This window comes from Clostridium sp. C2-6-12 (assembly GCF_009928485.1).
GTDB lineage: Bacteria > Bacillota > Clostridia > Clostridiales > Clostridiaceae > Clostridium.
Window position 1 is genome coordinate 1 of record NZ_JAABNP010000005.1, and the last position, 230,686, is coordinate 230,686.

Sequence of the window (230,686 nt, forward strand, 5' to 3'; positions counted from 1 at the left end):
TATTATGTTTTTAGCGAAATTATTATATCACAAAGGAATGGCTTATTTATTTTTTTACAGATTCTGTTTATTCAACAACCTCAGTATATATAATTTAGATATTTTTTAAGGAAAGATAGGATAAATTTTTTTATCAGTTACACATTAAAAAGATTGATATGTATTACAAACTATTAGGAGTAGATGGGTATGAAAAATTATTTAGTAACAGGAGGAGCCGGCTTTATAGGCTCAAATTTTATTTACTATATGTTAAAAAAATACAAAGATATTAAAATTATAAATTTAGACAAATTAACATATGCAGGTAATCTTGAAAATCTTAAATCAATAGAAAATAATGAAAAATATAAATTTGTTCAAGGTGATATCTGTGACAGAAATCTAGTAAGCAGCTTATTTGAACAGCATGATATTGATTATGTAGTAAATTTTGCAGCTGAATCACATGTTGATAGAAGTATATTAGATCCTGAAACTTTTGTTAAAACAAATGTTTTAGGAACAGTAAATTTACTTGATATATCAAAGAAAGCTTGGGACTTAAAAGGTGGATTTAAAAGTGGTAAAAAATATGTCCAAGTTTCAACAGATGAAGTATATGGATCTTTAGGGGAAACAGGATATTTTACAGAAACTAATCCTATCGATTCACATAGTCCATATTCTTCAAGTAAGGCCTCAGCAGATTTAATGGTTAAAGCTTATTATGATACTTATAAAATGCCTGCTAATATAACGAGATGCTCTAATAATTATGGTCCATATCAATTTCCAGAAAAGTTGATTCCTCTTATAATAAATAATTGTTTAGATAAGAAACCTCTTCCTGTATAATGGAGATGGAATGAATATTAGAGATTGGCTTTATGTAGAAGATCATTGCAAGGCTATTGATATGGTTATCAATGATGGAAGACTTGGTGAAGTTTATAATATAGGCGGACATAATGAAAGAACAAATTTACAGATAATAAAGACCATAATAGGTTATCTTTCTGAAAATGTAGATTCAAGTATAAATGAAAGCTTAATTACTTTTGTTGAAGATAAAAAAGGTCATGATAAACGTTATGGTATTGATCCAACTAAAATCAAAGATGAACTTGGTTGGTATCCTGAAACTAAATTTGAAGATGGTATAAAGATAACTATTGAGTGGTACCTAAAAAATAAAAAGTGGATGGAAAATATAACGTCTGGCGATTATAAGGAATATTATAATAAAATGTATAAAGTTAATTCATAAAGGTTAAGTAAGGAGGAGTATCATGAAGGGAATTATACTTGCAGGAGGATCTGGAACTAGATTATATCCTATGACAAAAGCTATATCAAAACAAATAATACCTGTATATGATAAACCATTAATTTATTATCCTTTATCAGTTCTTATGTTAGCTGATATTAAAGAGATATTAATAATATCTACGCCAAGGGATATAACTACCTACAAGGAACTTTTTGGAGATGGAAGTCAATTAGGCGTTAGATTTGAATATGCTGTTCAAGAAAAACCAAAGGGATTAGCAGAAGCGTTTATTATTGGCGAAAACTTTATTGGAAATGATAATGTAGCTTTAGTGCTTGGAGATAATGTTTTTCATGGATATGGTTTTACTGAAAGATTAAAAAAAGCAGCTAGTAGAAAAAATGGTGCTACTATATTTGGATATCATGTTGTAAACCCAGAAGATTTTGGAGTTGTAGAGTTTGATAAAGATAATAATGTAACATCTATCGAAGAAAAACCTAAAGTGCCAAAATCAAATTATGCAGTTCCAGGTTTATATTTCTATGATAATAGCATAATTAAGATTGCCAAAAATATAAAGCCATCACCTAGAGGGGAACTAGAAATAACTGATGTGAATAATGAATATCTAAAAGAAGGAAATTTAAAGGTAGAATTATTTGGACGAGGTATGGCTTGGTTGGATACAGGAACACCTTCAGGTCTTTTAAATGCTGCTAATTTTGTAGAAGCTATGCAAACAAGACAAGGCTTATATGTTGCATGTATTGAAGAAATAGCATATAAAAATGGATATATAAGCAAGGAGCAATTGTTAGAATTAGCTAAAGGTTTAGATAAGACCGATTACGGGAAATATCTTATTAGTGTAGCCAATGAATAATTTTTTGAGTTGGAGTGAAGGAATTTGAAGATATTAATAACTGGAGCCAATGGGCAGTTAGTGCAGGAGATATTGCATTTACTTGAAAATATGAAAGCAGATATTGGGCTAGTTAATGAAGTATATAGAAATGCAGATATAAAACCATTAAATTCAAAAGAGCTTGATATAACAGATTTTCAAAAGGTTAAAGCTTGTATAAGTGAATTTAAACCTGAAATTATTATAAACTGTGCAGCTTTTACCAACGTAGATAAATGTGAAAGCGATAGAGAAATTGCTTTAAAAGTAAATGCACTAGGACCACAGAATTTAGCTATAGCAGCTGAAGAACTTTCAGCAAAGTTAATACATGTTTCAACTGATTATGTATTTAGTGGTGATTATAAAGAACCATTAACAGAATATGATCTGACAAGTCCTAACACAGTATATGGAAAGACTAAACTATTAGGAGAAGCATATATAAGAGAACAATGTAGTAAGTATTTCATAGTTAGAACAGCATGGCTTTATGGAAGCTTTGGGAAAAATTTTGTTTATACAATAATGAATGTAGCAAAGGAAAATGGATACCTAGAAGTTGTGGATGATCAAATAGGATGCCCTACGAATGCAGAAGACTTGGCGTATCATATATTAGAGATAGCCTTAACTAAGGATTATGGTATATATCATTGTACAGGAGAGGGTCAATGTACTTGGTATGACTTTGCTAAAAGAATTATAGAATTTTCAGAAATAGATTGTGTGGTAAAACCAATAACTTCAGAAAATTTAAACAGACCAGCTAAAAGACCAAGCTTTTCAGCTTTAGAAAATATGATGTTAAATTTGAAGAATATGAATAAAATGAGAAATTGGGAAGAAGTGCTCAAGGAATTCATAAAATTAGGTATATGATAATAAATAATACACTTCAATAGGCTGGCATAACTGGCCTATTGTTTTTTGATTTAAATATCCTCGCCCCAGGGTGTTAGTGCTAAAAGATGAAGGGAGAATATAAATTGGATAAGTTTAAATTTATAGAAACAGAAATATCAGGTGTGTATGTAATAGAAAATACTGTATTTGGTGATAATAGAGGATTTTTTATGGAAACTTATAATGAAGAAGAATTTTCAGCAGCTGGGCTTAATATGAAGTTTGTACAGGACAATCACTCAAAATCAAAAAAAGGTGTTTTAAGAGGATTACATTTTCAAAAAAAATTTCCACAGGGGAAATTAGTGAGAGTTATTAAAGGAACTGTTTTTGATGTAGCAGTAGATTTGAGAAAAGAATCCAAAACCTATGGAAAATGGACTGGAATTATATTATCTGAAGAAAACAAAAAGCAATTTTACATACCAGAGGGCTTTGCTCATGGATTTTTAGTTATATCAGATGAAGCTGAATTCTGCTATAAATGCACAGAATTCTATCACCCAGAAGATGAGGGGGGAGTGCTTTGGAATGACTCAGATATAAATATAGAATGGCCGATAGATAAAATAGGTGATTGCGAAATAATTTTATCTGAGAAAGACAAAAACTTAGCACCACTGAGGTGAAATATAAGAATGAGCATTAATAGCGATTAGTGCTCATTTTTTTATGATGATTTATGTTTAAATAAACTAAAACATGATAGAATAAGTATATAATGAGAGGCCCATACAGTATCAAAATTTAATTAGAAAGGAAGTGCTTCTAGTGGCGATGCATGCAATTAATAATATAGTGTATACTTATGCTGATTATCTAACATTTACAGAAAATGGACCTGTAGAAATTATTGAAGGGAGAATATCAGCAATGTCACCTGCACCATCAAGAGTGCATCAAAAAATAATATCTAAAATTATAACGGAATTAAATAATTATATAACCTCTAATAATGGTCAATGTGAAGTTTATCCAGCACCCTTTGATGTAATTTTAGTCAATGATGATGAAGAGGTTAATAATAGTAAGAATATAGTTCAGCCATATATTTCACTAATATGTAATAAGGATAAATTAAATGATAAAGGTTGCATTGGAGCTCCAGATATGATTATTGAAGTTGTATCTCCTTATAATCCTAATAATGACTATATTAAAAAGCTTAATTTATATGATACCTATAAGGTTAAAGAGTATTGGATTGTAAACCCGATGAAGAATACTATATTAGTTTATACTTTAGAAGATGATAATGGGTATGGTATGCCTAGCACTTACACCTTTAAAGATAAAGTAAAAGTAAATATTTATGATGATTTTGAAATAGATTTCAATTTATTTGATTTATAAGAGCGCTCTGGGCGTTATAGGAGTGGGAGAGTATGCTAAGCTTATGCATGATTGTTAAAAATGAAGAAGAAACTTTAGAAAAGTGTTTATTAAGCGTTAAAGATATAGTGAATGAAATTATAATAGTAGATACTGGTTCAGAAGATAGGACTATGGAAATAGCATCAAAATTTACAAGTAACGTTTTTGATTTTAAATGGTGTAATGATTTTTCTAAAGCAAGAAATTTTTCTTTATCAAAAGCAACTAATGATTATGTATTAATATTAGATGCAGATGAAGTTGTGTGCGATTATCGATATGATAATATTAAGAAATTTTGTGATGAAAATAATAAAAAAATAGTTGGACGATTGAAAAGAATAAATGAATATGAAGACAATTATGGGACTAGAAAATATATAGAAAGAGTTAATAGGATATTCAACAGAAATTATTTCGAATATGAAGGAATCATTCACGAACAGGTAATTTCAAAATTTAAAGAAGAGTATCCAACTCAAAATATAGATTTGGTTTTGAATCATATAGGATATTCTAAAGAAGTTTTAAATAGAACAAATAAAATTCAAAGAAACATAGAACTTTTAAAAGAAGCTATAAAGCTAAATAAGCAAGATCCGTATATTCACTATCAACTAGGCAAGAGTTATTTTATGGGTAAAGATTATGAAAAAGCACATAGTTCTTTTGAAGCTGCTTTGCCATTAATAGATAACTATAATTATGAATATGTGGAAGATTTAATTGAAAGTTATGGATATGTGCTGATTAATTTAGGTTTATTTCAAGAAGCTTTAAAAATATTGGAATATGAGAATTGTTATAAAAACCAGCCTGATTTTCTATTTTTATTAGGTCTTATATATATGAATAATGGTAAATTTAAAGAAGCTGTTGAAACATTTTTAAGATGCACAAAATATGATGAAGGAAAAATTGATGGGATAACAACTTTTTTACCTTATTATAATGTTGGTGTAATTTATGAATGTTTAGGTTTTAATGAAGAGGCTATAAAATATTACAGACTGTGTGGAAACTACACTCCAGCTAAGTTAAAGGTCATGGAGGAGAATAATAATTAGCAAACTTAAAAAGAGGTGAAAATAATGTGTGTAATAAATCCTAAAGTATCAATAATTGTTCCAGTATATAATGCAGAAAAATATTTAAAAGAGATGATAGCTTCATTATATGCACAAACCTTAAAAGAAATAGAGTTCATATTTATTGATGATTGCTCAATGGATAATAGCTTAGATATATTATATGAATTTGAAAAAAAGGATCCAGATAGAGTAATTATAATTAAATCGGATGAAAATCAAGGTCCAGGAGGAGCAAGAAATATTGGTTTAAAGTATGCCTCGGGAGAATATATAGGTTTTGTTGATAGTGATGACTATATAAAACCTGAAATGTATGAGTGTATGTATAATAAAGCTATTGAAAATGATTGTGATTTGGTAGAGTGTGGATATTTCAGTGAGCGGAAAAATAAGGATATGATGCTTTGGGATAAAAGCATGGAGGGGGAAGTATCTTTTGACAATAGAGTTAAAATGTTTATAACATGTGGTTTTATATGTACCAAGTTATTTAAGAGAAACATTATTATTAACTCTCAAATTGAATTTATTCCTAAAATGCGATTTGAAGATATTGATTTTTTAAATAGAGTATATTGTAGAATACATAAAGTTGGCATAGTTAATAAATCATTATATTATTATCGAAATAATCAAGAGTCATTTACTAATAAAGGAAATGAAATGAAATATTTCGATATAACTAACACATTTAGTATAAAGTATTTAGCTAATATGAAAAAAGAAAATTATTATTTTATGCTAAGACCTGTTATTGAAAGCGTGGTTATAGGAATATGGTTTGATTTATTTAAGACATATGTAACTAAAATTTCTCAAATTGATATTAATTTTTTATATGAAATTGATAAAGGAATTAAGCAATATGTTTTGGATTATGGGGAAAACATTTTTTTTGTTGAACAAGCTAAAAAAGAGATTTTAAAAGAAGCATTTTTAATGAATTCATATGATTCTCAAAAGGCAATTACTATATTAGAAAATAATGAATATAGAGGTAAAGTATAATTGAGAAAAATCGACAATAAAAGTAACTAATATTTATTGGAGGTGTTAATAATGGATATAGCAATGTTATCAATAATAAACAATAATAATAAAATAAATGATGGTGCTAGTTTAATGGTTCTTAAGAAAGCAATGGATGTTTCTGAACAAAATTCAGAAAACATGAATCAAATGTTAAATCAAGCTGTAAACCCAAATATAGGAACTAAAATTGATAGATTTGCTTAGTACAAGCTAAAAATAAGTTCTAATTAATTGAAAAAATTAATTGGAACTTATTTTATTGGAATATTTTTCGTGGTACAATTTAAATAAGTTTGTTTTATTTACCAAATTAATCGGAAAATTTGTTTTTTAGGAGTGACAACTGTGATAATAAATCATAATATGAATGCTATTATTGCTCAAAATAGAGCTAATAAGCAAAGTAATGTAAAAAATGATGCTATGCAAAAATTATCTTCTGGTCTTAGAATTAATTCAGCAGGAGATGATTCGGCAGGAGCATCAATTTCCGAAAAGATGAAAGCTCAAATCAGAGGGCTTGAAAGAGCACATCAAAATATTCAAGATGGTATATCTTTAGTTCAAACAGCGGAAGCTGGATTAGGATCAATACAAAATCCAAATCTATTAAGGATGAAGGAGCTTTGTATACAAGCATTAAATGGGACTCTGACAAACGAAGATAGAATGAATATTCAACATGAACTGGATAGCATAAAATCTGGGATTGATGATATTGCTAATAATACAGAATTTAATACTACAAAATTATTAACTCCACCTACTTATGAAGGTGGGACTCCACCTGTGTGGACTCCAGGTACGGCTGATATTGTATTTGTTGTGGATGTAACTGGGAGTATGGGGTCCAAAATAAATCAAGTTAAAAATAATTTGGATGGATTTGTCAGTAAGTTAACTGAAAATGGAATTAATGTCAATTTGGGATTAGTAACTTATGGTGATGTTAATCCTAGTCAGGGTGGCGATCCAGTTGTAAAAAGAGCGATGACTTCTGATTTGAATCAATTCAAGTCGATGATTAATTCCATAAGTTTAACTGGTGGAGGAGATTATTATGAATCTGGTCTTGAGGGAATTGCTGACATAACAAATGGAGCGTTATCTTATTCTTTAAGAACAAATTCAGCAAAACAATTTATTTTGGTGACTGATGCGCCGGTTCATGATAAAAGTATTAGTGGAGATGGAAAATCAACTTTTAATATTGATGATGTAGCAAATGATCTTGTGAATAAAGGAATTAAACTTACTGTAGTAAGTAATAATTCATCTGATACTAAAACTCAACTTGAAAAACTTTCTAAACCTACTAATGGAGAATTCATAGATATAAGTAGTGACTTTCAAGATCAGCTAAGTTCATATGCCAGTAAAATAATGATTGATGCTGGTGCGAAAAGTGAAATTAAAATAGGTGAAATGGGAACGCTAGAACTTCAAGTGGGAGCAAACGCAGGTGAGTTGTTTAAGGTTGAACTTTTTGATGCTCGAACTACACATTTAGGTGTGGACTCAGTATCTGTAAAGACTACAGATGAAGCTAAAGAAGCACTTTCAAAAATAGATAAAGCGATGGAAACAGTAACAACCCAAAGAAGTAAATTTGGAGCCTACCAAAATGCATTGGAGCATATTGGATACAATGTAGATAACTATGAATATAATTTAACAGCATCTCAATCTAGAATTGCTGACATAGATATGGCAAAGGAAACAATGGAGCTTACTAAAAGTGGAATATTAGAAGAATCGGCTGAGTCTATGTTAAAACAATCAGAGAAAATGAGTGAAACAATAATTAATTTAATGGATAAATGGAAACAACAAAGTTAAGTAAATTAAAAATAATAATATAAAGATTTAATCAAATAGAACGAAAATAAAATTAGTATCTGTCAATAAGATTAAAAATATGAATGAGATGGTGATATAAAATGAGATTAAATCAAAATATGTTTTCTTTAAATATATATAGTAGCTATAAAAAAAATTTAGCAAAGAATTCAGTTTCAATGAATAATATAAGTTCTGGTCTAAAGCTTAATAAATCAAAAGATAATCCGGGGAAAATTGCTGAAAGTGAAACTATAAGAATTCATGTTCTTAGTACCGAAGCTGCAAGAAGAAATGTTCAAGATACCAATTCCATGATACAATCTTTTGACGGTGCTATGCAAGAAATGAATCAAACACTTCTAAGATTAAAGGAATTAGCTGTTCAGGCAGGAGATGGAACTTATGCTAATTCGGACATAGATGCTATTAAGGCTGAAATGACATCACTTACAGATCATATTGATAAAATGGCTAAAACAACTGAATTTAATGGAGTTACTTTACTTAATGATGCTACTGGAACGGGAAAAGTGATATCAGCTATAGGAAATATGGAAGGTGAGAGTACTAGTTTACCTAAATTTGATTTAACTAAAAGTGGCTTGGGATTAGCTTCTATAGCAAATGATATATCAGATCCAAGTAAAGTGGGAAGTGTTATAGATAAGGTTGATGATGCAATTAAAAAAGTATCATCAGCAAGAAGTCGCTATGGTGCTATACAATTGAGACTAGAGGATAGTATAGATGATTTAGACTCTAGGAATATATCTATGGAGAAAGCTTTTAGTAATCTTGCAGATGCTGATTTGGCAGAAGAAATGATGAATTATTCAAGCTCGCAAATAATGATCCAGTCAGCTCTTGCTCTTATGGCACAAAGTAATAATCTACCTAGTGATGCATTGAGAGCTTTACAAAATATAAAATAGTAATAAAAATGAAAGCATTATTGACTATTAGAATATAGTACTTTAATGCTTTTTTATTTAATAAAATATCCGTGACTATAATTATATCTAAATTCTATGGATATATGATAAAATAAATTTTTGCAGAATAATGAAACTAAATGAAATAAATAATTTTAACATTTTGTGGTTAAAATTGACATATTTTATTGAAAGATGAAGAAAAAAATGTTAACATATATACTAAAAGAATTATAAATGATACTAGCATACTTATTGAAAGGTAAGGTCGCAAAGCCATGAGTCTAAGGGAAATTTGTTCCTATGATTGTCAGGTTACCTGAATATAATTATATTATATGTATATTTTGGTACCTGTGTAATAATTAGGTGCTTTTTCTATTTTTATGGAAATAAATAAAAATTTTAAAATTTTATAGCTAAATAGCATAAATTATTTTATAATTGAAATATAAATATTTTGATAATCAAAATACAAATAATTTATAATTTAGTCATATAAATTAAATTATAGTTATATTTTTAATAAATAATAAGAAATTAAAAAATAAATGTATATAATGTTTATAAAATTAAGATTGTATTTTGTATAATTTTGAAATAAAGATGAGGGAGTGAAATTATGGCTATACAATTGATGAGTAGCGATAAAACTTATGATTTGCTTAAAACAGGAATTAAGGCATCAAATGTTAGGGCTAAAACAATAGCTAATAATATGGCGAATGTAAATACCAAGAATTATAAAAGATTTAACACAGTTTTTGAAGAAAATTTAAAAAAAGATGAAGATGGGTCCAATTTTCAATTGAAAAGGACTAATTCGGCACATTTCGCTAGCGAAAATGTAAAAACTGATAATATTTCAATAGAACAAGATAAAAATACTAGTATGAGAAGTGATGGAAATAATGTTGATTTGGATATAGAAAAGGTTAATCAAGCGGCTAATACGCTAAAATATAATGCTTTAATAAGTAAAATAAATGGAAAATTTAATGATTTGAAAATGGTAATTAAATAATATAGTACTAGTTAATGATATGAAAGTTAAAAAATATTAGAGAGTTTTATGAATTGAGGGGGAGTATAAATGAATGCATTTAGTTCGATGCAAATAAGTGCAACAGGTCTTTCAGCAGAAAGATTAAGAATGGATACAATAACATCAAATATGGCTAATGCAAGTACAACAAGAAATGCACAGGGTAAAATAGAGCCATATGTTAGAAAAGTTGCTGTATTTCAGGAAGCTTTAGATGCTAATAAGGAGATGGCCGGGGTTAAAGCGGTAAAAATCGAAAAGGATAAGTCGCCACTGAGAAAAGTATATGATCCGACTCATCCAGATGCTGATAAAACTACTGGGTATGTTACTATGCCTAATGTAAATGTATTAAATGAAATGGCTGATATGATGGTGGCAACAAGATCTTATGAAGCAAATGTTGATACTTTTAATGCTCTAAAAAGCATGTTTTCAAAAGCCTTAGAAATTGGAAGGTAGGGAGAAGAATATATGAGAATAGAAGATAGGTTTGCTCAAAATGAAGTGGTATTCAATAATAAGTTTAATAATATCACTAATGATAAAAATAATGATGAAAAAAGTGAAGAAGTTAGTTTTGGAGATGTTTTAAAAGGATATATTGATGATACAAACGGAAAGATATCACAAGCTAATTCAGTTACAAATGGATTTGTTAAAGGTCAAGATGTAAATATTGACGAAGTAATGATTAAAGGACAAGAAGCTAGTTTAAGCTTACAGTTCTTAACTCAAACTAGGGATAAGCTGTTGGAAGGATATAAGGAATTAACGAGGATGCAATTGTAGTAAGGTGAGGAGAGCTAAATAATGAAAAAACTTTTAGAAAAAGTTAAGGGGCTTTTAGAAAAGTTTAAATCCCAGAATATGAAAATAAAAATTGCTGTTATAGCAGCAATTTTGGCAATTATTATCGCAATTATAAGTGGAATTTATTATTCATCTTCTAATAAGTATCAAATTTTATTTTCTGATCTTGATCCAACTGATTCTCAGACAGTAGTTACTACTCTGCAAGAAGGAAAAAATGAATATAAAATTGAAGGAAATGCGATTTTAGTACCTAAAGATAAGGTTGATGAATTAAGGCTGAAATTAGCGCCAAATTTGACATCTGGTAGCAAGGGTTATGAATTGATGGATGTTGGAAGCTCTTTTGGTATGACTGATGAAGAGTTTAAAATAAAAAAGCTTAGGATGCAACAAGGGGAATTAGAAAAAACTATAAAAAAGTTTCAACAAATAGAGGAAGCCAGAGTACATATAAGTGAGGCTAAGGATTCTGTCTTTGTAAAAGATTCTGAACCAGGAAAGGCTGTTGTTTCTTTGACTTTGAAAAAGGGAGAGAAGCTTAGTGGTGATCAGGTCAAAGCAATAGTTGCATTAGTATCTGGTAGTGCGAATAACATTCCAAGAGCTAATGTAGATGTGTTGGATCAAAATGCAAATTTGCTTACTAAAGATATTAATAATGAACAAAATGGACAAGCAAGTTCAGAGGAGATAGCTAAACAACAGGAAGCTGAAAAATCTGCTGAAAATAATCTTAAAAAGAAAATTACAGACCTATTAGAGCCAACAATTGGAGCAAAAAAAGTTAAGGTAGCTGTAAATGTTAATTTAGATTTTGATGCAAAACAAAATACAAAAACATCAGTAGATCCTAATAAGGTTATTATTAGCCAAGAAAATAATAAAGAATCAAATACTTCTGGAACAGATGGTACAACAAGCCAAAGTCCAGTTGATAATAATATGACTAATACAATAACCAATACCAATGGAGAAAAATCAACCTCTAGTAAAGAAAATCAAAAAACTAACTATGAAGTTGGAAAAAGCGAATCAAAAACTATAAGTGCTCAAGGAGCGATAAAAAGAATTACAGCAGCTGTTACAATAGATGGAGTTTTAGATGATGCTCAAAGGCAGCAAATTGAAACTTTAGTTGGAAATGCAATTGGTTATGATGCATTAAGAGGAGATAAGGTTTCAGTAGTTGGAATGCCATTTGATAAAACAGTAGAAGAGGCTGCGAAGGCAGCAGAAACTGCAAAGACAGTAGAAGAAGCAGCAGCTAGTAATTTAAGAATGATGATTGTGGCTGGAATTTTAGGTGCAGTATTATTAGGCTTAATAATTTTCTTGATTATAAAGAGAAGAAAGAAGAAGATTGTAGAAGAAGAACAATTATTAAATACGTTAATTGATGATAGTATAATACCTAAGGAACCGGAAGAATTTACGCCAATTGAATTTGAGAGTAAATCACAAAAATCTCATTTAGAAAATGAAATTAAGAAATATGCAATGGAAAAACCAGAACAGGTTGTAGAGATAATTAAGTCATGGTTGACTGAAGGTGAGAGGTAGGTGTCGCTATGTCAAAGGAACAAATGCAGTTAACAGGAGTTCATAAAGCAGCAATATTATTTATAACACTTGGACCAGAAGCTTCATCTGCAATATTAAAAAGATTGCCAGAGAATGAAATTCAAAAAATAACTTATGAAATTGCTAATATTACTTCTGTTACTTCTGAGCAAAGAGAAGAAATATTAAATGAATTTTTACAAATGAATAAGGCTAGGGATTATATTATTGAAGGCGGTATGGATTATGCTAAGACATTGTTGTCAAAAGCATTAGGATCACAAAGAGCAAGCGAAATATTAGAGAAGGTGTCTGAAGCTACGGCTCAATACAGACCTTTCTCTATTGCGAGAAAAGCAGATTCTCATCAATTGTTAAATGTAATCTTATCAGAACAGCCACAAACTATTGCTTTGATATTATGCTACCTTCAAGCTGATAAAGCGGCTCAGGTTATGGCTGAATTACCAGAAGAAACTCAAAGTGAGGTCGCATATAGAATTGCAACTATGAGTAACACTTCTCCAATGGTAATCAAAGAAATAGAAGCAGTACTTGAAAGTAAGTTGTCGTCAGTAGTAAGAACTGAAATGACAAGTCTAGGTGGAGTAGAAACTTTAGTTAATATATTAAATGCAGTTGATAGAACAACCGAAAAAAATATTACTGAAGGTTTAGAAAGAGAAGATGCAGAACTTGCAGATAAAGTTAAAAGTTCAATGTTTGTATTTGAAGATATTCTTTCTCTTGATGATGTATCTATTCAAAGAATTCTTAGAGAAGTTGAAGCAGGAGATCTTGCACTCGCACTTAAAGGATGCTCAGATGAAGTTGCTAATAGTATTTACAGAAACCAATCAAAGAGAGCTGCTGCTACATTAAAAGAAGATATGGAATTCTTAGGACCAGTTAGAATTACAGATGTTGAAAAAGCTCAACAAAAGATTGTTTCTGTTATTAGAAGGCTAGATGATGCTAATGAAATCATCATTTCAAGAGGTGGAGAAGATGCAATCATCGTATAATTTGATAAAAAAAGGATTTGCAAAAGAAGGCGATAGTAGAAAGATTTCAACAGAATATAAATTTAAACAGCTAGAAGAAGATGAAGATGAAGCAGAAAATTTTGATGAAATTGAAGAGATTGAGGAAATAAAAGAACCAGAAATAGATCCTGAAGAGATTTTAAGACGATATGAAGATATTGGACAAAGAATAATTCAAGATGCTAAAAGAGAAAAACAGGCTATTACGTTAAAGGCTCAAATGGAATCAAATATTGCTGAAAAAAAGGCATATGAAAAAGGTTATGAGCAGGGATTTCAAAATGGATATGATGATGGATATAAAAAAGCATATGATGAAACAATAGAGGCTGCAAAAGCTGAAGCAGCTTCTATTGTTGAAAAAGCTGAAATGCTTTTAAAATCTGCACATGAAAATTATTGTAAATATTTAGAGGATAAAAAGGTTGAAGTAGTAAAATTAGCGTTAGAAATAGCAGAAAATATTGCGCAAAAAGTGTTAAGTAACGAAGATTCTATGAATTCAATTATTGAGGAGGCTTTTAAAATTTCAAAAGGCGAAGACAATGTTATTTTAAAGGTTAATTCTATTCATGTTAAAGAAATAAAGTCTCAGATTCAAAAATGGAAGATTTCATATGGAATAAAAAATGAAATTTTCATACTTAATGATGATACCTTAGAACCAGGAAATGCAATTTTAGAAAAACCAAGTGGGATAGTAAAAGTAGGCGTAGAAATTGGTATGGAGCAGATTCGAAAAGCGCTATTTAGTTAAGGATTAGGTGTTAAGAGTTGAGGAAGAAAAGCCATTGGTTTTTCAAAGAGTTCAGTATTGTGGCATAGCCACTCTTTCAAATGTGTATATTTTTAGAAATAGCTTCGCTATTTCATCCATGACTCATAACTTATAACTGTGAACTCTGAACTGAATTACAGGGGTGATATATTGGAGTTAGACTTAGATTTTAATAAGTTAATTAAAAAGGTCAATACCATTTCAACAATATATAGTGAAGGTGTTGTTAAGAAAGTAATAGGACTTACAATTGAGGTGCAGGGGATAAAAGGATTTGTTGGTGAATTATGTATAATATACAATGAAAAGAATAGGCCCGTAAATTGTGAAGTTGTAGGTTTTAAAGAAGAGTTTGTTATTCTTATGCCATTAGATGAATTGATAGGTATTTCTCCAGGCTGCAGAGTTGTACCTCAACATAAGCCGCTAAGTGTTAAATGTTCAGATAAATTGCTTGGTCACATAATAGATGGATTAGGGAATCCTTTGGATTGTGACAGCATTTCTATGGAAGGCGAAGAATATCCTTTAGAAAATGAAGCGCCAGATCCTTTAAAGAGAAAAAGAATAAAAGAAATAATGCCAACAGGTGTAAGAGCTATTGATGGATTTTTGACTTGTGGTGATGGTCAAAGAATTGGTATTTTTGCTGGTAGTGGTGTTGGTAAAAGTACAACACTTGGAATGATAGCAAGAGAAGCAGAAGCTGATGTTAATGTTATTTCCCTTATTGGAGAAAGAGGAAGAGAAGTTCTTGAATTTATAGAGAAGGATTTAGGACCTGAGGGAATGAAAAAATCTGTTGTAGTATGTGCAACATCAGACAAACCTGCTTTAATAAGAATTAAAGGAGCTCTTACAGCTACAGCAATTGCAGAATATTTTAGAGATAAAGGAAAAAAGGTTATTCTAATGATGGATTCTGTTACTAGATTTGCTATGGCTCAAAGGGAAGTTGGTCTTGCAATTGGTGAACCTCCAGCAACTAAAGGCTATACTCCTTCAGTTTTTGCAAAACTTCCAAAACTTATGGAAAGATCAGGAACTTCATCAGATGGATCGATAACAGCGTTTTATACAGTCCTTGTTGATGGTGATGATTTTAATGAACCTATAGCAGATGCTGTAAGAGGTATACTAGATGGACATATAGTTTTGTCGAGAGATCTTGCTCATAAAAACCATTATCCAGCTATTGACATACTTAATAGTGTAAGCAGACTTATGAGTCAAATAGCACCAAATGATCATAAGGAAGCAGCATCTATTGCAAGAGACCTTTTAGCAACCTATAAAGATTCTGAAGATTTAATAAACATAGGAGCTTACGTTAAAGGAAGCAATAAAAAAATTGATATGGCAATTGCATACAATGAATCTCTAAATAATTTTTTACGACAAGGAATTGATGAAAAATCAACATTTGAAGAAACTGAAGATACCTTATTATCAATGTTTAGGTAAAAAAGTCTATAGAATTTTCTAAATTAAAAAAATCCCATAGGGATTTTGTCAATAATTGTTAACTGGACTAAGGTGGTGATTTTTTGGCTAAAAAGTTTAAATTTGGTTTGGATAAGCTTCTTGAAATTAGAAAAGCCAAAGAAGAAGAAAGTGAAAGACTATTTACAGAAAGTCAGCGTGAAAAAAGAAAAGTAGAAGAAAAATTAGAAGAACTTAATAGGAATTATAATAAGTATAAAGGTATTTCACCCAATGAAGATATAGTATATCAAAAATTGAAGAGATATTATATTCAAGGAGTTCAAAATGGAATAGAATCTAGTGAAAAAGATTTAGCTATAAAAAATCAAGAAGTTGATAGGCGAAGAAGAGATTTAATGGTAAAACAAATGGAAAGAAAAACTGTTCAAACCTTAAAAGATAAGAAATTTGATGCTTATGTAAAAGAGCAAGATAGAGTTGAACAGATAAATCTTGATGAATTAGCACTTTATGCATATGTAAGAAATAAAGACAGATAAAAGAAATTATCAGCAGCTAATAAAGTTGCTGTATAAATATTCGAAATTTAAATTATAGGACTTGAAGGGAGGTGAAAATAATGGGAACATCTACAAATACATTAGCTAGTTCACAATCTGGAAGTGTAGATTTTTTGACAAAAACTCCGAATGCAAATCTTGCAGATAAAGTTACATCTGTAGTTTATAAGACAGATAATTATAAAGTTTCTTCAAAAACTAAAGGTGAAGACTTCAAAGAGGTGTTGAACTCAAAATCTAGCTATAAAGATGGTAATAAGATTGAAAAAGCAGAAAAAAATGATAACACCTTGGTAAAAAATGATAACACCTTGGTAAAAAATGATAATGTATCAGAAAAAGATAATATTTCTAAAATTGAAGAGTTGAAGAAAGAACTTAAAGAATTAGAAGAAAAGAGTGGAAGTACTGATACTAAAGAAAAAGTTGAAGATATATTAACTCAATTGTTAAATTTAATTTCTCAATTCGATATTAAAGATAAAAATTTAAAATTAGATGGAGAAATTAATCAAGAAACTTTAAAAAATATGCTTGACAAGATTAATGAAACTAAGGCTTCAGCAAGTAATGTTGACAGTATTATGGAAAAGTTAATTGAGCTTATGAAAAAGGATTCTGTTAAAAATGCATTAGATAATGATTCTTTAAAATCAATTAAAGAAATTTTAAGTAAGTTAAGTGCTAATTTAGCAGGAGATAATACAGAAGCTACAAAAGGCATTAAGAGCAGCATGAAAAATTTATTGACAGAAGTTTCTAATATTTTAGAGAATAAACAAAATCAAAATACAAAAGTTTTAACTCTTGAAGATATGTTAGGCAAAAAATATTCTCAAGATAATAATGAAGGTTCACTTGGAAGCGAAAAAAATAACAGTTCTTCAGAAAATGTTAAAAATAATAAAGAAGTTTCTAAGGAAGATAAATTTTTAAATTCTTTGTTAGATGATAAAAAAGATGATTCTTTAAATAAAATCAATTTATTTGCTTCAAGAAGCCAAGTTATTCAAAATCAACCTGGAGATACTGTTAGAGGTCTTACAATAAATAAGGCTACTTTCACAAATGATTTAATAAGAGATGTTAAATTTATGAGTACCAATGCAATGAAGGAATTAACAGTGAAAGTTAATCCAGGAAACTTAGGTGAAATAACTATAAAGTTAATTCAAGAAGATGGAGTAATGAAAGCAAATTTAAAAGCAAATTCAAAAGAAGCCACTGCAATACTTTCGCAAAATTTAGCTGAAATAAAGAAACAATTAACAGAACAAAATATAAAAATAGCAGATGTTAATATTGAATTATATCAAGAGGATACAACTTTCTTTAGTGAACAAGGCTTTGGAAGACAGCTTTCAGAAGAGCAAGGAAGAAATGGTAGTAGCAAAAGTAATACTATAAGTAATGCAATTACTACAGAAGAAGAGTTAAATGATAATATTATTGTTTCTAATAACAATAATATAGAATTTTTTGCATAGGAGGTGAAAATATATGGCTATAGAAATGCAAATGAATCCTAAATATGTAAGTGCTGCTGATGCAAAAGCAGCAGAGAGAAATGCAAAAGCAGCTGAAGCCATTGGAAATCCAACAACTAGGAGAGGAACACCTATTAGAAAATCAAATACTGAATTTGATAAAAATTCTTTTTTAAAGATTTTATCAGCTCAGTTAAGTCATATGGATCCTACTCAAAATCAAGATTCTTCTGCATATGTTAGTCAAATGGCTCAATTTGCATCAATGGAACAAATGGCTAATTTAAATACAACTATGTCAGATTATGCACATCAAAATATGCTAGGGAAAGAAGTCATACTTAATGAAAAAGATGATAAAGGTGCATATGTTACAGGAACAGTTTCTAAAGTTCTTAGAAAGTCAGGAAATACGTATTATTCTGTTATTATTAATGGAAAGCCAGTAGAGGTTGAATCTAAAAATATAATAGGAGCTACAGAAGGAAATGACTATAATTTAACTGCTAATAGTAGAACTGCACTTAACTCAGATTTTATAGCAGCATCAAGTCTAGCTAGTAAAAATCAAAATGTTTTAGTTGCTGACCAAGATGAAAATAAAAAGCTTTTTATTACAAAAGGTAAAGTAATAGGTGCATATATAGATACGACGACAACTCCTGTTGTAAAAATAAAGGTTCAAGCAACAGATGCTGATGGAAAGGCAACTACTAAGACATATAACTATGGGGATATAGTAAGTGCAGGAGATTTAACAGAAGATGAAATGAATGCAACAATAGAAACATTTAAAAAGTCCCAAGAAGAATTAGAAAAGGCTAAAGCAGCTGAGGAAGCTAAAGCCAAAGAAGAAGCAGAAAAAGCTGCAGCTCTTCAGAAATCAGATGTAAAGGCTCAAACATAGATGAGCTATAGAATTGTTAACGGACAAATATATTCTGTAGGAAATATAGGGCAGAATATTGTTGCAGAAAATAGAGCAGGTAGAAGAAATGATTTTAATACAAAAGCCAACTTCCAACAGGTTTTGGATAATGTTGTCAAAAAAGATGATGGTTTTACAGTATCTAAACATGCAGCTTTGAGATTAAAAGAAATTAATTTTACACAAGATGATATGAAACAAATAGAAAAAGGGTTTGAAATTGCAAAAGATAAGAATTCTAGAAATACAGTTATGTTATATAAAGATGTTGCTCTTATAGCAAGTGTTGAAAATAAAACAATAATAACAGCAGTTGAAAAAGAAAGAGCAAAGGATAATGTATTTACGAATATTGATAGTGTAGTAATATTATAGCTGGACTTAGGACAGTTAACAGTTAACAGTTAACAAGTAATAGTTGAGGAAAAAATTCCTAAAGGAATTTAAAAGAAATGCTATAAGCATTTCATCCACAATTGTTAACTCGTAACTGATAATTTTTAACTGATTTGCGGGGGCTAGACTTGTGGAACGACAGAAGCAAGTTGAAAAAAATTGAAATATGGAGGAACGTTTATGTTAAGATGCATGTATTCTGGAATAAGCGGAATGAGAGCTAATCAAACGAAATTAGATGTTATAGGTAATAATATAGCAAATGTAAGTACTACTAGCTTTAAAGCTTCTTCAGCAAGATTTAAAGATATGTTATATCAAAATGCAGGAGAAGCAACGGCTCCTACATCTGCAAAAGGTGGAACTAATGCAAAACAAGTTGGTCTAGGTGCTCAATTATCAAGCATAAATAAAGTTATGGGTCAAGGAAATGCATTATCAACAGGGAGATCTCTTGACGTTTGTGTTGATGGTGATGGGTATTTCATGGTAGGTAAAGGAATCGCGGATTATACAACAGGTAAGGGTACTACTTTAACTGCTGATCATAAAATTGCTGGTGGAGATATGGAAATTCTTTATACAAGGGATGGAAATTTAACATTGGATAAAGAAGGAAATTTATTAACAGCAGATGGATATAGAGTTATGGGATATTTAGTAAAAGGCGATGCTGATGAGGATGATTCAACAGTAAAATCTGCAGCAACTAGTATAGATGAAACAGGAGAAGCTTTGTTTGTTAATGCTGATGGGATGGGGAAGACTAGTAAAAAATCTGCATTAAGAGTAACAGGAGACGTATTACAACCATTGAAAATTCCTGATTATGTAAAAAAAGAAGTGGCAGTTAGTGGTAAAATAAAAGATGCGACAAAGGATACAAAAACAACTCAACCAGTTAAGAAGTTTGAAATAGGCTCAGATGGTTTGATTACAGCAGTTTTAGGAGATGGAAGTAGAACTGTTCTTGGTCAAATTGCAATGGCAAGTTTTAAAAATCCAGAAGGTTTAGTTTCTGTAGGTGGTAACTATTTGAACGTATCATCAAATTCAGGAGAACCAATAGTTAGAAGTGGAGTAAATGTTCAAATGAAAACTGATGGAACATTAGATACTGCTATTGATGACAATAGTAAAGGATATGGAGACTGTATTCAAGGTTGCCTTGAAGGATCAAATGTAGATTTAACAGAACAATTTACTGATATGATTACAGCAACTAGAAGTTTCCAAGCAGCATCTAAGATGATTACTACTGGAGATGAAATTCTTCAAACTATTACTGGATTAATGAGATAATTTATAGGTAAGAAGTAATAGGCAAGAGTGAATAGTTAAGGTAAGAAATGCAAGGCATTTCTCGAATTTATTTTAGAAATAGCTTTGCTATTTCATCCTTAACTATTACTTATTCACTCTTACTTCTTACTTAATAATATTTATTCAGTAAGTTATAAATGATTATTTAAAAATTTAATGGATAATGCAGAATACACAATAGGAACTTGTGTATTGTGAACTGTACATTGATTAAAGAGAATAAAAATGAGGGGTGAAAATTTATGATAGACGTAACAGGAATGAATCATGAAAAATTCATATTAAATGCAGATCATATTGAAAAAATAGAAGAAGTTCCAGAAACTATAATTACTTTAACAAATGGTAGAAAATACATAGTTTTAGAAAGTATAGAAGAAGTTAGAAGTGAAGTTATACGGTATAAAAACAAAATATTTACCTACAAAGTGTAGTGAGTAGAAACTTTAAAAATATAAAATACAAATATTAACATTTTGATTGTTGCAAATAGTGAGGAGTGAAACTTATGGCTTTTGGGAAGAAAAAGGCAAATGAAAACGGGGAAAGTACGCCTAAATCTAATAAAGGGGTATTAATAATTTTATTTATTTTAGGACTTTTAGTATTGGGAGGAGCTGTTTTTGGTGGAGTGTATTTATTTATGAAAACCAAAAATACAATAGATGCTCAAGAAGTTATTATTGAAAATACTTATATGGAATTAAAAGAATTTACGGTTAATTTAGCTGATGATGGTGGAAAAAGATATTTTAAAGGGGAAATATCTATAGGTTATGATAAAACTAAAGACAAGTTAGCTGAGGAGTTAAAAGGTAAAGAAGTAGTAATAAGAGATGATATTATTTTTTACTTTAAAAGTCAAAAAGCAGATTATATAAATAATGTAGAAAATACTGAGGCTATGAAAAAGCAGCTAATGGATTCTATTAATAAGGATTTAACAAAGGGTAAAATTACTGATATTAGATTTAAAAGCATGATAATTCAGTAAGGTGAAAAGATGGATTTTAATTTTTTTGGAATGTTTCTACAATTAATTTTAGCATTGGGAGTCACATTAGGTTTAATGTTTTTGACATTTAAATTTATGGGAAAAAAGGTAAATTATATTAATAATAGTAAATATGTTAAAGTTATTGAACGTGTGCAAGTATCAAAGGAGAATACTATATTAGTGGTTAAGATTGGTAAAAAGGGATATGTAATGACTAGTTCTACAGGAAATATGGGGAAGTTATCAGAGTTGTCTGAAGAGGAAATTAATCTTATTGAAGAAGATAAGAAAAAAGCAGCAGAAGAAATAACTGAAAATTACAAGAATTTAATGATCAAATCAAGAAAAAATTTTTCTAAGATAGTAAATAATATACGCTCAAAGGAAGATAAAAATGAAAAATAAGAAGAAAAGAATTGCAGTTACACTCATGATGCTTCTTGGAATTATGATGTTTTGCACTATAAATGCATATGCTGCACCTAGTAATACTGATTTACCACAACTTAATATATCCCTTGGAGATAAGGGCAATACACCGCAAGACTATGCATCAAGTATTAAATTATTAATATTTTTTACAATTATATCATTATTGCCATCAATAGTAATAATGATGACATCTTTCACAAGAATTGTAGTAGTATTTTCATTTTTAAAAAGTGCAATGGGAGTACAACAAGCAGTTCCTAACCAAATCTTAACAGGATTGGCTATATTCTTGACTTTATTTATTATGGCACCTGTTTATAACCAAATGAACACTAATGGAATTCAACCATATTTAGAGAATAAAATTACTCAGGAACAGGCCATTACAGAGGTTTCTAAGCCATTAAAAACTTTTATGCTTGCACAGACTACAAAAAAAGATTTAAAGTTATTTATTGAGGTTAGTAAACTCGATACTACTAATTTAAAAGAAGAAACAGAAATTCCAATGACTACTTTAATTCCAGCATTTGCAATAAGTGAATTAAAGACAGCCTTTGAAATAGGATTTTTAATATATTTACCGTTTATTGTAATAGATATGGTAATAGCAAGTGTTTTAATGTCAATGGGTATGTTCATGTTACCACCAACAATGGTATCTCTGCCATTTAAATTAATTGTATTTGTAATGGTAGATGGATGGTATTTATTAACTCAATCATTAATAAAGAGTTTTATGTGAGGTGAAATGTTATGACGCAAACTATGCTTAATGCTGTAGTTAAAGATACTATAATAACAGCAGCAAAGGTATCGGCGCCTATATTGATAACAGTTCTTGTATTAGGTCTATTAATAAGTATATTTCAGGCAACGACGCAAATACAAGAGCAAACATTAACATTTGTTCCTAAATTAATAGCTGCCGCCGTTGTTGGAATATTATTGGGGAGTTGGATGCTTCAGACAATTATATCATTTACAAATAGAATATTTGATATGATTTCAAGAATTAATACATAAGAGGGGGTAGGGCATAGTGGTAGATACAGCCTACTTTCTTGCATTATTTTTAATATTTTTACGAATAACTTCATATTTTATAGCTGTTGGAGTGTTTTTCCCAGCAGGGACTCCTCAAGTGATGCAGGGAGTGTTTTCGCTAATACTTTCTTTTGGAATTTTAGCTGGAATAGATTATTCTACATTAAATTCTATTAATAGTGGATATATATTAGCTTTTTATGCAATTAGTGAAATAATGACTGGATTAATACTCGGATATATAACAAATTTAGTTTTTCAAGTATTAAGATTTGCTGGAGCATGGATGGATATTCATGCAGGGTTTTCTATGGTTTCAATACTAGACCCAACTAGTGAAACAACATCAACTTTACTTGGAAACTTTTCCTATTTTATTGGATTAGTTTTCTTTTTTATAGTTGATGGTCATCATATGATTATTAAAATGCTAGTTGAAAGTATAGGTATAGTTCCAATTGGAAAAACCATAGTTTATCAAGAAACTTTAATGGGAGTTATTCAGACTATTTTCGCATATTTTACATTAGGTGTTAAAATAGCAATACCACTTGTATTAATATTAGTGATAACAGATGTATGTTTAGGTTTGATTTCAAGGACAGTACCTACAATACCAATTATGATTTTTGGTATGCCAATTAAAAATATACTTGGATTAGTTACATTTATAATAGTAATGCCATTAATGCTTAAAATAATAGGTACGGCTTTATTTAATATACCTGATATTTTCCGGGAAATAGTTAAGTTAATCCCATTAGCATTAGTATTTGCTAGTGATGATAAAACTGAAGAAGCAACTCCAAAGAAAAAATCAGAGTCTAGAAATAAGGGTCAGATAGCAAGAAGTAAAGATGTATCAGTTGCAATTACAATGCTGGTTTGTACAATGCTTATTTCAATATTATGGGGAACCTTAACCAATGGATTTAAAGAAAATATAATTTATTTTTTTAAATTTCCTATGCTTGATGATTTAAGCCAAGAAAAAACTCTTTTTAATATAGTAGTTACAGTTGTGCTAAAAATAGCAGGATTGATTTTACCTTTTGCATTGCCTATAATGTTAGGAGGAATAGTTTCTAGCTTACTTCAAACAGGTTTCTTATTTACCAAGGAGCCATTAAAGCCTTCTTTTGGCAAATTGAACCCTTTAACAGGAATGAAAAATATGTTTTCTAAAAGAAGTTTAGTTGATTTATCTAAGAATATTGTAGTAATAAGTATAGTATCATATCTAGCATATAATTATATGGTGGATAATTATCAAAATATTTTAGGTATTTCAAATTTATACTTACCATCATTAGAATTAGAAGTAAAAAATTTAGTATTAGGTATTTTTAAAAAGATATGTATAGTTCTTGTTATTATTGCAGCAATTGATTATTTTCTTCAAGTAAGAATGCATAATAAAGAAATGAAAATGACAAAACAGGAAGTAAAAGATGAATACAAACAATCAGAAGGAGATCCGCAGATAAAAGGGAAAATTAAGCAAAAGCAAAGAGAAATCGGTATGAAGAGAATGATGCAGTCTGTGGCAGATGCTACAGTTGTAATTACAAACCCTACTCATTTAGCAATTGCTTTAAAATATGAAGAAGGAGGTAATATGGAAGCACCAAAAGTTGTAGCTAAAGGTGCTGATTATATTGCTTTCAAAATTAAAAATATGGCAAAAGAACATGATGTTCCGATTATTGAAAATAAGCCTCTTGCAAGAATAATGTATGAAAGAGTAGAAATAGATGAAGATATACCTCAAGACTTATACCAAGGGGTCGCAGAAATTTTAGCAGTAGTCATGAAGCTAAAAAAGAAATAGTTACATTTATAAAAGGGGAGGATTAAGTTTTGGAATTTGGGAATAAAAGGCTAAATATAAAAGATAATTTGGATGTAATAGTGGCATTTGGAGTTATAACAATAGTTCTTATGATAATAATACCATTACCTAAGGAATTAGTGGATTTACTTTTGGCCTTAAACTTAACAATTTCTATAGTTATAATTTTAATCACAATGTTTACTACGAATGTATTACAGCTTTCAGTATTCCCTACTTTGTTGCTTGTTACAACATTATTTAGGTTGGCGCTTAATATATCGTCAACTAGATTAATACTTACAGAAGCAGATGCAGGGACTATAATCACAGCTTTTGGTAATTTCGTTGTAAGAGGGAATTATGTTGTTGGTATTATAATATTTTTGATTATAGTAGTAATACAATTTATGGTTATTACCAATGGTGCGGGAAGAGTTGCCGAAGTATCAGCAAGATTTACTCTTGATGCTATGCCAGGTAAACAAATGAGTATAGATGCTGATTTAAATTCAGGAATGATTGATGATGCAACAGCAAGAAAAAGAAGACAAGATCTTCAATCAGAAGCAGATTTTTATGGGTCTATGGATGGTGCATCTAAATTTGTTAAAGGAGATGCTATTGCGGGTATAATTATTACTGTTATTAATATAATAGGTGGAATTATAATAGGTGTTATTGGAAAAAATATGACAGCGGCTCAAGCGGCTCAAATATATACTATTTTAAGTGTAGGTGATGGACTTGTCAGTCAGGTTCCTGCTCTTTTAATATCTACAGCATCAGGTATTTTAGTTACGCGTTCAGGAAGCTCTGATAACTTAGGAAAAACTTTATCTAAACAATTAACTGCATTTCCAATAGCAACTGGAATTGCAAGTGCATTAATGTTGTTTGTAGGTATTATACCAGGAATGCCTAAGATACCGTTTTTTGTGGCTTCAATTGCTACAGGAGCATTAACTTATGTACTTTATAAAGATGCAGCAGAAAAAGAAGCTATGGAATATGTATCGGAAGAAGAGGAAATAATCCAAGCAGAGCGTAAAGAGCCTGAAAATGTTATGAATTTAATTTCTGTAGAGCCTATGGAAGTAGAAATAGGATATGGTCTTATTCCACTTGCAGATGAAGCTTCAGGTGGAGATTTGCTTCAAAGAATTGCATCTGTTAGAAGACAATGTGCTATTGAAATGGGAATAGTTGTTCAACCTATAAGGATTAGAGATAATCTTCAATTAAAAACTAATGAATATATAATTAAGATTAGAGGAACTATGGTGGTTTCTTCTGAATTAATGCCAAGCATGCTCCTTTGCATGGATCCAACTGGAGAAAATTCAGATATGCCTGGAATTAAAACAATAGAGCCAACTTTTGGACTTCCAGCAGTATGGATAAATAAAGATCAAAGGGAAGAAGCTGAAATTAAAGGGTTAACAGTAGTTGATCCAACAACTGTTATGGTAACACATTTGACCGAAACAATTAAAAGCCATTCATATGAATTACTTGGAAGAGAAGAAGTTAAACTTATTGTGGAAAACGCTAAAGAAAAATATAGTGCAGTTGTTGAAGAACTTATTCCAGATTTATTATCTATTGGAGAACTTCAAAAGATATTGCAAAATTTACTTAGGGAAAAAGTGCCGATAAAGGATATTGTTACTATACTAGAATCCTTAGCGGATAATTCTAAAAATACTAGAGATTTGGAAGTATTAACTGAATATGTTAGATTTGCATTAGCAAGAACAATTTGTAATCAAATTGTTGATGAAAATAGAACAATTACAGTTGTAACTTTAGATCCTGAAATAGAAGAAATAATAGCAAATAATACTCAAAAATCTGTACAAGGATCATTCCCAACGGTAGATCCAGATACTACTACTAGAATACTTACAGGTATAAAAAATACTGTAGAATCAGTTTATTTTTATAATAATCAGCCACTTATATTGGTTTCCCCAAATATAAGACCTGTATTTCGAAAATTAATAGAAATGGTATTTCCTCATATTATGGTAATTTCTTTAAATGAAGTACCAAATGATGTTCAAATTAATAGTGAAGGAGTCATAGGAATATAGATGATAATGAAAAAATATCTTGTCAAAAACATGAATGAAGGTTTGACTCGTATTAGGTATGAACTAGGAAAAGATGCTATTATAATAAGTCAAAGAAAAGTAAGAAAACCAGGATTAAAAGGCTTTTTTTCAAAAAAGGTGATTGAAGTTACAGCAGCAGTTGAAAATTCAACTAATCAAGCAAAAAATAATTTTTCTAATAAGGAAGTAAGCTATTCTAAAAAAGACGAAGATTTTCAAAGCTCTTTAGAAAGTATTAAGAGATTAATGCAAGATGAAGTATTAGCAAAGGAAAGTATAGCTAAACCTAATAAAACAGAAAAGCTTGATACAATAGATAGTAGAATATTAGAACATAATGCTAAGGTTGAAAAAGAAAAAGCTGAAGTAAATAAACAAATAGAAAATTATGATATTAAATTAGAAGATAATATTAAGGAAACTATAATTATCAAAGATAAAAGTGATAATTCAGATGGAAATAATATTGAAGCAATTCATAAAGAAGTTAGTGAATTAAAAAATCTTTTAAGTAATGTTATAAAAAATAATTCAGTTGAAGAACCTTCAGCAGAAATTTTAAAAGAAAAACTAAGAACTTTGGAAATTGATGAAGATTTTCAAGATGAAATAATACAATCAGTAAAAGATAATTCTAATGACGAATGTGATGAAAAAGAAGTATTAAGGGATATTTTTGAAAAAGATATTCTAATTTCTAGAAAAAGTTTAGATGGACGTGTGGTATTAGTTGGACCAACAGGTGTAGGTAAAACTACTACAATAGCAAAACTAGCTGGAAGACTTGCTCTTATTGAAAAAAAGAAAGTTGGACTAATAACGGTTGACACATATAGAATTGGTGCTATAGAGCAGTTAAAAACTTATGCAGAAATAATGAACATTCCGTTTCAGGTAGTTATTACAATGAAGGAAATGGAAGAAGCTATAGATACTATGAAGGATTGTGATGTAGTTCTTATAGATACTACAGGAAGAAGCTGCAAAAATGCAATGCAGATTTCCGAACTTAGAGCGTTTGTTCAAAAAGCAAATCCTACTCATGTAAGTATGGTAATTAGTGCCACTACTAAAAATAGTGATATTAAGAATATATTAAAGGGATATTCTCAGCTTGAATATGACAATATTATTATTACAAAGCTTGATGAAACTAATGTATATGGATCGCTATATAATATAGCTAAAATAGCTAATAAGCCAGTCAATTTTATAACAATAGGTCAAAACGTACCAGATGATATAATGGTGCCTACAAAAGAAGAAGTTGCAAACTTCATTCTAGGGGAGGAAATTATATGCTAGATCAAGCTGAAGCACTGCGAAAATTAGTTGTTAATGAAGAAGAGGATAATAAAAATGTTGGAAGTAAGATTATAACAGTAACTTCAGGAAAAGGTGGAGTTGGGAAAAGTAATTTTGTTGTTAATTTAGCTATATCCCTTCAAAACAAAGGAAAAAAAGTTTTGATATTTGATGCCGATTTGGGTATGGGAAATGATGACGTATTAATGGGATTATATCCGAAACATAATATATTTGATATTATATATACGGATTTAGAAATAAAGGATATAATTATAGAAGGGACCAATGGAGTTAGTTTAATTCCAGCAGGATCTGCTTTAAGTAAAGCTCAAGAGTTAGAAGAAGAAGAAAGAAAGTTGTTTTTAGGTAAGTTAGAAACATTAGATGAATATGATTATATACTAATGGACACGGGAGCTGGTGTTAATAGAGATGTATTATCTTTTATAGCAGCATCAGAGGAGTTAATAATAATAACAACACCGGAACCCACTTCTCTTACAGATGGATATAGCTTAATTAAAGCTACAGATCATTATAAACTTAAGAATAAGGCAAAAATTATAGTTAATAAAGCTTTTTCAAAAGAGGAAGGGCAAGAGACTTATAATAAATTCGATAGAGCAGTTAGCAGATTTTTAAAAATTGAAATTGAATATTTAGGTTGTATACTTGAAGACAAAAAATTAGTTCAAAGTGTAAGACAGCAAAAACCGTTTATGGTTTTATATCCCAATTGCGATGCAGCTAAGGGAATAGAAGATATATCTTCAAAACTTGTAGGGCAGGAAATAAGTTCATCTAATGGAGCACATGGATTGTTCAAACGACTGTTTAATATATTTTCATAGGAGGATTTAAAGGTGGAGGATTTTAAGTTAAGAATTAATGACAGAGTTGAGGTAGTCAAAGATGAAAAAGCTTATAAAGCTTTAGTGATAGACATAAATGAAGATTTTTTAACAATAAATTTACCTGTTAATGATGGTAATTATTTAATGTTGCATTCCAATGAAAAAATAGAAATGACTTGTTACTTAGAAGATGGAAGATGTTTTAAGTTTTATTCAGAAGTCATTTTAAGAGGAAAGGAAAGTAATATATTATTTTATAAAATATCACCACCTTTTGATATACAAAAAATACAAAGAAGAAACTTTTTTAGAGTAGATTTAACTAATGATATTCATTATAAAAAAATCACATTAGTTGAAGAGGAGGATTATGAAAATATACCTTATAAAAAAGGTCTAATGGTGGATTTAAGTGCAGGTGGCTTAAAGCTTAAAGCAAAGGATAATATAAGTAAAGATGATTTACTGCTAGTTAAAATGAAGGTAAACGAAGTTGAGTTAGAATTAAAATGCGATATTGTTAGAATTGAAAATACAGAAGATAAAGAAAAATTATGCGGTTTAAGATTTATAGAAATATCACCAGCCCAAAGTGAGTTAATAGTCAGAGAATTATTTAAAATAATGAGAAGGCAAAGAGCTAATTTATAAAAAAGTTTAATTGAAAATAATGTCCTATGGTATATAGGATATAATATAGATATAAACTACGGTGGGGGGTAATAAGGTATGCACGTAGTCAATGAAGTGGAAAGAAAAGAACAAATAATACAAGAATATATTCCACTTGTAAAATATATTGCCTCTAGAGTTATGTTTGGTAAGAACAAATATATGGAATATGAGGATTTAGTTAGTTACGGAATGATTGGGCTTATGGATGCCTTAAATAAGTTCGATAGTACTAAAGGCATGAAGTTTTCATCTTATGCATCAATAAGGATAAAAGGTGCAATGATAGATGAACTTAGAAAAAATAGACCAATATCTAAGGGCGCAATGGATAAGTTAAATAAATACAATAAAGCCATTGATACTCTCCAAGGAGAATTGTTAAGAGAGCCAACTAACGATGAAATTGCTAAGTTTTTAGGTATTTCTTTAACTGAAGTAGCTGAAATTGAAAATTATATTAATTACATTTCAATGGTATCTTTAGAAAGTGTAATATTTTCAGATGATGAAGATGTAAACCTTATTGGAATAATAGAAGATAAAAATAGTCCAAGCCCTGATATTTATCTACAGGATAAAGAGCAATTAGAGGTTTTAGAAAAGGCAATAAGTTTGCTTAAAGAAAAGGATAGAACTATTTTAAATCTTTATTATTATGAAAAGTTAACGTTAAAAGAAATTGGAGCAATATTAAGTGTATCAGAATCAAGAGTTTGTCAGCTCCACAGTAGATCCATAGCAAATTTAAGAGAATGTATGAAAAAATTACATTATATAAATTAATACTAAATATGCAGTTGAAAATCGGAGTTATGCAATTAAGGAAAAAGTAATAAAGTGTTCATATAAACAACTAACATGAAAGCTAACCTAATAATTAGTCCTTAACTGTCAACTGTTAACTGAATTTGAGGTGTTTTATGCCAGTAATATTATTAATAATTGGAATCATTTTAATAGTTTACAATTATCGTGCTATTAGGCTAGAGGAAAAAGATAAACAAGAAGATAATGGTTTTAATCTATCTTTTCAAAGTGTTTTACAAGATAGAAAAGAAGAATTAAGTGATTATAAAATGGAAATGGGTCTTCTAAGAAAAGATATAGCAGAAAGTTTAACAGAGTTACAAGAGGAGATTTTTGATATAAAAAAAGACATACACCGACTACAAAGTGAGAACTTTCACTTATTAAAAGATATTAATGCTTATCGATCACAAAATAACAATGATGATCTACTAAAAAATAATGAAGACCAAACACTTAAGAGTAGTGAAGAGATGTACGAAAATAAAGAAGGTTTAGAAAATAGTCATCTTATGGACGAAAGTAAAGTTGATATTAGTTTAAATGAACCTAACGAAATCATGTTAGAAAATGGGGATTTAGATAAGGTAGATAGTATTGATTATCAAACAGATGAAAGAATAAATTTAGATTCTGAGGCAGGCGATGGTGTTATATCTGAAATTGATTTTTCTGCTAAAGTAGATAGTAATAAGACTGCAAGGATTAAAAGACTTTTAGGAGAAGGTTTAACAGAAGAACAAATCTGTCATGAATTATCTGTAAGCAAGGGGGAAGTACTATTAGTAAAAGGTTTATTCAAAAAGTAAAAAAAAGTGTATCTTTTCTCTTAGATAAAAGAATTTGTTTAGGTATAGGAATTGGCCTGATTTTAGGTGTAATATTTATGTTTGGATATAAATATACAGAAAATCTTTCAGATAGCCAAATTGAAGAAAGAGCTAGAGCTTTAGGAATGATTTATGAGAATGAGAGCAAGGCTATTTTAAAAGGAGAGGATTAAATGATAAGAGGCTTTTATAATTCTATTTCTGGTTTAATAACATTACAAAATGAACAGGAAGTAACAACAAATAATATTGCTAATGTAAATAATTCAGGATATAAAAAGCGTGAACTTACAAAGAGTAGTTTTGAGGATGTAATGATATCTAATAGGCAAAAGCTTGTAGATGGAAAGTATGTTAGAAATAATATAGGAAATTTAAATCTTGGAGTAAAAGTTGATGATGTTGAAAATGTATTTACTCAGGGAAGTTTCAAAGCTACCGATAGCATGACTGATTTTGCAATTGATGGAAGAGGTTTCTTTGTAGCCCAAAATGGGAATAAAGAAGTATATACAAGAGATGGAAATTTTAAAATAAATCAACAAGGTTATTTAATAACCAATGATGGATCAGAAGTTTTAGGTATTAATATTGCAACAGGGGCTAGAGAGCATATATATATAGGAAATTATAAATTTTCTTTAGATGGAGAAAATAATATTGATATTGATGGAATTGGTAATACTCATAAATTATTAACAGTTGATTTTCAAAATGATGATTATAAATCATTAGAACCACTTGGAGATAATTATATAACAAATGCTAATCCAATATATGATGCTAAAGTTAATGTAAGGCAAAATTTTATTGAAGCTTCAAATGTAGATCCTTCAGCTGAACTTGTAAAGCTTATGGAAATAAAAAGACAATTTGAAACAAATCAAAAATTTGTAAAAATGCAAGATGAAACAGTTCAAAAAGCTGCAACTGAATTAGGCCGTGTATAGTCTAGAGAAGGGAGGAAATAATTATGTTTAATATATTTGGAACAGCAAGAAGTGGTATGACGGCATATCAAGAAAAGCTTGACTATCTTTCAAATGACTTAGTTAACAGTCAAACAACTGGATATAAAAGTACAGATGTAGGGTTTAAAGATCTTTTAACAGAATCACTAGATAGAAAGGGAACACCTTTAAGGGATAAAACAGCAATTAGTGGTACTGGTGTAAAGCTAGGTGTTAATTATGCTAGAAATAAACAAGGAAATCTTTTACCTACAGGTGGGAAAACAGATTTAGCAATAGATGGAACTGGATATTTTGGAATTATGAAGTCTGATGGAAATGTTGTTTATACTAGAGATGGTAATTTCAAGATAGATACAAATGGTACTTTAGTAGATACAAACGGAAATAAGGTATATATTGAGTATGGAGAGGGAGCTTCTGAAGGAAATCCAGCGTTGGTAGGGAAAGATATTTCAATAGATCAATCTGGTGGAATATCTATGAAGGTTGGAGAAGATATGGTTAATATTGGTACAATACCTATTTTTACAGCCATAGGAGATAAAGGCTTTATACCTCAAGGAGATAACTATTTTACTACTAATTCAGATGCCCAAGTAGTACTAAGTGAAGACTACAATATAGTACAAGGTATGTTGGAAGCATCAAATGTTGATACAGCAGAAGTTTTTTCAGATTTAATATTAACTCAAAGAGCGTTCCAATTAAGTTCAAAAGCAATAACTACTGCTGATGACCTTTGGAGTATGATAAATAGTATGAGATAACAAAAAATATTAAGTTGATGGTTATAAATTTAGCCTTGTTAAGCAGAAATAGTAAAGCTGCTTAACAAGGCATTTTTTCATAAGTATGTAGATCTTAATTTGTTGTTAATTAAGTATTAATGTAAGTTAAAGACGTCTAGTAATTCTTTTTCGCTTTACATTATTTTGATTTATAAGTAAAATAAATATGTATTATATAAAAGAAAGATTTTAGGAGGAATTATTTTGGAAAATGTAGTTTATGTAACTGGACATAAAAATCCTGATTCAGATTCGATTTGTGCTGCATATGGGTATTCAGAGTTTAAAAATAAGACTAGCAAGCTTCCAACAAAGCCTGTAAGACTTGGAAATGTAAATGCAGAAACACAATTTATTTTAGATTATTTTGGAGTTAAAGCTCCTGATTTATTAGAAACAGTAAAACTTAAGGTTGAAGATTTAGAATTCGATACTATTCCAGCAATAGCTCCAGAGATTTCATTAAAAAGAGCTTGGAATATAATGAGAGATAATCATATTAAATCTTTACCAGTTATTGATAGACATGAAAGATTGGTTGGAATTGTATCAATTTCAAATCTGACATCATCATATATGGATATATCAGATGAGAATATATTAGCTAAAAGTAAAACATCAATAGAAAATATATTAGATACACTTTCAGCTACTAGTATATACATAAATGAAAACTGCAAAGTATTTAAAGGTAAGATTGCAGTTACTGCAATGAAACCAGACAGCTTAAAAGATCTTATTAAAGAAGGTGACATTGCACTTGTAGGTGACAGACCTGATGCTCAAGAAGCATTAATTGATATGAAAACATCACTAATTATAATAACTGGTTCGCATACTCTTTCAGAAAATTTAATTACAAAAGCCAAGGAAAATGGAGTTACGGTAATAAGTACACCATATCATTCTTTTGTAGCTTCAAGATTATTAACTCAAAGTATACCTGTAAGCCATGTTATGGCTACAGATAATTTAATATCATTTTCAAAAGATGAGTTAGTTGAAGATATTAAAGATGTTATGGCTGAAACTAGATATAATAGCTATCCTGTTACTGATGAAGATGGAAGAGTTATTGGAACAGTTTCAAGATATCATCTTATTTCAAACCATAAGAAAAAGGTTATTCAAGTAGATCATAATGAAAGAGGTCAATCTGTTAATGGGCTAGAAGAAGCAGAAGTTCTTGAAATCATAGATCACCATAGAGTTGCCGATATTCAAACAAGCAATCCAATATTCTTTAGAAATGAACCTCTTGGAAGTTCATCTACTATAGTTGGGAAATGTTATTTTGAACTTGGAATGACACCATCTAAAGAAGCAGCTGGCTTATTATGTGGTGCAATTATTTCAGACACTCTATTATTTAAGAGTCCAACTTGTACAGAACAAGATAAAATTGTATGTAAAAAGTTAGCTGAAATAGCTGGAATTGAAAGCTTAGAAGATTTTGCTAAACAAATGTTTAAAGCAGGAACTTCTTTAAAAGGAAAGACTGTTTCACAAATTTTCAACCAAGACTTTAAGCCTTTTACAATTGGTGAAGCTAAAGTTGGTGTAGCCCAAGTTAATACTATGGATATTGATGGATTTATGCCATTAAAGGATGAAATGTTAAGTTTTATGCAAAGTGAAGCAGATAATAAAGGTTATGATGTAGTTATGTTATTATTAACTGACATTTTAACAGAAGGTTCACAAGTTTTAGTTGCAGGTCAAAGACATGATTTTGTTGAAAAGACATTTAATGTTGAGTTAAAAGATTCAATGGCATTTTTACCAGGAGTATTATCAAGAAAGAAGCAAGTAATACCACCACTTACTAATGCTATTAATTCAATTAAAAATTAATTAGATAAAAGTTATATAATAATAGATTAGCAAGATTAGAATTAGTAATTTTGCTAATTTATTTTTTTGTTGAAATATAGGAGATTACTAATAAATATAGGTTAGAAGTAGTAATTAGTATTAAATTTATGTGTATATAGTATTGTTTTAAATAAATGTTGTTAACATGTTTAAGAATTATATTAAGTGGCAAGTATTAAAAAGAAGTATGAAATATTTAAATTAATCAAGGTTAATAATTTTGTTAAATTAAGTAATGCTGATAATATATATTGAGGTGAATCTTTTTGATACGAAAACAAATAAAGCTAAAGAGATTAAAATTTCACATAAATGAATTTACAAAAAATAATGTTTATAAACATAAGAAAATTAATTACTGTTCAATTTGTGGTGGAAAGAAATTTATTAAATATGGGTATTACAATGGTATACAGAGATATAAATGTAAAGAATGTGGTAAGAGTTTTTCAAAAACTACCAATTCCTTATTAAGCTATTCAAAGAAAGATTTAAATATATGGATAGAATTTATTGAATTAATGATGAAAAGAAAATCATTAAGATTTTGTGCTGAAAAATTAAACATTAATTTAGCAACAGCATTTTATTGGAGGCATAAAATTTTACATGTTTTAAAAAGTGATAGCATTCCTAAAACCTTAAAGGGGTATGTGCATATTAATAAAACAATATTAAAGGAAAATTTTAAAGGAAATAGAAATATAGGATCAAAGAGAAGAAGAAATATATGGGTTGTAGCAGCAAAGGGGAATGAAGATTCAATGTTAGTTATACCTGCATTTACTGATTTTTGGGATTGGAATTTATTTAAAAATAAAATTTATTCAAAAATTGAAGAAGAAGCGTATATTGTCCCTTATGAAGATAGATATATACGCATACAAGCCAAAAAACATAATCAAGCTTTGGAAACTAAAGTTAATACTTCTCCTGAAAATAGAATAAAATATATTATAGTGAATTTGAGAAAATGGATTGGTAAATACAAAGGTGTTGCTACTAAATATTTGGAAAGTTATCTTCAGCTATTTGTTTTGTTCAATTTGGATAGGAAGATAGATTATATAGATGTAACATCATATTTATGGCGTAAAAATTCATTCATTAAAACACAAGAAATTAAAATGCAGCAATTGAAAATATAATAATGAAAAATATTAATATAAGTTCCGTTTGTTATCAAAATAAATAAAATGCCTTTAACTAAAAAATGAATTTCTAAATATTCAAGTACATTTATATTACTAACAACAATATTTTAAAACAATGATGTATATACTTTTTTAGTATATATATTCTAAGGGCATGGTGTGTTGTAAAAATTAATTTTGAGTGTATTTCCCACTTGATAAGATTTTAGTAGTAGAAAAGTTATAGCTTGTAGAAGAATCTCTGTGATTACGGTATAGTTTCTTCTTATATAAGTAAAAAGATTTTGGTTACAGCATACCTGCATTTTATATAGGTAAAAAGATTTTGATTGCAGCATAGCTGCTTTTTATATAAGTGAAAAGATCCTTATTGTGGCATAGCCACTCTTTTATATGTGCATACTTTTCCAAAATAAAAATATATATATTATGTAAGTAATCTTATATAAGGAGGAAAAGTTGTGGTACAGGAAAAGGAATTGACATCTGGTCTTACTACTAAGGAAGCAGAGAAGAGAATTAAGGAGTTTGGACTTAATGAATTAAAGCACCATAATAGAGCATCAGCACTTAAAATATTTTTGTCTCAGTTTAATGATTTTATTGTTTGGGTTTTAATCGCAGCAACTTTAATTTCAGGAGTGATTGGAGATAAGGCAGATGCAGTAACAATACTTATAATAATTGTCATTAATGCAATACTTGGTTTTATACAAGAATTTAGAACTGAAAAATCATTAGAAGCATTGAAGGAGCTTGCGGCTCCAACTTGTAAGGTTTTGAGAGATTCAAGTTTAAAGATTATAAATTCAATTTATTTAACAATAGGAGACACTGTTATTTTAGAGGCAGGAGACAGAATACCAGCTGATGGATTTTTTATTGAAAGTTCAGGAGTAGTTGTAGATGAATCCTTGTTAACAGGTGAGTCTGTAGGGGTAAATAAAGAGGCGAAAAAATATAACACAAATAAATTAAATGTTAAAAATGAAAGTAAAAGTAGCAAAATAAATAAAGATAATACAGGTTATATGGGTACTACCGTTGTAAAGGGGAAGGGATTATTTAAAGTAGACTGTATAGGCATGAAAACTGAAATGGGGAAGATAGCAGATTTAATTCAAAATATTGAGGAAGAAAAATCTCCTTTAAATAAGAGATTAGATTCACTAGGAAAGGTTTTAGTGGTCATTTGTCTTGTAATATGTGGAATTGTTACTGCAATGGGCATAATAAGAGGCAATGATATAACAGAAATGTTTTTACTTGGTGTAAGTCTTGCAGTTGCTGCAATTCCAGAAGGGTTAGCTGCAATTGTTACAGTTTCTTTAGCTCTTGGGGTATCTAGAATGCTTAAAAAAAATGCGTTGGTAAGAAAGCTGCCAGCAGTGGAAACTTTAGGATGTACTTCAGTAATATGCTCTGATAAGACAGGAACTTTAACTCAAAATAAAATGACTGTGAAAGAAGTATATTTAAACGGAAAGATATTTGAAATTGAAAAAGAAAATATGAATAATAATACAAAGTTTAAAAAGGCCCTTATATATTGTAATGATTGCAATTATGATTTTACAAAGAAAAATTTAAGTGAGGCACTTCATGGAGATCCAACTGAAACAGCATTAATAAGTATGTTTTTCAATAAAGTTAATGAACTTGAGGATTTTGTAAGTAGAGCTAACAGAGTATTTGATATACCATTTGATTCTATTAGAAAAATGATGTCTGTTATAGTAAGGGAAGGTGAAAAAGAAACCTGTTATGTAAAAGGAGCACCTGAAAGAGTAATTGAAAGATGTGATTATATTTTAGAAAATGATAAAATTAAACCCTTCACATATCAAAAGAAAAAGCAAGTAGCTGATTTTATTGAAGCAATGTCCTCAAGGGCATTAAGATGTATTGCAGCAGCATATAAGGAAGAACATCTCATAAAAGGTGAAAAGCTTGAAGAAAATTTAATCTTCATAGGAATAGCAGGAAGCATAGATCCACCAAGAGAGGAAGCAAAGGATGCTGTCTTAAAATGTAAGCTTGCAGGAATAAAGCCTGTTATGATAACAGGAGACCATAAAAACACAGCGCTAGCTATAGCAAAATCATTAAATATTTGCAATACTTCTGAACAGGTTATGACTGGTGAGGAAATAGAGGAAATCAGCGATTTAGAATTAGAGGGGAAAATAAAAAAAATAAGAGTTTTTGCAAGGGTTTCACCTAGTCATAAATTAAGAATTGTACGTGCCTTCAAGAAAAAAGGAAATATTGTCGCTATGACAGGGGATGGAGTAAATGATGCGCCTGCTATTAAAGAATCAGACATTGGAATTTCAATGGGCATTTCTGGAACTGATGTAACTAAGGAAGCTTCCTCAATGATTCTCATGGATGATAATTTTTCTACTATAGTTGCTGCTGTTGAAGAGGGAAGAATAATATATGATAATATAAGAAAATTCATAAGATATTTATTGTCTTGCAATTTAGGTGAAGTTTTAACTATGTTTTTGGCAACAGTATTTTATCTTCCAAATCCATTAAGTCCAATACAGATATTGCTTGTAAATTTAGCTACAGATGGGCTCCCAGCTATAGCCCTTGGAGTAGATCCGCCAGAGCAGGATATAATGAGACAGTTGCCAAGGGAGAAAAAAGAAAGTATATTTGCAAGAGGGTTAGTTGAAAAAATATTGATAAGAGGTTCGTTGATAGGACTATGCACTTTGCTTTCATTTATGGTGGGCAGATATTATAAGATGAATTTGGAGACTTGCAGAACTTTAGCCTTATGTACTTTAGTAATGTCACAATTAATTCATGTATTTGAATGCAGATCAGAAAGACATTCTATTTTCCAAATAAAATTATTTACTAATCCATATTTAGTAGGAGCAGTAGCAATATCAATAATATTAATATGCTCAGTATTATATGTTCCATTTTTACAGGAAGTATTTCATACAGTACCATTATCTATTAATCAATGGCTTATTGTAATGTTCTTTTCTGGGATAATTGCTTTTATTAATAGTGTTTATTTATTGATTAAATCTAAGTAAATGAATAATGAATACCGATAATTATTCATCAAAAAAAGGGCTTTAGCCCTTTTTTTATCTTCTCATATTCATTGCTTGCTTACGTGATTTTTTTATTTGACTATGATCTATTGGGAATAAATCTTTTTTTGTTGTAAGATTTAATAAATTCATAATTTGAACTTCTTGCGAATTTTCCTTCTTGCTATCTTTTTCACCTGTAACACCCATTACAATAACTTTATGACCTTGTTTTACAGTAATAAATTCAGGTTTCTTAAACCATCTATTTTTTTTGTACCAGCATTTAACAACAGTTCTGCCTACTTCAGGTTTTACAACCATTTCAATCATCAATCTATGGAATATAAAGTAACTTTTTGGAATAATCTTTATAGAAAGAATAGTCCCAGATAGGCTTGTAATTCTATCCCCATATTTCTCCATATAAGCATTTTGAAAATAGTTACTAAATTTACCGCTTAATTTTTCTTTAAAACCCATTATAATTGCTCCTTTACATAAAAATATCGATAATAACGATATTATACTTATAATCCTTTATTATTATACCATATGAACTTAAGAAATAGGTAGTTTTTTATTATTGCTAATTGTTTATTCAATTAGTTATAATAAGATTAGAAAAAAGTAAACAAATGTTTGCACTTTTACATGGAAAGAGTGAACATGAACATAAAAATTGCAGTAAAATTTGTTTAAGGATGAATATAACTGCAGAAGATAATAATGAGGTGAGCTATAAAATGGAAAATCAAATATTACATGTAGACATGGATGCTTTTTTTGCTTCTGTTGAGCAAAGGGATAATCCAGAACTTAGAGGCAAGCCTGTTATTGTAGGAGGAGTAAGTGAAAGAGGAGTTGTATCAACTTGCTCCTATGAAGCTAGAAAATTTGGAGTACATTCAGCTATGCCAATGTTTATGGCTAGGGAAAAATGTCCAAAGGGAATTTATATTTCAGGTAGATATGGAAGATATACAAAGGCTTCTCAAGAGATATTTAAAATACTCAATGAGGTTACTCCTTTAGTAGAGCAGGTTTCTATTGATGAAGGCTTTTTAGATTTATCTCAAGGGAAATTTAAAGATGGAATGGAAGCAGCAAGGTATATTAAAAATAGAGTTTATAAAGAAGTTCAATTAACTTTATCCATTGGTATATCTTATAATAAGTTTTTGGCTAAGCTTGCTTCAGATTGGAATAAGCCAAATGGAATTAAGGAAATAGGAAAGGAAATGATACCAGACATATTATTGCCACTTTCAATATCCAAAATTCATGGATTAGGAAAGGTATCGGTTTCTAAGTTAAATAATATGGGCATATATTACATTAAAGATTTATATAAGATGCCTAAAGAATTTTATTTGGAATATTTAGGAAAGAATGGTTTGGAAGTATACGACAGAATTAGAGGGCAGGATAATAGAAAAGTTGAAGTTCTTCATGAAAGGAAATCTGTTGGAAAGGAAAGAACTTTGAAAGCAGATACAAAAAATAAAGAAGAATTGCTTGAATATATTAAGGAATTTTCTTTTGAGATAGAGGAAGTTTTAAGCAGGAAAAATGTAATTGGAAAAACTATAACGTTAAAATATAAAAATAAATATTTTGAAAATCATACAAGAAGTAAAACATTAAACAATTATATTGGAACAAGTTCAGAAATTTTTAAGGCTGCTGAAGAATTATTAGAAAATGAAGAATTAGATGAAGAAATAAGATTGATTGGAATTAGTATATCTTCATTTAAGGAAACAGAAGCAGAGCAATTAAGTTTATTATAATAATAAAAATTCTTTACGCTTAAAAAGCCATGATTAGATGAGTGCAATTAAATCATTTATTTATGGTTTTTATTTATTTAAGAAATATTATTGTTTATTAAAAGTTATTCTAGCTGATTTCTATAAAAGTTTTAAAAAAGTATATCTATTTTATTGTTTAAAGAATATTAATATAATATATATTCTAATTAAATTTTATGGCTATAGTAAGTGAAAGAACAAAAGGTGAAATTTTAAAAGGAATAGAATTTAATGCGATTATATATTATTAATTAGGGAGGAGTCTGCTTAGAAATTTATATAAGATAAAAATTTTTAAGTAGAAGAAGATTATGAAAAAAGAATTAACTCCAAAAGAAGTGATTTTTTCGGCAGAAAATATAGAAGTAAGCGAGAACAATAGTAGCAGAATTAAAGGCTTAAAATCTACTTTAAATAAAATAAAAAAGAATTTAAGGATTGAAAAAGATGGATACAATATATATTATGTAGATTCATTTTCAAAAGAAAAATTAGAAGAGCTTGAAGAGCATATTAAAGACATTTATGAAGAATTACCCCCGCCTAAAGATATCTGTTATGTGACAACACAGGATGAGCTAAAGCCCATAGCTTTATTTTTACCAAATGGTAAAGGGAATTTACTAAAAGAAATGATTAGTGACATTAAAGAAAAATACTTGGAATGTGCAATGAATTTTTATAATAGCTCAGCAGATGAAGAGAAGGAAAATATAATTGAATCTATAAGTGAAAAAAGAAATAGCTATATAACTAAGCTTATGGAATCAGCAAAGACTAAAAATTTTGAAGTTAAAGCAACCAGCAGTGGATTTGTATTTATTCCTCTTAAAGAAGAGGGACATGAGATGACCGAAAAGGAATATGAACAATTAGAAAGTGAAAATCAAGAAACTATTGAGAAGAAGGCGTCTCGTTTAAAAAAAGAAGCTGAATATATTTTAGAAATATTAAAGGATATTGAAATAGAATCTATTGAAAAGCTTAAAGAACTTTATATAGAGTATATAAAAAAGAATATGCAGAAGTATAAAGATGACTTATTATTACAATTTATTTCTCAGGATGATATATATAGATATTTGATTGAAATGTATGAGGATGTTGAGGAGAAAATAGTGGAATGTTATACGATTAATTTAGAGGAGGATGAAGAATATATAAAAGAAGCATTGGCTAAGTATGAAGTTAGTGTAATTGTTGATAATTCAAATCAAAGTCACCCAAGAGTAATTTACGATGACGATCCAACAATAAGCAATTTAATTGGAAATATTGAATATAGAAATAATAATGGAGGATATAGCACTGATATTTCCTTAATAAATGCAGGAAGTTTATTGAAAGCTAATGAGGGCTGTTTAATATTGAGATTATCCTCTTTAATAAGTAGTGGATTAAGTTATTATTATTTAAAGAAAGCATTGCTTTGTGGAAAAGTAAATTATAATTATACTAAAAATTACTTAGAAGTACTTTCTATTGTAGGATTAAAACCAGAATCCATTCCAATTAATGTAAAGGTTGTTTTGATTGGGAATTATGAGAACTATGAAATATTGTATGAAAATGACGAAGATTTTAAAAATATATTTCCAATTAAAATTGAGTCAAAATCAGAAATTAAATATACTGAAACGGCTAGGAATTCTATAGTACAAAAGATTAAGGAAAAAATAAATAAGGAAAAAATGTTGAATATTACTCAGCAAGGAATTGATGAGATTATTAAATTTTTAGTTAGAAATTCAGGAGATAGAAATAAAATATTAATTGACGATTATTATATAAATAAACTACTATATTTAGCTAATAACAATGCAAAAGAAGAAAATAGAAAAAGTATTGAAAAAGAAGATGTTATAAACGTAGCGTATGAAGAGGAACAAATATTAGAGGATATATTAGAGGGATACAAGAATAAAAAGATTTTAATAACCACAAATGGTAAAAAAGTAGGAATAATTAATGCATTGTCAGTAATTGGGACAGGAGCATATAGTTTTGGAAAACCTATGAGAATAACGTGTTTATCTCATATTGGGGAAGGAAAAATAATTGATATTCATAAGGAATGTAAATTAAGTGGAAGTATTCACGAAAAATCAATAAGTATACTTGGGGGAATTTTAAGTAATTTAATAAGCCCATATGAAAGGTTACCCATAGATCTTCAATTATGTTTTGAACAAACTTATGGAATGGTTGAAGGCGACAGTGCTTCTGTTGCAGAAATAATATGTATTTTATCTGCTTTAAGCAAGCGGGGAATAAAGCAGAATATTGCAGTTACAGGTTCCATAAACCAATTTGGGGAAATACAGGCAATTGGGGGCGTTAATGAAAAAATTGAAGGATTTTATAGAGTGTGTAGTGTTATAGATGATATTAGTGGTAAAGGTGTATTAATTCCAAGTTCAAATAAAGACGAGCTGATACTACAAAGTGAAGTTGAGGAAGATATTAAAAATGGGAAATTTCATATATATACCATGGAAAATTTAGAAGATGCCATCGAAGTTATGATATTAGAAGATGGGGAAAATGTAAAAAGTTTTTTCAAGGAAATGGAAAATGAGATATTGAAATATAAGGGAATAAAAAGAAAAGGAAAAGAAAAATGATGGAAAGATATCTTTAGTTAGTTGATTTTGAGATTAACTAAAGATATCTTTTTTAATTACAATATAAGACTAGTGCTATTAAATTTATAAAATACAAGGGGAAAATATGAACTTAAATACAAAAAAATGGAATAAAGGGTTTGACTCTCAATGAAAACATATGTTAAAATATGGTAAGGGAATTGAGTGGAAATTAAGGAGGTGAACGAGGATATTTCAAAGTATATATTTTGGTTTGAAATATTCTAATTAATATGTATTTAAATTTTCATAAACATGAGAATATCCTAGTAGTTAATCTTAGTGGAGAGTTAGATCATAATAGTGCTGAAGAAGTCAGAGTGAAGATTGATGATAGAATTGATAGAGATAATATAGAAAAAGTAATTCTTAATTTTTCTGGAGTTAATTTTATGGATAGTTCTGGAATCGGAGCAGTATTAGGCAGATATAAAAAAATATCTAACAAGGGTGGACAGTTATGCATAGCAGAATCTAATAAAAATGTTAATAGAATCTTTGAATTGGCTGGATTGTATAAAATAATTAAAAACTATAATACTGTAGATGAAGCCGTAAAGGGCATATAGATGGAGGGGTTATCATGTCTGACAATAAAATGAGTATAGAATTTGCAAGCAAATCTCAAAACGAGGGTTTTGCAAGAGTTGCTGTTGCAGCTTTTGTTGCTCAATTAGATCCAACAGTTGATGAAATAAATGATGTGAAAACAGCAGTCTCTGAAGCAGTTACTAATTCTATAATACATGGATATGAGAATAATGAAGATGGAGTAGTTAGAATTGAAGCAGAGATTAATAAAAATGAAGTAACTATAGTTATTATTGATAAGGGAATAGGAATTGATGATATAAATCAAGCTATGGAACCATTATATACATCAAGGCCAGATTTGGAAAGATCAGGTATGGGATTTACCGTAATGGAAACATTTATGGATGAATTACAGGTAGAAAGTCAAAAGGGAATTGGTACAAAGGTGGTAATAAAGAAGAAATTCAACATGGTAAGTTAGGTGAAAATAATATGGAAAAAGAGGATTTAAAACGAGAGGATTATAACTATGATAAGAATCCAGAGTTATTAGCTTTAGCGAAAAGTGGGGATGCTGATGCTATGAATGAACTCATAGAGATGAATTTGCCATTAGTATCATCCATTAGTAAGAAATTTTTAAACAGAGGGTACGAGTACGAAGATATATTTCAAATAGGATCAATTGGGTTGGTTAAGGCTATAAATAATTTTGATTTAAATTATAATGTTAAGTTTTCAACATATGCAGTTCCAATGATAATAGGTGAGATAAAAAGGTTTTTAAGAGATGATGGAATGATAAAGGTAAGTCGAAATGTTAAAAGTCTATCACGAAGAATAAATTTTTTAAAAGAAATTTTGACTAAGAAACTTAGAAGATCACCAACAATAGAGGAACTTGCTGAATATGCTAAGGTTGATAAGGAAGAAATTTTATTTGCAATAGAGTCATCTAATAGTCTTCAGTATTTATACGATACAATTCATCAAGATGATGGTGCACCTGTTCTTTTAATTGATAAGCTAAGTGAAAAGGGCGTAGATGATGGTAATATTATTGAAAGAATAGCTCTTAAAGAAGCATTGCAAAGCCTAGATAGTAAGGCTAGACAGATTATAATATTACGATATTTTAAGGATAAGACACAAGTTCAAGTTGCAAAAATGTTAGGGATAAGTCAAGTACAAGTGTCTAGAATTGAGAAAAAAGTGTTATCTCAAATGAAAAAGAAATTAGAAGATTAAATGCTGAATGGGGACGTCACTAAAATTTAATATTTAAAGGCAGATTTCTTGCTGCAATATATAAATAAAAAATCATATGTTGGAAAATTATTTTTCAGCATATGATTTTTTTATTTACTAGTTTATTAGCAAATACATGAATAATGTTCGCTATTTTGGTAATGATAGATTTATAGTAAAAGTACAAGAGTGATAATTAAAATTATGTGTAAAAGGTTGGTGGTCATAGTGAGTAGTACTAGTGAGATGAAGGAACAAAAGATTAAAATGAAATATAAGACTATGACAGATGAAGTTGTTCCAAAATCTAAATTATTTCAAGATTGTCTTAAAGCATTCTTAGTTGGTGGCTTAATTTGTGATATTGGGCAATTTGTTCATAATATAACAGTTAATTTTGGATATGCTGAAGAACAGGCTGGAGGCATTGTTTCGATTGTAATGATTTTTTTAGGTGCACTATTAACAGGCACTGGAGTATATAGTAAGCTTGCTGTATTTGGAGGTGCAGGCACTGTTGTTCCTATAACAGGATTTTCTAATGCAGTTGTTGCACCTGCAATAGAATTTAAAAAAGAAGGATTTATATTTGGAGTTGCGGCAAAGATGTTTACAATTGCTGGACCAGTGTTAGTATATGGGATTGGTACATCGGTTATTGTTGGAATAGTTTACTATATAATTTTTTTGTTATAAGTTTCCTATAAAAATAAAAATCCGGAAAACATTTGGAGGATTAAGAATGGAAAGGCAGGTGAAAATCCTAATCCTTAAATAGCAGATAACAAATGAATGCTAAAAGGAAATTAGGAAATATTATAATATGCAAATTCATAATAAGAAATTAGGTGGGCAAACTGTGAAGTTTGATAATCCTCCTAAAATAATATCGGCTTATTCAATAGTAGGACCTAAAGAAGGGGAAGGTCCATTAGCTCAACATTTTGACCAAATTTTAGATGATGATACCTTAGGAAAGGAAAGTTTTGAAAAAGCAGAAAGCCAAATGATGTTTACAGCTATAAGTGAAGCTTTGAGAAAAGCAAAATTAAAAGAATCAGATATAGATTATTTATTTTCTGGCGATTTGTTAAATCAAATAATTTCTTCTAGCTTTGCAGCTCGAGAATTCAGCATTCCCTTTTTTGGATTATATGGTGCTTGTTCAACTATGTCGGAATCTTTAAGTTTGGCTTCAATAATTATGGATGGTGGATTTGCTAAACATGTTGTAGCAACTACTTCATCTCATTTCAGTTCAGCAGAAAGACAATTTAGATTTCCACTTGAGTATGGATCCCAAAGACCTAAAACAGCTCAATGGACAGTAACTGGCTCTGGTGCGGTAGTTCTTGGATATGAAGGTGATTACCCAGAGATAACTTATGTTACAACTGGTAAGGTAAAAGACTTCGGGCAAAAAGATGCTAATAATATGGGAGCAGCCATGGCGCCAGCTGCTGTTGATACAATAGTAAATCATTTTAAAGATACTGGAAGAAATCCAAGTGATTATGATGTTATAGCCACAGGAGATTTAGGGGTAATAGGAAGGGAATTAGCTGACAAATTAATTCAAGAGTTTGGTTATGATATTAGAAAACAGCATATAGATTGTGGAGAAATTATATTTGATAATGAAAAACAAAAGACTGAGGCTGGTGGAAGTGGATGTGGATGCTCTGCAGTAGTATTTTCAGGATATTTATATAAGAAACTCTTAACAAAAGAAATAAAGAAGATATTATTAGTTTCAACAGGTGCACTTATGAGTACTACTTCGTCACTTCAAGGTGAAACAATTCCAGGAATAGCTCATGCAGTTGCTATAGAAGTGAAGGATCAATAATGAATGGTGTGAATGATTAAGGAAGAAAAGCCTATGGCTTTTCAAAAATAAAAATAATTAAAAGGAAAACTGCGGTTTTAAACCTCAATCATGAATTATTAATTATAATTAAATAGAAAGGAAAGAATATCTCATGGATTATTTAAATGCATTTATAGTTGGAGGAATTATTTGTGCTATAGGACAAATATTAATAGACGTTACAAAACTAACACCAGGAAGGATATTAGTAGTGTTTGTTGTTTTAGGAGTCATAGTAGGAGCATTTGGATGGTATGATAAATTAATTTCAATTGGTGGCGCTGGTGCTACGATTCCATTACCTAGCTTTGGAAATTCATTAGCTAAGGCAGCTATAAAAGATGTAAAAGAAATTGGATTTTTTGGAGCATTTACTGGAGGCATTAAAGGGACAGCGGCAGGAATTACTGCATCAATATTTTTTGGATACTTAATGGCACTAATCTTTAACCCCAAAACAAAAAAATAAACACCTATATAAAGTGTGGCTATGCCACAAATAAGATCAATTCACCTATATAAAGAGTGGCTATGCCACAATACGCAACTTATCGCATATAAAAGAAGCAGCTATGCTGCAATAGGAAATTTTTATACGGTCAAGGATGTTCCAACTATAAATACATGATGGAATTCTATTAAGTTACAATGAATAAAGCTCGAAAAATATATAATGAATTAATATTTTGCCTTTTATTGCATTAACACGTATAATTATACTAATAATGCATATAAACATTTTAAAAATAATAGTGTATAATATAAAAGGAAATTTATACTATAATTATTATGAAAAAGTTATTAGAATGGTGGGGTTCATTTGGAAAATTATTGTATTAATTCCTGGGCTGAAATAGTTGAACTTTTAAACAGTAATGTTCAACAAGGGATTAGTGAAAAATATTGTGAGGCGTTAAGAGTAAAATACGGAACAAATAAAATTGATTTACCAAGTGGAAGTAGTATTTATAAACATATTTTTAATTCATTAAAGCAAAAATCTGCAATTATATATATGATAATAGCAATAATATTATTTGTTTTTAAATATTACTTATTTGGAGGAGTTTTAACATCATTATTACTAGTAAATATAGTAATAATAGTACAACATACAATAAAAAGAGATAAAGAAGTAAGTTCATTAGAAAAACTAAATTCTGAAAATGTTATTGTAATAAGAGATGGAGTCCAAAAGGTAGTAAAATCAGAAGAATTGGTAATAGGGGATATAGTAAAGTTTACTAGAAATTCAGTAGTTGCAGCAGATTTAAGAATAATAAGTGCTAATGATTTAAAAGTAGACGAAAAGAGTATTACAGGAGAAACTTTTTATAAGGAGAAGTTTGAAGCAAAAATAATAGGAAATGTTTCATCTCTTGCTGATATGAAAAATTTATTATTCAAAGGATCTGTAATTAAGGCTGGAGATGGTGTTGGTATAGTTATAGCGACAGGAACGTCAACTCAGCTTGGAAGAATATTAGCAATGCTTACATATGCAAGTAACAGAAAGCATAACTTTGGTGCTATGATATCAAAATTTTTAGAAAAATATTTGATTATATATTTTTTAGGTATTACAATTATAGGCTCATATTTTGTTTTAACAGGGCAAGATGCACAAAAAAATTATATTTCAACTGCATTGTTTGCTTTAGGTTGTTTTCCAATATCAGTCATTTCAAAGCTTGTTTTTAATAGCGTTATAAAGCAATTTTTAAGTGATAATATTGAAATAATAAATTTTTCCGTATTTAATTTAATTAAAGATGTAAATATTTTATTTATAGATAAAGTTGGATCAATAAGTAAAAAAGAAATGGATGTTAGGAAGATATTTATTAATAATAATTTAATATCAGCAAATGAACCATATGTGAAAGAAATTACTTTTGATAGAATTGTTGAAATATCGTTAATATGTAATAATGCTATTTATGATCCAACGAATGAAAATGGTAAAGGTGAATTAGATGAGCTTGCTTTTTTAGATTATGCCGCTAAAAAGAAGATATATAAAGCATCTATTGATGGTAAGAATCCAAAAATACTAGAAATACCAATGGATTCTGACAAGAGGTGTTATACAGTTGTAACAAGAATAAATAAAAGATATAGAGCCAATACAAGAGGAAATGTTGATGCAGTATTAGAACATTGTACGCATATTATGATAGAAGGTGTTGAAAGAGAGCTTACTGATGAATATAAAGCTATGATAAAAGACACTGATATGAATTTATCGATAGAAGGATTAATAACAGAAGGCTTTGCATATAGAAACTTTACCTATGAACCTTCTAAATCTGAAAATATAGAAAGTAATTTGGTTTTTGTTGGGGTAATTGGACTTGAAAATCCTCTTGAAGATCATCTTAAAAATAGCATAAATCGTATTAAAGACAAAGCTATAGTACCTATTCTATTTACTGAAGAAAGTAAGTTAAGTGCAATTACAAATGCTAAAAAAGCTAATATAATAAGAAATAATAATCAAGTAGTAGCAGGAATAGAATTAGATTCCTTAAATCAACAAGAATTAAAAGATTTACTTTGCAGAGTAAGAGTATTTTGTAGAGTAAATCCAGAAATCAAATCTAAAATAGTTTCATTATTTATAAAAGATGGACATAAAGTAGCAACAACAGGTGAAACTTTGGGAGACTTACCTGCACTAAATCTATCTAATGTAGGAATTGGTAAAGGAAAAGCTTCTGCTATGGTAAAAAGATTGTCAGATGTATATATTCAGGAAAATTATCTTCAAGGCTTCTTTAAAATAAGAGATTTTGCAAAGATATTTGATAAAAATATAGATAGAGGTTTTAAAATATATTTTATGACCATACTTTCAGAATTACTAGTTTTGTTAGGAAGTCTTGTAATGGGACAGGCTGAAAGTTTAGATTTTTGGAATATATTGATTATTAATGGTATTTTATTTATTCCATTATCAATAATAATCTTATTAAAAAGAGGAAGAGCTATTAGCAATAACGAAGTTATAATAAGGGCTGTAATATTTAGTATAATAACTATGATTTCAATCTATAAGGTAGAAGGTAAAGAAGCTACAATAATTCCTTTAACTATTTTATCAATGGGAGTTTTAATATTTACATTGTTTAATAGTAATATATCTATAAGAAGATTTTCTAACGAAATAATTATGGGTTTAGTATCTTTGGCTATAATAATTTTATCTGTAATGGGTATTATTCTAGCAAATAACATTTTCCCTAGAGATATAATTTTTATAGAATTAGGTGTTTCAACATTATTTTTAATTATTTTTGAAATTTTAGCGAGAAAGTGGCAAAACTCATTAATGAGGTGAGTTAATGTTTGCTAAAAAAATAGAAGAGGTAGGAAATCCTATAGTATATATTTTTATAACTTTGGCGCTTAGTTGTATTTCTTATGGGATATATGAAAAGTTTACGGGACTCACAATATTTATTGTGGGTTTCTTTTTTATTTCTATGATTTATTATTGTGGAATTAGTTTTGGCGGTATTATGATTGTATTCTTTACAATAGGAATTATAATAAATTACTCATATTATAAAATTCCAAGTAAAATTGATGGAGAAGTAAGAATAGTAAAAGTAACTAATTATGAAATAATAGGGGCATATGAAGGAAAAAATATTTCATTAAAAATTGATCGAAGTGATTTATATGTAGGAGATAAATATAGGGCTAAAGGTAATTTAAAAAATGTACAGGACAAAAGTAACGGTATAGTAGGTGAGCTAGAAGCAAAAGAATTTTTTAAAGTTCAGGGAGATTGGATAAGTAATCTTTATGAATTTAAAAGAAATATGTATAAACGTTTAGAAGAAAATATAGGTAGAAGGAAAGCAGGACTGCTATCATCAATTGCATTTGGTTATTCTGATAACCTGGATTTTGAAGATAAAGAAGATATGAAAAATTTCGGTATTATACATAGTATTAGTGTTTCAGGGTTACATGTAGCTATAGTATATGGATTTCTGAGAATATTTGTAGGAGGTAAATTAGGTCTTTTCGCTACAATGATTTATGTGGTATTTTCAGGTTATAATTACTCAAGTATAAGAGCTTTTGTAATGCTAGCATGCTTAGAAGGAGGACATATTCTAAAAAGAAATAATAGTTCGATTTCAGCTTTATGTCTTTCTGGACTTATTTTAATTATATATCAACCTTTTAGTATTTTTAATATATCATTTCATTTAACTTATTTAGCTACGCTTGGAATAATATTATTTAATAAGAAATTAATAAATTATTTATACAAACTACCTATAAAATTAAGAGATTCCTTAAGCTTAACTTTTAGCGCTCAAATTTTTACTGTTCCATATTTGATTTTAATATTTAAAGATTTTTCACCAAATTTTATTGTTGGCAACTTGCTCTTAGTACCATTGGTAGATTTAATGGTTATTACAGGAAACATATTACCACTTGCCTATGTTTTTCCTTGGCTGTTTGATCTTTGCAGCTACATAAATTTAAAAATAATAAAAATGTTCGATTGGATGTTGGATATTATTGATAAATTTTCTTTACCAATGTTCTATGGAAATGAATATGTAGTTTTTTTCTATTTATTCTTGCTATTAAGTTTTTATTTTGTGAAAAAAGGATATAAAAAGTTTATTTATCTTCCCATTATATCTATATTTATTATAGCAGTTCAAATATATAGTCCTATTCCTAATATAAGATATTATAGAGAAGGTGCAATTTTAATAACTTACAAAGGAGAAAGAGTACTTGTTACTAATAAAAGTGGTATTGATATAAAAAGGCTTTCAGAAGCTGCAATGGCAGGAAAAACTTATAAAAACGCTAAAATCGCTCAGATAAAAGGAGTTGGAAATATAAAATTACAGGATAAAGATTATTTGTTGGAAACTTTAAAAGAAAAATATCTATTAAAAGTTTCTCCTAGCAAAAATCAAACAAAAGAATATGATATAATAAATTTTAAAGATGGATTTACAAATAAAATATTTATAATAAATGGTGAAGTAATAAGTTTTTGTTGTGGAGAGGATTTTAAAATTGATTAATTATGAAGTTTATGAACAAGAAATTGAAAAAGGCAAAATACATAACGGATACGTATTTTGTGGTTTAGATGAAGAACTTATTAAAGATGGAGTAAATTTAATTGTAAAAAGAGAAATATCAGAAGATTTAAAAGATCTTAATTTAATAAGAATCGATGGAATAAATACTACATTTGAAGATATTATGAATGCATGTGAAACAATGCCTTTTATGGGAGATAAAAAAGTAGTTATAGTTTATAGAGCCAATTTTCTTCAGGAGAAAAGCGACTCAACTGGTACTAAAATATATAATGAAATGAAAGAATATATATCAAATTTACCACCATATACTATTTTAATAATGTATTATTTATTAAGCGACAAAAGAGATAGACCCAATAAAAATAGAAAACTTACAACTGTTGGAAAGCATTTATCCGTAGTTCATTGTGATAAGTTAAAAAAGGATAAATATTTAAAAAAGGTTTCAGAAATATTCAAAGAAAAAGGTAAGCAAATTGGGAAAGTGGAATTGACATATTTTTGTGATAAAGTTCAAAATAACTTTGATATTATAAAAAGAGAAGCAGATAAGCTTATTTCATATTGTGAAGGAAGAGAAATAAAAAAAGATGACATTAATTTGCTTATTATGAACTCTAATGAAGAAGATATTTTTGATTTAGTAGAATTAATAGCTCAGAAAAAAGTTGATAAGGCAATAGACATAATGAAAGAAATTTTATATAAATCAGATCAGCATATGCTTATAATAAGTGCAATTGAAAAACATTTTTTCAGATTATATGAAATAAAACTTAAGGTTGCTAAAGGGAAGAGATTAGAGGAGCTTGTAGCAGATTATAAACTTCCACAATTTGTTTGCGAAAAATTAGTATCTCAAGCCAGTAGATTTAATGAAAAACAGCTATCGGAGTTAGTTAAGCTATGTGTTAAGGCAGAAACAAAATTAAAATCCACAGGTATAGATAAAACAATGGAAATGGAATTTTTGCTTATTAACACCTTAACGGTTAAATAGTTAAGAAGCATGAGTTAATTATTAAGTAACATGTTACTTAATAAATTGAATAAAATAGGAAAAAAATAACCCATCTATTCATATAGATGGGTTTTTTCAAAACTAAGCCATAGCGTTTAATCTAGCAGCTAATCTTGATTTCTTTCTAGCAGCCATATTCTTATGAATTACTCCCTTAGTTACAGCCATATCTAGTGACTTAGCAACTGGTGTAAATAAAGCTTTAGCTTCTTCATTATTCTTAGCTTCTACAGCAGCTTCAAATTTCTTTATTGCAGTCTTTAAAGCAGATTTGATCATTCTGTTCTTTAAAGTCTTAGTTTCAGTAACTTTGATTCTCTTTTTTGCTGATTTAATATTTGCCATTCTTAATTCACCCCCTTAAATTTTTATAGGGTCTCTGCAGTTTTTGGGGAAATCTGCGTACGAGTTCATATTCAACAAACCTTATTATAGCATCAGAAGTTATGTAATTCAAGTATTAAATTCAAAGAAAAAGGAAAAATAAGACTGAATAAATATATGTGGAGGTTTTTGTATGATAAATATTAGAACAGATCTAGTGCTAGAAGCAAGAGAAATTTATAATGAAAATCACAAGAATGAACCAGACATAGACGGGATTGAAGTATTAGAAGAAAAGGAAAAGGATATTAATGTAACTACTATAAAAGTTAAAAATGATATGGGTGCTGAAAAAATTGGAAAACCAAAGGGAAATTATATAACTATAGATATGCCTAAATTTACAGCATATGACGGTGAAACTATGGATAGAGTTTCTATTGTTTTAGCAGAAATACTAGAACGTTTAATAAAAATTGATACTAAAAAGACAATATTAGTAGTAGGTCTTGGAAATTGGCAGGTAACTCCGGACGCATTAGGTCCTAAGGTTACAGAAAAAATAATGATAACAAGACATTTGAAAACAGTAATGCCAGAAGCAATTGATGATTCTGTACGACCTGTCTGTAGTATTGAGCCTGGAGTTTTGGGGGTGACTGGTATTGAAACTGTGGAAATAATAAAAGGAGTTGTGGAAAAAATAAGACCTGAATTAGTAATATGCATAGATGCATTGGCATCAAGAAGGGTTGAAAGAGTAAATACAACTATCCAAGTTGGAGATACAGGAATATCGCCAGGAGCTGGAGTGGGTAATAATAGAAAACAAATAAATGAAGAAAATTTAGGGGTAAAGGTTATTGCTATAGGAGTTCCAACAGTTGTTGATGCAGTTACAATTGCTAATGATACGATAGATTTAGTTGTTGATTCTTTAATAAAAAATTCTTCAAGTGGAACAGAGTTTTACAAAATGCTAAAATCCCTTGATAAAAATGAAAAAGAAAATCTTATTAAGGAGGTAACTGGGTCTAAAAATAGTACAGATATGATAGTTACACCAAAGGATATTGATTTAATCATAAATTCATTATCAAAAATAATAGCAAATGGTATAAATATGGCGGTGCAACCTAATATGGATATGGAAGAAATAAATAAATTTATGGGATGATTTTTATAGAAAAATGAAGTGAGAAATTAGAATTTTCGATTTTTTACTTCATTTTTGTTGTCTATTATTAGTCAGTATAATTATGTAAATTTAATAATATACATATATAAGAATCAAAAGGGAGGGACTAACATGTTATATTTAAATAGAGCCATGAAAAAATATACACTAAATAGAAATCAAAGTTATGCACGGAAAACAAGTAAAATAAATAAGACTCATGGAAGTAAAGTCAATAATAATTTTAGAGTAAAGCCTAATATTAATATAAGCATTTTAATACTCATTTTAGTAGTGAGTATATTATTTATACGCTTAGGAAATGTTTTGAAGAATAATAGAGAGAGAGGAGCTTTTGCATATGTACAACTGCTTAATCTGGGCATGCCTATAATAGAATCACAAATTTATGATGAAGGAACATATGTTGAAAATAAACTTTCATTGAAAAATGTATGCATGCAAGTCCTTGGATTAAACAATTTAAGTTACAAAAATATAATAAAAAATGAAATAAGTTTTTTGGGAGATTTAAGATCTGAAGATACTGAATCTACTTTTACTTTTAATCCATTTCAAGTGAGTGAGGAAAGCATTGCCAAAATACCTATAAATAATGAAATTAAAAATACAAAAATATATGATGCTAGTTTAAAAAAGCAGCTAAATAAATCAAAGCCTGAAGTATTAATATATCATAGTCATACAACTGAAAACTACAATGTATCAGTGCAAGAAAGTTCAAATGAAAATACAAATGTGGTTGGAGTGGGAGACGTGCTTGCTGATGAGCTTGAAAACAATTATGGAATTTCAGTCATACATGATAAAACTGATCACTGTATTTCTTATAATGATAGCTATACTAGATCAGGAGAAACTGTTGATAAGTATTTAAAAAAATATGGAGATTTTAAAATGATTATAGATTTGCATAGAGATTCAGTAGAAGATAAAGCATTAACAACTACAGATATTTATGGAATGAGTGCAGCAAAAGTAATGTTTGTAAATGCAAAGAATAGTACAAGGTATGAAAAAAATAAAGCTCTTACTGAAAAGGTGTTTTCAAAAACCTCAGAATTATTTCCAAGCCTACCTATAAAAATATTAACTTATAATAGAGGTAAAAATGCATTTAACCAAAGCAAAAGTGATGGATGTATGCTTTTTGAAATAGGCTCACATACAAATACTCCAGAAGAATGTAAGGTAACAGCACTTTGTATGGCAAGAGTAATGGCGGAAATTATTAATAAAAATCAATAATTAATGGGGAGTAAATCAGTCAAAAGTTAAGATTTTACAATTAGGAATTGAAGATGAAAAGCCTGCGGGCTTTTCTAAAATAGATTTAGAGATAGCTTTATGTTTATTTTCGTTTAGATTAAATTATAAACTAATTAAGAATTGTTGCTTTAAATAAAATTCAATAAAAATGAATTTTATTTTTTTTTGAAATTTTTGTATGAATAAAATTTACATTAATGGGGAAAATTTAGCTAAGAAAAAATAGTATATACTATTTCTATAAAGGATGTTTATTATGAAGAAGTTGGTTAATAGTTACATATTAAAAAAAGTATTACCATCATTTATTATTTTATTTTTAGCTATAAGTGGAATTATTAGAGTGGATATGATTAATACTAAAGCACTATCACCACTTGGAAATACAAATGAGAATTATAAAATTGTAAATGAAAAGTTTGGAGAAGATTTTTCAAAGTTTATCAAAGATAATTCATATTTAAAGATTTATAAGGAACCTGGAAAAGATATATTAGTAAGATTAGGTGATAGTGAATTTAAAATAAGGAATAAGTCTGTTTTTATAGAGAAAATTGAAGAAATATTTGAAGATATAAAAAAAATTATAAACTATGTAATATGAAATAATTAATAATATAAATAATTAAATTTAAGTTTCGTATTGCGGAAAAGTTCAGCATTAAGATAAAGTCGCTCTTTTTAGAAGCGTTTATTTTCTTGTAGCCTTTTTAAATAGATGTATGTTATAATTTAGCTGATTTAATTATAACGGTGGTGAAAAAACCGCCTAAACTTAGTAAAGGTGGTTATGCATATGAAAAGTGAAAGACAAAAACATATCAGAAATTTTTCAATAGTAGCACATATTGATCATGGTAAGTCAACCCTTGCAGATAGATTACTTGAAACCACAGGAACTTTAACAAAAAGGGAAATGGAAGAACAAGTTCTAGATAATATGGAGATAGAAAAAGAAAGAGGAATTACAATAAAGTCCCAAGCAGCGAGACTTGTATATAGAAGAGATAATGGGGAAGAATATATCCTTAATTTAATTGATACTCCAGGGCATGTAGATTTTAATTATGAAGTTTCAAGAAGTTTAGCAGCTTGTGAAGGTGCCATATTAGTTGTTGATGCAACTCAAGGTATTCAAGCTCAAACTTTAGCTAATTGTTATTTGGCATTAGATAATGATTTAGAAATTGCGCCAGTAATAAATAAGATTGATTTGCCATCTGCAAGACCAGACGAGGTAAAAAAAGAGATTGAAGATGTAATAGGAATCGATGCAGAAGAAGCACCAATGATATCAGCTAAAACTGGGCTTAATATAGGTGATGTATTAGAATGTGTTGTTAATACTATTCCTGCTCCAGATGGAGATGAAGAAGCTCCTCTAAAAGCATTGATTTTTGACTCATATTATGACAGCTACAAAGGAGTTGTTTGTATAGTAAGAGTTTTTGATGGAAAAGTAAAGGTTGGAAGCAAAATTAAGCTTATGGCAACAAATAAGGTTTATGATGTAACTGAAGTAGGCGTTTTTACACCTGGAGTTCTTCCAACTGGAGAATTAAGTGCAGGTGATGTTGGCTATATAACAGCATCAATTAAAAATGTTAGAGATGCCAGAGTTGGGGATACCATAACAGAAGCTAGCAGACCTACAGAAAAAGCACTTACTGGATATAAACCAGCTATACCTATGGTTTATTCAGGAATATACCCAGTTGACGGAGCTAAATATGATGAATTAAGGGAAGCTTTAGAAAAATTGCAAATAAATGATGCAGCGCTGAATTTTGAACCAGAAACATCTATTGCTTTAGGATTTGGTTTTAGATGTGGCTTCTTAGGATTATTACATATGGAAATAATTCAAGAAAGAGTGGAAAGAGAGTTTAATCTAGATATAATTACAACTGCGCCGTCTGTTATATATAAAGTAATTAAGACAGATGGAGAGATGTTAGAAATAACCAATCCTACTAATCTTCCACCACTGACTGAAGTTGATTATATGGAAGAACCTGTAGTAAAAGCTTCTATAATTACACCAAAAGATTATGTTGGTGCAGTTATGGAATTATGCCAAGATAGAAGAGGAACATATATTGATATGCAGTATATAGAGGAAACAAGAGCTGTTGTAAATTATGATATTCCTCTAAATGAAATAATATATGATTTTTTTGATACTTTAAAATCTAGAACTAAGGGATATGCATCTTTAGACTATGAATTTAAAGGCTATACTAGAACCAAGCTTGTTAAGCTTGATATACTATTAAATGGCGATATGGTTGATGCGCTGTCAATGATAGTACCAGAGGAAAGAGCATATCATAAAGGAAGAGGAATTACCGAAAAATTAAAAGAAGTAATTCCAAGACAAATGTTTGAAGTTCCCATTCAAGCAGCAATTGGATCAAAGATTATCGCAAGGGAAACTGTAAAAGCTATGAGAAAAGACGTATTAGCTAAATGTTATGGTGGAGATATTTCAAGAAAGAAGAAGTTACTTGAAAAGCAAAAAGAAGGAAAGAAGAGAATGAGACAGGTTGGATCTGTTGAAGTTCCACAAGAAGCATTCATGTCAATTTTAAAAGTAGATTAATTATTAATTAATATGGAATAAAAGTGTATTATTTTTAAGGAATTATTTGTATAATATTAATTAATATTATACAAATAATTTATAAGGAAATTTGGGAGGGGTTTAGATGTTTTTAAATGAATTAAGTAAAAGTGAAGGAATTGCATTTATGCAATTAGTAAAAATTCTAGCAAACTCAGATAATGTTTTTGCTAAAGAAGAACAAACTCTTTATGATGATTATCTTGAAGAATTAAATTTAAAAGAAAATGAAATATTCGCAGTTCATCCAGATTCTATATATGAAAGTTTAAAAGATTCCTCTGAAAGAAACAAAAATATCATTTATTTTGAATTAATAGGACTTGCTCTTATTGATGGAGAATATGAAGAAAAAGAAGTTGATTTTCTTGAAGAAGTTGGGGAAAAATTGGAAATAAAGCGTAATAAACGAATATCATTTGCTAATTATTTTCATAACTTTGTAGATGTATATAGCTTTTCAGTGGTGGATGCAGAAAGTAAAATCAGTTTATTAAAAGAACAAGCAGAAAAATTATTAGCATAATAATCAATAAGCTAAAAAATGCAGCAAAAATACTTGCAGTGATGTTTAATCATTTCTGCAAGTATTTTTTGCCATATATTATAAGTTTTGTACAGGAGGATTATAAATGAAAGAGATCTCTTTATATATACATATTCCATTTTGCAAACAAAAATGCCTTTATTGTGATTTTCCATCATATGCAGGTAAAGAAAGATTTATGGATGAATATATAGAAGCATTGAATAAAGAAATATTAGATAAAGCTGATCAGTATATTATAAAAAGCATATTTATTGGAGGTGGTACTCCTTCCTATTTAAAAGATTCAAGTTTATTAAGTTTATTGATAACTTTAAATAAATTAAATTTGAAAGAGAATTTAGAATTTACTATAGAATGTAATCCAGGAACATTAAGCAGGGAAAAACTAGAGATAATGAAAAGTAATAATATAAATAGAATCAGCATGGGATTGCAATCTACTAAAAATTCTATTTTAAAAGAAATCGGAAGAATACATAGTTATGAAGAATTTAAAAATAATTATTTCTTGGCTAGGGAAATTGGCTTTAATAATATAAATGTTGATTTAATGTTTGGATTACCAAAACAAAAATTTAATGATTGGAAGGATTCTTTGGAAGAGATAGTAAAATTAGAACCTGAACATATTTCAGCTTATAGCTTAATAATTGAAGAAGGAACTTTATTTTATAAATTATATGAGAAGGATAAACTTGAATTGCCGGAAGAAAATCAAGAAAGAGAAATGTATTTATATACAAAGCAAATTTTGAATAGATATGGGTACCATCAATATGAAATATCAAATTTTTCAAAGCATGGAAAAGAATGCTTTCATAATAAAGTTTATTGGAAATGTAATGAGTATTTAGGATTAGGAGTAGCAGCAAGTTCTTTTATTGATAATAAGAGAATTAAGAATATAGATGATATTCAAGCATATATAATGAAAATAAATAATAATGAAAGTGTAGTTGAAGAAATACATGTAAATGATATCGAGGATGACATGGAGGAATTTATGTTTATGGGACTTAGAATGATTGAAGGTATAAGCATAAACGAATTTAGAAATAGGTTTAATAAGAATATTTATGAAGTTTACAGAGATTCAATTGAAAAAAATATAAAAAAGGAATTATTGATTTGCAATTCGGAAAGACTATTTTTAAGTGAAAAGGGAATTGAAATTTCTAATTATGTTATGAGTGACTTTATATTTTCATAATTAATTTGTAATATATATGCAGAAATTAAAGTTTTGTATTTATATTATCTTAGGTTGATTATACGCACAAATTTATAGATATATAGTTGTCATTGTAACACATGCGCATTATTGTGATTTGAATGAATACTAAAGAAAAAGCGAGAAAATAGGAGATATAAAGATATAAATTCAAAAAATCAAATTATTAATAAGTATATCTATCTAAAATAAAAATAAATAGAATTGACAAAAAACATCATAAATAATATATTAAAGACATAGTCATTAGCACTCGATGTTAATGAGTGCTAACAAAAAGAGGTGAAGTTATGAGTATTGATGAAAGAAAGATTAGGATACTTCAAGCTATTATCAATGACTATATTCGTACAGGAGACCCTGTAGGATCAAGAACAATTGCTAAAAACTATGATTTGGGTATAGGTTCTGCGACTATAAGAAATGAAATGGCTGATCTTGAAGATATGGGATACTTAGAACAACCTCACGCTTCTGCAGGCAGAATTCCTTCTAGCAAGGGCTACAGATTGTATGTTGATAAACTCATGGATAATCAAAGATTAACTGTTGAAGAAAATTTGAGAATTAAGCAATATATAATTGATTCTGCAATGCTTGAAGTAGATAAAATAGTAAAACAAACAAGTGCTTTATTATCAGAACTTACAAAATTAACCTGTGTAATTGAATCTCCATCAGTTAGAAAAAGCTTTGTCAAATCAATACAGCTTATTAAAGTAGATGATTTTAATTTAGTGTCAGTTTTTCTTACGGATACTGGACTAATAAAAAATCACATAATGAAATTGAATAATGGAGTTCCACCAGTTGAAACCTTAATGCGTATAAATCAAGTTATTAACAGTAGATTAGTAAATCTTTCTATAGAAGAAATTAATTTAGAAGTAATTAATAACTTAAAAAGAGATTTGGGTGAATATGAGGAAATATTTAGTGCGTTATTGCCTATTTTATATGAAACATTAAATGCATCTGAGAAAGCAGAAGTATTTATGGAGGGAACAACCAATATATTCAATTATTCAGAGTACAATGATATTGATAAGGCTAAAGAAATACTGTCACTTTTCAATGATAAAGAATCATTATTGGAATTATTTAATCCAAAGGACAATATTACAATTAGTATAGGTGATGAAAATTATAAAGAACAAGCTAAGGATTGCAGCATAATATCAGCAGAATATTCTTTTGGAGATAGACCAATAGGAAAAATTGGATTAATAGGACCTAGAAGGATTAATTATTCAAAAGTAATAGCAATCATGTCAGAAGTTATAAAAGAGCTTAATGCTATATTAAGTAATCAAAAAATATAATAGATAGATTGAAAGAGAAGAGGTGTATGTTTTAGTGATGGAAGAAAAAAAAGATGTAAACAATGAAGAACTGAACAATGCAGAGGTTAAGGAAGAAGCAGTTAATGAAAATGAAGCTGTAAATAATGAAGAATTAAAAGAAGAAAATGTTAGTGAAGTTCGTGAAGAAGGGTCTGAAGTAGAAGAAAATTCAGATGATAGTGAATTAAATATAGTAAAAACTTTAAAAGAAGAAAATGAAAAATTAAAAGAAGAATTAGATGGGACAAAAGACAGATTATTAAGATTGACAGCTGAATATGATAACTACAGAAAGAGAACTATAAAAGAAAAAGAAGGAATATACAGTGATGCTTATGTAGATGTATTGAAGGAAATTATTCCAATCATTGATAATTTAGAAAGAGCTATATCAGCAGATGGAAGCATAGAGGATCTTAAAAAAGGAATTGAAATGACAATGAAAGGCTGCCAAGATTCATTTGCAAAACTTGGTGTTCAAGAAATAGACACTACAGGAGAGTTTGATCCAAATCTTCATAATGCAGTAATGCATATAGAAGATGAAAACTTAGGGAATAATGTTATAGCAGAAGTATTTCAAAAAGGATACAAAAAAGATGATAAGATAATAAGACATTCAATGGTTAAGGTAGCAAATTAATAAATTAAAAAAACTTATTAAGAAATTAATTAATAATATATAAAACTTAAAATGCAAGATTCAAATTAAAATAAACTAAATAAAGTTTTAGGAGGAATAAAAAAATGGCAAAAATTATAGGAATTGATTTAGGAACTACAAATTCATGTGTAGCAGTTATGGAAGGTGGAGAACCAACAGTTATAGCTAATTCAGAAGGTGCAAGAACTACTCCTTCAGTTGTATCATTCCAAGCAAATGGAGAAAGATTAGTAGGGCAAGTAGCTAAAAGACAAGCGATTACTAATCCAGATAAAACAGTTATTTCAATAAAAAGACATATGGGTACAGCTCATAAAGTTGACATAGATGGAAAACAATATTCACCACAAGAAATTTCAGCTATGGTACTTCAAAAGATTAAAGCTGATGCTGAAGCTTATTTAGGTGAAACAGTAACTCAAGCAGTTATTACTGTACCAGCTTACTTCAATGACAGTCAAAGACAAGCAACTAAGGATGCAGGAAAGATTGCAGGACTTGAAGTATTAAGAATTATAAACGAACCAACAGCAGCATCATTAGCTTATGGTTTAGATAAGATGGATTCAGCGCACAAAATTTTAGTTTATGACTTAGGTGGTGGTACTTTCGACGTATCAATTCTAGACCTTGGAGACGGAGTATTCGAAGTATTATCTACTAATGGTGATACTAAACTAGGTGGAGATGACTTTGATGAAAAAGTTATGCACTACATTGCTGATACATTTAAAGCTGAAAATGGTATAGATTTATTACAAGATAAAATGGCAGTTCAAAGATTAAAAGAAGCAGCTGAAAAAGCTAAAATTGAATTATCATCATCACAACAAACAAACATTAACTTACCATTTATCACAGCTGATGCAACAGGTCCAAAGCATATAGATTTAACATTAACTAGAGCAAAATTCAATGAAATTACTCATGATTTAGTTGAAAGAAGTATTGAACCAATGAAGAAAGCATTAGCAGATGCTAAACTTTCATTAAATGATATTGATAAAATAATCTTAGTTGGTGGATCAACAAGAATTCCAGCTGTACAAGAAGCTGTTAAGAACTTTACAGGTAAAGAACCTTCTAAGGGAGTTAACCCAGATGAATGCGTTGCAGTTGGTGCAGCTATTCAAGCAGGAGTACTTACAGGAGAAGTTAAAGACGTAGTGTTACTAGATGTTACTCCATTAACACTTGGTATTGAAACAGCTGGTGGAATTGCAACTCCATTAATCGAAAGAAATACAACTATTCCAACAAAGAAGAGCCAAGTATTCTCAACTGCAGCAGATAATCAAACTTCAGTTGAAATCAATGTAGTTCAAGGTGAAAGACAAATGGCTATGGACAACAAGTCATTAGGAAGATTCACACTTTCAGGAATAGCTCCAGCTCCAAGAGGAATTCCTCAAATTGAAGTTACATTTGATATAGATGCTAATGGTATTGTTAAAGTATCAGCATTAGATAAAGGAACTGGAAAAGAAGCAAATATTACAATTACAGCTTCAACTAACTTAAGTGATGATGAAGTGGATAAAGCTGTAAAAGAAGCAGAAAAATTTGCTGAAGAAGATAAGAAGAGAAAAGAAAAAGTTGAAGCTTTAAACAACGCTGATCAAACAATCTATCAAATAGAAAAGACATTAAATGAAGTTGGAGATAAAGCTACTGAAGAAGAAAAGAATGCAGTTAAAGCTAAGATTGAAGACCTTAAGAAAGTAAAAGATGGTGATGATGTAGAAGCAATTAAAGCAGCAATTGAAGCAGTAAATCAATCATTCTATCCAATAGCTACTAAGATGTATCAACAAGCTGGAGGAGCAGAAGGTGCAGGATTTGATCCAAATGCTGCAGCTGGTGGAGCAGGAGCTCAAAGTGCACCACATGATGATAATGTTGTAGATGCAGACTTTAAGGTTGATGACGATAAATAAGATAATTTAAGTTGTAATAAACAAGAATTATCAATATAATAGGATAGGGAAGGCAAGAACGTCTTCCCTTTTCTAAAGTATATTTCAGAAAACAATATTGTGTGTTTTCCTTTTATAAATTGCATATTTATGATAGGAGAAGATATTGTTCTTTAGTTATAACTTAGATTATGCTAAATTTTAATTATGAATCGTACATTGCAGTAATTTTACTTTAAACTGTAAATTGTACACTGATAAAGTACTAGGTGGTGAATGAAACAAATGGCAAATAAAGACTATTACGAAGTCCTTGGAGTTCAAAAAGGTGCAAGTGACGACGAAATAAAGAGAGCCTTTAGAAAATTAGCTGTAAAGTATCATCCAGATAAAAATCAAGGAAATGAGGAAGCAGAAGCGAAATTTAAAGAAATAAATGAAGCTTATCAAATTTTATCAGATCCTGAAAAGAGATCAAAATACGATCAATTTGGATCGGCTGCTTTTGATGGAACAGGTGGTTTTAGCGGTTTTGACGGCTTTGACATGGGAGGTTTTGGTGACATTTTTGAATCTTTCTTTGGAGGGGGCGGAAGCTCTAGAAGAAGAAATGGACCTGTAAGAGGAAATGACCTTGAATATACAATTACATTAACTTTTGAAGAAGCTATATTTGGAGTTGAAAAAGAGATATCAGTTACTAGAAGTGAAAATTGTGAACATTGCAGCGGAAGTGGTGCGGAACCTGGAACAAGTTCAAAAACTTGTCCAACTTGTGGAGGTGCAGGTCAGGTAAGAGTTCAAAGACAAACTCCTCTTGGAAGTTTTGTTTCGACTTCAACCTGTGACACATGTAGAGGAACTGGAAAAATAATAGAAAAACCATGTTCTCATTGTAGAGGAAAAGGTAGCGTTAGAAAGACAAGGAATATTAAAGTTAATATTCCAGCTGGTGTTGATACAGGTAATGTAATGCCTCTAAGAGGACAAGGCGAACATGGCTTAAGAGGTGGAAGTCCTGGAGATTTATATGTAAGAATAAATGTAACTCCATCGAAGATATTTACTAGAAAAGGTAACGATGTATATTTAGATACTCATATTTCTATGTCTAAAGCTGCTTTAGGTACGGAGATAACTGTAGCTACAGTAGATGGAAATGTTAAATATACTGTACCTGCTGGAACCCAATCTGGAACTATGTTCAGACTAAAAGGTAAGGGTATTCAAAGAGTTAATTCAAGTGGAAAAGGAGATCAATATGTAAAAGTTATAGTTGATGTTCCAAAGACATTGAATAAAGAACAAAAAGAAGCCTTATATGCATTTATGAAAGCTTCAGGTGAAGAAGTTGATGAAGCTAATGCACCAAAGAAAAAATTATTTGGAAAAAATAAATAATTAAATTATAATGGGAACTATTTTGAGAAAGTCAGTCTTAGAATGGTTCCCATTTATTTATCTAAAAAATATAGTCTATAATTCCGATAACTATAGTATTGTTTTTGAGATTGAGTTATAATAGTTATGATCTAATTTATAAATTCATTTTAAAATAGTAATTCAACTATAAAGAAGTGTATTTGTTACATTAGTAATTATATATTGTTAAACAGAAATAGGAGGAATTGTCTTGAAAAATTTAAAAGAAAAATTATTGGTTGAAATAGAAGAATTCAGGGAACTAGGAAATAAATTTTTGAAAGAAGAAGTTTCTGTAGCAGATTTTAAAAAGGTTTCTGGAGGAATGGGAGTTTATTCAGAACGCAGCAAAAAAGAATTTATGATAAGACTTAGAATACCTTCAGGAATATCTAGTGTAGAACAAATGAATTGGTTGTGTGACATAGCTTATAAATATGAATTAGAAAAATTTCATTTAACAACAAGAGAAGCCGTGCAATATCATAATTTATCAATAGATCAAGTATGTGGAATAATGAAGGATGGAATTGATAATGATATATATTCTAGAGGTGGTGGAGGAAACTATCCAAGAAATGTGGCATTATCACCATTGTCAGGAGTAGATAAAACAGAAGCATTTGATGTAACTCCATATGCTTTGGCTGTAAATAATCACTTTTTAAGCAAAATAACAACATATAAATTACCAAGAAAGCTTAAGGTATCATTTTCAAGCAGTAATGAGGATTTAGGCCATGCAACTGTTGCTGATTTAGGATTTTTAGCAGTTGAAAAAGATAATAAAAAGTATTTTAAGGTTTATATTGGTGGAGGACTTGGAAGAAACCCTAAATTAGGCGTTGAATATGATGAACTTATTGAGGCAAGGGAGGTTTTATATCATGTTGAGGCTATAACCAACTTATTTATAGCTGAAGGAGATTATGAAAATAGAAATAAAGCACGTATAAGATACATAGTTGATAGATTAGGTGAAGATAAGTTTATAGAAGTATATAAAGAACATTTAAAAGCAGTTAAGAATTCAGAAGAATTAGCTTTAGAAGTTGAATTGAAGGAATATACTAAAGAAGGTAAAGAAATTAATATAAAGCATCCTAGGTTGTATGAGCAAAAACAAAAAGGATTGTATAGCGTATATTTTCATCCAATAGGCGGTCAAATTTATGTTGAAGAGTTAAGAAATATTTTAAACAATGTAAAAGAAATAGAAGATTTAGAAATAAGACTTACAATGACAGAAGGTATTTATTTTAGAAATTTAAATGGGGAAGAAGCAAAAAAAGTTTTAGATTTAACACAAGGTCTTGGAGGAGAAACATCTATAGCACAAAGTGTTTCTTGTATTGGAGTTCCAATATGTCAGGTTGGAATTTTAGAAAGTCAAAAGACATTAAATAATATAATTAATTATTTTGATGAAAAAGGTTATAAAAAAGATATATTACCTAAGGTACACATATCAGGATGCGGAAATTCATGTGGTGTTCATGAAATAGTTGGAATTGGACTTACAGGAAAACGTAAGAGAATAAATGATAACGTAGAGGATGCATTTGAACTTCATATAAATGGAGCTTTTGCAATAGGAAAAGCTAGACTTGGTAAAGTTTATGGAGATATACTTGCTTCTGAAGTGCCGGAATTTTTATATGAATTAGCATTGCTTATAGAAAAGAAAAATGTTGATTTTTATGATTTTGTTGAAAATAATGAAAGCGAATTAGTAGAATTTATAGAGAAATATAATAGAGCTTAAATCAGATATTTTAGATATATATGAAAATCCTTCGTGAGAAAACCTACATCACGAAGGATTTCTATTTTAAAGAACTTTCCGTAAATAAAAAATTGCAATATAATTTTTTATATGTATAATTATTATGAATGATAAAGTGAAAATTAGCTTTACAGGGAGTTATAATCTCCAGTTGAAGGTTAAGTTGAACTTATCTAGGGTCGTGCTACTGTTATCTCTGATATAAAGAATACAAATTCTAAACGAATTTGCATAAGTTCGAGAAGCCAAATATAAAATTTGGACTCTCACTTAAAGATAGGAGTGTTATAGTGGCTAGACATCAGATAAAAGATGGAGTGAATAACATGAGAATGAGAAAAAAGCCATGGGCTAGACCTGAGCTTGAAGGTTGTAGATTTTTTGTTATAGAGCCTAAGAAATATAAAGGAAAATGGAAAGAAGCTTTTGGAAATGATAAACCTATATATTTAGAACTTGGATGTGGAAAAGGTACTTTTATAGCAGTACATGGATCAGAAAATCCTAATATAAATTATATAGCTATTGATATTAAAGATGAAGTTCTTGGGTTAGCTAAAAGAAATATTGAAAAAGCATATGAAGAAAAAAATGCTGTATTAGATAATATAAAGCTAATGGCACAAGAAATAGGGCTTATTAATGAAATTTTAGGAGAAGATGATTTAATAAGTAGAATATACATAAATTTTTGTAATCCTTGGCCAAAAGGAAAGCACAAAAAGAGAAGACTGACTCATACAAGACAACTAGAACAATATAAATTGTTTTTAAAAGATGAAGGTGAGATTTATTTTAAAACCGATGATGATGAATTATTTGAAGAATCGCTTGAATACTTTAAAGAAGCTGGTTTAAATATTAAATTTATAACTTATGATCTTCATAACAGTGATTTTGAAGGAAATGTAGAAACAGAACATGAAAAGATGTTTACTGAGCAGGGAATAAAAACTAAATTTTTAATTGCTGTAAAAGGTTAATATAATTAAAAGTATTAAATGTAAGTTTGTAAAAATATAAAAAATATTAAGTTAGTTAATAATCTATAGTTATAATTGCAGTTAAATGTATATGGAAGTATATATTTAAATAAATCCACTTAGAGAGGATTTCAAACATAATTGTTCATTGTTAACTGTTAACTGATTTAAAGGGAGGATATAATAAATGGACGGAATATGGATAGAAGTTAGTGTAATTACAAAGAGTGAGGCTTTAGAGCCTATATCAGGAATATTTTATGGATTAAATTGCCCAAATGTTGCAATTGAGGATCCTGAGGATTTACTTTCTAGAGAGCAAGGGCCATTAACTTGGGATTTTGCAGATATAAATATATTGGAGCATAAAGGAACAGCAGCTGTAGTTAAGGCGTATTTTTCACAAGATGATAAAGTTGATGAAATTGTTGAATATGTAAAAGAAAAACTTTCAGAACTTAAGGAAATGGGATTTGATATTGGAGAAGGAATAGTAGAAGCTAAAACAATGAACGAGGAAGATTGGGCTAATAATTGGAAACAATATTATAAGCCAGTTAAAATAACAGATAAAATTGTTATTAAACCAATCTGGGAAGAATATGAAAAACAAGATGGAGATTTAATTATAGAATTAGACCCGGGAATGGCATTTGGAACAGGAACACATGAAACTACAAGGATGTGCATTCAAGCTTTGGATAAGTATGTAAAACCTAATACAACTGTATTTGATGTTGGATGTGGTTCTGGTATACTTGCAATTGCTGCTGCAAAACTTGGAGCAAAACATGTTGTTGGAGTAGACTTAGACCCTGTTGCAGTTGATTCTTCTAAAGAAAATATAGGATTTAACGATTTAAATAACATAGAAATACTAGAAGGAAATCTTCTAGATGTAGTAGAAGGAAAAGCAGATATAGTAGTTGCTAATATAATAGCAGAAATCATATGCATTTTAACTGAAGATGTTAAAAAAGCATTAAATGATGGTGGATTATTTATTACTTCTGGAATAATACATGATAGAGTTGATATGGTTACGGAAAAATTTAAGGAATGTGGTTTTGAAGTAATTGAAATAAACAAAGATGGTGAATGGAACTGTATAGTTGCAAAAGTAGTTAAATAGTAAATGAAGAATTAAGCAAAAGTGAATAGTTAATGAAGAAATTCCAGGGAATTTTATAAAATGAATACATGTAAGCAAAACAGATATGCACCTGTGCTGAAATATTGAACTTTTCTAAAAATAAGAGCTTATAATTAAAGAAATCCAGTAAGGGATTTCATCCACAACAGTTAACTTATAACTGTTAACTGAATAAAGGGGAGGTGTTTTATGCATAAATTTTTTACAGAACCTCATAATATTACTGAAACAGAAGGAAAAATTTTAGGTGATGATGTCAAACATATATATAAAGTTTTAAGATTAGCTGAAGGTGAAGAAGTAGTATTAAATAATTGCGAGGGAATAGAGTATTTAGGCGAAATAAAGGCTATAACTAAAAATGAAGTTATAGTTAGTATAATTAAAAAGCTGGATATAAATAATGAAAGCAATGTTAAAGTATATCTGTTTCAAGGACTTCCAAAAGGTCAAAAGATGGATTTAATAGTTCAAAAGGGAACAGAACTTGGAGTGGTTGAATTTATTCCTACAATTACAGCTAGAGTAGATGTAAAGCTTAAAGGAGAATTCAAAAAGCTTGATAGGTTAAATAGAATTGCTTTAGAAGCATCAAAGCAATCAAAAAGAAGTATTGTTCCACAGGTAAAAGAAGTTATTGATTTTGATAAAGCAATAAAACAACTTAAAGAAATGGATTTAGTTATAATCCCTTATGAGAATGCAGAAGATTTTGGTATTAAGAGCCTTACAAAGCGTCTTAAAAATGAAAATAGGGAGTTAAATAATATAAAAAATGTTGGTATTTTAATAGGGCCTGAAGGTGGATTTGAAGAGGAAGAAATTAATTCTTTAAAAAAAGAGGGCTTTTATATTGTAACACTTGGAAATAGAATATTACGAACAGAAACAGCTGGATTTACGGCAACAGCTTTAATTCAGTATGAACTGGGAGACTTAGGAGGAAGCCTATAGTAATGGGAGAAAACCAAATTAAAATAGTTAGAGTAAATAATGAAAAAGTTCAAATTAAAAATATTTCTGACAAAAAAATAAGAAAAGCTACTGAAGGAAAGCTTCTTGTGGCATTTTCAACTCTAGGCTGCAGAGTAAATCATTATGAAACAGAAGCTATGGCTGAAAAATTCATACGAGAAGGCTATGAAGTAACTGATTTTGAAAATTTTGCTGATGTTTATGTTATTAATACTTGTTCAGTAACAAATATGAGTGATAAAAAGTCAAGACAGATAATAAGTAGAGCAAGAAGAACAAATGAAAATGCAATAATTGCTGCAGTTGGTTGTTATTCGCAAGTTTCACCAGAAGAAGTAGCTAAAATAGAAGGTGTAGATGTTGTTCTTGGAACTAGAAATAAGGGTGATATTGTTTATTATGTAAATAAGGCTAAGGATGAGCAAAAGTCACAGTTAATGGTTGGTGAAGTTTTAAAAAATAAAGAATTCGAAGATTTAAATATAGAAGAATATCAAGATAAAACAAGAGCATTTTTAAAGATACAAGATGGATGTAACAGGTTTTGCGCATATTGCTTAATTCCGTATACAAGAGGAACAACTTGCTCTAAAGATCCAGAGAAGGTATTGAATGAAATAAAGAAACTATCAGAACATGGCTTTAAAGAAATAATATTGTCTGGAATCCATACAGCTTCTTATGGAGTTGATTTGGAGGGAAATATAACTTTAATAACTTTATTAGAAGAAATTGAAAAAACGGATGGAATAGAACGAGTGAGAATTGGTTCCATAGAACCAAGTTTCTTTACTGATGAAGTGATTGCAAAAATGAAAAACATGAATAAGCTTTGTCCTCAATTTCACCTATCACTTCAAAGTGGCTGTGATGCTACTTTAAAAAGAATGAATAGAAGATACACTGCTAAAGAATATGAAGAGGCAGTTAATAAGATAAGAGAAAATTTAAAGGATGCTTCAATAACTACTGATGTAATAGTAGGTTTCCCAGGGGAAACAGATGAGGAATTCAATGAGACTTATGAATATTTAAAGAGAATAAAGTTAACCAAAACTCATATATTTAAATTTAGTCCTAGAAAAGGTACTAAAGCAGCAGATATGCCTAATCAAGTAGATGGTGCAATTAAAGAAAACAGAAGTAAAGCATTAATTGAATTAAATGGGAAAAATGAGGGAGACTTTAGTAAATCCTTGGTCGGAAGAGAAATGGATGTTTTAGTTGAGCAGGAAGTTTCTAAAAAGCCAGGGGTGTTTGAAGGTTACACTCGAAATTATGTAAAAGTAGAAATAATTAATGGGAATGAGAATATGATAGGAAAAATAATTCCATGTCATATAAAAGAAGCAAATGGTGATTATGTTGCTGGAAATGCACTATAAATTTTGATATAATATATAGAAAGTGGTAACAAATAATAGTGTTTATTTTGTAAGCTAAAAGTATTGCATATATAATATATGGATTGAATATTTATATATAATTTTTATATATGCTAAGCTTAGTAAACTAAGAAGGAATTCATACATAATAAGACTGTTAATTCTTAACTCTAAACTGTTAACCGCTTTAAGATTGGGGGTGAAAATTGTGGAAGATTGTTTATTTTGTAAAATTGCAAAGGGAGAAATTCCAAGTAAGAAAGTGTATGAAGATGATAAAGTATATGCTTTTTATGATATAAATCCAGAAGCACCCGTCCATTTTTTGGTTATACCTAAAGAACATATCCAAAGTGCTAATAATTTAAATGATAATAATGTTGATGTCATTTCGCATATATTTAAGATTATTAATAAATTAGCAGTAGAACTTAATATTGCAGATAAAGGATATAGAATTATTAATAATTGCGGTGAAGATGGAGGACAGACAGTAAACCATATTCACTTTCATGTACTTGGTGGAAGAAATATGCAATGGCCACCAGGCTAAAATTAAGAAAAATTTAATAGAGAAATCTATTGAGATTTTTTCTTAATTTCTTGACATTGTTTGTTTAAATATTGTATAATATAGCATGTGTTATTAAGCCCATAGCTGAGTTAATATAAGCTAGCGGAGGGAGGGATATTAAATGTCAGAAATTAAAGTTGGAGAAAACGAAACACTTGAAAGTGCGTTAAGAAGATTTAAGAAGAAATGTGCTAGAGCTGGGGTTCTTTCTGAAGTTAGAAAGAGAGAACATTATGAAAAGCCAAGCGTTAAGAAAAAGAAAAAATCAGAAGCTGCTAGAAAGAGAAAGTTCAAATAATGATATTTTCTTTTGAAAGAAGGTACAAATATGTCAGCAATTAAAGATAGATTACAAGATGATTGGAAAGCTGCTTTAAAAGCGAAAGATAAATTCACAGCTAATGTAATTAGTACAGCTAAAGCTGCTCTGTTAATTGTTGAAAAAACAGATAATAGAGTGCTTGAAGAGGATGAAGTAATTAGTATATTAGCTAAAGAAGTCAAACAAAGAAGAGAATCTATTCTTGAGTTTGAAAAAGGTAATAGACAAGATTTAGTAGATCAGTGTAATGCCGAAATAGAAATTTTGTTGAAATACCTTCCTCAGCAGTTAAGTGAAGAAGAAATAAAACAAATAGTAAAAGAATCAGCAGAAGAATTGGGTGCAAATAGCATTAAAGATATGGGTAAAGTTATGTCAGCTGTTAGGCCTAAAGTAGTAGGAAAAGCTGATGGCAAACTTGTAAGTGAAATTGTTAAAGAATATTTAAATAATAAATAGAAAAAGAACTCAAGATTTCTTGAGTTCTTTTTCTATTTAACTTCAAAAGATTATTATAAATATAAATTAATAGAAAGCTAATATATTTAATAATTATGTAAAATCATAATTAAAAGTGCATTAAATAAATGTTAAGTAAAATTAGAAGTTTAATAATTAGGAATTTGATTTGGTAATTTTAATGAATTAAACTTTCATTCCTATCATAAATTAAAATGAAGAAGTTTATGTAGGAGGATAAGATGGAGGGAAAACTTCAAAAAGGTAAAGAAAAAATACTTAATAAATTAGAATTTCCAAAGGATATTTCATTGGATTTACCAAAGATAATAGTTATAGGAAACAGAGAAATTACTATAGAAAATCATAAAGGCATTATATTCTTTGAAACTAATATGGTTAAAATAAATTCTAGAATAGGAGCAATATTAATACAAGGAGCAGAATTTGAGATACTTTTTATAGCTGAGAACAGTATCACTATAAGTGGAATTTTTAAAGGTATCTCTTATGAAAGGTAAAATAATATGTTTAATAAAAGGAAATTAGGCAAAGTAACCATAGAAGTAAGTTCATTAATGCCAGAAAAGATATTAAATGCACTTTGGGATAAGGAAATTTATACTTGTAATGTTGTAAAAGTTGATATGGCAACAATCAGGTTTGCTATATATATATATGATTATAAAAAAGTTGAAGAAATAATAAAAAAAAATAAAGGGAAAGTGATAATAGTCAATACAAGTGGTATAATAGTGCTAATTATGAAAATGAAAAGAAAAATTTCTTTAGTTATTGGTGCTTTTATATTTTTTTTAGTTATATATTTTTTATCTAATTATATATGGGCTGTAGATATACAAACACAAAAGAATTTATCTCCCTTTGAGATAAGACAGCAACTTTCAAATATCGGAATAAAACCAGGGTTAAAGAAATCTAAAATAAATGTAAGAGAATTAGAAAAACAAATGGAAAATTTAAATCCTGAAATAATGTGGATTAGAGTAAGAATAGAAGGGTCTACATTAAAATTATTAGTTAAAGAAAAGGTAAATCCACCATCTATAGAAAAGACATCGTTTAATCAAGTTATAGCTAAAATGGATGGAGAGGTAAAAAGAATATATACCAATTCAGGAAATCCAGCTGTGGTTCCAGGAAGCATTGTAAAGAAAGGTGATAATTTGATATTGCCAATTCAGGGGAGAGATGGATTTCAAATAGAAGTGAAACCAAGTGGAACAGTTATAGCAAATACATTTTATGAAAAATTTATGGAAATTCAAATAAGTGGAGAGAAACTTGAAAGAACAGGAAGAAAAAATAGTGATATTTATTTGAGTTTTTTTGGAAAAAAGTTTTACTTAAAAAAAGCTATAAATGGATTTGCTTATTATGATAAAATAGAAGAAACAAATGGATGTTTTAGGAAAATAACATATTTTGAAAAGACAGGTAAAAGTATAAATTTAGATAGAGAAAGTACAATTAAAGAAGCTAAAGAAAAGCTTCAAGCTTCTTTAAAAAAGACGCTTAGTAATGATGCTAATATTATTGATAGTAAAGTCATAGTTGAAGATGTTAAGGATGGAACTATATTAGTTAAAGTAATATTTACAGTAGAACAAGATATAGCAGAAAATATATCTTAAACATATTTATTAATTGTCAAATGTAAGTATAGTGTCTAATAATTTATTATGGATGAAAAGGTGAATAACATGAATATAAAGAAAAATAATGAAACTAGAAATAGTAGAAGTCAAAGAGTTACATTATTCTTAGTTGTGTTTAGTATAGTTTATTTATTACTTATCACTGCAATTGCTCCAAAGCAATATACTTTAAAAGCAGGTGATATACCTAGGGTAGATATAAAAGCACCAAGAGATATAGTTGATGAAAAAGCCACAAAGGAAAAAGAAGGGCAGGCATTAGAAAAGGTTGGGCAGCAGTATACCTTAAAAACAGAAGTTAAAAAAGCTGCAGAGGATGATGTTAAAGCTTTATTTGATAAATTAATAGATATAGGGAACATGTCTAATTCTTCAACAACTCTAAAAGAAAGTGATAAAATAAATGAATTAAATAAGTTAGCAGGATTTAAATTTACGGAAGATCAAGCTAAAGTTTTGATAACAATTCCTAAAGAAACATTATCAGATTTAGAGATGAAAATTATTGCTATTGTTGATAAAGCGTATGCAAAAAATATAAATGAAAATGATGAAGTAGCTATTAAAAATGAAAGAGATATTGCTGCATCTAAAATAGAAGAATTAAACTTAGATCCAGGAATTACCAATATTTTGAAAACAATTATTTCATCGAAAATAAATCCAAATGTTTTTTATGACAAAGAAAAAACAGAAGAAAAAATACAAGAAGCACAGAAAAATATATCAAAGGTAATTATAAAGCAAAATCAAACCATAGTAAAAGAAGGAGAACCAGTTACACAAAGTCAGATAGATATTTTATCAGAGTTGGGAATGTTAAGTGATCAAAATGAAACAGGAAATTTTTATGTATATTTAGCTTTGGCAGTATTTTTAGCAATGATTCTTTTTCTTCAATATAATTTTATTAAATTAAATTATAAAGTTATATTTGATAACACTGGAAAGCTTATACTAATAAGTGTTATTAATATAATATCATTGTTATTAGCAAGAACTATAGGGATAATTTCTCCTTTTTTGATACCTTTCGCATGTGCACCAATGATGCTTACATTATTTTTTAATTATAAACTAGCTTTTGTAGTAAGTAGTTTAAATATTATTTTAATAGGGGCGTTAAATGGATTTGATATTCAAATAATGATTTTAGGAATTGTTAGCTCTATACTGGGGTCTACTTTACTAAAAAGGATGCAGCAAAGAAATGAGTTGCTATATTCAACGGGTATTATTGCCGTTGTAAGTACAGTATTAACATTATCTACTGGAATATTAATATCAAGTAATTTTATTGATGTACTCATAAAAGGAGCTATTACAATTGCAGGTGGACTTTTATCAGGTATATTCGCATTAGGTATACTTCCATTTTTAGAAGGTGGCTTTAATGAAGTTACTACGTTGAAACTGCTAGAATTATCAAACCCTAATAATCCACTTTTGAAAAAATTACTAATGGAGGCGCCAGGAACATATCACCATAGTATGCTGGTTGCTAATATTGCTGAAATGGCGGCAGAAGAAGTCGGGGCTAATTCGGTAATTACAAGAATAGGAAGTTATTATCATGATGTTGGAAAAACTGAGAGACCTTATTTCTTTGGTGAAAATCAAATGGGAGGAGAAAATCCTCATAGTAATATTCCTCCTAATTTAAGTGCAATGTTAATAAAATCCCATGTAAAGGATGGACTTGAGTTAGCTAAAAAATATAAATTACCACAAATAATTCAGGATATTATAGCTGAGCATCATGGAAAAACATTGGTGAAATATTTTTATTATACTATGAAAAATAATGCAAAATATCCCGATGAAATTAAAGAAGAAGATTATATGTATGAAGGACCTATACCAAGTACAAAAGAAGCAGGTATAGTAATGCTTGCAGATAGTGTTGAAGCTTCTGTAAGGTCAATTAAAGAGCCTAGCAAAGAAAAAATAAATGAAATGGTTAATTGTATAATTAATGATAAATTGTCAACAGGTCAGTTAAATAATTGTAATTTAACATTAAAGGATATAGAAAAAATTAGGTTGTGTTTCTTAAATGCTCTAAATGGAATATATCATCAGAGAATAGAATATCCAAAAGAAAAAATAAAAGATTTAAACTTTGAAAATAAAGAAAATAATGAAACTAAGGAGTAAGTGAAATAAATGATTTATACAGATAATAGACAAAAAAAATTAGAAGTTACTGAAGAATTTATAAGTAAATTAATAGAAGTGATTAATTTTGCGTTAAAAGAAGAGGAAGTTAATATAGAGTGTGAAATTTCTTTACTATTTGTAGATAATGAAGAAATTAAAGCAATTAACAAAGAAACTAGGGGAATAGACAGAGAAACAGATGTATTATCATTTCCAATGTTAGAATATGAAGATAAAAAGGTATTTAAGGAAATATATAAAGACTATAAATTTTCTCCAGTTGATTTTGATGGAGAAGAACTTGTTCTTGGTGATATAGTGCTTTCTTTAGAAAAAGCATTAGAACAAAGCCGAGAGTTTAATCATTCATATGAAAGAGAAGCATCTTATTTAGTAGTTCATTCAGTGCTACATCTATTAGGATATGATCATATGGAGGACGATGAAAAAAGTGTTATGAGAAGTAGAGAGGAAGAAATATTAAATCAGCTTAAAATAACAAGAGGGTAAATCAGTTAAGAGTTAAGATTTTAAAGTTATGAGTTAGAGAGGAAATCTTAAGACGAAGATTTCTAAAATTAAATAATGATTTTTTGGTAAAAATAGGAAAAGGATTTAAAATTGCATATAACTTTTAACTCATAACTGAATAAAGTGGGTGGATAAATGAAGGTGAAAAAGACACTAGAAAGTTTCAATAATGCAATAACGGGAATAATTGATACTGTAAGAACAGAAAGAAATATGAAAATACATTTAATTGCAGCTGTTGGAGTATTAATTGCTAGCTTTTTCTTTGATATAAGTAAATTTGAATTTCTTATATTAGCAGTTACTATAACGATGGTTATAGCTGCTGAACTTATTAATACTGCAATAGAAGCTGCAATAGATATGACCACTAATTATTATCATCCTTTAGCTAAGGTAGCTAAAAATGCTGCGGCAGGTGCTGTTTTAGTTACTGCTATTAGTGCTGTTTTAGTTGGATATATTATATTTTGGGATAAGTTATCTAGCTTTTCATTTGATTTAATTAGAAAAGTAAAAAATTCTGAACCATATACTATGCTTATTGTATTAATAATAGTTTGTATTGCAACAATTATTGCAAAAGCTATATTTGGGGAAGGAACTCCTTTAAAAGGAGGAATGCCAAGTGGTCATAGTGCTTTAGGTTTTTCTATTGCAACAGCAATATCACTTATAACAGAGCAACCAATTTGTATATTACTAAGTTTTTTGTTGGCGTTTATAACTGCACAAAGTAGAGTTGATTCAGAAGTTCATAGTATTTTAGAAGTAATAGTTGGCGCTATTTTTGGAATAATATTAACGTTATTTATTTTTACTCTATTTAGACTATAAGTAAAAAAACAGACACTTATAAAAAGATTACGCAGTAAAATACGGAACTTTTCTAGAATCACAGTTATTTCAAATTAGAAAAACAGTGAAATAATATTACACATTGTCAATTAACTTATAAATAGAGTATACTATTTGTAAAGTAGCATAATGTTATTTTAGCTTTTAAATTTTTAAATTAAGAAGCTTATTTTTAGGAGGAAAAGATGTTTAAATCAGGATTTGTTACAATAGTTGGAAGACCTAATGTTGGTAAGTCAACTTTATTAAACTACATAATGGGAGAAAAGTTATCTATAGTTTCAAACAAGCCCCAAACAACAAGAAATAACATTCAAACCATATTAACAGGAGAAGATTATCAAATAGTATTTGTTGATACTCCAGGTATACATAAACCTAAGCATAAATTAGGTGAATACATGGTGAATTCAGCAAAAGAGTCAACTAATGATGTTGATTTAGTGTTGTTTTTAACTAACCCAGATGATGAAATAGGTAAGGGAGATAAATTTATCTTAGAAACCTTAAAAGGAAAGAAATGCCCAGTATTTTTAGTGTTAAATAAAGTAGATGAAAGTACTCAGGATAGAGTAGCCAAAAGCTTAGAAATGTATTCTAAGGAGTTTGAATTTGCGGAAATAGTTCCAATAGCTGCAATTAAGGGTAAAAATGTTGATAAGTTATTAGAACTTATGAAAAATGCAATGCCTGAAGGTCCTAAATATTATCCAGATGATATGATAACTGATGTACAAGAGAAATTTGTAGTAGCAGAGATAATTAGAGAAAAGGCACTAAGAAATTTAAGAGATGAGGTACCTCATGGTATAGCAGTAGATATAATTCAGATGAAACAAAATGAAAGAGGAACATATCATATAGAAGTAGATTTAATATGTGAAAAGGATTCTCACAAAGGAATAATAATAGGAAAAAATGGGCAAACGCTTAAGAAAATTGGAGAAACTGCAAGATTTGAGCTAGAAAAATTCTTAAGAGCAAAAGTAAATGTTAAGATATGGGTTAAAGTTAGAAAAGAGTGGAGAGACAATCAAAATTTGTTAAAGGAATTAGGGTATAAGGCGAAAAAGTAAATTTAATGAATAATTAATAATAGGGGTGATGAATCTGTCCACTATAGAAACTAAGGCTGTTATTATAAAAACGCAGGATTTTAAAGAAAATGACAAATTAGTTTGGTTTTATACTGAAAAGCTGGGTAAGATTACGGCAATAGTTAGAGGTGCTAAAAAAAGCAAGAGTAAGTTTTTAGCCTTAACGTTACCTTTATGTTATGGGGAATATATGGTGTATAAAGGGAAAAATTTATATACACTTCAAGAAGGAAAAATATTAAATTCCTTTCAAGGGCTTTTGGATAATTTGCATAAGCTTACCTATTCATCTTATTTATGTGAGCTTATAGATATTGCCTGTACAGATGAGGATATTAATGTTGGGCTTTTTAGGAACTTAGTTACGACATTATATTTATTGAATACAGATGCATTAGATTACGAATTGCTAATAAGGGCTTTTGAATTAAAATTATTAAAGTCCACAGGATATAATTTGTCGTTAGATAATTGCAGTATTTGTAGAAAAAAAATATCGTCTTCAAATTATATAAGTTTATCTTATTATGGAGGAGTATGTGAGGAATGTCCTAAAGAACATGGGTTATTTATTTCAAAAGGGGCATATAATGCTTTGAGATTTTTGATGAACTTGAATGTAGATAAATTATATAGATTAAATTTGAGCAATGAAATAAAAGCAGAAATAGAAAAAGTAACAACTTTTTTAATCAGCAATAACTATTCAAGAAAGCCCAAAAGTTTGGAAATGTTAAATTTTATTAAGGAGTGATAATTTATGGAAAAATTAACATTGGAAAAAGTTGATATGGTCAGAGAAAGAACAGGAGTAACTTATGAAAAAGCAAAAGAGGCTTTAGAAGCAAGCGAAGGAGATGTATTAGAAGCTTTAATTTATATTGAAAAAACTCAGGAGGCATCAAATAATAACGAAGGTTCTGAAGGTGAGTTTGAAAGTAAAGCAGCAATTTCTATTGAAGAGCTAAAGGCTTGGATTAAGCAAATAATTGAAAAAGGAAATGTCACAAGGATAAAGATTAAAAAAGATGATGTTAAATTGATTGATATTCCAGTTAATGCAGGAATTGCAGCAGGTGTTGTTGCCCTTGTAATTCCACCAATTCTTGCAGCAGGTGTAATTGCAGCCATAGCAACTAAAATAACAATAGAAGTGACAAATGAAGATGGAACTGTAGAAGTTATAAATACACAAGTATCTAAAGTTGCAAATGATGTTAAAAATAAAGCTAATGATTTTGCTGATATGGTTATATCTAAAGTAAATGAAATGAAAAATGATATAAAAGATAGTAAAAGTGAAGTTAAGCCAAAAGAGTATACAGGTTCTGATACGGTTTATACTTATACAGTAAGCTTTGAAGAAGAAAAAGAAAAAGTTGAAGATAGAATTGAAGAAAAAGAAGAAGAAAAAAAATAAAAGAAATCTAAAGAAATAAAGAGTAAAACAGATATAAAATAAACATAAAATTAGTATATGGGAAATATTTAGTGAATTTATTTGATTTTTCTGAAAATTAAGTCTAGTCAAACAATAATTACATGATATAATAAAAGAGTGGTAATTATACACTAAATATTTCTTGTATTTGTAGAAAGAGGGATAAGTTTGAAATTATCACCTAGGCAAGAGGAAATTATAAGCTTAGTAAAAGAGAACCAACCAATAACAAGTGAAGCTATTGCAGAAAAGCTAGGGGTAACTAGGGCTGCTCTTAGAGCAGATTTAGCAGTGCTTACTATGATTGGTAGTCTAGATGCTAGACCTAAGGTTGGTTATGTATACAGCGGTAAAACATCTAATGGGATGGTTTATCAAAATATCAGTAAAGTTAAAGTATCTGAAATAATGTCTAAACCTGTGACAGTAAGCGAGGAGACAATGGTATATGATGCAATCGTATACTTGTTTCTAAACGATGTTGGGACATTATTTATAGAAAACAATGGAGTAATTACAGGAGCAGTTTCTAGAAAAGATTTTCTTAAAATCTCAATAGGGGGAACAGACATACATAAGGTTCCAGTTGGTGTAATCATGACAAGAATGCCCAATATAATTTGTGCTGACAAGGATGATAACGCATATGATGTAGCTAAGAAAATAATAGAACATGAAATTGATAGTATTCCAGTTGTTGAAACAGTCAAAAGAACCGATGGAAGGGACCAATTAAAGATTATAGGGAAGGTTTCCAAGACCAATATAACTAAATTATTTGTTAAACTTGGAGAAATCGGCGATTAGTTATTAGGGTAACTACGATGCCTTAGGAGGAATCGATAGTAAATATATTGAGAAAAATATAAGAAAAGAGGGAGTATTGAGATGACAAATAAGTATGTATATCTTTTTAGTGAAGGAAATGCTTCAATGAGAAATTTACTTGGAGGGAAAGGTGCTAATTTAGCTGAAATGACTAATATTGGAATTCCAGTACCAGATGGATTTATTGTTACAACTGAATCTTGTAATAAATATTATGAAGATGGTAGAAAGATTTCTGATGAAATAATAGGTCAAATTTATGATTGTTTAGCAAAACTTGAAGAATCTACAGGTAAAAAATTTGGAGACAATTCAAACCCTTTATTAGTTTCAGTAAGATCTGGTGCTAGAGTTTCTATGCCAGGTATGATGGATACTATTTTAAATTTAGGATTAAATGATGTAGCTGTTGAAGCTATGGCAGGTTTAACTAACAATCCTAGATTTGCATATGATTCTTATAGAAGATTTATTCAAATGTTCTCAGATGTTGTTATGGGAATAGAAAAGAGATTATTTGAAAATAAAATTGATGAACTTAAGGAAAAGAAAGGCGTTGAATTTGATACAGATTTAACTGCTGATGATTTAAAAGAATTAGTTGCTGAATTTAAAGAATTATACAAGAAAGAAAAAGGTGAAGATTTTCCAAGTGATCCTAAAGTACAATTAATTGAGTCTATAACAGCTGTATTTAGATCATGGGATAATCCTAGAGCTATAGTATATAGAAGATTAAATGATATTCCAGGAGAATGGGGTACAGCAGTAAACATACAAGAAATGGTATTTGGTAATAAAGGAGAAACTTCAGGTACAGGAGTTGTATTCTCTAGAAATCCAGCTAATGGTGAAAATGAAATATATGGTGAATATTTAATGAATGCACAAGGTGAAGACGTTGTTGCTGGTATTAGAACACCACTTCCAATATCAAAATTAAAAGAACAAGATCCTAAGATTTATAAAGAATTTGAAGATATAGTTGAAAAACTAGAATCTCACTATAAAGATATGCAAGATATGGAAATAACTATAGAAGAAGGTAAGTTATACTTCTTACAAACTAGAAATGGTAAGAGAACAGCTCAAGCAGCTTTAAAGATTGCTGTTGATTTAGTTGAAGAAGGAATGCTTACTAAAGAGGAAGCTATTTTAAAGGTTGAACCTAAGCAATTAGATACATTATTACATCCAGCTTTCTATACTGAAGATTTAAAGAAAGCTGTACCAATGGCTAAAGGGTTACCAGCATCACCTGGAGCTGCTTGTGGTAAAATTGCATTTACAGCTGATGAAGCTAAAGACAGAGCTGCACTTGGAGAAGATGTTGTTCTTGTAAGACTTGAAACTTCACCAGAAGATATAGAAGGAATGATAGCTGCAAGAGGAATTCTTACAGTTAGAGGTGGAATGACTTCCCATGCTGCTGTTGTTGCAAGAGGAATGGGAACTTGCTGTGTAGCAGGATGTGGAACTATTAAAGTTGATGAGAAAAAGAGAACTGTAGAGGTTAATGGAAAAGTATTCACAGATGAGGACTACATTTCAATTGACGGTACTTCAGGTAATGTATATGGAGAAAAAATAAAGACAGTTGCTCCAGAAATTTCAGGCCATTTTGCTACATTCATGGCATGGGCAGATGAAATAAGAAAATTAAAAGTTAGAGCAAATGCTGATAGTCCAAAGGATGCAAAACAAGCAGTTGAATTTGGAGCTCAAGGTGTAGGTCTTTGTAGAACAGAGCATATGTTCTTTGCAGAAGATAGAATCATGGCTGTAAGACAAATGATTACTTCTAAAGATTTAGAACAAAGAAAAGTTGCATTAGATAAGATATTACCAATGCAAAAATCTGACTTCATAGGAATTTATGAAGCATTAGAAGGTAAACCTGTTACTATAAGATTATTGGATCCACCATTACATGAATTCCTACCATCAGCTGATGAAGATATTAAGGAATTAGCAAGAGAAATGGGAATAACTTTTGATGAGTTAAAAGCTACAGTTCAAGAGTTACATGAATTCAATCCAATGATGGGTCATAGAGGATGCCGTCTTGCAGTATCTTATCCAGAAATTGCTGAAATGCAAGCTAGAGCAATTATAGAAGCTGCTATAGAAGTTAAGAAGACTAAAGGCTTTGACATTGTTCCAGAAATAATGATTCCTCTAGTTGGTGAAATTAAGGAATTAAAATATGTTAAAGATGTTATAGTAAATACAGTAAAAGAAGTTATGGAAGAAAAAGGTGTAACTTTAGATTATAAAGTAGGTACTATGATAGAAATTCCAAGAGCAGCTTTAACTGCTGATGATATAGCTAAAGAAGCAGAATTCTTCTCATTTGGTACAAATGATTTAACTCAAATGACATTTGGATTCTCAAGAGATGACGCAGCTAAATTCTTATCTCATTACTATGAGAAGAAGATTTATGAACAAGATCCATTTGGTAAATTAGATCAAACTGGAGTTGGTTCATTAATTAAGATAGCTGTAGAAAAAGGAAGAGCTACAAGACCAGATATCCATCTTGGAATATGTGGAGAACATGGTGGAGATCCATCATCAATTGAATTCTGTCATAAGATAGGTCTTGATTATGTATCTTGTTCACCATTTAGAGTGCCACTTGCAAGACTTGCAGCAGCACAAGCACAAGTTAAAAATCCAAGGTAATCAGAAAAATAAATAATAGTGTGAAGTTATAATATGAGCTATTAATAATAAGGCTTTAAATTTTTCATACTATGAGATATAGGGCGTTGAAATTTGAAATTATTACTAATTTTAAGTTCAATGCCCTATTTTTGATAGTAATCATATTATTTTCACCATTCTTTTCATTGGTTTTAGCCGTGGGAATGATTAAATATATTTAATATAATAAAAGGTGGAATAGTGGGGATTGAACTTGCAGTTTCGTTATTGCGTTGTCAGTTTTGTTCTTAGTGCAAGATGATAAGCTACAACTACATAGTTCTGGCGATGCAGTGATTGACAATTGCTCTTCAAGAAGTAGTGCTAGCCGTACCTGCAATTATAGCATAAACCTGACCTAATTTTGTTAATCAAGTTGGTACGAACAACAGCAATTAATGCTTCTACAATAATAACAGCAATTATATGCTTTATATTAACGTCTGTTGTTATTAAGTTATAGGGAGATGGGAAGGGAAATTAAAATAATAATATCTTTTAGAATGTAGAAAATATAGAAAAGGAGATTTATAATTATAGAGTAAACTTATTTTTTTATAATAAACTATATAGATGATTTTATAGGGTATGGAGGAAATATGGAAAATGTAGAAAAATTTATTGAAATAAATGGCGACTTTAAAATGCGGAAATTAACAGAAAATGATTTGGAACAATTTAATGGACTTTTGCGCTATGCATTTCAAATAACGATGGATGAACTTTTGCATACTGGTTGGACAGAAGACCAAATTATGCATGCAAAGAAACCTATTCTTAAAAATGCATATGTATTAGGATGGTTTTATCATGGAAAATTAGCTTCAATGATTGTTGTATATTCTATGAAAGTTAATATTCACGATAATATTTGCAGCATGGGAGGAGTTACGGGAGTTGCTACATATCCTGAATACACAGGTAAAGGGTTAATACATTCGTTGATAAAAAAGGCTATCGAGTATATGCATGGAGAAGGCCAATCAATTTCTTTTTTATATCCGTATTCAATTCCTCTTTATAGAAAACATGGCTGGGAAATAATATCTGACAAGATTACATTTACAATAAAAGACTCACAGCTTCCTAAAATAAGAAATGTAAAAGGTATGATGGAACGTGTTAGTTTGGAATGTGAAGATCTTTCAAATGTTCATGACTATTTTTCCATGCAGCGTCATGGTGCAATGATCAGAGATAAGCTAGCTTGGGATGAATATTGGAGATGGGATAGTGATGATATTATAGCTGCTATCTATTACAATAAAAACCATAAACCTTTAGGATATTTAATTTATTACATTAGAAATGATATCTTTTATATAAAAGAAATGGTTCATTTAAATAGTGAAGCGCGTTATGGAATATGGAATTATATAAGTGCACATTATTCTATGGTAAATGAAATCAAAGGAAATAATTATTCTGGGGAACCAATGGCATTTCTGTTTGAAGATAGTGAGATAGTTGAAAAAATTGAACCATATTTTATGGCAAGAATTATTGATGTTAAAAAATTTATTTTACAATATCCATTTTTAGTTCAATCACAAAACTTTAAAATTAATTTGAAAATAAAAGATTCAATAGCAGATTGGAATAATGGAGTGTTTAATGTTTATTGGGAAGATGATGATACTTTTTGCGAAAAAACTGATGATATTCATGCAGCTAATTTAGTAGAAATGGATATTCAAACCTTAACCACTATGTTAATGGGGTACAAACGTCCTACCTTTTTATATGAATGTGGAAGAATAAAGACCGAATATTATATGCTTAGAATTTTGGAACAGTTGATTCCAGTGGAAAAACCTTATTTTTCAGATTATTTTTAACATAATTACGAAAAATAAGATAAAGTTTAAAATTATATTTTCATTTTAATAGAATAATAATATAAATAATGAAATTAAGAAGGAAGCACCAAGAAAAATTTGATTTTTCTTGGTGCTTCTTTTTACTAATTTAGTTTCATGTCCAAGCAATAAGCTTGTATATTTCAGAATGGAAATTATATATAAATTAGTTAAACTTTATACTATAAATGTATTATAATACCACTTGCTATAAGAGGACAACTTGCATATAATTTTAAAGTAAAACTATATGAAATGCTTTTTCAATTTCGTATATGATTTTTAGAGAAAAATCATATTGAAGGTTTGCTTTTGAAGTTGCTTTTATAAGCAACGATAAGAAAGCGGATTTATTACATTTGTTAATATTTCTATAATAATCTCTTGATATTTTCCAATACTTTTGTGGAAAACAAATATATGAAATTATATATCTTAAATCAGATTCTGTGAGTGGAGAAATTTCATCATATGCTTTTAGTAAAGATAAAGCTAAATCAATATCCCATTTTGTATTTTCCCGTTTAAGAAGCCTACGCATAAAATAACCTAAATCTCTTGCTGAATAATCTGTTTTGCATTTATCAAAATCAATTATCCATGGATCTAAATCATTAGGAAAAATTATATTTTTATTTACAAAATCACCATGACATAGAGATTTGCTTAGAGTATCTGCATTTATTTTATTTGAGATATCTAATGATAATTTTGCTAAATTTAAATTAATATCAAAAATTGAAATGAAATGTTTAGAAAAAGTATCTTTATATTTAAATGCTTCATTAGATGTTAGAAGTAGATCTTCAAAATGCTTTAAGGTTGATATGTAATAATCATCAAAGCCTTCCTTTATAGAACTTCCTAAAATTGGTTGAAAGTTGCGCGTGATTGAATGTATAGTAGAAAGTTTTTTTACAGCTAGAGTAACATGGCTAATATTATCAAAATTACATTTCTCACCATTGATCCAAGGTGTTAATATAAAAAGCATATCTTTATAAGCTGCAAATCTATTATTATCAATGGTTGATAAAAGCTTTGGTACTCTGATGTTATTTCTGTACAACCATTCAATAGCGGAATATACGTATAGCAAATCATTTATTGGATAATAAACTTTTTTTAAACAATAACTTTTTTCATTAAAATCTACTTTGTATACAGCTCTTTGTTTATCTGTATCTTTAAATTTTATTATTGAAACTTTAGCCTTTTGCAAATTATAGTATGGTAAAACATTTAGTTTTATAATTTCAGGGGAAAGACTGGAAGCTTGTAAAGGCAATACTTCGATGCTCATAAAAACACTCCTTTTATATTAAGTGATTTTTTGGAATAGGTAATAATGAATAATTAAGTAAGAAAAACCTCTAGATTTTTGAAAGATAAAAATAATTAAAAGAAAACCTACGGTTTTGAACCTTAATCATTCATTATCAACCATTCATCATTAACTAAGCGGACACAGTTGCTTTGTTTTAAGTTAGTTGAAAAACTTTATGTATTAAATAATATTAATGCAATTTTAGGAATATACTTAAAGAATTGCAAAAAAATATAAAATTTTATATATAAATGATATTATTTTTTTATAATTTGCAAATAATAAAGAGTGTTAATAAATAGAGGAATATGGAGATAAATATAGAATAGATAAAAAGAGGTGATAATATATGAATGTAAGAGAAAAAATTCAAGATTTTGAAAGCTTGACATTAATCAAAGAAGCAGCTTTTTCTAAAAATTCTCGTGGAAGAAAAATTCCTGAGGCAGAAGATGATATTAGAACTTGCTATATGGTTGATAGAGATAGAATTATTCAAAGTAAATCATTCAGGCGCCTTAAACATAAAACACAGGTATATATAAAGACTTTTGGTGATCATTACAGAACTAGATTAACTCATACCTTGGAAGTATCCCAAGTTGCTAGAAATATTGGTGTTGGAATTGGATTAAATGAAAATTTAATTGAAGCAATTGCTTTAGGTCATGATTTAGGGCATGTTGCTTTTGCACATAATGGAGAAGAAGTATTAAATGAATACTTAAATGGCGGCTTCCGTCACAATGAGCAAAGTGTAAGAGTGGTAACAAAGCTTGAAAATAATGGAAAAGGCCTTAATTTAACGGAAGAAGTGATTAATGGAATATTAAACCATAGTGGTCTTGGAACAGTAAAGGATATAATTACTTTAGAAGGTGTTGTAGTAAAGTTTAGTGACAAAATGGCTTACTTAAATCATGATATTGATGATTCTATAAGAGCTGGATTATTAAGAAAAGAAGAGATACCAAGAGAAATTGTTAAGATTCTTGGAGATAATTCTAATGAAAGATTAGATATATTAATTAAAGATTTTGTAAAAACATCAACTGATAATATTAATAATGGTATTAGAGAAATTGGCATGAGCAAAGAAATTGATGGCGCAATGAGAGAATTAAGGGAATTTATGTTTAAAAATATATATTTAGGGGATACATTAAAGGTCGAGAGAAATAAAGCAAAATTTATTTTGGAGCAGCTAATAATGTATTTTGAAGAAAATCCAGAACAAATGCCTGAATTTTATTTAAAAATAGCTAAAGAAGAAAGCTTAAAAAGAGGTGTGGCTGATTTTATTGCAGGAATGAGTGATGATTATTGTTTATTATTATTTAATAAAATATTTGTTCCTAAGGTAGTAATAGATTAGTTCGGACTAAATACAATAGGTATTAGAATTTTAAAATAAAAAGAGGATTTCAAAATAAAAAAAAGAATATTTAATAATAATGCAATTCAACTAAATATTATTTCATATTACTTGGAAGAAATTAAAATAAAATTTATTAAATAAATAGAAGGAAAACTCGTAAATATGTCGAATAATATATAATTGTTGAAAAAAAGCAGTAGGGAGGAGATGTCTCCTTGCAGATACCAGAAGACGTAATAGAGAAAATAAAAGAGCAAAATGACATTGTTGATATTATTTCTGAAAATGTAAGGTTAAAAAAATCAGGTAGAAATTATATGGGATTATGTCCATTTCATAATGATAAATCTCCGTCATTCAGTGTTTCTAGTGATAAACAAATTTACAAGTGTTTTTCATGTGGTGAGGCGGGAAATGTTATTACATTTGTTATGAAATATAAGAAATTTACATTTTTAGAAGCTGCAAAGTATTTGGCAGATAAAGCTAGTATTCCATTAGAAATAGCAGGTCAGGAAAATAATAAAGTTCTAAGAAAAAAAGAACTTTTATATAAAGTTAATGTTGATGCTGCTAGATATTATTTTGCTAGTTTACAAAAAATTAAAATAGCAAAGGAATATTTTCTAAAGCGTGGAATAAGAGAAGAAACAATAAAGAGATTTGGTCTTGGATATGCGCAGGATAACTGGAAGGGAATAATAAATTATTTAAGAACAAAGGGTTACAAAAATGATTTGTTACTAGAAGCAGGATTAATTTCTAAGAATGAGAAGACTGGGAATGTCTATGACAGATTTAGAAATAGAGTTATGTTTCCAGTATTCGATGTAAAAGGAAAAGTTATTGGCTTTGGAGGCAGGGTTTTAGATGATTCAAAACCAAAATATTTAAATTCACCTGAGACAATGATTTTTCAAAAAGGAATTAATCTTTATGGTTTAAATTTTGCAGTTAAAAATGGATTACAAGAAGATTACATTATTATTGTTGAAGGCTATATGGATTTAATAGCACTTCATCAATCTGGCATAACTAATGTTGTAGCATCTCTTGGAACTGCTCTTACTGTAAATCAGGCAAGGCTTTTAAAAAGATATGTAAGCAAAGTAATAATTTCTTATGATGCTGATTTGGCAGGTCAAACTGCTACTCTAAGAGGTCTTGAAATTTTAAGAAATGCTGGATTTGATGTAAAAGTATTAACAGTGCCAGAAGGTAAAGATCCAGATGAATTTGTGAGAAATAACGGAAAAGAAGCATTTTTAAGGTTAGTAAAAGATTCATTACCACTAATTGAATATAGAATAAAAAAGGTATCAGAGGGAATTAATCTTAAGGATGGAAATGATTTGGTTAAATATGGAGAAAGATTTGCAGATATTTTAGTAGATTTGAATCCAGTAGAAAAAGATGTCTATATAAAAAAAATATCAGAAGAAACATCAATTAAAGAACAGGCGTTATATGATTTGCTTTCTCAAGAAATGGCAAAAAAGTTAAAAGAGGATAGCTTTTCTAATAAAAAGGAAAGCACTGCAACAAAGTTATATATAGAACCAGCTTATTTAAAAGCTGAAAGGGCTTTACTTAAATTGATGTTTAAGGATGAATTTTATGAAGAACTCAAAAATGTTATAAATTTTGGTGACTTCATAATAGAACCACATAATAAAATTTATTCTTTAATATTGCAAGGAAAAAAAGCAGATACTAATAATATAATATCTTATGTAGAAAGCAGATGTGATGATGTAGAAAGTTCCAAAGAATTAATAAAAATTATGGAACATGAAATTTTAGCTGTTACAGATAAGGAAAGATTGATTAGAGATTATATAAAGCAAATTAAATGCTTTAAGCTTAAATTGCAAATTGAAGATCTAAAAACGATGCAAAATAGATTTGAACAAAACGGGGAAATTGAGGAATCTATTAAAATTGCAATGGAGTATGCTAAATTATCAGAAATGTTGAAAAAGGTAGAGAGAGAGGTTTAAGGTTATGACGGAAGGAGGCAATAATAATATGGAACAAAAAGCAAATGGAAAATCAGTAAAGCCAAAGGATGACAAAAAAGATAAAAATAACAAGATGCTAGCGGTTAAGGAATTAATAGAAAGAGGAAAGAAAAGCGGTTCATTAACATATAAAGAAATTATGGAGGCTATTGATCATATTGATTTAAGCCCAGAACAAATAGAAAAGATATATGAAGTATTTGAAATGACAGGTGTTGAAATAATAGGAGAAGCTCCAGAAGCTGAAGTTGAGCAAGAAGAATTAGAACTAGATTTATCAGTACCTGAAGGTATAGCTATTGATGATCCTGTTAGAATGTATTTAAAAGAAATTGGAAAAGTGCCACTATTGTCTTCTGAACAAGAAATAACTTATGCTAAAGAAATAGAAGAGGGAAATGAAAAAGCTAAGAAAAAATTAGCAGAAGCGAACTTGAGATTAGTTGTAAGTATAGCAAAAAGATATGTTGGAAGAGGTATGTTGTTCTTAGATTTGATTCAAGAGGGAAACTTAGGACTTATTAAGGCTGTTGAAAAGTTTGATTATAGAAAAGGATATAAATTTTCTACTTATGCTACTTGGTGGATAAGACAGGCGATAACAAGAGCTATTGCAGACCAAGCTAGAACAATAAGAATACCAGTTCATATGGTTGAAACTATAAATAAACTTATTAGAGTGCAAAGACAATTGTTACAAGAGCTTGGAAGAGATCCGTTCCCAGAAGAAATTTCAAAGGTTATGGAATTACCAGTAGATAAGGTACGTGAAATTCAAAAAATTGCACAAGAACCAGTTTCATTAGAAACTCCAATTGGTGAAGAAGAAGATTCTCATTTAGGAGATTTTATTCCTGATGATGAAGCACCAGCACCAGCCGAAGCGGCTGCATTTACAATGCTTAAGGAACAATTAATAAGTGTATTGGATACATTAACTCCTAGAGAAGAAAAAGTATTAAGATTAAGATTTGGTCTTGATGATGGAAGAGCAAGAACTCTTGAAGAAGTTGGAAAAGAATTTAATGTTACAAGAGAAAGAATTAGACAAATTGAAGCAAAAGCTTTAAGAAAACTAAGACATCCATCAAGAAGTAAAAAATTAAAAGATTATTTAGATTAAAATTTAAATTAAAAACTAAGCACCTAGATAATAGGTGCTTAGTTTTTGAAAAGAAAATTAGTAAATGTTTTAGTTGATAATTAACAACACTAATATATAGAAAAATTTATTAATACAGTATTATACAACTCCTATAGCATATGGAGATGACTTAGTGGGATTCACTAAGAATTTTTTAGAAAACAATAGTTTTCTACCTTAAGTGTAAATTGTTAGCTGTTAACTGAATTAAGTGGAGGAAAATATGGAGTTAAGTAAAAGATTAAATTGGATAATAGAAAAACTTGATAAGGTTGAAGTTATAATGGATGTTGGAACAGATCATGGTTATATACCTATCTATTTAGTTAAAAATAATATTGCTTCAAAAGTTATTGCTTCAGATATAAACAAAGATCCTTTAAAAAAAGCTGAAATAAATGCATCATTAGATGGAGTGTCAGATAAAATAGATTTAAGATTAGGTGCAGGATTATCACCTTTAAAAAATAAAGAAGCAAATGCAGTTATAATTGCTGGTATGGGTGGAAATTTAATTAGAGACATATTAGAAAATGATTTGAGTAAGTTAAAAGATTTAGAATATTTAATACTTCAACCTGCTCAAAATCCTGAAGTTTTACGTAAATATTTATATAATAATGATTATGAGATTATAGATGAAGATATTTGCTTAGATGATGGAAAGTTTTATGAAATATTCAAAGTAAAATATAAAAAAGGAGATTATATATCTTTGGAGGAGATATTCTATGAAATAAGTCCAATGATTTTAAATAAAAAGTCTTCTATTTTTAAAGCATATATAGAAAGCAAAATAGATAAAAATGAAAAAGTAATGGAATTTATAAAAGATAACACAGAACATGCTATAGAACGTAAAAATGAGTTGATGAAAAAAAATCAAAGGTTAAAAAAGTTATTGCAAAATTTTTAGGTGGTGAATTTATGGCAAAAGTAGTTGAAATAGCAAAGGAAATTGAACAATTAGCACCAAAATTTTTAAAGGAAGATTATGATAATGTTGGATTGATGGTTGGGGATGAGCAAAAAGAAGTAAATAAAGTATTACTTTCTTTAGATTGTACAAATGAAGTAATTAAAGAAGCAGTAGAACTTAATTGTGATTTAATCATTAATCATCATCCATTGTTATTTAGAAAGCCAAGCAATATTATTAAAGGTGATTTAGTTGGAGAAAAGATTATTAATTTGATAAAAGAGGATATTGCTTTATATTCGTGCCATACTAATTTAGATAGTGCTAAAAATGGAATTAATGAAACAATAGTTAATATTCTTGGCTTTAATTCAAGCAGAATAATTGAACCTATAGATTCAAAAGAATATAAAGATGGTGGAATTGGAAGAATAGTGGAATTAGAAAAAGAAATGTCAATTTCAGAAATTATAGATATTGTTAAAGAAAAATTAGATATAAAGAATATGAGGGTTGTAAGAGGTAATGAAAAAGTAAGAGTATTAGCAATAATAAATGGTAGCGGCCAAGACTTCTTTCATAAGGCGAAAAGTCTTGGAGCAGATTGTATAATAACAGGGGATACTACTTATCATTTTGTCTCGGATTTTAAAGAAATGGGTATAAGTATATTAGATCCAGGACATTTTCCAACAGAGTATATTGTTTTCTTAAAAACATTAGAATTTTTAAAAGAAAAGTTTAAAGATGTTGAATTTATTACTTCAAAGCAAAGTAAAGATCCATATGAATTTGTTTAAATAATGCTTAATATAAGTTAGGAACAGAGAAAAGAATATTGCGTAAATTTTAAAATATTTTTACAAGCATTTCATCATTATTTAAATAATTCATTTCATAAAATTAATATGTGACAATTAAGTAAATAAAACAGAAAAAACTGCATATACTTATAAGGTATTAATATTGTGAGAGTAAGATATGAGTAGAGATGATGATTTTGCTAATGGAGCAGGGGAAGATTTAAAAAAAGATTTTAGAAACATATTTAAACATAGTAAAAATGCCTTTAGAGGTTTTTTTAGAAAGAGACCATCTAGATGTTGTGGTAGACCAAATGGATTTACTCCCTTTGGTCTTGGAAAAACAACATTATTGGCCTTATTTTATCCGAAACTAATAGTTGCAGGAATAATTATTTTAACTTTGTTATTTTGCGGAGTAAACTTGTATGGAATAATAATAATAATTTTGTTAACAATAATATTTATATTAATATAAATTGTATATATTATACTTAATAAGTTAAAAGTTTCAAAATACGGATTTTGATTTATATCATTCCAGCAAATTAATAAAAATATTCATTTGTATATTTGTTTAAAGTATGTTAATATATATTTTGCGAGTAAGACATGCAATCGCTGCTAGACTTAGATCTAGGAGAGGAAAGTCCGAGCTCCATAGGGCAGGGTGCTGGATAACGTCCAGTCAAGGCGACTTGAAGGAAAGTGCAACAGAGATATACCGCCTAAGTTTTACTTAGGTAAGGGTGGAAAGGTGATGGTAAGAGCTCACCAGCGTGATGGCGACTTCACGGCTATGTAAACCCCACTTGGAGCAAGACCGAATAGGGAGGCATTAAGGGGCTGCCCGTCCCGCCTCCGGGTGCGTCGCTTGAGCCTGCTGGCAACAACAGGCCTAGATAGATGATTGCTTAGTACAGAACTCGGCTTATGGCTTATCTCGCATATTGAAAATAGGCAGTTGAGAGAATGGAAGGTTAATTTCTTCCGACATTCTTCCGACGGCTATTTTTTTATATTAATTTAGATGAGAATATTAAATTTGAGATTTTATCAGTAGCTGATTTCTGCATTTCATCGGTTACGTGAGAATATATATTTAAGGTTGTATTAATATCTGAATGGCCTAATCTTTCTTGTATAACTTTAAAATCTACACCTTCTTGCAAAAGCAAAGTGGCATTGGAGTGACGTAAATCATGGAAACGAATTTTTTTATCAATTCCTGAGTTATTTACTAATCTGTTAAATTTTAAAGTATAGTAATTTGGATGTATATATTTGCCGGATTCCCAAGTGAAAATAAAATCATATTCACGGTTGTTAAATTTATTTTTAATATAATTTTCACCATATTCTAGTCTGTTTAGATTTTGCTTTTTTTTATGAGTCTTAAATAATTCTAAAAGATCATTAGATACAGATATACTTCTTTCACTTTCAATAGTTTTAGGAGTTCCTACCTGAACAGATGTATTTGTATATATAAGATTATTATTGATTTTGATTTTTTTATTTTCAAAGTCAATATTGCTCCATTCTAGACCTGCTACCTCGCCTCTTCTTAGGCCAAGTTCTAAAGTAACAATTAAACAGAGTTTAAAAACATAATTTCCATAATCAGTTGAATCTAAGTGCGACAATAGTAAAGTGAACTCTTCAACAGTTAAAGTATTTGAAATATATTTATTTCTTTTAGGTTTTTCAATAAATTTGCACATATTATCATTAATTAACTGTAGTCGTACAGCTCTATTTAAAGAAGAATTTATTACACCATAAATTGATTCTAAAGTAGTATTGCTTAATCCTTTTTTCTTTTCTGCATTTAGAAGTTTTTCTATGAGTATAGGTTTAAGATCCTTAAGTAGGTATTGACCAATATGTGGTTTTATTTTGTTGAGATAAAGTGATTTATATTTTTCATAGGTATTAATTTTCCTATTTTCTTTAATATAATCTTCAAGCCAATCGGTAACATACGCATCATATGTTAATTTTTTTGGTTCTACAAATCCATTAGCATATTTGTATATTGCTTCATTTAATGATTCTAATGCCTCCTTTTTTGTGTTGCCTCCACAACGTTCAATTCGTTTTCTTTTACCATCAATAGAAGGTAATTCAAATGAATAATACCATCTATCACCTTTCTTTCTAACACTTCCTTGCATATTTTGACACCTCCATGTTAGATAGTATTTCACAATCTATAGTAGCTTTATCCAATAATGTTTTATCTTTATCTGAATTATAATCTACTGTTTCATTTATATTCCTTGAATAAACGATTTCATTGTTGAGTTTAATATTTAAAATATACTTCCATGGCATTAAAATTCCCCCTAACATAATGCGAACTAGTGTTCTCATGAAAATTATAACATTATTAGATTTTGATTTCAATATTCTGGAATGAAATTTGGATTTTTTTAAAGTAAAAGTAAATATTTTATTATTTAAAGCTAAAAATAGCATAAAAATAAATAAAAAACCATAGATGAAAATTCTACAGTTTTTCTTGATTATTTTATTTATTTTTAGAGTTTTCAATTAACTTTTTCACATCTAAACCGACAGCATCTAATTGCTTAATAATATTTTGAACTTCTTCAGCAGTTAATTCATGAGGATATCCTTTATCAATTTCAATTTCTATAGTTTGATTATGTAATGTTCCTGAGTATACTTTTGCAAGTTTATCATCAGTTCTGCCTAGAAGATAATCTATGCTGCAGTCAAAATAATCAGCTATTTTAATTAATACATCATCCTTAGGAAATCTATTTCCCTTCTCCCAATTAGTTACTGTTGCAGGTTCAACGCTCATAATTCTAGCAAAATCTTTGCCTAATAACCCTTTTTCTTCACGAAGCTCCTTAAGCCTAGTAGGAAATTTACTCATATTATCACCACCTTATATACTATAAACAATTCACTAACTAATATTATAAACTATTTGCTAATTAATTAACACTAAATTAACTAAAAGAAAAAATAAATTTTATTAAATTGAGTAAAATATGTTGAAATTATCTAAATGCTAATTTATAATGAAATTAAATTAGCGATATGATAATTAAACAAGTGTAAATTATCAGAATGAAAACTTAAATGGATAGCAAATTAGAATTAAGCAATTAAAAAGGAGAATGAAAGATGTACAGCAAATTAAAAGGCCTTATGGTAGAGAAAAGAATTACTCAACAGGAGTTAGCAGAAATACTTAAAATAACTGGAAGTGCTCTAAATTATAAAATAAACGGCAAGTCTGATTTCAGTGTAACAGAGGCTAAGTTGGTTTCAAGTTTTTTTGGAAAAACAATAGAAGAAATATTTGTTGTTGATGAACTTACTAAAATGAAAACTGGTAAAAAAGCCTAACATAACTAGAGAATGATAAAGATGAAAAGCAAGAAGTAGACGTGATTTATAAATCAAGCATGGAACTATGATTAGCACCAAATAAATTCATAAGGGATGAATCATGGAAATGAGAATAGGGGGATGGGGATGGAGCCAGTTTTATATACGGTATCTGAAGCTGCAGAGTTGTTAAAAGTTAACAGAAATTCTGTATATGATTTATTAAAGAAGAATGTAATAAGAGGGCTAAAGCTTGGGAGTTTAAAAATAACTAGAACAGAATTAATCAAGTTTTTAGAAGAAAACAATGGAAAGGATTTATCTAACCTAGAAGACATTAAAGATTTAACTTTTGATAGGGAGGGATAGTCATTTAAGTATTTATCCAAGATAGTAGAATGAATTCATTTCCATGCATATAACTAATAGTTTTAGAAAGAAGGGATTTAGATTGATTAGAAAATTTGAAGGATTAACAGCCAATGATTTAATAGAAATATTAAAGAATTATCCAAGGGATACAAAAGTATGTACTCAAATGCTTGGAGAGAATTTCCCGGTTAAACAGGTTGAAGAGTGTATTTATTATGACTTTGAAAAGGGTAAAAGAGGAGAGGAACATACGGGAGTTCTGGTAAAATAAGACACCATTAAATGAGGGAGAAGAGTGAATTTAAAAATCTTCAAATGTTATATCTATGTATGTAATTCAATTGGAATAAGTCCATCTTGGGATGGACTTGAAAGGTTTAGAAAATTTTGCTTATGGGAGTGTGAAAATAATGGCAGATATTAAATGGATTAAGCTAGCTACTTGTATGCCTGATGATGAAAAAATGAAATTAATAGATGCAATGCCAGAGAGGGATACAGTTCATTATTTATGGATAAGATTACTTATACAAGCAGCCAAGACTAACGCTGATGGGGAGATATTCTTATCAGAGGATATGCCATATACAGATAAAATGCTTGCCGTAATATTTTCTAGGCCTTTAGCAGATATAAAACTTGCACTGAAAACTTTATCTCGTCTTGGGATGATTGAAATAGCTTCTGATAAAGTAATTAAAATTGTAAACTGGGACAAGTATCAAAACATAGAAGGAATGGAAAGGGTTCGTGAGCAAAATAGAAGAAGAGCTGAGAATCATAGGGAAAAGAAAAAAGAGGAGAAGAAAGCGGCTAAAAGTAATAACGAAGAAACTCAGAAAAATGAAGTCTTAGAAGAAGAGATAGATATAGAAGAGAATCAAGATTTGGATGAAAATAAAACTATAAAAGAAAAGAAAAATTCAAAAGATAATGATGTTTTAGGAGAAAATAAAGATCTAGATAAAAACGGTCCATTAGAAAATTTAGAAACTAGTAAAGAAGCTTCTGCAAATACTCATATTGATGATAAAACTAATATTGCTGCTAGTGAAGCTGGCAGTATTGGTAGTACAAAAATTACTGATAATAATGAGGATATCAGCAATAGCATTATAGAAACTGCTGATAATAATTTTACTGCTACTAAAAATACTAGTAACGTTACTCAAAATAAAAGTAACGTTACAGTAACGGTACAGAATAAGAAAGAGATAGAGAATAAGAAAAAGAATAAGAAAGAGAAAAAAGATATAGATAAAGAGAAAAATACAGAGAGTAAAAATAATGCTTGTGATTTAAATAATAACAGCTTAACTTATGGTTTAAATAATAAAAATTCAGCTTGTGACGAAGAAGTAAGCAAGTTCAGTATCTTTGAGCAACATAATAATACTAAAAGTGAATCTGTAGAAGAGGAGGATATAAATCTTAAAGCTTTAGAGCTTATGCAATATCATGAAAAAATAACAGGAAAAGTTGGTGGATGTGATTATGTTGCACTTAGATCAGCTATTGACATTCATGGAGAAAAACGGGTTAAGATGGCTATGGATGTTGGTTTTGAAAGAAATTGTCCTGACGTAAAGTATGCAATTGGAGTATTAAAAAATTGGAGAAGGGATGGGTATCCAGAAGATCATATGGAGGTAAAGAAAAATGGGTTTAGAAGCATTGGAAAGAGTAACACAGCAGATAAAAATGAATTTGCAGGATTCAAGCCAAAGGAACCACGAAAACTTACAGAAGCTGAAAGAAAGAGGATTGAAGCAAACCTCATATAAGTGCAGTAGATGCTGTGACACCGGATGGATACTTGTTCCACAAGAACATATGCAGCCACTTGCTTTAGCCTGTGAATGCATGAAAATAGAAAAACTAAAGAATGAGTGGAAGTATTCAGGAATTAATGTTGAACAAAGTAAACTTACTTTCTCTAGTTTTGAAGTTTGGAATAAGGCATCACAAAGGATAAAGGATACTGCAGCAGCTTATTGTGCTGATTTTGATGAAATTAGAGGTGGCAGGCGTAATAGTATTTTACTATGTGGACAAGTTGGCAGTGGAAAATCTCACTGTAGCATTGCAGTTGCATTAAACTTTTTAAAACAAAGGATTAAAGTAGTGTACATGCCTTATAGAGATGTGATTACAAAGATAAAACAAAATATGATTGATGAAGAATACTACACCAAAATTATTTCAAAGTATCAATTATGCGAGGTACTACTTATTGATGACCTCTTCAAAGGAAAAATTAATGAAACAGACGTAAATATTATGTTTGAAATCATTAATTACAGGTATCTTAATTTTCTGCCTATTATAGTCAGCAGTGAATTTTCTATTGATAGATTATTAGCCTTTGATGAAGGTGTTGCCTCAAGGATATATGAAATGTCAAAAGATTATGTGGTAGAAATTGAAAAGGATATTAGGAATAATTATAGGCTTAAGTAAGTTCATCTGGAATAATTATAGGCTTAAGTAAATCATAAACTATAGGTTGTTAATAAATTAATTTGTGAAAGGAAGTTGTTATAAATGAAAGCATCAGGAATAGTAAGAAATGTTGATCCATTAGGAAGAGTTGTAATACCAAAGGAAATGAGAAAAGTACTATGCATTAACGAGGGAGATCCAATTGAAATAGTTAAGGTTAATAATGATATAGTTTTAAGGAAATATAGTAAGGGATGCATCTTTTGTGGTAGTGATAAAGATGTTGTTGAATTTAATGGAGCTATTGTTTGTGATGGATGCAGAAAGGCTTTGGGTAAATAATAATTCTTAAGAAAGGGGATAAGCAAAATGGGAGGTTTACTAATTTTTAAAGATGAAAGATTTGGGGAAATAAGATGGGTAAAAATTAATAATAAAGATTATGCTGTTGGAATAGATATAGCAAAAGCATTGGGATATAAAAACCCAAGAGATGCAATTTTAAGGCATTGTAGGGGTGTCGTGAAACACGACATAGGGGTAGTAACAGGAAAAAGGAAAGATGGAACGGATGCTATTCAAAATGTAGAAATGAGTTTAATACCGGAAGGGGATGTATACCGCCTAACTGCAAAATCCGAATTGCCAGGTGCAGAAAAATTTGAAGCATGGATTTTTGATGAAATACTACCTTGTATACGAAAAACAGGAATGTATGCTACAGATGAATTATTAGATAATCCAGATTTATTAATTGCTGCAGCTACAAAGTTAAAAGAAGAAAGAGAAGGAAGATTAGAAGCTGAAAAGAGAGTAAAATTATTAGAACCAAAAGCACAATTCTATGATGATGTTGCAGGCTCTAAAGATGCAATTGAAATGGGACATGTTGCAAAAGTTCTTGGTATTAAGAGAATGGGAAGGAATAGACTATTTTCATTATTAAGAGATAAAAAAGTCTTAGATAAAAATAATATTCCTTATCAGCAGTTTGTAGATTCTGGTTATTTTCGCATATTGGAACAAAAGTATACTGTACCTAGTGGAGAAACTAAAATTAATGTAAAAACTATGGTATTTCAGAAGGGTATAGATTTCATAGGAAGAAAGATTAGAGAGTTATAAATTAAAGATTTGTATGAAAATTCATATATAAAAATGGAGGCTATCCTATTCGTAAGGACAACCTCCATTTTTAAAAACCAGCGACTAAGCTACTTCATATTTAGTAACTTGTCTTTGAGTCAATTGAGCACCAGATTTCTTAACTAAATCGCCAGAATTAGTTTTGAAAATATTCTTGGCAATAACAACATCCATAAGTGCATTGACTTCATCTTTAGTAAGAGTAGATTTAACACCGCTAACGCTTAAAGTAGTCTTTAAACCAGCAGCAGTTAAAAAAGTCATAGCTAAAGTATATTCCATTTAACATACCTCCAATCCTAAAAATTTACTTAGGAATGCTATCCTAAGCATTTACTAAACTAGAAGATTCATTTATAAAGTAATCTCTAGTTGAAGCTTCCATAACGCCTTTTATTGCTTCAGCAACATCATAGACATTTTGAGGAGCAGCATCTGTTTTTACACCAGAAAAAGTCTTCTTGCTGTAGATCGCGTCCCCCGCTTTATCAGTCCCGCTTTGAACTTCAATGCTTAGGGATGCAGTTTGAATTGATTTTGTTACAGCCATAGTTTTTACCTCCTTCATTTTGTTTTCATAAAGGATATATGGACAAATGCTCGCTATTACATAAATAAATAAAATTTATTTGTTTTTTAATCAACAAAAGAACTAAAACAGATTAAAAGTATTGAAAGGATGATCATGAAAAGTGAATGTTTTATTGAAGGACAAATTAGTATATTTGATTTGCCTGCTATAGAGGTTGTAAAACCAAAGGAAATAATTATTAAAGGGGAAAATAAAGAATTAGATAAGTTTGATAGTATTATAAAATTATATTCTAATAGCTGCAGTAGAATAGTGAAAACACTTAGTGGAGCATTATTAGTTGAATTGAATGATAAAACCTTATATTTTAATTCAGATGAAGTAAATGAATTTAATTTACCTAAAGATGTGGGAATAATGCCTGGAGAAGAAATGCTTATTGTGAATATTGATAAGGAAATAAATGAAATACAAAGACAAAAGTTAAAAGATCTTAAGCCTAAGCAATATATCAAAAGAAAAGGTGATGCAAATTTAATAATACCTGGAGAGAAAACTATAGTTATAAATCCTAAGGGATGGATATTGGAATATATACAGAAGCCTAAATTCGAAGAAAACGAAATTTTTGAAACAGAAAATTATTTTATAAATAAAGTTATTGAAGAAAATATAAGAGAATCAGATATAGATTATAAAGTTGGAAATAAAGTTTATATTGAGTATCAGGGAATCAAATCAATAGGAAAAATAGTTAGAATATATAATAATGGAGAAACCTTAAATGTAGTTTGGGATGGTAAACAAACTGCTTTTTACTATAAGAATGTTGAATTAGCAGAATAAAAGCAAGAAGCACAGGTTAGAAGATCTTTATATATGATTATAATTTTAGAAATAAGGCAAGTATTAAAATAAAGAGATTTTGGAGGCAGTTATGGCTTATATGATAAATGATTTATATAATTTAGCACTAGTCTTATTACGTGGATGCATAGTTATAGTGCTTGTTACAGGAGTATATATAATAGGAATAATAAAATATACAAAAAAGTATAGAATTCCTGCTAGAGAAGTAGAGAAGATAAAGATTGATAATATTATTAACAAAGAAAATATTTAGGTGATTTAAAATGTAGCAGCATAAATAAGTGTTGCTGCATTTATTTTTTTGTAGAAGTAGATAATTATTCCATAAGTGAAAAAATTGGATTATAATGGGTTATATAGTCTGATAGGTAATTATAAGATTTTATTCTTATAATGTGAACTTAGATAATCGCTAATGTACAGAAATTTTGTAAGATATCAAAAAAGTAAATAAAAAGAAATGTTAAATAACTTATATGATGTTAATGATCGATTATATCAATGGAATTGAATGGAGGGTAAAGCGCAGAATTATGGGAACAAATTCAGAAAATGAATCTGTAAATAAACTCGGTAAAAACATTAAGCACTTGAGAAGTATTCATGGTGAAACTCTGAAGGAATTGGGAGAAGTTGTGCACTTTGGGAATACTACTATAAAAAATTATGAAAATGGAGAACGTCAGCCTGATCCACAAACATTGCACATGTTAGCAAAACATTATGGAAAAACCGTTGATGAAATACTACGCTCAGATTTGACTGAATTAGGTCCTGTAAAGTTTTTAATTGACGGATCAGAAGATATTGCAAAAATGATGAAGATATTTTTTCCTCTTTCGTGCTCTGATAATGCGCTAAAAAGTCCTGCTTTCAAGAAAGGCTATGATTTATGTAGTCGTATTATAGATGCCTTTTCCAATAATGAGGGTATAAGTGGAAGAATAATTCCTGAATGCTTCGAGGCGTTTGAGCAAGCAACTGATGAGGGGGAAATACCAGAAGCAACAGCTAACAATATATGGCTTGTATTTGTGTTGTGGTCTCAAATAATAGATGAAGAGATGATAAAGGCTACAGAATCATTACTGTATCCACGTAGAAATACACCTCCATTTGTTAAGTTATATTTGAATGCAAAAGCAAATGAAAGTGAAGAAACAAAAAAGAAACGTCAAGATTTTATTAATGACTTTGATGATATTATAGTTGAATTAATTAAGGATCTGAAATCATCTCTGAATTTGGCTGAGCTTGCAGATTACTATCTGGCATTGCGATATGTAGTTTCTATGATAGATACTGGGTTAAGCTCAGAAATGAACACCGCAGTCGGCATGCAGATGATGTTATCTTTTTTGCAGTTAGGAAATCCTTATGCTTTGCGTTTTGTCGAAATGTCTGTAAACTCTTGAGAACGAATAATAATTTTAAGTATTCTTAAATAGGATTTGGCTAAATTGCCTTGGGTCTGATATGAGCTTCACATATTGTGAAAGTAAGCTTCCTGAGATTAGTGTAAGATATTATTGTAAGTAGATGATAATTATCATCAAGGATAGCATTGTAGCGATACGACAATTTGAAAGGAGATAGAAATGGAACAGACATTCAACTTGGATATGAAGATGACCCGGGATATAGAAAAAAAGAAAACATTTTTTGGTTTTGTAAAGGAGCATAAGAAAATAATTGCAATTGGAGCTATAACAACATGTGCTGTGGTTGTGGGTATAGTTATCGTCAAAAACAGAACAGCGACCAATGTTCTAAATATTGAAGAAGTCGCGTCTAAGGGATTAAAAACACATGTTGATGTAATTTCCGTAGATTCAGGAGTTGTTGAGGCGTGCCATGAATCGAATCTGCCCAGCAATAAACTCATCAATGTGAACAAGCATTTGCGAAATCTTCCTAATGGGTGTAAGGCATCGCAAAGCAAGATTGAGTTGGCAGCACAGTATGGCATCTCCTTAGGAGAACATCAAACATGGGTCAACTCTTATGCAAAGACAGCAGTCTGAATAGAATCAAAAATTTAGACCAAGAGGAAGAAAAATCTATGGGTGAAAGATTTCTTAATGTTAATTGGTGGTGGAATCGTTGCAAGGCATATTTAAATGGTCAGTCAGGGTTTGATGACCATAAATATATTTAGGAATGTACACAATGTGGTAATGATTCGATCATCATTAAATTACTGCTATTAAGTAGATCCGTTCAAGTTATAGGTTTCAGCACGCTTCAAAGTGAAATAATGGTAACACTAAGTAAATCTAAAAAAAGCTTATTTCTTAATATATACAAGAATATATAGTGCATGTTAGGAAGGAAAGTTGTAAATAAAAGCAACCATAGAGTTTTTTAAAGAAATTATAAGGAGGATAATAAAAATGAAAATAAAAAAACTGGCGATAATTAGCCTTTGTGTGGCTCTACTCATAACAATATTTACTGGGTGTAGTTCGGGCAATGGTGGTAAAAACACAGAAAAGCAAATACTTGACTTGATGGGTGAATGGAAACAAGAAAATAGTAAATCTGATAAGTCCTATCAAGCTGCAACAATAAGCGGGGATACGATTACAATTTATTGGATAAGTGATAACGGAGACACAAAATCACTTTATTGGGCTGGTTCTTTTGTCGCTCCAACAACTGCTGACGAACCTTATTCATGGACTTCGAAAAATGACCATAGTAAAACTGAGAGTGCTTTGCTCGCTTCGAGTGATGATACTAAAACTATGAAATACGAAAATGGTGTATTAAGCTATGAAGCTTCGGCTATGGGCACGACTACAACGGTTAAACTCAAAAAGCAACAATAATGACAATAAGAAGAGCTGAGGGCTTTCGTGCATAACCTCACCAAATAAGCATAATGAAACAGTTAAATTCCAATTTGCATGATTAAACAAAAAGAGAATAATGTAGGTTTTATTAATGTAAATAATCGCAATTGTAAATTATTGCAAATCATGAGCTAGTAGATAGATAAATAGGAATATTCCATGGAACAAAATTATAAAAGAAAGGAGAAAAACTTATGTGGACGGAGTACGATAATCAAGGTTTTGCAAACGAGGAGGATTACTTAAGATCACTAAAAAAAGATGACAGCTATGATTTTTCCTATTCTTTTGAGTATATTGCTAAGAATTATGGAAATGACAACTACGATATAGAAACAACTAACATGGAGGTAAGTGTTAATTGGAGTGATGCACAATTAGGATATGTTATTTCATTCAACATTCCTGAAATGTATAAAATTGACGCATCTCAAGGAAATGGTTCTGAAATGGAATTTTATGAGAATGATGTTTATTGGCGGTTAAAATTAGATCTTGAAAGTATTGGTATCGGCGCAGAAGCTATAGTAATTTAAGTAATTTCAACTTTATATAATAGATGGTTCCAGTTGCAAAAAAGTGGAGAATGCCGATTGATATTATCCAAGCATATGTAAATTCCAATTTCGTAGAGTAAGTTATAAATGCTATCAATTGCTATTGATACGATAAATTATTATAAATAGAATGCAAATAAACATTATTCATACAACTAGGATTTAATATATCAGAATAAGTAAGTAATATGTTCAAGCCTAAATACATATATACTATGGCATTCTTCAAATGTATTATTTAGCTTTGTAATATGATTACTTAATAGATAAGAGCGAGTTTTAGATTTAGAAAATATTGAAGGAAGTTAATGTTTTCTGCTACAACTTAGCTTTAAATTCTCTTCTAATCTCAAAGGCCAGCTAAGTGACTCCAAGTCAAAGGAAGTAATAGACAAGCTTATCATTATTCCTGCAATAATTATTTAAAAGTATGTTGATATTGTATAGGTCCTGTTGCAGGTTATTTCATTAAAGCTAGCCTATTACCTTGATTTTAACTCGCTTATGCTCAAACAAAGGAAAAGAAGTACAAGCTAAAGAAAGACCTTTAAGCATTTTTATAAGCTCTATTCATGTGGTATAGATTGCTTGAAAGTATTGTCTTATAGCTTGCACTTCTTATTATTTTTATGGTCTGCGGCAGCAAGGAATAAATTTATTAAGGAGCACAGAGTGCTCCTTTGTGGCTGCGCCACTTCATAGTTTTTTGTTATGCTTATACGTAAGTAATTATTAATATATACATATAGTTAATTATAAGGACTTATTCATATATATACATCTGTTACTGCTACATATGTGTTTTTTAAAGGACAAGTTATTTTATTGAATAATTATCTAGGCGCTTAATCCACCACCCAAAAAAGGACAGGTCATACAGCAAGAAATTCTAGAGACTTAGATGAATTTTCCGGCAAGCTCCAACTTCATCTAAGCCAAGAATTTCTAAGCATTAGACTAGTCCTTTGTTTGGGTACCCGGTGGAGCGCAAGAAGGCAAGTACACTTCGCTAGAATAACCCGTTGTCCCGTAAATGTTACAAGCCCACAAGGGGCTTGCACACTTCGGGAAACGTTATTTAGCTAAATGTACATGCCTTCTTTGTGGTATTAGAGTTTTATGTTACAGATTATAGAAATAGTGTTAATAGGGTATTGGTATATGGTGATAATGAAGATAATGCTGCATATGTAGATAAGATTAATTAGGTGAATTCATAGAGGGTGAGGAGAGTTAATGTTTTTCTTTTCAAAGAGGATTCCTTTAAATTTACTTCTAAATTCTAACTCCAGAAAGAGTCAATACGTAATACCCAGAAGCGCTGCTTCTGGTATTACATTGACACTTTTTTCAGATGTTGTTTTTATTGTGGTGATAGGATTAAAGGCTGCGCCTTAAATCCTATGCAATAATAAAATGGTATAAATATAAGGTGTTATTCTAAAGATTATGGAGAGGTCTTATTTGGTTCATTACATGATTTAAAGAGAAGTGATGCATATGCATAAGGAAAGGGCGCCTTGGATTTGCCCTCACAAGTATATAAGAAAGTTTATTGGAAGGTGAGGGCAGGTCCACAATGTACATGCTTACCTGCTAGTCCTTTTTAGTAATGGCGTTATTTCCGCTTAAGAAATCCAATCACTAAAAATAATAGAAATAAGTATTAAAGAGGAAATTATTTTTAGTGACTCGTTTTCTTGCACTTTAATAACACTCATTACTAATAAGGACAGGCAAAAAAGTAAGTACATTGACGGCGCCCTGTAAAATAAAAGTAATATAATACTAGGAACAATAATTCATAGTCTGTAGAGAATTGACGTAATGATTATATTGAATTATTGGCATTCTTTATTGCAAGAATAGAGGTTTATCTGATGTCTAGCCGCTGTAACACTCCTACTTCTTTAAGTGGGAGATAACAGCGGCACGACCCTAGACGAGGTACCCCTTGAGGGTATGAGTTCAACTAAGATTCAGATGGGGATCAAACCCCACCTGAATCAAGTTTCACTTGATAGGGGAAGTTTTCGACCAATATAATTATAGATATGCTATAATTAAAGTAGAATACAAAAAGAAGGAGATGTCTAGTTATGCTATGGAATGAAGTAAGAAAAACATATCCTAATAAATGGATTGTATTTGATAGTTTAAAACAACATGAAGAAGATAATAAATTGATCATTGAAGATGTAGCAATAATAGAAGTTTTCGATGACATCAATGATGCTTTTAAGTGTTACCGTACACTCCATAGAAAAGATAAAACACGTGAATTAAGTTTTGGTAATACAAAAGATGAATTGTTAATTTATGAAAATGAGAGGATTGGATTAATTAGATGATTAAATTAAGATATCAAAATTATCTACTGTTCTGTTCGCTAAATCTAAAAATTAATAGCCAAAACTTGCATTTGGAAAATGTTTTGATAGATACTGGTTCTGCTACTACATTAATTAATGCTGATTATATTTTATTAGACGGAAGTGAAAAAATAAAAAATGCTCAAGGAATAGGTGGCTGCGAAAGAATTCTTGTTAAGAATTTTGAAACATTAAAATTAAATGATATTGAGCTTGAAAATGTTTCTGTATCAATAGGCGATATGGATTACGGAATAGATATTGATTTACTTATAGGTTTAGATATGTTAAAAATACTTAACGCTAATATAAATATTAAGAATATGACATTAGAACTAAATTGTTAGATGTTTATAATGATTTACACAATTCTGTTACAGGGTGCATATAAATAAAGAAAATTATATTCTGTCATATTATTGTCACAAATCTCAAGTATTATATAAATATATAGTAGTTAAAACATTATTTACCCCTTATTAAATAAATATTAACCAGTATTGAGAATGATCTATTACACCCTAGTAGATTATTCTTTTTTATTTATAGAGCTAGATAATTTATGGTATATATAAGTACCAAAAAGGAAATTTTAAACAAGCTCTATTAATAAAGAAAATTTTAATAAATTAGGTAATATAGAATAAAGAGCTGTCTGTATTTCAGATTTAAATAATAGAGCTTTTTTAAAATAATGTTTTTTGGGAGAGCAATTATACCAATAGAAACTAAATATTGTAAAGGGGATTGCGAGCTCTCACCCCTGTACAATATTTAGTTTCTATGGAACTTAAGTATTTGCCCAAAAAACAACAGAAGCTTGTCCTATAATTTTGGAAGTTAATTCTGTAGTTTGTGGAGATATTAAAAGAAATAGAATAATTCTGGAGAGGACCTCTCCAGGATTATTTTATTTCAAGTTCAAGTTGTATTGGTCTTGTATCAAGGTAATGTTTATATTCTATTTTATAGTATAGGATTAATTTTCTTCTTCCCTCATAAGGTAATGTATTTACAAGTGAATCAAATTGAGCTTTTGATATAAAGCTTTTTTCTTTTATAAGCCATGTTGTAAATGTCATTCAAACAAATCCTTTCGTGTATGTATTTTCATATATGAGTTAGGGAAAGCATATGCTGCTAATCCCATTCAGTCTGTAGGCAATTTAAAAAATACTGATATTTTTCGTGATAATATAAGTCAGTTTTCTTAGATTCTTCTTTTGATAAGATAGAAAGCCATGATTTATAGTGACCAAATGAATTAAATGATTCCTTAGTAGTGAGCCATTTTGTAAATGTGAAAATTCTCATGTTTTTCTCAAATCCTCTCTTAACCTTATACTATTATTATTGTCATAAATACGAACAAATATTCGTTGCAACTTGTACTTATTTGTATAATTTTTAAAGCAATTTAAGTATAAGAATTTTAATTATAGGCTAGACTATTTGAAAGGAAAGGAGTGGGAGAACATTGGAACATAAAAAGAAAATTAAAAAAGTAAAACCGCCTACAAAACAGCTTCATGTTGAATGCGAAATTAAGTTATATGAAGAGTTTGAAGCATATTGCCATAGGAATGGAAAAGATGTTAGTAAAGCAATAAGAGGGTATATGAAATTATGTATTGGAGAATAAAATATAAAAATGAAAGTGCCTAAAAAGGTGCTTTTTTTGTACATAAATAATGTCTAAAATTTCTGTAAGTGGGCATAATAAAAATATGGGAGGAGAGGAACTAAAAAGCAAAGGTGGCTTCAAAATGGATAAGAGAAAATATGAGTCAAAAACATTAATGGCAGAGTACAGATACTTAAGTGAACATGAAAATTTTAGATTTTCAGAAACAGCCTATAGATTAAAAGATGGTTCAATAATTATTGAATTTGATGGTGCTTGTTTAAGTCTTTATGGATTAAAATTAAGTTTCAAAAAGAACATAGGAAGAAAAGGGATTTATAGTATTGATGATAAAGAATATAAGTTCTGGAAGGCAGTTAGAAGTGATATTGAGAATGGTCATTTTGTAGATTGGGAAGAAGAACGTAATAATCAATATGAGGAAATATGGCAGGAGCAATATAACAAGCAGATAAGCATAGAACATGAAAATATACTAGAAAAAGTATCAGGTGATGAGTTGCCCTTTTAAGTACATAGGGGGAACAATCCCCCACAAATAAATATTAGAATATAGATAAGAACAGGTGCAGCATTAATAAGGTAGACAAGCTTCACGATGATAAGTACCAGTAACATCGCATGAAGATAAACAGGACAAGCTATTCATCTATCAATACATACAATACTAATGATAGCATGTCTTATTAAGCAGTATACTATCACATAGATTTTTCATAATGACCATACATATTTATTTGAAATTATTGTCAAGATCAAAAGCGAAGCGTGTCTTGATAATGATTTTAAATAAATATACCCTAACTTATGAAAAAATACAGTTAATACCTTATCTATAGTTTCAATAGGGGGCGTTCTTGTACTAGCTTTTCTGCCTGTCATTTTTAGGAATGAGTGTTATTGAAGCAAAAATAAACCGAATAATTAAAAATAATTTCACTCACGAATAAGATTTGATTATTTTTAGTTATTGGATTTATTTGAGCGTAAATAACGCCATTTCTAAAAAGGATTAGCAGGCAAGCCAGTACAAGATGGAACTGCCGTCACTCTTCAAATACTTAATTCTACATTAGTGATGGCAAGTCCAAGCTCCCAAAATCCATTACCAGCTTGTCTGGCCCACTTTATTTAGTTTTACCATCTCCTCATACATAGAACCCCAATATATCATGCACTACAAATAATACCAATACTATAGTTTAAAATAAATGCGCCCCACCGGGAACCCAAATAAAGGACTAGTCTAATGCATGGAGATACTTAGTTTATAAAAGGCTCCGATTTTTGAGGAGACTTTTATAAGCTTTAGTATCTAATGCTGATGACATGTCCTTTTTTGGGTGGTGGTTAAGGCGCCCAAATAACTATCTAATAAAGAAACTTGTCCTTTAGAAAATACGTATATAGTAATACTAACTGTAAATAGTTTAAGAGTAATAAAGGCATTTAATTATAAGATTATATAACTATAGATACTATCAGATAATAATTATGTAGATTTATATATAAGAGTAATACTTAGAGTGGCGTAGCCACAAGGAGCACTAGTGCTCCTATATATTTATTCCTTGCTGCCGCAGGCTACAAGAATTAATGAGAAGTTCAAGATATATAGGTTTTATAACGATTTAGAATATACCATCATAACATCCAGGCCCTCCAATAGAGTAATCTATAAACTAGCTTGAACTTCTCTTCCTTAGGAGCAAAGCGACGTTATTGGATTATAAAAGATGGACTGAATGAAGCTATAGCTAGATTAAAAGATACATTATAACTATAAATAGTTTTATTCTGTCCATCTTAACTCCTTATATTTTAGCGTGTATTAACCATAAAAATATATACGTATAAACAAAATATAAAATTTTAAAAGTAATTTGCAAATAAAATATAAATAATTATTGACATATAAACTCAATATATGATAATATATATTATATAATGATAATATTATAATTATATTGACAACTCTATAGTAATGATGTATTATACTCATAAGTAAGATATCTTTATGCTTGCTTATGAGTTTATTTGTATTTAAACACAAATAGATTACACTTAGAATGAGGAGGTAACTATAATGAGAATGGTTAAAAAGAGAAAAAATCCAAAAGTGAATTTAACTATAAAAGCTATGCTTGCAATTGCGATTATAATGATTTTAATTAAGCTAGGACTTCATTTTGAAGTAAACAGTACAGTCACATTTGGATTCAATAATGTGATTAAAAAATAATATATTTTTCATGAAATTAGAAATATAAAATTTTCATGGAGAAAGTATATTGTGTATTGGAGCCTACATATATGATAATAGTTATTAATATAATAAAGTAAAAACTTTTTAATCATATATGTATGCCCAATATTAAAAATCAATTACGATGTAATTATTAAATGAAATTCTAATAGTAGTAAAAGATAAATTATAAATAATTAAATACATTAGATGATAATTACATGGTAGATATACTTTTTGCTAAAGATTTTATATAAGAATAAAATATATGTTGATACAGTAGGAGATTGAAAAGGCGATAAACATTAAGAATCAATGTTTATCGCCTTTTTACTCAAGCTACTTTATGAGAATCATCACTAGAACTCTCTGTATCAATAGCTACTCCAAGTTTAGCTGATATTATGGTATTTAACTTATTAATTGATGAAGATAGGTTAGCAATTTGTTTTTCTAAGCGTATTAGCAGATATGCTGCTACAGCAATAGCAAAGCCATTGTTAACAATAAGATTAATTAAATCTGTTACATCCATAATCACATCACCTCCTACAAAGGATATATGAAATAAAGCATATTAGTTCATGTTAGAAAATAAATAATTATCTGAAATTAAAATAGATAAAATAAATTAAATTATTGAGTGCCGCCTTCATTTACAATATGGTTATAATAATAATCTATAGCAATATCAACTATGGTACTGACACATACATTAATATCTGGATGAATGCTTTTTAATTCATTTATTTTTCTTATGGTAGAACTTCTAAGGGTATAGCTTCTTTTAATACTTGGAGCCTCACCATCAATAGCAGGAGCAGCACCATTAGGAAGAGGAGTTCTTCTATTATCAAACAGTTCTTTAGTAGCGCTTAAAGTATTTTTTCCTTCTATGGAGTTAGTTATATTATTTTCAAAATTGCTGTTAATAGTTGAAGCAGTATTAGTTTTAAGATCTTCTTGAATAGCAGTATTATTAGATTTACAATCAGAATTAGTTTGAATAATATTAATATCAGAATCATCATCAAAAGAAAAGGAAGATATGCAGTCACCAGATATAGGAGCTTCGTTAGTAAATCCACATACTTCACCTTCATCATATTCAAAATCATTTTTAGGAACTTTTGCAGCTCTTTTTCTGGCCATAAATTATATACCCTCCTTGTAATTATTAGAAGTATTTTTTTGTATTCTCTTAGAAGATATATGGCTATTTATTAGAGATTCTAAAATTCTAAAGAATTTAGGAATATATATTTTTTAGAATTTTAGAATAAAAGAATTTAAGAATATAAGAATTTGCTTGTAAAATGCGGGTTAAGCGATTAGACATACAAATTTAATCATAATTTTAATGTTGTGTTACAGTATAAAACATATATCCATAATAGCAGCTGCTAAATTTTTAGATCTGCAAATAAATTATTGGAGTGTGTTGTAAAAATGATTAGAGATGAAATTAAGATTGGTTCAGAAGTAGGGGAGGTTTTTGATAAAAAGCAAATAGCATTGGCAATTAGAAATTCTACATTTAATGATGATTTAAAATGCTCTTTGATAGAGGATGGGATATTAGATAAATGCCAAGGCTGCAGCCTTAGATATATCTGTGATGGAATAGATCAAGTGGTTGATAATTATGTGGACAAAACTACTGAGGTTGTGAATAATTTTAATTTTGAGTAGGCAAATGAAATATTGATATTATTATAATAAAGAGTAACAGCTCTAGGGTTCAAATTGACCTTGGAGCTGTTACTCTTTATGTTTAATAATACAATGAAATATTATTTAGGATTTTCATTAAAATAGTTTTCTTTTTTAGAATAGCAGTAGAGTAGCACATATTTTTTATATAAGCATATTCCTTTATAGTGTAATTTCTATAGAATACAAAATCTATAAGTTCTTTTTCCTCTTCAGTTAAATTCTTAAGGGTTAATTTTAAATCTTCATAGTCACACATTTCACATAATGAAGTTTCAGTTGAGATTTCAAGTTCAGGAAAATCATTTTCAACATCATCATGTAAGCTTAATGCATCATTACCTTCAGTAGACCTTCTGGTTTTAATTCTTTTAATTAAATCATTCATATTATTTTTAATAGCATTGGTAGCATAGGCAACGAATCTATGCTTTTCTAAATTGTACATGGAAACAGATTTAAAAAGAGATTGGTAACATTCCTGAATAATATCATGGGCATTGTATCCATCAATGAAAGTTCTTTTAGAAATATTATAAATTAATGGCCTAAATTCTTCAGATAATTTTTCTTTTGCGTCTTCATCATTATTTTTACATCTGGTAACTAAAGCTTCAATATAATTAAAATCCATATAAACCTCCTTCTTCAATCAAGAGTCATGAATTAAAGTTATTAATTTACATATATTGTGTTTGTTGTTGAATTTATCTCTATATATAGTATATATGGCTGAAATACATATAACTTATATGAAAAAGTAAAAAAATTAAAGATTATAAGGGAGATGTGTAAAATGAGTAATTTTATTATTGCTGTAGGTCATACTGCTAGTGGAAATGTTGGATGTGGAGTTGTTACTAGACTTGATGAGAGCAATTGCAATCGTCAGATTGGAGCTTTAGTTGCAGAGTATTTGCAAGAGAAAGGGCATGGGGTTAATTTACTTAGGGTGGATGAAAGTAATACTTATAACTGTCAGGATTGCTATACTAGAGCAAATGAAGCTAATGAGATAGCTAAAACAACAAATATTGAACTGTATGTTGAAATTCATATTAATGCAGGGGGAGGAAGTGGTCCAGAAGTATGTGTTACTGGAATGTCAGAAGTTGCAAATCAATATGCAGATAAAATATGTAATGTATTAGCAGGTGCTTTAAATTTACCTAATAGAGGAGTAAAGACAAGAAACCTTATTGTACTTAATAAAACTGTTATGCCTGCAATTTTGGTTGAATGTTTATTTGCTGATAGCGCTGATGCAGATAAATACAATGCAGAAGTTATTGCAAGAGCTGTTGTAAGTGGGTTAGTTGGAGCTGATGATTCTAGTGATGAGGAATGGAAAAATGGTTGGAATCGAAATGGCGTTGGATGGTGGTATTGTCTAAGTGTAGAAAATAAAAGCTACTATACATCAAAAGATAGTTGGCAGGAAATAAAGGGGGAGTGGTATATATTTGATAGCAATGGATATGCTTTGAAAAGTGCTTGGTATTACGATGAAAATTACAAGGCTTGGTACTACTTAGATGAAAGCTGCAAGATGGCGAGAGGCAGTAAGGATAAACCTTTGTGGAAGTGGATTGATGGTGGGTGTTACGCTTTTGGAGAGGATGGGAAGATGTATTGTGATTGTGTAATACCTGATGGATATCGGGTTGATGGGAGTGGGGCTTGGATCAAGTAAATATGTTTTAATTATAACTGCATTAGATCATATAGATAGATTAAGAAGGTGGTAAACAAAAGAGATTTTATGTTTACTACCTTTCATTTTTGTTTAAAAGTAAATGTTGTTATTAATTGTATCAAAAGATGTATAGTAGCTAATAATGAAAATACTAAGTTTTTTATTTCAATTTATCATCAACTCCAGAGGATGATCAGAAGAAGTTTGGTGGTTAGTTTGTAGTAACAACGAAGATGTTGGAAATGTAATATTAAATTAATTATAAGAGAATTAATAGAAAGTAAAGGACATAAGGTATGGAAGTCATTTACATGTTATTTTTATATAAAAAATCATATAATTAATTACGAAATATAAGATTAAATAAGAATGTTAATAAAATATTATTTGAGCAATAAACAACAAAATATAAATGAAGTTGAAACAATAGTAATTTAAAGATATTTTATATGAAAATATCTTATTATGTATCAATATATGGTAAAATATAGTTTAAGGAAGTGAAATTAGTGGAACAAAATAAGGAATATAGTGCGAAGCTAACTGGAGAATCTTTTTTATTATGTGAATTCAAAATAGTAGCAAAGTTAAAAAGAGAAGGCTTTTCAGATAAAGATATAAGAAAAATGATTTTAGAAGAAAATTTATTTCAATATAAATTTAAATCGAGCATAACTAGAAGATTAACGCCATTATTACAACGAGTAAATATATTAGATAACACATTAATTGATATGTTGATTGATGATCCTCTAGGTAATGGAGCTGCAATTAATTTATATGCAATTATGAAGAATGATAGACTTTTTTTTGAATTTATGAATGAAGTTGTAAAAGAAAAGTTACAAAATACTTCTGAAATAATAGAAAAAAAGGATGTAAATATTTATTTTGAACATAAGGCTGAACAAAATGAAACAATAACCAAATGGTCGGATGCAACTATTCAAAAATTGAAGCAAGTGATTAAAAAAATATTAAGTGAAGCGAAAGTTCTTAATTTGAAAACAGGCGAAGTGCATAAATTAATTATGTCACAAGGGTTAAAGGAATATCTAATAAAGAAAGGCGATACAAAATATGTAGTAGCCATGGGAGAAAACTTATAGATTAGGGAGTGACAGCTTTTGAAATTAGATGATAGATTTAAGGAAGTTCGAGAAAAACTTAAAGGTGATAAGTTTCTGAATGGAAGAGGTACTGGAAATGATTTGAGCTTTTATGTTTTTGATTATAATCCTAAAGATGAAATTAAAGTTAGATATTATAAGGATCTAATAATAAAGGATTTTAATAGAGCAGATACCAATTATATAAAAGAGTATGATTTGTATAAAATGTTTATCCAGTTTTTAAAAGAACAGGATATATTTGAGCAAATAATAGATATGGAAAAAACAGATGACAAAGATTATATATTTAGGGCTATAACTTCATTTATTAGTCAAGAAATGTATGTAAATAAGATAAAAGAGGATTTTGATTCATATAAAGTAATATTTATTACTGGAGTAGGTAAAATATATCCATTTATGCGTTCACATAACATTTTAAACAGATTACATTCAGTATTAGGGAAAAAGCCATTAGTTATGTTTTATCCAGGGGAATATACGGGGCAGGATTTAACTTTATTTAATAAATTTATGGATGACAATTATTATAGAGCATTTCCAATAACTGATTAGGTATACAAGAGGGGGATTATACAATGAAAATAGAAAATATGTTTCTAAGAGACATTAAAAGAGATATTGATGGTGTTATAAAAGTAGATTTTACAGATAAAATAGACAATGAGCTTGAAGAATATGTTGTTACGAAAGAAATAGCAAAGCATTTGTCTAAGTTTTACAATAATTATGCTAAGGGAATAGATGGAGATACAACTAAAATGGGCGTATGGATATCAGGTTTCTTTGGAAGTGGTAAATCACATTTTTTAAAGATTTTATCATATCTTTTAGCTAATAAATCTGTAGATGATAAAAAAGCTGTTGATTACTTTAAAAATAAGATAGAAGATACGATGCTACTAGCAGAAATGCAAAGGCTTAGTAGAATAGAAACTGAAACTATATTATTTAATATAGATTCAAAATCACCAGTAGATAATAAGGGGAAAGAAGATGCAATTTTAAAAGTATTCATAAAAGTATTTGATGAGCATAGAGGGTTATGTGATACTATTCCAGGCGTTGCTAATATGGAAAGAATGCTTATAAAAGATGGTATATATGATAAATTTAAGCTTGAATTTGAAAGAATAAGAGGCTTTAAGTGGACAGATCGAAGAAATGGATTTTTCTTAGATAAAAAGTATGTAGCAGAAGCCATAGCAATTTCAATGAATATACCTAATGAAGATGCTCTTGATTACTTAGAAAATTCAGTAGTTAATTATTCAGTTGACATAGAAACATTTGCAAAAGAAGTTAAAGAATATTTAGATACTAAAGGTAATAATTTTCATTTGATATTTTTAGCAGATGAAATTGGACAGTATATTGGTAGTAATGGAAGTTTAATGCTAAATCTTCAAACTATCACTGAGAAATTAAGCAGTGAATGTAGGGGAAAAGCATGGGTTATAGTAACATCACAAGAAAAAATTGATGCTGTATGCACTAATGTAAAAGAAGATGATTTTTCTAAGATACAAGGAAGATTTGATACTAAGTTATCCATGTCTTCAATGAGTGTTGATGAAGTTATAAAAAAGAGAATTTTAGAAAAAACAGAAAATCCTAAAATGTTATTAAGTAATATTTACAGAGAAGAAAGTACAACATTAAAGAACATAATAAGCTTTGATAAAGCAAGAAAGGATTTGTTAAGTTATTCAGATGAGAATGATTTTATTGAAACATATCCATTTGTACCATATCAATTTAAAGTGTTACAAAGTGTATTTGAGCAAGTAAGAAAGCATGGTAACTCCGGTAAGCATTTATCAGAGGGAGAACGTTCAATGTTATCAGCTTTTAAAGAATCAGTTCAGATTTACAGCAATAGTGATGAAGGCGTATTAATACCATTTGATATATTCTATGAAAGCATAGTTGAGTTTTTAAATCCAACAATAACAAGAGTTATTGATAGAGCAGCAACAAAGAATCAAGATTTAAAAGATGATGAATTTAACATAAGAGTATTAAAACTTTTATTTATGCTTAAATACTTAAATGACGAATTACCAGCTAATTTAGAAAATATAACAACATTAATGATTAATAATATAAATGTTGATAAACAAGAGCTAAGATTAAAAGTAGAAAAAGCATTGAAAAAACTTGAAGGACAAACACTTATTCAAAAAAGTGGAGATATATATGTGTTCTTAACTGATGACGAACAAGATGTTAATAGAGAAATTGCATTAGAAAAAGTAGAGGATAGTAAAGTAAGCAAGGAACTTAGTGACTATATATTTAAGCAAATATACGATCAAAAGAAATTTAGATTTATAACTAATAATAAGCTTAAGTATGATAAAGATTATAATAAGAAAATGGATGGAACACCTATAGGAAATAGTATATATGAGTTTGGTGTAAGTATATTATCACCACTTGCAGATAGCTACTTTAAAAGTGATGAAGCGTTAAAAATGGATTCGTATAACAACAAAGAAGTTATTATTAAATTAAAAGATGGTGAGTATACTGGTGAGCTAACTCAAGCTATGAAAATAGAGTCATATATAGACAGAACAAATATAGATAACTTACCAACCAATAAGCAAAAGATCATTGCAGATAAGAAGGATGAAAGAAGGCAGAGAAGAACATCTTGTTTAACAAAATTAGAAAATGCAATAATGGAAGCGGAATTTTATATTTATGGTGAAAAAGTAGATATAAAAGGTACGTCACCAGCAGATAAGATAAAAAATGCATTAAGTAATCTTTGCAAGTTTGTTTATTCAAATATAGATTATATTAAAATTAAAACTGAAACTGTAGATGCTATTATAGATATATTAAAACCAAGTGAAGAGCAGACTGGTTTCAGCACAGTTGAATCTCATAGCAATGAAATAGCAGAAAGAGAAGTTGACGATTTTATAAAACTTACAGAACCTATGGAGCAGGTTAGAGTGAAATCTTTAGTAACTAGATTTACATCACAGCCATATGGTTGGGATCCATTAGATGTTGCTGGTGTTTTAGCTAAGTTATTAGTTGATGAAAAGATTAAGTGCAGGTTAAATGGTGAATTCTTAACTATTGATGAACCAAGAAAAACAGCAGAGGCTTTAACACAAACGTCAAATATAGATAGAGTTATTATAAATAAAAAAGTTAAAATTGATGAGAGAATAATAAATCAAGTTAAAAACATATCAATAGAGATTTTTAAAGAAACTTCAGATAGTAGAAATGAAGATGAAATAGCTAAGGATTTAAGAAAGAGTATAGAAAGAAAGTTAGAGAATATTCAAACTAACTTGCAATTATACACTAACAAAAGATATCCAGGAAAATCATTATTTGAAAAGGGCAAAAAGTTATTTAATGAATCAAAAGAAAATAGAGAAAATATAGCACTATTTAATTGGTTAATTGATAATGAGTTTGAGCTTTTAGAATGGTCTCAAGATATAGTATTACCTATAGATTTCTTTGAAAATCAGAGAGACATATTTGATAAGGGATTATTAATTTCAGAAAAGTGTGATAATAACAAGGACTATTTAACAGAGGATATACTAAGTAATTTAGAGAAGCTAAATAAAATATTAAATAATCCAATTCCTTACACAGATATAAGAAAGATAATATCATTTGTAGATGAAATTGAAATAAAGTTAGATGAAAAACTTGAAGAGAAGAGAGAGGAAGCCATAAAGTTAGTAAATGCTGATTACGAATTTTTAAAGCTCCAATCAAATCAATATGGGGTTTCATATAGTACTAAGGATAGATTAATAAGTGAATATGATTTATTAATATCGGAAGTAAGAGAACAAAAAGATATTTATAGAATTGATGCTAAAATAACTCAAAGCAGTAGAAAAAGAGAAAACTTTGAAGAGATAATAGCTAAAGACATTAAAGAAACAGAGGAAAAAGATAAAAAGTTACAAGCTAAACCTTTAAATAATAATAATAATACAGGTACTGCTACTACTAAAGTACCAGTTGAGAAACCTAAGAAAGTAATTGAAAAAGTTAAAGTATCAAGTTTGATAAATGTAAAATCTATTAAAACCGAGCAAGAAGTTGATGTTTATATAAGAGAATTAGCAATGCAGCTTAAAAAGATTATAAGAAGTAATAAAGAAATTGAAATAGAAGATTAAAAAATTATAGGAGAGGAGAGTATCCTCTCCGTATTTATAAATATTGGAGGATAATATGAGCGAGACTTTAAATAAAACTTTACTTAAAAAGTTTGCTGTTGATGCAAGAAATGAATTAAGAAAAAAAATTTCATTAAAAGCTTTATTGTATCATATAACCAAAGAAGCTTCTGATAAAGATAGGGAAACTAATGGAAAAGAAACTTTTATAAAAAATGAAGAGGTTGTAATAGAGTTTAATAATCAAAAAAGAACTTTATCAAAATTGGAAGCGAGTCAAAGAACTGCATTAATTGATAAAATTCAAAAAATAAATAAAGAAGGTAGAGATGGATTTGATGAAGTAATAGAGGAAGTTTCGTATACTTGGTTTAATAGATTTGTTGCCTTAAGATATATGGAGGTAAATGGATATCTTCAAAGTAGAGTAATGGTTTTAGGATCGAAGGATGGAAGTAATACGCCAGAGATAATCACAGAAGCTATGAATGTTAACTTACCTATTGATAAAAAATTAGTTTCTGAGTTGAAAATAGCTAATAAAAATGAAGAATTATACAGCTATTTACTCGAACTTCAATGTAGTGAATTAAATAAATCTTTACCATTTATGTTTGAAAAGTTAGGACATTATGCAGAATTATTATTCCCAGTAGGTGTTATAAGCAGCAAATTCTTTAAAACTTTAGTAGATACTGAAAGTATAACAGAAGATGATTGGAGCAATGTAGAAATCATAGGATGGCTATATCAATATTATATCTCAGAAGAAAAAGATAGAGTAATTAAAGCTAAAAAGAGATATAAAAAGAATGAAATACCATTTGCAACTCAATTATTTACACCAGATTGGATTGTAAGATACATGGTTCAAAACTCATTAGGACGGTATTGGGTTGAATCACATAAAGAAGATGAAGATTTAAAAGAAAACTGGGAATTCTATTTAGAAAATCCTGAAAAAGAATCTGATTTTGATGAGAAAATAGCACCTTATTTAAATAAGGAATTAGAAGTTGAAGATATTAAATGCTTTGATCCAGCTTGTGGCTCAGGTCATATACTTGTTTATATGTTTGATGTTCTTTACGAAATATATAGTAGATGTGGATATTCAAGAGGAGATATACCAATGCTTATTATAGAAAAAAATCTATATGGGCTTGATATAGATAGAAGAGCCTATCAGTTAGCTTGTTTTGCTGTAATAATGAAAGGTATGTCATATGATAAGCTTCTCTTAAGAAAAATAGAAAGAGAAGTTGATAGAGAAGGAAAATACATTAATTTAAATATAGCTTGCATACAAGAAACTAATATTTTATATGAAGATGAAAATTCATCATTACATGATAATATAGCTTTCTTAGCTGGAGAAGGAAGTGGAGAAAGCTATGATAATGTAAAAGCATTTGTAGAGAGCTTGAAAAATGCGAATACTTATGGATCTTTAACTAAAATAGAAGGATTTGATAAAGAATTCTTAGAAAAAAGATTAGAAGATATAAAAAATAATCCTGGAACAGATTTATTTGGAAGTAAAGCAAGAGAAAAGTGGGAGTTTATATTAGAAGATTTAATAAAGCAAGCGTTTATAATGGAACAGACGTATGATATTTTAGTAACTAATCCTCCATATATGGGAAGTAAGTCTATGAATCCTATACTTGCAGAGTTTATAAAAGAAAATTTTAAAGATACAAAATCTGATTTATTTTCAGCATTTATAGAATATTGTTTTAAAATGGTTAGAAAAGAAGGCCATTTAGGAATGATAACGCCATTTGTGTGGATGTTTTTAGGTTCTTATGAGGCAGTTAGAAAATATATAGTTGAAAATAAAAATATAAGTTCTTTAATACAATTAGAATATAATTCTTTTCCAGAAGCGTGTGTTCCAGTTTGTACATTTACTTTACGAAATGAAAATATAAATTTAGATGGTGAGTATATAAAGTTATCAGAATTTAGAGGCAGTGAACAACAAAAAGTGAAGACTATAGAGGCTATTAAAGATGCAAAAAAAGGGTATAGATATTCGTTTTTAAGTTCAAATTTCGATAAGATATTTGGATATCCAATAGCTTATTGGTTATCAAATAATATGGTGTCTTTATTTGATAATGATAAAAAATTAAACGATATAGCAGAACTTAAAGTAGGATTGCAGACTGGGGATAATAATAAGTTTTTAAGATTTTGGCATGAGGTTAATTACAAGAGAATAGGATTTGATTTTAATAATATAACTGAAGCAAAAAATAGTAATAAAAAATGGTTTCCTTATAGCAAGGGGGGACAAGTAAGAAAATGGTATGGTAATAATGAATATGTAGTTGATTGGGAAGATGATGGTATTAATATAAAAAGTTTTGATAAATCTGTTATTAGAAATAGTAATTATTATTTTAAAGAAGGGTTTTCGTGGTCAGATGTAACATCATCAAGCTTTGGAGCAAGATATGTTAAAAGAGGTTTTCTATTTGATACGGCTGGTCCAACTATGTTTGTTAATAATGAATATGATAAGAATATCATATTAGGATATATTAATAGTAGTGTATTTCAAAGTTTATTGAATATATCTTGTCAGGGAATGCATTACAGTAATGGTGTTATATCAAGGTTTCCTATTTTGCAGATACCTCATGAATATATAAAAATTAAAATCGATAATATTGTAAATGAAAATATAGAAATAGCAATGAATGATTGGAACAGCAGTGAAGTTTCATGGGAATTTAAAAAAAATATATTTATTGGATCAAATAATATAAATAGCATTTCAGAGAAATATGATGCTTTGAATATTAAATATGATGATAGATTTAAAAAACTTAAAGTAAACGAGGAAAACTTAAATCGAATTTTTATTGATATATATGGTCTTCAAGATGAGATTGAAGCAGAAATAAATAATAAAGCCATAACATTGAGAGATTTTAGTAAAGAGGCAGTAATTAAATCATTTTTATCATATTTTATAGGTTGCCTATTAGGAAGATATTCATTAGATAAAGATGGACTTATTTTTGCAGGTGGAAATTTCGATATGAATGAATATAATAAATTTGTACCTGATGAAGATAATATAATTCCAGTTTTAAATAGTGAAACTAAATACTTTGAAGATGATGTGATGGTTAGATTTGAAGAATTTTTAAAAGTTACTTTTAGCGAGGAATATTTATCAGAAAATATAGATTTTATTGCTGAAGTTCTTGAAAAGAAACCTAATGAAAGTTCAAGAGAAGCTATAAGAAGGTATTTTACTAATGAGTTCTTTGATGAGCATTGCAAAATGTATAAGAAACGCCCTATATATTGGTTATTTACTTCTGGTAAGAATAAAGCTTTTAGTTGTTTAGTTTATATGCACAGAATAGATAAAAATGTATTATCTAAAATGAGAATTGACTATGTTCAACCTCTACAAAATAAATTGGAAGTTGAGCAAAAAGATTTAATGGATACTTTAAATAGCGATGCAACTACTAAGGACAAAAAGGATGCCAAGAAAAAGCTTGGAATAGTTGAAAAGCAAATTGATGAACTTAAAGTATTCCATGAAAAATTACGCCATATGGCAGATAAGCAAATCGAAATTGATTTAGATGATGGTGTTGTCTATAACCATGGATTATTTGGTGATTTAGTAGCTAAAATTAAATAGATTTCATAAGAAAAGGGTCTTTTTGGCTCTTTTTCTTTGTTTCTGTTAATATATTCTATATAATATAAGTAGTAATATTGGATAAGAATATATAAAGAATTATTCTAATGGGAGTGAAATGATGAGTGAACTAAATAATATTGTTAAGGCTTTAAAAGAAGAATTTTCAAAGTCTCCAGAGTATTGGGAAAAAAGAAGAATAATAATTTGGTATGATTATGATAAAGATTTTTTAGATGTTATAGACAAAGTTGCTATAGATAAAGTGAAAATTCATAAATTAACTAATCATAATTATTTTTATACAAAGTATCTTTTAGAAGAAGAGGATACTGAAAGTAATTATCTAATATATATTAATAACCTTGAAGAAGAAAGTAATAATTGGATCACTGATATAACATTATATAGTCAGAGCTTTTATGCTGATAGAACTTCTATGATTATGAGAGATTTAAATATAGAAGATAATTTAAGGCATGTATTTTCAAAATATAAAGGATTTTTCTCAATAGATAATAATTGTAGTAGTTTCGGAAAAATAGTAAGTAGTGTAAATGAAAATAAAACTTTAGAACTTGGAATATTAGCATCTATAAGTAAAGTTAGAATATTAGACTTTGAAGAGATAGTTAAGTCAATACTTTGTGAAGATATAAACGAAAAAGAAAATTCTATGTATACTGACCTTAAAAACTATGGAGTAGAGGAATTATTCTGGGATTATTGTAAGCTAAACTATGGATACAGCCTTAAAGATAAGAGTCTAAGCAAACTATTTAGTTTTATAGTTACTACGGCTTTAAGCAGCTTTATAAAAGAAGAAAAGTTAAGCAGCCTAAAAAGCTATATAGGAAATAGCAAACCTAATTGTATAGTATTTATAGATCATTGGATAAATCATAAAACACAATCATACCATTATATTGAATATGCTGATAACTATGAAAAAGATTTAAAAATATCTAATATTATAGAAAAGCTTGACATAGAGGAGTTTAAAGATGTTGATATATTAAAAATTTTTGATAGAGAAGTAATAAAATATATACTTTTTGGTCTTGAAAATGAAAGAGAAGATTATGAATATTTCATTAATTCAATAAATTTAAGAAGAACTAAAAATTTCTATTATGATTATAAAAATATTTATGAAGCATTATTAAGTTACCTGGAAATGGCAAGACTTAAAAGAGAATATAAAAATTGTATTATGCAGAAGAAAGCAGCTGAGTTAGTTAAGGAATATTCAGAAAAGCTTTATATGTTTGATTATAACTATAGGAAGTTTTATTTGAATTATGATGTGAGACCTGAGAGTGAAATAATGAATAGGCTTAAAGGGCTTGTTGAAAACATTTATGTAAATTGGTATTTATCGGAATTATTAACTGCTTGGAATTATGAGCTGACTGATGAATATATGAATTACTGGGCTGTTCCAGGAGTAATTAATCAAAGAGATTTCTATAAAGAAAAAGTAAATAAGATGCTTGATGATGGAGATAGAGTATTTGTTATTATATCAGATGCATTAAGATATGAAATAGGAACAGAAATTAAGAACAGATTCAATCAAATGGTAGTTGGCTCAACTGAAATACAACCAATGTTTACTTCAATTCCATCAATAACTAAGATAGGAATGGCATCACTTTTACCTAATAAAGATATAACTATAACAGATACAGGAAGAGTATTTGTTGATGGAAAGGACAGCGCAGGTTTAGAAAATAGGAAGTGTATATTAAGTAATAATTTTGAAAATAGTATCGCAGTTGAATTTAATGATATTCCTAAGGATGATCCAGGGTTTAAGGAGTTATTAAAGGGTTATAAGTTAGTATATATATATCACAATATCATAGATGCAACTGGTGATAAAGCTAATACAGAGAAAGATACTTTTAGTGCAGCAGAGAGAGCTATAGATGATATACTTTGGTTAAGAGAAAAAATAACAAAATGGCTTGGAGGAATAAATATATTTGTTACTGCAGACCATGGGTTCTTATATCAAAGAAGTTCTTTAGAGGAGTCAAGTAAGATAAGTAAAGAAAAAATTGATATTATAGATAGAAATAGAAGAAGTATTATAACAAAAGAGGATAGAGATATAGAAGGATTATTTAAAATAAGTCTTGAATATTTAGGAAAAGAAAATAAAGGAATGTTTGCTTATATTCCTAAATCAGATATAAGATTTAAAACCCAAGGTGGAGGTGCTAATTATGTTCATGGAGGAGCTACATTACAAGAAACTATAGTGCCACTTATTTTTTATAAACATAAGAGATCAACATATAAAAATTATAAAGAATCCAAAGATGTTACTTTAAAATTATTAAGTACTAGAAATAGGGTTACTACACCAGAATTTGGATTAACATTCTTTCAAGTAGAGCAGGTATCAGAAGAGTTTATAGCAGCAACATATGAAGTTTATATGGTTGATGTTGATGATAATATAATATCAAATAAAGAAAAGATTATAGCTGATAGTAAAAATGATAGACCAGATGAAAGAAATCATATTATAAGAATTAAACTTAAACAAAAAAGTTATAGTAAGAGAGATAGTTATAGATTAATAGTGAGGAATTTAGATAAGGATCTTATTGTAAATGAGATAGCATTTATTATTGATATAGCAATACCAGATGACTTTTTTTAATATTAGGAATTTATGCATATTACAAAATAGTTAAAAGGATGTGGTAGAAATAGAGAATATATTTGAGGATAATGGAAGTAAATTATTTGAATTAATTAGAAATATTAATAAGTATAATATTAACGATAAATTTCCATCAATGAAAAAAACTATTAAAAACTTTGATGCGGATGATATTTATGACGAGATATTAAACTTTATAATAGAAAAAGATGATGATATAATAGCATTATCAGAACATTTAAGAGAAATTGAAAATGATAATATAAATGTTTCATTAAGAATAAAAAGTGAGCAGTCTTTTAATCAGAAATGGAAAAAGAATTTAGAGAAATCTAAGCAACTTAGAGAAGTGTGCAATGATATTATAGGAATAAGAATAATTGCCGATATGGATAGAGAAGATATAGCTCAGAATGCTGGGAAAATTATAAATAGTAATAACAATTACAAAATAGATATAGTTAATATGTATGAAAAATCAAAAAGTATTGATGACGGATATAGAGGAATTCATATATATTTCAGAGATAATCCTAAATGTTTTCCAATTGAGATACAAATATGGAATCAGCAAGATGCACTATTGAATTTTTATACTCATGATATAATATATAAAAAATCAAATGATGTTAGTCTTTCATATTATAGTTATGAATTAAGAAATTGGCTAGATAACATGCCAGAAATACCAGATAATGTTGAAGTGAATTTTATAAAGTATTTATATAAATTTGTTTATTCAGAACAGGGAGGTGAATAATTTGTCAAAGGTATATTTATTTGCAAGAAAAGTTGGAACAGGTGGTACAGCTGTGCTAGAAACGACTATAAAAGATGCTGTTGGTGTTATGAGAAATAATAGAAAGCCAAACTTTCAATTAGGAATTTTGAACAGTCCAAGTTATTCATCATTAATAAGAGTTTATGGTGAATATGCTCCATTTAAGAAAGTGAATAATGTAGCTGAGCTTATAAAGTCAGTTGAGATCCAATAATAATATTTCAATAAAATTTTAGAGTGGGAGAAATCTCACTCTTTTTAAGAAATAAATAATTATTCATTGATGGAATAGACATAATGATTATTATTAATAAAGATGTGGTGTGAGATTTTATGGAAAATAAAGAAAATGAAGAAATTAATTTAGATTTAGATAAAAAGGTAAATAAATATTTTGCTGGAAGAGCAGTGAGAAAAGATCTAACAAAATCTATGAAACAGGGATTTAATGTGCCTGTTTATGTTTTAGAATATTTACTTGGAATGTATTGCGCAACTGATGATGAGGATACGCTAGACGGTGGAATAGAAAGAGTTAAAGGTATACTAAGTGATAATTATGTAAGACCAGATGAAGCTGAGAAGATAAAATCAAAGATAAGGGAACTTGGACAATACAGTGTAATTGATAAAATAACTGTTAAATTAAATGAGAAAAAGGACATTTATGAGGCGGAATTTTCAAATCTAGGTTTGAAAGGAGTACCTATATCACCTCATTATGTAAAAGAATATGACAAACTGCTTCAAGGGGGAATATGGTGTATTTTAAAAATGGATTATTATTTTGATGAAGAAGCTAAAAATATGAGTCCATTTAGTATATCAAATTTAAAACCAATCCAAATGCCTAATATGGATATTGAAGAAATATTTGAGGGAAGGAGAGGTTTTGCCAAAGAAGAATGGATTGATTTACTTATAAGGTCAACAGGTATGGAACCAACTCAGTTAGAGGAGAATGTAAAGTGGCATATATTATTAAGGCTAGTTCCTTTAGTGGAGAATAACTATAATATGTGTGAGCTTGGACCAAGAGGAACAGGAAAATCTCACGTATACAAAGAAATATCTCCTAATAGTATATTAGTTTCTGGAGGCCAAACAACGGTAGCGAACCTTTTCTATAATATGTCCCAAAGAAAAATAGGTCTTGTTGGTATGTGGGATACTGTAGCATTTGATGAAGTTGCAGGAATTAGATTTAAGGACAAAGATGGAATACAAATAATGAAAGATTATATGGCTTCAGGATCTTTTGCAAGAGGCAAAGAAGAAAAAAATGCGAGTGCTTCTATGGTATTTGTAGGTAATATAAATCAAAGTGTAGAATCTTTAATAAAAACATCACATTTATTTGCACCATTCCCAGAAGAAATGGCAAATGATTCAGCTTTTTTTGATAGAATGCATTTTTATTTACCAGGTTGGGAAATACCTAAAATGAGGACAGAATTATTAACAGATAAATATGGTCTTATCGTAGATTATTTGACTGAATTCTTTAGAGAAATGAGAAAACGTACATTTACAGATGTAGCAGAGAAATACTTTATTTTAGGCAATAACTTAAATCAAAGAGATGCTATTGCAGTAAGAAAGACAGTATCAGGTTTAATAAAACTTATATATCCAAATGGAGAATTTCAAAAAGAGGATGTAGAAGAGATATTAAAATATGCATTGGTAGGAAGAAGAAGAGTAAAAGAGCAGCTTAAAAAGATCGGTGGAATGGAATTTTATGATGTGCATTTTTCTTATATAGACAAAGAAACAATGAGTGAAGAATTTGTTTCGGTACCAGAACAAGGTGGTGGAAAGCTTATACCAGAAGGTCTTGGAAAACCAGGTCATGTATATACAGTTGGCCATGGCGATTCTGGAATGATAGGAGTATTTAAATTAGAAAACCAAGTAGTAAGCGGCAGCGGTAAATTTGAAAAATCTGGTGTAGGAACAAATAGAGGAGCAAAAGAAAGCTTAGATACAGCATTTAGATATTTTACTTCAAATTCAAAGAGTATAAGTTCAACAATAAGCACTAAAACAAAAGACTACTTAATGCACATAAGTGATATGCAGGGAATAGGAATAACATCAGAACTTGCAGTAGCAGAACTTATAGGATTATGCTCAGGAGCATTAGAAAGACCAGTACAAGAAAGCCTAGCAGTGATAGGAAATATGACAGTAGGTGGAACAATAAATAAAGTTGAAGAATTTGCAAATATACTTCAAGTTTGTGTAGATGCTGGAGCAAAAAAAGTATTAATACCAGCTTCTTCAGTTGTAGATTTACAAACAGTACCAGCGGAATTGTTAATAAAAGTGCAACCAATATTTTATAGTGATCCAATTGATTCAGTTTATAAAGCATTAGGGGTTAGTTAGAAAAGTTAGCCTATGATATATCTAAAAATATGATGTATTATAGGTTCGTTTATATTAAATTAGAACAAGAGGTTATAATCAAAAGGAGAAGTGCTATGTATAATTTAGAAAGTATTCAAAAAAAAGTAGAGAATATGTTAGCAGATGGATGTAATTTTAGTGATGTTGATACTATGAAGAAATATGTAAATAAAAATTTTATTATAGATTATGACGAATTACTAAATCAAACTATATTTGAAATATACTATGAAAATTATAGTAAATATAGTGAAAGAGAACCAATATCTCATATGTTTAAAAATGAAACTGAAGAAGATATGGATTTAGCTTCAAATAAAGACTATAAAAAAACGCAAAGAACATATAAAACTTTTAGAACGTATAATGATGACTTAAGTATTAAACATAATAATGGAAAAGACGTTGAATATGTGGAATTAGAGGATACTCAAGATAGGTTTGAAGGACATAGAATAAAAAAATTCCAACAAAATCAACTATTAGACCTAAATGAATTTAAGATATTTGAATATATTCGTGAAAAAAGAATTAGAGATAGCAAAAGTGTAAGTAATACCAATTTAATAAGTGCACTTGAAGACATAGATAAAGTTTATAATAGAATTAATATAACATATGACAATTATTTTGAGAGAAGTGTTCAATACTTTCAACTTGAAAATAGCTGCAGACTGGAAACAAGATATTTACTTGCGAATGCCATTAGTAAAGTTAATAAAAGTTTGGAAGAAAAGAATAAAGATATAGAGAATTTTAAAGCGTTTTGGAGTATTAATTGTGGGGGTAATAGAATTCAAAATAAATTTATACTTGGAATAAAAAAATATATAGATAAGTATATCGAAAATCCTAAAGTAATTGAAGCAATACCAGTAGAGATATATGAGTTAAATTTGATTAAGTATTTTGTAAGAAGATCTATACTTGGAGAATTGGATAGTGAAAATATATGCCTTAATTTTGATGAATGTAATAATTTTTTTAAGACATTCTTTGGTGAAATGCAACATGTAAATAAAGATAAAAAATGGGATAGCAAATTATTAATGAATTTTAGGAAAACCTATAAAGATTAAAAATTTCCGGATTTCTGTCCATAGATAGAAATAATATCATTGTTTATAATGAACTTGTAAAATAAATTCAAGGAGGTATTATGAAAATGATGGAATGTGATATATGTAGAGGCTATTTTCACCCAGATGAAATAAGTAATTGTCCAAAATGTGGGATAGAAATTTGTGAAAGGTGTTTTGAAAATCATGTAAGGTGTTGTGGCGAAGATACTGATATGGATGAAGAGTATGACGAAAATGATGAAATAGCAAATCTTCCAAGAGAATGTCCTGAATGTGAAGCTAAATTAGAATTAGATACTGGTTATAATGAAACTACTCTTTTATGTCCAGAATGCGATTATCAGTTAGATGTTACTGCTGAATTTAAAAAAATAGAAGATATATATGTTTAGTTTTATTAGCAATTATTCTAATTAAACATTGATATTACTTAACTTAAGAAATGGCCGGAAGAAGTAAAACTTCCACCCTTCTTCCGACCATCAACAAGATATGCTATATAATTTTAAAATACAATATGTAAAGATATGATATTTTTAATCTAAGGTTTGAGTTATTTGCAGTGACAAATAGATATAATAAAATATTCTAAGTTATGATTTAATAAAACTATTCAACACACGCCTCACGTTGAAACTACTATTTAATTTAAGGTATATTTTACTTATAGACGGTAGTGTTATATAAAGTACCGTTTATAAGTAAAGAATTGGAGAAAATATTTTAATACTATAATGGTGCAAAAATGGGTGGGATTTTATATCAATATACATTTAAGAGAATGGTAGGAAGAATTAAAACTTCCGACATTCTTCCTACCATCAGCAAAATATAATAAAATAGAATTTGATATGGTAAATTATACAATGTGATTTAAAGCTAGTTATACCAATAGCTACAGAGTATTATAAGATACGATAAGATATAATAAAATATCCTAAAATTGGAATACAGAACTCGGCTTACGGCTTATCTCGCAACAAGTAATTGCAAGGATTTAAGGAATACAGTTTATGTATTTGCCCTTAAATTGCCCTTGCTTTTTTTGCGTGGAAAAACTTTAATTGTTTTGCTTTAAGGGAGTAATATAATTTTGTTAAATTAAATAATATAATAACAAGCTTAAATTATATAACAATAAAATGTTTGGGAATAATTATTAAAAAGGTGGTTAATTTAGTGGATGTAAAAACAATAATTAGCCAAATGACATTAGAAGAAAAAGCATTAATGTGTTCAGGAAAAAACTTTTGGGAAACTCAATCTATAGAGAGACTTGGAATACCATCAATAACACTAACAGATGGCCCATATGGTGTTGTGAAAAGGTTAAGTGGCTTCTCAGATGTCATTCCTGCTACTTGCTTTCCAACACCATCAGCATTAGCTTCATCTTGGGATGTAGATCTTCTCTACAATGTAGGCAAAGCTATTGGAATAGAATGTCAAGCAGAAGATGTGCAAATACTTTTAGCACCAGGCATAAATATTCAACGATCACCATTAGGAGGAAGAAACTTTGAATATTATTCAGAAGATCCAGTTTTAAGTGGAGAAATAGGGGCTGCTTTTATAAATGGTGTTCAAAGTGAAGGTGTTGGAGCTTGTGTAAAACATTATATTGCAAATAATCAAGAATACCATAGACAAACGGTTAATAATATAATTGATGAACAAGCCTTAAATGAAATTTATTTATATAACTTTGAAATAGCGGTTGAAAAAGGAAATCCTTTCGTAGCAATGGCTGCTTATAATAAATTAAATGGGATTCATTGCACTGAGAATAAATATATATTAAATCATATCTTAAAGAGCAAATGGAAATTTCATGGATTTATTGTATCTGATTGGTATGCGGTTAATTCAATAGTAAATTCTTTAAAAGCAGGATTAGATTTAGAAATGCCATCATCAAATGGATTTAGCAGTAAGAAAATTGTTGAGGCTGTTTTAGCAGGTCAGCTGGATGAAGCAATTGTTGATAAGGCTTTAGAAAATATATTAGATATAGTGTTTAAGGTTACAAAAAGTAAAAAGGAAAATGTTTATTATGACAAGAATGAACACAATAAATTAGCAAGAGAAGTTGCAAAAAATTGTATAGTTCTTCTTAAAAATAAACATAATATTTTGCCTTTAAAAAAAGAAAAATTAAGAAATAAAAAAATAGCTGTAATTGGAGAATATGCAAAAAATCCAAGATTTCAAGGTGAAGGAAGCGCTCATGTTAATCCAACTATGGTTGAAAATGCTTACGATGAGATATTAAAATTAGGTGGAAATTCAATAAAGATAAAATATTCAAAAGGATATAGTACTAATGAAAAAAACATATATGACAATAATGTTCTTATTAAAGAAGCTCAAAAAACTGCAATGGAATGTGAATTAGTTATACTGTTTATAGGAACTCCAGATTCTTATGATAGAGAAGGTTTTGATAGAAAAAATATAAATTTGCCAGATAATCAAATAAAACTGCTTAGAGAAATTAAGAAGGTTCAAAAAAATGTTATAGTGGTTTTAAGTAATGGTTCACCTATTGTTATTTCTCCTTGGTATGATTATGCTGATGCAATTTTAGAAACATGGTTAACAGGGCAAGCATCTGGTGGTGCTGTTGCTGATGTATTATTTGGAATAGAAAATCCATCTGGTAAGTTATCAGCAACATTTCCTGTACAATTATCAGATAATCCAACGTACTTAGATTTTTTAGATTTAGAGGATAATCTACAATATAAAGAAGGAATTTTTGTTGGCTATAGATATTATGATAAAAAAAATATGGAGGTTGCTTTTCCTTTTGGATTTGGTTTATCATATACGAATTTCAACTACAGAGAACTGAAACTAAGTAAACAAATAATAAACGAAAATGATACGTTAGAAGTAAGGTTTAAAATAAAAAATACAGGTAAATATTTTGGGAAAGAAATAGCGCAAGTTTATTTAAAAAAGTATATAAGTAATGTTCAAGCCCCAGAAAAAGAATTAAAGGCTTTTGCTAAGATTTTGCTTTTTCCAGATGAGGAAAAAGAAGTAAGTTTTACTCTAAATACCAGAGATTTTTCTTACTATGATGTATCTTCAAAAGCATGGATAGTAGACAGCGGAGTTGTTGAAATATTAATTGGAAAATCTTCTAGAGACATATGTTTGATAAAAAAAATATATATAAAATCGTCATATATACGTAAAATAAAATATACTAGAGAAATCCTTATAAGAGAATTTCTTAAAAATCCTAAATCTAAAGGATTTTTAGAAGATATAATTAAGGATTTTTCACAACAAGCTTCAAGTGATAATAAAATGCAAGAGATTTTTATTAGTTTCTTAATGGATAATCCAATAGAGAAACTATTATCCATAAGCAATGGAAAATTCACAGAAAAAATGCTAACTGAACTTCTTGAAGCAGTGAATAAAAGCTAATATATGTTCAAGGTAATAGGCAGGAAATTTAAAATGCTTATTACCTTTTCTTTATGATTCTTATACGAAAATAAACTAATAAATTAGAAGCAAATAATAGGATATTGAATATTTGTTCATATATAATGTTTATTTTGTTAATAATATCAGTACTTTAAATGTATGTTTTTAATTAAATATGTCTATATTAAAGATGTTATTTAATTCTGAAAATACTAAACTATAGAGATGAAAGGATGGAATGAATTGAAAAGTGTTTTATTGAAAAATGGAATTTTATATGATATAGAAACAGATGAATATAGTAAAAAAGACATAATTATCGAGGAGGGAAAAATAAAAGATATAGGAGAAAATTTATCAACTAAATTTCAAGGAAGTAAACATATTGATTTAAAAGAAAGGTTTGTATTTCCTGGTTTTATTGACTGTCATACACATCTTGGGATTATTGAGGAATGCACGGGCAAAATTGGAGCAGATAATAATGAAACATCGGAGCCAGTTACACCTCATTTAAACGGTATAGATGGAATTAACCCATTCGATGTATCTTTTAAAGATGCTTTAAGATCTGGAATAACCTGTGTTATGAGCGGACCAGGTAGTAATAATGTGGTTGGTGGAAGAAATATTGCAATAAAAACTTGCGGAACAATTATTGATAAAATGATAGTTAAAAATCCAGTTGGTTTTAAAATATCTTTAGGAGAAAATCCAATAACTACATATGGTGTTAAAGATAAATGTCCTGTAACTAGAATGGGAATTGCAGCTTTAATAAGAGAGTTGTTTATGAGAACAGAAGATTACATAGACCGTAAAGAAAATAATAAACTACAGGAAAGAGATATACGGTTAGAAGCAGTTATTCCTTTAATAAAGGGTGAAATTCCATTGAGGGTGCATGCCCACAGGGCAGATGATATAGTAACAGCTGTTAGAATTGCAGAAGAATTTAAAATTGAAAAAATGGTAATTGAACATGGTACAGAGGCGCATTTAATAAAAGAATATTTAAAAGAAAAAAATATTTCAGTTGCTTATGGCCCTTTACTTACACCTAGAATAAAAATGGAATTAAAGGCTAGAAATTACAAATCGATAGTTGAATTAATAGAAGCAGGAGTTAAGACAGCCCTTATAACAGACCATCCATATAATTCAATAGATTGTCTAAGAACTATTGCAGCAATTGCTATAGCTCAAGGGTTGTCATTTAGGGAAGCAATAAAGACAATTACTGAAAATCCAGCGGAAATATTAAATTGCCAAGGACAAATAGGAAAATTAGCTATTGGTTATGATGCAGATGTAGTAGTGTATGACAATAATCCTTTAGATATTAATACAAAAGTTCTATACACATTTGTAGATGGTGAAATAGTATTTGCACGAGAGTAACTTATAATAAGAATTGTTCATAATACCATATTAAAAAATTAAATCATTAAATAAATAATATAAAAATATATATAATAATAATGCAATTAATATTAGGAGTTAACTATGTCTGATTCGCGTGACTGTAATTTATATTACGATCCCAATACTGCAAACTACTTAGTCCAATATAGAGGGAATTTTAAAGAGCATATAGATAGAATACCTTATGCTTGTGGAGATATAATTACAGACACTATTGGAGTAATATCAGTACGAGTAGAAGATTTAGAAAGACTTCTAAGTGAAGTGCCTGAAATTGTCTTTTTAGGTATTAGAACAATGTATGTATTACAGGATATTTCGCCAGCTTCCGTGGATAACATAAATAATATAAAGATAAATCCTTATTTAGATTTAACAGGACGAAATGTTCTTATTGGAATGGTGGATACTGGAATAGATTATTTGAACGAAGAATTCATAAGACCAGATGATACATCAAGAATAGTCAGTATATGGGATCAAACCAATAAAGATAATACTGATAATAGAGTCTATATAGGTCAAGTATATTCAAATGAACAGATAAATAATGCTATTAAGGCATATAGAAATAATGAAGATCCATACAATATTGTTCCTTTAAGGGATGAAGTTGGTCATGGAACTAAAGCAGCAGGAATTATTGGAGCCAGAGGATATAATAATGAATTTCAAGGCGTTGCAAATGAAAGTGAATTTGTAATTGTAAAGCTTTGGGAATCATCAAATTTTAAGAAACAGCTTAGTGAAAATAACCTCCAAGAAATTCCTGTATATAATGCTTCGGAAATTGTAGCTGGATTAGAGTTTTTAAAAAGAACAGCAGTAGAAAGAAATCAGCCTATGGTTATTTACATTGGTTTAGGAAGTACAGAAGGTAGTCATGATGGGACTAACTTAATATCTAGATATTTAACTGCACTTGGAAATAATAGAGGGATTTGTTGTGTAGCGGGAGTAGGAAATGAAGGAGACTCACAAGGTCATGCTTCTGGGAATATTAAAAATGTTGGGGATACAAAAATAGTAGAGTTAAAAATACCAAGAGAAATTAAATATTTTCAATTGAATATATGGGTGCGAAGACCTAATATTGCTTCAATAAATGTAATTTCTCCGACAGGAGAAGCATCTACAGTTATTGATGCTAAAATAGGAAAAATTCAGCCCATTAAATTTGTTTTTTTAGATACAACAATGGTTATACAATATTATCAACCAGAAAATTTCACAGGTCATGAGCTTATTAATATTGTATTTAATAATATAAAGCCAGGAATATGGAGTTTTAACTTAATTGGGGAGTACATAACCGATGGCAGATATGATATTTGGCTTTCACCTAAGGGAACTTTACCAGAAAATACAGTGTTTCTTGAACCAGATCCTTTTAATACATTAACTATACCTTCAGACGCTGTCAATGCGGTTACGGTTGCTTATTATGGAAATAAAAATGCTTTAATAGCAGCATCTGGTAAAGGATTCAATACGAATAATTTAATAAATCCTGATGTTTCAACTATTGGTGTAAATATTTTAACAACAAAAACTTCAGGTGGTGTTACAACATTTTCAGGAAGTTCTGCTGCTACGGCAATAATAGCAGGTGCATGCGCTATTTTACTTCAGTGGGGCATTATTGATGGAAATGATACAACTATGTATTCAAAAAAGATTAGAAGTTATTTGATGTACGGTGCTGCTAGAAGCCAACTTTATCGATATCCAAGCCGAGAAATTGGTTATGGTGAATTTGATTTATTAGGAACATTTAATGTTATTAGCAGAACTTTTAGAGGGGAAAAAAATCAAATGACTACAAACAAATTTGAAAAACAAGATATTAATGAAAATGAAAAGATTATAGAGTATTATATTAAAAAGTTATTTTTGCGAATCCCCATACATTGAGGAAAGTGTGTTTATCTTTTGATGATATAATATAGAAATTTCAATACTAACTCAAATGGATAGATATAAGGGAGGAATTTTTTGTGAGCAAAAGTTATAGAGCTCCAAGAAACATTTTTTTAGATACTAATTACTATCATTACATTGTTCAATATGAAGGGAATATTGAAGAAGAAGTCTCAAAACAGCCTGGATTTTTTGTGACAATAGTTAATGACAAATATGCAATAATATCCACAACAAGTGATATTGAAATAAATATTGAAGGACCTAAATTTTCAACAATTATATATGTTGCACTTCCATCTTTTTATACACTTCAAGAAATTACACCAACAGAAGCATCGGGGGCTAATTTTCTTCAGTTAGAATTGCCATTAAGGCTTACAGGTACAGGGGTTACAGTGGCAGTTATAGATACTGGCATTGATTACTTAAATGATGAATTTATAAGAGAAAATGGAGAAACAAAAATAGAGTATATATGGGATCAAACAATAGCATCTGAAGAAGAAACTACTCAAAATCAACAGGTTCCTTTTGGAATTTTATACAGTAAAAAAGATATTCAGCAGGCTATAGATACTTATAAAGCAGGAAACAATCCATATGATATAGTGAAAACTGTAGATGAGATTGGACATGGAACAAATATGGCTGGAATTATTGGAGCAATTGGTAAAAAAGCTAATCTAAAAGGAGTAGTACCAGATTGTAATTTTGTAGTTGTAAAATTATTGGAAACTATTTCATTTAAGAAACTCTATAATATTGAAATACCAACATATGATATAGTATCTATTTTTTCAGCATTGGAATTTTTATATAGATATTATTTGGAAAATAATAAACCACTTATTATATACTTTCCATTAGGAAGTAATTTGGGGAATCATAGGGGAAGAGGCATTTTGGAACAATATATGGATTCTATAGCTAGAAATAGTGGTATAGCAATAGTAACAGGAACGGGCAATCAGGGAGCAAGTGAAACTCATACCTCAGGAGCAATAACTCAAGTAAATGAAGAGAGAACTATACAATTATATATTTCACCTGAACAAAAATTTACTGTAATTGAAATATGGGTAGATACGCCTAATATAATGTCATTAACAATAATATCTCCATCTGGAGAAAGTACAGAAACGATAATAGCAGAAATAAATGCACTAAAAACTTATTCCTTTGTATTTGAAAACACTTCGGTTAAAATAAATTATTATATTCCAGAGGAAAGCTCAGGAGATGAACTAATAAGAATTCGCTTTTTTAATTTGAAGGAGGGGGTTTGGAGATTTAAGCTTACTGGAAGAGTTATTTTAGATGGTAAATTTAATGCATGGATACCTCAATTAGGCTTAACTGTTGGGGGGTCAAAATTTATTTCTTCAGATCCATATGGAACTATAATGAATCCATCTACGTCATCATATTTAATTACAGCAGCAGCATATAATCAAAATAATAATACTATTTTAAGTTATTCTGGAATGACACTTTTAGATGATTATATTGATAAAATTGATGTGGCAGCAGGAGGAGTTAATGCATTAACTACAGCTCCCAATAATCAAACAGCGATAGTTAATGGTACAAGCGTATCTGCTGCTGTGCTTGCAGGGGCATGTGCTATGCTGTTTCAATGGGGAATAGTAGAAGGAAATTATCCTAATATTTACTCTCAAACTTTAAAAACTTATATTTCTAGGGGCGCAGTTCAAAGAAGTGGTGATTCTTACCCTAATCCTCAATGGGGGTATGGTATGTTAAATATATTAAAGATATTTCAAAATATGTTTTAAGAAAAAAGGTCATTGTAATTTCAATAAGTTCCCAAAATGCAAATTTAACTTCGATTTTTGGAACTAAATTATTTTGAAGAAGCTTCAATAAAAGCTTGGAAAAGTTTAAGCATATTATTATCACCATATGCTGTCATTATTTCAGGATGAAATTGAACGCCAACAACAAAGTCTTCATCAAATTTTTCAATGGCTTCAATTACATTATCTTTTGAATAAGCAGTAACTTTGAGACCTGGTGCTAAATCTTTTATGGCTTGATGATGGAAAGAATTGCATATAGTATAATCTCCTAATATTTTATTTAAAAGTGAATTTTCAATAATGTTTAGTGTATGGGATGCAGCACCATCTTTTGATTGTTGATAATGTTTTATATAACAGCCTTCCATATACGATAAATCTTGATAAAGGGTGCCACCTAAAGCAACATTTAAAATTTGATGACCTCTACAAATAGCTAAAATAGGTTTTTTAAGTTCAAGGGCTATTTTTGTAATTAGAATATCAAAATTATCTTTATCAGGATAAATAAAATCTAATTTTGGGGATGGTTCTTCATTATATAATAAGGGATTTATATCAATACCACCCGTAAGAAGAATTCCATCAAGAATCTCAATTTGTTTTCTTATAAGGTCTTCATCAGAAAGTATTGGTAGTATAACAGGAACGCCTCCAGCTTTTATTATAGATTCAATATAGTCATTACTTATTGATTCCATAACAGAATGAGAATAAGGGGTTTCGGGCTTAATTAAGCGAGTTGAATTTATGCCAATAATAGGTTTTTTCATGAATAGAGTTCCTCCATTAAGAAGTTTATTTAAATTATACTATATATATAAGAAGAAACATTGTCAACAATTGGTGGAGGGATAAAAAATAAATTAAATACAAGTAAAAAATAAGGAAGATATAAATAAAATCATAAATTAATATTTACAAAATAAATAAAGGAAGTACAATAGAAATTAATGATATATAATTGAAAAAGAAAAGCCTTAGGCTTTTCGTAAAAATAAATATAGGTAAAAATATTTATTAATTTTAGTTACATATCAAATTAAAACTTATGATAAAAGAATCAATTTCGGGGGGACAATAATTCAATGAAAAGATTTCTTAAATGTGTCATATTATTAACTCTAATGCAGATTTTTTCTTTAAAAGCTTTTGCTGAAGAAAGAGTAGAAAACATAAAAGCCTTAGAAGACAATATTCACAATCATTTAGAAAATAGAGATGTAAAATTTAATATTATCTATACAGGTACAAGAAAAGAATTTGAAGAAAATATAAGACAATGTATCACTAATTCTTATTCAAATGATGATTATTTAGAAAGATCATGGTTGGAAATAAAACCCAAAGCCCAAATAACATTTAAAGGTATAGAAACTACAATGGAAGTAACATATTTGACAACAAAGGAGCAAGAGGCGTATATAAATTCTGAATTAGAAAAAATCACTAAGTCTTTAGTGAGTACAAATATGTCTGAATTGGAAAAAGTAAAAATAATAAATGAATATATTATAAATAGATATGAATATGATTATACTCAGAAATCAATTAGCGTTTATTCTGCTTTAACTACATCTTTTGCAGTGTGCCAAGGATACTCGATGACAGCATACAAAATGTTAAATTATGCAGGAGTAGAAAATAAAATTATAGTGGGAACGCTTAAAGGGGCACCCCATTCTTGGAATTCTGTTAAGATTGACGGTAATTGGTATCAGTTAGATATTACAAATAATGATTCTAAGGAAAGAAATAAGTATTTCCTAGTAAGTGATGAAATTTTGACTTCAAATGAATATTCCTGGGATAGAGATAAATATCCTAAAGCTTTGAAGGGCTATTATTAATTATGTATTTTTGTAACTTAATATATAGTTAAGTAATGAAACTGCTATTTAGCAAAATAAACTAAATAGCAGTTTCGTTTTATATTATTTCACAAAAAAGACATAGGACTTTTGTAAGTATTGAATATAGAATTAAAAGGGTTACATATAGTAAAATAGACTCATAGCAAATGAAGAACTAAAAAATATAATAGAAATTAGGTAAAGATAAAAAGGGAGGAAATAAATATGGCAGAATTGTCACTAAGAAATATTTATAAGATTTATGAAGGGGATGTAACTGCAGTTAAAGACTTTAACTTAGAAATTGCAGATAAAGAATTTATTGTTTTCGTTGGACCATCAGGATGTGGTAAGTCAACTACTTTAAGAATGATCGCAGGTCTTGAAGAAATATCTAAAGGAGAATTATACATAGGTGGAAAATTAGTTAATGATGTAGAACCTAAAGAAAGAGATATCGCAATGGTATTCCAAAACTACGCATTATACCCACATATGACAGTATATGATAACATGGCTTTTGCTTTAAAATTGAGAAAAGCACCTAAGGATGAAATTGATAAAAAAGTTAGAAGCGCAGCAAAGACATTGGATATTGAACATTTATTAGATAGAAAACCAAAGGCTTTATCAGGAGGTCAAAGACAAAGAGTTGCCATCGGAAGAGCTATCGTTAGAGAACCAAAGGTATTCTTAATGGACGAACCTTTATCAAATCTTGATGCTAAATTAAGAGTTCAAATGAGAACTGAAATATCAAAATTATATCAAAGTTTAGGAACAACATTTATATATGTAACTCATGACCAAGTTGAAGCCTTAACAATGGGTACAAGAATTGTTGTAATGAAAGATGGTATAATACAACAAGTAGATACTCCACTTAATATTTATAATACACCAAGTAACTTATTCGTTGCTGGATTTATCGGAAGTCCTCAAATGAATTTAGTAAATGGTAGTGTTGTAGAAAAAGAAGGAAAATTATATTGTAGTTTTGAAGAAAATAATATATTATTAACTGATGACAAAGCAAAAGTTTTAAAAGAAAATGGTTATGTAGGTAAAGAAGTAATATTTGGTATAAGACCAGAACATTTAGATGATAATGCTGAAGTTGTTGCAGCAAATCCAAATGCAATTCTTTTAGGAGATGTAGAAGTTGTTGAACGTACTGGAGCTGAAAGTAATATTTACTTTAAATCAGGAAAGAACAGCATGACAGCAAGAGTTGAAGGAAGTACTAAATCAGAACCTAAAGATAAGGTTAAATTATATGTACAAAATGAAATGATTCATGTATTTGATAAGGAATCAGAATTAAGAATATGTTAATATAGTTAACAGATGAGGTGGGAGCATGAAGGGGTTAGTAAAGTATCTACAAGAAATTTATGAAAATTGTGAAATACCTTTTGAGGTTTACATAGATGGAGAAGAGATATTTAAAGCTAATCCTGATTGCCTCACTGAAAATTTTATTGAAGATATATTTTTAATTGGTGCAAAACAATTCAAAATACATCTTCAGGAAAAATATAAAGAATCTATAAAAATATTGGAATTTTGTATTAAGGATAAGTATAAAGATGATTATAATAAAAAAGAAAAAATAATTACTCAATTATTACAAAATTTAAGTATATCAAAAGATAAAATAAAAGAAGTTATGCCACCGATTAGGGAAGATACATTTTTAATTACTGTAAGCTTAAATGATAAATTGATAGATGCATTAGAGGCCTTGAAAAATGTTTATAATGATACTGATATTATAGTATTAAATTACGATGATACTTTAATTTTAATAGGCATTTTTGAAGATATAAATGAACATGTATCTAGTATAAGTGAAACTATATATGGTTCCATTTATGAAAAATGCTATATAAGTTATTGCAAAATTCAAGATTATGAATTGTTAAGTGAATTATATAATGAAAATATGTATAAGATTAATTTAGGCAAAAAGTACAAATTAACTTCAATGATATTTGGGCAAAATAGTCTTTTATTTGAAAAGATTATGGATAGTTTAAAAGAAGAAACAAAATCAAAGATTCTTTATACTTTTAATGAAAATTTCTCTAAGCTTGATGATGATATGATTAAAACAATAGATGTGTTTTTTAAGTTGGATTTAAATTTAAGTGAAGCATCAAAGGAATTATATGTTCATAGAAATACTTTGATTTATAGATTAGATAAGATTCAAAAGTATACGGGGTATGATATTAGAAAATTTAATGATGCTGCTTTATTTAAAATAGCATTCTTTATTTGGAGACAAAAAAATAAAGTGTAGATAAAGAAAAAGACCTTTTCAAAAAATTACTTGATAAATAATTTTTTGAAAAGGTCTTTAGTTTTATATAATCTCAAGGTAAACGAATTTATTAATTAAAAGAATTAAAAGCGGAAGTTGTATAAATATTCAAGGTTTGTTAAAATGTTATTAAGTAAAGGTAAAAAAAGTTTATTTTGGTCAACATTATTAAAAAGGAAGCGAATATAATATTGTATGCTTAATTTTACACTTAGATACAAATTTAATATTCTAATTATATTATATTTATATCTATGTGAAGAATATATGAGAAAATTAAAAGCAATTATTAAGAATATTAAATGGGTGGGGGTATGAGAATGGAAAGAGGTAGTGGTATCATCATGCATATTGCATCTTTGCCAGGAAAATATGGAATAGGAACCTTTGGAAAAGAAGCCTATGAGTTTGCAGATTTTTTGAAAAAAGCAGGACAAAGGTATTGGCAAATACTTCCGCTAGGTCAAACTAGTTATGGCGATTCGCCATATCAATCTTTTTCGGCATTTGCAGGAAATCCATATTTTATTGATTTCGATATGTTAGAAAAGGATGGGATATTAAAAAAAGAGGATTATTGTGACATAAATTTTGGATCAAATGAAGAATACATTGATTATGGATTAGTATTTACAGAAAAAATGAAAGTACTTAGAGTTGCTTATAATAATTTTAAGCAAAAAGAATCTAAAGATTTTAATGTGTTTAAAGAGCAAGAAGCTTCATGGCTTGAAGATTACACTTTATTTATGGCAATAAAGGCTGAATTTGAGTTAAAGAGCTTTCAAACATGGGAAGATGATATCAGACTAAGAAAAGAAGAGGTTATAAGTAGTTATAAAAATAAGCTTTCAGACGAAATTAATTATTGGAGCTTTTTACAATATGAATTTTTTAAACAATGGGATAAATTAAAAAAATATATAAATAAGTTAGGAATAAAGGTAATAGGAGATATTCCAATTTATGTAGCAGAAGATAGTGCTGATTTATGGAGTAATCCTAAAGTGTTTTTGTTAGAAGAAAAAACGTTAAGACCATTAAAAGTTGCAGGTTGTCCACCAGATGCATTTTCAGAAACAGGACAGTTGTGGGGAAATCCTATTTATGATTGGAAGCACCTTGAAGAAACAGGGTATTCATGGTGGATAGATAGAATAAAACAGAGTTTAAAACTTTATGATGTTATAAGAATAGATCATTTTAGAGGTTTTGAGGCTTATTGGACTATTCCTTATGGAGAAAAAACAGCAATGAATGGAAAATGGGTAAAAGGTCCTAAAATGAAATTATTTGATGCAATAAAAAAAGAACTAGGACAAGTAAATATAATAGCTGAAGATTTAGGTATATTAACTGAAGATACTGTGAATTTTAGAAAAAAGACAGGTCTTCCTGGAATGAAGGTATTAGCATTTGCATTTTCTGGTGAAAGTGATAATCCATATCTTCCACATAATTATGAAAAGAATTGTGTGGCTTATACAGGAACTCACGACAATGACACAATAAAAGGCTGGCTTGAAACTACTGGCAGCGAAGAAGAAATAGAAAATGCAATAGAATATTTAAGTTTAACTGAAGAAGAAGGTTATAATTGGGGACTAATAAGGGGAATTTGGGGAAGCGTTGCAAACACTTCCATAGTGCTTATGCAGGATTTCTTGAATCTTGGAAATGAAGCAAGGATAAATCTGCCATCAACAATGGGAAATAATTGGTGTTGGAGAGCAAAAAAAGGCGCATTTACAAATGAGTTAGCAAAAAAAATATATAGATTAACTAAAATTTATGGAAGGTGTGAATAAATTGAGAAAAGAAAAAATTGTAGAGGGAATAGAAAGATACTTAAAAGTTAAACATGGGATAAAATTGAAGGATGCAAAAGATTATGAAATATTTAATGCGCTTTCGTTAACAATTCTAGAAGATATTGTAGAGGATTGGAATGAAACAAGTGAGGCCTATAATAGAGGAAGAATGGCTTATTATTTGTCAGCAGAATATTTAATGGGTAGAGCACTTGGCAATAATTTAATGAACTTAGGTATTTATGATGAAATAAAAGAAGTATTAGCTGAATTAAAAATTGATTTAAATAGAATAGAAGAGATAGAAGAAGATGCAGGCCTTGGTAATGGTGGACTTGGAAGATTAGCAGCATGTTTTGTAGAATCAGCAGCAACTTTAAATATGCCTTTAGTGGGGTATGGTATAAGATATAGCAATGGATTATTTAAGCAAAACATAGAAAATGGATTCCAAACTGAATGTGAAGATACTTGGCTTAAATATGGGGAAGCGTGGAGTATTAGAAAAGATGATGAAATCCAAATTATTAAATTTTCTGATATGACAGTAAAAGCTGTGCCTTACGATGTGCCAATAATAGGGTATAAGACAAGAAATATAAATACTTTGAGATTATGGCAATGTGAAGCTTTAAGAGAATTCGACTTTAATTTATTTAATAATCAACAATATATAGAAGCAGTATCCGCAAGAAATAAAGCTGAAGATATATCAAGAGTATTGTATCCAAATGATACAGCAGAAGCAGGAAAAATATTAAGACTTAGACAACAATATTTCTTTTCTAGTGCATCTATGAAGGATATTATAAAAAAACACAAAACAAAATATGGAAGTGATTTCTCTGAGTTTGCAAAATATAATGTAGCTCAATTAAATGATACACATCCTACAATTTCAATTCTTGAATTTATAAGAATTTTAGTAGATGAAGAAAATGTTGAATTTATAACTGCGTTAGCAATAGCTAAAGAGTTCTTTGGATATACTAATCATACTATACTTGCTGAAGCTTTAGAAAAATGGGATATTAGATTAATTGATAGATTATTCCCAAGAATTTTACAAATAGCACATGAAGTAGATAATGCATTAGCTAAAGAATTAAGACAAAAAGGCTATGATGAAGGTGAAATTTGGAACTTTAAAATTATTGCAAATGATCAAATAAGAATGGCTAATTTAGCTATATTTGTTGGTAGAGCAGTAAATGGAGTTGCAGCACTTCATACAGAAATTTTGAAGAAAAGCGAATTAAATAACTGGTATAATTTATATCCAAATAAATTCCAAAATAAAACAAATGGGATTACACCAAGAAGATGGCTTAGACTATGTAATTCGGAATTATCAGAATTTATTACAAATTTATTAGGAAGTGAAGATTGGGTTAAGAATTTAGAATTGCTTAAAGGTCTAGAGAAATATAGTGATGATGATAAAGTACTAGAGCAATTAATGAAAATCAAACATGAAAAGAAAGTTCAATTGGCTGAGTATATTAAGCAAGAAGAAGGAATTATTATTGATCCAAATTCGTTTTTTGATATTCAAATTAAGAGATTGCATGAATATAAGAGACAATTATTAAATGCTTTATATATCTTAGATTTATATTATAGAATAAAAGAAAATCCTCAATTAGATATACCGAAAACTACATTTATATTTGGTGCTAAGGCTTTCCCAGGATATAGAAGAGCAAAGGGTATCGTTAAATTCATTAATGAAATAGCTAGATTAATTGATAGGGATGAAGAAGCATCAAAGAAGATAAAGGTTGTTTTTGTACATAATTATAGAGTATCTTATGCACAAAAACTTTTCCCAGGTTCTGATTTGTCTAAACAAATTTCTACAGCCGGAAAAGAAGCTTCTGGAACAGGAAATATGAAGTTCATGTTAAATGCAACTCCTACCTTTGGTACTTATGATGGAGCAAATATAGAAATCGTCCAAGCTAGTGGAGAAGAAAATAATTATATATTTGGTCTAAAAGTTGAAGATATAGAAAGAATTAAACACGATTATGACCCTAAGAAATACTATAAGGAAAATCCAGACATAAAGAAAGTAGTAGATACATTAATTAATGGAACTCTAGATGATGGCGGTACAGGATATTTTGAAGATTTATATAATGCTCTATTGGAAGAAAGAGATCAATACTATTTGCTTGCAGATTATGAATTGTTTAAGGCAGCAGAGGAAAAAGTATTTGAAGACTATAAGGATAAAAAGAAATGGGCTCAAAAATGCTTTGCAAATCTTTATAGTTCAGGAGTATTTTCAAGCGATAGAACAATAAAACAATATGCAGATGAAATTTGGAATATAAAACCTGTATCTGTTATATAGTTTTTAATAGAATAACATTATAAATGAAGAGCTATGGAACAAAAAGTTATTCCTAGCTCTTCATTTTCCTAAAAAATAAAAGATTTTAATATAGAATCTTAGCTATAGGGCATATTTATAATAGAATTTATATGGAAAAAAATTCAAAAAAGAAAGTTTACATTTTTTTATATTTACGATATTATTAATAATATAGAAAATTAGGAATAAAAATTAAACTATATAAATTTATTTATCATATATGTATACACAATAACAAATCTACATAAGAAAATTTACATTACGATAAACAAATAATGATTTTTATATATTGAATAAATTATTGTTGTGATTTAGAAAAGGGGATTGAATATGAAAAAAATAGTAGTATTAGATGGTAAAACCTTAGGAAATGTGGATTACATCAAATTAAATGAATTTGGTCAGGTGATTTATTACGATTTAACTTCAAAGGAAGAAGTTGCAGAAAGAATCAAAGATGCTAATATAATAGTAACTAATAAAGTTGTGCTTGATAGAGAAAATTTAAAAAATGCAGATGAACTTGAACTTATTTGTGAGGCGGCCACAGGATATAACAATATAGATATTGAATATGCAAAAGAAAGAAATATTGCAGTTACAAATGTAAAAGGATATTCAACTACTACAGTAGCTCAACATACTTTTGCTATGCTGCTTCATTTATATGATAAAATTAATTACTTTGATAATTACATCAAAAGTGGAGAATATTCTGAATCTCCAATGTTCACTAATTTAGAAGTTCCATATAAAGATTTATGTGGGAAGGTATGGGGAATAATTGGACTTGGTAGTATTGGAAAAAGAGTTGCAAAAATAGCCCAAGCTTTTGGTGCAAGAGTTGTGTATTTTTCAACTTCAGGAAAAAATGCTGATTCTGATTATGCAAGAGTAGAATTTGAGGCATTATTAAAACAAAGTGATATTATTTCTATTCATGCTCCTTTAAATGAAAAAACTGAAGGATTAATAAACTACGAAGCATTTACGAAGATGAAGAAAGATGCTGTAGTTATAAATGTAGCAAGAGGGCCTATAATAGTAGATGAAGATTTAGCTAGAGCCATAGATGAAGATATAATAGGTGGAGCAGCTTTGGATGTATTTAAAATTGAACCAATTCCAGTAAATAATCCGTTATTGAAGATTAAAAATAAAGATAAGATAGTATTAACACCACATATAGCATGGGCAAGTGAAGAAGCTAGAAATAGATTATTTGCAGATTTGTTAGAAAATATAAGTGCATTTAATAGAAAAGAAATAAGAAATAGAGTGGAACTTTAATATTAAAAAGGAATTCCGTTGGAATTCCTTTTTAACTGCTGATTTTTGTTTATTCATTACTATCACTAATGTCACTATCTAATTGATATTCACGATCTAAGATTTCTGATAATTGTGTTGAAATATTGTCAACAGCTTCATCGATGTTTTCATTACATAATATGATTATTAAATAATTCTTATTTAAATTCTTTTCAACAAATGAGGTATATCCTGGCAAGTTGCCACTATGATAGGCAACTTTATCTCCATCAGTGTTTTCATAAATAAACCAACCATAGCCATAATTATTTAAGTAAGGAGTAAACATTTCGTCTAAAGATTTTTTTGTAATTATTTTTTCTGAAAATAATGAATTCTCCCATTTTCGCAAATCTTCGGAGTTAGAATAAATTTCACCAGCAGCATATGACATTAATCCTTCTGTTTTTGGAGCTTCAGCATGTTCGTTTGAATATTTGTTTATAAAGTAGTACCCTATGGATTTATTTTTTGACTCAGTTTCATTGTTTAAAAAACCTGTTGAGGTTAAATTTAATGGTATTATTATATTATTTTTAATAAAATCCTCATAAGTCATATTTGATACTTTCTCAATTACATATCCAAGTAATATATAATTTGAATTGCTGTATTCAAATGAGGTTCCAGCGTTAAAATTAAAGGGCTCATTTTTAAATAATCCAATAAGTTCATCTGGAGTGTAATTAAGATCATGATTTTCAGTATCTATTGAATCAACATAATCTAAATACTCAGGAATGCCAGAAGTATGAGTGAGAAGATTATAAAGTGTTATCTTATTTCCATTTGGATAATCAGGAATATACTTATCTAGAGTATCATAAACATCCAAAAGTTTTTTTTCTTGAAGCATTAAAATTCCAGCAGCAGTAAATTGCTTTGTTAAAGATGCAATTTGAAATATAGTCTGTGGTTTGTTTTGAATACGCTTATTGTAATCTGCGGTACCATATCCTTTATTTAAGAGAACTTCATCATCTTTTGTAATTAGGATTGTTCCGCTAAATTCATTTTTCTTTGAGTAATTATCCATATATTTTGATAATTTACCATTTATACTACTATTAGAGCTTACTACTGTTTTCTTGTGAACATTTTTTTGATTAATATTTTCACAGCCCATTAATAGTAAAGTAGATATTAAGAATAAGATCATTATATTTAATAAATTTTTTTTCAGCATTATTAAATTCCCCTCCCATATGTAAAGTTAACAATTACTATATTATTCCCTAATTAATATAGAATGAGTCTTGATTTAAATGTTAATTTATTAACAAGTATTATTGAATTATAGTTTATTATATACTAATTGTAACACCTAATCTATAAATAGGAGTGTAAATTAAAGAAAATGTAATAATTTTGCTTTTAAAACATCACATATGTTTTATAAATATAACTTATATGAGGATTAATTACTTTTCAGAAAAGTAACAATCTAATTTAAATTAAAAGAATTACTTGGAAAAGATAGGATAGTTAAATGCGGTAAAATTACAGGTGCTATTTAGAAAAGAAGTAACTGGTTTTATTTTTAGTTTAGTGTTAATATATATATTGCTAAGGCATATTTAACAAATAATAAGTCAATACTGATGATAGCGTAGACTTATTATTTTATTTATTGTGCCTAAAAGTAATAACTATAAGGAGGATACTAAAATATCATGGCGAAAGTTATTATTGCGGAAAAGCCATCTGTTGCTAAAAATATTGCAGATGCATATAAGATAAAAACTAGAAGAGATGGATATTTTGAAGGCAATGGATATTATATAACCTGGGCATTTGGACATCTTTTGCAGCTTTATGATGCAAAGGATTATGATGAAAATATGAAGGGGTGGAGATTTGAAAAGTTTCCATTTATCCCAGAAAAATTTTTATACAAAGTAAAATGTGATGGAGTAGATAGAACTGTAGAGGACAAAGGTGCCAAAAAGCAGTTAGGAATAATAAAAAATTTAATAGATAGAGAAGATGTTGATGGTGTAATTTCAGCTACGGACTATGATAGAGAAGGTCAGGTTATAGCCGATGAATTATTTGGTTATTTTGACGTAAAAAAGCCTATATATAGATTGCTTTTAAATGAATGGACACCAGATGAAGTTGAAAGTGGAATGAAATCTTTAAAAGATAATAAAGAAATGCAGCCTCTTCAGGATGCAGGTATAGGAAGACAATGGAGTGACTGGATTATAGGAATTAACTTAACCTCAGTCAGTACCTTAAAATATAAGTTTGAAGAAAACAAAACTATTAATATAGGAAGAGTTTTACTTCCTACCTTAAAAATTATTTATGATAGAGATAAAGAAATAGAAAACTTTACTGCAACTACGTATTATAAATTAATATCAAATTTTAAAAATTCACAAAATGAAGAATTTGAAGGTTTATATTATGAAAATGAGTCAGAAAAATTTGATGTTAAGGAAGATTTAGATAAACTTTTACCTTTACTTGAAGGTTCTACAGCTACAATTATTGACAAGCAGACAGAATTAAAGAAAGAATATCCTCCATATTTATTTAATTTATCAAATCTACAAGGTTATGTTACAAGCAAATATAAAGGATGGACATCTGATAAAGTTTTAAAAGTAGCGCAATCACTTTATGAAAAGAAGCTTACAACTTATCCAAGAACAGCAAGTGTGGTTTTAGAAGAAAGCTTAAAGGATAGGGCAAAAAAAGTTTTAGGTACATTAAAGGTTGGATTACCATATGAAGCAGATATTAAATTTAACACATCAAAAAGGATTTTTGACAGTTCAAAGGTGGAAAGCCATAGTGCTATAACTCCAACTTATATTAAACCATCAGGATTATCAGCAGATGAAAAGATAGTATATGAAGCTATTAAAAATAGATTTATAATGCAGTTTATGCCTATAGCTGAATTTGAAGAAACAAAGGTAACTTTAAAGGCTGAAAATCCAGAAGTAAAAGGCATGTTTGTTTCCAAAGGTAAAGTTAAGCTTGTTGAAGGCTGGAAGGTAGTAGAAAAAATAGAAAGTAAAGATGTAATTCTTCCAAAAGTTGAAGTGGATGAAAAAGTTGATATTATAGATTCAAAGGTCAGCTCTGTTACAAAAAAGCCACCAAAATATCATACGGAAAAAACCTTGCTTAGAGTTATGGAAACCTGTGGAAAAGGTGTTGAAGATAAAGAAGAAGATAGTGATGAAATGATGCAGGCTATTTTAAGTGGTTATAGCATAGGAACGCCAGCAACCAGAGCAGAAACAATAAAGAAATTAAAAGATATAGGCTATTTAAAAACTAAAGGTAAAAATCTTATGTGTACAGAACTAGGAAGAAATTTAGTTGAGACTTTTCCTGTGAGAGAATTGTTGGATTTAGAATATACAGGAAGATTAGAAAAGACTCTTTCAGATATTGAAAAGGGTAAGTTTGCTAAAAGTGATTTTATGAAACTTATAATAGATTTTACAGTTAAATCAGTAGAGACAATTAAGAAAGATGAAGGAGCATTGTCTAGGATTAAAGTTGAAATTCCGAAAGATGTTGAAAGTATAGGACCTTGTCCTGTTTGCGGAAATCCTGTAGTTGAAGGGGAAAAAAGCTTTGGATGCAGCAATTGGAAGAATGGTTGTAGATATACTATTTGGAAGGATGATAAGTATATTGCTTCATTTGGTAAAAAGATATCAAAGGAAATGGTAGAGCTTTTACTTAAAAATGGTAAAGTTGGTTTTAGAAATTTAAAAAGTAAAAAAGGAAATACTTTTTCTGCATATTTTAGATATGAAAAGAATGAAGAAACGGGATATTTTAATTGGAAAATTGAATTTATAGATACTTAGAGGATAAGTATTAAAGGGCAGTATTTAGGAGGTTTACCACTAAATACTGCCCTATTTTGTGAGTTTCTATAAAATGTTTAAGGGGCAGTGCAATTCATAAAAAAATAACTTATAATTTAAGTAGAATTTATATCCATAAATAGAATCGAATGGGTGACAAACTTGGGCGTTTTTATGGTATAAAAATGAAAGGGCTAAATGGTAAATGATTAGATTATGGGAGGGTGAAAATAATGAATGGATTTGATAAAGTAGATGAGATTATTTTAAATATGGAAAAGGTCATTGTTGGAAAAAAGGATGTAATTAAAATGGCAATGGTTTCAGTTTTATCCGAAGGCCATATATTATTAGAAGATGTTCCGGGTACAGGAAAAACTACTTTTGCAAAAACTTTAGCTAAAACAATTGGATGCGAATTTAGCAGAATACAATTTACCCCTGACACGTTACCAAGCGATATTACTGGAGTTTCTATATACAATATGAAAACGAATACTTTTGAATATATGAAGGGAAGTGTTATTAGTAATATAATTTTAGCAGATGAAATAAATAGAGCTTCACCAAAAACACAAGCAAGTCTTTTAGAAGCAATGGAAGAAAGACAAGTAACTGTAGATGGTAATACACATATCTTACCAAGACCGTTTATGGTAATTGCAACACAAAACCCAGTTGACTGTATTGGGACATATAATCTTCCAGAAGCCCAGTTAGATCGTTTTTTTATGAAATTATCTATGGGGTATCCAAGTCAGGAAGAAGAAAAAAAGATGGTAGATAGATTTTTAGCCAATAGAAAGTGGAGGGAAATAGATTCGGTTTCCAATGAAGCAGAAATATGCAAGATGCAAGATGAAGTTACAAAAGTTGAGATTCATCAAGATATTATAGAATATATTTTAAAAATAGCTAAGGCTAGCAGAAATAGTGCTGATATTACACTTGGAATTAGCCCAAGAGCTACATTAGATTGGATAAAAGGCTCACAAGCAATTGCATATTTTGAAAAAAGAAATTACGTTATTCCTGATGATGTATTAGAAGTATTCAATCCAATAATAGCACATAGGATTATTTTATCTTCAGAAGCAAAAATAAATCAGGTTTCAGTAGAAAATGTTCTGCTAAATCTGCGAAAAATGGTTGGTATACCTATTTTGTAAAAGCAGGAGATGAAACGTATAATGAATAAAAATTTGATTGTTATAGTTGGTTTCATAATAGGTACAGGAATATTTGTTAGTAGTCGAGGAGGAACTATTCCTTATGCATTATTCTTTTTTTCTTTATTCATACCATTTACTTCATTAATATATATTATGGTTGTTTGGAGTAGATTCAAGTTTTATGAAACAATAGAAAAGAAAGTTATAGTAAAAGGCGAAAGTGTGGATTATTATTTTTCAATAGGAAATGAAGATAAATTTTTATATAGCAGCATTAAAGTTTATTTTTTACATGATAAGTCACAAATCATTGGGTTAAATGAAGATAAAGAATATTGTTTAATGCCTGGAGACAAGGAGATTACTAAGACAAAGATATGCTGTAAATATCGAGGAGAATATTATACTGGAGTAGATGCTTTTGTTATTAGTGATTATATTAATTTATTTAATATTACTTATAAGGTAGCTTCAAAGTTACCAGTTACTGTTTTACCTAGAATTATTAAATGGAAGAATTCAGATATAATAGAGGAAGACAAAGATGAAAAGAATACTAAAGCTTCTACTATTAGAGAAGATCAAATTGATGTTCAGGTAAAAAAATATGTTAGAGGCGAGTCCATGAGGCAAATACATTGGAAGGCTTCAGCAAAGAATGGAGAATTAATGACTAGAATATATCATTCTAGTGTAAAGCGTGAAGTCATGATTCTTATTGATTTAAGTCCCGTTGGACAAAATGAAATGGACAAGTTACTTCTAGAAGATTGTATTATTGAAGAGGCCCTAGCAGCTGCAAACTACTGTTACGAAAAAAATATACCATTTTTTGTTTGTTTTGAGCAAGATGGGTATAACAGATTACCAATACAAAATATAGATGAATGGAATAAATTCTATTTATTGTGTGGAAAGCTTTTGTTTCATGGAAAGTATAAAAATAATCAATTATGCGAAGCGAGTCGCCCTTGGGTAAGAACAGTAAAGCATGCAATCATTGTTACACACGAATTAAATTCTAAATTATATGATGAATTGAAATCTTATTATGGGACTATTGAAACAAGTATTCTTCTTGCCACAAGTAAGCTGACTGAGGAGCAAAGACATAAAGTAAAATTTTTTGCAGAAAGTGGCTTTATGATTAGAGTGATTGAAGCTGGGGAGGGAGATTAGAATGAAGGGGAAAAGTGAAATAGCAGATGAATTGTATGTCATTGTAAAAGAAGTTCTTATTACATTTTCAATTCAATATGGTATTTTTAAAAGTTTAAATTGGGAAATACCTATTTCCCTTTTATTTCTAATCTCACTAATTGTAGTTGCAACTATAGCATTGGCTAATCATTATCATATTAAAAAGTTAATAGTTGCTTTACCGATAGTAATTTTATTATCAGTAATAGTTTTAAAAATAGTATATGAAATAAATGCATTTACATTTATTAAAGACGCTTTCTTTTGGATTTATTCATATTCTAATGGATTTGATGAATTTTATTATTCGTATTTTATAATTATATCTTGCATACTATCTATTGTTATCATGAGAATAATACTACATTTAGAGAAAAAATTAATTACAAGATTTCTTTTTGCCATTGTATTAGTTGTGTTAATTACAATCTGTGGAATCTATTATGTTGATATGAGTGTTTTGGTAATTGGAATTATATTGTTTTATTGTTTTGATACTGTTGTTGAAATGATTCAAGTGAAAAACGGAAAAGCTAAAAAATATTCTGAAAGGTGTTTAGTACCATTTATTGCTGGAACTGTACTTTTAGCTATATGTATCCCTTCAGATGAACAGCCAATTAAGTGGGCGTGGATAAGGGAAACTGCAAGTAACTTAAAAGAAATTGCATACGTAATGAGGGAAACGGAAGAAGAGAAAGGAAATGAATTTAATGTAAATAATGTGGGGTTATCAGAGAAGAAAACTAATTTTTTAGGTAATCTTAATGATACAAGAGGTAAAAAGATGCTTTCAGTATCAACTGGGTATAGTTTTAGAACTGGTTATTTAAATTGGATTGTGCGAAATAAATATGTTGGAGATGGTTGGGAAAAGGATAATGTTGAAAAAAGCAGCGATAAAGATGAATACAAAATTGATTTATATGAAAAGCTATATAATTTATATCGTTCAGATTTAAAGACGTTTCCAGATGAATATTTTGCAAAGAGAATTAAATATGAAATATGCTACGATAAAATTTTAACTAAATCCGTATTTAGACCAGAAAATTGTTATTATATAGATAATCTTAACGCAAATGATGTAGATACATTAGGAGATAATATTTATTTTGATAAGAAAGTTAAAAACGGATATAGGTATTATGTTTCAAGTTTATTGATAAATATGGAAAATGATAATATGAAGCAGTACTTAAGAAATGTTAAAGAAAATCAAAATTATTATGAAGAAAATGATAATGAAAAAACAATTATTGAAGGAAGCGCATTTCAGGAAGCTGTTAAAGAATTAGGTATTAGTGAAGATAATGTTAATTATATTACATCAGATTCTTTTAGAATAAGATTAAATGAAAAATATAATAAAATAAGAGGTGAATATCTTCAAGTGCCATCAGAAGTACCAGATAGAGTAATAAACTTAGCAAAGGAAATTACAGAAAATTGCTCTAATGAATATGATAAAGCTGAAGCTATATATGAATATTTAAAAAACAACTATGAGTATGATATTAGCCTTGATGAACTTCCAAAAGGAAAAGATGCTGTAGATTACTTTTTATTTGAAAAAAAGAGAGGATATTGTACGTATTTTGCAAGCAGTATGGCAATTATGTGCAGGAGTATTGGTATACCAGTTAGGTATGTTGAAGGGGCTGTTGTTGATTATAAAGAAAGAGAGAATGATTGGTTCTTTATAAAAACAGGAAATTCTCATGCATGGACTGAAATTTATTTAAATGGTTTTGGATGGATTAGGATGGATCCAACCCCAGGTAATTTTGAGGTTAGAGAAAACTGGGCAAGAGAGGATGTCAAAGCAGATATTAAGATTAATAACACTAATAATAAACAGTTAATAAAAACTCCAGATTTTCAAATACAAAAAAAATCTGAAGATAAAGTTGAAATCAGCATTTTAGAATCAATAACAAATAATGAAACTTTTAAATTATGGTTAAAATATATCTTTGGAGGAATATCTTTATTAATTCTTTTGTGCGCATTAGGTATAGGATTATTTATTTTGAATCAAAAAATAATATATAAAAAATCAGATAATCGGCAAAAAGTTTTAATTTTGATGAAAAAAATTATTCAGAATCTTGAAAAACGTGGATATAAATTAAGAGATGGGGAGACGTTACAGGAATTTATCGAAAGGTTAGAAGGAGCGGAAAATTTTTTAGATAGTGAGTTGATAAAACTGCTAATTTGGTTTCAAACAATACGCTACAGTAAAAAAAATATTACAGAGGAAGAGGTATTTTTTGTTGAGCAATTTGTAATAAAAAAATAATTTTTAATTTTAGTTATAGGGCAACATTTATTAGTATAAAACTATTGAATGCTGTCCTAATTAATTTTATTTAAGAAAATAATTAATAAATTATACAATTTATATTTTAGATTTTTATAGTTTTGGTTATTTTTATAATAGATTATCCATGTGTTTAAATTCTCAATTAAGGAAAAATTAAGGAATAATTAATTGATTAATAATATATTCTAATCTATAATTTTAGTGTACCATTCGAAGTAGTACACTTCATACAATAAAATTAAAACTAAATGAAGAAATTATTAATAATACAATAAATTTACAATTTAAAGTTAAATTATGCTAATATTTAATTAATTATGTAATATGGGGGAATCTAGGAATGAAAAAAATTAACTATAATAAGTTGATCACTTCGTTAGTTATGTTTTTTATATTGGTTGGATTTATGCCAACAATGTGTAGAGCGGAAACTAAAGAAGATAATAGTTCAATTACAATGAAAGCAACCTACGGAATTCAAGGGAATTTTAAAGGCTCAACATCTATACCAGTGAATATTGAAGTAGAAAACAAAGGGGACAAGATAGCGGGAGAATTAGAGGTAAGAGTTCCTGCTAGTGCTCCTAATACATATGATGCATTTGTATCTGAAGTAAATATAGGTGCTAACGAAAAAAGAACAATAACTATTCCAATTAATTTGCCAGATAATGCTTTGAAATTAAAAGTAGTATTAAAAGAAGGCGAAAATATTATAAAAGAAAATAATGTATTAGTCAGCAATGGAAGAGTAAATGAAGCTGATTTGTTTATGGGAGTAATGACAGATGATTTTAATGGTATTACAATACGAACTTTAGATTTTACCAGTTTAAATAACTCAAATAATAAAATGAAAGAACGAATTAATAAAACCATTAGTGTACCATTAGAATTAGATTCTTTAGTAAAAAGTTCTAAAAATATTTCTTCATTGGATGCTATTGTAATAAATAATTATAATACTTCTAATTTGAAAAAAGACCAGTATGAAAATTTATCTTCATGGGTTGAAAGTGGAGGAACATTAGTAATTGGCAGTGGAGAAAATACAGCTAAAACAATAGGCAATTTGGATAAAGAATTTTTTAATATAAATTACAATGGAACAAAAGATATTAATGGATACACCCTTGCTAAATTAAATATAAAAAATGCAGAAATAAAATTACAGGAGGGTGAAGAACCTCTGATTTATTCGATGCATAAGGGACAAGGTAAGGTATATGTTGCAGCCTTTGATTTGGCAAATAAAAATATAGCAGCTAAAGATGAAGTCATGAATACATGGAAGGAATCTTTAGGAAATGATTTTGCAAGTAGGTTTAGTATTCCTCATAGTTATAGAAACCAGTATGTACCACATGGTATTGAAGAATTGAGTAATAATGTACCATATAAAGATAATTTCAATATTGGATTATTAGTCATTACATTTTTAAGTTATGCATTAATTGTAGGAATTATTATTTATATAGTAATGAAGAAATTAAATAAAAGAGAATGGCTTTGGGGAATTATTCCTGCTATAGCAATAATTTTTTCATTAACTTTATACACATTAGGTATTAATACAAGAATTAAAGATGTAGTATTAAATCAAGTTAATATTGTTACAAGTGATAAAAATGGTTCAAGCCAAGTGTTAGGATATGCAGGAATTGGTTCTAAATACAAAAATGATTTAACAGTACAAGAACCTACAGGAACTAATCTTAAAAATTACACTAATGATTATTATAGAGAAAATGCAGATACAAATAATTTTACTAAGTTAGGAACTAAAACTGTATACAGACAAAATAATTCTTATTTTGAATTTAAGCAGTTAGCTGCTTTAAGTATGAAAAAATTCGAAATTACAGGACATAAAGATATGATTCCAACTATTGATGCTAATTTAAACTATAACTCTCAAAAATTATCAGGAAAAATTAAAAATACTTTAGGATACGATATTAAAGATTTATTAGTAGTATCTTATAATTCTGTCTGGGAATTAGGAGAAATAAAGGCTAATGAAGAAAAGGAAATTGATTCTCAAAGTTATTCATCCTCAGGATTGGAAGCTTATGGAAATAAGTTAAGAAGTAAATATCATAGAGATTATAGATCTGGGTCAGGGAATAATAAAAATAAAGAAGAATTTAAAGATATATTGAGAATAGGAAATTTGATAGGAAGTGTAGGGGAAATAAATCATAAACAATCAACATATTTACTTGCAGTAACTGATATGCCTGTAGATTACGGTTTTGATTTTGGAGGAAAGTCAGTATCTAAATATGATACTACTGCAGTTCTTCAGGATGTAGATATAAATTTTACAGATAAAGATGGTAATTTAGATTATCCATTAGGATATTTTAAAGGTGAAATATCAGATATAAATGAAAATGTAGATATTGATACCCAAAACAATGCTATTTTTGGAAATGGAGATTTAATTTTAGATTATAACATAAATAAAGATATAAATTTATTAGATTTAAAAGTTGGATATGTTGATAATCATAATGGAAAATCATCTGGATTAAAGGGTTCTGTTTATATTTATAATTACGAAAAAAATCAATATACTCAAATAAATTACACTGTAAATGGAGAAAGCATAAAAAATCCAACAGAATATATTAAGGATGGAAAAGTAAGAGTAAAAATGCAATGTAATAATGAAGAGGGAATAGGTATTCCACAAATTACTGTAAAAGGGAGGGCTAAATAATGTTACTTATTAAAGATTTAGAAAAATCCTATGGAAAATTTAAGGCCCTTAATAAATTAAATTTAGATATTAAACAAGGTGAGATATTTGGGTTCATAGGCCCTAATGGTGCAGGAAAAAGTACAACTATGAAAATAGTGTCTGGTCTTTTAACGCCTGATGATGGAGAAGTATATGTTGATGGAATAGATGCAATTAAAAATAATAAGAAATTAAAAGAGAAAATTGGGTATATGCCAGATTTCTTTGGAGTATATGATAATTTAAAGGCATATGAGTATTTAGAGTTTTATGGATCAATTTATGGTATAACAGGTAAAGAAATTAAAGATTTATCAATGGATTTATTAGAATTAGTAAATCTAGAAAAGAAATATGATGCATATGTTGATGGATTATCAAGAGGTATGAAGCAAAGATTATGTTTAGCAAGATGTTTGATTCATAATCCACAATTATTGATTTTAGATGAACCTGCTTCAGGGATGGACCCTAGAGCAAGATTTGAAATGAAAAATATATTGAAAAACCTTAAAGATATGGGTAAAACTATAATAGTAAGTTCACATATTTTATCCGAGTTAGGTGAAATCTGTACTAATATAGGAATTGTTGAAAGTGGAAGAATGGTGTGTCAGGGAACTGTAGAAGATATAATGACAGCAGTGAGTGGAAATCACCCAATTGCAATTTCAGTATTAGATAGAACTGAAGAAGCAATTAAGATATTAAAGGAAATTCCTAAGATAGGTAAAATAAAGTTTGAAAATAATAAAATAACAGCTGGTTTTAATGGGAATGAAGAAGAGTGTGCTGTTTTACTTAAAACATTAATAAGCAGAGATGTACCAGTAATATCTTTCAATAGAGAATCAACAAGTCTTGAAGACATATTTATTAAAATTACAGATAAAGAAGCGTTAAAGGAGGAAAAGAGTCTTGAAAATTAATCCGGTTTTAAAAAATGAAACAAAGCTTGCAGTAAGAAGTTTTAAATTTACTCTAATGATCCTTGTATATGTACTTTTATTATCTGGAGGAGCACTGTTTATATTTAATATTAATATTGAAGAAGCATATTTTAATGGGATAAATTTAGAATCAATAATATATCTTTATATTGGAATGGCAATAATACAAGCAGTTTTATTAATGTTTATAGTGCCAGCTTTAACTTCTACAGCAATTTGTGGTGAGAGGGAAAAGCAGACGTTAGAAGTTCTTTTATCAACAAAAATGAGTACTTTATCAATAATAAATGGAAAACTTTTAGCTTCAATAAGCAGAGTTATAATTTTGATTATTTGCACAATGCCAATATATTCAATTGCATTTTTAATTGGAGGCGTAAATTTAGGGAATATATTGGAGCTAAGTCTATTCTTTATTGTGACTACAATATTTGTAGGTTCCATTGGCGTATGTATATCTACCTTCATTAAAACCTCAAAAGTAGCAACAGCAGTTGCCTATGGAGTTACCTTAATGATATTTGTAGGTATAGTTATTTTAGCATTTATTGTTACTATGATTAGTGCCTCTAAAAACCCTAATGCTCAAAATTTAACGGCACCAATATTTTCGTATTTAAGCCCAACAGTAGGATTTTTATGTTTACTAGCTAAACAAATAGGGGAAACCAATGCTTTTGGCTTTTGGGGAAGAGGAATTGATAGTTTTATGTTTGATTACGGAACTTTTATATCAATGGGAATTCAATTAGTTTTAAGTGTAATATTAGTTTTTATATCTGCACATAAGTTAAATCCTTTAAATAGTGGTTTTAGATTTAGAAAAAAAAGAAAAAAATCAGTAAATAATGAATGATGAGCAGTAAATATTCATCATTCATTACTAGTTGGTTTATAAGGAATTTGAATTGAGGAGAATTTATGAATGAATGCTTTAGATAAAGAGATATTAGATTTTATAAAAAAGTCTGGGCGTAGAATAAAATTAAATTTTCTTATAAGTAAAATATTAATGGGGCTTCAAGCCTCATTAGTTTTAAATTTAATTATTTTTATAATAGCTCTATTTATACCTTTTGAAAGCTGCTATAGGATAAGTTTTGGAATTGTCAATTTGGGTGTGTTTATAAGTATTTTTTTGGGGGTTATTAAAGGCCCTAAACAAAAGGAAATAGCACTATTGGCAGATTCCAAGGGATTAAAGGAAAGAGTTATCACAGCGTTAGAATTTATTGGAGATGAAAGTGAAATTGCAACGGCTCAAAAGAAGGATACAGTAAAGAGCATAAAAAAATATGATTTTAAAAGAAATTTACCTATAAGAATAGAAAAGAAGGAGATTTATAAAAATATAATCCTTACTATTCTGTGTATAATAATAATTTTAATTCCAACTGGACCTAAAAGAGACGCAGAAAAATTAAGAGAATTTACTAATAGTAAAAATGAAATTGTAAATAAAATAGATAAGGAAGAAGAAAAAATAGAAAAAGAAGCTGACTTAACTAAAGAAGAAAAGGAAGAATTAAAAAAGATATTAAAGGAAGCAAAAAAAGATTTAAAAGAGATAAACAAAAAAGAAGATACAAATAAGTTAATGGATAGGTTAGATAAAAAATTTGAAGAAATGAAAGAAAAAACTACTTCAGAAAAGAAAAAAGAATTAGTAGATGATTTGAAGAAAAACTTAGTAGAAAGCCAAAAAAATGAACAAGCTAAAGAAGCTTTAAAAAATCTTAACGAAATAAATAAGAGTTTAAGCAAAAATAAAACAGGTAAAGAGCTTTTAGAAGCTTTAAAAACTGGAGATAAAGAAACTTTAGAAAATAAATTAAAAGCATTAAATCAATCCCTTCCAAACTTAAGTGATAAAGAAAAAAGTGAACTTTCAAATGCATTAAAAGAAGCGGCAGCTAATTTAGCCGATGAGGAATTGAAGAACCTTTTAGAACAATCGTCAGATAAAATCTTAGATGGAGAAATAGATCCATCAGAACTTGCAAATGCAATAACTTCCTTAAAGACAAAAAGTGATGGTAGTTCAAATGGTGGTAGTGGCAAAGTAGCTGCTAAAGCTAATGGGAATGGAAATAGTTCTGGTTCTGGAAATGCTTCTGGCTCAGGACAAGGAAATGGTTCCGGTTCTGGAAGCGGTAGTGGAAATGGTACTGGCGGTGGCTGGAACACTGGAAGTAAGAATGGAAAAGAAAATACTTCTGCACCAAGTATTGGAGAGCAGGTATTTATTCCGGGAAGGCAAGTTGGAAGTGATGAAAATTTAAAAGGTGATAAAAATAGCAATGGAACTTCTCAAAGTATTGAAACTCAAAAAGGATTAAATTTTAATGGCGAAAAGAAGGACTACAATAGCGTAATTGGTGATTATAGCAAGGAGGAAATAGATTCAATGAATAATTCTTCATTGCCAGATCATTTGCAAGATGTGGTGAAAGATTATTTTAGTGGATTAGAGTAGAGGAGATAAAGTATGGATATAAATGAACAGTTAATAAAAGAAGTTGTAGAGAAATTAAGTAGATGTAAAAGTGAAATAGGTAAGGGAATTGTTGGGCAAGAAGAGATAGTAAGAGATGTATTAATAGCTATTTTTTCAGGAGGAAATGTTCTTTTAGAGGGGATGCCTGGTCTTGGAAAAACTCAGTTAGTTAAAACTATAGGTAACGTTTTAAATCTTGGATTTTCTAGAATACAATTTACTCCAGATTTGATGCCAGCAGATGTAGTTGGGACAAATTTAATTATTAAAGAAAATGGTTCTACTAAATTTCAATTTGAAAAGGGGCCTGTGTTTACTAATCTCCTTTTAGCTGATGAAATTAATAGAGCAACACCGAAAACTCAATCAGCTCTCCTTGAAGCAATGGGAGAAAAATCTGTAACAGTTGGAAAGGTAACTTATGAATTGCCAAAACCTTTTATGGTACTTGCAACTCAAAATCCAATTGAGCAGGAGGGAACGTACCCTCTTCCAGAAGCTCAGCTAGACAGATTTCAATTTAAGCTGAAAGTAGATTTTCCTAAATTAGATGAGCTTATGAAAATAATGGATTTAACATTATCAAACGAAGAAGTTCAACTTGATTCAATTCTAAGTGATAATGAAATTTTGGAAATGAGGAAGATTATTTCACAAGTACCAATGGCAAATCCAGTTAAGGAATACGCCTTAAAATTAATTTTAGCTACTCATCCAGAAATGGAAGAAGGTCATGCTTTAGTTAAAAAGTATGTAGAAGCAGGAGCAAGTCCAAGAGCTGCGCAAGGCTTATTCAGCGGTGCAAAAGTAAGAGCAATAATGGAAGGAAGATTGAATGTATCCTTTGATGATATTAAGGCAATTGCATATCCAGTCTTAAGGCATAGAATTATATTAAACTTTGAAGGTATAACAGAAGGTATAACAGAGGAATTTGTTATAGATAAAATTCTTGAAGATTTAAAGGTGGTTTAATATTAAATGATAATTAATATAATATTAAAATTAACATATTTTATAATTTTAATATTAATAGATATATTAAAGGTTGTGTAAAAATGGAAGAGAGAATTTTTAATGAAGATTTTTTCAAAAAGCTAAATAAAATAAATTTGAATATAAATTTAAGACTTTCAAATGGTGCTCAGGGTGGAAGGAAATCAAAAGCAAAAGGAGCATCAGTTGAATTTTCAGATTTTAGAGAATACATGCCTGGTGATGATTTTAGAAGAGTTGATTGGAACGCTTATGGAAGATTAGATAAGCTGTTTATTAAGGTATTTATGGAAGAAAGAGAAGGAGTTTTTAACTTTTTCTTAGACAAGAGTAAATCTATGGATTATGGAAAAGAGAGTAAAAAGAACAAAGCACTTCAAATTATAGGAGCTTTAACTTATATTGCGTTAAATAACTTAGACAGAGTTTATGTCAGTGTGGCAGAAGAAGCAAATCTTTCACTTTTACGTGGAGGTACAGGTAAAAAAGGATTTCAAATGGTACTAAAAGAATTAGAAAATGTTCAATTTAATGGTACTACTAAGCTTTCAGAAGCTATTGTAAAAAGGCAGATAAATAATAAAGGTGTATCTATTGTAGTATCTGATTTTTTTAACAACGAAGGTTTAGAGTCTATAGAGCAGGGCTTAAAATATTTAGCTTATAAAAAGCAGCAGATTGTTCTAGTTCAAGTACTTGCAGAGGAGGAAATAAATCCATCTATTGAAGAAGAGGTTACTTTAATAGATTCTGAAACAGGAGAAAAGGTTAAATTAAATCTAAACCATAAAGTTCTTGAAGCATATAAAAAAGCACTAAAAGATTTTAATGAAAATCTTAGAGTCCTAGCGATTAAATATGGTGGAACATTAATAAGTGTAAATACAAATAAAAGCTTAGAAGAAATAATATTAAATGATTTTGGAAAACAGAGAGTGATTTATTAACTCTTAACTGAAATAAGGAGGATGCAAAGTGGGAATAGGAAGTCTTTGGCCCTTAGTATTATTAATAACAATTCCTTTAGTAATATTACTTTATATATTAAAAAGGAAATATAGAGAAGTTCAAGTATCCTCTTCACTATTATGGAAGGAGGCTTATAAAAACACACAAGCCAATACTCCATGGGAAAAGCTTAAAGTGAATATAATGATGATGCTTCAAATATTAGTCATATTGTTATTAATTTTTGCATTAATGAGTCCATTTTTAAAATTTGGCGGAAAGACTTATAAAAATTTAATTGTGGTAATTGATACTACAGCTAGTATGAGTACCTTATATGATAAGGATAAAACAAGGCTTGAAACAGGAAAGCAAATAGCTGAGGATTATATAAAATCAATAAAAGAAAATACTAATAAGTACATATTAGCCTTTAATGGAGGTTCTAATATAGAAACTAAAAATACTATTGATGAAATTGTTCAAACTTATGGCAGCGGAGATATAAGCAGCACTTTATCTTATGTAAGATCATTAGGTGAAGGTTTAGAAGAATATGAGGTATTAGTTGTAAGTGATAAAAAGGTTGACTTAGGTGATATAAAGGGGAAGGTAGTTTCTTTAGCTAACAGTGGAGAAAATGCTGCAATTACCAACTTATCACATAAGTATTCAGAAAATAAAATGAAGGTTATAGCAACTATTAAGAATACTGGAAATAATGATTATACTGGTGATTTTTCATTATACAATGGTGAAGAGCTAGTAAAGGTTGAATCTTTAGAATTACCTAAGGGAACAAGTAAAACCTTAAATTATGAACTTGACAATTTCAATGGAGAATATCTAAAGGGAGAATTATCAAATAAGGACCTAATTGCAGGTGACAATACGTATTATGATGTTATCCGAAATAATAAAGGAAAAAAAGTACTTTTAGTAACTGAAAAAAATGTGTTTTTAGAAAAGAGCTTTAATAATATAGAAAATGTTGAACTATACAAGACCAACGATGTAAATAACATTACTGAGGATTCTTACGATTTATATGTTTTTGATGGTGTTATTCCTAAGGTTATGCCAAAGAAAGGAAGCATATTATTTATAAATCCTACTTCTAATGAATTTTTTAAGGTGGAAAGCAAGGAAGAATTAGGACAAGCAACTGGAGTTGAAAAAGAATTATCTAATTATACAAAAGATATTAATTTTACACTTTCAAATTATAAAAATATAGAAGTTCCTTACTTTGGGAAAGCTTTTTTAAAGGTTGATGAAAATACAATTGGATTTATAGGAGAGTTAAATGGAAGAAGCATTGGTGCATTGGGGTTTGATGTGCATAACACTGATTTTGCATTGAAAAAGGAATTTCCTATTTTAATCTATGAGCTTGGAGAAAAGCTTATTAAATCAGGAGTCTTATATAAGAATAATTATAAGGCTGGAGAAGAAATTTTTATAAAAGGAACTCCAAATGGAAAAAATCTTAAAGTTAAGGCTCCAGATAAAAATTATATAGGCGTTGCCCAAGGTTCTAGGTATAATAGCATTTCAGAATTAGGAATTTATAAAGTAGAAGAAGAATCTAATGAAAATGAAAAAACTGAAGAAATGTTTTCTATTAATTTTCCAACAGATACTGAAAGTAATTTAAGTGAGGAGAATATAGGAGAGCAAAATAATTTAAAATCAGAAATAAAGATTTTAAAGAAAGGTTTAAGTTTAGTACCATTATTGTTATTACTTGGATTAATAGGTTTATTGACAGAATGGGTATTGTACTTAAAAGGAAACTAGGTGATTATTATGGGTATAGAAATAGGAAGAGCATATGGATTAATATTAATACCGTTAATTCTTCTATTTATGTATTTAATTTTAAAGAGATTAAAAGGAATAGTAAGAAAGGACAAGTTAGTATTAATTAGCAGAATAATATTATTAATACTTATAGTAATAGGAATTTCAGATATAACCATAAACTTAAGAGGTGAAAATATTTCAACAGTATTTTTGCTAGATGTTTCAGACAGCATGAGTGATTTTAAAGGTGAAGGTGTTAAATTTATTGATAATGCATTAAAGGAAATGCCTAAAAACAATAAAGCAGGCGTAGTTGTTTTTGGAGATAATGCTTCAGTTGACAAATTCATGGATGATAATAAAGAATACAAGCAAATTAAATCAGCTCCTATTGTAAATTCAACTAATATAGAAGAAGCTGTAAACAGTTCTCTAAGCTTATTTGATAAAGGTGCAGCTAAGAGAATTGTGCTTATTACTGATGGTGAAGAAAATCAAGGTGATTTACTAAAAAATATACCTGTCATCAAAAAAGAAAATATAGATTTAAAGGTATATAAAGTTGTAAATGCTCAAGGTGATGAAGTATATGTGGAAGATGTTAAGGTTCCAGATAATATTTCTATTGGAGAAGAATTTTCAGTTATTACAAAAATTCAATCTAATGTTCAAACGAAAGCAAAACTTACTTTATTTTCAGGAAGAGATAAAAAAGGCGAGCAGGAAGTAGAGCTGCAAAAAGGAACAAATACTTTTGTATTTAAAGATGTTCAAAATACTGGAGGTTTTAAATCATATAGAGTCTTAATTGAGCCAGAAAAGGATAGCAATAAAACTAATAATGAATATAGCTGTTTCACAAATGTTATTTCAAAGCCTAATATACTAGTTATCGAAGGAAAAGCAGGCAGTAGTTCAGGTGTTATAGAAACTTTAAAAGCAGCTAATAGTGAGTATAATGTAACATTACCAACAGGAGCGCCAACAACTTTAAACCAAATGCTAGAATATAAAACAATAGTACTTGCAGATGTTCATGTAGATGATTTAAACAAAGGTTTTATGGAAAACCTAGAAGCTTATGTTAAAGATTATGGAGGAGGAATAGTTACTTTTGGCGGAGAAAATTCTTATGCCTTAGGTGGATATAAGGATACGGCACTTGAAAAAGTATTACCTGTTAATATGGACAAGAAGGGAAAAAATGAAGTTCCTCAAATCAGTATAAGCTTAGTAATAGATAAGTCTGGAAGTATGTCAATGGGAGATGGTAATGTAAGCAAGCTTACTTTAGCAAAGGAAGCTGCAATGAAGTCTTTAGATAATTTAAGACCTACTGATGAAATTAATGTAATTGCTTTTGATGATAGTTTTCAAAAAGTAGTTGAAAGGCAGCCTGTTAAGGATAGAGAAGCAATTAAAGGAATGATTGCAGGCATTGGAAATGGTGGTGGAACTTCAATTTATCCAGCTTTAGAAGAGGCTTATACTGCTCAAAGTGAAAGTAGTGCCAAAATTAAACACATTATACTTTTAACAGATGGACAAGATGACTTTGGAATTGATAATTATCAAGATTTAATAGTGAATATTAATAATGGAGGAATAACTTTATCTACAGTATCAGTTGGAGAAGATGCAGATACAGCATTACTTGGAAAGTTAGCAGAAATGGGAAAAGGCAGAGTATATCATACAGATAAATATACAGATATCCCGAGAATATTTGCTAAAGAAGTTTTATTATCTGCAGGAACGTATATTATTAACGAAGAGTTTCAACCTAAAGTAGTAAGTAATCATGAAATTTTACGTGGAGTTTTAACTGATAATTCAATACCAGCCTTAAAGGGATATGTAGGAACATCAATTAAGGATAAAGCTATAGAAATATTATCCTCTAATCATGATGAACCTATTCTCGCAGCTAATCAATATGGATTAGGTAAAACTGTAAGCTGGACCTCAGATATTAATGGACAGTGGAGCGGTGATTTCTTAACCTGGAATAAGGGAGCTCAATTAATAAAAAATGCAATTTACTGGACAATTCCAGAACTTAGTGAAGAAGGGAAAGTATCAATAACTCAAAAAGGAAATGAGGCAGTTGTAGAATTTTACAGTGATGCTGTAAAAGAAGGTTCTAAAGTAAAAGGTGTGTATAATAGCGAAAATGGTGAAAAGGGCGAATTAGAATTAACTCAAGAAGAACCAGGAAAATTTGTAGGCAGAGTTAAGTTAAATGAGTTAGGCTTTTATACTTTTAATATAAGAGAAGAAAATAAAGGAGAAGTATTAAATAATTATAATGGAGCTTTTTCACTTCAATATTCTGAGGAATACAAATTCAATAAAAATAAGAATAAAATAGATACACTAGTTAATGAGGTTAAAGGAACGTTTATTAATAAACCTAAAGATGTATTTAAAGGTGAACTAAAAAGCAATTATAAACCTATAAATTTAACAATACCAGCATTAGTAATAGCTGTTTTATTGTTCTTTTTAGATATAGCTTATAGAAGATTGAATTTAGATTTAAAGAAATATTTTAATAAATTTAAAGAAAAAACTGGTATTAATAATGCTAAATTTAGCTTGAGTTTTAAGAAGAAAAAAAGAGAAAGTTCTATAAAAAGTTCAAATATTAATAGCAATTTAGCAGAGAAGGAAAACAAAGAGGAGTTAACCTTACGAAAAGTATCAGAAAATAAAGGAAAAGAAGAAGCTGTAACTAAAGAGCATATTGTAAAAAGAAAAGATAAATTAAAAGCAGATAATGACAAAACTAAAAAACTAGATACTTCGTCTCTACTGAATAATAAAAGAAAAAGAGAAGAGTAAAAGTTCAGTTAAGAATTAAGAGGTACACCTATAAAAAGAGCAGCTATGCTGCAATGCGGATCTTTCCACCTATAAAAAGAGCAGCTATGCTGCAATGCGGAATTTTTCTGCAATCAGGAATTTAAAATTAGTTAAGAGTTTAGAAAGAAAAGCCACAGACTTTTCAATAAATAATTTTTAGAAATCCCTTTTTGGAATTCCATCCAATAGCTCTTGCTTATTAACTATTACTTCTTGCATAATTCACAAACTAGAATCTATATATGAAAAGCATGTTTAAGATTAAGAAAAATGTTTTCTTAATCTTAAACATGCTTATTATTTATAAAAATTTTAAAAAATTTTAGTGTATATTATCAAAGAAATGGAATACTAAAGATGAGGTGAGACATATGGAAAGTGTATGGAATTCAGGATTTAATTTTAGAAAACGAGAGACTTTAAGTAGTAATATAGAATGTGAGGTTGCAATAATAGGAGCTGGGATTGCAGGATTATTAACTGGTTATATGCTCAATAAAAGTGGAAGAGAAGTTGTAATCATCGATGCAAAAGGTATAGGAAGCGGAAATACAAAGAATACAACAGCTAAGATAACTTCGCAACATGATTTGATTTATAATAATTTAATTAAAGAGTTTGGTGAGGCAAAAGCGAGGCAATATGCTAAGGCTAATGAACTAGCAATAAGGAAATATAGAGAAATAATTGAAGAAGAAAAAATTGATTGTGATTTTGAAGAAAAGGATGCATATGTATATTCTTTAAAGGATGTTGATAATCTTAAAGATGAATGTAAAGCTGCTAAAAAATTAGGAATTGATGCAGAGTTAGTGAGTGAGGTAAGCCTTCCTCTTAATGTTAAAGGTGCATTAAAATTTGGAAATCAAGCTCAATTTAATCCACTTAAATTCTTAAAACCAATTTCAGAAAAATTAAATATCTATGAAGATACAATGGCAATGGACATAAAAGATAATGAGATAATTACAAGTGGTGGAAGAATAAAGGCTAACCATATAGTAGTAGCAACACATTATCCATTTTTAAATGTTCCTGGGTATTATTTTATGAGAATGCATCAAGAACGTTCTTATGTTATTGCATTAGAAAATGCCCAAGATGTAAAAGGAATGTACATAGATAGTGATGATAATGGATACTCATTTAGAAACTATAAAGATTTACTACTACTTGGAGGTATGTCTCAAAGAACTGGTGAAAATGAGTATGGAGGCGCATATGATAAATTAAGGGAAGCTGCTAAAAAGTTCTATCCAAATGCAATAGAGAAGTATCACTGGTCAGCACAAGATTGTGTAACTTTAGACAATATACCTTACATAGGTCATTACTCATCAAGAACACCTAACCTTTATGTTGAAACAGGATTTAAAAAATGGGGAATGACAAGTTCCATGGTAGCAGCTATGATAATAAATGACATGATTTGTGGAAAAGAAAATGATTTTTCAGAAATATTTTCACCTACTAGATTTGATATGTCTGCTTCAATGAAAAATGCAGCCACTGATTTGGTAAAAACTGCACAAAATTTCATAGCTCAAAGAATAAATATTCCAGAAGAAAGTGCTCAAAATATTTTAAAAGGACACGGAGGAATAGTGGAATATAAAGGTGAAAAAGCTGGGGTGTACAAAGATGAAGAGGGGAACATCTATGCAATATCTACTAAATGCCCTCATTTAGGTTGTGAACTTCATTGGAATAACGATGAATTAACTTGGGATTGTCCATGTCATGGATCAAGGTTTGATTATGAAGGAAATTGGGTAGAAAGTCCTGCAAATAAGTGTACTTACAATTTGAAATAATATAACTCAAATTGAAATAAAAAATGAAAAAAAACTTACATTTTGTATTGACATATATATACGAACCTAGTAAACTGAAAAAGTAATTTGAAAAAATTTATATATTATTTGAAGACAATGGCGTTTTCATTTCTAAAAAGATATATTCAATGAGGAATATACCTTTTGAAATGAGGGCGTCTTTTTTATTAAAAAATATCAATAGCAATAAACTAAGTAACAATTATTCAAGGGGGAATAAAAATGGATTTATTAAACGGCGCAGATATGGGCTTTGTAATTATTAGTGCGGCTTTAGTAATGCTCATGGTACCAGGACTAGCTTTATTTTATGGTGGTATGGTAAGAAGTAAGAATGTGTTAAGTATTACAGTTCAAAATTATGCAGCTCTTGTTATTATATCCTTGCAATGGATTTTCATAGGCTATTCACTAGCTTTTGGTCCAGATGCTAAAGGAGTAATCGGAGGATTAGATTGGAGTTTTTTAAATAACATAGGAATGGCACCTAATGCTGACTATGCAGGAACAATACCACATTTGGAATTTGTAATATTTCAATTAATGTTTTCAGCAATTACTGTAGCTGTTATTTCAGGGTCAGTTGCAGAACGTATGACATTTCCAGCATTTATATTATTCGCTCTTTTATGGAGTACCTTAGTTTATGATCCTATTACTCACTGGGTGTGGGCAACAAATGGATGGTTAAAGAATTTAGGTGTACTTGACTTTGCAGGTGGACATCCAGTAGAAATAAATTCAGGTATTTCTGGTCTAGTTGCAGCAATTGTTATTGGTAAAAGAAAAAAAACTACGCCAGAACCTCATCACATACCTATGGCAATCCTTGGGGGAGGAATATTGTGGTTTGGATGGTTTGGATTTAATGCAGGAAGCGCACTTTCTATGAATTATGTGGCTGTTAATGCGTTTGTTACAACAAATACTTCAGCAGCTGCTGGAGCAGTTGGATGGTTAGCATGTGAATGGATAATATACAAAAAGCCTACAGCTCTTGGTATAGTCAGTGGAGCAATAGCAGGTTTAGTTGCAATAACTCAAGGAGCAGGTTTTGTAAGTCCTATGTCAGCAGCATTTATGGGACTAGTTGGTGGAGTATTAAGTTTTTTTGCTATATCAGTATTAAAGAGGAAATTAGGCTATGATGATACTTTAGATGCTTTTGGATGTCATGGTGTAGCTGGAATATGGGGATCTATTTCAACAGCTATATTTGCATCGAAAGCAATTAATCCAGCAGGTGCAGACGGATTAATATATGGTAACTTTGCTCTCCTAAAAGCACATTTAATATCAACAGGTGCAACTGCATTATATGCAGCTACTGTAACATTCATAATAATTAAACTTATGAGTTATGTTATGAATATAAGAGCTACGTCAAAAGAAGAAGCAGAGGGATTAGATTTAGCTTTACATGGAGAAGAAGCTTATTCTGGATTTAATAGATAACAATTGAATAAAGTATTATTAGAAAATGTCTGATTCTTATGTTAAATTTGAATCAGATGTTTTTTGCTTTATTAATAATTAAATGATTATTGAAATTTTATATTCACAACATACCAAAAATATTTTTTATATAGACTTTAATGATCTTCTTAGCAATAAGGATGAATAAAATCTAATTATAGGGTTTTGTGAAAAGTACTATATAAAAAATGTTTGGATTAGGAAAAATATATGTATAGAAAAACACAAAATAAAAATGAAAAAAATTGACTTGTTCTCAAATTTATGCTAAAAATAATAATGAAATAGATAAAAAATATTAAAAATAATCTGACAAGAAATATTATTCGCTTAATTTGTGCCTCTAAGAAATATTTATTGGATTATTTTTTACAAGAATTATAATAGTTTGTATGCGAAGAAGAATTTTCTGTATCTGGGCACTTGGAAAATTTGGAGCTAGTAGTGCAACCGACCAACAATTAATAGTAATAATTGTTGGTTTTTTATTTTATGATTTAGAGTAATAAAACCACGGACTAAGGAATGAGGATTATTGAAAAATATTAATATTTATATAAATTTTGTCAGAGATTTGTCAGAGGTGAGTGTTAGAATTAATCATTGGAGTCAATAAAAAAATATCATATAAGTTGTGTGAAATATAATAATGGAAGGGGAATTTTATGAAAGAAATAATTGGGAAATACAAGAAGAGTATTCTGCTAATTACGGCATCAATATTACTTTTGGGTATAATAATTTTCTTTGTATATAAGTATAAATTGGAAACTATAAGTAATAAAAATGTTGCTAATATAATTGAAAATATGGAAAAAGAAAGTGAAAAAGAAGAAGTTAAATTGACTGATAACAAAGCAAAAGTTGTGTCAAAAATTTCTGGACCTAAAAATATGATAGGAATAACTATAAATGGAATGGCTGATAAATCTAATATGGAGAAGGTTTTAAATTTATTAGATGAATATAAAATAAAGGCAATGTTTTTTTTACCTACAAGCAGAATTGCAGAAGAACCAGATATAGCAGTAGAAATTGTTAAAAGAGGACATACTATTGGAAATTATACATTAACTCAACGAAAGAATTTTGAGGAAATGACTATTAATGGAATGATGAAAGAATTCTCAAAAGCAAATGAAGTTCTGCAAAGTAAAGTTGGAATAACGCCTCAGTATTTTAGATGCCCTAATTCAAAATATTCAGATCAGGTACTTCAAGTGGCAGCAAACTGTAATTTATCAATTGCTGTGCCAGATTTTATAAAAGTTAATTGCAACAAAATAGCAACAGCAGATCTGGCTAAAAAATATGCAAGTGGACTAAAACCTGGGAATATACTTTCAATTAATTTAGATAATGAAAGTGATACTTTGACTGGAATGAATTTATTGTTTAAAGAAATCTCAGAAAAAAATTATAAACTTTTTTCGATTCAACATTTAGCAAATAAAAGCAATCTTTTATACAATGATGGTACTGAAGATGGGATTAATGATTTAGATACAGATCAAGAAGAAGAAGATAATGATATTAGCAAAGGAAAAAAACTTGAATATGCTAAAACAGTAAATAATTATAAAATTGAAACACTAAATAAGATTACTAAAGAGAAAAAAGAAGCAAATACTGAGAAATCTGAAAAAACTGTTAAAAAAGAAGTAGCTAAAAACAACTCGAAAATTGAAAATATAGATTACGGAGAACTTTACAAAAGTCCAACAAAAGGATCTGGAAGAGTTTTCTCTTATGCATATACAACTTCAAAAAATGTAGCATTAACTTTTGACGGATTAGGAAGTAAGGAAATGGTACATGGTATATTAGATGCTTTAGATGCAAATAGAATTAAAGCAACATTTTTTCTACCAGGTTCTAGTGTTGAAAAAGATCCAGAATTAGCATTAGAAATATTAAAAAGAGGACATGAAATTGAAAATAATACCTTGAATGGAAGCTCGATGGGGAATGTTGAATATCAAAAAGCATGTAGAGAAATTGGAGAATCAAGCAAAATAATTAAAGATAAGTTGGGTATTACGACTAAATACGTAAGACCTAGATTTGGAAAATATAATAAAGATTTTTGTATAGCAGTAGCTAACACAGGAAATGAACTTGTTACATACAGCAAAAATCCTTTAGATAAGAATATGAAAAGTGCAGAAGATATAGCGAATTATGTAAAAAAGGAAGTTAGAAGAGGTGAGATCATACTTCTTAATGCAGATACTAATCCTGAAGTTATAAAAGCGATACCTATGATTGCAAACATTATTAAAGATATAGGATATGATTTTACTACAATAGATAAATTATATAATAGTCAGTATAAACGCTTAAGTCTAGAAGAAATTTCAGGGTATGATTTAATAAAAAGAAATGGTAATCTGCCTGATACATTGCCTAGGAGTATATCTAATCTTAATGAAGTAAGAGAAAACATGGGGAAAGTTGTAGCTCTTACCTTTGACGATTGGGGCACAGATAAAACAGTAACGAGCATATTAAATAATTTAGATAGATATAATGTTAAAGCAACATTTTTTATAAGAAGTAACGGAGTGGTAAATAATCCTAACTTGGCGAAAGCAATATCAGAAGGTGGACATGATGTAGCTAGTCATACATATTCACATCTTGTTATTAACAAGTCAAATGCATCTACGCTACAAAATGATTTAGTTATTGGACATCAAGCGTTAACTTATGCAATACAAAGGAAACCTCAAATGTTTTTTAGACCACCTCAGCTAGAAATAAGTGATGAATCTCTTAAGCAATTAAAAGCGGTAGGATATGAGAATATTATTTTAGCAGATATGAGCACACATGACTGGGATCCTAAGTTGACAAAAGAACAGGTTATCAATGATGTATTAACCAATTCAAAAAGTGGAAGCATTATAATATTACATATGTTGGATGATGCACAGGGATTTGAGGTCTTACCAGAAATAATTGAAGGGTTAAGGAGAAAAGGATTTACATTTGTTAAACTTTCAGATTATATAAATTAACAATAATATAACAAGAAATTATATTTTATTTCAATTTCAGATGGATAATATAAGGAAGGATAGAATAACGTGAAGGAAATTTTACCGATTAAAAAAAGTGAAAGACGTTTGCTTTCAAATGTTATAGATCCGGAAAATATCAGAAAGCATACAGATAGACGTGGTCATAATGTTTCAGAAGAAAATGAAAAAATGAACATGGTTGTTGGGCAAAGATATATTGCAGAATATAGTGTGAAACTTACTCAAAGAAAAGGAGGTAACAAAGAAGAATTTCAATTTGAATCAAAAGACATTTCAACAACTGGAATGCTTCTAGAGGGAAATACCAATGGAAATGAATTCAAAGTTGGAGATGCTGTTAAATTAAAATTTAAAATTATACCTGGAACTATGCCAGAAGGATTTGAATCCAGAGTAAAGTTAAAGGGGGAAGTAGTTAGAATTGTTCCTGCTAATGAGGAACATGAACAATTAATAGGAATTAAGTTTAATGAGGATTTGGTTAATTATACAAAAAAGAGAAGAGGAATAACTTCAATAGGAATATCAAGTTTAATCATGTTTTTTATTGTATTAGTTATTATGATTATGAGAGCAGAAAGTTTTGTGTATTTCAAATATAATAAAATTTTATATGCTTATAGTATTATGACAGCAACCTTTCTGCTTTCAAGGTATTTGTTTGGTGCATTATATAAACCTGTTCCAATTAATCCTGAGTATACACCAAGTGTTTCTATAATCATCCCATGTTTTAATGAAGAAGAATGGATAGATAGAACAATAAAAAGTTGTATTAATCAGGATTATCCAGTTGATAAGCTTGAAGTTATTGTAGTAGATGATTGTTCTAATGATAATTCAGTGAAGAAAATAAGACAAACTATTGAAAGCTTATATAAGGAAGGTGAGCGATTTAAAACAAGAGAAAGAGTTAGATATGTTGTTCAAAGTCAAAATAAAGGTAAGAGAGAAGCACTAGCATGGGGAACAGAACTTGCAAAAAATGAAATGGTAGTTTTCGTAGATTCAGATAGTTTTTTAGAGCCAAATGCTATTAAAAATTTAGTTCAGCCCTTTCAAGATAAAAGAATGGGTGGCGTGACTGGGAGAACAGATGTTGAAAATAAGTATACAAATTCACTAACTAAAATGCAGGCAGTTAGATATTATATTGCTTTTCGTATTTTAAAAGCAGCAGAAGCTTTTTTTGACAGCGTAACCTGCCTTTCAGGACCTATATCATGTTATAGAAAAGATTTAGTGTTAAAAAATAAAGAAGCATGGCTTAATCAAAAATTTTTAGGACAGCCAGCAACTTTTGGAGATGACAGAAGTATGACGAACTTTATTATGAAAACACACAGAACGGGTTATCAGGATACTGCAGTTTGTTATACAATAGTTCCTTCTGTTTACAAGCAATTTATAAAGCAACAAATGAGGTGGAAACGTTCGTGGCTTAGAGAATCTTTAATAGCTGGTAAATTTATTTGGAAGAAAGAGCCTTTTATGTCCTTATTTTTTTATATGGGACTTATTGTGCCAATTGCTGCTCCAGTAGTTGTTGTTTATAACTTAATGTATGTTCCAATAGCTCATGGAATTTTTCCTAAAACCTTTGTTATGGGATTATTGTTGATGTCATTAATGATGAGTTTTGCAGATATGTTTTTTATGAAAAGTACCTTATGGATATATGGATTATTTTTCTGTTTGTTTTATGAAGGAGTACTACTTTGGCAGATGCCAATAGCATGGGTGACATTTTGGAAATCAACATGGGGAACTAGAATGACTCCTCAAGACATTGAAGAAATGGAGAGAAAAGAAAAGCGGAAAAGAGAGAGAATGAAATTTAGAAAGGTGTAAAAAACTTATGTCAAAATTAGATATAAAAGGATGGTTTGATAATAAAAAGGACAGAAAAAAGGTTTTTCGTACCATATTTCAAATAGTTATACTAGGAGCTATATTAACGGTCTTAATAAAAGTTCTATTTAATATAAATACTTATAAACCAGAAGAGGAAAGCAAAAAAATATATGATAACGGGTTTATAGCTATATCTTATTTTGGAGTAGATAGGACTCAAAAGACTACCTTAATTGATGATGACATGCTAAAAGAGCATTTAAAAGCATTAAAAGATTCAGGATACGTTACAATAGACCAGCAGGAGATATTAGACTATTGTAATTCTGGAAAGAAATTACCAGAAAGAGCTATGTTTCTTTCATTTGAAGATGGCAGAGTAGATTCGGCATTGTTTTCAGATCCTATTTTGGAAGCTCTTAATTATAAAGCCTCCATGTTTACATATGCAGGAAAATTTGCAGAAGGAGATTTTAAATTTCTTCAACCAGAAGATTTAAAGAAATTAGAAGAAAGTACGTATTGGGAGCTGGGGACTAATGGATATAGATTTTATTATATTAATGTATTTGATAGATATGGACATTTTTTAGACGTTTTAAATCAAGATCAATATAACATTGCAGCAAAATATATTGATGATGATTATAATCACTATCTTATGGATTTTATTAAAGATAAAGACAAAGTAACTGTTGAAACAAAAGATCAAATGGACAAAAGAATTACTTGGGATTATGACCAAATGAGAGAGATTTATACTAATAAACTTGGATATGTTCCTAGAGCATATATGATTATGCATGCAAATGGATTAAATAATGGTGAAACCAATCCATTAGTAGAATCGGTAAATAATAGAGAAATTAAAAAGTTATTTGAACTTCATTTCAATAGAGAAGGACATAGCTTTAACAAGAAAGGCTCAGATCTATTTAATTTATCAAGATTGCAGGCACAACCATACTGGTATGCAAATCATTTACTGATGCGTGTAGAAGATGATACTCAAAACGAAATGAAATTTGTTGTGGGGGATGAAAATCGTGCTGAAAAGTGGACAGTTTCTAGTGGTGTGGCAGAATTTAATAAGAGCAAAATTATTTTAACTTCGCCACCATCAGTAGAAGGAGCGATGAAACTTAAAAATAGTGAAAATTTTAAAGATTTTAAACTTTCTACATCAATTGAAGGAAATATTATTGGTGTACAATCCATTTATTTGCGATATAATGAAGAAAAAGATACTTATGTTAATGTGAGTGTTAAAGACAATGTATTATATGTCAATGAAAAAACTGCTGGTAAGGATGAGATGAATCTTGCAAAATGTGATTTGGGAGAATTATTAAAGAAAGATGTTCAATCTGTTGAGCAGATAAAATTAGAATCAGAATTAGCAAAAATTAAAGTTGAAAGAGAGAAAGAAAGAAAAGTTAAGATAGACTTGCCTGGAAAAGATAAAATTACTTTGGCGGCGCCATCAGTAGATGAGGGTGGAAAAGAGTATGTTCCCAAAATTGGAATTGGTCAGATTGGAAAAAGAAATTTGGAAATTGTAATTTCAGGCAATAAGTTAAATGTTTCTGTAGATGGGGTAGGAGCAACTGGAATCTTAGCTTTAAGTGAAGATAATAATAAAGAAGGATCTATTTGTTTAAAATCAATGAGAAGTGAAAAAAATTCAAAAGATGATGTTTATGATGGAGTATTTAATGATTTATGTATTAATCAAATTAGCAATAATAATGGGAAAGTAGTAGCACTATATGATAATAGACTTAATGGATTCCAAAAGATTTATGAAGAAATAAAAGAAAAATTTAACAGTGTAATTGATTGGTTTATTGAGAATTTTTAGAAGATTTACAGGAGAGTATAAATGAAAACTAATTATATAACGAAAAAACAAATTTTGTCAGTGACTTTTTTTATTATAATTATTGTTATAAGTATTTTAAGTGTAGAAATGTTTAACCAGATAAAAGCAAACAGCCTTGAAGTAACCAATTCAAATGTGAAATCACAAGATTCAAAGGAAGTTTCAGTTTGGCTTCCATACTGGGATAAAGAAAATTCATTAAAAGAATTAGATAAAATTAGTACAAACATTAATTCAATAGAAAATTTTGCAGCATATTTCAATAAAGATAACACACTATTTATTCCAGATGAAAATAAGGCGATATTGAATGAAGTAAAAAATAAATGCAAAAAAAATAATATTCAAATGTATTTATCTATTGTTAACGATCAAGTAAATAGTGATGGAAGTTCTATTTTAAAGGATAATAATCTAACAAAAAACTTGCTTAAAACTGAGGAAAGCCAAAAGAATCATATTGATAATATAGTTAAATTAGCTGAGGATGGAAATTATGATGGAGTAGAGATTGATTATGAGAAAATTAATCAAGAAACACTAAATCAATTTGTTAGCTTTTGTAAAAGTTTATATGAAAGATTAAATGAAAAAGGGATAAAGCTAAGAATAGTTCTTGAGCCTAAAGAGCTATTTGGAACAGTTCAATTTCCTAAAGGACCTGAGTATGTGATGATGGTATATAATTTGTATGACGGAAGTACTGGACCAGGACCTAAAGCAGATAAGAATTTAATTGATAAAGTAGCCAAGATAATGGATAAAATTCCAGGAAAGAAGCATCTTGCTTTTTCTACAGGAGGCTATGACTGGTCTTCAGGTCAGAAAACTATTTCGCTAACAGGTTCAGATGCAGCTAAATTATTAGAAAAATACAAGGCAAAACCGCAAAGGGATGAAAATAGTGGGGCTTTATATTTTAAATACTATGATGATAAAAAGGTTCAACATACTGTTTGGTATTCAGATGCAGAAACCTTTAAAATTTGGACGGAGACTGGTAACAAAAATGGTTATTATAATATTTCAATATGGCGTTTAGGTGGAAATGATGAGGAGTTTATAAAATATATAAATTCTATATAAAATTTATGAAAGATAAAAAATAATTGTTAAGTGAATTGCCAGCTTTTTTATCAATTTGTTGTTAAATGACCATTATAATTGATAAAAAGCTGGCAATACTGTATAATTATTTAGAGAAAATCAAAGTAAATATAAGCAATATAGGAGGCAATAAGTATGGAAAAAATTAAAATGTCTACTCCATTAGTTGAAATGGATGGAGATGAAATGACTAGAATTATTTGGGGCGCAATAAAAGAGGAGTTATTAAATCCTTTTATTGAATTAAACACAGAATATTATGATCTTGGATTGGAATATAGAAATGAAACTAATGATCAGGTTACTATTGATTCAGCAGAGGCTATAAAGAAGTATAAAGTAGGTGTAAAGTGTGCAACTATAACACCTAATGGCGCAAGAATGAAAGAATACGATTTAAAAGAAATGTGGAAAAGTCCTAATGGAACTATTAGAGCAATCTTGGATGGGACTGTATTTAGAGCTCCGATTATAGTAGAGCCAGTAAAACCATATGTTAGAACATGGAAAAAGCCTATAACTATAGCAAGACATGCTTATGGAGATATATATAAAAATGTTGAAATGAAAATAGAAGGAAAAGGTAAGTGTGAACTTGTATTTACATCTGAAAATGGAGAAGAAAAAAGAGAACTAGTACATAATTTTGCTGGAGATGGCATTGCTATGGGAATGCATAATCTTAATAACTCTATAGAAAGTTTTGCAAAAAGTTGTTTTAACTTTGCTTTAGATACTAAGCAAGATTTATGGTTTGCAACTAAAGATACAATTTCAAAAAAATACGATCATACATTTAAGGATATATTCCAAGAAATTTTTGATGCTGAATATAAGACTAAGTTTGAAGAAGCAGGAATTGAATATTTCTATACATTAATAGATGATGTTGTAGCAAGAGTTGTTAAATCAGAAGGCGGAATGATCTGGGCTTGTAAAAACTATGATGGAGATGTAATGAGTGATATGGTTGCTACCGCTTTTGGATCACTTGCAATGATGACCTCGGTATTAGTTTCGCCAGAAGGAAACTATGAATATGAAGCTGCTCATGGTACTGTTCAACAACATTATTATAAGCATTTAAAAGGCGAAGAAACATCAACAAATTCAATTGCAACAATATTTGCATGGTCTGGTGCTCTAAGAAAAAGAGGAGAATTAGATAGTAATGCTGCATTAGTTGAATTTGCTGATAAGTTAGAAAAAGCTTCAATAAAGACAATTGAAGATGGAATTATGACTAAGGATTTAGCATTGATTGCAGAGCATAATAATATCCAAACTTTAAATACATTTGATTTTATAAAGGCAATAAGAAAAACTTTAGAAGAAATGCTTTAATATAAAAATATAAATAATTGTAATTTGATTCATAATTCCTTATAAAAAGCTTTGTATATATTTACTTAATTTAGTAAATATGCACGAAGCTTTTTATTTTGCTTATTTTATAGATGATAAATTTAGAGTGATTAGCAAATTAATAAAAACACTTATTAAAAACATAAATAAATGATAAATTATTAAAAATAAAACGATATCAATTATATATATATATATTTGCAAAAATATTAATGAAAGTCATTTTCAACTGCAAGTAAAAGTGGTAAGATTAGTTATGGAATTATTATTAAAAATCATTATCAATTGGAAGGTGATATATATGCCATTAATATTAGCTGATAAAGGAAATGAAATGAATATTAAAAGGATAACTGGAAATGATGAAACAAGAAGATTTTTGAATAGTTTAGGGTTTGTAGTAGGAGAAACTGTTAAAATTATTTCTGAACTTGGCGGAAACCTTATAATAAATGTTAAGGATAGTAGAGTTGCTTTAGACAAAAGCATGGCAAGCAGAATAATAGTATAGAGAGGATGATATTACTTATGAGTTCTTTAAAAGAAATAAAATGCGGACAAACTGTTAGAGTGAAAAAAGTTGATGGAATTGGAGCTGTTCGTAGACGTATTATGGATATGGGAATTACAAGAGGATGTGAAGTATATGTACGTAAAGTGGCACCACTTGGAGATCCAATAGAAGTGACAGTGCGTGGATATGAATTATCACTTCGTAAAGCCGATGCTGAAATGATTGTTGTTGAATAATTTATAGATATTAAATGAGAATGTGTATTAAAATCATTAGAGTGAAAATTTATTAGAAAGTATTAATAAGGCAGATTTATTGTTAACTATTAAGTGTTAACTGATTAAGCAAGGGGGAAGGAAAATGTCAATTAAAATAGGACTTGCAGGAAATCCTAACTGCGGTAAAACAACTATGTTTAATGAACTTACAGGTTCATCTCAATATGTAGGAAATTGGCCTGGAGTAACGGTTGAAAAAAAAGGTGGAAAATTAAGAGGTAACAAAGAAGTTGAAATTGTAGATTTACCAGGAGTTTATTCTTTGTCGCCATATACACTTGAAGAAGTAGTAACTCGTAATTTTATGTTAAATGATGAGCCGGATGCTCTTATAAATATAGTTGATGCTTCTAATATAGAAAGAAACTTATATTTAACTACTCAAATATTAGAAATGGGAATTCCAACAGTTGTAGCTCTTAACATGATGGATATTGTTGAGAAAAATGGGGATAAGATTGATATTAATAAATTATCTAAAAGTCTTGGATGCCCTGTTGTAACTACATCTGCACTTAAAGGCAATGGTGTTAAAGCAGCAGCAGAAAAAGCTATTGAAGCAGCTAAAGCAAAAAACAAGCCTAAATTTATTTTGCCTTACTCAGAAGAAGCTAAGGAAGCATTTGAAAAAATAGAAGAAGTAATAAGTAAAAACATTTCAATTGATGGAATAGAAAAACGTTGGCTTGCTGTTAAGCTTTTTGAAAGAGACGAAAACATTATAGAAAAACTAAAAATTTCAAAAAATGTATTAGATGAAATTGAAATAATAACACAAAAATATGAGGAAGAACTTGATGATGATAGTGAAAGTATTGTTACAGGTGATAGATATTCATTTATAGGAGAAGTTGTTTCATATGCTATTAAAAAGGTCAATAAAGGAAAAGAAACAACATCTGACAAAATAGATAAGATTGTTACTAATCGTTTCTTGGCGCTTCCTATTTTTGTAGCAATTATGTATGTTGTTTATTACATAGCAATAACAATAGGTACAATAGGAACAGATTGGATAAATGATACATTGTTTGGCGAAATAATTCAAGGTAATCTAACAGAGTGGATGGCAGGTGCCAATGTAGCAGATTGGTTACAAGGATTAATAACAAGTGGAATAATAAGTGGAGTTGGAACAGTACTTGGATTTATACCACAAATAGCACTGTTGTTCTTGTTCTTAGCTATACTTGAAGATTGTGGTTACATGGCTCGTGTAGCGTTTATAATGGATAGAATTTTCCGTAAATTTGGACTTTCAGGTAAATCATTTATTCCGATGCTTATTAGTTCAGGGTGCGGTGTACCAGGAATTATGTCAACTCGTACAATGGAAAATGAAAGAGATAGAAAAATGACTATAATGGTAACAACATTTATTCCTTGTAGTGCAAAGCTGCCTGTAATAGCATTAATAGCATCAGCGTTTTTTAATGATGCAACATGGGTTGCGCCTTCAGCTTATTTCTTAGGTATAATAATGATAGTTATTTCTGGTATTGTACTTAAGAAAACAAAGTTATTTGCTGGTGATCCATCACCATTTGTTATGGAACTTCCTCAATATCATGCTCCTGCTGCAAAAGGTGTATTGATGCATATGTGGGATAGAGTAACTGCATTTATGAAAAAAGCAGCAACAATAATTTTAGTTTCTTGTGCAGCAGTATGGTTTTTACAATCATTTAACTGGTCATTTGAAATGGTAGATGCAGATAATAGTATACTTGCTAGTCTTGGAAATATAATAGCACCTATTTTTGCACCACTTGGTTTTGGAAATTGGCAATCAGCAGTTGCAACAGTAACTGGACTTGTGGCAAAAGAAAATTTAGTTGGAACACTTGGCGTTTTATTTGGAATTGCAGATGCGTCTGAAACTGATGCAGCATTAATTAGTAATGTAGGTGTAATGTACACTGCTGCAAGTGGATTTGCATTTATGGCATTTAACTTACTTTGTGCTCCTTGCTTTGCAGCAATTAGTGCCATAAGACGTGAAATGGGAAATTGGAAGTGGACATTTATTACTTTAGGATTCCAAACAGCTACAGCTTATATAGTAGCACTTGTTATAAATCAAGTAGGTAATTATATCTTAGGCACTGGAAGTTTAGTTGGAGCAATATTGTCAGTACTTATAGCTGTGGCTTCAGTAGTTATAGTTATATCAACTGGTAGAAATGAAGCAAAAGGAAGACTATCTAATGCTAAATTAAGTTATACAAAATAATTTGTAGTAGATAGAAATTATTATAAATAGTTATCTAAATTAATGATTAAGACTTAAGGAGTGATATTAATGATAGCAACAATTATATTATCTGTAATTATATTTGGTTTCATGGCTTTTGTTGTAGGAAAACAAATAAAGAAAGCTAAAAATGGAGAAAGTGGTTGTGGCTGTGGTTGCTCTGGATGCTCTTCAGCTAATGCATGCCATGGAATAAAGATTCAAAAGAAATAAGTCTTAAACTATATGGTATTTATTAAAATCTAAATGTAAATAGTAGGCTCATTAAAGATTAAAAAATGATCTTTAATGAGTTTTTTAATAGAAGAAAATGTTTTATTTTATGATCAAATATTATTAATAGATTTGCCAATAATTTAGTTGTGCCTGATTTAGAGGAACAAAGAGAGGTTTTATATTTAATCATGGAGAGAAAACATTATTTGTTAATCTTGACTTTTTTCTAAGTAGAATGTATTTTGAAATAAATATACTTTAGAAAGTAGGAGAGGTATTATGGCTAAAATAGATAACTTATTAGATGGTATGGATATAGAAAGGGTGTCAGATATTCACATAACTTCGGGGCTAGCTCCGATGGTTAGGATTGATGGTAAGCTAATAATTGCTAAAAATGAGATTATACCACATGAAATTGTAGCGGAATACATTGAAGATTTAATGCCAGAGAAGTTTGAAGATTTCGAGAAAAATGGGGAAATAGATTTTAAGTATAATAGAAAAGGAATTTGTAATTTCAGAGTAAATGCTTTTAAGTGCAGGGAAAGTTATGCTATATGTATGAGAATTATAAAGGAAAAGATACCAAAACTTAGCGACATATCAACAGCTCCGGCTTTGAAGGACTTTACAGAATTAAAAGATGGCTTAGTTTTAGTAACAGGACCAACAGGTTCAGGTAAAAGTACAACACTTGCAGCTATGATAAATGAAATAAACAAGACTAAAGAAAAACATATAATAACACTAGAGGAACCTATTGAATATATATATGAAACTAATAAATGCATGATAAACCAAAGAGAAATTGGGCAAGATACTAAAAGTTATGCCATGGGACTCAGAGCGGCTCTTAGGCAAGATCCAGACGTTATTTTGTTAGGGGAGATGCGAGATCCTGAAACCATAGAAATAGCTTTAAGAGCAGCTCAAACAGGACATTTAGTTTTTTCTACTCTTCATAATATGGGGGCTGCTAACAGTATATATAGAATTATAAATTCATTTGAAGCAGGACATCAAAATGAAGTAAAAATTCAATTATCCTCATTACTTAGGGGTGTTGTATCTCAAACTTTATTACCTAATGCATCGGGAGTAGGAAGAACAGCAGCTATGGAAATAATGGTATGCACACCAAGTATAAAAAATCTGATTAGAGAAGGGAACTTTGAACAAATAGATAGTTTCATTCAAATGGGATCTAAATTTGGAATGCAGACCATGGATATGGATTTAAAAAGATTAATCACTGATAATATAATATCAAGACAAGAATATGATAAATGGATAGTAAATAACAAATAAGGAAAATAAGATTATATATATGCTGATATTTACATAAATGTCAGTATAGAAGTATAGTAATTTGGACTTACGTTATAAAGAATATATTTTATATTGGAAAAGATGATTCATATATTTACGTGGGCACTTTATATATGATGAGTTAGTAGTGCAATCGACCTTTAATGTATTTATAGGTCGGTTTTTTGTGCGAAAATAGAACTGATAAGCATGTCGATATTATAATAATTTAAAATCCATATAAAGAAGTGTTTGAAATATTTAAAAATATGAAATATACTTAATAATATATGGTAAATAATTACATATAAGTATTAAATAGAAAATTAATTTTTGTAGTAAGAAGGTGGCTTTTTGGAGTATGTATTAATATTTATTTTAGGAGTTGTTATAGGAAGTTTTTTAAATGTTTGCATTTATAGAATTCCTATTGAAAAATCCATTGCATTTCCACCATCTCATTGCACAAATTGTGAACATAATTTAAAGCCAATAGACCTTGTTCCTATACTTAGTTATATATTTATAGGAGGAAGATGTAGATATTGTAAGAAAAAGATTTCGCCAAGATATCCAATTATTGAAGCAGTCAATGGAATTTTGTATTTATTATTATATTTTAAATTTGGATTAACCATACTTACTTTGAAATATTGCATTTTAGCATCTCTTCTCATTGTTATTGGAATGATTGATTACGATACTCAATTTGTGTTTACAAGCACAACTATTTTTGGCGGTCTTGTGGCGGTAATTTTTATAGTAATTCAAGCTATTGTTTATAAAAGTGGGGCTATTGATTTACTTTTGGGTGGTGTCGCTGGTTTTGTAATAATTGGCTTAATAGTTTTTTTGACAAAGGGAATGGGAGAAGGCGATATTGAAATTGCGTCTGTTTGTGGATTGTTTTTGGGGCTTAAATGGATTTTATTAGGCTTATTTTTAGCAATAATAATTGGTGGACTAGTAGGAGTAATCATATTAATTTTAAAGTTAAAGAAAGCAAAAGAAAAAATAGCATTTGGACCTTTTATAGCAATAGGAAGTTTGATTTCTATGACATGGGGTGTTGAAATATTGAACAGTTATTGGAATTTATTAATGTGAATAATATGAAATAAAACCTCAAAAGTTTAATCAAGATTCTATAGCTAAAAATATAGTATTTGCATTAGATATATCTAAAACGACTGGAAATGGGCAACCGTTTAAAGATGAACCTCAAAAGATAAATGAAGTGAAAAAGGCTATAGACAATAACTTGAAAAATTCTAAAATTAAAAATGCTAGTTATGGAGCATTAACGTATTCTAGAAATGAAGTTTTTGAAAATATCCCATTAACTAATAATTTGTATCCAGTAAGTGATAAACTTCGTATAACATTACCAGATGCAGCTGCACATATAAGTGTTGGTGAGGAGGGAGCAGTAAAACAATTTAAAAATGATTATAGTCAAAAGTATGTTGTTATTATATCATCAGGTTTTGCTAATTCTTGGAAGGAAACTACTGGGTTATATACGAACTCTACTGTAGATAATCCAACAATTGGAACGTATAAAAAAATTATTTTAGACTTAAGCTACGTTAATAGTTTGAGTGAAATAGGAGGAGATATTCAAAATATTTTTAATCAAATAGCAAATGGGAAGCCACCATCATCCTATTCAATTCCAACTAAACTTAAGTTTCATGTTAATAATGAAAAGTTCAGTGTAATATCGGGTCTTGAAAAGTCATCTGACAACTGGTATGGTTTTGAAACTCAAGTATTTCCAGTGAATTATACTTTGCAAAATAATGGAGATTATATTCCGGAAAAGGTTCCTAATGTAAGATTTTCAATAAAAGCAAATGTTATTGGAAGTTTAAAATTTGGAGATATAGAATTAGAAAATCCATTAGAGAATAAATATCCAGGAGCTGTTTCATATGCTAGTTTAGTGAATAAGCTAGTATTTAATCGTATAGCCCCATTTAACATTAATATCAATCAAAGTATAAAACATGGACTATATCAAAAGATTGATAGTGGTGAATTAGATGTTATACAAGGAAGTGCAGAATTAATTAGGGGCGTTATAGGTAATGTAGCTGTTGGATGTGATATAGCATCTAGCAATGCAGATATTAAATTACAGGTAAATAATAAAGTTGATATAACAAGTGCTACTAATCCTATAAAGATATATAAAATTATAAACAATGAACTAGTTGAAATAATTGGTGCTAGTTATGCTAAGCAAAGTAGTAATAGTGAGTACAATAATTATGTTATTAGTTTACCAGCAGGTATAAATAGTGAAACTAAAGTGGTAATAATGTATCAGTGCAAAATCCCTGAAGGTAATATTATGGGTCCATTTCTAAATAAAGCTTTTGTAAATGGAGCCGAAGCAGATTTTTCGTTGAATGCATCTATTATTGCAAAACCAGAATTATTTTAATCTAAAAACAAACTGAATGTAGTATTTTTACAAATGAATTATTAGTTAGATTTTTTAAATCTAAAATTATTAAAACTCCACTAAAATTATGGTTAGTGGAGTTTTTAAATTAATGTTGACAAAATTACTAATATATCTTATAGTATAACTCATATAAAGTTTATAAAATTAGTAGGAAATTATAAAATCATCTAACAGTAAATGTAAAAATGAACTACATGTTAGAATAAAAAAATTATATAAAGATTTTTAAAGTAAAAAACCTACTAAACATATATGATTGTTTGCGAAAATAAGAGAGGGGCTAGTATTATGAAAAGATCTAGAGTTTTAAGCTTATTGCTTTCAGTAACGATGATTATGATGATTTTAGTAGGTTGTGGAAAGCAAGAAGCTAGCGGTCAAGCTTCAGCAAGTATTAAACCAGTAGAGCTTTTAAATGTATCTTATGATCCTACAAGAGAATTTTATTCCAAATTCAATGAAAGTTTTGCGAATTATTGGAAACAAAAAACGGGACAAGATGTTGCTATAGATCAATCACATGGGGGATCAGGAGCGCAGGCAAGATCTGTTAGTCAAGGTTTAGATGCCGATATTGTAACACTGGCTCTAGGAAATGATATTGATCAGATTAGTAAAGCAGGTCTCATAAAAAAAGATTGGCAAAGTGATTTCAATGAAAATAGCGCACCATATACATCGACAATTGTTTTTCTTGTTAGAAAGGGAAATCCTAAAAATATAAATGATTGGGATGATTTGATAAAAAGTGATGTGTCTGTAATTACGCCAAACCCAAAGACTTCTGGAGGAGCTAGGTGGAATTATCTGGCTGCATGGGCTTATGCTGCACATAAAAACAATGGGGATCAAGAAGCAGCAAAAGATTTTGTTTCAAAATTATATAGTAATGTTAAAGTTTTGGATTCGGGTGCTAGAGCAGCAACAACAACTTTTGTACAGAGAAAAATGGGTGATGTTCTTATAGCTTGGGAAAACGAAGCATATTTAGCACTTAATAAACTCGGAAAAGACGAGTTTGAAATAATAACACCTTCACTTAGCATTTTAGCTGAGCCACCAGTTGCTATTGTTGATGATGTAGTAGATAGAAAGGGTACTCGTGAGGTAGCTAAGGCTTATTTAGATTACTTATATAGCAAAGAAGGTCAAGAAATTGCTGCACAAAATTACTATAGGCCTAGAGATAAGGAAGTAGCTGAAGAGTATAAAGGTAAATTTCAAGACATTAACTTAGTTACAGTAGATAAGGAATTTGGAGGATGGGCTAAGGCTCAGGCAACTCATTTTGCTGATGGTGGGACTTTTGATCAAATATACAAACCGTAAATCAGTTATGAGTTAATAATTTATGGTTGATGGGGAAAAGTCTGCGACTTTTCTATGAATTATTCAGAAAAAATAATGTGTAATAAGTAAAAAGGAATAAATAGAAATTATTTTTAAGATTGGAGTGTTTGAAATGGGGAAGAGCAAAAGAGTAATTCCTGGATTTAGAATTACCATGGGCTTTAGTCTTTTGTATTTGGGGCTTATTGTGTTAATTCCTTTATCTGCTTTAGTTATGAAGGGAGCAGGAATTGGAGTAGGTAAATTTTTCAGTATTATATTTCAAGAAAGAGTTCTGCATGGGTATTGGGTCAGTTTTTTATGTGCATTGATTGCAGCATTAATAAACAGCATATTTGGAATAATTCTTGCTTGGATTTTAGTAAGATATGATTTTCCTTTTAAAAGGTTTTTAGATGGTTTAATTGATTTGCCATTTGCATTGCCAACAGCTGTTGCTGGTATTTCTCTTACAAGTTTATATTCTGAAAATGGACTAATAGGACAGTATTTATACTCACTAGGAATAAAGTCAGCATTTTCATTATTTGGGATTACAATTGCACTTATTTTTGCAGGAATTCCTTTTGTTGTACGAACTGTTCAGCCTGTTTTGGAAGATTTAGATAATCAATATGAAGAGGCAGCAATAATGCTTGGAGCAAGTAGAATAAGAATATTTTTTAAAGTAATATTTCCGGAAATTCTTCCGCCATTACTAGCAGGATTTGGCCTTGCATTTGCAAGAGGTGTTGGAGAATATGGAAGTGTGGTTTTTATTGCAGGGAATATGCCTATGAAAACGGAAATTGCGCCGCTTTTGATTATGTCCAAGCTTGAACAGTATGATTATAATGGGGCTACGGCAATAGCATTAGGAATGTTACTGATATCGTTCTTAATATTACTGTCTATAAATGTAATTCAATGGAGAGTAAATAAAGTTAAGCTTATTTAAGGGGTGAGATAAGATGGAGAGCAAAGTTACTCAAAAAGAAAACAAGATTTTTAAATACACTTTGATAACTATAAGTGTTCTATTCTTAATATTAATGTTAATAGTGCCACTAATAACTATAATTTCAGGAGCTATGTCTGAAGGAGTTAAGGTATATATTAAAGCAGTGACAGATAATTATACACTAAAAGCTATGAAGCTTACTTTTATAGCAACAATAGTATCAGTATTATTAAATACTTTATTTGGATTATGCGCAGCATGGGTAATGACTAAGTTTAAATTTAAGGGGAAAAATTTACTTGGAACTTTAATAGACTTGCCTTTTGCGGTTTCTCCAGTAGTGGTTGGATTATTGCTTGTATTAACTTTTGGAAGAGGAAGTATATTAGGAGATTTGTTTAAAAGTTATGATATAAGAATAATATTCACAACTTCAGGAATTGTTTTAGCTACCATGTTTGTAACATTTCCATTTGTAACAAGAGAAATAATACCACTAATGAACTCTCAAGGGACGGATGAGGAAGAAGCAGCGGCAATGATGGGGGCAAGTGGTTTTTATATTTTTAGAAAAATAACTCTTCCGAACATTAAATGGGGACTTATATACGGAATAATACTTTGCACAGCAAGAGCTATGGGTGAATTTGGAGCAGTATCAGTAGTTTCTGGACATATAGCAGGAAGGACTAACACTTTGCCGTTGCATGTAGAGGTTCTTTATAATGATTATCAATATGCAGCAGCTTTTGCAGTAGCATCTATCTTAGTTATTATTGCTGTAATTATTCTTGTATTAAGAAATTTTGTAGAGTGGAAAAGTAAAAAGGAGGGCTAATAGATGTATGTTGAGCTGAAGAATGTAAATAAAACATTTGCAGATTATAAAGCATCTGATAATGTTAACTTCAAAATAGAACAAGGTAAATTAATTGGACTATTAGGTCCAAGTGGAAGTGGTAAAACTACAATACTTAGAATGATTGCTGGCCTTGAAACTCCAGATAGTGGTGACATTATTATAAATGGGGAAAAAGTTAATGATGTGGAACCTGGAAAAAGAGGAATTGGATTTGTGTTTCAAAGTTATGCTTTATTTAGGCATATGACAGTTTATGATAATGTGGCATTTGGACTTGTAATACAGAAAGTTAAAAAAGAAGATATACACAAAAGAGTTATGGAACTAATAGAACTTATTGGCCTTAAAGGTCTTGAAAAAAGATATCCAGGTCAATTATCTGGAGGACAGAGGCAGCGTGTAGCTTTTGCAAGAGCTCTTGCACCAAATCCTAAGTTATTATTATTAGATGAACCTTTTGCTGCAATAGATGCAAAGGTGAGAAAAGAACTTCGAAGCTGGCTTAGGGAAACTATATCTAAGCTTGGAATTACAAGTATATTTGTAACCCATGATCAAGATGAAGCTGTTGAAGTAGCTGATGAAATAATAATAACAAACAAAGGGAAAATAGAACAAAAAGGAACTCCAGTTGAAATTTATAAGAATCCTAAAACACCATTTGTGGCACAATTTATTGGAGAATCAAATCTTATTGAAGATTATACTAAACTAAAAGGCTTTGAAGATAATGCTAAAGAAACAAAGGCTATAGTTAGACCTGAGTTTATACAATTGGCTAAAAATGATTCTGAAATATTAACTCCACTTGCAGCTGAAAAGGGAATTATTAAAGGTACTGCATTTAGAGGAAGTAATATTGAAATAGATGTTCAAGTTGGAGAGCAGTTATTAAGTGGGTATAGAAGCTTGGAAGAAGAACCATTAAAAATTGGAGAAGAAGTCCTAGTTTTAATTCATAGGGTATATGCTTTTAATGATAAGAATGCAAAGGTAATAGAGAACAAAATTAAAACACAAGAAATGTCAGTATTTATTTAGAATTATTTTAACAGGATTAATGAGTACAGAGTTATTATTAAGCACAAATTAATAAAGGGGATTGAAAAAAGAATTTATGATGTTTTTTAGATAGAGAGACGTAAATGAATTTTTGATAATAATAGAGTTAGAGTAAGCTATGAAAAAATAAAAGCAAAATTTTGGAGGAGGGTAAGACATGAAAATAGAAAAATTTCAAACTGATGTCTTAATCATTGGTGGTGGGACAGCAGGATGTTATGGGGCAATTACCATAGCTGAAAATTCTAATAAGAGTGTTATAGTTTTGGATAAAGCGAATATAAAGCGAAGTGGCTGCTTAGCAGCTGGTGTTAATGCACTTAACGCGTACATTGTGAAAGGAAGAAAACCACAGGATTATGTTGATTATGCAAAACAAGATGCAGAAGAAATAGTTAGAGAAGACTTGCTTTTAACAATGTCAGAAAATCTAAATAAGGTTACCAAGAGGCTTGAAGACTTTGGTCTCGTAATATTAAAAGACGAAAATGGAGAGTATGTAGCAAGAGGTAACAGAAATATAAAAATTAATGGAGAAAATATTAAGCCAATATTAGCAGATGAAGTTTACAAACATGATAACATTAAAGTTTTAAATGGAGTAAATGCCATTGAGTATATAGTAGAAGAAAATGAAATAATAGGTGCATATGCAATATCAGTTGAAGAGGATATATTTTATGTAATTGAAGCAAAAGCAGTAATTTGTTCAACTGGAGGAGCAGCAGGACTTTATAAGCCTAACAATCCAGGTTTTTCAAGACATAAAATGTGGTATAGTCCATTTAATACGGGTGCAGGTTTCGCTATGGGTATAAGAGCAGGGGCAGAGATGACAACTTTCGAAATGAGATTTATAGCTTTAAGATGTAAGGATACAATATCACCAACAGGAACTTTAGCTCAAGGAGTTGGAGCTGAGCAAGTAAATGCCTTAGGTGAAGAATATCAATATAAATATGGAAATACTACAGCTCAAAGGGTTTATGGAACAGTAAAAGAAACTTTAGAAGGCAGAGGTCCATGTTACTTAAAAACTAAGGGAATAACTGAAAAACAAGATGAAGATTTAATGAAGGCATATCTTAACATGTCTCCAAGCCAAACTTTAAAGTGGATTGAAAATGGAAAGGGACCAAGTGAAGAAAATGTTGAGATAGAAGGCACTGAACCATATATTGTTGGAGGCCATACAGCAAGTGGATACTGGGTTGATACTGATAGAGGGACAACCATTAAAGGCCTTTATGCAGCTGGAGATGTAGCTGGTGGATGTCCACAAAAGTATGTGACTGGAGCTTTAGTTGAAGGTGAGATAGCAGCTTTAGCAGCTTTAAATTATATAGATGGAAAAGAAAATAAAGAGATTAAGGAAGAAGTTATAAAAGAGAAAGTTAATTATATTAACAAGTTCTTAAATAATGAGAAAGATTTATTTGGAATAGATGACTTAGAAGAAGCTATGCAAAAAGTTATGGATACTTATGCAGGTGGAATAGGAAGTCATTATCAATATAATGAGACACAATTAAACTTAGCTGAGGATAAAATAGAAAACCTTGAAGCTTTAAGTGAAAATTTAAAGGCTGAAGATATGTATGAGTTAATGAAAGTCTTTGAATTAAAAGAGAGATTAACAGTTTGTAAAGCTGTTATAGCTCACTTGAGAGCAAGAAAAGAAACTAGATGGCATAGCTTTGGAGAAAACTTAGATTACCCAGAAAAAGATGATAACAAATGGTTAAAATATGTTAACTCTAAATTGGAAGATGGTAAAGTAAAAATAATCCTTAGAGATTTAGTAAATGGTGGTGATAAATATGAGCATAAAAATTGATAAAAATCTCTGCGTAGGTTGTACAAAATGCAAAAATGTTTGCCCAGGAAATTTAATAACCATGGATAAAGATAATAAAGCCATTATCAAATACCCAAAGGATTGCTGGGGCTGTGCATCTTGTGTTAAAGAATGCAAAGTAGAAGCAATAAAATATTACTTAGGTGCTGATATGGGTGGTAAAGGAAGTTTACTTTATGTAAAAGAAAATAAGGATATCATGTCTTGGATCATTGAAAAGAGTGATGGAGAGAAAAAGATAATAGATGTTAATAAGAAAAATTCTAATGAATATTAGCATTAAGCATAATAAATTATAAATAAAACAGGGGGAAAAATCATGAGTGAATTATCACATCTTGACAAATTAGAAGCAGAAGCAATTTATATTATTAGAGAGGTAGCTGCAGAATGTGAAAAACCAGTAATGTTATATTCTATTGGTAAAGATAGTTCTGTTATGTTACACCTTGCAATGAAGGCATTTTATCCTGAAAAGCCGCCATTTCCTTTTATGCATATAGATACTACATGGAAGTTTAAAGAAATGATAGAGTTCCGTGATAAAACAGCTGAAAAATTAGGAATTGAAATGATTGTTCATTCAAATGAAGATGGAGTAAAGCAAGGAATTAATCCTTTTGATCATGGTTCAGCTTATACTGATATCATGAAGACACAAGCGCTAAAACAAGGTTTAAGTAAATATGGTTTTACAGCAGCTTTTGGAGGTGGACGTCGTGATGAAGAAAAATCTCGTGCAAAGGAAAGAATTTTTTCTTTTAGAAATGAGGCACATGCATGGGATCCTAAAAACCAAAGGCCAGAAATGTGGAAACTATATAATACTAAAATTAATAAAGGCGAAAGTATGAGAGTATTTCCAATTTCAAACTGGACTGAAAGTGATATTTGGCAGTATATAAAGCGTGAAAATATTGATATAGTTCCATTATATTATGCCAAAGAAAGACCATGTATTGAACGTGATGGAAATATCATTATGGTTGATGATGATAGATTGAAGCTATTACCAGGTGAGAAGGTAGAACACAAAAAGATAAGATTTAGAACCCTTGGTTGTTATCCGTTAACAGGTGGTTTTGAATCAGATGCAGTTACTTTAGATGCAATAATTGAAGAAACCCTTAGTGCTGTATCATCTGAAAGAACAACTAGAGTTATTGATAATGAAGCAGCAGGTAGCATGGAAAGAAGAAAGAGAGAGGGGTATTTCTAAGATGAAGAGTTTATTAAAGTTTATAACATGTGGAAGCGTAGATGATGGGAAATCTACTCTTATAGGACATATTTTATATGATTCAAAGCTTTTATACGCAGATCAAGAAAAAGCTTTAGAATTAGATAGCAAGGTTGGAAGTAGAGGTGGAGCAATAGATTATTCTCTATTATTAGATGGTTTAATGGCAGAGCGTGAGCAAGGAATTACAATTGATGTTGCGTATCGTTACTTCACAACTGATAATAGAAGCTTTATCGTAGCAGATACTCCAGGACATGAAGAATATACTAGAAACATGGCTGTTGGAGCATCTTTTGCAGAGCTTTCTATTATATTATTAGATGCAAAGCAGGGAGTATTAGTACAAACAAGAAGACATGCAAGAATATGTTCTTTAATGGGTGTAAAAAACTTTGTATTTGCAGTAAACAAAATGGATTTAGTAGGATATAGCCATGAAAGATTCGTAGAAATTGAGTCACAAATTAAAGAGTTAGAAGAAGAACTTTCATTACAAAATGTTTATATAATCCCGGTGTCAGCTACAGAAGGGGATAACGTTACAAAGAAATCAGAAAATACACCATGGTATGAAGGAGAAGCACTTTTACCATATCTAGAAAATGTAGATATAAATAGCAAATCAGAAGAAGGCTTTTATATGCCAGTTCAAAGAGTATGTAGACCAAATCATACTTTTAGAGGCTTCCAAGGAGAAATTGAAGCTGGAAGTGTTTCTGTAGGAGATGAAATCATAACTCTTCCTAGCAATGAGAAGGCATTAGTAAAAAGCATTCATATTACAGATAAAGACTCACAAAGTGCAGGAAAAGGACAGGCTGTAACAATACAACTTAATAAGGAAGTAGATGTATCTAGAGGATGCGTGATTACAAAAGGGGCAAGCATTGAAACTAGTAAGTCCTTTAGCACAAAAATCCTTTGGATGGATGATTCAGAATTAACAGCTGGAAAAGAGTATTTTGTAAAAGTAGGAACAAAGATGTTAACTGGTGTTGTTACAGATGTAAAATATAAAATTGATGTAAACACAGGAAAGCATCTGCAAGCCAAAGTTTTAACAAAAAATGAAATAGCAGCATGTGATATTTTACTGTCTGAAAAGATTGTAGTAGATAAATTTGATGCTCATAAAACTCTAGGAGAGCTTATTTTAATAGATCGTATTACTAATATGACTTCAGCTTGTGGTGTTATAGAAGAAGTTAATAATAGTGATGCTAAAAATGTAAAATTTGCTTTTGAATATAAGGGATTAAAAGCAAGAGGAGACATTTTTGAAGAATTTTATTATGACACAGAAACCTTATCCATATTTAAATATAAACCTGAAAAGCCAACTTATACTGTAGGTGATGAACTTCCAGTGAAAGGTGAAAGCTTTGAATATCCAGAGAATTTTGATATATTGGTTCTTCGTGATTTGGCTGCAATTGAAGTACGTGATAAGAAAATAGTAAATATAAAACCTATTGAGGATTATCAATATCAAGGAGTACCAATCATTAATGGTAGAGGATTTGAAGTAAAAGTAAATTCAGATGATGAAGTTAAATTATTTTTAAATGAATATAAAGAAACTAATGAGAAAACTTTAGGAGAATTCTTAAATAAATGGGCTAAGTTTGAAACTTATAGAAATATAGTTTTCCGCAGCACTAATTTTGAAGAATATATAATATAGTTAGGAGTTATGGGGGGAGTTTTGAGTTTAGGAAAAAGCTTCTGGTTTTCTCTTAAATCATAGGAATGTTTTTATTTTAGGAAGATTGAAACTTCATATTCCATAAAAGAATAATAAATTTGGAAGACGTCAATAAATTACATAGATTTATTTGATGTCTTCCTGTTTTGGGTTTTAGATTTATTTTAAAATAATATAGATATGATAAAATATATATTATAGAATTGTGAATAAGTAATCATTCATCGATTAAAGGAGTGGATATATATTAATATAAATTTTTTAGGAGGAGCTTTAGAGGTTGGTGGAAGCTCTATTTTAGTTAAAATTAATGAAAAAAATATATTACTAGATGCAGGAATTAGACAAAGTGCTAATAAAGATAGTGTGCCTAATTTTAGAGAAATACAAAATTATGGCGGTTTAGATACAATAATTATAAGTCATGCTCATTTAGACCATATTGGATGCCTGCCTATTATAAGCAAAGAATATCCAGAAGCAAAAATATATATGAATAATATGACTAAAGATTTAGTTAAGGTTTTATTATATGACAGTATAAAAATAATGAATAATAGAGAAGGTGAAATACCTTTATATGCAGAAAAAGATGTTGAAAGCACTTTAAATAGGATATTCACTATAAATTATGAAGTTAAATTTCCTATTTTTGAAGATATTCATATTACTTTTTATAATGCAGGACATATAGCAGGAGCAAGTTGTGTTTATCTTCAAAGTCCTGAAGGAGCAATATTTTATTCGGGAGATTTTTCAGTGTTTTCACAGAGAACAGTTGAAGGAGCAAAACTGCCTAAATTAAGACCAGATGTTGCAATATTAGAAGCAACTTACGGAAATAGACTTCATTCTAATCGTGAAATAGAAGAAAGAAATTTAATTGAAGCTGTTAATGAATGTATAGAAAACAATGGAAAGATGATAATTCCAGCTTTTGCTTTAGGAAGAGCACAGGAGGTAATACTTATATTAAAAGGTGCTATGAATAAAGGAAGTTTAAAAAAGGTTAAGGTTTATATAGATGGAATGGTGAGGGATATTAACAGAGTCTATAAAAATAATCCTTTATATTTAAAAAATTCTCTTGGTAAAAAAATATTACGAGGATTAAGTCCCTTTTATGATGATAATATAATTGAAATTAAGCAAACAGATAATAGAGAGGAAATATTAAATCAGAAGGAACCAGCCGTCATTATAGCAAGTTCAGGTATGGTTACAGGGGGACCAAGTGCATTTTATGCAGAAAAAATAGCACCTATGGAAAACGGGTATATTGTTATCACAGGATATCAGGATGAGGAATCACCAGGAAGAAAAATTTTAGATTTATTAGAAGCAGAAGAGGAGAAGGAAAGATACTTAAATATAAATGGGTTAAATATTCCGGTTAAATGTAAGGTTAGAAAAATAGGATTATCTGCTCATGCTGATAAAAATGAAATAAAAGGTGTTTTAGAGAGAATATCTCCTAGAAATATAATATTAGTTCATGGAAATGAAGAAGTTATAAGAAGTCTTGGAAAAGAAATTTCAAATGAATTTATAGGAAGAACTTTCACACCTGCCTGTGGTGAAGAAATTAACATAAATATTAAAAATCCAAGAAAACAGCTAAATAAGAATTTTCCATATTCCTTAAACAAAAAAGAGCAATTATGTGAAGAAAATATAAGTGAATTGTGGAAGTTTGTTTATGAAAAATATAAGAATAAGCTTTTAACTATTGAAGAATTAGGGTATGTTTGGAGTGGCGAAAAAAATTTTTGGGGGTCACAAAATTCTGAAGTAGAAAGCATACAGCAGGACAATAGTGAAATTAATAAAGATGTTATTATTGATTTTAAAAATAATATTATAAATAATGTATATTTTGAAAGTGATTTAAAAAGGTTATTTTTATTTAAGGCAAGAACAGAAGAAGATATAAAGGAAGCTTTAAAGCCAAAAGAGCTAACTCAGCAGGAGCTTATGGAACTTGTAAGTGAAAAATTTAAAGCTTTTGATTATAAAAAAATCAGTTTAATGTTAGATAAGAAAGAAATTATATTAAATTTTGATTTTCCTCAAGGTGTAGATTCTCATATAGAAAAAATTATGGAGGATTTTTATAAAGAAACAGAGTGGAAAATAAGTATAAATGAAAAGATAAACAATAGTTCCGCAGAGCTGCTTATTAAAAAATTAATTGATCCTATGCTAATTAAAAAGATATCTTTTTATCCAGAGAAATTTTTTGTTAGCGTATTTTTAAAAGGAAAAAGGGATAATCATGAAAAGGTAGAAGAAATTTTTCAAGAGAAAACTGGTTGGAAGCTTTCAATAATAGAAGAGGGAAGTGTTGAAGTCAATAATATTTCAGAAAATGAAAATTTATTTTTTGAAGTTCAAGGTGTTGAAGCTCTAGAACAAAATACTGCTTTAAATTTAATTGATAGAGCTTTCGAAAAGGAAAAGCATAAGCCTTATAAAAAAAGCATAAAGAATAATAGACAAGGAAAATATATTGAACTAGCATTTATATCACCTAAAATTGGAGAAAGATTTAAGGAAAAGCTAGGACATCTTTCTTATGAAATAGGCTGGAGCCTTGCTGTATCAGATAAGATTAATCAAAATGAATTATTTAATATAGTAAGACTTTTATGCGATAAAAATCAAATTGATTTAAGGAAAAATCCTTCCTATAATCCAAGTAATATGACTATTTCTTTAAATAGTTTAAGTGGAGAAGAAAATTTTGATGCGGTTAAAGAAGAGTTTGAGAAAATTACTGGTTGTAGTTTAATATTTAATTAAAAAACTGCTAAGTGCTAATGAAAAATAAATAAAGTTGTTATTTTTTAAATAATATTATATAATAATTATTATTATTTGTTATTGTTGATATTATTTGGAGGCGATAAAATGGAATTAATTATAAAAATATTAGTTAGCTTGGTTGCGCTTGAACATTTGTATATATTGTGGATAGAAATGTTTGCATGGACTACTAAAGGTGTTTCAACTTTTAAATCATTACCCAAAGAGTTATTTCCACAAACAAAAGCATTAGCTGCAAATCAAGGGCTTTATAATGGATTTTTAGCTGCAGGTCTTATTTGGTCATTATTAATTAGTGATATGAATTGGGCTAAAAATGTAGCTGTTTTTTTCTTAGGGTGTGTTATAGTTGCAGCAGCTTATGGAGCAATAACAGCTTCAAAATCAATTTTCTTAAAACAAGGTATGCCAGCTTTAGTAACTTTAGTACTATTAATTTTATTTTAATAAAATTAAATCAAATATAGAGTAGCAACAAATTGCTATAAAAAATAAGTTCTAATAATGGACTGAATTAAAAATTGTTTGATATACAAGTTAATTCAGCGTATTTATTAGAACTTAATTTGCTTTTATAATAAGTAATAATTGATTATTGTCATCTGTAACATTTCATTACTTGAATTTGAGTAAGAATGAGGCTTTGAAGAATCAAAAACTATTGAATCTCCAACCTTTAAAATATGTTTTGTTCCATTAACATCTAAGGATAATTGTCCATTATTTACGATAATATATTCTTGAGTTTTTTCACCATGAGAACGTGATTCATAGGTAGAGTCAGCATCTAATTCAACATTAAATAGTTCGAAATTTCTGTTTACATTACTGGTAAAGTAGCAGTATACTCTGTATTTGCCATCAAGAGCAACTTGTTCTTTAGCATTTTCCTTTCGTATACATATATCACTTTCCATTGGTTCATCAATAAGTTGTGTGTATGGAACTTTAAGGCCTGTGGCTATTTTCCATATTGTATTAATAGTTGGATTTGATTCACCACGTTCTATTTGTCCTAGCATAACCTTGCTAACACCGCATATTTCAGAAAGTTTACTTAAACTTAATTGTCTTTCAGTTCTTAATCTATTTAGATTTCCAGCAATAATATTATTTAAATTCATATTTTCACTCCTTGACAAATATAACGTACAAACGTAATATATAATGTATGGAAGATAAGTATTACGTACAATACATATATTATATATTACGATTTTGGGGAATAACAATCAAGGGGGCAAATTTATGGAAGTAGAAGAAAGAATACAGAATCCTTTAGAAATAGAGGAAAAATTCCAAAAGTATTATTTTGTAGAGGGAGTAAAAGCTTGTATACCAACTATATTTGGATATCTCAGCATAGGTTTTGCATGTGGAATTTTATCAAAATCCTGTGGATTAACCTTTGCAGAAGCATTAGGAATGAGTATTTTTGTTTATGCGGGATCAGCTCAGTTCATTGCAGCCAGTATGATGTTATCAAATGCATCAGTAATAAGTATAATAGCAACAATTTTCTTTGTTAATTTTAGGCATTTATTTATGAGTGCAGCATTAGCACCATACTTTAAGAAAAATTCCTTACCGAAAAATTTAGCTGTAGGAGTGCTTTTGACAGATGAAACCTTTTTGGTTGCAGCAGCAGAAGGTTTCAACAAGAAAAAGATTAATTATTTCTGGATGCTTGGATTAAATATTACTGCTTATTTAAACTGGGCATTAGCAACAGGAATTGGAGTGATACTCGGAAGCATTATACCAGATTATAAGATGTTTGGATTAGATTTTGCATTAACAGCTATGTTTATAGGACTATTGATTTCATCTATAAAAGGCAGCTTAAAAATAAATAAAGCTATAATGATTATTATTACATCTGTTATAACGTTGATGTTAAGTACAAAAATAGTTGCAACAAGTGCAGGGATTATAATAGCAGCAATTGCTGGAGCATTGATTGGGGTGGTGGTTAAGGAATGAATTTATATGTTTGGAGTGTTATTATAGGTGGATGTATTGTTACAGTACTTCCAAGGGTATTACCGATAACAGTATTATCAAAAGTTAAATTAAATAAGAAGGTAGAAGAATTTTTAACGTATATACCAATATCTATATTAGCAGCTTTAATAGCAGTGGAACTTTTAACTGTTGATAATAAAATTTCATTTGCAGGTAATTTTTTAGAACTTATTGCAGCAGTTCCCACAATACTAGTGGCTATTAAAAAGAATAATTTATTGTTAACGGTTATTGTTGGTATAGTATCTATTGCTATATTGAGATTTCTATTTTGAATTACAATAATTATATTATTGTAAGATATTTATAAATAATATGAGTTGAAATTATTCATTTGTAAAAGACTGAATAAGAAAATAAGTTAAATATAAGCAAAACTAAATTGGTAGCAAAATTAGTTTTGCTTATTTATTTTTATTTTTCAAGCAGAATAATAAATTCTTTTCTAAATTGCTTAGGAGAAATTTTTTTATATGCTTTGAAGAGTTTTATAAAATAGCTTGTAGTACTAAAGCCCACAGCATTAGAAAGTTCTGTTATATTCATAGTAGTAGAAACTAGTAACTTTTCTGCCTCCATAATTCTCACATAATTAACATATTCATTAAAACTCATCCGCATATGACGATTAAAACTTCTAGAAAAATAGCTGGAACTCATATTACATAGAGAAGCCATATGTGTTGCTTTTATATCTTCATTGAAGTGTTCTAAAATATAATCTAACGAAGGTTGTAAACGTCTTATTAAATCTAAGTCGGTGAGATCAGACTGCATAAATTCTGAGCTTGTCTCATGAAAATAACGTAAAATCCATAAAAATATTCTGCCAATGTGATTTTGTATAGCTAGTTCATATCCAAATGCTTCAGCTTTAAATTCCTCAGTAATTTCGTAAAGCAGCTCAGGTATAAAGGTAGAACTAATAACATCGGCTTTAATAACTTTTTGATGATTAGAAGTTTCTAGGATGAATGGAAGTACATATTTTAAATGCAAATGGTTATTAAACATATTGCTATAAATAACTTCTGGTTCAAAGCGAAGGACAATATATTTTCCACCTTCTTCATAATAAGAGTTTATTTGGTGTATTTCTTTAGAATTGATTAAAACTAAATCTCCTTTAGTAAATTTGTGATATTTTCCGTTTAAGATTACTTCATAGGTGCCTGAGATTCCATATAATATTTCTATATAATTATGATAATGAGCAGGCCAGATGTTTCCAGCATGAGATACAAATTGAGTATGGCACAAATAATTATAGGAGACGCCATTCACTACTACTTTCTTTTCTTCTAGATAGTTCATTTATAACTCCTTTATGACAAAATATTTATATTTTTTAATAGAAAAATTATATCATATTCCATTTCTCTGCTCTATAATAATTTTATTATGCTAGTTGGAGGTAGATTTGATGAACAAAGAAAAAGTGGGAGTTCCATTAAAAGGTTTTGCTGAGTTTAGTAGAAAAGTTGCAGCAGAAGGCGCAGTGCTTTTAAAAAATGAAGGACAAAATCTTCCTATTAGTAAAGGTGAGGGTATTTCTATTTTTGGAAGAACTCAGATTAATTATTATAGAAGTGGTACAGGCTCAGGAGGCAGTGTAGTTGTAGAATATACAACAAATCTTTTAGATAGTCTTAGAAGTAAGAAAGATATAACGGTTAATGAGGAATTAGCTAATACATATGAAAAATGGGTTGAGGAAAATCCATTTGACAATGGAGGTGGAGGCTGGGCGGCTGAACCATGGCATCAAAAGGAAATGCCTTTAACTGACGAATTAGTAGAGGATGCTAGAAAAAGGTCACTTAAAGCGATAGTTGTAATTGGGCGTACTGCTGGGGAGGATAAAGATAATAGTGAGGCTGAAGGAAGCTATCAATTGACTTCAGAGGAAAAGGAAATGCTTAGGTTAGTAACTAAGTATTTTGAGAATGTAACAGTTGTGTTAAATGTATCAAATATTATTGACATGAACTGGATAAATGATGAAAGTTATATAAATCCTATTAAGAGCGTAATATATGTATGGCAAGGAGGAATGGAAGGTGGTAATGGGGCTGCTGATGTTCTTGTAGGTGATGTGACACCAAGTGGAAAATTAACAGATACTATTGCATATTCTATTAATGATTACCCATCAACAATTAATTATGGTGGAGAGATAAAGAATTATTATGAGGAGGATATTTACGTAGGTTATCGTTATTTTGAAACTTTTTGCCCTGAGAAGGTTCAATTTGAGTTTGGATATGGTTTATCTTATACAGAATTTGAAATAAAACCTCAAGAAGGAAAAATTGTTACAAAAGATGGTGAAAAATATTTTGAAATAGAAGTTGAAGTAAAAAACATTGGTACAGATTATCCGGGAAAAGAAGTAGTTCAGATTTATTATGAAGCACCACAAGGTAAATTAGGTAAACCAGCAAGAGTATTAGGTGCATTTTGTAAAACAAAATTGCTAATGCCAGGAGAAAGTGAAACTTTTACAATAAGTTTTCCTATTAATAATATGGCATCTTATGATGATGGAGGTTATACAGGTAATCCTTCTTGTTATGTTCTAGAAGGTGGAGAATATAATTTTTATGTTGGAAACAGCGTAAAAAGAGCTGTCAAAGTTAAAGTTGAAGGCAAAGATAGTTACTTTAATGGTGAGCTTCAAGTAGTTGAAAAGTTAGAAGAAGCATTAGCTCCAACTGAAGATTTTAAAAGAATGAAACCAGGTATTAAGAATGAACAAGGAGTTTATGAAATAACTTATGTGGAAGTTCCTAAGCAAAAAATTTCTTTAAGAGAGCGTATTGAAAAAAATCTTCCGAAGGCAATAGATCAAACTGGAGATAAAGGGTATAAACTTAAAGATGTATATGATAAAAAAATAAGCATGGAGACATTTATTGCTCAGCTCACAGATGAACAATTGGCTACAATTGTTAGAGGGGAAGGTATGAGCAGTCCGTGGGTTACACCTGGAACTGCCTCAGCTTTTGGAGGTGTAAGCGATGGTTTATTTAATTATGGAATTCCTATAGCTTGTACAGCTGATGGTCCATCAGGTATTCGTATGGAAACAGGACTTAAGGCTACTCAGCTTCCAATTGGAACACTCCTTGCTGCTACTTGGGATGTGAATTTAATAGAGGAACTCTATGTAATGGAAGGTCAAGAATTATTAGGAAATAACATAGATGCTCTTTTAGGGCCAGGAGTAAATATTAGAAGAAGCCCATTAAATGGCCGTAATTTTGAATATTTTTCAGAGGATCCATTTATAACAGGTGTTTTTGCAGCAGCGCAAGTAAAGGGGATTATGAAGGGTGGTTCAAATGGGACTCTTAAGCATTTTGCTTGCAATAATCAAGAAAAAGCCCGTTCTTTTGTTGATGCAGTTGTTTCTGAAAGAGCAGTTAGGGAAATATATTTAAAGGGATTTGAAATGGCAGTTAAGCAAGGTGGAGCTAACTCGATAATGACAGCATATAATCCTATTAATGGTCATTGGTCAGCTTCTAATTATGATTTAAACACAACTATTCTACGTGCAGAATGGGGCTTTAAAGGTATAGTTATGACAGATTGGTGGGCAAAGATGAATGACACAATTAAAGGAGGGGCTGCAGACAGAAAGAATACAGCTGCTATGGTCCGTGCTCAAAACGATTTATATATGGTTGTTAATAACTATGGGGCTGAAGTTAATTCTTCAAATGATAATATAATGGAGTTTTTGGAAAAGGGATTATTAACTCGAGGAGAATTGCAACGCTGTGCTATGAATATTTGTGATTTCTTAATGCATGCTCCAGTATTCTTTGGAAATCAAGAATTTGAAGAAGTTATAGAACTGTTTGAAGCTGATAGAAATATTTCATCAGAAAAATTACAGGAGCTAGCTAAATCTTCGAAAGTTAAAGCTTCATCAGAAGATAGTACTTATATAAAAGTATCAAAAGCAGGCGTTTATAGACTTATTGCTTATGTTAAGTCACCTGGAAGTTTCATGGCTCAAACAGCATGCAACATCATATTAAATGATAAAATAGTGGCTAACATTCAAACTAACGGCACAGAGAATGAATGGGTTAGATATAAATTAGCTAAGATAGAACTTGAAGAAGGGCTGTATGATTTAAAACTTGATTTTATTAAACCAGGTTTAGAAATTGATTTGATAGAGTTTAAACAAGTTTAAATTAGATTTCAGTATGCTGAAGAGGTTATCTCGGATGAGTTTAGTCATTTGAGATAGCCTCTTTTATATATTATGTGATAAAGTTTTTAATACTTTTTTCATTATAAAATACACTCCTTTAGATATCCAGTGTAGCGCTACACTGATTGATTTTGCTTATTCATATAGAGTGTTCTTTCTTAATTTTTGGAAAAAATATAAATATTGACAAACATATCTTACAAATGTAAGATATAGATAAAATATATACGACAAATGTAAGAGGTGTTTAACATGATGGATGAGTTTAAGAAAATTCCAGAAGCAGAGCTGGAGGTAATGAAGATAATATGGAATAATGAAACTCCAATTTCCACAAGCAGAATAAAAGAAATTTGTAAGGAAGAAAAGAAAAATTCTTGGACGGTTTCCACTTTACAAACTCTTTTGAACAGGCTTATTGAAAGAGGTTTTTTGAATACTGAAAAAAGAGGAAAGGAAAGAATTTATTCTCCAAAGATAATGGAGGAAGAATATCTTGAATTTGAAACTAAAATGTTTTTAAAAAAAGTTCATGGAAATTCTTTCCCAAGTCTTATAAATACTTTATATAGAAGTAAAGAAATTAATAAGAATGACATTGAAGAATTATATAAATGGTTTAAAAAGGAGTAAGTGTATATGGGGTGGTTAGAAAATTGTTTTTTAGGAATTTTTAGTGCCAGTTTAAGAATGTCAATTATTATTATAATTTTTCTTTTAGTAAAGAACTTTTTTATTTCAAGATATACAGCTAAATCAAGATATTATTTATGGCTTTTAGTAATTATAGGTTTACTTATGCCTATTAACTTAAGTGATTCACATTCAATATTAAATGTTCCTATAGAACATAGAGTAATTAATACAGAGAACATTAGTAATGATATTCAAGATGGAAATTTAAATGGAAAGGTAACTATTGAAAAGGTAACTGATAGTTCATCAAAAAATGAAAAAAACAATAAAATATCAGCTTTGGAAGTTGCGGCAGTTATTTGGATAATTGGTGCAATTATATATTTATTAATAAACATTATTAAACATTTAATTTTTATTAATTCAATAAAGAGATGGGTATATGAAAATAATGATGAATTATTGATACAATATCTAGAAAAAACAAAAACAGAATTAAATATTAAGGCAGATATTCAATTAAAAAGTTGTAAGATAATTCAAACACCAATGTTAATTGGATTTTTACATCCTAAAATATTAATGCCTTTAAATCCATTTTCAGAAGATGAATTTTACTTTATATTTAAGCATGAACTGACCCATTTCAAACGAAAAGATTTATTATATAAGCTAATAATTTTATTTGCCAATGGAGTTCATTGGTTTAATCCCATTATATATCTGATGAGTAAAGAAATTGCATATGAATGTGAAGTATCTTGTGATGAAGCAATTATGGAATCAGAACCTATAAATAGAAGAAGATTATATGGTGAAATGATTTTAAATACCATGCTGGAAAATGCTAAGAAAAAGTCTGCTTTATCAACTTCTTTCTTTGGAGGTAAGAAAGAAATGAAAAGGCGATTAAAAAGTATTATTGATACAAAAATGAAAAAGAAGGCTAGGGTAGTATTTTTTGTATTAATATTAATTGTACTAGGAGTAACTTTAATATTGAACATTAATGTGAAGAATGAATCAAGTGTTTTGGCTAAAGAAATAGTTGAAGAAAATAATACAGGTGAAAATAGCAAAGCTATATATGAAAATACGCTGCCAACTGAGATGCCTAAATCATATCCGATACAAAAAGCTATGAGTAACAAAGATGTTATTATAATAACTGATAATAAAACAGCAGATGGAGATAAAGTTCCAATTAAGGCTCATATTATTAATTTTGATTCAATTAAGATTTTTAAAGAAAAAATTGATAAGGGTGAAAGGGCTGTATTAAGATTAGTAAAATATATACAACCTAATGAAAGTCGGGAATTACATGAAAATCAGATGCAAACCATAGAGTTTACTGGAAAAGAGTTTTATTATTCGAAATATAATCTAAAAGATAATACGGCTTATAAGACTAATAATAATCAATATGCAGATGATATGATTTTTGAAATATATGATAAATTTAATGTAATTGAAAATGGAAAAGGTATAAATTTAACTTTTACTGAAGAAAAAAATGGTTTTACTATTAATATAGCATCGTTTAATAAAGATAATATAGAAGTAAGTGTAGAAAATAATTTAATAAATTCTGATAATGGGAAGATAGAAAGCGATTTTATCAAAACAATAGAAGATGCTACTTCTGATGAAGGATTTGTTATACAAATGGATGATATTCCTGATTCTTCATTTATATTTCAGAAATAATTATATTATAGTTTTGATTTACTATAAAAAGGTATTAAAATAGTATTATTAAAGCTGTTAATAAGATAAAAATTTTCAAAGGAGACTTATATGTCAAAAATAATGATAATTGAAGATAATCAAAATATAAAGAAAGAGCTAATTGAGTTTCTAATGCGTTATGGTTATGAAGCTTATGCTCCAACGGATTTTGAGAATATTGTAAAAATAGCGCTAAGGGATCAGCCAGATTTGATTTTACTTGATATAAATCTTCCTTATTATGATGGTTATTATATATGCAGAGAAATTAGGAAGGAAAAGAATATACCTATAATAATTGTTACAAGTAGAGATAGTGAAATGGATGAGATCATGAGCATGAATCTTGGTGCAGATGATTTTGTAACCAAGCCTTATAATACACAAATACTGCTTGCTAGAATAGCAGCAGTACTTAGGAGGACAGCAGGAAATAATTCGGTTTTTGAAATTGTTGAGCATAAGGGATTAAAGCTTAATATTACTAGTGGAAGTATAAATTATAATGAAAATAAAGCTGATTTAACTAAAAATGAAATGAAAATATTGCATTGTTTAATGAAAAATAAAGAATGTATAGTGAGTAGAGAAGATTTAATGGATTATTTATGGAATTCAGACCTTTATGTTGATGATAATACATTATCGGTGAATGTGACTAGGCTTAGAAAGAAACTTCAGGAAATAGGGTTTAAAGATGGAATAGAAACAAAGAGGGGATTGGGTTACATATTACTATGAAGATAAAAGATTACTTTCTTTCAAAAGCACCCTATATAATAATGAATTTAATAGTATATTTATTGATTGTAGTTTTAATGAGCATAGCATCAATGCCTCCATTAATATTGTTTATTATTTTCCTGATTTGGTTTTTACCATTGATAATATATATGATAATGGATTTTATATCGAAGAAAAGATTTTATGATGATATTACAGGAATAATCGATAAAATAGATAAAAAATACTTGCTTCCAGAAGTTGTGAAAAGACCTAGTTATTATGAAGGAAAAGTTATATATGATGTATTAAGTGAATGTAATAGAAATATGCATGAGCATGTTAATTTTTATAAAAATCTTCAAAGAGAATATAGAGAATATATTGAAACTTGGGTACATGAAATAAAAACTCCTATATCTTCATCAAGATTAATAATAGAAAATAGTGAAAGCAAAGAAAAAAATGTTTTAAGTGATGAGCTTAGAAAAATTGAAGAATATATAAATCAAGCATTATATTATTCAAGAAGCACAGATGTAAGCAATGATTATATAGTGAAAGAATTTGAAGTGAAGGAAGCGGTTAAGGAGGTAATTAGAAACAATAGGCGTGATTTTATTAATAAGAGAATTTCAGTTGAGGTTGAGGCGGTTTCAGGAAAAGTAATAACTGATTTAAAATGGGTTAAATTTATCATTAATCAAATTATTATCAATGCAATAAAATATAGCAAAGAAAATAGTGGTAATATAAAAATATATACAACAGAAGGTAAAGAAAACATAGTATTAACTATTGAAGACAATGGAATAGGAATTTCTCAAAAAGATGTTAATAGAGTTTTTGACAAAGGATTTACAGGAACTAATGGAAGAAAATATGGTAAATCAACAGGAATAGGCTTATATTTATGTAAAAAGCTTTGTGAAAAATTAGGACTTGGAATATCCTTAAATTCAATAGAAGGTAAAGGCACAAAGGTCAATATAATTTTTCCCATTGGAAATTTCGTTAATTTTAAATAATTTCTATTTTTATACAACTCCTAAATATTATGGGAAATCATACGATAAGAAAAGTAATGATTATTAATTGATGGAGGGGTGAAAATGGATGTTGAGTTTATAAAAAAATTAAATGAAAAAAATCAAAAAGTTACAAGAAAAGCTTTAACTAAAATAATTGCTAAAAATGAAAAGAAAAATTTTCGTACAATTTTAACTATGCAGCAAATAAAAAAAGTAGAGAAGCATTATGATGTTTTTTTGATTGCTGCTAAAATAGCACATGGGGAAAGTGTTAGTAGTGATGAATTAAAATATATACGAGAACATGCACCAGGTTTGCTTGCAGATGCAAGAAAGCAATTTGAAGAAATGATTGGAAAACAAGCTGAAGTTACTGAAAATAAAACGGAAAAATATAGTGAAACTTCAATAAGTAAAGATATTGATTCAGAAGAGATTAATAACTTTGTTTAGTAATTAATATAAGGCAATAGTAAAATTGTATATATTAAATTAAAATATAAGGGTTTAATAAAAGAAAATGGTTGCAATTTATATTGTAAATGATATAATTGATAGTGTAAAAGAAAAGGTTTTTAATAGATAAGTATATTTCTCCTTTTAGAGAATCATATGGATCGAAATTAATCTTTGGAAATTAAAAAAGGAGGAATTTAATAATGGAAGATAGAACTTTAGTATGTAAAGATTGTGGATCTGAATTTGTATTCACAGTTGGAGAACAAGAATTCTACAAAGAAAAAGGTTTTGAAAATGACCCAGTAAGATGTGCTGATTGTAGAAGAGCTAGAAAGCAACAAAATAACAGAAGATAGTTTTAGTTATTTTAAGAGTTATAATGTTTCATTATAACTCTTTTTTGATGTGGAAATTAATTTTTCTCTTCTTCATAAAATTCTATTTAATTATAATAAATTACAAATTATATATGTAGATTTAAATTATAAATATTTTGGTGATATTTACTTTGTTATGAGAAAATTGTAAAATTATACTGAGGAATAAAAAAGAGAAGGAGAGAAGCCATATGGTTAAGACGAAGATCGGAAAAGGAATGTCAAATAATCTAGAACAAGCATTAACAGAAGCTACAAAAGATTTCATCAATCCTAAATTAATAATTTATTATACCAGTAAAGGTCGATTTGAAGAGTTTTCAAAACGATTACATAGTAAATTCCCTAATAGTATATTAATTGGTTCCTCAGCATATAAAGAAATTTGTAAAGAGGGATTAACTAATGGTGCACTACTAGCTATGAGCTTTGAAGAGGGAATAGAGTGTTATGGAGGTGTAATTGAAGAGATTGATAAATATCCAGTAAAGTACATACAAAGACTTCAAAACAGCATTAGTAATTTAAGGGATACTGATAATACAGTATGCTTGGAATTTTGCGTAGGGACAACTAATAGCGAAGAAAAGGTATTATCGACTATGAATTCATTACTACATGTATACAACATATCTTTATTAGGTGGAACTTCAGCAGATGATGGACAATTTCAAACAACTTATGTTGGATTTAATGGAAAGGCATATAGTAATGCATGCGTATATGTTTTAATTAAGAATTTAAGCGGTAAAATATCAATTTATCAAGAAAACATATTTAAAAAGACGGAACATGAATTTATAGCTACTAATGTAAATCCAAGGACAAGAACAGTTTATGAACTTGATGATAAGCCGTGTGCAGAAGTAATGGCAAAGTGTTTAAATGTTCCAGTTAATAAGCTTCAAGATAAATTTTCAACACATCCATTAGGAAGAGTGGTTGGAGATGATTTATTCATTTCAGCAAATAAAAATGTAATAGATAATAAAGCGGTTTCACATTATAGTAGAATATATAAAAATTCTAAAATAGTTTTACTTGAGCCAGATGATTATAGAAAAGTATTAAAGTCTACTATTTCTAAAATTAAAAAGGATTTTAATCATATATCATGTGCTCTTGTTATACATTGTGTTGCAAGAACTATGTTTTTTGAACAAGAAGGCTTTGCAGATACTTTTGCTAAAGAAATGGGGCAAATAGGTCCATATATAGGTTTTGCCTGTCATGGAGAACAAATGAATGAGCATCATTTTAATCAAACTATGGTAGTTGGTGTTTTTGAATAAATAATAAGAGGGGTATGTTATGTTTGGAGTATTTAAAAAAAATAAAGATAATAATAAATTAAATAACATAGAAAGTATTAAGCCAGAAATAAAATCAAATGATGGTATTGATGAAAATAAATATGTTACATATAGCTTGAGTTATTTACAAGAAAGAATGTCCAACCTTATGGATAGTGAAATTACAATATCAAAAGCTGTAAATGATGTTTCAAAAACATTTAATCATGTCTCTAAAAGTATAAGCAATATAGGTGATGTGTTAGAGAATTTTAATAGTAATTTTAATGATTTTGCAGTGACTTCAAATGATATAGGAAAAGCAACAGAAACATCCATGAAATCTTTGGATAATGCTAATGATATGATGAGTGAATTGAAGAATAAAATGAATAATATTGAAAAAAGCATGGATCAGTTTGCAAGTGTATTTGATATTTTAAAATCATCATTTAAGGATATCAGCAATTTGTCAGAAAATATCAGTGAAATAGCTAATGAAACAAATCTTCTAGCTTTAAATGCAAATATTGAGGCTGCTAGGGCAGGTGAGGCAGGAAGAGGGTTTGCAGTTGTTGCTGATGAAGTAAGAAAACTTGCAGATTCAACTAAAGAACTAGTAGATGGTATAAATAGAAAAATGGATGAAATGAATGGAAATGTTGAAAATTTATCAGTTTCTTTAGAAGATTCAAAATTAGCATTAAGAGACGGTGTTAATTCAACAGAAAAGACTCAAGAAGCTTTTTCAGATATTTATAGTTCATCAGATGATGTAAAGAAAAAAACTGGAGAAATTAATAATTCTATTAATACTGCTCAAAAAGGAATTAAGGAAATAACAAATGATATAAATGAAATAATTACTTCATCAAAAAATGTAAGTAATGAAATAGATGATTTAAATAGTCAATCATCTAAAAAATCAGTTATTTTTTCAGATGTTGTAAACTTTCTAGAACAACTAGATAATATATTTGTAGAAAAGGTAGGCAAACAATAAAGCATTAATAAACTAAACTAAAATAAATTTAGAGATATTTATGAAGGAATACTAACTTAAATAATTAATTACTCAATATTTTTTTGTAAAATAAAAGTGGTGTGAGCCACTTTTGTTTTATAAAAAAATTTCAGTTGTGAGAGGGTAAGAAGTATTTAAAAGCATATAAAAATTTTTGGGACTTGGATTACATTTTTTTATGTTACTTGATTGTTACGATAATGATATGGTGTACAGCCGATAGTTTTTAAGAATAATCTGTTATAGTAGCTAATATTATTAAAACCAGATAAATTAGCTACTTCACCTATCTTTTTATCTGTATCAAGAAGAAGATGGCAGCTTTGTAGTATGCGATAACGCATAAGATATTGTATAGGAGTTACTTTCATAGTTTGCTTAAACATACGGCAAAATTGACCTTCACTCATTGGAATAAGAGCTGCTAGTTCTGCTAATGTAATCTCATAGGAATAATTATCATGAATAAATTGTAGAACAGGTTTTAAACGTTCCATGTTAAATAAATCTGTATCATTAAGTTCATTTTTAATAGGAGCATTTTGATAGAATAAATCCCAAACGGCAAAAATATGACTTTTAATAGATAGCTCATAAGTGTCAAAATCATTTTCTGGGTAATTGTTTATTTCAAGAAGGTGTTGCATAATTTTGGATTGCCATAAGCTTGAAGTATTATTTGATTCTTGTTTTTTTATAATTTCAGAAAAAGTAAGATTACCATTTAATATTGGAAGTATATATTTTCTGCCAAAGCGTGAATTAAGATTTTCCTGTAAAAACTGATATGAAAAATCAATAGCAAAAAAACTACATTGCTCATCAGTTGCAGCTTTTGCTGAATGATAAAAATTTGAATTGATAAAAACATAATCTCCTGAATTTAAAAGATATTCATTTTGTTCTATTGTAAAGTAAACGCTACCTTCTGTAATAACTAATATTTCAAATTCCTTATGCCAGTGAAGATAGAAGATAATGTCCGTACCCTTTGGATAAGTAAGTTTATGAATTGCTATAGGTAATTCAGCAGTACCATGATTAATTTTTTCTTCAAAATTTCTGTCTTGTTTCATAAATAAATTTCTCCAATCAAAAAAATAATTCTTCATAAAAAATAAAAATATACAGAAAAAATAGAATGTATCAAAATAGTATTAAAAGTAGTTATAATAGTTAAAGATTATATATTTAAATATCAATATAATAACATATGAACAGGTGAGAGTAAATGAATTAGGTTATTACTAAAAAATTTCTTTCTATAAAAAAATAATAAAAGACTATTACTTTTTGATAAAGTAATTGGAAGGAGATAATTATGAAAGTAGCAGATGGTTTTTGGTTAAGTAAGAAAGGTTATGAAGTAAATTATGCATCTCAGCCTTATGAAGTAGAAACAACAAAGAATTCAATTAAGGTTTTAGCAACTCCATATGTTGTGCAAAATCGTGGAATGACACTTGGTGGGCCGAATCTTGAGATAACGTATTCATCAACTTCTGAAAATATAATTAAGGTTAATATAACACATTTTAGTGGTGGACTAGATAATGTTCCTCATTTTGAATTAAATGAAGATACTGGATATACACCTACTATTAATGAAACAGAAGATTACGTCGAATTGATTTCAGGAGATACTAAAGTTGTAATTAATAAAGGAAATGATTGGAGTGTTCAATATTATTATAAAAACAAACACCTTACTGGTGGGACATGGAGAGCTACTACTTATATAAAAGAAAGTCAATTTGCAGCTAATGCAAGAATGGCAGCTCAAGAAGATGATCAGTTCTTTAATTATCCACAAGATCCTAATACATCATATCTTAGAGAACAATTAAAAACAGATATTGGTGAATGTATTTATGGTTTTGGTGAGAAGTTCACTCCATTTGTCAAAAATGGACAAACAGTTGAGATATGGAATAATGATGGTGGTACTTGCTCTGATCAAAGCTATAAGAATATTCCATTCTATATTTCATCTAAGAGTTATGGTGTATTTGTAAATAGTACAGATAAGGTATCCTTTGAGGTTATGTCAGATACAGTATCTAAGGTAACATTTGCAGTCCCAGGAGAAGAATTAGAGTATTTTATAATTGGCGGAGAAAATTTAGAAGAGGTAATAAAGAATTATACTACATTAACTGGTAAACCTGCATTACCACCAGCATATTCTTTTGGACTATGGTTATCAACTTCTTTTACAACTAATTATGATGAAGAAACAGTAAACTCATTTATTGATGGAATGGCTGAGAGAGATATTCCGCTACAAGTATTCCATTTTGATTGTTTCTGGATGAAAGAATATGAATGGTGTAATTTTGAATGGGATAAGAGACAATTCCCAGATCCTCAAGCTATGCTTAAGAGACTTCATGATAAAGGTTTAGAAATTTGTGTGTGGATAAATTCATATGTAGGTCAACGTTCAAAGTTATTTAATATAGGTAAGGAAAAAGGATATTTCATTAAAAATCTTGATGGAAGTGTATTCCAAACTGATTTCTGGCAACCAGGTATGGCTATAGTTGATTTTACAAATCCAGAAGCTTGTGATTGGTTTAAGGGTCTGTTAAAAGAATTATTTAAGATGGGTGTTAACAATATAAAGACAGATTTTGGTGAAAGAATTCCAACAAAATGTGTTTATCACAATGGTATGGACCCAATTAAGATGCACAATTATTATACTTACCTTTATAATAAATGTGTATTTGAAGCTTTAGAAGAATACTTTGGAAAAGATAAGGCTTGTTTATTTGCAAGAAGTGCAACAGTTGGTGGACAAAAGTTCCCAGTACACTGGGGGGGAGACTGCTATGCAGAATATTCAGCAATGGCTGAAACTGTACGTGGTGGGCTTTCACTTTGTTCTTCAGGATTTGGTTTCTTCAGTCATGATATTGGTGGATTTGAAGCAACAGCTCCAGCAGATGTATATAAGAGATGGTGTGCCTTTGGTTTAATGTCAACACATAGCCGTTTACATGGATCAACATCTTATAGAGTGCCATGGACTTTTGATGAAGAAGCTTGTGATGTTCTTCGCTTCTATACAAAACTAAAAGGTAGAATGATGCCATATCTTTGGTCTCAAGCAATTAAGACACATGAAGTTGGTGTTCCAATGATGCGTTCAATGGTTATAGCTTTTTCTAATGATACAGCATGTAAATACCTTGACCAACAATATATGCTAGGAGACAATTTATTAATAGCACCAATAATGAATGAAGAAGGCTTAGCTGAATTCTATGTACCTGAAGGAACATGGTATGATATTGTTACTAATGATACTTATGAAGGTGGAAGATACTATCAAAGAAAATGTAACTATTATGAAATGCCAATTCTTGCAAGACCAAATTCAATTGTAACTTACGGTGAATTTGCAAATAACAATGTGGTATACGATTATCTTCAAAATGCAGAAGTAACTATTTATAGTTTAGAAGATGGTAAGATAGCTACAGCTCCAATCTATGATAGTGAAGGAAATAAACTTATAGATATTACAGCTACAAGAAGAGGAAATGTAATTGATGTAACATATGAAGCAGTTAATAAGAACTTTAAGATAGTTATTGCAGGTACTGATAAGCGTGTTGAAGCAGCTGCTGGAAGTACAAGTTTACAAATCAATTTATAATATTTGAGTATATATATCAAGAGGTTAAGTATACTTCAATGAAAAATTAAAAAACTTTTAGTGTAAAAATATTAATGTAGTTTATAGGAAAAGTATTAATATTAAAATAAAGGGTTATTACAATATTGTTTATAAAATATTGTGATAACCCTTTATTTTTATTTAGATTAGATTTTCAGGAAGCCATGGTTCCAATATTTCATATGGTATTTTTATGCCAGGTATGCAATCTCCAAGGATAACATTAGGTTTTAGTTTTCCGTGATAATCACTTCCGCCAGACGCATAAAGGTTATGTTCTGTGCAGTAATTAAGTAAATCATAGGTTCTATCAATAGTATGGAGGGAATGATAGCATTCAAGTCCATCAAGTGCATTTAAAGAGACTATTGAATTTAAAAATTCTTTAAGATCATCAGCAAAATATACATATAAGTGGGCAAGGAAGGACTTACCCCCTGCTTTTCTTATGATAGCTGCAATTTCTTCAACTGTTGGATAGTTTTTTGTTTGATCAAGAAAAAATGGACTTTCTTCATTATTAACACAGGTTCTATAAAAGGCATTAAGATTTTCCCATATCTCTTTGGTAAAGTGTTGTTCATTTTCAGGATATCTTCGAATATCAGCATGCATTAGCTGAGTAGCAAAATATTTGCTTTTATTTATTGAAAGATTATCACTATATTTTATATTAAGGTTCTTGCAGACAGCCTTAAGTCTTTTTAGATAATCATTTTCTCTATCGAGAAATTTTTCATCTGAAATAATTCCTAATGAATTTATAGTTTCAAGATCTATACCATATCCTAACACTTCAATAGGCTTTCCGTTATGAACAACAGAAAATTCACAGCCAGGAATAATCTTTCCATTATAATAATCCTCTATTTGAACATTTTTTAATTTTTCATAGGCACCAATTGAGTCGTGATCTGTAATAGCTATATATTTCATACCGCAGTTCTGTGCCTTAATAAGTATATCCTCTGGTTCATCTGAACCATCAGATGAAGTTGTATGTATATGTAAATCAATCATTTTAACACCACCAAGTTTATATTATAAAGTTAATTTTATACCAATTTGTAAATAATGAAAAGCAATAAGGTTATCTATTTTATTTTAGTAATGGGAGAAAAACAAGTATTGTAAAGCAATTTTAAATTTTACGTGGATATTTGACAAAAACTTTGATTATTATAAAATTGTTATAAGAAAGGGGATAACAATAATGAAAAAAACTCGAAAGATATTAAGTATATTGTTAGTGTTAGTATTATCACTAGCTTTAATTTCATGTGAGAAAGCTACTAAAGCTAGTAATATAAAAATTCATTATATAGATGTTGGACAAGGAGATTGTGAATTAATTCAAATTGAAGATAAAAATATTCTTATAGATGCAGGTACCTCAGATAAAAAGGCTTTGGATTATCTTAAATCTATAGGAATAAAAAAAATAGATTATGCAATTGCAACCCATCCACATGAAGACCACATTGGCAGTATGGATGATGTTATTAAAACTTTTGATATTGGGGCATTTTATTCACCTAAAGTAACTGCAAATACTAAAACCTTTGAAAACATGGTAAAAGCTTTAAAAGCAAAAGATTTAAAGATGACAGTGCCAAAAGTTGGAGAAGAAATTAAAATAGGAAATGCTACATTAACGTTTTTAGCACCTAATAATGACAAATACGAAGATATAAACAATTATTCAATAGTAGTAAAGTTAAATTACGGAAGTAATTCATTTATATTTATGGGGGATGCAGAAGATATAAGTGAAGGTGAAATATTAAAAAAACAATTAGATATTAAAGCTGATGTTCTTAAGGTTGGTCATCATGGAAGTCATTCTTCAACGACTCAAGAATTTTTAGATAAAGTGAATCCTAAATATGCAGTAATAAGCTGTGAAAAAGGGAACGATTATGGACATCCTCACAAGGAGACTTTAACTAAACTCAATAGTAAAAACATTAATGTATTTAGAACAGATTTAAATGGGACTATAATAGCTGAAAGTGATGGTAAAGAAATATCTTTTAATGTGAAACCAATTGATAAATCATCGAATGTATCAGGAATACCAAAGAAAAAATAACATTTATATATAGACAGTAGTAGAGTGAAATGCTACTGTTTTTTATATACTTTCATTTATAAATTTTTACCTTACAAATTTGTAAGAGAATTGAAATGTAATTCAATATGAGAAATAGATATAAGGGGTTAAAATTTAGTTGTCGGGTTAAGTAATAACCACATGAGGAATCAGGAGGAAAAGTTATGGAAAATATATTAAATGTTAAAAATGTAGAAAAATACTATGGTAATAAAGAAAATGTTACAAAGGCACTTGATAATATAAGCTTTAAAGTAGAAAAAGGAGAATTTGTTGGAATAATGGGACCATCAGGAAGTGGGAAAACTACTCTTTTAAATTGTATTTCAACAATTGATAATGTAACAACTGGAGCTATTGAAATTGATACAGATGATATTACAAGATTAAAGAGCAGAAAATTAGAAAAATTCAGGAGAGATAAATTGGGATTTATTTTCCAAGACTTTAATTTGTTAGATACACTAACAGCTTATGAGAATATTGCCTTAGCATTAACTATAGGTGGAAAAAGGGGCAATGAAGTTGATGAGTTAGTAAAAAAGTCAGCTAAAAGTTTAGATATTGAAGGTGTTTTAGATAAATATCCTTATCAAATGTCTGGTGGTCAAAAGCAAAGAGTGGCAGCTGCTAGAGCAATAGTTAATAATCCAAAGCTTATTTTGGCAGATGAGCCTACAGGAGCTTTAGATTCAAAATCGGCTAAGTTACTTTTAAATTCTATTGAAAAATTAAATGATGAATTAGAAGCAACTATTTTAATGGTAACTCATGATGCTTTTACTGCAAGCTATGCACATAGAATATTATTTATAAAAGACGGTAAGATCTTCAATGAATTAATCAGAGGAGAAGATTCAAGAAAAGAATTTTTTAATAAGATAATTGATATTGTTACTTTACTTGGAGGTGACTCAAAAGATGTTTTCTAAAATGGCATTAAATAATGTTAAGAAAAGTTTTAAGGACTATACTATTTATTTTTTAACTTTAACATTTGCAGTATGCATATTTTATAGCTTTAACTCAATTGATTCACAAGCTGTAATGGCTGATATGAATAAAGGTCAAACTGAATATGTTAAAGTTATGTCTCAGATGATTTCAGTAATATCTATTGGAGTTTCAGTTATTTTAGGAGCACTAATAATATATGCAACAAAATTCTTAATTAATAAAAGAAAAAAAGAATTCGGTATTTATATGATTTTAGGCATGAGCAAAAGGAGAATGTCAAGGATTTTATTTTATGAAACTTTATACATAGGGATAATATCCCTAGTAGCAGGACTTTTACTTGGAATGTTATTTGCTCAAGTATTATCAATATTTACAGCAAAGCTTTTTGCAATGCAGATGACTAAATATAGTTTTGTTATTTCAACTAGTGCATTATTAAAGACCATTTTATATTTCGGAATAATGTATTTACTAGTTATGATATTTAATGTTGTAATTGTTTCAAGATATAAGTTGATAGATTTATTGTGTGCAAGCAGAAAAAATGAAAGAGTAAAAACAAAAAATGCTTATTTATCAGCATTTATATTAACACTTTCAATGATTATATTAGGATGTGCGTATTATTTAGTTAATAAAGCAGGATTAGATTTTTATGATAATAGATTTAGAGCATCTATTGCACTTGGAATTATAGGAACAGCACTTTTCTTCTATGGAATTGCAGCAGTTGTATTTTATATATTAAAAAAGAATAATAAAGTATATTTAAATGGATTGAATATTTTTAGTATGAGACAAATTTCAAGTAAGTTTAATACTAACTTTATTTCTATGACAATAATTTGTTTAATGTTATTTGTAACTATAGGAACCCTATCAACAGGTTTAAGTGTGAAAAACTCTCTTGAAGGCAATTTAGAAAATCAAACACCCTTTGATGCCTCTGTGCAGTCCTTTGATAAAAAACATAATGTTATTTCTCCAATTGATGCTTTAAAAAAAGCAGGATATGATATAGAAAGCACTTCAAATTATGCAGTAATTAACCAGTATGAAAATAATACAAGTAGTGCAGAGCTATTAAGAAAGTATGCTGTAACTGATGATGATAAACAAAAATTAAATTTACAGCTTTTTGAAAAAATGAACATGTTTAAATTATCAGAATATAATGAAACGAGAAAATTAAAAGGTGAAGCAGCAATAGAATTAAAAAATAATGAGGTATTAATTGCATCTAATTATGAGCCATTAAAGAAAATTTTAAATTCATTTTTGGAAAAGGAAGATTCCATAAAAATAGATGGTAAAGAATTTAAAATAAAAGAAAAGAAAATCCAAACTGAGGCAATAAGCACATCGCCTACAGGTGATATTATGTTTACATTAATTGTACCTGATGAATTAACAAATGGATTGCAAGTAAATCAACAAGTGTTAAACTTAAATTTTTTAAGCAACAATAAAGAGCAGAATAAAAAAGAACTAACAAACATATTAAGTAAATTTACTTTTGAAATCGAGGATTTTAAAAATTTAGAATATATTATACAAGGTTTAACTAGAGAAATGGCATATGATATGAGTAGAGGATTATCTGCAATAATACTGTTCATAGCAGTATATATGGGAATTGTATTTCTTCTTGCAAGTGCAGCTGTTTTAGCTCTTCAACAATTATCACAATGTAATGAATCTATGGAAAGATATAAAGCTTTAAGAAAAATAGGAACAACTAAGAGTATGATTAATAAAAGTATATTTAAGCAAGTTGCAATATTCTTTACATTGCCGCTAGCACTAGCAATAGTTCATTCATATGTTGGAGTTAATGTTGTAAATAATTATATAGTAGCGTTAGGTTCAAGTAATCAATTTAAATCAATTTTAGTAACAGCATTAATAATGGTTATTGTATATGGAGGATATTTGTATGCAACATATGTTGCTTATAGAAATATAGCTAATAACGAATTATAGTGTATAAGTCTTTTGAATAGATAAAAATAATATATCTGTTCAAAAGACTTTTTTTATAAAAAATTAATAAAAAATGAAACCTTTTGAATAGAATAAGTGTATTGTTATTATATGAGATTAATTTAGGGTAAAATTTAGGATTAATAAATAAAAGGACTTGTTATTATGTTGTGAAAAGGAGGGGTGAATTTGGAAGTTGACAAGAAGCTTATTATAAAATGTAAGAAATATGATAAGCTTTCTTTTAAGGAATTGTTTCAGATGTATGAAAAGTATTTATATTGCCTATGCTATAGCTATACACAAAATCAACAGGATGCATTAGATTTAGTGCAGGAAATATATATAAAAGTCTTTAATAATATAAATAAATTTGATGACAATTTGCCTTTTCACCCTTGGATGAGAAGAATTTCAGTAAATACATGTCTAAATTTTAAAAGAACTAAAAAAAATAATATTATTTCTTTAAATCAAAGTATAAATGAAGAAGAAGGAACTTTAGAAGATGTATTGCTTGCAGATGATCAGGTAGAAGATGAAATATTAAATTTAGAAATTAAGGATATAATAAAAACTAATTTGAAGGAACTACCTGAAAAGTATAGAATTATTATAGTCCTTAGATACTATGAGAATCTTGATTATAATGAAATTGCAAAGTTGTTAAACAAGCCTTTAGGAACAGTCAAGACAGAACTGTACAGAGCTAAAGCACTTTTGAAAGATAAGCTTAAAAATGTGATGGAGGTGTAAATATGAGTTGCAAACTTGATAAGCAGTTATTATATTCTTTAGCAGATAATACAATAGAACCTCTTGAAAGAATTTTTGTAGAAGAGCATTTAAAATATTGTGATGAATGTAAAAAGGAATTACAGCAGATAAAAGAACTTGAAGCCGAGCTTAGTGAAGTTTCATTTGAAATTCCTATACCAGAAAAACTTTCAGTATTATCTCAGCTATTAGCTGAAAACTGTATCGATCAAATGGAAAATCAAGATATAAATTTAAGAAGGCATAACTATGAGGAAGAAATGAAAGTATTAAGAAGAACAATTATAGAGGCGTATAAAGTTCCATTTAATAATCCTTATAATAAGTTTGTTGAAGATAAGCTGACAAAAGCAGCAGGTATTATAGGAAAGCCCGTTAAGAATTATTGTAATAAGAAAATGTCTAAAATAAAGCTTCTTAAGCTTTTTAAGGTGGTGTAAAACATGACATTTTTAATTATTATATTAAAAATATTCTTCATATTAATGCTGATATTATTATCAATACTTGTTCTTACCTTATTTATTCCTTTTAATTATTGCATGAATGGGAAAATAGAGGGACATATTGTAGGTGGTGTAGATATAAGATGGTTATTTGGATTAGTTAAGGTTATTGTTTGCAAATATGAGGATAAGCCTGAAATAAAATTAGTTTTTTGTGGATTAAACATTTTTAGTAAAAAGTTAATTGAAGATAATGAAAAAAATCAGAAGAAACCTGATAAAAAAGAAAAGTCTAAGAAAAAATATAAGTCAAAAAGAAGTTTTGGCAAAGATTTATTGATAGAATTTTTTAAGTATTTTAAAGATATAATTAATATTGTTAAGCCTAAATATTTTAAAATAAGTGGAGCTTATGGTTTTGAAGACCCTTCATTAACAGGAATGGTTTTAGGAATAATAAGTATAATTAAGGGGGCAGTTCCAAAGGCTCAAATTTACGTGGAACCAGATTTTGAAGAGGAACTTATAAATATTGAAGTTGAAATTAATGGAGACATAAAAGTCTATGTGATTTGCTATAGAACTCTTAAGCTAATTATAAAAAAAGAAATAAGAAAGTTTTTGTTTAAAAAATCAAAAACTGTTGAAACTTTTTAGAAGAAGTATGTGTATTAAATAATATAGAGTTAGAAAATATATAAATTTTAGGAGGAAATGATTATGGAAAATAACACAATGAAAGAAAGCTTTGATTCACTATTTAGTAACCTAGAGAAATTTATAAAGACAGAAACAGTTGTAGGGCAGCCTATAGTAGTAGGAGAAGTAACACTTGTACCTATTATAAGTGTTATGTTTGGATGTGGAACAGGAGGCGGAACTGGTAGCGACAATAAAGGAATGACTGGAAATGGTGCTGGCGGTGGTGGCGGTGCAAGAATATCACCAAATGCAATTTTAGTAATTAAGAAAGATGAAGTTACTATGCTTCCAGTAAAAGGCAAAAATAATTTGGATAATCTTATTAACATGGTACCTGATATAGTATCTAAGATAAACTTCAAAAAGGAAAATGGTGCTTGTTCTTGTGAAGAAGCAAAAGAAGAATAAAGTTAAAGCATAAGTAATGCAAGAAATAAAGTATCCTAAAAAATAAGTTTTATATTAAACTGATTTTTAGGATACTTTTTATTGTGCAGAAAAATATTTCTATGATTTAAGAGGATTAAAATCATAGAAAACTATAAATGAAGTATATAGAAGAGAAGTAGACATTTCTATTTGTGAATGGTAAAGTTCAATATAATATATGACAAAATAAAAGAAGGATTGTTGAAGATATGGAAGAAATTAATTTAATAGAAATATATAAAGCATTTCTAAGTAATATACCATGCCCTGTCTGGATTGTAGGAGCTGATTTAAAAATAATATTTTTAAATAAGTTCTATGAAAAGCAATACAATATTAATTTGAAAGATGCTATAGGTAAGTCTATTGAAGAAGTTTTACCTATAGAAAAATCTAAAATATTTAATGAAGAATTATATGAAAAATTAGATAAATCTGAAGTGCATATTGTTGAGTCATTGATCGGAAAAAATTGTATTCAATGTATTGTATTTTCTATGCTATATGACATGGGGAAATCTAATGCTATGGCTGGAGTTTTACTGGATATAACGGATAGAAAATTAAAAGAAGCTGATGTAGAAAATCAAAAGAATATATTAAGAACAATAATTGATGCAGTCCCAGAGTCAATTTTTTATAAGGATAAGGAAAGTAAATTTATTGGATACAATAAAAAGTTTGGCGACTTTTATAATAAAAGAGGCATCAAAGAAATTTTAGGTAAAACCGACTTGGAAATATATGATGATAAAGTAGTAGCACAAAACTTTATCAAACAGGATAAAAGAATTATGAAAACAAAAAAAGCTACTTATTATGAGCATAGAATAAAAGATGACAAAGGAAATGATATAGTAGAAGAAAATGTTAAAATACCTGTGCTCGATAAAAATGGAGATGTATGGGGATTGGTAGGACTATCAAGGGATATAACTGAAAGAAAAGTAATGGAAGAAAGATTAAGATATTTAAGCGAAATAGATATACTTACGGGGTTGTATAATAGGTATAGTTTTGAAGAGAAAATTAGAGAGTTAATTTCTGAAGAAAATCTTCCATTAGGAATTATTATGGGGGATGTAAATGGTCTTAAATTAATAAATGATACTTTTGGTCACTTAGAAGGTGATATCCTTTTAAAAAATATTTCACAGATATTAAAAGAAGTCTGCACACCAAAGGGGTATGTGTTTAGATGGGGTGGAGATGAATTTATAATTCTCATACCAAATTGTAATGAATCACAGTGTGAAGATATAATTCAAGATATTACAAGAAAATGCGAAGAAGTAGAGTATGAATATGTAAATTTAAGTATTGCATTAGGTGAGGGAATAATTTATAAAGTAGAGGAAAATATATATGATTGCATTATGAAAATAGAGGAAAAAGTATATCGTCAAAAATTATTAGAAAAGAAGAGTATCAAAAGTTCTATTACAAATTCCTTGAAAAAAAGTTTAGAAGAAAAAACTATGGAAACTAATGAGCATACAGAAAGAGTTGCTACATATGCATCAATAATAGGAAAAAAGATGAAATTAAGGATTTCAGAGCTGGATGAATTAGTTTTAGCGGCAAAATTGCATGATATAGGGAAAATAGCAATTAATGAAGAAATACTATTAAAGCCAGGTAAATTGAGTAAAGATGAATTTGAAATAATAAAAAGCCATACTGAAAAAGGATATAGAATAATAAATGCTTCAAGTGAACTTGGAAATGTTGCTAAATGTATATTGACACACCATGAAAGATGGGATGGTAATGGATATCCATTAGGATTAAAGGGAGAAGAGATACCTTTAATGGCAAGAATTATAAGTGTTGTAGATTCTTATGATGTTATGACTAGTAATAGAGTATATAAAAAGGCTATTACTAAAGATGAAGCAATGAAAGAACTTAAAAATTGTGCAGGTACCCAATTTGATCCTGAAATAGTTAAATATTTTATAACTTATATTGATGAACGAGGGGCATGAATTTGTTATAGTTAAATTAAATATAAATCCAAGGAGGAATTAATATGTATAGTAAAATAATGGAGTCGGTAGAATATATAAGGAGTAAGGTAAACAGAAATCCTAAAATAGCTGTTATTCTTGGTTCTGGATTAGGAGACTTAGTTAATTCAGTTGAAGATCCAGAGGATTTAGCCTATGAAAGTATTCCCAATTTCCCAGTTTCAACAGTTAAAGGGCATGAAGGTAAATTAGTATTTGGAAAAATTAATGGAATAGAAGTGTTGCTAATGCAAGGAAGATTTCATTATTATGAGGGGTATACTATGAAGGAAGTTACCTATCCAGTATATGTAATGAAACAATTAGGCATTGAAAAAATCGTAGTAACTAATGCGTGTGGAGGTATAAATACCAACTTTGAACCAGGAACTTTAATGCTTATTAAAGATTTTATTAATTTATTTGGTACTAATCCTTTAATTGGTGTTAATGATGAAAGATTAGGAACAAGATTTCCTGATATGTCAGAACCATATAAATTAGAACTTATAAACAAAGCTAAAAAAATAGCTGATGAATTAGGAATAAAATATGGTGAAGGTGTTTATGCTGGTTTTACTGGAC

The 230,686-nt window shown here is 29.0% G+C and carries 201 protein-coding genes, 1 other RNA gene, 1 pseudogene and 3 riboswitches (1 of these 206 cut by a window edge); of the genes and pseudogenes, 184 read left to right on the plus strand and 19 right to left on the minus strand.

What is annotated here, in order from left to right:
• Positions 1 to 189: 189 nt before the first annotated feature.
• From rfbB to GXK56_RS05785, 39 genes and pseudogenes are all read left to right on the plus strand, one after another.
• Positions 190 to 1,249: pseudogene (gene rfbB / locus GXK56_RS05595) on the plus strand (dTDP-glucose 4,6-dehydratase).
• Between the two features lie 22 nt (positions 1,250 to 1,271).
• Positions 1,272 to 2,138 (plus strand): glucose-1-phosphate thymidylyltransferase RfbA, encoded by an 867-nt coding sequence (gene rfbA, locus GXK56_RS05600; protein ID WP_160686055.1) that lies wholly within the window; start codon positions 1,272 to 1,274, stop codon positions 2,136 to 2,138.
• A 24-nt stretch (positions 2,139 to 2,162) separates the two neighbouring features.
• Positions 2,163 to 3,041, plus strand: coding sequence for a dTDP-4-dehydrorhamnose reductase (gene rfbD, locus GXK56_RS05605; protein ID WP_160686057.1), 879 nt, complete (start codon positions 2,163 to 2,165; stop codon positions 3,039 to 3,041).
• Positions 3,042 to 3,148: 107 nt separating this feature from the next.
• Complete coding sequence (gene rfbC / locus GXK56_RS05610; protein WP_160686059.1) at positions 3,149 to 3,694, plus strand: dTDP-4-dehydrorhamnose 3,5-epimerase; 546 nt, start codon at positions 3,149 to 3,151, stop codon at positions 3,692 to 3,694.
• Positions 3,695 to 3,842: 148 nt separating this feature from the next.
• Positions 3,843 to 4,418: a Uma2 family endonuclease gene (locus GXK56_RS05615; protein WP_160686423.1), complete on the plus strand. Its 576-nt coding sequence runs from the start codon at positions 3,843 to 3,845 to the stop codon at positions 4,416 to 4,418.
• Between the two features lie 32 nt (positions 4,419 to 4,450).
• Positions 4,451 to 5,506 carry a glycosyltransferase family 2 protein gene (locus GXK56_RS05620; RefSeq protein ID WP_160686061.1) on the plus strand — a complete coding sequence of 352 codons (1,056 nt, stop codon included), beginning with the start codon at positions 4,451 to 4,453 and terminating at the stop codon, positions 5,504 to 5,506.
• Between the two features lie 24 nt (positions 5,507 to 5,530).
• Positions 5,531 to 6,538 carry a glycosyltransferase family 2 protein gene (locus tag GXK56_RS05625; RefSeq protein WP_160686063.1) on the plus strand — a complete coding sequence of 336 codons (1,008 nt, stop codon included), beginning with the start codon at positions 5,531 to 5,533 and terminating at the stop codon, positions 6,536 to 6,538.
• Positions 6,539 to 6,589: 51 nt separating this feature from the next.
• Positions 6,590 to 6,766 (plus strand): YjfB family protein, encoded by a 177-nt coding sequence (locus tag GXK56_RS05630; protein WP_160686065.1) that lies wholly within the window; start codon positions 6,590 to 6,592, stop codon positions 6,764 to 6,766.
• A 141-nt stretch (positions 6,767 to 6,907) separates the two neighbouring features.
• Entirely contained in the window at positions 6,908 to 8,401 is a 1,494-nt protein-coding gene (locus tag GXK56_RS05635) for a flagellin (RefSeq protein ID WP_160686067.1), read from the plus strand.
• Between the two features lie 101 nt (positions 8,402 to 8,502).
• Entirely contained in the window at positions 8,503 to 9,336 is an 834-nt protein-coding gene (locus tag GXK56_RS05640; protein WP_160686069.1) for a flagellin, read from the plus strand.
• Between the two features lie 235 nt (positions 9,337 to 9,571).
• Positions 9,572 to 9,659, plus strand: a riboswitch (cyclic di-GMP riboswitch).
• A gap of 299 nt (positions 9,660 to 9,958) precedes the next feature.
• Positions 9,959 to 10,360 (plus strand): flagellar basal body rod protein FlgB, encoded by a 402-nt coding sequence (gene flgB / locus GXK56_RS05645; protein ID WP_160686071.1) that lies wholly within the window; start codon positions 9,959 to 9,961, stop codon positions 10,358 to 10,360.
• A 69-nt stretch (positions 10,361 to 10,429) separates the two neighbouring features.
• On the plus strand, positions 10,430 to 10,843 hold the full coding sequence (gene flgC, locus GXK56_RS05650) for a flagellar basal body rod protein FlgC (protein WP_160686073.1): 414 nt from the start codon (positions 10,430 to 10,432) through the stop codon (positions 10,841 to 10,843).
• 12 nt (positions 10,844 to 10,855) lie between these two features.
• Entirely contained in the window at positions 10,856 to 11,173 is a 318-nt protein-coding gene (fliE, locus tag GXK56_RS05655) for a flagellar hook-basal body complex protein FliE (protein WP_160686075.1), read from the plus strand.
• A gap of 21 nt (positions 11,174 to 11,194) precedes the next feature.
• Positions 11,195 to 12,757: a flagellar basal-body MS-ring/collar protein FliF gene (gene fliF / locus GXK56_RS05660; RefSeq protein WP_160686077.1), complete on the plus strand. Its 1,563-nt coding sequence runs from the start codon at positions 11,195 to 11,197 to the stop codon at positions 12,755 to 12,757.
• A gap of 8 nt (positions 12,758 to 12,765) precedes the next feature.
• Positions 12,766 to 13,782, plus strand: coding sequence for a flagellar motor switch protein FliG (gene fliG, locus GXK56_RS05665; protein WP_160686079.1), 1,017 nt, complete (start codon positions 12,766 to 12,768; stop codon positions 13,780 to 13,782).
• Positions 13,766 to 14,560, plus strand: a complete 795-nt coding sequence (locus tag GXK56_RS05670) for a FliH/SctL family protein (protein WP_160686081.1) — start codon at positions 13,766 to 13,768, stop codon at positions 14,558 to 14,560. Before fliG ends, GXK56_RS05670 begins: the two co-directional genes overlap by 17 nt.
• A gap of 168 nt (positions 14,561 to 14,728) precedes the next feature.
• Positions 14,729 to 16,045 (plus strand): flagellar protein export ATPase FliI, encoded by a 1,317-nt coding sequence (fliI, locus tag GXK56_RS05675; RefSeq protein WP_160686425.1) that lies wholly within the window; start codon positions 14,729 to 14,731, stop codon positions 16,043 to 16,045.
• Between the two features lie 83 nt (positions 16,046 to 16,128).
• Positions 16,129 to 16,566, plus strand: coding sequence for a flagellar export protein FliJ (gene fliJ / locus GXK56_RS05680; protein WP_160686083.1), 438 nt, complete (start codon positions 16,129 to 16,131; stop codon positions 16,564 to 16,566).
• 80 nt (positions 16,567 to 16,646) lie between these two features.
• On the plus strand, positions 16,647 to 18,074 hold the full coding sequence (locus tag GXK56_RS05685; protein ID WP_160686085.1) for a flagellar hook-length control protein FliK: 1,428 nt from the start codon (positions 16,647 to 16,649) through the stop codon (positions 18,072 to 18,074).
• Positions 18,075 to 18,087: 13 nt separating this feature from the next.
• Positions 18,088 to 18,981 (plus strand): flagellar hook capping FlgD N-terminal domain-containing protein, encoded by an 894-nt coding sequence (locus tag GXK56_RS05690; RefSeq protein WP_243156027.1) that lies wholly within the window; start codon positions 18,088 to 18,090, stop codon positions 18,979 to 18,981.
• On the plus strand, positions 18,982 to 19,377 hold the full coding sequence (locus GXK56_RS05695; RefSeq protein WP_160686087.1) for a TIGR02530 family flagellar biosynthesis protein: 396 nt from the start codon (positions 18,982 to 18,984) through the stop codon (positions 19,375 to 19,377).
• A gap of 201 nt (positions 19,378 to 19,578) precedes the next feature.
• The gene (locus GXK56_RS05700; protein ID WP_160686089.1) at positions 19,579 to 20,700 is read left to right on the plus strand and encodes a flagellar hook-basal body complex protein; all 1,122 of its coding nucleotides are present in this window, start codon (positions 19,579 to 19,581) and stop codon (positions 20,698 to 20,700) included.
• Between the two features lie 263 nt (positions 20,701 to 20,963).
• A complete protein-coding gene (locus GXK56_RS05705) occupies positions 20,964 to 21,155 on the plus strand; it encodes a flagellar FlbD family protein (protein ID WP_160686091.1) in 192 nt (63 codons plus the stop codon).
• 74 nt (positions 21,156 to 21,229) lie between these two features.
• Positions 21,230 to 21,715: a flagellar basal body-associated FliL family protein gene (locus tag GXK56_RS05710; protein WP_160686093.1), complete on the plus strand. Its 486-nt coding sequence runs from the start codon at positions 21,230 to 21,232 to the stop codon at positions 21,713 to 21,715.
• A gap of 9 nt (positions 21,716 to 21,724) precedes the next feature.
• A complete protein-coding gene (locus tag GXK56_RS05715; protein ID WP_160686095.1) occupies positions 21,725 to 22,123 on the plus strand; it encodes a flagellar biosynthetic protein FliO in 399 nt (132 codons plus the stop codon).
• Positions 22,113 to 22,895, plus strand: a complete 783-nt coding sequence (gene fliP / locus GXK56_RS05720; protein ID WP_160686097.1) for a flagellar type III secretion system pore protein FliP — start codon at positions 22,113 to 22,115, stop codon at positions 22,893 to 22,895. Before GXK56_RS05715 ends, fliP begins: the two co-directional genes overlap by 11 nt.
• Before the next feature lie 11 nt (positions 22,896 to 22,906).
• Positions 22,907 to 23,176, plus strand: coding sequence for a flagellar biosynthesis protein FliQ (fliQ, locus tag GXK56_RS05725; protein WP_160686099.1), 270 nt, complete (start codon positions 22,907 to 22,909; stop codon positions 23,174 to 23,176).
• 16 nt (positions 23,177 to 23,192) lie between these two features.
• Positions 23,193 to 25,028 carry a fused FliR family export protein/FlhB family type III secretion system protein gene (locus GXK56_RS05730; RefSeq protein WP_160686101.1) on the plus strand — a complete coding sequence of 612 codons (1,836 nt, stop codon included), beginning with the start codon at positions 23,193 to 23,195 and terminating at the stop codon, positions 25,026 to 25,028.
• Between the two features lie 29 nt (positions 25,029 to 25,057).
• Positions 25,058 to 27,124, plus strand: coding sequence for a flagellar biosynthesis protein FlhA (gene flhA / locus GXK56_RS05735; RefSeq protein WP_160686103.1), 2,067 nt, complete (start codon positions 25,058 to 25,060; stop codon positions 27,122 to 27,124).
• A complete protein-coding gene (gene flhF, locus GXK56_RS05740; RefSeq protein WP_160686105.1) occupies positions 27,125 to 28,450 on the plus strand; it encodes a flagellar biosynthesis protein FlhF in 1,326 nt (441 codons plus the stop codon).
• Positions 28,444 to 29,304, plus strand: coding sequence for a MinD/ParA family protein (locus GXK56_RS05745; RefSeq protein ID WP_160686107.1), 861 nt, complete (start codon positions 28,444 to 28,446; stop codon positions 29,302 to 29,304). Before flhF ends, GXK56_RS05745 begins: the two co-directional genes overlap by 7 nt.
• Positions 29,305 to 29,316: 12 nt before the next feature.
• A complete protein-coding gene (locus GXK56_RS05750) occupies positions 29,317 to 29,958 on the plus strand; it encodes a PilZ domain-containing protein (RefSeq protein ID WP_160686109.1) in 642 nt (213 codons plus the stop codon).
• Between the two features lie 78 nt (positions 29,959 to 30,036).
• Complete coding sequence (locus tag GXK56_RS05755; protein ID WP_160686111.1) at positions 30,037 to 30,765, plus strand: FliA/WhiG family RNA polymerase sigma factor; 729 nt, start codon at positions 30,037 to 30,039, stop codon at positions 30,763 to 30,765.
• A gap of 137 nt (positions 30,766 to 30,902) precedes the next feature.
• On the plus strand, positions 30,903 to 31,598 hold the full coding sequence (locus tag GXK56_RS05760) for a hypothetical protein (RefSeq protein WP_160686113.1): 696 nt from the start codon (positions 30,903 to 30,905) through the stop codon (positions 31,596 to 31,598).
• Between the two features lie 194 nt (positions 31,599 to 31,792).
• A complete protein-coding gene (locus tag GXK56_RS05765) occupies positions 31,793 to 32,569 on the plus strand; it encodes a flagellar hook-basal body complex protein (RefSeq protein WP_160686115.1) in 777 nt (258 codons plus the stop codon).
• 23 nt (positions 32,570 to 32,592) lie between these two features.
• Positions 32,593 to 33,360: a flagellar hook-basal body complex protein gene (locus GXK56_RS05770; protein WP_160686117.1), complete on the plus strand. Its 768-nt coding sequence runs from the start codon at positions 32,593 to 32,595 to the stop codon at positions 33,358 to 33,360.
• A gap of 225 nt (positions 33,361 to 33,585) precedes the next feature.
• Positions 33,586 to 35,235, plus strand: coding sequence for a putative manganese-dependent inorganic diphosphatase (locus GXK56_RS05775; RefSeq protein WP_160686119.1), 1,650 nt, complete (start codon positions 33,586 to 33,588; stop codon positions 35,233 to 35,235).
• A 287-nt stretch (positions 35,236 to 35,522) separates the two neighbouring features.
• Positions 35,523 to 36,404 carry an IS1 family transposase gene (locus tag GXK56_RS05780; protein WP_160686121.1) on the plus strand — a complete coding sequence of 294 codons (882 nt, stop codon included), beginning with the start codon at positions 35,523 to 35,525 and terminating at the stop codon, positions 36,402 to 36,404.
• 467 nt (positions 36,405 to 36,871) lie between these two features.
• Positions 36,872 to 39,472, plus strand: a complete 2,601-nt coding sequence (locus GXK56_RS05785) for a calcium-translocating P-type ATPase, PMCA-type (protein WP_160686123.1) — start codon at positions 36,872 to 36,874, stop codon at positions 39,470 to 39,472.
• 54 nt (positions 39,473 to 39,526) lie between these two features.
• Here the strand turns inward: GXK56_RS05785 and GXK56_RS05790 are convergent, their stop codons facing one another.
• Positions 39,527 to 39,955, minus strand: a complete 429-nt coding sequence (locus GXK56_RS05790; RefSeq protein WP_160686125.1) for a hypothetical protein — start codon at positions 39,953 to 39,955, stop codon at positions 39,527 to 39,529.
• 263 nt (positions 39,956 to 40,218) lie between these two features.
• Between GXK56_RS05790 and GXK56_RS05795 the strand changes: the two genes are divergently transcribed.
• From GXK56_RS05795 to holA, 11 genes are all read left to right on the plus strand, one after another.
• Entirely contained in the window at positions 40,219 to 41,265 is a 1,047-nt protein-coding gene (locus GXK56_RS05795; RefSeq protein ID WP_160686429.1) for a DNA polymerase IV, read from the plus strand.
• Positions 41,266 to 41,597: 332 nt separating this feature from the next.
• On the plus strand, positions 41,598 to 43,910 hold the full coding sequence (locus GXK56_RS05800) for an AAA family ATPase (protein WP_160686127.1): 2,313 nt from the start codon (positions 41,598 to 41,600) through the stop codon (positions 43,908 to 43,910).
• Positions 43,911 to 44,164: 254 nt separating this feature from the next.
• A complete protein-coding gene (gene spoIIAA, locus GXK56_RS05805) occupies positions 44,165 to 44,500 on the plus strand; it encodes an anti-sigma F factor antagonist (protein ID WP_160686129.1) in 336 nt (111 codons plus the stop codon).
• Positions 44,501 to 44,514: 14 nt separating this feature from the next.
• The gene (gene spoIIAB / locus GXK56_RS05810; protein ID WP_160686131.1) at positions 44,515 to 44,946 is read left to right on the plus strand and encodes an anti-sigma F factor; all 432 of its coding nucleotides are present in this window, start codon (positions 44,515 to 44,517) and stop codon (positions 44,944 to 44,946) included.
• A gap of 11 nt (positions 44,947 to 44,957) precedes the next feature.
• A complete protein-coding gene (gene sigF / locus GXK56_RS05815; protein ID WP_160686133.1) occupies positions 44,958 to 45,713 on the plus strand; it encodes an RNA polymerase sporulation sigma factor SigF in 756 nt (251 codons plus the stop codon).
• A 228-nt stretch (positions 45,714 to 45,941) separates the two neighbouring features.
• The gene (gene spoVAC / locus GXK56_RS05820; RefSeq protein ID WP_160686135.1) at positions 45,942 to 46,409 is read left to right on the plus strand and encodes a stage V sporulation protein AC; all 468 of its coding nucleotides are present in this window, start codon (positions 45,942 to 45,944) and stop codon (positions 46,407 to 46,409) included.
• A gap of 127 nt (positions 46,410 to 46,536) precedes the next feature.
• Positions 46,537 to 47,562, plus strand: a complete 1,026-nt coding sequence (gene spoVAD / locus GXK56_RS05825) for a stage V sporulation protein AD (RefSeq protein WP_160686137.1) — start codon at positions 46,537 to 46,539, stop codon at positions 47,560 to 47,562.
• A 133-nt stretch (positions 47,563 to 47,695) separates the two neighbouring features.
• A complete protein-coding gene (gene spoVAE, locus GXK56_RS05830) occupies positions 47,696 to 48,052 on the plus strand; it encodes a stage V sporulation protein AE (RefSeq protein WP_160686139.1) in 357 nt (118 codons plus the stop codon).
• Positions 48,053 to 48,403: 351 nt separating this feature from the next.
• On the plus strand, positions 48,404 to 50,923 hold the full coding sequence (locus tag GXK56_RS05835; RefSeq protein ID WP_160686141.1) for a cation-transporting P-type ATPase: 2,520 nt from the start codon (positions 48,404 to 48,406) through the stop codon (positions 50,921 to 50,923).
• A 4-nt stretch (positions 50,924 to 50,927) separates the two neighbouring features.
• On the plus strand, positions 50,928 to 52,652 hold the full coding sequence (locus GXK56_RS05840) for a ComEC/Rec2 family competence protein (RefSeq protein WP_160686143.1): 1,725 nt from the start codon (positions 50,928 to 50,930) through the stop codon (positions 52,650 to 52,652).
• On the plus strand, positions 52,645 to 53,676 hold the full coding sequence (gene holA, locus GXK56_RS05845) for a DNA polymerase III subunit delta (RefSeq protein WP_160686145.1): 1,032 nt from the start codon (positions 52,645 to 52,647) through the stop codon (positions 53,674 to 53,676). The genes GXK56_RS05840 and holA overlap by 8 nt, the downstream gene beginning before the upstream one ends.
• Positions 53,677 to 53,778: 102 nt before the next feature.
• Here the strand turns inward: holA and rpsT are convergent, their stop codons facing one another.
• Positions 53,779 to 54,042, minus strand: a complete 264-nt coding sequence (gene rpsT / locus GXK56_RS05850) for a 30S ribosomal protein S20 (protein ID WP_160686147.1) — start codon at positions 54,040 to 54,042, stop codon at positions 53,779 to 53,781.
• A gap of 172 nt (positions 54,043 to 54,214) precedes the next feature.
• Here rpsT and gpr point away from each other — a divergent pair, with 172 nt between their 5' ends.
• The 29 genes from gpr to GXK56_RS05995 all read left to right on the plus strand — a co-directional run bounded on the left by gpr (position 54,215) and on the right by GXK56_RS05995 (position 87,015).
• Positions 54,215 to 55,198, plus strand: coding sequence for a GPR endopeptidase (gene gpr / locus GXK56_RS05855; RefSeq protein ID WP_160686149.1), 984 nt, complete (start codon positions 54,215 to 54,217; stop codon positions 55,196 to 55,198).
• 132 nt (positions 55,199 to 55,330) lie between these two features.
• Complete coding sequence (locus GXK56_RS05860; RefSeq protein WP_243156028.1) at positions 55,331 to 56,467, plus strand: stage II sporulation protein P; 1,137 nt, start codon at positions 55,331 to 55,333, stop codon at positions 56,465 to 56,467.
• 277 nt (positions 56,468 to 56,744) lie between these two features.
• Positions 56,745 to 57,092, plus strand: coding sequence for a hypothetical protein (locus GXK56_RS05865; RefSeq protein WP_160686151.1), 348 nt, complete (start codon positions 56,745 to 56,747; stop codon positions 57,090 to 57,092).
• 192 nt (positions 57,093 to 57,284) lie between these two features.
• Positions 57,285 to 59,090: a translation elongation factor 4 gene (lepA, locus tag GXK56_RS05870; RefSeq protein ID WP_160686153.1), complete on the plus strand. Its 1,806-nt coding sequence runs from the start codon at positions 57,285 to 57,287 to the stop codon at positions 59,088 to 59,090.
• Positions 59,091 to 59,196: 106 nt separating this feature from the next.
• Positions 59,197 to 59,637 (plus strand): hypothetical protein, encoded by a 441-nt coding sequence (locus tag GXK56_RS05875; RefSeq protein ID WP_160686155.1) that lies wholly within the window; start codon positions 59,197 to 59,199, stop codon positions 59,635 to 59,637.
• A 106-nt stretch (positions 59,638 to 59,743) separates the two neighbouring features.
• Entirely contained in the window at positions 59,744 to 60,871 is a 1,128-nt protein-coding gene (hemW, locus tag GXK56_RS05880; RefSeq protein WP_160686157.1) for a radical SAM family heme chaperone HemW, read from the plus strand.
• Between the two features lie 311 nt (positions 60,872 to 61,182).
• On the plus strand, positions 61,183 to 62,214 hold the full coding sequence (gene hrcA, locus GXK56_RS05885; protein WP_160686159.1) for a heat-inducible transcriptional repressor HrcA: 1,032 nt from the start codon (positions 61,183 to 61,185) through the stop codon (positions 62,212 to 62,214).
• Positions 62,215 to 62,251: 37 nt separating this feature from the next.
• The gene (gene grpE / locus GXK56_RS05890) at positions 62,252 to 62,878 is read left to right on the plus strand and encodes a nucleotide exchange factor GrpE (RefSeq protein ID WP_160686434.1); all 627 of its coding nucleotides are present in this window, start codon (positions 62,252 to 62,254) and stop codon (positions 62,876 to 62,878) included.
• Positions 62,879 to 62,982: 104 nt separating this feature from the next.
• Entirely contained in the window at positions 62,983 to 64,836 is a 1,854-nt protein-coding gene (dnaK, locus tag GXK56_RS05895) for a molecular chaperone DnaK (protein ID WP_160686161.1), read from the plus strand.
• A 264-nt stretch (positions 64,837 to 65,100) separates the two neighbouring features.
• Positions 65,101 to 66,216, plus strand: coding sequence for a molecular chaperone DnaJ (dnaJ, locus tag GXK56_RS05900; RefSeq protein ID WP_160686163.1), 1,116 nt, complete (start codon positions 65,101 to 65,103; stop codon positions 66,214 to 66,216).
• 232 nt (positions 66,217 to 66,448) lie between these two features.
• On the plus strand, positions 66,449 to 68,002 hold the full coding sequence (locus GXK56_RS05905; protein WP_160686165.1) for a nitrite/sulfite reductase: 1,554 nt from the start codon (positions 66,449 to 66,451) through the stop codon (positions 68,000 to 68,002).
• A gap of 347 nt (positions 68,003 to 68,349) precedes the next feature.
• Positions 68,350 to 69,006, plus strand: a complete 657-nt coding sequence (gene trmB, locus GXK56_RS05910) for a tRNA (guanosine(46)-N7)-methyltransferase TrmB (RefSeq protein ID WP_160686436.1) — start codon at positions 68,350 to 68,352, stop codon at positions 69,004 to 69,006.
• A gap of 187 nt (positions 69,007 to 69,193) precedes the next feature.
• Positions 69,194 to 70,138: a 50S ribosomal protein L11 methyltransferase gene (gene prmA, locus GXK56_RS05915; RefSeq protein ID WP_160686167.1), complete on the plus strand. Its 945-nt coding sequence runs from the start codon at positions 69,194 to 69,196 to the stop codon at positions 70,136 to 70,138.
• Between the two features lie 210 nt (positions 70,139 to 70,348).
• Positions 70,349 to 71,113, plus strand: a complete 765-nt coding sequence (locus GXK56_RS05920; RefSeq protein ID WP_160686169.1) for an RsmE family RNA methyltransferase — start codon at positions 70,349 to 70,351, stop codon at positions 71,111 to 71,113.
• A 2-nt stretch (positions 71,114 to 71,115) separates the two neighbouring features.
• On the plus strand, positions 71,116 to 72,519 hold the full coding sequence (gene mtaB / locus GXK56_RS05925; protein ID WP_160686171.1) for a tRNA (N(6)-L-threonylcarbamoyladenosine(37)-C(2))-methylthiotransferase MtaB: 1,404 nt from the start codon (positions 71,116 to 71,118) through the stop codon (positions 72,517 to 72,519).
• Positions 72,520 to 72,727: 208 nt separating this feature from the next.
• On the plus strand, positions 72,728 to 73,072 hold the full coding sequence (locus GXK56_RS05930) for a histidine triad nucleotide-binding protein (RefSeq protein WP_160686173.1): 345 nt from the start codon (positions 72,728 to 72,730) through the stop codon (positions 73,070 to 73,072).
• Positions 73,073 to 73,214: 142 nt separating this feature from the next.
• On the plus strand, positions 73,215 to 73,391 hold the full coding sequence (rpsU, locus tag GXK56_RS05935; RefSeq protein ID WP_003371500.1) for a 30S ribosomal protein S21: 177 nt from the start codon (positions 73,215 to 73,217) through the stop codon (positions 73,389 to 73,391).
• 30 nt (positions 73,392 to 73,421) lie between these two features.
• Positions 73,422 to 73,874, plus strand: a complete 453-nt coding sequence (locus GXK56_RS05940; RefSeq protein WP_160686175.1) for a GatB/YqeY domain-containing protein — start codon at positions 73,422 to 73,424, stop codon at positions 73,872 to 73,874.
• A 242-nt stretch (positions 73,875 to 74,116) separates the two neighbouring features.
• Positions 74,117 to 74,395, plus strand: a complete 279-nt coding sequence (yqfC, locus tag GXK56_RS05945) for a sporulation protein YqfC (protein ID WP_160686177.1) — start codon at positions 74,117 to 74,119, stop codon at positions 74,393 to 74,395.
• Between the two features lie 6 nt (positions 74,396 to 74,401).
• Positions 74,402 to 75,529 (plus strand): sporulation protein YqfD, encoded by a 1,128-nt coding sequence (gene yqfD, locus GXK56_RS05950; protein ID WP_160686179.1) that lies wholly within the window; start codon positions 74,402 to 74,404, stop codon positions 75,527 to 75,529.
• A 69-nt stretch (positions 75,530 to 75,598) separates the two neighbouring features.
• On the plus strand, positions 75,599 to 77,710 hold the full coding sequence (locus GXK56_RS05955; protein ID WP_160686181.1) for an HDIG domain-containing metalloprotein: 2,112 nt from the start codon (positions 75,599 to 75,601) through the stop codon (positions 77,708 to 77,710).
• Between the two features lie 9 nt (positions 77,711 to 77,719).
• Complete coding sequence (ybeY, locus tag GXK56_RS05960) at positions 77,720 to 78,223, plus strand: rRNA maturation RNase YbeY (protein ID WP_160686183.1); 504 nt, start codon at positions 77,720 to 77,722, stop codon at positions 78,221 to 78,223.
• A 156-nt stretch (positions 78,224 to 78,379) separates the two neighbouring features.
• Entirely contained in the window at positions 78,380 to 79,081 is a 702-nt protein-coding gene (locus tag GXK56_RS05965; protein ID WP_160686185.1) for a diacylglycerol kinase, read from the plus strand.
• Between the two features lie 206 nt (positions 79,082 to 79,287).
• Positions 79,288 to 80,178, plus strand: a complete 891-nt coding sequence (gene era / locus GXK56_RS05970; protein ID WP_160686187.1) for a GTPase Era — start codon at positions 79,288 to 79,290, stop codon at positions 80,176 to 80,178.
• A gap of 25 nt (positions 80,179 to 80,203) precedes the next feature.
• Entirely contained in the window at positions 80,204 to 80,953 is a 750-nt protein-coding gene (gene recO / locus GXK56_RS05975) for a DNA repair protein RecO (protein WP_160686189.1), read from the plus strand.
• 6 nt (positions 80,954 to 80,959) lie between these two features.
• The gene (locus tag GXK56_RS05980; protein WP_160686191.1) at positions 80,960 to 81,619 is read left to right on the plus strand and encodes a DUF4342 domain-containing protein; all 660 of its coding nucleotides are present in this window, start codon (positions 80,960 to 80,962) and stop codon (positions 81,617 to 81,619) included.
• A 189-nt stretch (positions 81,620 to 81,808) separates the two neighbouring features.
• Positions 81,809 to 82,447 (plus strand): helix-turn-helix transcriptional regulator, encoded by a 639-nt coding sequence (locus GXK56_RS05985; RefSeq protein ID WP_160686193.1) that lies wholly within the window; start codon positions 81,809 to 81,811, stop codon positions 82,445 to 82,447.
• Positions 82,448 to 82,528: 81 nt separating this feature from the next.
• Entirely contained in the window at positions 82,529 to 85,156 is a 2,628-nt protein-coding gene (gene ppdK / locus GXK56_RS05990) for a pyruvate, phosphate dikinase (RefSeq protein WP_160686195.1), read from the plus strand.
• Between the two features lie 620 nt (positions 85,157 to 85,776).
• Positions 85,777 to 87,015: a GNAT family N-acetyltransferase gene (locus tag GXK56_RS05995; protein WP_160686197.1), complete on the plus strand. Its 1,239-nt coding sequence runs from the start codon at positions 85,777 to 85,779 to the stop codon at positions 87,013 to 87,015.
• 256 nt (positions 87,016 to 87,271) lie between these two features.
• Here the strand turns inward: GXK56_RS05995 and GXK56_RS06000 are convergent, their stop codons facing one another.
• Positions 87,272 to 88,339 (minus strand): CotS family spore coat protein, encoded by a 1,068-nt coding sequence (locus GXK56_RS06000; RefSeq protein WP_160686199.1) that lies wholly within the window; start codon positions 88,337 to 88,339, stop codon positions 87,272 to 87,274.
• 373 nt (positions 88,340 to 88,712) lie between these two features.
• Between GXK56_RS06000 and GXK56_RS06005 the strand changes: the two genes are divergently transcribed.
• The 7 genes from GXK56_RS06005 (at position 88,713) to rnpB (ending at position 95,578) form a co-directional block, all read left to right on the plus strand.
• Complete coding sequence (locus GXK56_RS06005; RefSeq protein WP_160686201.1) at positions 88,713 to 89,738, plus strand: deoxyguanosinetriphosphate triphosphohydrolase; 1,026 nt, start codon at positions 88,713 to 88,715, stop codon at positions 89,736 to 89,738.
• 218 nt (positions 89,739 to 89,956) lie between these two features.
• Positions 89,957 to 91,741: a DNA primase gene (gene dnaG, locus GXK56_RS06010; RefSeq protein WP_160686203.1), complete on the plus strand. Its 1,785-nt coding sequence runs from the start codon at positions 89,957 to 89,959 to the stop codon at positions 91,739 to 91,741.
• A 4-nt stretch (positions 91,742 to 91,745) separates the two neighbouring features.
• Positions 91,746 to 92,885, plus strand: a complete 1,140-nt coding sequence (gene rpoD, locus GXK56_RS06015) for an RNA polymerase sigma factor RpoD (protein WP_160686205.1) — start codon at positions 91,746 to 91,748, stop codon at positions 92,883 to 92,885.
• 244 nt (positions 92,886 to 93,129) lie between these two features.
• Entirely contained in the window at positions 93,130 to 93,822 is a 693-nt protein-coding gene (locus GXK56_RS06020) for a class I SAM-dependent methyltransferase (RefSeq protein WP_160686207.1), read from the plus strand.
• Positions 93,823 to 93,833: 11 nt separating this feature from the next.
• The gene (locus tag GXK56_RS06025) at positions 93,834 to 94,625 is read left to right on the plus strand and encodes a Nif3-like dinuclear metal center hexameric protein (RefSeq protein ID WP_160686209.1); all 792 of its coding nucleotides are present in this window, start codon (positions 93,834 to 93,836) and stop codon (positions 94,623 to 94,625) included.
• 181 nt (positions 94,626 to 94,806) lie between these two features.
• Positions 94,807 to 95,106, plus strand: coding sequence for a hypothetical protein (locus tag GXK56_RS06030; protein WP_160686211.1), 300 nt, complete (start codon positions 94,807 to 94,809; stop codon positions 95,104 to 95,106).
• A gap of 124 nt (positions 95,107 to 95,230) precedes the next feature.
• Positions 95,231 to 95,578, plus strand: an RNA gene (rnpB, locus tag GXK56_RS06035) — RNase P RNA component class A.
• 66 nt (positions 95,579 to 95,644) lie between these two features.
• Here rnpB and GXK56_RS06040 read toward each other — a convergent pair.
• The 3 genes from GXK56_RS06040 to GXK56_RS06050 all read right to left on the minus strand — a co-directional run bounded on the left by GXK56_RS06040 (position 95,645) and on the right by GXK56_RS06050 (position 97,536).
• Complete coding sequence (locus GXK56_RS06040) at positions 95,645 to 96,805, minus strand: tyrosine-type recombinase/integrase (protein WP_160686213.1); 1,161 nt, start codon at positions 96,803 to 96,805, stop codon at positions 95,645 to 95,647.
• Positions 96,789 to 96,965 carry a hypothetical protein gene (locus tag GXK56_RS06045; protein ID WP_160686215.1) on the minus strand — a complete coding sequence of 59 codons (177 nt, stop codon included), beginning with the start codon at positions 96,963 to 96,965 and terminating at the stop codon, positions 96,789 to 96,791. The genes GXK56_RS06040 and GXK56_RS06045 overlap by 17 nt, the downstream gene beginning before the upstream one ends.
• Before the next feature lie 196 nt (positions 96,966 to 97,161).
• A complete protein-coding gene (locus GXK56_RS06050) occupies positions 97,162 to 97,536 on the minus strand; it encodes a helix-turn-helix transcriptional regulator (RefSeq protein ID WP_160686217.1) in 375 nt (124 codons plus the stop codon).
• A gap of 254 nt (positions 97,537 to 97,790) precedes the next feature.
• Between GXK56_RS06050 and GXK56_RS06055 the strand changes: the two genes are divergently transcribed.
• From GXK56_RS06055 to GXK56_RS06085, 8 genes are all read left to right on the plus strand, one after another.
• A complete protein-coding gene (locus tag GXK56_RS06055; protein WP_160686219.1) occupies positions 97,791 to 98,015 on the plus strand; it encodes a helix-turn-helix transcriptional regulator in 225 nt (74 codons plus the stop codon).
• Positions 98,016 to 98,144: 129 nt separating this feature from the next.
• Positions 98,145 to 98,366 carry a helix-turn-helix domain-containing protein gene (locus GXK56_RS06060; protein WP_160686221.1) on the plus strand — a complete coding sequence of 74 codons (222 nt, stop codon included), beginning with the start codon at positions 98,145 to 98,147 and terminating at the stop codon, positions 98,364 to 98,366.
• Positions 98,367 to 98,448: 82 nt separating this feature from the next.
• Positions 98,449 to 98,640, plus strand: coding sequence for a hypothetical protein (locus GXK56_RS06065; protein WP_243156029.1), 192 nt, complete (start codon positions 98,449 to 98,451; stop codon positions 98,638 to 98,640).
• Between the two features lie 24 nt (positions 98,641 to 98,664).
• Positions 98,665 to 98,793 carry a hypothetical protein gene (locus GXK56_RS28505; protein WP_279283091.1) on the plus strand — a complete coding sequence of 43 codons (129 nt, stop codon included), beginning with the start codon at positions 98,665 to 98,667 and terminating at the stop codon, positions 98,791 to 98,793.
• Positions 98,780 to 100,153: a phage replisome organizer N-terminal domain-containing protein gene (locus GXK56_RS06070; protein ID WP_160686225.1), complete on the plus strand. Its 1,374-nt coding sequence runs from the start codon at positions 98,780 to 98,782 to the stop codon at positions 100,151 to 100,153. The genes GXK56_RS28505 and GXK56_RS06070 overlap by 14 nt, the downstream gene beginning before the upstream one ends.
• A gap of 49 nt (positions 100,154 to 100,202) precedes the next feature.
• Positions 100,203 to 100,829 (plus strand): ATP-binding protein, encoded by a 627-nt coding sequence (locus GXK56_RS06075; protein ID WP_160686438.1) that lies wholly within the window; start codon positions 100,203 to 100,205, stop codon positions 100,827 to 100,829.
• Positions 100,830 to 100,913: 84 nt separating this feature from the next.
• The gene (locus GXK56_RS06080) at positions 100,914 to 101,153 is read left to right on the plus strand and encodes an AbrB/MazE/SpoVT family DNA-binding domain-containing protein (RefSeq protein ID WP_160686227.1); all 240 of its coding nucleotides are present in this window, start codon (positions 100,914 to 100,916) and stop codon (positions 101,151 to 101,153) included.
• Positions 101,154 to 101,180: 27 nt separating this feature from the next.
• Positions 101,181 to 101,936 carry a phage antirepressor KilAC domain-containing protein gene (locus GXK56_RS06085; protein ID WP_160686229.1) on the plus strand — a complete coding sequence of 252 codons (756 nt, stop codon included), beginning with the start codon at positions 101,181 to 101,183 and terminating at the stop codon, positions 101,934 to 101,936.
• Between the two features lie 84 nt (positions 101,937 to 102,020).
• Here GXK56_RS06085 and GXK56_RS06090 read toward each other — a convergent pair whose 3' ends face one another.
• On the minus strand, positions 102,021 to 102,239 hold the full coding sequence (locus GXK56_RS06090) for a DUF2922 domain-containing protein (RefSeq protein WP_119368050.1): 219 nt from the start codon (positions 102,237 to 102,239) through the stop codon (positions 102,021 to 102,023).
• A gap of 43 nt (positions 102,240 to 102,282) precedes the next feature.
• On the minus strand, positions 102,283 to 102,507 hold the full coding sequence (locus GXK56_RS06095; RefSeq protein WP_087701257.1) for a DUF1659 domain-containing protein: 225 nt from the start codon (positions 102,505 to 102,507) through the stop codon (positions 102,283 to 102,285).
• A 135-nt stretch (positions 102,508 to 102,642) separates the two neighbouring features.
• On the opposite strand from GXK56_RS06095, the gene GXK56_RS06100 reads away from it, so the two are divergent.
• The 8 genes from GXK56_RS06100 (at position 102,643) to GXK56_RS06135 (ending at position 109,490) form a co-directional block, all read left to right on the plus strand.
• A complete protein-coding gene (locus GXK56_RS06100) occupies positions 102,643 to 103,335 on the plus strand; it encodes a hypothetical protein (protein ID WP_202127836.1) in 693 nt (230 codons plus the stop codon).
• 91 nt (positions 103,336 to 103,426) lie between these two features.
• Positions 103,427 to 103,612, plus strand: coding sequence for a hypothetical protein (locus GXK56_RS06105; protein WP_160686233.1), 186 nt, complete (start codon positions 103,427 to 103,429; stop codon positions 103,610 to 103,612).
• A 280-nt stretch (positions 103,613 to 103,892) separates the two neighbouring features.
• The gene (locus GXK56_RS06110; RefSeq protein ID WP_160686235.1) at positions 103,893 to 104,774 is read left to right on the plus strand and encodes a helix-turn-helix transcriptional regulator; all 882 of its coding nucleotides are present in this window, start codon (positions 103,893 to 103,895) and stop codon (positions 104,772 to 104,774) included.
• Positions 104,775 to 104,957: 183 nt separating this feature from the next.
• Entirely contained in the window at positions 104,958 to 105,383 is a 426-nt protein-coding gene (locus GXK56_RS06115) for a hypothetical protein (protein ID WP_160686237.1), read from the plus strand.
• A gap of 369 nt (positions 105,384 to 105,752) precedes the next feature.
• Entirely contained in the window at positions 105,753 to 106,190 is a 438-nt protein-coding gene (locus GXK56_RS06120) for a hypothetical protein (protein WP_160686239.1), read from the plus strand.
• A 218-nt stretch (positions 106,191 to 106,408) separates the two neighbouring features.
• A complete protein-coding gene (locus GXK56_RS06125) occupies positions 106,409 to 106,750 on the plus strand; it encodes a hypothetical protein (protein ID WP_160686241.1) in 342 nt (113 codons plus the stop codon).
• Between the two features lie 2,120 nt (positions 106,751 to 108,870).
• Positions 108,871 to 109,122, plus strand: coding sequence for a hypothetical protein (locus tag GXK56_RS06130; protein WP_160686243.1), 252 nt, complete (start codon positions 108,871 to 108,873; stop codon positions 109,120 to 109,122).
• Positions 109,119 to 109,490, plus strand: coding sequence for a retropepsin-like aspartic protease (locus GXK56_RS06135; RefSeq protein WP_160686245.1), 372 nt, complete (start codon positions 109,119 to 109,121; stop codon positions 109,488 to 109,490). Before GXK56_RS06130 ends, GXK56_RS06135 begins: the two co-directional genes overlap by 4 nt.
• A 558-nt stretch (positions 109,491 to 110,048) precedes the next feature.
• Here GXK56_RS06135 and GXK56_RS27695 read toward each other — a convergent pair.
• Both GXK56_RS27695 and GXK56_RS27960 read right to left on the minus strand, forming a co-directional pair.
• Positions 110,049 to 110,225, minus strand: a complete 177-nt coding sequence (locus GXK56_RS27695; protein WP_202127833.1) for a hypothetical protein — start codon at positions 110,223 to 110,225, stop codon at positions 110,049 to 110,051.
• A gap of 58 nt (positions 110,226 to 110,283) precedes the next feature.
• Positions 110,284 to 110,457, minus strand: a complete 174-nt coding sequence (locus GXK56_RS27960; RefSeq protein ID WP_207710259.1) for a hypothetical protein — start codon at positions 110,455 to 110,457, stop codon at positions 110,284 to 110,286.
• 163 nt (positions 110,458 to 110,620) lie between these two features.
• On the opposite strand from GXK56_RS27960, the gene GXK56_RS27700 reads away from it, so the two are divergent.
• From GXK56_RS27700 to GXK56_RS06145, 3 genes are all read left to right on the plus strand, one after another.
• The gene (locus GXK56_RS27700) at positions 110,621 to 110,785 is read left to right on the plus strand and encodes a hypothetical protein (RefSeq protein ID WP_202127834.1); all 165 of its coding nucleotides are present in this window, start codon (positions 110,621 to 110,623) and stop codon (positions 110,783 to 110,785) included.
• A gap of 124 nt (positions 110,786 to 110,909) precedes the next feature.
• A complete protein-coding gene (locus tag GXK56_RS06140) occupies positions 110,910 to 111,299 on the plus strand; it encodes a hypothetical protein (RefSeq protein ID WP_160686247.1) in 390 nt (129 codons plus the stop codon).
• Positions 111,300 to 112,874: 1,575 nt separating this feature from the next.
• Positions 112,875 to 113,030: a hypothetical protein gene (locus GXK56_RS06145; protein WP_160686249.1), complete on the plus strand. Its 156-nt coding sequence runs from the start codon at positions 112,875 to 112,877 to the stop codon at positions 113,028 to 113,030.
• A gap of 337 nt (positions 113,031 to 113,367) precedes the next feature.
• Here GXK56_RS06145 and GXK56_RS06150 read toward each other — a convergent pair whose 3' ends face one another.
• Complete coding sequence (locus tag GXK56_RS06150) at positions 113,368 to 113,568, minus strand: YvrJ family protein (RefSeq protein ID WP_160686251.1); 201 nt, start codon at positions 113,566 to 113,568, stop codon at positions 113,368 to 113,370.
• Positions 113,569 to 113,669: 101 nt separating this feature from the next.
• On the minus strand, positions 113,670 to 114,185 hold the full coding sequence (locus tag GXK56_RS06155; RefSeq protein WP_160686253.1) for a hypothetical protein: 516 nt from the start codon (positions 114,183 to 114,185) through the stop codon (positions 113,670 to 113,672).
• 297 nt (positions 114,186 to 114,482) lie between these two features.
• Here GXK56_RS06155 and GXK56_RS06160 point away from each other — a divergent pair, with 297 nt between their 5' ends.
• On the plus strand, positions 114,483 to 114,725 hold the full coding sequence (locus tag GXK56_RS06160) for a hypothetical protein (RefSeq protein ID WP_046057897.1): 243 nt from the start codon (positions 114,483 to 114,485) through the stop codon (positions 114,723 to 114,725).
• Between the two features lie 82 nt (positions 114,726 to 114,807).
• Here the strand turns inward: GXK56_RS06160 and GXK56_RS06165 are convergent, their stop codons facing one another.
• Positions 114,808 to 115,380 carry a sigma-70 family RNA polymerase sigma factor gene (locus GXK56_RS06165; protein WP_160686255.1) on the minus strand — a complete coding sequence of 191 codons (573 nt, stop codon included), beginning with the start codon at positions 115,378 to 115,380 and terminating at the stop codon, positions 114,808 to 114,810.
• A gap of 162 nt (positions 115,381 to 115,542) precedes the next feature.
• On the opposite strand from GXK56_RS06165, the gene GXK56_RS06170 reads away from it, so the two are divergent.
• The 15 genes from GXK56_RS06170 to GXK56_RS06240 all read left to right on the plus strand — a co-directional run bounded on the left by GXK56_RS06170 (position 115,543) and on the right by GXK56_RS06240 (position 140,960).
• On the plus strand, positions 115,543 to 116,439 hold the full coding sequence (locus GXK56_RS06170) for an N-acetylmuramoyl-L-alanine amidase (RefSeq protein ID WP_160686257.1): 897 nt from the start codon (positions 115,543 to 115,545) through the stop codon (positions 116,437 to 116,439).
• A gap of 512 nt (positions 116,440 to 116,951) precedes the next feature.
• Positions 116,952 to 117,551 (plus strand): DUF1819 family protein, encoded by a 600-nt coding sequence (locus tag GXK56_RS06175; protein WP_160686259.1) that lies wholly within the window; start codon positions 116,952 to 116,954, stop codon positions 117,549 to 117,551.
• A gap of 18 nt (positions 117,552 to 117,569) precedes the next feature.
• Entirely contained in the window at positions 117,570 to 118,130 is a 561-nt protein-coding gene (locus GXK56_RS06180) for a DUF1788 domain-containing protein (protein WP_160686261.1), read from the plus strand.
• A 23-nt stretch (positions 118,131 to 118,153) separates the two neighbouring features.
• Positions 118,154 to 121,747: a BREX system P-loop protein BrxC gene (gene brxC, locus GXK56_RS06185; RefSeq protein ID WP_160686263.1), complete on the plus strand. Its 3,594-nt coding sequence runs from the start codon at positions 118,154 to 118,156 to the stop codon at positions 121,745 to 121,747.
• Positions 121,748 to 121,802: 55 nt separating this feature from the next.
• Complete coding sequence (gene pglX, locus GXK56_RS06190; RefSeq protein ID WP_160686265.1) at positions 121,803 to 125,420, plus strand: BREX-1 system adenine-specific DNA-methyltransferase PglX; 3,618 nt, start codon at positions 121,803 to 121,805, stop codon at positions 125,418 to 125,420.
• Positions 125,421 to 125,541: 121 nt separating this feature from the next.
• Positions 125,542 to 128,094, plus strand: coding sequence for a BREX-1 system phosphatase PglZ type A (pglZ, locus tag GXK56_RS06195; protein ID WP_160686267.1), 2,553 nt, complete (start codon positions 125,542 to 125,544; stop codon positions 128,092 to 128,094).
• 40 nt (positions 128,095 to 128,134) lie between these two features.
• Positions 128,135 to 128,857, plus strand: coding sequence for a hypothetical protein (locus GXK56_RS06200; protein ID WP_160686269.1), 723 nt, complete (start codon positions 128,135 to 128,137; stop codon positions 128,855 to 128,857).
• Position 128,858: 1 nt separating this feature from the next.
• Positions 128,859 to 129,092 (plus strand): hypothetical protein, encoded by a 234-nt coding sequence (locus tag GXK56_RS06205; RefSeq protein ID WP_160686271.1) that lies wholly within the window; start codon positions 128,859 to 128,861, stop codon positions 129,090 to 129,092.
• A 119-nt stretch (positions 129,093 to 129,211) separates the two neighbouring features.
• Complete coding sequence (brxL, locus tag GXK56_RS06210) at positions 129,212 to 131,269, plus strand: protease Lon-related BREX system protein BrxL (RefSeq protein ID WP_160686273.1); 2,058 nt, start codon at positions 129,212 to 129,214, stop codon at positions 131,267 to 131,269.
• Positions 131,270 to 131,364: 95 nt separating this feature from the next.
• Positions 131,365 to 132,369 (plus strand): hypothetical protein, encoded by a 1,005-nt coding sequence (locus GXK56_RS06215; protein WP_160686275.1) that lies wholly within the window; start codon positions 131,365 to 131,367, stop codon positions 132,367 to 132,369.
• Between the two features lie 80 nt (positions 132,370 to 132,449).
• Positions 132,450 to 132,764 (plus strand): hypothetical protein, encoded by a 315-nt coding sequence (locus GXK56_RS06220; RefSeq protein ID WP_160686277.1) that lies wholly within the window; start codon positions 132,450 to 132,452, stop codon positions 132,762 to 132,764.
• Between the two features lie 814 nt (positions 132,765 to 133,578).
• Positions 133,579 to 135,813: a glycoside hydrolase family 3 C-terminal domain-containing protein gene (locus GXK56_RS06225; RefSeq protein WP_202127837.1), complete on the plus strand. Its 2,235-nt coding sequence runs from the start codon at positions 133,579 to 133,581 to the stop codon at positions 135,811 to 135,813.
• A 228-nt stretch (positions 135,814 to 136,041) separates the two neighbouring features.
• A complete protein-coding gene (locus GXK56_RS06230; RefSeq protein ID WP_160686281.1) occupies positions 136,042 to 137,217 on the plus strand; it encodes an amidohydrolase in 1,176 nt (391 codons plus the stop codon).
• Positions 137,218 to 137,322: 105 nt separating this feature from the next.
• The gene (locus tag GXK56_RS06235) at positions 137,323 to 139,155 is read left to right on the plus strand and encodes a S8 family peptidase (protein ID WP_160686283.1); all 1,833 of its coding nucleotides are present in this window, start codon (positions 137,323 to 137,325) and stop codon (positions 139,153 to 139,155) included.
• Positions 139,156 to 139,238: 83 nt separating this feature from the next.
• Positions 139,239 to 140,960 (plus strand): S8 family peptidase, encoded by a 1,722-nt coding sequence (locus tag GXK56_RS06240; protein WP_160686285.1) that lies wholly within the window; start codon positions 139,239 to 139,241, stop codon positions 140,958 to 140,960.
• Positions 140,961 to 141,028: 68 nt separating this feature from the next.
• Here the strand turns inward: GXK56_RS06240 and GXK56_RS06245 are convergent, their stop codons facing one another.
• Positions 141,029 to 141,757, minus strand: a complete 729-nt coding sequence (locus GXK56_RS06245) for a gamma-glutamyl-gamma-aminobutyrate hydrolase family protein (RefSeq protein WP_160686287.1) — start codon at positions 141,755 to 141,757, stop codon at positions 141,029 to 141,031.
• 315 nt (positions 141,758 to 142,072) lie between these two features.
• Between GXK56_RS06245 and GXK56_RS06250 the strand changes: the two genes are divergently transcribed.
• The 6 genes from GXK56_RS06250 (at position 142,073) to GXK56_RS06275 (ending at position 150,644) form a co-directional block, all read left to right on the plus strand.
• Positions 142,073 to 142,834, plus strand: coding sequence for a transglutaminase domain-containing protein (locus GXK56_RS06250; protein WP_160686289.1), 762 nt, complete (start codon positions 142,073 to 142,075; stop codon positions 142,832 to 142,834).
• Between the two features lie 228 nt (positions 142,835 to 143,062).
• A complete protein-coding gene (gene ugpC, locus GXK56_RS06255) occupies positions 143,063 to 144,172 on the plus strand; it encodes a sn-glycerol-3-phosphate ABC transporter ATP-binding protein UgpC (protein ID WP_160686291.1) in 1,110 nt (369 codons plus the stop codon).
• Positions 144,173 to 144,197: 25 nt separating this feature from the next.
• Entirely contained in the window at positions 144,198 to 145,142 is a 945-nt protein-coding gene (locus GXK56_RS06260) for a helix-turn-helix domain-containing protein (protein ID WP_160686293.1), read from the plus strand.
• A 341-nt stretch (positions 145,143 to 145,483) separates the two neighbouring features.
• Positions 145,484 to 146,971 carry a 4-alpha-glucanotransferase gene (gene malQ, locus GXK56_RS06265; protein ID WP_160686295.1) on the plus strand — a complete coding sequence of 496 codons (1,488 nt, stop codon included), beginning with the start codon at positions 145,484 to 145,486 and terminating at the stop codon, positions 146,969 to 146,971.
• A gap of 1 nt (position 146,972) precedes the next feature.
• Complete coding sequence (locus tag GXK56_RS06270; protein WP_160686297.1) at positions 146,973 to 149,333, plus strand: glycogen/starch/alpha-glucan phosphorylase; 2,361 nt, start codon at positions 146,973 to 146,975, stop codon at positions 149,331 to 149,333.
• Between the two features lie 351 nt (positions 149,334 to 149,684).
• Positions 149,685 to 150,644: a D-2-hydroxyacid dehydrogenase gene (locus GXK56_RS06275; RefSeq protein ID WP_160686299.1), complete on the plus strand. Its 960-nt coding sequence runs from the start codon at positions 149,685 to 149,687 to the stop codon at positions 150,642 to 150,644.
• Between the two features lie 49 nt (positions 150,645 to 150,693).
• On the opposite strand, the gene GXK56_RS06280 is transcribed toward GXK56_RS06275, so the two are convergent.
• Entirely contained in the window at positions 150,694 to 151,851 is a 1,158-nt protein-coding gene (locus tag GXK56_RS06280) for a serine hydrolase domain-containing protein (RefSeq protein WP_160686301.1), read from the minus strand.
• A gap of 487 nt (positions 151,852 to 152,338) precedes the next feature.
• On the opposite strand from GXK56_RS06280, the gene GXK56_RS06285 reads away from it, so the two are divergent.
• From GXK56_RS06285 to GXK56_RS06460, 36 genes are all read left to right on the plus strand, one after another.
• Positions 152,339 to 154,504 carry a type IA DNA topoisomerase gene (locus tag GXK56_RS06285; RefSeq protein WP_160686303.1) on the plus strand — a complete coding sequence of 722 codons (2,166 nt, stop codon included), beginning with the start codon at positions 152,339 to 152,341 and terminating at the stop codon, positions 154,502 to 154,504.
• A gap of 233 nt (positions 154,505 to 154,737) precedes the next feature.
• Complete coding sequence (locus GXK56_RS06290) at positions 154,738 to 155,673, plus strand: MoxR family ATPase (protein ID WP_160686305.1); 936 nt, start codon at positions 154,738 to 154,740, stop codon at positions 155,671 to 155,673.
• A 21-nt stretch (positions 155,674 to 155,694) separates the two neighbouring features.
• Positions 155,695 to 156,855 carry a DUF58 domain-containing protein gene (locus GXK56_RS06295; protein WP_160686307.1) on the plus strand — a complete coding sequence of 387 codons (1,161 nt, stop codon included), beginning with the start codon at positions 155,695 to 155,697 and terminating at the stop codon, positions 156,853 to 156,855.
• A gap of 1 nt (position 156,856) precedes the next feature.
• Complete coding sequence (locus GXK56_RS06300; protein WP_160686309.1) at positions 156,857 to 159,181, plus strand: transglutaminase domain-containing protein; 2,325 nt, start codon at positions 156,857 to 156,859, stop codon at positions 159,179 to 159,181.
• A 364-nt stretch (positions 159,182 to 159,545) separates the two neighbouring features.
• A complete protein-coding gene (locus tag GXK56_RS06305) occupies positions 159,546 to 161,930 on the plus strand; it encodes a hypothetical protein (RefSeq protein WP_160686311.1) in 2,385 nt (794 codons plus the stop codon).
• Positions 161,930 to 162,880, plus strand: coding sequence for an ABC transporter ATP-binding protein (locus GXK56_RS06310; protein ID WP_160686313.1), 951 nt, complete (start codon positions 161,930 to 161,932; stop codon positions 162,878 to 162,880). Before GXK56_RS06305 ends, GXK56_RS06310 begins: the two co-directional genes overlap by 1 nt.
• Positions 162,870 to 163,757, plus strand: a complete 888-nt coding sequence (locus GXK56_RS06315) for an ABC transporter permease subunit (RefSeq protein ID WP_160686315.1) — start codon at positions 162,870 to 162,872, stop codon at positions 163,755 to 163,757. The genes GXK56_RS06310 and GXK56_RS06315 overlap by 11 nt, the downstream gene beginning before the upstream one ends.
• 69 nt (positions 163,758 to 163,826) lie before the next feature.
• Entirely contained in the window at positions 163,827 to 165,377 is a 1,551-nt protein-coding gene (locus tag GXK56_RS06320) for a pectinesterase (RefSeq protein WP_160686317.1), read from the plus strand.
• Positions 165,378 to 165,389: 12 nt separating this feature from the next.
• Positions 165,390 to 166,373 carry a MoxR family ATPase gene (locus GXK56_RS06325; protein WP_160686319.1) on the plus strand — a complete coding sequence of 328 codons (984 nt, stop codon included), beginning with the start codon at positions 165,390 to 165,392 and terminating at the stop codon, positions 166,371 to 166,373.
• Positions 166,374 to 166,456: 83 nt separating this feature from the next.
• On the plus strand, positions 166,457 to 167,341 hold the full coding sequence (locus tag GXK56_RS06330) for a DUF58 domain-containing protein (protein WP_160686321.1): 885 nt from the start codon (positions 166,457 to 166,459) through the stop codon (positions 167,339 to 167,341).
• A gap of 28 nt (positions 167,342 to 167,369) precedes the next feature.
• Positions 167,370 to 169,142, plus strand: coding sequence for a BatA and WFA domain-containing protein (locus tag GXK56_RS06335; protein ID WP_160686323.1), 1,773 nt, complete (start codon positions 167,370 to 167,372; stop codon positions 169,140 to 169,142).
• 9 nt (positions 169,143 to 169,151) lie between these two features.
• Positions 169,152 to 171,992 carry a VWA domain-containing protein gene (locus GXK56_RS06340; protein WP_160686325.1) on the plus strand — a complete coding sequence of 947 codons (2,841 nt, stop codon included), beginning with the start codon at positions 169,152 to 169,154 and terminating at the stop codon, positions 171,990 to 171,992.
• A 392-nt stretch (positions 171,993 to 172,384) separates the two neighbouring features.
• Positions 172,385 to 173,827 carry an FAD-dependent oxidoreductase gene (locus tag GXK56_RS06345; protein WP_160686327.1) on the plus strand — a complete coding sequence of 481 codons (1,443 nt, stop codon included), beginning with the start codon at positions 172,385 to 172,387 and terminating at the stop codon, positions 173,825 to 173,827.
• Between the two features lie 243 nt (positions 173,828 to 174,070).
• Complete coding sequence (locus GXK56_RS06350; RefSeq protein WP_160686329.1) at positions 174,071 to 175,303, plus strand: ammonium transporter; 1,233 nt, start codon at positions 174,071 to 174,073, stop codon at positions 175,301 to 175,303.
• A gap of 402 nt (positions 175,304 to 175,705) precedes the next feature.
• Positions 175,706 to 175,788: riboswitch (cyclic di-GMP riboswitch) on the plus strand.
• 201 nt (positions 175,789 to 175,989) lie between these two features.
• Positions 175,990 to 178,344, plus strand: a complete 2,355-nt coding sequence (locus tag GXK56_RS06355; protein ID WP_160686331.1) for a polysaccharide deacetylase family protein — start codon at positions 175,990 to 175,992, stop codon at positions 178,342 to 178,344.
• A gap of 69 nt (positions 178,345 to 178,413) precedes the next feature.
• Entirely contained in the window at positions 178,414 to 180,219 is a 1,806-nt protein-coding gene (locus GXK56_RS06360; protein WP_202127835.1) for a glycosyltransferase, read from the plus strand.
• 7 nt (positions 180,220 to 180,226) lie between these two features.
• Positions 180,227 to 182,083, plus strand: coding sequence for a hypothetical protein (locus GXK56_RS06365; RefSeq protein ID WP_160686333.1), 1,857 nt, complete (start codon positions 180,227 to 180,229; stop codon positions 182,081 to 182,083).
• Positions 182,084 to 182,104: 21 nt separating this feature from the next.
• Positions 182,105 to 183,190 carry a glycosyl hydrolase family 18 protein gene (locus GXK56_RS06370; protein WP_160686335.1) on the plus strand — a complete coding sequence of 362 codons (1,086 nt, stop codon included), beginning with the start codon at positions 182,105 to 182,107 and terminating at the stop codon, positions 183,188 to 183,190.
• 156 nt (positions 183,191 to 183,346) lie between these two features.
• Positions 183,347 to 184,555 carry an NADP-dependent isocitrate dehydrogenase gene (locus tag GXK56_RS06375; RefSeq protein ID WP_160686337.1) on the plus strand — a complete coding sequence of 403 codons (1,209 nt, stop codon included), beginning with the start codon at positions 183,347 to 183,349 and terminating at the stop codon, positions 184,553 to 184,555.
• 322 nt (positions 184,556 to 184,877) lie between these two features.
• Positions 184,878 to 185,087 (plus strand): FeoA family protein, encoded by a 210-nt coding sequence (locus GXK56_RS06380; protein ID WP_160686339.1) that lies wholly within the window; start codon positions 184,878 to 184,880, stop codon positions 185,085 to 185,087.
• A 17-nt stretch (positions 185,088 to 185,104) separates the two neighbouring features.
• Complete coding sequence (locus GXK56_RS06385; RefSeq protein WP_160686341.1) at positions 185,105 to 185,326, plus strand: ferrous iron transport protein A; 222 nt, start codon at positions 185,105 to 185,107, stop codon at positions 185,324 to 185,326.
• Between the two features lie 124 nt (positions 185,327 to 185,450).
• Positions 185,451 to 187,601, plus strand: coding sequence for a ferrous iron transport protein B (gene feoB, locus GXK56_RS06390; protein WP_160686343.1), 2,151 nt, complete (start codon positions 185,451 to 185,453; stop codon positions 187,599 to 187,601).
• A gap of 69 nt (positions 187,602 to 187,670) precedes the next feature.
• Entirely contained in the window at positions 187,671 to 187,835 is a 165-nt protein-coding gene (locus tag GXK56_RS06395) for a FeoB-associated Cys-rich membrane protein (protein WP_160686345.1), read from the plus strand.
• A gap of 282 nt (positions 187,836 to 188,117) precedes the next feature.
• Positions 188,118 to 189,149, plus strand: coding sequence for a PilT/PilU family type 4a pilus ATPase (locus tag GXK56_RS06400; RefSeq protein WP_160686347.1), 1,032 nt, complete (start codon positions 188,118 to 188,120; stop codon positions 189,147 to 189,149).
• Between the two features lie 86 nt (positions 189,150 to 189,235).
• Positions 189,236 to 189,318: riboswitch (cyclic di-GMP riboswitch) on the plus strand.
• 185 nt (positions 189,319 to 189,503) lie between these two features.
• A complete protein-coding gene (locus GXK56_RS06405; protein ID WP_160686349.1) occupies positions 189,504 to 190,256 on the plus strand; it encodes an A24 family peptidase in 753 nt (250 codons plus the stop codon).
• A gap of 130 nt (positions 190,257 to 190,386) precedes the next feature.
• Positions 190,387 to 191,598, plus strand: a complete 1,212-nt coding sequence (locus GXK56_RS06410; protein WP_160686351.1) for a hypothetical protein — start codon at positions 190,387 to 190,389, stop codon at positions 191,596 to 191,598.
• A 312-nt stretch (positions 191,599 to 191,910) separates the two neighbouring features.
• Entirely contained in the window at positions 191,911 to 192,951 is a 1,041-nt protein-coding gene (locus GXK56_RS06415; protein ID WP_160686353.1) for a sulfate ABC transporter substrate-binding protein, read from the plus strand.
• A gap of 133 nt (positions 192,952 to 193,084) precedes the next feature.
• Entirely contained in the window at positions 193,085 to 193,909 is an 825-nt protein-coding gene (gene cysT, locus GXK56_RS06420; protein WP_160686355.1) for a sulfate ABC transporter permease subunit CysT, read from the plus strand.
• 13 nt (positions 193,910 to 193,922) lie between these two features.
• Positions 193,923 to 194,750 (plus strand): sulfate ABC transporter permease subunit CysW, encoded by an 828-nt coding sequence (cysW, locus tag GXK56_RS06425; protein ID WP_160686357.1) that lies wholly within the window; start codon positions 193,923 to 193,925, stop codon positions 194,748 to 194,750.
• 3 nt (positions 194,751 to 194,753) lie between these two features.
• A complete protein-coding gene (locus GXK56_RS06430) occupies positions 194,754 to 195,815 on the plus strand; it encodes an ABC transporter ATP-binding protein (RefSeq protein WP_160686359.1) in 1,062 nt (353 codons plus the stop codon).
• Between the two features lie 178 nt (positions 195,816 to 195,993).
• Positions 195,994 to 197,673, plus strand: a complete 1,680-nt coding sequence (locus GXK56_RS06435) for an adenylyl-sulfate reductase subunit alpha (protein ID WP_160686361.1) — start codon at positions 195,994 to 195,996, stop codon at positions 197,671 to 197,673.
• On the plus strand, positions 197,657 to 197,971 hold the full coding sequence (locus GXK56_RS06440) for a ferredoxin family protein (RefSeq protein ID WP_160686363.1): 315 nt from the start codon (positions 197,657 to 197,659) through the stop codon (positions 197,969 to 197,971). The genes GXK56_RS06435 and GXK56_RS06440 overlap by 17 nt, the downstream gene beginning before the upstream one ends.
• A gap of 42 nt (positions 197,972 to 198,013) precedes the next feature.
• Complete coding sequence (gene cysD, locus GXK56_RS06445; protein WP_160686365.1) at positions 198,014 to 198,913, plus strand: sulfate adenylyltransferase subunit CysD; 900 nt, start codon at positions 198,014 to 198,016, stop codon at positions 198,911 to 198,913.
• 1 nt (position 198,914) lies between these two features.
• A complete protein-coding gene (locus GXK56_RS06450; RefSeq protein ID WP_160686367.1) occupies positions 198,915 to 200,621 on the plus strand; it encodes a GTP-binding protein in 1,707 nt (568 codons plus the stop codon).
• 267 nt (positions 200,622 to 200,888) lie between these two features.
• Positions 200,889 to 203,444, plus strand: coding sequence for an MBL fold metallo-hydrolase RNA specificity domain-containing protein (locus tag GXK56_RS06455; protein ID WP_160686442.1), 2,556 nt, complete (start codon positions 200,889 to 200,891; stop codon positions 203,442 to 203,444).
• A gap of 108 nt (positions 203,445 to 203,552) precedes the next feature.
• On the plus strand, positions 203,553 to 203,915 hold the full coding sequence (locus GXK56_RS06460; protein WP_160686369.1) for a DUF1304 domain-containing protein: 363 nt from the start codon (positions 203,553 to 203,555) through the stop codon (positions 203,913 to 203,915).
• Positions 203,916 to 204,040: 125 nt separating this feature from the next.
• Here the strand turns inward: GXK56_RS06460 and GXK56_RS06465 are convergent, their stop codons facing one another.
• On the minus strand, positions 204,041 to 204,592 hold the full coding sequence (locus tag GXK56_RS06465) for an XRE family transcriptional regulator (protein WP_160686371.1): 552 nt from the start codon (positions 204,590 to 204,592) through the stop codon (positions 204,041 to 204,043).
• Positions 204,593 to 204,716: 124 nt separating this feature from the next.
• On the opposite strand from GXK56_RS06465, the gene GXK56_RS06470 reads away from it, so the two are divergent.
• Entirely contained in the window at positions 204,717 to 205,451 is a 735-nt protein-coding gene (locus tag GXK56_RS06470; protein ID WP_160686373.1) for an AzlC family ABC transporter permease, read from the plus strand.
• Positions 205,448 to 205,768, plus strand: a complete 321-nt coding sequence (locus tag GXK56_RS06475; protein WP_160686375.1) for an AzlD domain-containing protein — start codon at positions 205,448 to 205,450, stop codon at positions 205,766 to 205,768. Before GXK56_RS06470 ends, GXK56_RS06475 begins: the two co-directional genes overlap by 4 nt.
• Before the next feature lie 139 nt (positions 205,769 to 205,907).
• Here GXK56_RS06475 and GXK56_RS06480 read toward each other — a convergent pair whose 3' ends face one another.
• Entirely contained in the window at positions 205,908 to 206,807 is a 900-nt protein-coding gene (locus GXK56_RS06480) for a helix-turn-helix domain-containing protein (RefSeq protein ID WP_160686377.1), read from the minus strand.
• 109 nt (positions 206,808 to 206,916) lie between these two features.
• Here GXK56_RS06480 and GXK56_RS06485 point away from each other — a divergent pair, with 109 nt between their 5' ends.
• From GXK56_RS06485 to GXK56_RS06525, 9 genes are all read left to right on the plus strand, one after another.
• Positions 206,917 to 209,703 (plus strand): glycoside hydrolase family 3 protein, encoded by a 2,787-nt coding sequence (locus GXK56_RS06485; RefSeq protein WP_160686379.1) that lies wholly within the window; start codon positions 206,917 to 206,919, stop codon positions 209,701 to 209,703.
• A gap of 273 nt (positions 209,704 to 209,976) precedes the next feature.
• On the plus strand, positions 209,977 to 210,357 hold the full coding sequence (locus GXK56_RS06490) for a BlaI/MecI/CopY family transcriptional regulator (RefSeq protein ID WP_243156030.1): 381 nt from the start codon (positions 209,977 to 209,979) through the stop codon (positions 210,355 to 210,357).
• A gap of 6 nt (positions 210,358 to 210,363) precedes the next feature.
• Positions 210,364 to 212,070, plus strand: coding sequence for a M56 family metallopeptidase (locus tag GXK56_RS06495; protein WP_160686381.1), 1,707 nt, complete (start codon positions 210,364 to 210,366; stop codon positions 212,068 to 212,070).
• A gap of 90 nt (positions 212,071 to 212,160) precedes the next feature.
• Positions 212,161 to 212,832: a response regulator transcription factor gene (locus GXK56_RS06500; RefSeq protein ID WP_160686383.1), complete on the plus strand. Its 672-nt coding sequence runs from the start codon at positions 212,161 to 212,163 to the stop codon at positions 212,830 to 212,832.
• The gene (locus tag GXK56_RS06505; RefSeq protein WP_160686385.1) at positions 212,829 to 213,842 is read left to right on the plus strand and encodes a sensor histidine kinase; all 1,014 of its coding nucleotides are present in this window, start codon (positions 212,829 to 212,831) and stop codon (positions 213,840 to 213,842) included. Before GXK56_RS06500 ends, GXK56_RS06505 begins: the two co-directional genes overlap by 4 nt.
• Before the next feature lie 84 nt (positions 213,843 to 213,926).
• A complete protein-coding gene (locus tag GXK56_RS06510) occupies positions 213,927 to 214,298 on the plus strand; it encodes a hypothetical protein (RefSeq protein ID WP_160686387.1) in 372 nt (123 codons plus the stop codon).
• 206 nt (positions 214,299 to 214,504) lie between these two features.
• On the plus strand, positions 214,505 to 214,660 hold the full coding sequence (locus GXK56_RS06515) for a zinc-ribbon domain-containing protein (RefSeq protein WP_160686389.1): 156 nt from the start codon (positions 214,505 to 214,507) through the stop codon (positions 214,658 to 214,660).
• A 212-nt stretch (positions 214,661 to 214,872) separates the two neighbouring features.
• The gene (locus tag GXK56_RS06520; protein WP_160686391.1) at positions 214,873 to 215,973 is read left to right on the plus strand and encodes an FIST N-terminal domain-containing protein; all 1,101 of its coding nucleotides are present in this window, start codon (positions 214,873 to 214,875) and stop codon (positions 215,971 to 215,973) included.
• Between the two features lie 19 nt (positions 215,974 to 215,992).
• Entirely contained in the window at positions 215,993 to 216,976 is a 984-nt protein-coding gene (locus tag GXK56_RS06525; RefSeq protein WP_160686393.1) for a methyl-accepting chemotaxis protein, read from the plus strand.
• A gap of 197 nt (positions 216,977 to 217,173) precedes the next feature.
• Here the strand turns inward: GXK56_RS06525 and GXK56_RS06530 are convergent, their stop codons facing one another.
• Positions 217,174 to 218,073, minus strand: a complete 900-nt coding sequence (locus tag GXK56_RS06530; protein WP_160686395.1) for a helix-turn-helix domain-containing protein — start codon at positions 218,071 to 218,073, stop codon at positions 217,174 to 217,176.
• A 245-nt stretch (positions 218,074 to 218,318) separates the two neighbouring features.
• Between GXK56_RS06530 and yicI the strand changes: the two genes are divergently transcribed.
• Positions 218,319 to 220,661, plus strand: coding sequence for an alpha-xylosidase (gene yicI, locus GXK56_RS06535; RefSeq protein ID WP_160686397.1), 2,343 nt, complete (start codon positions 218,319 to 218,321; stop codon positions 220,659 to 220,661).
• 162 nt (positions 220,662 to 220,823) lie between these two features.
• Here the strand turns inward: yicI and GXK56_RS06540 are convergent, their stop codons facing one another.
• Positions 220,824 to 221,702, minus strand: coding sequence for a PHP domain-containing protein (locus GXK56_RS06540; RefSeq protein ID WP_160686399.1), 879 nt, complete (start codon positions 221,700 to 221,702; stop codon positions 220,824 to 220,826).
• A gap of 193 nt (positions 221,703 to 221,895) precedes the next feature.
• Between GXK56_RS06540 and GXK56_RS06545 the strand changes: the two genes are divergently transcribed.
• The 9 genes from GXK56_RS06545 to GXK56_RS06585 form a co-directional block, all read left to right on the plus strand.
• Entirely contained in the window at positions 221,896 to 222,774 is an 879-nt protein-coding gene (locus GXK56_RS06545; protein ID WP_160686401.1) for a ComEC/Rec2 family competence protein, read from the plus strand.
• A gap of 185 nt (positions 222,775 to 222,959) precedes the next feature.
• Positions 222,960 to 223,727, plus strand: a complete 768-nt coding sequence (locus tag GXK56_RS06550; RefSeq protein ID WP_160686403.1) for an ABC transporter ATP-binding protein — start codon at positions 222,960 to 222,962, stop codon at positions 223,725 to 223,727.
• Positions 223,717 to 225,738, plus strand: coding sequence for an ABC transporter permease (locus GXK56_RS06555; RefSeq protein ID WP_160686405.1), 2,022 nt, complete (start codon positions 223,717 to 223,719; stop codon positions 225,736 to 225,738). Before GXK56_RS06550 ends, GXK56_RS06555 begins: the two co-directional genes overlap by 11 nt.
• A gap of 189 nt (positions 225,739 to 225,927) precedes the next feature.
• The gene (locus GXK56_RS06560; RefSeq protein ID WP_160686407.1) at positions 225,928 to 226,494 is read left to right on the plus strand and encodes an RNA polymerase sigma factor; all 567 of its coding nucleotides are present in this window, start codon (positions 225,928 to 225,930) and stop codon (positions 226,492 to 226,494) included.
• Between the two features lie 2 nt (positions 226,495 to 226,496).
• Positions 226,497 to 226,955, plus strand: coding sequence for a zf-HC2 domain-containing protein (locus tag GXK56_RS06565; RefSeq protein ID WP_160686409.1), 459 nt, complete (start codon positions 226,497 to 226,499; stop codon positions 226,953 to 226,955).
• Positions 226,956 to 226,958: 3 nt separating this feature from the next.
• On the plus strand, positions 226,959 to 227,618 hold the full coding sequence (locus GXK56_RS06570) for a DUF2953 domain-containing protein (protein WP_160686411.1): 660 nt from the start codon (positions 226,959 to 226,961) through the stop codon (positions 227,616 to 227,618).
• A 63-nt stretch (positions 227,619 to 227,681) separates the two neighbouring features.
• On the plus strand, positions 227,682 to 228,071 hold the full coding sequence (locus GXK56_RS06575; RefSeq protein ID WP_160686413.1) for a spore germination protein GerW family protein: 390 nt from the start codon (positions 227,682 to 227,684) through the stop codon (positions 228,069 to 228,071).
• 230 nt (positions 228,072 to 228,301) lie between these two features.
• Positions 228,302 to 230,080 carry an HD domain-containing phosphohydrolase gene (locus GXK56_RS06580; protein WP_160686415.1) on the plus strand — a complete coding sequence of 593 codons (1,779 nt, stop codon included), beginning with the start codon at positions 228,302 to 228,304 and terminating at the stop codon, positions 230,078 to 230,080.
• Positions 230,081 to 230,124: 44 nt separating this feature from the next.
• On the plus strand, positions 230,125 to 230,686 hold the 5' portion of the coding sequence (locus GXK56_RS06585) for a purine-nucleoside phosphorylase (protein WP_160686417.1). Its footprint extends 251 nt past the window's final position; only the first 562 of its 813 coding nucleotides appear in the window; its start codon is at positions 230,125 to 230,127; its stop codon lies off the right edge, out of view.

Bases quoted from the DNA above. Each gene is read 5' to 3' on its own strand.
- rfbA (WP_160686055.1), top strand. From the start codon at position 1,272: ATGAAGGGAATTATACTTGCAGGAGGATCTGGAACTAGATTATATCCT.
- GXK56_RS05615 (WP_160686423.1), top strand. From the start codon at position 3,843: ATGCATGCAATTAATAATATAGTGTATACTTATGCTGATTATCTAACA.
- GXK56_RS05620 (WP_160686061.1), top strand. From the start codon at position 4,451: ATGCTAAGCTTATGCATGATTGTTAAAAATGAAGAAGAAACTTTAGAA.
- GXK56_RS05625 (WP_160686063.1), top strand. From the start codon at position 5,531: ATGTGTGTAATAAATCCTAAAGTATCAATAATTGTTCCAGTATATAAT.
- GXK56_RS05630 (WP_160686065.1), top strand. From the start codon at position 6,590: ATGGATATAGCAATGTTATCAATAATAAACAATAATAATAAAATAAAT.
- GXK56_RS05640 (WP_160686069.1), top strand. From the start codon at position 8,503: ATGAGATTAAATCAAAATATGTTTTCTTTAAATATATATAGTAGCTAT.
- flgB (WP_160686071.1), top strand. From the start codon at position 9,959: ATGGCTATACAATTGATGAGTAGCGATAAAACTTATGATTTGCTTAAA.
- flgC (WP_160686073.1), top strand. From the start codon at position 10,430: ATGAATGCATTTAGTTCGATGCAAATAAGTGCAACAGGTCTTTCAGCA.
- fliE (WP_160686075.1), top strand. From the start codon at position 10,856: ATGAGAATAGAAGATAGGTTTGCTCAAAATGAAGTGGTATTCAATAAT.
- fliF (WP_160686077.1), top strand. From the start codon at position 11,195: ATGAAAAAACTTTTAGAAAAAGTTAAGGGGCTTTTAGAAAAGTTTAAA.
- fliG (WP_160686079.1), top strand. From the start codon at position 12,766: ATGTCAAAGGAACAAATGCAGTTAACAGGAGTTCATAAAGCAGCAATA.
- GXK56_RS05670 (WP_160686081.1), top strand. From the start codon at position 13,766: ATGCAATCATCGTATAATTTGATAAAAAAAGGATTTGCAAAAGAAGGC.
- GXK56_RS05685 (WP_160686085.1), top strand. From the start codon at position 16,647: ATGGGAACATCTACAAATACATTAGCTAGTTCACAATCTGGAAGTGTA.
- GXK56_RS05690 (WP_243156027.1), top strand. From the start codon at position 18,088: ATGGCTATAGAAATGCAAATGAATCCTAAATATGTAAGTGCTGCTGAT.
- GXK56_RS05695 (WP_160686087.1), top strand. From the start codon at position 18,982: ATGAGCTATAGAATTGTTAACGGACAAATATATTCTGTAGGAAATATA.
- GXK56_RS05700 (WP_160686089.1), top strand. From the start codon at position 19,579: ATGTTAAGATGCATGTATTCTGGAATAAGCGGAATGAGAGCTAATCAA.
- GXK56_RS05705 (WP_160686091.1), top strand. From the start codon at position 20,964: ATGATAGACGTAACAGGAATGAATCATGAAAAATTCATATTAAATGCA.
- GXK56_RS05710 (WP_160686093.1), top strand. From the start codon at position 21,230: ATGGCTTTTGGGAAGAAAAAGGCAAATGAAAACGGGGAAAGTACGCCT.
- GXK56_RS05715 (WP_160686095.1), top strand. From the start codon at position 21,725: ATGGATTTTAATTTTTTTGGAATGTTTCTACAATTAATTTTAGCATTG.
- fliP (WP_160686097.1), top strand. From the start codon at position 22,113: ATGAAAAATAAGAAGAAAAGAATTGCAGTTACACTCATGATGCTTCTT.
- fliQ (WP_160686099.1), top strand. From the start codon at position 22,907: ATGACGCAAACTATGCTTAATGCTGTAGTTAAAGATACTATAATAACA.
- flhF (WP_160686105.1), top strand. From the start codon at position 27,125: ATGATAATGAAAAAATATCTTGTCAAAAACATGAATGAAGGTTTGACT.
- GXK56_RS05745 (WP_160686107.1), top strand. From the start codon at position 28,444: ATGCTAGATCAAGCTGAAGCACTGCGAAAATTAGTTGTTAATGAAGAA.
- GXK56_RS05755 (WP_160686111.1), top strand. From the start codon at position 30,037: ATGCACGTAGTCAATGAAGTGGAAAGAAAAGAACAAATAATACAAGAA.
- GXK56_RS05760 (WP_160686113.1), top strand. From the start codon at position 30,903: ATGCCAGTAATATTATTAATAATTGGAATCATTTTAATAGTTTACAAT.
- GXK56_RS05765 (WP_160686115.1), top strand. From the start codon at position 31,793: ATGATAAGAGGCTTTTATAATTCTATTTCTGGTTTAATAACATTACAA.
- GXK56_RS05770 (WP_160686117.1), top strand. From the start codon at position 32,593: ATGTTTAATATATTTGGAACAGCAAGAAGTGGTATGACGGCATATCAA.
- GXK56_RS05790 (WP_160686125.1), bottom strand. From the start codon at position 39,955: ATGGGTTTTAAAGAAAAATTAAGCGGTAAATTTAGTAACTATTTTCAA.
- GXK56_RS05795 (WP_160686429.1), top strand. From the start codon at position 40,219: ATGGAAAATCAAATATTACATGTAGACATGGATGCTTTTTTTGCTTCT.
- GXK56_RS05800 (WP_160686127.1), top strand. From the start codon at position 41,598: ATGAAAAAAGAATTAACTCCAAAAGAAGTGATTTTTTCGGCAGAAAAT.
- spoIIAA (WP_160686129.1), top strand. From the start codon at position 44,165: ATGTATTTAAATTTTCATAAACATGAGAATATCCTAGTAGTTAATCTT.
- spoIIAB (WP_160686131.1), top strand. From the start codon at position 44,515: ATGTCTGACAATAAAATGAGTATAGAATTTGCAAGCAAATCTCAAAAC.
- sigF (WP_160686133.1), top strand. From the start codon at position 44,958: ATGGAAAAAGAGGATTTAAAACGAGAGGATTATAACTATGATAAGAAT.
- spoVAD (WP_160686137.1), top strand. From the start codon at position 46,537: ATGCAAATTCATAATAAGAAATTAGGTGGGCAAACTGTGAAGTTTGAT.
- spoVAE (WP_160686139.1), top strand. From the start codon at position 47,696: ATGGATTATTTAAATGCATTTATAGTTGGAGGAATTATTTGTGCTATA.
- GXK56_RS05840 (WP_160686143.1), top strand. From the start codon at position 50,928: ATGTTTGCTAAAAAAATAGAAGAGGTAGGAAATCCTATAGTATATATT.
- rpsT (WP_160686147.1), bottom strand. From the start codon at position 54,042: ATGGCAAATATTAAATCAGCAAAAAAGAGAATCAAAGTTACTGAAACT.
- gpr (WP_160686149.1), top strand. From the start codon at position 54,215: ATGATAAATATTAGAACAGATCTAGTGCTAGAAGCAAGAGAAATTTAT.
- GXK56_RS05860 (WP_243156028.1), top strand. From the start codon at position 55,331: ATGTTATATTTAAATAGAGCCATGAAAAAATATACACTAAATAGAAAT.
- GXK56_RS05865 (WP_160686151.1), top strand. From the start codon at position 56,745: ATGAAGAAGTTGGTTAATAGTTACATATTAAAAAAAGTATTACCATCA.
- lepA (WP_160686153.1), top strand. From the start codon at position 57,285: ATGAAAAGTGAAAGACAAAAACATATCAGAAATTTTTCAATAGTAGCA.
- GXK56_RS05875 (WP_160686155.1), top strand. From the start codon at position 59,197: ATGTTTTTAAATGAATTAAGTAAAAGTGAAGGAATTGCATTTATGCAA.
- hemW (WP_160686157.1), top strand. From the start codon at position 59,744: ATGAAAGAGATCTCTTTATATATACATATTCCATTTTGCAAACAAAAA.
- hrcA (WP_160686159.1), top strand. From the start codon at position 61,183: ATGAGTATTGATGAAAGAAAGATTAGGATACTTCAAGCTATTATCAAT.
- grpE (WP_160686434.1), top strand. From the start codon at position 62,252: ATGGAAGAAAAAAAAGATGTAAACAATGAAGAACTGAACAATGCAGAG.
- dnaK (WP_160686161.1), top strand. From the start codon at position 62,983: ATGGCAAAAATTATAGGAATTGATTTAGGAACTACAAATTCATGTGTA.
- dnaJ (WP_160686163.1), top strand. From the start codon at position 65,101: ATGGCAAATAAAGACTATTACGAAGTCCTTGGAGTTCAAAAAGGTGCA.
- trmB (WP_160686436.1), top strand. From the start codon at position 68,350: ATGAGAATGAGAAAAAAGCCATGGGCTAGACCTGAGCTTGAAGGTTGT.
- prmA (WP_160686167.1), top strand. From the start codon at position 69,194: ATGGACGGAATATGGATAGAAGTTAGTGTAATTACAAAGAGTGAGGCT.
- GXK56_RS05920 (WP_160686169.1), top strand. From the start codon at position 70,349: ATGCATAAATTTTTTACAGAACCTCATAATATTACTGAAACAGAAGGA.
- mtaB (WP_160686171.1), top strand. From the start codon at position 71,116: ATGGGAGAAAACCAAATTAAAATAGTTAGAGTAAATAATGAAAAAGTT.
- rpsU (WP_003371500.1), top strand. From the start codon at position 73,215: ATGTCAGAAATTAAAGTTGGAGAAAACGAAACACTTGAAAGTGCGTTA.
- GXK56_RS05940 (WP_160686175.1), top strand. From the start codon at position 73,422: ATGTCAGCAATTAAAGATAGATTACAAGATGATTGGAAAGCTGCTTTA.
- yqfC (WP_160686177.1), top strand. From the start codon at position 74,117: ATGGAGGGAAAACTTCAAAAAGGTAAAGAAAAAATACTTAATAAATTA.
- yqfD (WP_160686179.1), top strand. From the start codon at position 74,402: ATGTTTAATAAAAGGAAATTAGGCAAAGTAACCATAGAAGTAAGTTCA.
- GXK56_RS05955 (WP_160686181.1), top strand. From the start codon at position 75,599: ATGAATATAAAGAAAAATAATGAAACTAGAAATAGTAGAAGTCAAAGA.
- ybeY (WP_160686183.1), top strand. From the start codon at position 77,720: ATGATTTATACAGATAATAGACAAAAAAAATTAGAAGTTACTGAAGAA.
- GXK56_RS05965 (WP_160686185.1), top strand. From the start codon at position 78,380: ATGAAGGTGAAAAAGACACTAGAAAGTTTCAATAATGCAATAACGGGA.
- era (WP_160686187.1), top strand. From the start codon at position 79,288: ATGTTTAAATCAGGATTTGTTACAATAGTTGGAAGACCTAATGTTGGT.
- GXK56_RS05980 (WP_160686191.1), top strand. From the start codon at position 80,960: ATGGAAAAATTAACATTGGAAAAAGTTGATATGGTCAGAGAAAGAACA.
- ppdK (WP_160686195.1), top strand. From the start codon at position 82,529: ATGACAAATAAGTATGTATATCTTTTTAGTGAAGGAAATGCTTCAATG.
- GXK56_RS05995 (WP_160686197.1), top strand. From the start codon at position 85,777: ATGGAAAATGTAGAAAAATTTATTGAAATAAATGGCGACTTTAAAATG.
- GXK56_RS06000 (WP_160686199.1), bottom strand. From the start codon at position 88,339: ATGAGCATCGAAGTATTGCCTTTACAAGCTTCCAGTCTTTCCCCTGAA.
- GXK56_RS06005 (WP_160686201.1), top strand. From the start codon at position 88,713: ATGAATGTAAGAGAAAAAATTCAAGATTTTGAAAGCTTGACATTAATC.
- rpoD (WP_160686205.1), top strand. From the start codon at position 91,746: ATGACGGAAGGAGGCAATAATAATATGGAACAAAAAGCAAATGGAAAA.
- GXK56_RS06020 (WP_160686207.1), top strand. From the start codon at position 93,130: ATGGAGTTAAGTAAAAGATTAAATTGGATAATAGAAAAACTTGATAAG.
- GXK56_RS06025 (WP_160686209.1), top strand. From the start codon at position 93,834: ATGGCAAAAGTAGTTGAAATAGCAAAGGAAATTGAACAATTAGCACCA.
- GXK56_RS06030 (WP_160686211.1), top strand. From the start codon at position 94,807: ATGAGTAGAGATGATGATTTTGCTAATGGAGCAGGGGAAGATTTAAAA.
- GXK56_RS06040 (WP_160686213.1), bottom strand. From the start codon at position 96,805: ATGCAAGGAAGTGTTAGAAAGAAAGGTGATAGATGGTATTATTCATTT.
- GXK56_RS06045 (WP_160686215.1), bottom strand. From the start codon at position 96,965: ATGCCATGGAAGTATATTTTAAATATTAAACTCAACAATGAAATCGTT.
- GXK56_RS06050 (WP_160686217.1), bottom strand. From the start codon at position 97,536: ATGAGTAAATTTCCTACTAGGCTTAAGGAGCTTCGTGAAGAAAAAGGG.
- GXK56_RS06055 (WP_160686219.1), top strand. From the start codon at position 97,791: ATGTACAGCAAATTAAAAGGCCTTATGGTAGAGAAAAGAATTACTCAA.
- GXK56_RS06060 (WP_160686221.1), top strand. From the start codon at position 98,145: ATGGAGCCAGTTTTATATACGGTATCTGAAGCTGCAGAGTTGTTAAAA.
- GXK56_RS06070 (WP_160686225.1), top strand. From the start codon at position 98,780: ATGGCAGATATTAAATGGATTAAGCTAGCTACTTGTATGCCTGATGAT.
- GXK56_RS06075 (WP_160686438.1), top strand. From the start codon at position 100,203: ATGCAGCCACTTGCTTTAGCCTGTGAATGCATGAAAATAGAAAAACTA.
- GXK56_RS06080 (WP_160686227.1), top strand. From the start codon at position 100,914: ATGAAAGCATCAGGAATAGTAAGAAATGTTGATCCATTAGGAAGAGTT.
- GXK56_RS06085 (WP_160686229.1), top strand. From the start codon at position 101,181: ATGGGAGGTTTACTAATTTTTAAAGATGAAAGATTTGGGGAAATAAGA.
- GXK56_RS06090 (WP_119368050.1), bottom strand. From the start codon at position 102,239: ATGGAATATACTTTAGCTATGACTTTTTTAACTGCTGCTGGTTTAAAG.
- GXK56_RS06095 (WP_087701257.1), bottom strand. From the start codon at position 102,507: ATGGCTGTAACAAAATCAATTCAAACTGCATCCCTAAGCATTGAAGTT.
- GXK56_RS06100 (WP_202127836.1), top strand. From the start codon at position 102,643: ATGAAAAGTGAATGTTTTATTGAAGGACAAATTAGTATATTTGATTTG.
- GXK56_RS06105 (WP_160686233.1), top strand. From the start codon at position 103,427: ATGGCTTATATGATAAATGATTTATATAATTTAGCACTAGTCTTATTA.
- GXK56_RS06110 (WP_160686235.1), top strand. From the start codon at position 103,893: ATGGGAACAAATTCAGAAAATGAATCTGTAAATAAACTCGGTAAAAAC.
- GXK56_RS06115 (WP_160686237.1), top strand. From the start codon at position 104,958: ATGGAACAGACATTCAACTTGGATATGAAGATGACCCGGGATATAGAA.
- GXK56_RS06120 (WP_160686239.1), top strand. From the start codon at position 105,753: ATGAAAATAAAAAAACTGGCGATAATTAGCCTTTGTGTGGCTCTACTC.
- GXK56_RS06125 (WP_160686241.1), top strand. From the start codon at position 106,409: ATGTGGACGGAGTACGATAATCAAGGTTTTGCAAACGAGGAGGATTAC.
- GXK56_RS06130 (WP_160686243.1), top strand. From the start codon at position 108,871: ATGCTATGGAATGAAGTAAGAAAAACATATCCTAATAAATGGATTGTA.
- GXK56_RS06135 (WP_160686245.1), top strand. From the start codon at position 109,119: ATGATTAAATTAAGATATCAAAATTATCTACTGTTCTGTTCGCTAAAT.
- GXK56_RS27695 (WP_202127833.1), bottom strand. From the start codon at position 110,225: ATGACATTTACAACATGGCTTATAAAAGAAAAAAGCTTTATATCAAAA.
- GXK56_RS27960 (WP_207710259.1), bottom strand. From the start codon at position 110,457: ATGAGAATTTTCACATTTACAAAATGGCTCACTACTAAGGAATCATTT.
- GXK56_RS06140 (WP_160686247.1), top strand. From the start codon at position 110,910: ATGGATAAGAGAAAATATGAGTCAAAAACATTAATGGCAGAGTACAGA.
- GXK56_RS06145 (WP_160686249.1), top strand. From the start codon at position 112,875: ATGAGAATGGTTAAAAAGAGAAAAAATCCAAAAGTGAATTTAACTATA.
- GXK56_RS06150 (WP_160686251.1), bottom strand. From the start codon at position 113,568: ATGGATGTAACAGATTTAATTAATCTTATTGTTAACAATGGCTTTGCT.
- GXK56_RS06155 (WP_160686253.1), bottom strand. From the start codon at position 114,185: ATGGCCAGAAAAAGAGCTGCAAAAGTTCCTAAAAATGATTTTGAATAT.
- GXK56_RS06160 (WP_046057897.1), top strand. From the start codon at position 114,483: ATGATTAGAGATGAAATTAAGATTGGTTCAGAAGTAGGGGAGGTTTTT.
- GXK56_RS06165 (WP_160686255.1), bottom strand. From the start codon at position 115,380: ATGGATTTTAATTATATTGAAGCTTTAGTTACCAGATGTAAAAATAAT.
- GXK56_RS06170 (WP_160686257.1), top strand. From the start codon at position 115,543: ATGAGTAATTTTATTATTGCTGTAGGTCATACTGCTAGTGGAAATGTT.
- brxC (WP_160686263.1), top strand. From the start codon at position 118,154: ATGAAAATAGAAAATATGTTTCTAAGAGACATTAAAAGAGATATTGAT.
- pglX (WP_160686265.1), top strand. From the start codon at position 121,803: ATGAGCGAGACTTTAAATAAAACTTTACTTAAAAAGTTTGCTGTTGAT.
- pglZ (WP_160686267.1), top strand. From the start codon at position 125,542: ATGAGTGAACTAAATAATATTGTTAAGGCTTTAAAAGAAGAATTTTCA.
- brxL (WP_160686273.1), top strand. From the start codon at position 129,212: ATGGAAAATAAAGAAAATGAAGAAATTAATTTAGATTTAGATAAAAAG.
- GXK56_RS06215 (WP_160686275.1), top strand. From the start codon at position 131,365: ATGTATAATTTAGAAAGTATTCAAAAAAAAGTAGAGAATATGTTAGCA.
- GXK56_RS06220 (WP_160686277.1), top strand. From the start codon at position 132,450: ATGAAAATGATGGAATGTGATATATGTAGAGGCTATTTTCACCCAGAT.
- GXK56_RS06225 (WP_202127837.1), top strand. From the start codon at position 133,579: ATGACATTAGAAGAAAAAGCATTAATGTGTTCAGGAAAAAACTTTTGG.
- GXK56_RS06230 (WP_160686281.1), top strand. From the start codon at position 136,042: ATGAAAGGATGGAATGAATTGAAAAGTGTTTTATTGAAAAATGGAATT.
- GXK56_RS06235 (WP_160686283.1), top strand. From the start codon at position 137,323: ATGTCTGATTCGCGTGACTGTAATTTATATTACGATCCCAATACTGCA.
- GXK56_RS06245 (WP_160686287.1), bottom strand. From the start codon at position 141,757: ATGAAAAAACCTATTATTGGCATAAATTCAACTCGCTTAATTAAGCCC.
- GXK56_RS06250 (WP_160686289.1), top strand. From the start codon at position 142,073: ATGAAAAGATTTCTTAAATGTGTCATATTATTAACTCTAATGCAGATT.
- ugpC (WP_160686291.1), top strand. From the start codon at position 143,063: ATGGCAGAATTGTCACTAAGAAATATTTATAAGATTTATGAAGGGGAT.
- GXK56_RS06260 (WP_160686293.1), top strand. From the start codon at position 144,198: ATGAAGGGGTTAGTAAAGTATCTACAAGAAATTTATGAAAATTGTGAA.
- malQ (WP_160686295.1), top strand. From the start codon at position 145,484: ATGGAAAGAGGTAGTGGTATCATCATGCATATTGCATCTTTGCCAGGA.
- GXK56_RS06275 (WP_160686299.1), top strand. From the start codon at position 149,685: ATGAAAAAAATAGTAGTATTAGATGGTAAAACCTTAGGAAATGTGGAT.
- GXK56_RS06280 (WP_160686301.1), bottom strand. From the start codon at position 151,851: ATGCTGAAAAAAAATTTATTAAATATAATGATCTTATTCTTAATATCT.
- GXK56_RS06285 (WP_160686303.1), top strand. From the start codon at position 152,339: ATGGCGAAAGTTATTATTGCGGAAAAGCCATCTGTTGCTAAAAATATT.
- GXK56_RS06290 (WP_160686305.1), top strand. From the start codon at position 154,738: ATGAATGGATTTGATAAAGTAGATGAGATTATTTTAAATATGGAAAAG.
- GXK56_RS06295 (WP_160686307.1), top strand. From the start codon at position 155,695: ATGAATAAAAATTTGATTGTTATAGTTGGTTTCATAATAGGTACAGGA.
- GXK56_RS06300 (WP_160686309.1), top strand. From the start codon at position 156,857: ATGAAGGGGAAAAGTGAAATAGCAGATGAATTGTATGTCATTGTAAAA.
- GXK56_RS06305 (WP_160686311.1), top strand. From the start codon at position 159,546: ATGAAAAAAATTAACTATAATAAGTTGATCACTTCGTTAGTTATGTTT.
- GXK56_RS06310 (WP_160686313.1), top strand. From the start codon at position 161,930: ATGTTACTTATTAAAGATTTAGAAAAATCCTATGGAAAATTTAAGGCC.
- GXK56_RS06320 (WP_160686317.1), top strand. From the start codon at position 163,827: ATGAATGCTTTAGATAAAGAGATATTAGATTTTATAAAAAAGTCTGGG.
- GXK56_RS06325 (WP_160686319.1), top strand. From the start codon at position 165,390: ATGGATATAAATGAACAGTTAATAAAAGAAGTTGTAGAGAAATTAAGT.
- GXK56_RS06330 (WP_160686321.1), top strand. From the start codon at position 166,457: ATGGAAGAGAGAATTTTTAATGAAGATTTTTTCAAAAAGCTAAATAAA.
- GXK56_RS06340 (WP_160686325.1), top strand. From the start codon at position 169,152: ATGGGTATAGAAATAGGAAGAGCATATGGATTAATATTAATACCGTTA.
- GXK56_RS06345 (WP_160686327.1), top strand. From the start codon at position 172,385: ATGGAAAGTGTATGGAATTCAGGATTTAATTTTAGAAAACGAGAGACT.
- GXK56_RS06350 (WP_160686329.1), top strand. From the start codon at position 174,071: ATGGATTTATTAAACGGCGCAGATATGGGCTTTGTAATTATTAGTGCG.
- GXK56_RS06355 (WP_160686331.1), top strand. From the start codon at position 175,990: ATGAAAGAAATAATTGGGAAATACAAGAAGAGTATTCTGCTAATTACG.
- GXK56_RS06365 (WP_160686333.1), top strand. From the start codon at position 180,227: ATGTCAAAATTAGATATAAAAGGATGGTTTGATAATAAAAAGGACAGA.
- GXK56_RS06370 (WP_160686335.1), top strand. From the start codon at position 182,105: ATGAAAACTAATTATATAACGAAAAAACAAATTTTGTCAGTGACTTTT.
- GXK56_RS06375 (WP_160686337.1), top strand. From the start codon at position 183,347: ATGGAAAAAATTAAAATGTCTACTCCATTAGTTGAAATGGATGGAGAT.
- GXK56_RS06380 (WP_160686339.1), top strand. From the start codon at position 184,878: ATGCCATTAATATTAGCTGATAAAGGAAATGAAATGAATATTAAAAGG.
- GXK56_RS06385 (WP_160686341.1), top strand. From the start codon at position 185,105: ATGAGTTCTTTAAAAGAAATAAAATGCGGACAAACTGTTAGAGTGAAA.
- feoB (WP_160686343.1), top strand. From the start codon at position 185,451: ATGTCAATTAAAATAGGACTTGCAGGAAATCCTAACTGCGGTAAAACA.
- GXK56_RS06395 (WP_160686345.1), top strand. From the start codon at position 187,671: ATGATAGCAACAATTATATTATCTGTAATTATATTTGGTTTCATGGCT.
- GXK56_RS06400 (WP_160686347.1), top strand. From the start codon at position 188,118: ATGGCTAAAATAGATAACTTATTAGATGGTATGGATATAGAAAGGGTG.
- GXK56_RS06415 (WP_160686353.1), top strand. From the start codon at position 191,911: ATGAAAAGATCTAGAGTTTTAAGCTTATTGCTTTCAGTAACGATGATT.
- cysT (WP_160686355.1), top strand. From the start codon at position 193,085: ATGGGGAAGAGCAAAAGAGTAATTCCTGGATTTAGAATTACCATGGGC.
- cysW (WP_160686357.1), top strand. From the start codon at position 193,923: ATGGAGAGCAAAGTTACTCAAAAAGAAAACAAGATTTTTAAATACACT.
- GXK56_RS06430 (WP_160686359.1), top strand. From the start codon at position 194,754: ATGTATGTTGAGCTGAAGAATGTAAATAAAACATTTGCAGATTATAAA.
- GXK56_RS06435 (WP_160686361.1), top strand. From the start codon at position 195,994: ATGAAAATAGAAAAATTTCAAACTGATGTCTTAATCATTGGTGGTGGG.
- GXK56_RS06440 (WP_160686363.1), top strand. From the start codon at position 197,657: ATGAGCATAAAAATTGATAAAAATCTCTGCGTAGGTTGTACAAAATGC.
- cysD (WP_160686365.1), top strand. From the start codon at position 198,014: ATGAGTGAATTATCACATCTTGACAAATTAGAAGCAGAAGCAATTTAT.
- GXK56_RS06450 (WP_160686367.1), top strand. From the start codon at position 198,915: ATGAAGAGTTTATTAAAGTTTATAACATGTGGAAGCGTAGATGATGGG.
- GXK56_RS06460 (WP_160686369.1), top strand. From the start codon at position 203,553: ATGGAATTAATTATAAAAATATTAGTTAGCTTGGTTGCGCTTGAACAT.
- GXK56_RS06465 (WP_160686371.1), bottom strand. From the start codon at position 204,592: ATGAATTTAAATAATATTATTGCTGGAAATCTAAATAGATTAAGAACT.
- GXK56_RS06470 (WP_160686373.1), top strand. From the start codon at position 204,717: ATGGAAGTAGAAGAAAGAATACAGAATCCTTTAGAAATAGAGGAAAAA.
- GXK56_RS06475 (WP_160686375.1), top strand. From the start codon at position 205,448: ATGAATTTATATGTTTGGAGTGTTATTATAGGTGGATGTATTGTTACA.
- GXK56_RS06480 (WP_160686377.1), bottom strand. From the start codon at position 206,807: ATGAACTATCTAGAAGAAAAGAAAGTAGTAGTGAATGGCGTCTCCTAT.
- GXK56_RS06485 (WP_160686379.1), top strand. From the start codon at position 206,917: ATGAACAAAGAAAAAGTGGGAGTTCCATTAAAAGGTTTTGCTGAGTTT.
- GXK56_RS06490 (WP_243156030.1), top strand. From the start codon at position 209,977: ATGATGGATGAGTTTAAGAAAATTCCAGAAGCAGAGCTGGAGGTAATG.
- GXK56_RS06495 (WP_160686381.1), top strand. From the start codon at position 210,364: ATGGGGTGGTTAGAAAATTGTTTTTTAGGAATTTTTAGTGCCAGTTTA.
- GXK56_RS06500 (WP_160686383.1), top strand. From the start codon at position 212,161: ATGTCAAAAATAATGATAATTGAAGATAATCAAAATATAAAGAAAGAG.
- GXK56_RS06505 (WP_160686385.1), top strand. From the start codon at position 212,829: ATGAAGATAAAAGATTACTTTCTTTCAAAAGCACCCTATATAATAATG.
- GXK56_RS06510 (WP_160686387.1), top strand. From the start codon at position 213,927: ATGGATGTTGAGTTTATAAAAAAATTAAATGAAAAAAATCAAAAAGTT.
- GXK56_RS06515 (WP_160686389.1), top strand. From the start codon at position 214,505: ATGGAAGATAGAACTTTAGTATGTAAAGATTGTGGATCTGAATTTGTA.
- GXK56_RS06520 (WP_160686391.1), top strand. From the start codon at position 214,873: ATGGTTAAGACGAAGATCGGAAAAGGAATGTCAAATAATCTAGAACAA.
- GXK56_RS06525 (WP_160686393.1), top strand. From the start codon at position 215,993: ATGTTTGGAGTATTTAAAAAAAATAAAGATAATAATAAATTAAATAAC.
- GXK56_RS06530 (WP_160686395.1), bottom strand. From the start codon at position 218,073: ATGAAACAAGACAGAAATTTTGAAGAAAAAATTAATCATGGTACTGCT.
- yicI (WP_160686397.1), top strand. From the start codon at position 218,319: ATGAAAGTAGCAGATGGTTTTTGGTTAAGTAAGAAAGGTTATGAAGTA.
- GXK56_RS06540 (WP_160686399.1), bottom strand. From the start codon at position 221,702: ATGATTGATTTACATATACATACAACTTCATCTGATGGTTCAGATGAA.
- GXK56_RS06545 (WP_160686401.1), top strand. From the start codon at position 221,896: ATGAAAAAAACTCGAAAGATATTAAGTATATTGTTAGTGTTAGTATTA.
- GXK56_RS06550 (WP_160686403.1), top strand. From the start codon at position 222,960: ATGGAAAATATATTAAATGTTAAAAATGTAGAAAAATACTATGGTAAT.
- GXK56_RS06555 (WP_160686405.1), top strand. From the start codon at position 223,717: ATGTTTTCTAAAATGGCATTAAATAATGTTAAGAAAAGTTTTAAGGAC.
- GXK56_RS06565 (WP_160686409.1), top strand. From the start codon at position 226,497: ATGAGTTGCAAACTTGATAAGCAGTTATTATATTCTTTAGCAGATAAT.
- GXK56_RS06570 (WP_160686411.1), top strand. From the start codon at position 226,959: ATGACATTTTTAATTATTATATTAAAAATATTCTTCATATTAATGCTG.
- GXK56_RS06575 (WP_160686413.1), top strand. From the start codon at position 227,682: ATGGAAAATAACACAATGAAAGAAAGCTTTGATTCACTATTTAGTAAC.
- GXK56_RS06580 (WP_160686415.1), top strand. From the start codon at position 228,302: ATGGAAGAAATTAATTTAATAGAAATATATAAAGCATTTCTAAGTAAT.